Source organism: Halomonas piscis (assembly GCF_031886125.1).
In the GTDB taxonomy this organism is placed as follows: Bacteria; Pseudomonadota; Gammaproteobacteria; order Pseudomonadales; family Halomonadaceae; genus Vreelandella; species Vreelandella piscis.
Window position 1 is genome coordinate 57,672 of the sequence record NZ_CP119391.1, and the last position, 229,785, is coordinate 287,456.

The following is a 229,785-nucleotide window of genomic DNA, read 5'->3' on the forward strand; positions in this document are numbered from 1 at the left end:
TAGGTTTTGGCAGTTCCAATCGTATTCCCTTCCGTGCGCAACTGGTGATACAAAAAATGCAGCAGCCAGAGTGGATAGTTTCCGGCAAACCCCATCAGCTGACCGAGGCGTTGTTCATAGTATTCCAGCACATATTGCATGTCTCTGTCGTATTTTTTGGCTTTCACTGCCTTCTTCGACAATAGTGACGTTGATGATAGAAACTGCTGAAGGATGTTTTTCACGCGCCGAGGCCAATCGCGGGGTAAATGCTCGGTCGAGACCATTAGCACGCCGGCGGGGCGGGTGATCGCCGAGTTGCTGTCGGAGAGTGCTTTATCGCGGGAAGGCGCTGGTCCGCGCCGATTCTGGCGGTCAGGCAAACGTCCCAGGCGGTTGCCGGGCGCGTAATAGTGCGCATCAGACTGACCCAGCCTAAGCGGCACCGGCGTGCAGGTTGGTAACGGATAATCGCGCAGCAGCGTACTCCAAAGGGATGGAGTGCCTTTTAGGACGGGGACATGCTGGCTGGCTTTTACAATTTTCGGCCACGTCGTGAGACAAGCACTTGAGGCTTTTCCATTCTCTCTGTGAAAATTCAATAACTGCCGAGTTTCACTGAAACAATGTTGCCGTAGCCACTGCCGACGCTCTTTCACTGATAGTGATGAGACACTTTCGTTTTCTGCGAATAACCACGCCTCTTCAGGCCGCTCTTTTAATCGTGTGACAATCGCTCGCAACGGTACCCACACGTCATCAGGCAATATCATTCGGTAGTGCCCATCGCCGTCTAATGCCTCGGGCGAGGATGGGATAAAGAGAATTTTGTTTTTCTTATCAACATGACGGAGTGTCAGCTGTGACAGGGTACCCAGCATCACTTTTTCACCCATGCCGAGATTCGTCATGAAACGAATCGCCAGTGCGGTTAACCAGGCTGAGACCGTGTTTTCCTGCCGAGACCACTTCAAGACATGGCGATCCAGTTCGACCATTTGCATTGCCGACGAAAATGATTGCTGGGAATGCGGTAATGCAGTTGGACGATGAGTTAAAATAGGCTCTGGAATAAGCACTGCGTTAATATTTGGCAGTGTGTTCATTTGTTCCAGCAAACGATTAACCCGTTTACGGGCTTGTCGCTGGGTTATCGGCTTTTGAATAGTCCTTCGATACTCAAAAAATTCTTTAGCCAGGTTTTTTACATCGGCAGCGTTCAGCGAAACATGGGGTAATTTGCTGCTTCCCAGCATGGCATCCAACATCCAGTATGTGTCAGAGAGTGATGGAGCTTTTACTAATTGATTACCCTCTACCTGCCAATGACTGACAAGCTTTTCTGATGTTATTACATCCATGGCATTTTTCTCCAATCAAGCGGCTTATAGGCACACTGTTTGAGCCACTCTGTCAGCCAATGGCGTAAAACGTTCTGCTGTCCCAGCGGTGCTTCGGTTTGTGGGGATGATAGCGTTCTGCCATGGCGTGCGTGGCCCAGCAAATGATCTACTGAAGCATCAGGAATATGCAGACGCAACCAGCTGGCTGTTGAATGACGACAAACGTTAGTTGGCCAATGCAATTCGCTTATCAGGGATAACTTTGTCATGTCTGACCATTTCATATTACGTATTTTCAGAGATTTCCCGCGCTTCGACAGCTCTAACCAGCACGGGGTTTGACAGTTTTCTGTGCGCTGATCATCCACAAAAACACTATTATCATTTAGCCGATTTATAACAGCATTTGTCCATTTTTGATACGACAATAGACTGTTACGAATAGTGGCCAGGAGCGGCACAACGCGTGATTCTCGCCCGACCGAGGAATTTTTGTCATATATCCATTGCAGCGAGCTATCAATCGCAATTTTGCTGTTATTTGAAATCGGTCGTGAACCGGTTGAAAGATGCCAGGCTAGCATTTCACGAGTCGATATGAGTTGATGCAGTTCTATGACAGACGCTAGCGGCATAGGCTCTCCCAGCCACCAGCCCGACAAATCGGCGCTGGGCGATTGCATTGCATTTTTCAAATGATCAAATATTGCCGAAAATTCACTCGGATTTCGTGCTACCGAAGAACCTGCTATGTCAATATCACGTTTATTAACATCTAATTTTTTAATTGGCATATTGCGCATTTTAATATCTATCCAGCCTAACTCTTGCAGCGCGTGTTCAAATATGTGTTGATGCTCTTCACGCGGGATCGTCCGATATGCGGCAGGAGCTGCCATGCCAATTCCAAATTGCCCTGACAAGGATGCTGCTGAAATATCATCTACCGCGTTAGGGCGACAAAAGAGCCAACTGCTCGCGCTCAACCGATTAGCTGTTGGTGTGATACCGGGGATTTCCTTCCCATACCTTTTTAATTGCTGATTAATATTTGCGCGTGCGCCCATAAAAGGCCGTTTTTTAATATCAAAGTTTTCTTTCATAAGCGCTGAATTCAGCGATTCGGGGAGATGTAGAATAATCCAGCCTGCTGCCGGATTAGTTTCGCTTATCACTGGACCATCCAGTAAACGATAGCAAAGTAGCTGAAGATGAGGTAACCAGCAGGGGCGCTTTTCTCGACTGTTTATCACCTCTTTCAAAGAGCTATCGCTGACCGTCATACGCGTGAGGCGAAGAGGCGGAAGGCCGGTGCTAATCAAAAAACTGGCATATATCAGCAACACAGGCTTAATTGGCAACTGCATCACTTGACGTATTTTATCAGGCGTCAGTCTTCCAACGTCGGTGACATTTTTAATCGATGAAGTCGAGGCCCCGGCCAGCCAATAGCGCGTTAATTGACGATCATCAAACGACGTGAGAGAAGACGGAGTCAGCCGTTTTATATAAAACACATCAGATTCCTCACTGGAATCCTCTCCCGGCTCTTTTACTTTATATGCTTTAATATCTGATTTTTGTTCTTCTGCTACCTCTAAATCAGTACTCTTACCATCTTTTCCGCAGCGTATTTGTTTTTTACTCGAGGCCTGCTTTGTCAACTTCGCCAGCGTTTCCACGCGAATCACATGCCACTCGTCGCGTTTTCTTTTACCAGCTCTCGATCTTCTGCTCCCAAAACTTGGGTGCTTTCGCTGTATTTCACCCGGACTTAATTCTCTTTTTATAAGAGATTCAAAGATGTCGACTTTTCTGGCAAAATTATCGTCGGCATATCCAAAAATTGCATCGCTGCGAGTGGCCAGCAATAGCGAACTTTTTGTATCATGCTCTTTATTTCGGGGGTCCCATCCTGTTTTCATGAGGGTAATTAAAACATCTCGAACGGCGATGGCATGCTGATAAAATTGACTTCTGGATACCATGCCCCCCGATTTTTTATTTTGAAACATGTTGCTAAAAAACAATCTGGCATGTTGTGCGGCAGGAAATGAAGTATCGCCCAGCTTTTTCGGACTCGTAAGTGCAGAAAAAACGGGATGGCTCGTTCCTTTACGCTTGGGCTTTGAATGACTTATGTAATCCGAACTTTTTAACTTATCAATAATAACGGCATCAATATTCATGCTGTTATCATGAGAATATACTGTCGCTGCGTTACATAGTGATTCTAGCGAAAGCGGTGGTTGAGTGTAATAGATAACACTCAGTAAAATATCTGCCTCATCCTGAGACAGATTCATATTGTCAATAACTTCTTGCCATGAATCGATTATTTCACTCGGATACAAATATTTTTCATCATTCATGATTTGGTCTCTTCAAACATCATAGATAACTGATATTCAGCATTATGTTTTCGCTCAGCTTCCAAAACATCTTTTTCTTTCTTTACTTTTTTTGCTAAACCTTCAGTTGACGTGCCATTAATCCCACTATCACTCACTTTCTCGGAAGCACTGCTTCTCAGACTTTTATTATCCTTTTTATTTCCCTTTATTACAACATTTTCGTCTTTTTTTGACTCTTTAACAAGACTTCTTATTCTTCTTTCTTTAAGATTGGCCGCAGCAAAAATCTTTTTATAATGCCACATCTTCAAAGAATTTTCGTCAAAAAACTCCCTTGCAATTGAGGCATTAAGCTCACTGTTATTCGCTAGTTCATCAACTGCTTTTTTTCTAAGATCAACAGCGTTTCCGTCAGTTTTACGATACATCAATATCTGCAGCTGGGCATAAACAAAGCGAATCACACGTGTCGATACTTTCAGATCGTGTTCTTCAATGATGAAAACGTAGAGACTCTGCGGAAGCGGACTTTTTAACGATTCGTCAAGATTCAGCTGCTCTTTTATGCAATCACGATTCAGAAGTTCTTCACCGCCATTCTCATAGCGCAAAAAAACCGGGGCATGATTGAGAAAATGAGTTGCTTTATCAAGCGATGTGAAATAGTTCGTCGACATATCAATATCCGGCAAAATATCGTAAACACTGCGAATATCTAAATGTGCCGTCAGACTAGCGTTGCCTGTCAAAAGTGGATGAATCTGTATTGTTGTGACTGTCATGTGCTCTCCTATTAACTGATACATTTTTAAAAAGAAGCAAAATGCTTTTCAGTTGCACGCGAGACAACTTTTTAATCAGTCAGTCTTATGTAGAAGAACAGACGAGCAGAAACAGTCACACTCGAACGAGATGCATCATTTTGAGAACGCATGCAGCTCGAATACGCGACTAAATAAAAATAATAATCAATTAAAAAAAGAAGCAAGTACTAATGTAAGCAGCACGAGGGTGCGTACCGGAAATCAATACATTAGCGGAAGCTAAATTCAGGAAGGCTCTTGCTTTAACGTGTTTATTGACAATGAATTGACATCATCAACAAACAAAAGCATTTCAGAAGTCACGAGTACAGTTGTAAGTCTCGTGAATCTAGTGCGACTATCGAAATTGATTTTCGAATAGCGCGCTCAAATACTGTTTATTTTACACGGCCAGCTACCGAATTCACTACGTCACGTACAGTATCGCAAATGCAGACTCTGAACGCAACACCTTCATTGGATGGTTGATGGGGATGCGTGATGCTTGGCCATCAGCTCGCTCATGGCGGGCGTAAATCTGGTATCGTTGTGTCTGGGTCAGCTGTTGGTATCCCATGCTCTGCTTCACTTTGGTCGGTAAAGCAGGGAGGGGACCGGCGCTGGCCCTCCTGCCTCTACCTTGTGCTCCAAAGTGCTGCAGTTATTCTATGAATTCAGGGGGCCCGGTCAATCAGGTATGGTGTTGCTGTCAAACACTTAACCGGATTGGCCAAAGTGCTGCAGTTATTCCATGAAGTCACGAAGTACCGGCTGTCTCGTGCAAAATTGACGAGCCGCAATGGCCTTTGGTCCGGGCTCAACACCTGCTGGGTATTTGCCTTCCTGGCGCTGCTGATTGTAGTGCCCTGGGGCTATGTCGCGGTGCCGCTGGTGGCGGGAATGACGCTGTTGGCAGGGCTGGCACTCACTCCGCCGCAGCGCCTTTGGCGCCGGCTCGAGCGCGACGACGTTCTGCTGTGCGCCGTGCTGCTGGCCTATGGCGGCCTCTGGCTTGGCGACGTGTGGCGTACCGGCCACTGGCCGGTGGGCGAAGGCAACCAGGGTATTTTGCTGCCGCTGTGGCCGTGGCTGGCCGCCGCGCTGCTGGTGTGGCTACGGCGCTACCCTCCGCCGGCGCAAACGCTGTGGTGGGGCGCCGGCGGCGGTGCGCTGGGAGCGGGCGCCATCGCGCTCTACGAGCGGCTGATGCTAGGAGAGACGCGCGCCAGCAACGCCATGAACGCCATCCCTTTTGGAAACCTTTCGCTGCTGCTGGGCATGCTTTCGCTAATGGGGGCGCTGTGGTGCCTGGGCCGCGGCCTCTCTGGCCGGCGAGCTCTGCTGGCACTGTGCCTGCTGGGTGCAACAGCCGGCGTGACCGGCTCGCTGCTGTCGGGCACCCGCGGCGGCTGGATCGCCGCGCCGCTGCTGTTGCTCTTGGTGTATCGCGCTTCTGCCCCGCTGGTCACGCCGGCGCTGCGTCGCCGGCTTGCTCTGGGCATACTCGCCGGGCTGCTGGCCGTGGCCCTGCTGCCGCAAAGCGGGGTGAGCGACCGGGTCGACCAGGCAAGCCGCGATCTGCAGCAGTACTGGCAGGACGACTCGCGCGCGACCTCGGTGGGCCTGCGCCTTGAAATGTGGCGCGCCGGGGCCACCCTCTTCCCCGAGCGGCCACTCGCTGGCTGGGGGGAAGGCCGCCTGGAAGCGGCGCGCGACAGACTCGTGGCCAAGGGCGAGTTCCCACCCGGCATCAGCCGCTACGATCAGCTGCACAGCGACATGATCGATACCACGGTACGCCGCGGCCTGCTCGGCCTGGGCACCTTGCTGCTGCTCTACGGCGTGCCGCTGTGGCTGTTTTGGCGACGCGCGAAGGGCTCGCGCCGCGACCCGACTCTGGGCGTGCTGGCCACCGCCGGCATGATGGTCCCCATTGCCTTTGTCGACTTCGGCCTGACCCAGTCGATGCTGCGCGACGTGCGCGGCCTCAGTGGCTACCTCGGCCTTTGTATAATCGTCTGGGTAGCACTGCGGCGGTCAGAAGAGCAGGAGCCAGGGCATGTGCAGAAAACAGACGTCCGCCAAGCGAGCATTCACAACATATCCATCCCAGGGAGTTAACCATGGCAATACTGGTCACCGGCGGCGCGGGCTACATCGGCTCGCACATGGTGCTGACGCTACTTGAGGCGGGGCACGACGTCGTCGTGCTCGATAACCTCGCCAACGCCAGCCGGGAGTCGCTTAGCCGGGTGGCCGAGCTCGCCGGCAAGACGCCCGCCTTTGTGGAAGGCGATATTCGCGACCGGGAGTGCCTGGACCGGCTCTTTGCCGAGCATACCATTAGCGACGTGCTGCACTTTGCCGGGCTCAAGGCGGTAGGCGAAAGCGTGGCCCAGCCGCTGCGCTACTACGAGAACAACGTCGCCGGCACGCTCACGCTGTGCCAGGCCATGGCCGCCGCGGGTGTATTCCGTCTGGTGTTCAGCTCCTCGGCTACGGTGTACGGCGACGGCCATCCGATGCCGATTCACGAGGGCCTGCCCACCGGCACGCCCACCAACCCCTACGGCACCTCCAAGCTGATGGTGGAAAACGTGCTGCGCGATCTGGCCCGGGCCGACGAGCGCTGGTCGGTGGCGCTTTTGCGCTACTTCAATCCGGTGGGCGCGCACGAAAGCGGCCGCATCGGCGAAGATCCCAACGGCAAGCCCAACAACCTGGTGCCGTTTATTGCCCAGGTGGCCGTGGGCCGGCGGGAAGCGCTGTCGGTGTTCGGCGACGACTACCCCACGCCCGACGGCACCGGGGTGCGCGACTATATCCACGTCATGGATCTGGTCGAGGGCCACCTGGCCGCCATGCGGGTGCTGGCCTCGCGCCGGGGCGTGGGCATCTGGAACCTGGGCACCGGGCGCGGCTATTCGGTGCTGGAAATGGTGCGCGCCTTTGAGCAGGCCTCCGGCCGGCCGGTGCCTTACAGGATTGAACCGCGCCGGGAAGGCGATATCGCCGAATGCTGGGCCGATCCGGCGCTTGCCCGAAAGGAACTTGGCTGGCAGGCCGCGCGCGGGCTCGACGCCATGCTTGCGGATACCTGGCGCTGGCAACGGACCAACCCTCAGGGATACGAACCTTCGTGACAGCACGTAGCGGGTACCGTGCTGCGCTCGTTAAGATAGGGAGAGTACGATACTCACTGCCCGCTATCGTTGCAGCGAGTAGCGCAAGTACGTGGTGATCTCTCGAGTCGATATCGGGCAAACCCCGAGATGGCCACGCTTCGCTCGCCATGACGTAGCGGGTGTTGTGCGGCGCTCGCCTGACGTGTAGCGGGTATGCACGCTGCTCTGTTAAGCATAACGATCAAAAGGACTTCCCCATGAACATCGCTGTTGCCGGCACCGGCTACGTCGGCCTTTCCAACGCCATGCTGCTGGCCCAGCATAACAATGTGGTCGCCGTGGATATCGTGGCGGAAAAAGTCGACTTGCTGAATAGCGGCGTCTCGCCCATCGAGGACGCCGAAATCAGCGACTTTCTCGCCCACCGCGAGCTTAACTTTCGCGCCACGCTGAACAGCGAAGCGGCCTACCGCGAGGCCGATATCGTGCTGATCGCCACGCCCACCGACTACGACCCAAAGACCAACACCTTTGATACCTCAAGCGTGGAGGCGGTGATCAAGGCCGTCATGGCGGTTAACCCCGAGGCGCTGATGGTGATCAAGTCCACCGTGCCGGTCGGCTATACCCGGAAAGCCAGCGAACGCTTCGGTACGGAGAATCTGCTGTTTTCACCGGAGTTTTTGCGCGAGGGGCGGGCGCTGTACGACAACCTGCACCCCTCGCGAATCATTGTCGGCGAGCGCTCCGAGCGTGCCGAGCAGTTTGCCGGCCTGCTGAAACAGGGAGCGGAAAAACAGGATATCCCTTGGCTGTTGACCAACAGCACCGAGGCCGAGGCGATTAAGCTGTTTGCCAATACCTATCTCGCCATGCGCGTGGCCTACTTCAACGAGCTGGACACCTACGCCGAAACCCACGAGCTGGACAGCCGCCAGATCATCGAGGGAGTGGGGCTCGACCCGCGCATCGGCGACCACTACAACAACCCCAGCTTTGGCTACGGCGGCTACTGCCTGCCCAAGGATACCAAGCAGCTGCTGGCCAACTATCAGAACGTGCCCAGCAACATTATTCAGGCAATTGTCGATGCCAACCGTACCCGCAAGGACTTTGTCGCCAGGAAAGTGCTGGAGCGACAGCCCGGAATTGTCGGCGTTTATCGGCTTATCATGAAGGCCGGCTCGGATAACTTCCGCGCCAGCGCCATGCAGGGGGTGATGAAGCGCATCAAGGCCAAAGGGATTGAGGTGATCGTGTATGAACCGGTGCTGGAAGACGACACCTTCTACGGCTCACGGGTGATGCGCGACCTGGACGCCTTCAAGGCCGAAGCCGATGTCATCCTCAGCAACCGCATGGTCAGCGAGCTCGCTGACGTCAGGGATAAAGTCTATACGCGCGATCTTTTTGGCAGCGATTGATAGATGTTTGGTGGCTTTCTCATCGCTGACTGAAGTCAGCTCCCACCAGGTAGTAGACAACCTGCCGTATTCGGAGGCTTTCTCATCGCTGACTGAAGTCAGCTCCCACCAGGTAGTAGACAACCTGCCGTATTCGGAGGCTTCCTCATCGCTGACTGAAGTCAGCTCCCACCAGGTGGTAGACAACCTGCCGTATTCGGAGGCTGTATCGTCGCTGACTAAAGTCAGCTCCCACAACCTCCTGCACCCACCAGGTAGCTGGCCCATCGCCAAGCGGCTGGCTGGTTGCTTGATTCAGGGTGGGAAATGGGATGGACCCGTCCTTCTGTGCCAAGCTGGATATAACATCTAGCCAGCAGTGCACAGAACACTGACGGCATCGGTGAAGGAGGATCCATCCATGAAACAGATTAGCATTATAGGCATTGACCTGGCGAAACACGTTTTTCAACTGCATGCCGTGGATGCGCACGGTCACAAAGTATTCAGCAAGCAAGTCCGGCGAGAGAAGTTACGCTTGACGCTGGCCCAAATTCCGCCTTGCCACGTCGCCATGGAAGCGTGCGGCTCCGCTCATTACTGGGCGAGAGACATTGGCACGCTGGGCCATGAGGCCGAACTACTGCCACCGCAGGCGGTCAAGCCCTTCGTGCTGGGCCACAAGAACGATGCGCGCGATGCCGCGGCTATCGCCGAGGCCGCGGCGCGCCCGGCCACGCCTCGAGTGACGATCAAGACGGAAGCACAACAGTCCCTGCAAGCAGTGCACCGAGTACGCAGTCGGTTAGTGCGCGAACGCACCGCCGTCGGCAACGAGCTGCGCGGCCTGCTGGGCGAGTTTGGTCTAATCGTGTCGCAGGGGCACGCGGTGATACGCCAGGGCGTTATTCGTGAGCGGCTGGACGAGCAACGGGCACGGCTGGGGGAAGAACTCTACACCCTGCTGAACGACCTGCTCGATCAATGGCTCGAGAACGATGCCCGGATCGCGCGCTATGACAAGCGTCTGCAGCGTCTGGCCAGGGCATCAGATGACATGCAGCGGCTGATGAGTCTGCCCGGCATCGGCCCGATCAATGCGACGCTGTTGTTCAGCCATCTGGGCGATCCGGCGCGATTCCCCAACGGACGTCAGTTCAGCGCCTCGTTGGGGCTAGTGCCACGCCAGCATTCCAGCGGGGGTCGCAACCAGTTGATGGGGATCACCAAACGCGGCAATGGCGAGGTTCGAAAGCAGTTGGTGCACGGTGCCCGCGCGGCATTACGCCAGTTCCAACGTCAGGAACATCCCGACCGGCTGTCCCGTTGGGCCTGCTCGTTAGCGGCGCGTCTTGGGCAACGCAAGGCCATTGTGGCCCTGGCGAACAAGATGGCGCGGATTTGCTGGTCGCTATTGGCCCATGAACGGCGCTATCAGCCACAGGAGGCCGCTTGATGATACCGAACAAACAGGGAATATAGCTTAGCATGCGATAAGTTACCCAACCCCGAGGTTGCGCAGGCGAGATGCTTCGATGGCATAACGGGTCAGACCGGCTTTCTGTCACTCTGTAAAGTGCGCAGGCCCATCACGAGGCCGAGTGGGAGATCAGAGCAGAGAGCGCGTATTCCATCAGGGCCAGGCACGGCAAGTGCCATCAATAGGCCGGATATAAGCGTGCAGTCCTCACTCTTATGCGTTGTTGCTTCTGGCTTGCACAACAGGACGGGTCCATATAAGCGCACTTCAGTGCGCGAAGGCAGGCCGCAGGCCTGCTCTGTTTCGGGCCATATCATCGCTGACTGAAGTCAGCTCCCACCAGGTAGTCGAAAACCTCCCGTGGGCGGGGGCATTTCAGCCCTTGGGCTCGCTGAAGGTCTGGCCGGAGACGCTGGGGTGATAAAGCGGCTGAACGCTGTTGCCGTCGGGGTCGAGGCAGTAGAAGCTGTAGCCGCCGTCGCCGTGCTCGTGGGGCTTGCGCGAGACCTTGATGCCTTTCGCAACAAGGTAGTCGTACCACTTGTCGACGTCTTCTTTTTTGTCGACCACAAAGCCGAAGTGGTCGAGGCGCTGGGGGTCGCCGCCGGTATCTTCCTTGGCCCGGGCAAGCGAGAAATTGTCGTTGCCAAGGGTGAGGTAGACGAGATTTTCGTGGGCGCGGCGCAGAAGCGACATGCCCAGGATCTCGGTGTAAAAACGCTCGCAGGCTTCCAGGTCCTGCACCTGCAGGGCAATGTGACGCATGCCGTTAAAGGCGGGTGGGCGTTGCATAAAACCTCCCGTGAGTTGCAACAAGGTTGGGTTGTGGTGGAAAATCGCCGCCACCGGAATATGGAAATATTTTCCATTAACGTTATTATCCGCCAGTGTAGCCGTCAACCCAGGGAGTTGCCATGTACTGCATTATTGTTCAGACCCAGCTCAAACCCGGCAAGCGCGAAGCGTTTCTGCGCGCCATGCTGCCCAACGCCGAAGCCTCGGTGCGCGAGGAGCCCGGCTGTCATGTGTTCGACGTGCTGGAGGACCAGGAAAACCCCGACCTTTTCCACCTCTACGAAATCTACGAAAGCAAGGAAGCGCTTGCCGAGCACAAGACCACCGAGCACTACAAGGAAAGCCGCGCGGTGGTCAACGAGCTGATCGCCGAGCAGAACGTGATCAAGGCGGACGTACTGGCAGCCAATCACGCCTCCAAGCGTTAAATAGCCGCGGCGGCAGCGCACTTTTCCGCCGGCACCGAGACAACGGCGCGGCCCTCGGGTCGTGCCGTTTTTGCGTCTCGTGATAAGCTTTTGAAACAGCGCTGACCTTCACTGGCTGACCGTGGCCCCCTGCCTAGCGGGCTGCAACGCCTTATCATCAGGAAAACCGCCCATGCTTGCCCGCTTGAAGCTCGCCGCCTGGCTCCCCGCCACGGCACTTGGCCTTGGCCTTGGCTATACGCTGATTACGCTGACGCGCCTGCCCTGGTGGACGCTGCCCTGCGTGGCCGTGCTGGCCGGCGCCCTGAGCCTGAAGCTGCGGGCGGGCAGCGGCATCGGCGGCTACCGCAGGGCCTGGCCCTGGTCGCTGCTGCCGCTGTGCCTGTGGGGCCTTTACGTTTATCTGGCCGACAGCTTCGGCAACGTCGACCTGGGCGCGGTGTTTTTTCATCTGCAGGCGGGGATTACCGATCACGGCGGCACCGAGCGCCTGCTCGCCGCCGGGGTGTACACGCTCTCCATGGTGGGGCTTTTGTGCGCCTTTACCTGGCTTGTGCGCCGGGACGTGCGCCTGCGACGCGTCGAGCCGCTGATTGCGCTGGCGCTGCTGGTGGGCAATCCGCTGCTGCTGGGGCTGGGTGAGCGCAGCGCCGCCGTGGTCACCGACGACGGCGGCTGGCTTGACCGCCACTACCAGCACCCCGTCATCCACAAACAGGACGACCCGCCCAACCTGATCATCCTCTACCTGGAGAGCCTGGAGCGCACCTACGGCGCCGAGACCTTCGGCGATACCTACGACGACCTGCGCGAGCTGGGCGAAGACGCCGTGGTGTTTGAAGGCGTCGAGCAGATCAACAACACCGGCTGGACCATGGCCGGCATGATCGGCAGCCAGTGCGGCACGCCGCTGATGCCCGCGGGGCTGGTTCACGACCGCCAGTTCGAGCCGCTGGCGGAAGTGGTGCCGGGGGTAAAGTGCCTGGGCGACCTGCTGGACGAGCAGGGCTACCGGCTGAGCTACCTGGGCGGGGCGAGCAAATCGTTTGCCGGCAAGGGGCGCTTCTACGAAGGCCACGGCTTCGACAACGTCATGGGCCTCGACGAGCTCAAGGACGACCTGGACGATCCCGACTACGTCAACGACTGGGGGCTCTACGACGACACCCTTTACGACCTCACCGTTGACGAAATCAAGCGCCTCGACGCCGAAAGTGACGGCCCCTGGGGGGTGGTCAACATCAGCCTTTCCGCCCACGCGCCGGCCGGCTTTCCCGCCCAGAGCTGCCGCGAGCGCCAGGGCGAGTGGGACAACCAGGACATTCTCTATTCGGTGAAGTGCTCGGCCTGGCTGGCCCGCCGGCTGGTCGAGCGGCTGGATGACGAAGGCCTGCTGGACGATACCCTGGTGGTGCTGGCAAGCGACCATCTTTCCATGCGCGTCTCGGTCTGGGACGAGCTTGTCGGCCTGCCCCGGGAGAACACCTTCATGCTGCTGGGCAACGGCCTGGAGCCCCGGCGGATTTCCCGGCGCGCCTCGATCGTCGATCTGTTTCCCACCATCCTCGATGCCATGGGCTACCCCGCCGAAGACCATCGGGCCGGGCTCGGCGCCTCGCTTTTAAAGCCGGACTCTCACACCCTGCTGGAGCGCTACGGCAAGGAAAAGATCAACGCTCGGCTGCTGGAAGAAAGCGAGCTGCAGCACCGCCTGTGGGAGGGCCTTGCGCCCCAGCGGCGCGAGGACCAGGAGCCGCCCAAGGACAATATCGACTATTGAGGCTCCAGCGCCGGGATACGCTCGGCGCCGTCGCGCACCGCCCGATACACCGGGTCGACGTACAGGTGATTCAGGCAGTTGGTGTGACCCAGCGGGCACACGCGCTTGAAACACGGCGAGCAGTAAAGCCCCAGGTAATGGATATGGGCGTTACCGGTCAGCGGCGGCGTATAGGCGGGCGACGACGAGCCGTAAATCGCCTGCACCCGGGTGCCCACGGCGGCGGCCACGTGCATCAGCCCGGAGTCGTTGGTCACCACCTGCTCGCAGTCCGCCAGCAGGTCGACGGCCTCGGCAAGGGACGTCTCGCCGCACAGGTTGTGGGCGTGGGCAAGCCCGGCCACGATGGCCTCTCCCGCCGGGTGGTCCCTGGGCCCGCCGAGGATGCGTACGGCAAAGCCGTCTTCGATCAGCCGCGCGGCAAGCGCATGAAAATACTCGAGCGGCCACTGCTTGGCGGGGCCGTATTCGGCGCCGGGCATCATGCCGATGGCCGGGCGCCCGCCCAGCCCCAGGCGCTCGCGCAGGCTGTCCTGGCTATCGCCGCTAACCGCCAGGCGCGGAAGGGGGATATCAAAGGCGCCGTCGGCGGCTTCGTTTTCGGGAAGCCCCAGGGCGACAAAGCGCTTCACCGTCTGGTCGAGCGCCTTTTTGTCCAGGGGACGGCGTTCGGTCAGAAGCCCGTAGCGCTGCTCGCCGAGAAACCCCGCGCGCTCGGGGATGCGCGCCAGAAACGGCACCAGCGCAGCCTTCCACGAGCGCGGCAGCACGATGGCGCGGTCAAAGCGCCCTTTCAGACGCTGCGCTACCGCCCGGCGGATGCCCAGGCCAAACTCGCCGTGGCCCACCGCCAGCGGGTGCACTTCGTCCACCTCGGCCATGCGCGCCAGAATCGGCTCTGACCAGGGCGGCGCCACCACGCCCAGGGTCGCGCCCGGATGGCGCCGCTTCAGCGTGATGAAAAGGCTCTGGGCCATGACCATGTCGCCCACCCAGGAAGGACCGACCACCAACAGCCGCGGTGCTTCAGCCATTCAGCCACTCCAGATAGGCGCTAACGCCTTCGGCCACGGTCTTGAACTCGACGTCGCAGCCGCTGGCGCGCAGGTGCTCGATGTCGGCTCGGGTATAGCTCTGGTAGCGCCCTTTCAAGGACTCTGGGAAGTCGATGTAGTCGATGCGCCCGCGGCCGTAAAAGTCGATCACCGCCTCGCCGATGGCCTTGAACGGCTCGGCCCGGCCGGTGCCCAGGTTGAAGATGCCCGAGCGATCGGGGTTGTCGAGAAACCACAGGTTGACGTCGACGACGTCGCCCACGTAGACAAAGTCCCGGCTCTGCATCCCTGCCTCGTAGCCGTCGTAGGCGCCGAACAGCTTGAGGTTTTCGCCGCTGCTGATCTGCGTATGGTGGTGGTAGGCCACGCTTGCCATCTTGCCCTTGTGCTGCTCGCGGGGGCCGTAGACGTTGAAGTAGCGAAAGCCCACCACCTGGCAGTTGAGATCGTCCCAGCGCTCGCGCACGTGCTGATCGAACAATAGCTTGGAGTAGCCGTAGACGTTGAGCGGGCGCTCGAACGCCGGGTCTTCCCGGAACACGCTGCTGCCGCCGTAGGTAGCCGCCGAGGAGGCGTAGAGAAAGGCGACGCCGTAGCGGTCGCAGTAGTCCAGAAGTGTTCTGGAGTAGGCGTAGTTGTTTTCCAGCATGAATTTGCCGTCCCACTCGGTGGTGTCCGAGCAGGCGCCTTCGTGGAAAATCGCCTCGATGTTGGGCAGATCCGTGGGCTCGCCGGCGAGGGCGGCGCGCACATCACTCATGAAGGCGTCCTTGTCGCGGTAGTCGGCCAGGGTCAGATCCGCCAGGTTGACGAACTTGGTGCCGTCGGTCAGGTCGTCCACTACCAGAATGTCGGTGCGCCCGCGCGCGTTCAGCGCCTTGACGATATTGGCGCCGATAAACCCGGCGCCGCCCGTAACTACAATCATGCTGATCCCGTCCTTTCTGCTGTACGTTCGGCACCCTACGCCCAAAGTGGCGTGCGCCTATAACCTGTCTGCCATGAATTGTATACTTGACGGTCTCTGAATTCATGGTCAACGGTGCTTCGCGATGAGTGTTTCAACCAATAGCTCGATACCCGACGTGTCGACGTTCCAGGGCTTGATCCTGGCCTTGCAGCAATACTGGGCCGAGCAGGGCTGCGTGGTACTGCAGCCGCTGGACATGGAAGTGGGCGCCGGGACCTTCCACCCGGCGACGTTTCTGCGCGCCATCGGCCCGGAAAACTGGAACGCCGCCTATGTTCAGCCGTCGCGGCGCCCCACCGACGGCCGCTACGGCGAAAACCCCAATCGCCTGCAGCACTACTACCAGTTTCAGGTGGTGATGAAGCCCTCTCCGGCCCATTTCCAGGATCTGTACCTGGGCTCGCTCAGGCGCCTGGGGCTGGACCCGCTGGTCCACGACGTGCGCTTTGTCGAGGACAACTGGGAGTCGCCGACGCTCGGCGCCTGGGGGCTGGGCTGGGAAGTCTGGCTCAACGGTATGGAAGTCACTCAGTTTACCTACTTCCAGCAGGCCGGGGGTATCGAGTGCCACCCGGTTACCGGCGAGCTGACCTACGGCCTCGAGCGCATCGCCATGTACCTCCAGGACGTGGACAGCGTCTACGACCTGGTATGGACCATTGCCCCGGACGGCAGCCGGGTGACCTACGGCGACGTCTACCTGCAGAACGAACGCGAGCAGTCCGCCTACAACTTCGAGCACGCCGACGTCGATTACCTGTTCAAGGCCTTCGATCACCAGGAGCTCGAATGCGGCCGCCTGCTGGAAGCGGGTCTGCCGCTGCCCGCCTACGAGCAGGTGCTCAAGGCCTCGCACACCTTCAACCTGCTGGACGCCCGCCACGCCGTCTCGGTAACCGAACGCCAGCGCTTCATTCTCCGCGTGCGGACGCTGGCCCGCAACGTGGCCAGCGCCTACTACGCGTCGCGCCAGGCGGCGGGCTTTCCGCTTGCCGCCGAAGCGCTGCGCCAGGAGCTGCTCGATAACGCCAGCCAGCACGACGAACGCATGACCGACAAGGGAGACGCCTGAATGGCCACGGATACGCTGCTACTCGAACTCGGCTGTGAAGAGCTGCCGCCGGAGGCCCTGAACGCGCTCTCGGACGCCTTTGCCGAAGGCATCAAAAACGGTCTGGAAGCCGCCGAAGTGCCCTTTGGCCAGGTGCATGCCCTGGCCTCGCCGCGCCGGCTCGCCGTGCAGGTCACCGAGCTTGCCGGCAAACAGCCCGACCGCGAAGTGGAGCGCCGCGGCCCGGCGCTCGCCGCCGCTTTCAAGGACGGCGCCCCCACCAAGGCCGCCGAAGGCTTTGCTCGTTCCTGCGGCGTGAGCGTCGATCAGCTGATCGAGCTTGAGACCGCCAAGGGCATCTGGCTTGGCTACCGCGAACGCCAGACCGGCGATACCGTGAGCGCGCTGCTGCCCGGCATCCTGCACAAGGCCATTGGCGACCTGCCGGTGCCCAAGTACATGCGCTGGGGAGACACCCGCACCGAATTCGCTCGCCCGGTACACTGGCTGGTGGCGCTCTACGGCAGCGAAGTCGTCGCCGTTGAGACGCTGGGCCTTACCGCCAGCCGCACGACGTACGGCCATCGTTTCCACGCCCCGGATGCCATCCAGCTGGCCCACGCCGACGACTACGCAAGCACGCTTGAAAACGCCTTTGTGCTCGTCGATCGCGAAAAGCGCCGGGAGCGCATCCGCGAGCAGGTGCTGGCCGAGGCCGAGAACCACAGTGCCACGGCGGTAATCGACGAGGACCTGCTGCGCGACGTTACCGGCCTGGTGGAGTGGCCGGTAGCGCTGACCGGAAGCTTCGACGAGCGCTTTCTCGAAGTGCCCGCCGAGTGCCTGATTTCTTCCATGCAGGCGCACCAGAAGTATTTCCACCTGCTGGATGACAGCGGCCAACTCAAGCCGCTGTTCATCACCGTGGCCAACATCGAAAGCCACGATCCCGACCAGGTGATCGCCGGCAACGAAAAGGTCATTCGCCCGCGGCTGGCCGACGCCGTCTTCTTTTACGACACCGACCGCAAGCGCACCCTGGAAAGCCGCCTGCCGGCGCTGGACGACATGGTCTTTCAGCATCAGCTGGGCACGCTTGCCGACAAGGCCCGGCGCAGCGAAGCCGTCGCCGCCTTTATCGCCGAACAAATCGGCGGTGACGAAACCCACGCCAGGCGCGCAGCCAGGCTTGCCAAGTGCGACCTGATCACCGAGATGGTGCAGGAGTTTGCCGAGCTTCAGGGCGTCATGGGGCGCTATTACGCCACCCACGACGGCGAGGCCGACGAGGTCGCCGCGGCGCTGGAAGAGCAGTACCTGCCGCGCTTTGCAAGCGACGCCATTCCGCAAACCGCCGCGGGCAAGGCCGTGGCGCTTGCCGACCGGCTGGATACGCTGACCGGCATCTTCGGCATCGGCGCCCGCCCTACCGGCACCAAGGACCCCTTCGCCCTGCGCCGGGCCGCCATCGCCGTGATCAACATCCTGGTGCAGGGCGAGCTGGATCTCGACCTGCGCGAGCTCTTGACCCGGGCGGCCGAGCAGCACGGCGAGCTTCCCGAAGGCGACACCGTGGTCGACGACGTGCTGACTTACATGCTCGACCGCTTCCGCGCCTGGGGGCAGGATCACGGCATCAGCGCCGAGATGTACCTTGCCGTGCGCAAGCGTCCCGTCACCCGGCCGCTGGACTTTGCCCGCCGGCTGTACGCCGTTCAGGCGTTTTCTCGGCGCGAGGAAGCCGCCGCCCTGGCCGCCGCCAACAAGCGCGTGTCGAACATTCTCGCCAAACAGGACCACGACGGCTCCACCGACGTTAACGGCGAACTGCTTGGCGAAGACGCCGAACAGGCGCTGTTCGAGGCGCTGGGCAACCGCCGGGAAAGCGTAGCCCCGCTGCTGGCCAAGGGCCGCTACATGGAAACCCTGGACGCCCTGGCGACGCTGCGCGAGCCGGTGGACCGCTTCTTCGACCAGGTGATGGTCATGGCCGACGACGACGCCGTGCGCCACAACCGCCTGGCCCTGCTGGCCAGCCTGCAGGCGCTCTTCCTGGAAGTCGCGGATATTGCCGAGCTGCCCCAGTAGCCCGGAAAAAGCCCTGCCTCTCTCAAGCCCGGCACCTGCCGGGCTTTTTGCATTGGAACTATGGCCAAGCCTAGCGGCAGCAGGAATGTGACGGGTGATACCTGAGTTTTAGTGAAATCTGTGACCTTTTGGTGGAACCTGTATTTTTGATAGAACTCGAGTTTTTGGTGGGAGCTGACTTCAGTCAGCGATGATATGGACCCGAAACAGGGCAGGCCTGCGGCCTGCTTTCGCGCACTGAAGTGCGCTTATATGGACCCGTCCTGTTGTGCAAGCCAGAAGCAACAACGCATAAGAGTGAGGACTGCACGCTTATATCCGGCCTATTGATGGCACTTGCCGTGCCTGGCCCTGATGGAATACGCGCTCTCTGCTCTGATCTCCCACTCGGCCTCGTGATGGGCCTGCGCACTTTACAGAGTGACAGAAAGCCGGTCTGACCCGTTATGCCATCGAAGCATCTCGCCTGCGCAACCTCGGGGTTGGGTAACTTATCGCATGCTAAGCTATATTCCCTGTTTGTTCGGTATCATCAAGCGGCCTCCTGTGGCTGATAGCGCCGTTCATGGGCCAATAGCGACCAGCAAATCCGCGCCATCTTGTTCGCCAGGGCCACAATGGCCTTGCGTTGCCCAAGACGCGCCGCTAACGAGCAGGCCCAACGGGACAGCCGGTCGGGATGTTCCTGACGTTGGAACTGGCGTAATGCCGCGCGGGCACCGTGCACCAACTGCTTTCGAACCTCGCCATTGCCGCGTTTGGTGATCCCCATCAACTGGTTGCGACCCCCGCTGGAATGCTGGCGTGGCACTAGCCCCAACGAGGCGCTGAACTGACGTCCGTTGGGGAATCGCGCCGGATCGCCTAGATGGCTGAACAACAGCGTCGCATTGATCGGGCCGATGCCGGGCAGACTCATCAGCCGCTGCATGTCATCTGATGCCCTGGCCAGACGCTGCAGACGCTTGTCATAGCGCGCGATCCGGGCATCGTTCTCGAGCCATTGATCGAGCAGGTCGTTCAGCAGGGTGTAGAGTTCTTCCCCCAGCCGCGCCCGTTGCTCGTCCAGCCGCTCACGAATAACGCCCTGGCGTATCACCGCGTGCCCCTGCGACACGATTAGACCAAACTCGCCCAGCAGGCCGCGCAGCTCGTTGCCGACGGCGGTGCGTTCGCGCACTAACCGACTGCGTACTCGGTGCACTGCTTGCAGGGACTGTTGTGCTTCCGTCTTGATCGTCACTCGAGGCGTGGCCGGGCGCGCCGCGGCCTCGGCGATAGCCGCGGCATCGCGCGCATCGTTCTTGTGGCCCAGCAAGAAGGGCTTGACCGCCTGCGGTGGCAGTAGCTCGGCCTCATGGCCCAGCGTGCCAATGTCTCTCGCCCAGTAATGAGCGGAGCCGCACGCTTCCATGGCGACGTGGCAAGGCGGAATTTGGGCCAGCGTCAAGCGTAACTTCTCTCGCCGGACTTGCTTGCTGAATACTTTGTGACCGTGCGCATCCACGGCATGCAGTTGAAAAACGTGTTTCGCCAGGTCAATGCCTATAATGCTAATCTGTTTCATGGATGGATCCTCCTTCACCGATGCCGTCAGTGTTCTGTGCACTGCTGGCTAGATGTTATATCCAGCTTGGCACAGAAGGACGGGTCCATCCCATTTCCCACCCTGAATCAAAACTCCGGGCCGCCGCTGGCTATGGGCCTACTACCTGGTGGGAGCTGACTTTAGTCAGCGATAATGGGTGCCACTATTCTCTAGCAGGCCTGCTTCCCGGCAGCCTGCCCTATTCTATTGTCACGTTTCACGTGAAACACTTCATTCAGGATCAAGTAATGCCGGCAACAAACGCTCCGCCGCCCTTTTCCCCATCGCGCCTGGTGATTCTCGATCGAGACGGCGTGATCAACCACGACTCCGATGCCTACATCAAAACCCTGGACGAGTTTGTCGTCTACCCCCTGGCCGTTGACGCCATCGCCCGGCTGACGAAGGCCGGCTACGCCGTGGCCGTGGCCACCAACCAGTCGGGCATTGCCCGGGGCTATTTTCCCCGAACCGCCCTGGAGCAAATGCATGCGCGGCTGACCGAGCTGGTGGAGAACGCCGGCGGACGGCTCGTCGCTATCGCCTACTGCCCTCACGGGCCGGACGACGACTGCGGCTGCCGCAAGCCCCGCCCGGGGCTTCTGTACCAGATACGCGATACCCTTGGGCTGACAACCCTTGCCGGCAGCTGGATGGTGGGCGACAGCCTGCGCGACCTTCAGGCCGGCGAGGCCGCCGGCGCCTGCCCGGCGCTGGTACGCACCGGCAAGGGACGAAACACCGAGGCAAAGGGGGAACACGCTGCGTCTACGCCGGTATTCAACGACCTTGCGGCGTTCAGCGAATGGCTGCTGACGGCGACATAGCGACGTAAAAAAACGCCGCCGACACGATAATGTGCCGGCGGCGCTGTAGTGTTTAACAGACATGTTTCACGTGAAACATGTCCGCCTCCGTTTCAAAACAGTTAGATGTCGATGTTGGCGACCAGAGCGTTGGACTGGATAAAGTCGCGGCGCGGCTCCACCTCGTCTCCCATCAGGGTGTTGAACATCATGTCCGCGGCAATGGCGTCTTCGATGCTGACGCGCAGCATGCGCCGGCCTTCCGGGTCCATGGTGGTTTCCCACAGCTGCTCGGGGTTCATTTCTCCCAGGCCCTTGTAGCGCTGCACCGAAAGACCGCGCTGGCCTTCCTGCATCAGCCAGTCGAGCACCTCGGAAAAGCTGGCAACCGATTTCTTGCGCTCGCCCCGGGTAATGTAGGCGCCCTCTTCCAGCAGCCCCGAAAGCGTTTCGCCGAGCGCCGTTATCGCCCGGTAGTCGGCGCTTTCGAAGAAGTCCAGGCCCCACATATAGCTGTTGGTCACGCCGTGAGCCACCAGCGATACCGCCGGGAGGTGAAGTCCGCGCTCTTCGTCTTCGTGCAGATAGAAGTGGTAGCGCGGCCCGCCTTCGTAGTCGGCCTTGGCGTCCAGGATCCGCTGCAGCTCGTCGATCCAGTTCTGCATGGTGACGCGGTCCTTGAGGCACGCCTCGCCGGAAAGCGCCGACGTATCGACCATATGCTCCAGAACGGCCGAGGGATAGATCCGCGAGAGGCGATCGATACGGCGCATGACGCCGCGGTACTGGGTCACCAGCGCTTCCAGCTGCGAACCGCCAACCCCCGGCGCCTCGGCGTTGACGTACAGCTGAGCGCCGTCCAGCGCCGTGCTGGTCAGGTAATCGACCATCGCCTGCTCGTCTTTGAGATAGAGTTCCTGCTTGCCGCGCTTGATCTTGTAAAGCGGCGGCTGGGCGATGAAGACGTGGCCGCGTTCGATCAGCTCGGGCATCTGGCGGAAGAAGAACGTCAGCAGCAGCGTGCGGATGTGCGAGCCATCGACGTCGGCGTCGGTCATGATGATGATGGAATGATAGCGCAGCTTGTCCGGGTTGAACTCTTCCCGGCCGATGCCGCAGCCAAGCGCGGTGATCAGCGTGCCCACTTCGGCGGAGGAGAGCATCTTGTCAAAGCGCGCCTTCTCGACGTTGAGGATCTTGCCCTTGAGCGGCAGAATCGCCTGGGTGCGCCGGTCGCGCCCCTGCTTGGCGCTGCCGCCGGCGGAGTCGCCCTCCACCAGATAAAGCTCGGACAGGCTGGGATCCTTTTCCTGACAGTCGGCCAGCTTGCCGGGGAGCCCGGCGATATCCAGCGCGCCCTTGCGCCGGGTCATGTCCCGGGCCTTGCGCGCCGCCTCCCGGGCCCGGGCGGCGTCGAGCATCTTGTTGACGATGGCCTTGGCCTCGTTGGGGTTTTCGACCAGATAATCCGCCAGCAGCCGCCCCATTTCCTGCTCGACGGCGGTCTTCACCTCGCTCGAGACCAGCTTCTCCTTGGTCTGGGAGGAAAATTTGGGATCCGGCACCTTGACCGACACAATCGCCGTCAGCCCCTCCCGGGCATCGTCCCCGGCGGTGCTGATCTTGGCTTTTTTCAGCAGGCCTTCGGCTTCAATGTAGTGGTTGAGCGTACGCGTGAGCGAGGCGCGAAAGCCGGCCATGTGGGTGCCGCCGTCGCGCTGGGGAATATTGTTGGTGTAGCAGTGGATGTTTTCGTTAAAGGTGTCGCTCCACTGCATGGCCACCTCCACCTCGATGCCGTCGTCCCGGGCGGAGGTAAAGTGAAAGACCGGGTTGAGCACGGTTTTGGTGGCGTTGAGGTGTTCGACAAACGCCCGCAGGCCGCCTTCGTAGCGAAACAGCTCTTCCTTGCCGCTGCGTTCGTCGATCAGGCGGATGGCCACGCCGGAATTGAGAAAGGACAGCTCGCGCAGGCGCTTGGCGAGTATGTCGTAGTGAAACTCGATGTTGGCGAAGGTGTCCGTCGAGGGGCGAAAGTGCACCCGGGTACCGCTTTTTTCCGTGGTGCCGACCACCTCAAGAGGCGCCCGGGGCACGCCGTGATTATATATCTGCTCGAAGACGTCACCCTGGCGCCAGACGGTGAGCCTGAGCTCTTCGGACAGCGCGTTGACCACGGAGATGCCCACGCCGTGCAGCCCGCCCGACACCTTGTAGGAGTTGTCATCGAACTTGCCGCCGGCGTGGAGCACCGTCATGATCACCTCGGCGGCGGAAACGCCCTCTTCCTGGTGAATCTCGGTGGGAATGCCGCGGCCGTTGTCGCTGACGGTGACCGACTCGTCCGGGTGGATGACGACGCGGATTTCGCTGCAGTAGCCTGCCAGAGCCTCATCGATGGAGTTATCCACCAGCTCGAACACCATGTGGTGCAGCCCGGTGCCGTCGTCGGTATCACCGATATACATGCCCGGACGCTTGCGCACCGCGTCCAGCCCCTTGAGCACCTTGATGCTTGATGAATCGTAAGCCTGCTCGCTCATTGACCACTCCGTCGTGAAGTCTGTCTCGTTCCGTGTCGCCTACCTTTCCACCAGCCGGCCCGACGCCGGCTGGCCCGGCTCTTCCCGGCCGACATGTTTCACGTGAAACATCCGGACCGCCGTTTCGGAGAGCCAGCGGTTCTGCAAGGCACCCGGTTCAACGCTGGTAATAAAAGCCTGACACTGCATGGCCTCCAGCAGCTCGCAGAATCGCTGCTGGTACCTGCCGTCCAGCTCGGCAGGCAGGTCATCAATCAGATAGACACAGTGCCTAACTGCGGTGCCAGGCGCTGAAGAGCTTTCCAGAAGCCGGCCCTGGGCAAGCTTCAGCGCGCTGACCACCAGCTTTTGCTGGCCTCGGGAAAGCACTTCGATCGCCGGTTTTTTGCGCAGCCGAATACGCAAGTCCGCCCGCTGAGGGCCCTGCTGGGTAAACCCCATCTGCGTATCGGTGGCACGCCCGGCATGCAGCGCGTCTGCCAGCGGGCGTTTTTTATCCCACCCCCGGGCGTAGTGCAGGCTGAGCCCTTCAAGGGGCAGCAGCGCCTTGAGCGTCTCTTCAAAGACCGGCAAAAAGGCGCTGAACCACTCCTGGCGCAGCCGGTCCATTGTTTCACCGCAACGCGCCAGTTCCTGCTCCCAAACGTCCAGCTGGGCGGCGTCGGGTCTCCCTTCTATTCTACCACGCCTGAGAAGGGCATTCCGATGTTTCAGCGCCCGGCGGGCGCCTTTCCAGGCGGGCAAAAATGCCTGTTTCACGTGAAACACTCCCCAGTCGAGGAATTCCCGCCGCCCCGCCGGCGGGCCTTCCAGCAGGCGAAAGGCATCGGGGTTGATCAATTGAAGAGGCAGCGCCTCTACCAGCTCGGCCAGCCGCGCATGGCGCTCGCCGCGCAGGCGCAGCTCAAGCTCGCGCTCGTCCCGGAGCCGGCGCACTCCCAGGGTAGTACCGGCGGCTCCCTGCTCGCCGGCAAGGCGGCCGAACAGCGCGAACTCGCCGGCGTCGTGCTGGATAACGTTCTTCAGCTGGCGGGTGCGGAAAGAGCGCCCCATGCCCAGAATATGAATGCCTTCCAGCAGGCTGGTCTTGCCGCTGCCGTTGGCCCCGGTGATGACGTTGATCCCGGCGGCGGGCGCGAAGGACAGCGGCTGGAGGTTACGCAGTCCGTGGAAGTTCAGCTGTTCGATACTCATACGGGCACCGCGGTGGCAGACAGAAGGAAACGGCGCACCGCGGCTGGCGATGCGCCGTTCGGGAAGGAAGGCCGCCGGACCAGGCCGGCCGGGGCCAGGGTGGGATGGCAGCGCCGGCTAGCGTTTCAGTACGCTTCCGTCTTGACGTCCTCCCCTCCCTGAAGGAAGGGGATTCCTGGTTGTTGCCTTCCAGTTTCCTGCTTCATAGTCCGCTGCTCCTTGGGATTGCCCGCAGAGGCTGACACAGACTCCACAGGCTTAACCTCCCGCGCGCCCCGCGGTAGTTTTCTGCTCGTGCTCTCGCAGCTTGTCGGCACCGGCCAGAATGGCCTTGCCCGCCTTGAGAATGTTCTTGGCAGCGTTGATGTCGCGGTCGTGATGCGCATGGCAGGTAGGGCAGTCCCAGACGCGGACTGTTAGCGGCATGGCATCGGAGATATGGCCGCAGGCGTGACAACGCTTGCTTGAAGGGTACCACTTGTCGATCTGAACAAAGTCTCGTCCGTACCACTCGGCCTTGTAACCCAGCATGGTGGTGATCTGATGCCACCCCACGTTGCTGATGGCTTTCGCCAGCGAGCGGTTCTTGAGCATGTTCTTCACTTGAAGGCTTTCCGCAGCTACGACTTGGTTTTCGTGAATGAGCTGCGTGGTCAGCTTGTGCGCGAAGTCTTGACGCTGGTCGGCTATCTTTGCGTGGATGCGCGCGACCTTGAGTTTCGCCTTGGCCCGGTTGGCTGACCCTTTCTTCTTGCGTGACAGGCTGCGCTGCGCGCGAGCCAGTTTCTTCTCGGACTGCTTGAGATACTGGTGGTTGTTGACCTTCTGGCCGCCGCTGGTGATGACCGCGTGGGTCAACCCCAGGTCGATGCCTGCTTCCTTCTTGCTGAACGGCAACGCTGCCACCTCTTCCTCGACGAGAATTGAGATGTGGTAGCGATCCGCGCTGTCCTTGCTGACCGTGACGCTGGAAGGCGTGCCGGTAAAGCGACGGCTCCAGCGGATATCCAACGGCTCTTTCTGCTTGGCCAGTTTGATCTGGCCATCTCGCCAGGAGAAACCGCTGGTGGTATAGCGAACAGACTGGCGCGCCGTCTTCTTCTTGAAGGTCGGATACTTGGCCCGACCCTGAAAGAAGTTCTTGAAGGCGGTGTCGAGATTGCGCAGCGACTGTTGCAGGCAGACGTTCGACACCTCTTGAAGCCAGGCAGTCTCCGGTTCCTTCTTGAGCGCCGTAAGCAGCTTGGCGGTGTCGGTATACCCTATTCGCTCCTGCCGTTCGTACCAGGCATCGGTACGCAGCCGCAAGAAGTGGTTGTACACGTACCTCGCACACCCGAACGTCCGGGCAAGCTGTTCGGCTTGCTCGGTCGTCGGATAGAAGCGGTATTTGTAGGCACGCTGTACGGTAGTCATGACCGAATAGTAACTGCATATATTTAGCCTGTCAACAAGAACCGCTTGCGCGGTTCGCGCTTTCCTTCCCCGCACTAGAAGTACGGGGTTTGACGCGCATTTTGATCAGATTTTGCGCGGGATACCCGGTACTTTCAGTGCCGGAAGGGATAGCGCGTCGCCCGCAGGGCGACCTGTTACGCCACCGTCTGCCCCGCTCCTCCCTTTGGTTGAATGGATGAGGTGAGGCGGTAGCCGTAGCCATCACCGCGTTGGATCAGCAAGCAGTGCTTGTGCGAGATGCCTTGCACCGCCCCCTGCTCGGTCTGAATGTTGAAGCTGCCTGTTTTACGCACAGCGACACGGCCCGTATGGATGCCGGCCTTCTTGCCGGTAGGCACGATGGCTTTCACCATGTCGCCGGTCTGAAAACCGTGCACCTGCTTCTGCCGCATCAGATAGCCACGCGGGAAACCGTGCCGGGTCAATCGGGTGCGTTGATAGCTGCCGCGCCCGGTGGCCTTGATCGTCAGCGTCGGCACCTGCCAATGGTGCAGGGCGTCCATTGGGCCGACGCAGGCGGCGTCCAGGGCATGGGTCTTGGGAATGCCGAGGCGCTGGCGGTTGTACTTGGTGCGCCCGCCGCTACCTGCTGTCACCGGCAGACCGGTGGCCTTGAGAGCACCGAACAGCACCCAACGGGTCGCGTTGACGGCGCTGGCATCCCGCAACGGGCGCTTGAGCTCACATTGCACGCGCTCCTGTCGAGCATCCGCCGACAGGTTGTTAGCCTTGAGTCGCTTCTTGAGCCCCTTGTCGGTGGTGAAGAAAGTGTCCAGCGTGCCGTTGCCCTTGCCCTGGTTGCAGGCGTGGCAGGCCAGCGTCAGGTTACTGACGCGGTGCGAGCCACCGTGAGCACGAGGTACCACATGCTCGACGTCCAGTGGGGTGTCGGTATCACCACAGTAGGCGCACTCGCGCCCCCACTTTTCCAGCAGGTATTCGCGCACCTCGTAGCCGAGCCGCGAGCCCTGCTGGTACTCGACACCGCTGATCTCCGGGTTGTCCAGCTTCTGCGTATCGAAGCGCACCAGCTCCTGACTGATGGCAGTGACCGGCGCCAGACGCGTCAGCCGGTTCACCCAAGCCGTGATGGTATCGACACGGTGCTGCAGGCTGGGAGCCAGCCAGCCCTTGGGTCGGGTGCGGTTGTTGAAGCGTGGCGCCCGGTAGCGCAGGTTCTGACGGCGACGACGGCGACGAAAGGCTCGGCGCTGCTCCAGCGCCTTGCGAATCTGAAAGCCACGATGGACAAGCTCGAACAGGCACAGCACGTGACGATCCTCGGCATCCTCGCGCACTAACGCCAGCCCGGTGGTCTTGCTGCCGGGGTCGATGCCGAGTCGCAGCGGCTGGGTGTCACCCTCCACCCGATCCTTGAGCCGGATCGTGAACGGATAGCGCTTATGCACCACAGCGCGACCGCGTTCCCGCAACAACCGGGCGCGCTTCTCGCTGCACGGCATCAGGGGCCGTTTCTGTTTGTCCAATACGAAAACCGCCATGCGATTTTCTCCTGTGTTAATGCCCTTACGGGCCTGGTGTCGCGGATCGTTCGATCCGTCTCCCCTCGGGAATGTCGATAACCGGCTCCTGCCTGACGGCAGCGATCAAGACCTTCGGCGTTTTACCTTGCGCCAGCATGATCCTGACCTTCCAGAACCCGCCGCTGAGGAAGCACGGCGGGGTGGGTCTTGGCGACCTGTTACCAACGTAGCGGGTTGACTACCGCTTTCCCTGGTCAGCCGGGCTTGCTTTCACAAGCCTCTCCCGTCAGGGAGAGGTAGCTGACCGTCGTACAGCGGGTAGCTGCCCTGCTCGTCGTGATCCTCGGGGCCAACCAACGACGGGGTAAACACGCACAGCACCGTCATGCCCTTCTCGCTGCTGAGAATGTGCTGCTGATGCTTGTCCAGCGCATACATCACGCCGGGCTCAAGCGCCCACTTGCCGCCTTCGGTGAGGTCTTCGATCTGCCCCTCGCCGTCGATGCAGATAACGCTTTCCTTGTGGTTCTTGTACCACATGTGCAGCGCCTGGCCGGGCTTGATATAGGTTTCATGGAGCGAATGCCCCATGCCGTCGGCGCGCAGCGTGTAGCGGCGGCTAATGAACTTGTCTTAGTCGATGGCGTTGCGTTCGGCATCCTCGTGGGTGCGTACGATCATGAGATTGACTCCTCTTTGCGTTTCCCCAGGCAAGGGCGCCCTGGTGTTCCAACCGCTGTCGAATGGAGACTTCAGCAGCGACTCACCCCTGCCAGGTGGGGTCGGGCATGGCCGGAAACCGCGGCGGGTGGGCTTCCATGTAAGCATGGCAGGCCCGCAGCACGCGAATATCGTCGTATTTGCCGCCGGCCAGCTGAAAGCCCACCGGCATGCCGTCCGCGGTAAAGCCGCAGGGTACCGAGGCCGCCGGCTGCTGGCTCAGATTGAACGGGTAGGAAAACGACGCCCATTCTTCCCAGTCGCGCATGTCGCTTCCCGGCGGCACTTCGTGATTGATCGCGAACGGCTCGATGGGCACCGTGGGCGTCATCAGCAGATGGTAGGACTGGTTGAAGCGCTCAAGCTCCAGGGTCAGCCGAGCGCGGTCGGCCTGGGCACGGAACAGATCCACTGCGCTCCAGCCCTCGGCGTGGCGGGCGTTGGCGACCAGCCCGGGGTCCAGCTGCTGGCGCTGCTTTTCGTCGCACTGGCTCCAAAGCTCGAGCGAGGCGGTGAACCACAGCCGGCGAAAGATATCGATCGGCGAGGCAAACCCCGGGTCGATTTCGACCACCTCGGCGCCCAGAGCCTCGAGGTTTTCCGCCGCTTCGCGCACGCGCTCGGCCACCTGGGGCGCTACCCGGGCATAGCCCAAATCCGGCGAATAGGCAATGCGCAGGCCGCGCAGGTCGGCGTCCAGGTCCACGCCCCAGTCGTCGGGCTGGCCACGCACGGCGTAGGGGTCGCTGAAGTCATAGCGGCCGATCACGTTGAGCATGCGCGCCGCGTCGCGAACGTTGCGAGTCAGCGGGCCGATATGGGAAAGCGTAGGCTCCTTGGCCGGCGGCCACTGGGGCGTCTAGCCGAAGGTGGGCTTGAAACCGAAGACGCCGGTAAACGCCGCGGGAATGCGAATGGAGCCGCCGGAATCCCCACCCTGATGCAGCACGCCCATGTTGAGCGCCGCCGCCGTCGCGGCCCCGCCGGAGGAGCCGCCGGGCGTCAGCCGGGTATCCCAGGGGTTGGCCGTGGCGCCGTAGACGCGGTTGTCGGTGACCGCCTTCCAGCCAAACTCGGGGCTGTTGGTTTTCCCCAGCAGCACTGCGCCCGCTTCGCGCAGCATGCGCGCCGGCGGAGCGTCCTTTTCGCACAGGCTGTCGGCGACGGTCAGCGAGCCTTCTCGAGCGGGCATGCCGGCCACTTCGGTGAGGTCCTTGAGTGACACCGGCACGCCGTCGACGGGCCCTGCCGGGTTGCCCTGGCCCCAACGCCTGGCGGAAGCGTGGGCGGCGTGCCTGGCGCCTTCGTGGTCGACGTAAACGTAGGCATTGACGCTATCGTTGAAACGCTCGATGCGCTCGAGCGCCGCCTCGGTGGCTTCAACGGGTGACGCCTTGCCGGCCTTGAACAGCGCGACCAGCTGGCCGGCGTCCATCATTCCCAGATCCGTTTCGCTCATGTAGGGCCTCTATTCGCGGGAAGAAAAATTCGGCTCACTTTTAATTACAGTCGCATTGGCATAATTACGTAAAGCGTATCTCCGCCGCCGGGCTCTTCCAGCAGCGCGCTGCTGTTGGGGTCGGCCAGAGTCATCTGCACGCGGTCTTCCCCGAGTACGCTCATCACGTCGATAAGGTAGCCGACGTTGAAGCCCATCTCCATGGCCTGGCCGTCGTACTCCACCGCGATGCTTTCCTCGGCCTCTTCCTGTTCGGGGTTGTTGGCCATGACCTTGAGGTTGTCGGCTTCCAGGTACAGCCGCACGCCGCGGTATTTCTCGTTGGACAGGATCGCCGTGCGCGACAGCACCTGGCGCAGCTCGGCTCGCTCGGCGAGCATGACCTTGTCGCCGCCGCGCGGTATCACTCGCTCGTAGTCGGGGAACTTGCCGTCGATCAGCTTCGAGGTGAAGGTGAAATCGCCGGTATGGGCGCGCACGTGGGTCGGCCCCAGGGTTAGGCTGACCGGCTCGTCGCTGTCGTCGAGCAAGCGGGAAAGCTCGAGCACGCCCTTGCGCGGCACGATCAGCTTCTGCGCCTCGTCGACGTTGACCTCAAGCTCCCGGGAACACATCGCCAGCCGATGACCGTCGGTAGCCACGGCGCGCAGCAGCCCTTGCTGTATTTCCAGCAGCATGCCGTTGAGGTAGTAGCGCACGTCCTGCTGGGCCATGGCAAAGGCCGTGGCGTCCATCAGGCGCTTGAGCGTGCCCCGCGGAACGCTCAGCTCCTGCCTGGCGTCGGTGTCCTCGATGCCGGGGAACTCGGCGGCAGGCAGCCCGGCAAGCGTAAACCGCGAGCGGCCGCTGACCAGCAAAACGCGACCGTCTTCCGCGGTGAGCTGAAGCTCAGCCTGTTCGGGCAGCGACTTGCAGATATCCATCAGCTTGCGCGCCGGTACGGTGATCGCCCCCGGCTGCTCCACGGCGCTGGCCACGGTGCGGCCGATAAGCTCGACCTCGAGGTCGCTTCCGGTCAGGGCAACCTGGTCGCCCTCTATCTCTATCAGCACGTTGGAAAGCACCGGCAGCGTCTGGCGACGCTCCACGACGCCGGCCACCAGCGTCAACGGCCGCAGCAGCGCTTCTCGGGAAATGGAAAATTTCATCAAGGCTCCAGGGTTTGACTTGAGAATGTTGACTTGAGGGTTTCGACCAGCGTGTCGATGAGCGCATCGACGCACCGATTCAACTGGTCAGCAGGCGCAGCAGATTCTTGTAGTCCTCACGGATATCGGCGCTTTCTTCCTGAAGCGCTTTTACCTTGCGGCAGGCGTGCAGCACCGTGGTGTGGTCGCGCCCGCCAAAGGCGTCGCCGATCTCGGGCAGGCTATGGTTGGTCAGCTCCTTGGCCAGCGCCATGGCCACCTGGCGGGGGCGCGCCACCGAGCGCGAACGGCGCTTGGAAAGCAGATCTGCCACCTTGATCTTGTAGTACTCGGCCACCGTTCGCTGGATGTTGTCCACCCCTACCTGCTTGTCCTGGAGGGCGAGCAGATCCTTGAGCGACTCGCGGATGAAGTCCTGGGTAATGGCCTTGCCCATGAAGTGCGAATCGGCAATCACCTTTTTCAGCGCGCCTTCCAGCTCGCGGACGTTGGAGCGGATTTTCTGGGCGATGAAAAAGGCCGCGTCGTGGGGCAGATCCACTTTGGCCTGATCCGCCTTCTTCATCAAAATTGCCACCCGGGTTTCCAGCTCCGGCGGCTCGATGGCCACCGTCAGCCCCCAGCCGAAGCGCGACTTCAAACGCTCCTCGACGCCGCTGATTTCCTTGGGGTAGCGGTCCGAGGTGAGGATCATCTGCTGGCCGCCTTCCAGCAGGGCGTTAAAGGTATGGAAAAACTCCTCCTGGGAGCGTTCCTTGCCGGCAAAAAACTGGATGTCGTCGATCAGCAGGGCGTCGACGCTGCGGTAAAACCGCTTGAAATCGTTGATGGCGTTGAGCTGCAGCGCCTTGACCATGTCGGCCACGAAACGCTCGGAATGCAGATAGACCACTCGGGCGTTTTCCCGCCGCCCGGCCAGAGCGTTGCCCACCGCGTGCATCAGGTGGGTTTTGCCCAGCCCCACGCCGCCGTAGAGAAACAATGGGTTATAAGCTCCGCCGGGGTTTTCCGACACCTGGCGCGAGGCGGCCCGGGCCAGCTGGTTGGACTTGCCCTCGACAAAGGTGTCGAAGGTGAAGTTGGCGTTGAGTCCGCTGGTGTGCTTGAGGCTGCCTTCCACCTGTACCTGGCGTTCGCCCGACGGGCGCGGCGTTTCCTGGCTCAGGCCATTGATTTCATGCTCGTCACCCGCGCTGCTCCGGGGCGGCGAGTGCGCTGCCGAGCCGGTGCTCGACGGCGGCACAGCGGACACCGGGTTGCCCAGCTCGCGCGGCTGGGGAGCCGGTGCCGCGGCGGCGCGGCGGCTGCCCACGGTCAGGCTCACCCGAGGCGGCTTGGTCGGGGCGAGTTCGCGCATCAGCTCGCTGATTCGCTTGGCATACTTGTCGCTCACCCAGTCGCGCACAAAGCGGTTGGGAGCGAGCAGGTAAAGCTCGTTGGCCTCTCCCTGCTCGGCCTGCAGCGGGCGTATCCAGGTATTGAATTGCTGTGAGCTAAGCTCGTCCTGCAAATAGTCCAGACACTGATGCCAAAGCGCGAGTGACACTCATCTCACCATCGTATTGAAAAAGGCCGGCCATTGTAGCGCCCAACGTCCTCGTTATCCACATGGGGAAAGCCGTCAAAACGCCTGTGGATAACCTTCTTGGCAAACGGCTGATATCTCGTCCACAGCCTGCGGGCAAGCTGGCCAAAATGCCAGCTGTCCCTGACCTTCCACGGTTTCCCCACAGCTTGCCGTCCCTTTGCCCAACGCTTGTCAACAGATTTATTATTCTCCCAGCCGACTGATGTGATTGTTAAAAAATATCTTATCCACAAATATTGTCCCCACCATTAATAACAACATTAGTTATCTTATAATAATAGTAATTATTGGATGGGCAGACGCTGACAAAAAAATCCGCGGTCGTGGTCGCGGCCTGAAAAATGCCCGGCAGGCACCGCCCAAGGGCAGAATCCCGAGGGAAAAATTGCACCCGGCTCGGGAAGGCTCTACAATTTGCGGTCTTTCATTGGATATCCCCGTGCGGCGGCTGCCGAACAGGGGCGTCCAGCATTAATGTTCCGTCCTAAAACCACGTGGGAATACGAGTTATGAAACGCACTTATCAACCCAGCGTTATCAAGCGCAAGCGCCTGCACGGCTTCCGTGCCCGCATGGCAACCAAAAGCGGCCGCGCAGTCCTCTCTCGCCGCCGGGCCAAGGGCCGCAAGCGTCTGAGCGCCTGATCAAGCCTTGGGTGTGTCCCCTCAAGGCTTTCCCCGGGCGCTGCGTCTGCTAAGCGCCGGGGATTTCCGTTACGTTTTTGCCCAAGCCGATCTCAAGATCCATGCCAAAGGCATGCTGGCACTGGCGCGCTTCAACGGCGACGACCATGCCCGGATCGGCCTGGTAGCGGGTAAAAAAAACGTCAAGCTTGCCGTAGAGCGCAACCGCTTCAAGCGCCTGGCGCGCGAGTCCTTCCGCCTGCGTCAGGAAAAGCTGCCTACGGTCGACGTGGTGCTGATGGCCCGGCGCGGCGTTGACGACATGGATAACGCCATGCTTCAGCGCCAGCTTCACGGGCTATGGAAGCGACTGCAGCGCGACGCCCTGCGCCACGGCAACCCGGCGGCGCCGACCAGGACATAACGTGACGCTTGATGCCATCACCTCAACGCTCGACCCGGCCTGCCGCACGGCAGGCTTTCGTGTGTCATGGGTCGGGTAAAACAACACTGCGCCATTGCATGTTCACCACCCAGCGGGCAGAACCCTCATGGACGTTAAACGACTGATATTACTGATTCCATTGGCAATACTGGCGTATCTGCTGGTGGTTCAATGGAATCAGGACTATGGGCAATCGGCCGAACCTGCGCCGGCCGTTGAAAGCACCCAGCGCAGCGACGACGCTTCGTCTGAAAACGCCGATGAAGGCGGGCTGGACGTTCCCGACGCCTCGCCGTCAGCCGCCGGTGACGAAGGCGCGCCGGCGGCCGATATCGATCCCGACGAGGATCAAAGCCGCAGTACCATCGCCGTCACCACCGACGTGCTCGATCTGCGCATCGACCCGCACGGCGGCGACATCGTCTACGCCGCTCTGCCGCAGCACAAGCGGACGCTGGAATCCGAGCGCAACTACGTGCTGCTCTCCGACAACAGCGTACGCAGCTACGTGGCGCGCTCGGGGCTTCAGCTTGACGGCGACTCCAGCCGTATCGCCTTCACTCCGGAAAAGACCGAATATCACCTGAGCGACGGTCAGGATCAGCTCGACGTTGATCTCACCGCCGAGGTCAACGGCGTCGACATCACCAAGCGGCTGAGCTTCGAGCGCGGCAAGTACGCGGTCAACGTGCACTACCTGGTGGATAACCAGGGTGAGACTCCGGTCGACGCACGCTTCATCGGCCAGCTGGTGCGCGACGACAGCCCCGACCCCACCAGCGGCACCAAGATCGGCATGAAGTCGTTTTTGGGCGCGGCCTACTCCACGCCGGAAAGCCGCTACGACAAGGTCGACTTTGACGATATCAAGGCCGGCAACGTCAAGAATCGCGACGCCGAAGGCGGCTGGGTCGCCATGCTCCAGCACTACTTCGTCTCGGCCTGGGCGCCGCCCCAGAGCCAGCAGAACCTCTTCTACGCCACCACCGACTCCAAGGGGCGCAACGTGGCCGCCTTTGCCGGCCCCACCCAGGAAGTCGAGGCCAGCGAGCAGACAACGCTCGACGCCACGCTTTACATGGGTCCCAAGGTGCAGGACTACATGGAAGAGGTCGCGCCCAACCTCCGCCTGACCGTGGACTACGGCTGGCTGTGGTTCATCGCCAACCCGCTGTTCTGGCTGCTGGACAAGATCCACGACGTGATCGGCAACTGGGGCTGGTCCATTGTGCTGCTCACCGTGCTGGTGAAAGCCGCGCTGTTCCCGCTCTCGGCCAAGGCCTATCGCTCCATGGGGCGGATGCGCAAGCTCGGCCCGGAAATGAAGCGCATCAAGGAACGCTTCGGCGATGATCGCCAGAAGATGTCCCAGGAAATGATGAAGTTCTACCAGAAGGAGAAGATCAATCCGCTGGGGGGCTGTTTGCCGATCGTGGTGCAGATGCCGGTCTTCATCGCGCTTTACTGGATGCTGCTGGAATCCGTCGAGCTGCGCCACGCGCCGTTCATCTTCTGGATCCAGGACCTGTCGATCAAGGATCCGTACTTCATCCTGCCGATTCTGATGGGCGCGTCGATGTTCCTGCAGCAGCAGCTGAACCCCACGCCGCCGGACCCGATGCAGGCCAAGATCATGAAGATGCTGCCGATCATCTTCACCTTCTTCTTCCTGTGGTTCCCGGCCGGCCTGGTGATCTACTGGGTGGTCAACAACTGCATTTCCATCGCCCAGCAGTACTTCATCACGCGACAGATCGAAAACGATCCCAGCATCGGCAAGGGCAAGACCTGACGTCTGACCAGGCCCTTGGACGTACCGCCAACCCCCGCGTCCTGCGGGGGGTTGGCGTTCCGGCAGACGGCAACAGGGAGAATCCCATGGCCAACGCCTTCTATACTCCGGATACCATTGCCGCCCTGGCCACCCCGCCCGGGCGCGGCGGCGTGGGCATCATCCGCCTTTCCGGCCCCGGCAGCGGAAAAATGGCCGACGCCCTGCTCGGCGCCTGCCCGTCTCCGCGTCATGCCCATTATGGTCCTTTCTACGGGGACGCCTTTCACGGCGAGCGCGAGGTTATCGACGAGGGCATCGCGCTTTACTTCCCCGGGCCGCATTCGTTCACCGGCGAAGACGTGCTGGAGCTTCACGGCCACGGCGGACCGGTGATCATGGACCTGCTGCTCGAGCGCTGCGTGGCGCTGGGGGCGCGTCTGGCCCGGCCCGGGGAATTTTCCGAGCGGGCCTTTCTCAACGACAAGCTGGACCTTGCCCAGGCCGAGGCCATTGCCGACTTGATCGACGCCAGCTCGCGCTCGGCAGCACAAAACGCCGTGCGCTCGCTTCAGGGCGAGTTTTCCCAGCGCGTGAGCGGCCTGGTGGATAAACTCATCGAACTGCGCATCTACGTCGAGGCGGCCATCGATTTCCCCGAGGAGGAGATCGACTTTCTCGGCGACGGCAAGGTGGCCGCGATGCTCAATGCGGTAACCGAAGAGCTCGAGAGCGTCCGCGCCGCCGCCGGCCAGGGCGCGCTGATGCGCGAGGGCATGAGCGTGGTGATTGCCGGGCGTCCCAACGCCGGCAAGTCGAGCCTGCTCAACGCGCTCACCGAGCAGGACACCGCCATTGTGACCGACATTGCCGGCACCACCCGGGACGTGCTGCGCGAGCATATCCACCTCGACGGCATGCCGCTGCACGTCATCGATACCGCCGGGCTGCGCGACACCCCGGACGCCATCGAGAAAATCGGCGTGGCCCGGGCCTGGGAGGAGATCGAGACCGCCGACCGGGTGCTGCTGCTGGTGGACGCCGCCACTACCGACGCCGTTGACCCTCACGCCATCTGGCCCGAGTTTGTCGATCGCCTGCCGGATACCGGCCGTTTGACGCTGGTGCGCAACAAGATCGACACCAGCGAAGAAGCGCCGGGGATCGATCTGTCCACCGCCCATCCCGTGGTGCGTCTGTCGGCCAGAACCGGCGCCGGTGTGGATCACCTCAAGGAGCACCTGAAGTCGATCATGGGGTTCAGCGCCACCACCGAGGGCCGCTTCTCCGCCCGCCGGCGCCACCTGGACGCCCTGGACCGCGCGGCCGAGGCGCTGGACAGCGGCCAGGGCCAGCTGTCGGGCTTTGGCGCCGGCGAGCTCCTCGCCGAAGACCTGCGCGACGCCCAGCAGGCGCTCGGGGAAATCACCGGCGACTTCAGCGCCGACGACCTGCTGGGCGAGATCTTCGGCAGCTTTTGTATCGGCAAGTAAGTGTCGAACCCTTCTGCCAACTACCACCAATCTGCCAACCACCACCAAGAAGTTAAAACAGGAGTTGAAACATGAAACGCTACGCCTGCGCGTTTGCCGGGGGGGCGGTGTGAACACCGAGAGCACCGAGACCGCAAACCCCGGACGACCTCCGGAGCCTTCAGACAAGGCAATCCTTCCCCCGGTGAACTGGCCCGTGTTCATTTGGGCCGCCCTCGGTTCGATAGCGATCACCCTGTGGGCGCTCGTCACTCCCGAATCCGCCCAGGAAACGCTCGGTGCCGTGGTGGGATGGGCCTCGGGCTGGTTCGGCTGGTTCTACGTCCTGCTCGCCGGCGGGGTGCTCACCTTCGTTATCTACCTTGCGTTCTCCCGTTTTGGCAACACCAAGCTCGGGCCGGAAAACGCCAAACCCGAGTTCTCCACCCTCGCCTGGGCTTCCATGCTGTTCGCCGCCGGCATCGGTACCGACCTGATGTTCTTCGCCGTCGCCGAGCCCGTCACCCAGTACCTGCACCCGCCCTCGGGCGCCGCGGAAACTGTCGCCGCCGCCCGGCAGGCCACCGTGTGGACTCTTTTCCACTACGGAATCTCCGGATGGGGAATGTACGCCCTGATGGGGATGGCCCTGGCATATTTCGCCTACCGGATGAAACTTCCCCTCGCCGTTCGTTCCGCGCTCGCCCCGATCATCGGCAAGCGCATCCACGGCCCCCTGGGGAACACCGTGGACTTTGCCGCCCTTCTGGGCACGATCTTCGGGGTGGCCACCTCGCTGGGGATCGGTGTGGTGATGGTCAACGTCGGGCTGGCTACCGTGCTCGGAGTGCCGGTGAGTACCGCGACCCAGATAGCGATCGTCGTCATGGGGGTGGGCGTTGCCATTCTCTCGGCGGTATCCGGGGTCGACAAGGGCATCAAGTTCCTCTCGCTGATGAACGTGTTTTCTGCGATCGGTCTGAGCCTGTGGATCCTCGTCACGGGGAAGACCCAGTACCTGCTGGACGGGCTGGTGCTGAATATCGGGGACTTCGCCAGCATGTTCCCGAACATGGTCCTGCAGACCTTCGCCTTCGAGGACACCGGCAGCTGGATGAGCGACTGGACCCTGTTCTTCTGGGCCTGGTGGGTTGCCTGGGCTTCCTTCGTCGGCATGTTCCTCGCCCGGATCTCCCGGGGGCGCACGATCCGACAGTTCGTCGCCGGTACCTTGACCATACCGTTCGTGTACATCCTCATGTGGATCTCCATCTACGGCAACGCCGCCCTGGACATCATCCGCAGCGGGGATGCCGAGTTCGGTACCCAAACCGTTCTCAACCCCGAGAGCGGCTTCTACGAACTGCTTTCGCACTACCCGGCGTTCATGTTCATCGCCGGGCTTGCAACACTGACCGCGCTGCTGTTCTACGTCACCAGCGCCGACTCCGCCGCGCTGGTCATGGCGAACCTTTCCTCCCGCCTGCCGACCCCCCAGCACGACGGCCGGGCCGCGCTGCGGATCTTCTGGGCGATCGCCACCGGTGCGCTGACGATCGCGATGCTCATTGTGGGCGGTATCGGAGCCTTGCAAAGCGCCACGGTCATCATGGGGCTGCCGTTCTCCTTCGTCATGATCCTGGTGATGGTCAGCCTGTACCGGTCGCTGCGAGTGGAAGCCCGGCGCCTGGACAGCGGCGAGCAGGCCATGCCCGTGGCCGGGCGCGCCGCCCGTGGCGGAGAGGTGCGCTGGCAGACTCGTCTGGGGCGGATGCTCACCTTCCCCAACGCGGGGCGGGCCCGGGAGTTCGAAGACAAGGTTCTGCTGCCCACTCTCGGTGAAATCGTCGATGAGTTCGCCGGACGGGGCATCACCGCCACCTGTGAAAAGCACCTCGACGAGGAGGGGGAGCAATGTATCGAACTTGCGGTCGACCCGACCTCCGAGCATCCCTTCCACTACCAGGTATTCCGCAAGGAAGCGCCGATGCCGATGTTCGGCGGGCGCCCGACCCAGGTGGCAGACAAGTTCGTGCGCATGGAGGTCTACCTCGACGTCGCCGCCTCCCAGGGGTACGACATCATGGGCTACACCAGAGAACAGCTGCTGGATAACGTGCTGGATCAGTACGAGCGTCACCTGGAGTTTCTGCAGATGCAGGAGTTCGCGGTCAATGCCCATGAGATGCAGTCATCGTGACCTATTCTCCTCTGGCCGCGGCGCTTGAGACGCTGCGCCGGCAGCCCGAGTCGCTTATCGACGTGGCCGAGCAGGCGCTTTCGGCCCGGGTGCCCGCCTGGCAGGGCTACGCCGCCTGGGCGCCGGAAAAGGTTCGCGAGCAGGCCAGAGCGCTTGCGGCACAGGTACGCGCCGGCGGTGCCTGCGGCCCCTGGTACGGGCTTCCGGTGTCGGTCAAGGACAATATCGGCCTTGCCGGCTGGCCGCTGCGCGCCGGCTGCGCGGATCCGCTGCCCTCTTCCTGGCAGGGCGATGCCGCGATCACCGCCCGGTGCCGCCGCCGGGGGGCGCTGTTCACCGGGCTCACCCACAGCGTGCCGTTTGCCTTTACCAGCCTCGGCGTGACGGTAAGCGGCGACGGCCCTCGCAACCCCTGGGATACCGCCCGGGTATGCGGCGGCTCATCGAGCGGCGCGGCGGTGAGCCTTGTCGAGGGCAGCGCCTGGCTGGCGCTGGGCTCGGACACTGCGGGGTCCGTCCGCGTGCCGGCGGCGATGACCGGTACCGTGGGGCTCAAGCTCACCGCCGGACGCTGGCCGATGAAGGGCGTGGTGCCGCTCAGCCACAGCCTCGACAGCCTGGGCGTCATGACGGCAAGCGTCGCCGACCTTGCAGCGGCCCTCAGCATCTGCACGGATCCTCTGGTACCGGCAGCGCCGCGGCCGCTGCACGGGCTGCGGCTGGGCGTGCTGGGAGGCGCGCCCCGGGTAAGCGCCGAGCCGGGAATCGACGAGGCCTTTGCCCGCGCGCTCCGGGAGCTGGAGGCCGGCGGGGCCCGCTGCGTCGAGATCGATTTTCCCGAAGCGGACGAGGCGGATAGACTCTTTCGTTCCGGGGGGCTGGTGGCGGCCGAGCTGGGCATGTTTCTGTCGCTTTGCCTGCCGTCCCACCACCGGCAGCTGGAGCCGCTGCTGGCAGAATCGATTGCGCTTTCAAGCGAGCTCAGCGCCGCCGACTACCGCCAGCGCCTGAGCGATTTTTATGGTCTGAGCCGGCGGGCGGCGGCGCGCTTTCGCGACATGGATATCGACGCGCTGGTACTGCCGACCTCGCCGCTCACGCCGCCGCGGCGAGACAGCGTGACAACCCCGGCCACCTACGCGGCGGCCGACGCGCAGATTCTGCGGCACGCAGCCTTTGTCAACTACCTGCGCTGGTGCGCCTTGAGTCTGCCCATCGGCTTGGATAGTGTGGGCATGCCGGTTGGCCTCCAGCTGGTCATGCCCGGCTTTGCCGAGCCGCAGCTGCTGGGAGCCGCCGCCGCCATCGAGCGCTGTCTGGGCACCCCCCACGAACGTCAGGGCCTGCCACCCCGGCCCTGACACAACCAAGAACAAAGCCGCGAGAGAGATCAGCGATGTCCTTTGGCCTGTACTCCCTGCTTCCGCCCCTGCTTGCCATCGTGCTGGCGCTGGTGACCCGCAACGTGATTCCTGCGCTCTTCTGCGGGATCTGGCTGGGCGCTACCATGCTCAGCGGCGGCAATCCGGCAGCGGGGCTCTACAATAGTTTCGGCGACTTCATCATTCCCAGCGTAGGCGACGAGTGGAGCGCCACCGTACTGATCTACTGCGGCCTGTTCGGCGTGCTGATCACGGTGCTGCAGCGCACCGGCGGCGCCCAGGCCATTGCTCGCTCGATTGCCGCCCGGGTGGCCTCGCCCCGGGGTGCCCAGGGCGCCACCCTGGGCTTTGGCGTACTGATCTTTTTCGAGGACTACTTCAACGCGCTGACCGTGGGCAGCGTGATGCGGCCCATTACCGACCGCATGCGCGTGTCCCGGGAGAAACTGGCCTATATCGTCGACTCGACCTCGGCGCCCATGTGCCTGCTGGGGCCGGTTTCCACCTGGGTGGTGTTCGTCATGGGCCTGATCGGCACCCAGCTGACCGAGATGGAGATGGCGGGCTCGGAGTACCTGATCTATCTGTCGTCGATTCCGCTCAATTTCTACGCCTGGCTGGCGCTGCTGCTGATTCTGATCATGATCGTGACCCAGCGGGATTTCGGCCCCATGGCCCAGGCCGAACAGCGGGCCCGGCAAACCGGCAAGCTGCTGGCAGACGATGCCCGGCCGCCCTCGGACCGCGAAGTCGCCGAGATGGCCGGCGTCGCCGAAGAGCATTCGCGCAAGCGCAATATGCTGGTGCCTATCGCCGTGCTGGTGGGGCTCATCCCGGTGCTGTTCCTGTGGACCGGCAACGTGATGGAAAACGGCCTGATTACGGCCATGGGCGAGGCCGACGGCGGCAAGTCGATTCTGATCGCCACCTTTCTGGCGGTCAGCGTCGCTCTGGGCATGGGCATGTACCAGCGTTTGTTCGATTTTCGCGAAGCGATGGAGCTGGTGGTGACCGGTATCAAAAGCATGACGCTGGTCTACATCATCCTGACGCTCGCCTGGTCCATCGGCAGCGTGACCGAAGCGCTGGGCACCGCCGACTACCTGGTCACGCTGGCCCAGGCCGGCATCGCGCCGAGCCTGATCCCCGTGCTGCTGTTTCTTATCGGCTCGCTGGTCGCCTTTACCACCGGCACCTCCTACGGCACCTTCGCCATCATGATTCCCATTGCCATGCCGGTGGCCATGGCGCTGGACATGCCGTTGGCGCTGGCCATTGCGGCGGTGCTCAGCGGCGGTATCTTCGGCGATCACTGCTCGCCGATCTCGGATACCACCATTCTCTCCTCGGCGGGGTCGTCCTGCGACCACATCGACCACGTCCGGACCCAGCTGCCCTACGCGCTGAGCGCCGGCACGGCGGGGATCGTGGCTTTCTTCGTCGCCGGGGCGACCGACGCTGCCTGGCTGGGCGGCATTGCCGGCATCGCCACCCTGCTGGTCGTCATCACCGGGCTGCGGCGTTTCTGGCAGCCGACGAAGCGCGCGGTCAGCCCAGCGCCCGAATAACGAAATCGGCCATGGCCCGGGCGCCGGGGGAAAGGCTGCGCCCGGCGAGGCGCAGAAGGCCGATTTCCCGCTCCACCCGGGGCTCGCTCAGCGGCACAAACCGCAGCCGTTCGTACTCTTCGGGGAACGCCAGCCTTGGCAGCGTGGTCACCCCCAGCCCCGCCACCAGCATCGCCGTCAGCGACACCATGTTGGAGATATAAAAAGCGTGGTGGTCGCCCAGGGCGGCGGCGTCGGTGCCCTGAAACAGCCGTGACGTGCCGTTGCCGATCAAACTCTCCTCCCTGAGCTCCCGCCAGTGTACGGCCTCCCGACCGGCGAACGGGTGGTCATCGCGGCAGACCACGCCCAGCGCGTCGCGCATCAGCGGGGTAAAGCCCAGCGCCGCGTTGCCTTCCCACAGGCTCGTCAGCCCCAGATCGACTTCGCCGGACAGCACCTGCTCGCGGACGAAGTCGGCGGTGCCGTCGTGCAGACTGACGCGGATGCCCGGGTAGTTGCCGACAAAATCGGCCAAAAGCCCAGGCATCAGCCGGCTGGCCACCGACGGCACCGCGGCCATGTCCAGGTGCCCCGCCTGACGCTCTGCCTGGGCGACAAGCTCGCGGCTCAGGCGGTCGTGCTGGGTTAAAAGCTCGCGAAAGCGCGGCACGCAGTAGCGGCCGAACGGCGTCAGGGTAGCCTGATTGCCGCGCTCGAAAAGCGCCTCGCCCAGGCGGCTTTCCAGTTCGCGTATCGCCATGGACAGCGCCGGCTGGGTGCGGTGCACGTGCCGCGCCGCGGCGTGAAAGCCGCCTTGATCCACCACCGCCAGCACGTAGCGCAGCGGCGTTATCTTGAGCTCGGGCAGCATGGCACACCTCCTGCAATCGCCGGCCGCAGCGTGGTGGCGCACTGCGGCGCTCAGCCGGTAATTAAAAGTGATCATTCAGTATTTATTATTGATTATCTTTATACAGACCGCGCGCCTACCCTGTCATTACCGCCATTCAAGGCACCGTTTCTCAAGATACCGCTCTTCAAGGAACCGTTACGCAAGGAGACAGACATGGCACAAGCGGCATCCCAGCCCCGTTCTCAGCTCCGTTCTCAGCCCCATGCGCTTTACCTCAACGGCCAGTGGGTCGAGGGCGAAAGCCAGGTTGAAAACCGCAATCCGTCCGACCTGAGCGACGTTATCGGCCACTACGCCCAGGCCAGCGTAGAGCAGCTGCACGAGGCCGTTCGCGCCGCCGAGCAGGGGCAAAAAGCGTGGGCCAAAACCGGCCTGGAACACCGTTACGGCGTGCTGATGGCCATCGGCGACGAGCTGATCGCGCGCAAGGCCGAACTGGGCGAGCAGCTATCCCGGGAAGAAGGCAAGCCGCTGGCCGAAGGCGTGGGCGAGGTGCACCGCTCGGGGCAGTTTTTCCACTACTACGCCGCCGAAGTGCTGCGCCAGATCGACGAGCGCGTCGACTCCGTACGCCCGGGAGTGGAAGTGGATGTCCGCCGCGAGCCGGTGGGCGTGGTGGGCATCATCAGCCCGTGGAACTTTCCGCTGGCCACTGCGGTGTGGAAGATCGCCCCGGCACTGGCGTTCGGCAACGCGGTGATTTTCAAGCCCGCCAACCTGGTGCCGGCCAGCGCCTGGGCGCTGACCGAGATCATCGCCCGCCAGGACATCCCTGCCGGCACCTTCAACCTGGTCATGGGCCCAGGAAGCTCGGTGGGCGATGCGCTGATTGCAAGCCCCGACATCCACGCGCTGAGCTTTACCGGCTCGCTTGAAGTGGGTCGCCGAGTGGCCTCTGCCACCGCCGCCAACCTGGTCAAGTGCCAGCTGGAGATGGGCTCCAAGAACGCCCTGATCGTGGCCGACGACGCCGACCTGGACCTGGCCGTGGAAGCCGCCTTCAACGGCGCCTACTCGGGCACCGGGCAGAAGTGCACCGCCTCGTCCCGGCTGATCGTCACCGAGAAGGTTCACGACGCCTTCGTCGACAAGCTGACCCAAAAGCTCGAGCAGGCCAGGGTCGGCAACCCGCTGACGGACGGCGTGAACGTGGGGCCGCTGGCCAGCCAGAGCCAGCTGGACGCCAATCTCGAATGGGTGGAGCGCGCGCGCAAAGACGGCGCGAAGCTGGCCTTCGGCGGCGAGCGCCTCGAGCGCGACACCGAGGGTTACTTCATGGCGCCGACGCTGTTTGTCGACACCACCAACGACATGGCAGTCAACCGCGAGGAAGTCTTCGGCCCCGTGGCCTGCGTGATCAAGGTGGCCGACGCCAACGAGGCCATCGAGGTGCTCAACGACACCCGGTACGGCCTGACCGCGGGCATCATCACCGACTCGCTTGCGCTTGCCACCGAGTTCAAGGCCCGGGCCGAAACCGGCTGCGTGATGGTCAACCTGGCCACTGCCGGCACCGACTATCACGTGCCTTTCGGCGGGCGCAAGCACTCGAGCTTCGGCCCCCGGGAGCAGGGCCGCTACGCCCGGGAGTTCTACACCGTGGTCAAGACCAGCTATGTCAAGGCGAACTGAACCGCGCCTGCTGAAACCAAGGCACAAGGAGGCTGATATGTCACAGGACATGCTGATCGTCGACGGCCTGCAGTACTCCAACTGGTCCCGGGAGATTTTCCAGCAGATGCGCGAAGGCGGCGTCGACGCCGTGCACGCCACGCTGGTCTACCACGAAACCATTCGCGAGACGCTCTCGCGGATGGGCGAGTGGAACCGCCGCTTCGAGGCGCACAGCGATCTGATCATGCCGGTGCGCGAGCCGGCGGACATTCACCGCGCCCGTCGTCAGGGCCGGGTGGGCGTGTTCCTCGGCGCCCAGAACTGCTCGCCCATCGAAGACGACATCGACATGGTCGAGGTCATGCGCGACCTGGGGCTTCTGATCATGCAGCTGACCTACAATAACCAGAGCCTTTTGGCCTGCGGCTGCTACGAGGCCGAGGACAGCGGCATTACCCGCTTCGGCCGCCAGGTCATCCGCGAGATGAACCGGGTGGGCATGGTCATCGACATGTCCCACAGCGCCGAGCGCTCGACCCTGGAAGCCGTCGAGCTCTCCGAACGGCCGGTGATCATTTCCCACGCCAACCCGGCGTCCTGGCAGCCGGCCAAACGCAACAAGTCGGATAAAGTGCTCCACGCCATCGCCGAAAGCGGCGGGCTGCTGGGCTTTTCGGCCTATCCTTTCCACCTGAAAAACGGCCCCGACTGCACCCTGGCCGAGTACTGCGAGATGATCGCCCGCACCGCCGACAAGATCGGCGTGGAGCACTTAGGGGTAGGCACCGACCTGTGCCAGAACCAGCCCACCTCGGTGCTTGAGTGGATGCGCAACGGCCGCTGGTCGAAGGACATGGACTACGGTGAAGGCAGCGCGGCCAACGCCGGCTGGCCCGACCCGTTGCCCTGGCTGCGCGATAACCGCGACTTCCCCAACCTGGTGGCCGGGCTGCGCGAGGTCGGCTTCAGCGAAAACGAGGTCGCCGGCATCATGGGGCAAAACTGGGTAGCGCTTCTGGAGCGCGCCACCACGCCGCAGCCTGCATTAACCCAGGTGGCCTGACGGCGCTGCCCCGAACGTTTCGGGAGGGTGTGACATGATGGAGCGTATTTCCCCGCGCGAAGAAAGCCTGCGTCTGCGCGCGCCGGCTCGGGTCATGAACCTGGAGCGCCTGGGCAGCCTGCACCCCAGCCGGCTGAGCTTTTCGCGCAGCCTGATACGCCAGATGGCACGCCAGCGCTGGCAGATAAGCGCCGCTCGCTTCGATCTGGACGACAGCGGCCACGGCACGGTCATCTACCGGCTGCAAACGCCCTGCGGGCGCTACCACGGGGTGATTTTCTCTCAGCCGCTGGACGACGACGCGCGCACCGACCGGGTAATTGCCGAGGCCTGGGACGTCACCTTCGGCGTGGTCGAAGGCGAAGTGGATGACGCCCTGCTGGAACAGATGGCGGCCAACGTCCCGCTCCAGGAAGCCGGCCGCCAGCACCCGCGCCTTTTGGTGCTTTCTCGGGCCAACCGCAGCCTGCGCAACTTCGATGCCTTCACCCGGGCGCTGGCCGAGGGCCGCCAGCCCGACCCGGCCTGGCTGACCAAAGCCGGCTATCTTTACCGCACTACCGCGGTGTACGGCAACGGCAAGTTCGGCATCGCCGACTTCGGCCGGCTCAGGGACAACCCCGACTTTCAGCGGCCGTTTTCCGCGCAGATGCTGGCGGTCTACCTGCTGCGCCACTTTTCCATCGACCAGGTCGAGCACATTGCCCACCGCCGGGCGCCGGCCACCGCCGTGGGGTTGGCCACGCCGGTGAAGCGCTATCTGGGTATCGGCAACTCCACCGGCCTTGGCATGGCGCCGTTTCTGATCAACCACCCGCAGCTCATCGAGCGCTGGGTGCAAAGCCGCGAGCAGGCGCTGGCCCAGATCCGCGCCCAGGCGCCGGACGAAGCTCAGCGCGACCGGCTGCTGACGCTGCTCGACCGCGCCGGCTGCCACCTGGAACAGACCGTCACCGCCAATGCCGAGCAGGGCAGGCGCAACGCCGAAACGGTCGCCGAGCTGCCGGAAGTGCGCGCCTGGCTGGAGCAGGTGCCGCTTGACGGCGATCTCTGGCAGGAGCTGACCGAGTGGAGCCACCGCGCTCTGTCGCTGGCCACCCAGGAACTGATCAACACCCTGCTGCTGGAGCTTTACCCGGCCATCGTCGAGCCGTTCGAAAACCGCATGGGCGTCGACGAGTGCCTGGAACTGACGCCGGAAATGCCGCTGGTGCGCCTGAAACAGCTCATCGAAACCCGCTACGACTGGGCGCTGGCCTTTGACTTCGACGATCCCGATAACCGCTACTGGTTCTGGTACCGCTCGATCGAAAAGGAAGAGCCGCGCCTGGGCGTGCGCGGCCAGGAGCCCGGTGCCGATCGCGAGCTCAAGCTCGCCATCGCGCCCCGGGTTGCCGATACCCACCGCGCCGTGGGGAATTACCTGGGCCGCCATCCGCGCGCTGCGGTGGTGGATTTTCTGATCGAGCATCCCCGCTACAAGGATATCGTGCGGCGCATCCAGGCCATGTCGGAGACCCCCTTCGGCGAGATTCGCGCCAACCTCTGGGCCAGAGAGATGAAGCCCATCCATCTGCTGCGCACCAAGCTGTCGTTCTTCGGTGCCAGCCGCTTCGACCCCAAGTCGGACCGCTGGGTACGCATCACGCTATTCCAGGGCGCGCCCCTGGTCGAGGAGCTCAACGCCGAGCCCGACGACCTGCGCGATTTCGACGACTGGGGCTTTCCGCTGGAACCCGCGCTGGCAACAGCGCCGGACAGCCAGGAGAAGGCCCGGCAACCAGCCGCTACAGGGGTCGCACCATGAAGGTTTCCTACAACGAACTTCAGGGGCTCTGCCGCAAGGCGTTTCTGGGCATGGGCTTTGCCGACGGCGACGCCAGCGATGCCGCCGACATGGTGGCGTGGATGCAGCTTCACGCGCTCGACGGGCTGGAAGCGCTTAACCGCGGCCTTGATTATCTGCTGGCCGAGCAGCACGAGGAAGAGCGCGCGCCGATACTGCTTTACGCCGACGATGACCTGGCCGTGCTCGACGGCCAGGGCTACAGCGTGCTGGGCAGCTCCAGCCTGGCGCTGGAGCTGGGCTTCGCCAAGGCTCGCGCCCGGGGCCTTGCGGTGATCAAGATCCGCCGCTGCCACAACCGCCAGCTGATCATGGGCTATCTGGCGCGCATTGCCGGACGCGGGATGAACGTCACCGCGTTCTGGCGTAACGGCCAGCGTCCGCTCGTTGAGCAGGCAGTGGGCTTTCGCGCGGGCGGTTCGGTGCCCGAAATTCGCGTTTATGCGGTCAACCAGGTACCCGAGGAAAACGAGTCCAACGACGGCGTCACCCTGGTGTTTGCCAACCACGTCGAGCTGCTGCCCGCGATGCACTCGGCCTACGACTACGATCTGCTGGCCTGCCACGAGGAATCCGCGCTGCTCGCCAGCCGCGAACGCGCCATGCTCGACGGCATCAGTATCGACGACGCGGTATGGGAAAAGCTCAAGCACCTGGCCGCGCGGATGCTGGTGGAGTCCAACGACGCTTCGCGCAGCGGCGCCGGGCCGGCCGCCGGCGATAATGACTAATACAAGGCAAGCGGGCATCATGGCCCGATGAACCTACTGATTTTTCTCGGCAGCGCGCGGCAAAGCACCCCGCCGCGCCCGGCACAGCTGGGCGAGCGCGTGGCGCTGGCCTGCCAGGCGCATCTGCAAAGCCGGCTGGACGGGGCCAGCGTCACGCTGATCGACCCGCTGGATTTCGATACGGGGCCGGTATTCAAGCCGCACTTTGCCTACTCGGAGCGCCGCGTACCCGAGCCGCTTGAGAAGCTGGCGCAAGCCATCGACGCGGCCGACGCTTACGTCATGGTCAGCCCCGAATACAACCACTCCATGAGCCCCGCGCTTGCCGATCTGCTCAACCACTTCGGCGCCTCGCGCTTTGCCTACAAGCCCAGCGCCATTGTCACCTACTCCGCCGGCCAGTGGGGTGGCGTGCGCGCCGCAGTGGGCATGCGCAGCTTTTTGAGCGAACTTGGCTGCCTGCCGGTATCGGCTATGGTGCACGTGCACCAGGCCCAGAACGTATTCAGCGAAGACGGCGGGTATCAAGCGGATGTGGATAAAATCCGCTGGGAAAGCTATTTGAACCGCACCTTCACCCAGCTGTGGTGGTGGGCCGACGCCGCACAACGTCAGCGCCAACAAAACGACCCGCATCGGCTGGTGGGACACTTCACCCACGCCCCGTCCCAGCGCAATGCGCCGTAGCCGTGTGCTTAAACCGCGCTTGGCGCCCAGCCGTGTGACAGCACCTCGGCCTGCTGTAACACCAGTTCTATGGCCGCCGGCGCTTTGTCCGGCGGGTATTTATAGCGGCGTAACGTGCGCCGCACCAGAATCCGCAGGCGGGCGCGTACGCTTTCGCGCACTTGCCAGTCGACGGTGGTAGAGCGGCGAAGCTTGTGGGTAATTTCCACGGCGATTTTTTTCAGCGTTTCATCACCCAGCTCGCGCACCGCGCTTTCGTTATGCGCCAAGGCATCGTAAAACGCGATTTCGTCGGGATTCAGCCCCAGCGCAGCATCGCGTTCCATCTCGGCCTGAAACTGCTTGGCCATACCGATCAGCTCTTCAATCACCTGGGCCGTTTCAATCCCGCGGTTGTTATAGCGGCGCAGCGTCTCCTGCAGTCGGTCCGCGTACTTTTTCTCCTGCACCACGTTGCTGCGCGTTTTCGCCTTGATGTCGTCCTTTAACAGTTTTTCCAGCAGATCCACGGCGAAGTTCTTGTAGGGCATCTGGCGCACGTCTTCCAGAAACTCGTCGGAAAGCAGTCCGATATTGGGCTTGTCCAGCCCGCACAGGGCGAACACGTCGGTCATGCCGTCGGCTACCAGCGCGTTATCCAGAATCTGCTTGAGCGCGGTATTCTTGTCTTCCTCGGTGAGTTTTTTATCCACATGGGTCGACTTAGTGATGGCAGTTTTCACCTGGGATAAAAACGCCACCTCTTTTTGTAGCGCCTGAGCTTCGTCCAGAGTGGCACACAGCGAGAATGCCTTGTTCATCGCCAGAACGGCATCCAGAAAGCGCTTCTTGCCGTCTTCCAGACCGAGGATATGATTGGCCGTGGGCAGCAATAGCTTGTGGGGCTGGTCTTCAAAGCTGAGGCCCTGGTGGTTGCGATAGTCGAACCCGCTGCTGCGGGGGCCGGGAGCCAACATACCGCGAATAATATCGAGCTTTTCCAGCAGAATGGCATAGGCTTCTTCGGCGCTGTGGGTCGGCGAGCCCTTGCCCTGGGACTCGGTATAGGTCTTCAACGCCTGCTTCAGCTCATTGGCAATGCCGATGTAGTCCACCACCAGCCCGCCGGGCTTGTCCTTGAATACGCGGTTAACCCGAGCAATGGCCTGCATCAGGTTGTGGCCTTTCATGGGCTTGTCCACGTACATGGTGTGGCAGCAAGGCGCATCAAAGCCGGTGAGCCACATATCCCGCACGATCACCAGCTTGAGCGGATCGTCAGGTTTCTTGAAGCGCGCCTCCAGCCGCTTTTTGGTCTTGGGGTTGTGAATATGCGGCTGCAGCAGCGCTTTATCAGACGCCGAGCCGGTCATCACGATCTTGATCGCGCCAGCCTCGGGGTCATCGTCGTGCCACTCCGGGCGCAGAGCGACAATGGCGTTATAAAGATGCACCGCGATCTCCCGGCTCATGGCCACAATCATGGCCTTGCCATCAATGCTGCGTGAGCGGGTTTCAAAGTGCTCTACCAGATCCTTGGCCACCTGCTCCAGGCGCGGGCCGGCACCCACCAGCTTTTCCAGCCGGCTCCACTCCCCCTTGGTTTTCTCGCGGCGGCCCACGTCTTCGTCGTCTTCAACCATTTCCTCAACTTGATCGGACAGCTCCTCGATCTGTTCGCGGTTGATGTCCAGCCGGGCCAGGCGCGACTCATAGAAAATGGGCACCGTCGCACCGTCGTCTACCGCATCCTGAATGTCATAGATGGAGACGTAGTCGCCAAAGACCGCTCGGGTATCCTTGTCTTCGCTTTCTACCGGCGTGCCGGTAAAGCCGATGAACGCCGCGTTGGGCAGCGCATCGCGCATGTGGCGGGCATAGCCGAACTTGTAGCGACCGTCTTTTTTTAGCGTGGCCTTCAGGCCGTACTGGCTGCGGTGGGCCTCATCAGAAATCACCACGATATTGTGGCGTTCGTTGAGCACCGGATGGCTAATTTCTGCGCTCAGCAGAGCGAACTTCTGCACCGTGGTAAAGATAATGCCGCTAGACTCACGCTCGGCCAGCAGCCGGCGCAGGGTCGTCCGGTCATCAGCCTGTATCGGCGTCTGTTTGAGCAGCTCGTGCGCGGCACTGAAAGTGGCAAACAGCTGGCCGTCCAAGTCGTTGCGGTCGGTCACTACAATCAGCGTGGGGTTGTTCATCTCCGGTTGCTGGAGCAGCTTGCCAGCATAGCAGCACATGGAAATGCTCTTGCCCGAGCCCTGGGTGTGCCATACCACGCCGGCCTTTTTGCTGCCCGGCTGCACTTCATCGCCGTAGATCGCGCGCTTTTCCTGCTGCTGATTATCTTTGGGCGTCTCGGCGGCCACCACCGTGGCCTTTACCGCCTCGCGCACGGCGTGAAACTGATGATAGCCGGCTATTTTCTTGATCAGCCGGTCGGCATCGACTTCAAAAATCACAAAGTAACGGACATAGTCCAGAAACAGCTCTCTGTCGAAAAAGCCCCGCACCATGGTTTCCAGCTGCCATTCCAAAAGCGGCCGGTCATCCTCGTGCTTCAGCGTGCGCCAGGGCATGTAGCGCTCCTGGCTGGCGGTGAGCGAGCCTACCCGCGACACCCAGCCGTCGCTGATCACCACGGCCTCGTTATAGACAAACAGGTCGGGGATTTCTTCACGATAGGTCTGAATCTGGTGATAGGCGTCCCAGATATCGACGTTTTCAGCCTCGGGGCTCTTCAGCTCCAGCACCGCCAGCGGCAGGCCGTTGATAAAGCAGACCACGTCCGGCCGGCGCAGCTGTTTGCTGCCCTGGATGGTGAACTGGTTAACTGCGCGAAAACGATTGACAAAAGCATATTCAAAATCGATCAGAAACGCCTGATCGTGAACCACGTTATCGTCGCGCTTGTACTCCACTGGCACGCCTTCCAGCAGTAAGCGGTGGAACGCCCGATTGCAGGTCACCACGTCCAGGCTCTGGGGTTTACGCACCACGGCCACGGCCTGCTCGACGGCCGCTTCGGGTAAATGTGGGTTAATCCGCCGAATCGCCGCCTCAAGATCCGCCAGCAGCAGCACCTGCCGGTAGTCAGCACGCTCCGGGGCGTCACCGTCCGGCGACAGTTCCGGCCCGTGAGCCACTTCCCAGCCGCCCTCGGCAAACCACTCAAGGCATAGCTGCTCCAGCTGATCTTCGGTCATTGACTGGTTCCTTCTTTATTCTGTACCGCCCTCTGGCTTTTGCTTCTCCGAGGCAATCGCAATATAAGCCTGACGCTTGTCATTCGGCGTTTGTGGAAAAGCCGGTCTTAACGAGCCGTCTTCAATCATCTGCCGTAAGTGCTGATGACGTAACGTATCGGCCGTTCGATTCAGTAGCCTGGCCAGGCAGGCGCGGGTGACATACTGCCCGTCGCATAGCTGATAAATAATCGAACGCATAACAGCCGGTTGCAGCCGCTTACTGGTAGCAGAAGGTAAGGCAATGGCTTCAAGCCGTGCATAAAAGTCATGGGCCAGCGTGGTTAAGTCATGGATTGCCGGTGCATCAAGCTCCGGAGAAAGAAGTCGGCCCATTTCATCACGGCGGTCAGTAGCGCCAGGCCGAGTGCTCGTGTGATTCCCGTTGCCGGTATCCATGCTATCGCCGGAGTAGCTTTCCTTACCACCGGAGTAATTTTGCTTACCGCCGGAGAAGCTTGTCTTATCACCGGAGTAATTTTGCTTACCGCCGGAGCAGCTCACCTTACCACCGGAGTCATTTGTCTTACCCCCAAAACTTGCTGCGTGCTGATTTTTTGAGGTTGGCAAAGCGCTTGGCTGAGCCTCCATGGATACGCCAAACACCTGCTCAGGAGTCGGCATATTGGCCCCGGGAAGGTGATAGACGACTGCGCGGCCGTGCTGCCCGTTGGACTCCAGCATGCCTTGCTTGACCAGAGACTGCAGCACCTGCGTGATGTCATGGGCGTGCTCCGTGGTAATCTCCGAAATACGACCATGCGACACCACCTGCTCCGTGGCTGCCGTCGCTAGAATCAAGCGCTCTAGGCGCGATAACGTGCTGTACGCATCGCCAAAACGATCGGTTAGCTGCTGTTGGATTTCCTCAGGCATCAGCTCCAGCATACGCAGCTCAAGCAGCGTTTGTGGCGGCTCGTCGACTTCATAAAGCGCCGGACGCCGCCAATGCCGCCAGTCCCAGCCGCTGTATATCTTGGGTATACCGGACCCGGCGCGTTCCCCTAGCCCAATCATCAAAAACATCTGATGCATGATGCGATTGCGGCAGTCAGATTCCCCGCCACGCACGGCTCTGTCCAGCGGAATACGCATATTGCCCGGGTTGCGCAAGCCCAGCATATCCGGGCGCTTGACGACCAATACCGAGACGCGGCCGGTAAAATCGGCGTGTATCAACGTGTTGACCAAGGCCTCACGGATCGCCTCGTGTACTGGCGTATCGTCTCGCCGCTGGCCTGACTTCAAGCGAAACGGCACTTTCAGCGTTTCCGGGTTGGTCAGCTTGTGGTACACAATTCGATAGAAATCAAAAAGATTACCCGACCAGCTGCCATCAGGCACCAGGCGGTCGACCCAGCGCAGCTCGGTTTTGGCTTCGGGGCGCTCCTGATAGTCGACAAAATAGTGCGGTGCCGCCTCCTGAATGGCATCCCAAACGCCAAACATCAGCAAACCTGCAAGCGTCAGCCCTTCCTCTCCCGTTTGTCGGTCCCGGCGCCAGCCTTTGAGTTTCTTCAATAGGTGAAAGTCGTCATGCTCAAGGAATGGATGCCCCGGCTTGGCATCTTTCAGCATCTGCCGATAAATGGTGAGGCTTTGGGGGTTGATATCGTCCCAGCCGAAGCCTGGTAATATCTGATCATCGCGGCTGTCTTCTATCTGCTCGGCCAGCATGCGGCGCACCGACTCTTCGGCCAGCCGATGATCGGTGCTGTTAAAGCGGCGATATGTACCTGTCAGCGGGTTGCCCTTCAGGTAAACCGGCTTTTGCTTGCGGGCAGCCGCGGGCACATGAATATGCACCACGGCCTCGCCGTCGATTTCCAGCACTTTCAGCGAATGCTCATCGAGCAGGTTACAGCTCACTTTTTGAGCATTGTTGAGCCCGGTCCACAGCTCATCGACGAGCTTTTGAGGATTATCCAAACCGGCAAGTTCAAAGCGGCCACCGGCCTTTTCGCGCACGCCCAGAAATACATCGCCGCCGCGCGTGTTGGCAAAGGCGCTGTAGGTCGGCCAAAAGTCTTTGGGTAAAGCTCCTTTGCCGTCCCGCCCCTGAGCCAGCTTGCACTCCACATCGGTACTTTCCTGAAGGGCAGCAATGTCTTCCAGGGTGGCGATATCAAGCATCTACGCTGCCCTCACTGGATTCACCCTCGATAGGCTCGACAGGTGCGCTGAAGGTGGTTTTTTTCAGCGCCTGATTGGCCGCTTTCAAGGGCTCGTGTAGCGCCTGCTCCAGCCGAGTCATATGCTCGACCAGCCACTCGATCATCTTCGGCCAGTTGGCCTTGTCGTAGCCGTCTACGGGCTTGGCAAACTGTATGCGGCAGGCCTTTTTATTGGGCAGCGGCAGCCAGTCCATGGTGTTGCCAAAAGCCTGCTCGATAGTCTGCCTGGAGGCTTCTAGCTGCTCAAATACCAGAGTATTGGCTTGTGCCTGACTGTTTTGCAGGCTGAGCCCTACACGGACTTCATTTTTGCCGAAGATTAGCTGGTAAGGCATCCCGCTAATGCCGGACCCGGCACTCAGCCAGTGATCTTTTGTCGGGCTGATATTGTTATAAAGCTTGCACTCGCTTTGGACAAAAACTTCAAGCGCCTGCTCCCAAAAGGCCAGCCGCAGGGTATGGCTATGTTTTTGTTCAGTATTGACGCTTTTTTCTTCTGCTTCCTTGGCCATCATGCCGATCATGAAGTCGGCCGCTTCTGGCGTGGGGATAATCTGCTCCACGTTGAGAAACAGCTCGTCTCCGGCCTGGTAGGGCGTGACCTTGAAGCACTGGCAGATAACGCCAAATTGACTCAGCCACAGCACCGTATTGGTGACTTCCTTGCGATAGTTCGCCGCCACCAGAATCAGCCGCTGGCTTTTTAACGTGTTGAGCTGAACCGAGGGCAGGTCGTCAGCTTCGAGAAACTCAAGCAAAAGCGCTTCAGCATCCTGCGGCTCGCTGTCGTCATTGAGAGCTTTTTGATTCAGATAACGCTGAAATACCTCTACTACCTGCTGTTTTTTCAGATTGGCGCAGTAGCTAGCGTATTTGAGCGCCTGCCACACCACATCTCGGCCGCTGTCATCGAGTTTGTTTTCGATTATGACAAGATTACCGTCCTTGTCGATGGCCAGCAGATCCAGCCGCTCTTGGGTGCCGTCAAAGCCGTTAAACTCCTTCTGGATGATCAGCAGCTCTTCCCCGCTGCTCTGAGCCAGCGCTTCGGGGCAGCTTTCCAGCCATTCCTGCAGGTGCGCGCGTTCGGTAAAGCCGAGGTCGCTAAAGCGTTTAGCTTCCAATGGTTGGATGCGGTTGCTGGCAGGGTCGATCTTAAACATTGGCAGGCTCCTCGGCTTCGGCTAGCTGAGTTTCTGCCGCGGATACGGAAAGTTCGCCGGAGAGTAGCTTGGGGAGCAAGGAATCACGTAGTTTTGCGAGGATGTCCGACTCCCGGACGTTATTCTCAATGACTTCGTAGAGCGAAGATGTTTGTTTCGAGTAAACCGAAATCAGTGCTTCTGGAGGCGTTACCACCGGGATGATTCTGAAGTTCTTTTTACTAATCTCTGCGAACGTGGTGCCGCTGGCCCGGCTTTTGATTTCGTCCATGTAGGCCGCGCACCACTGAATAACGAACTCAGGGCTTAATGCCTTTTCGCATTTCATCGCAATATAGCCTTGGTTTACGGCTACGGGGATCTTGGCGAGGGCCAGATACCCAACTGGTGCCCGTGATGACATCAGCACGGTATCAACTGGTAGTAGCCCAGAGCTAACCTTCGCAAGACCTGCTTCAGTTATTTTGCGCTCGGTTTCGACGAGCACTTTGTCTGCAAGATTCGATAGATCTTTGGGGGATGTCCAGTTGATCTCGCCGTTTTCCCAGAAGTCTGAGTTTTTGGTAGATGGAGTCCCGCCGCCTGCCACCGTTACCTCATCGCCAATTTGACTAACGCACCACCCCTCCGGAATCTCCCCCAATTCACTATCCTGCATAGCCGACGGAAACAGCTCGGCGGTGGCACGGAGCTCGGCGTATTGCTCGGGCTGTTCGGCCTGGAGGCGGGTTAGGTCTTCCCGCGTCTTTCCGGAAACGGCCAGCATGGCGGCGAGCAGAGCGTCTTCCTCGCTGCCGCCAGCGTCCAGTGCGGCGATCTTGGCTTTGACCGGCTCGAAATCGACAAACCAGCTTTTGAAGATGGCTTGGGCCATCTTTTCGAGGGTTTGGTTGATTTGGTGGTTGAGTTTAATTTTTTTGTCGAGAACTATTAGTGGAGTAACAAGCCTTTTTCGGTCTTCATTTTTTTCTGGGATTCTAATATTAAGTCGATGAGCATTATTACGGTTCAAGCCAGGAACAGCTGCGTCAGTATTCATGCTCTCAAGCCTTAAAGTCGAAAGCAGGTAATACGTAAAATAGGCATCTTCAAGAGAGCCATATTGCACGTAAAATGCCGTATCGCTAACCCAACATGGACTTTGGCTAAGATGAACTTTACCTACAGAACCTTTTCGACCAACAATTACAGCATGAGGACTGACCAGTTTTTTCGCGGAGTATGCATACATCCCATTAGAGCCATATACAGGGAACCCACCCTGTAGCTGGTCCTGTCTTTTAATTGCCTTGCCATATACAAGTGGGCAAAAATCCCCAACAGTTGTATCAATCCAAAGCATGACCCAGCTCCCCAAGATTACGTTTGATCTCCGCTTCCAGCCGCTCGCTTTCGGCAAACTGCTCCTTGAGCTGGCCGGTGAGCCAGGCCATTTTGTCGGCGAAGGGCTCGCCGTCGTCTTCCTGCTCCGGCGCGCCGACGTAGCGGCCGGGGGTGAGCACAAAGTCGTGCTTTTTGATCTCGTCCAGCGTGGCGGACTTGCAGAAGCCGGGAATATCTACGTAGGCCGCTCCTTGTGCGTCGCTCTCGCCTTTTTGCCAAGCGTGGAAGGTGTCGGTGATAGTGGCGATATCTTCGGCGGAAAAATCGCGCAGCACGCGGTCTTTCATGTAGCCGACGTTGCGGGCGTCGATAAACAGTACTTCGCTCCGGCGAGCGCGCTTTTTCACCTTGTTGGGCGAGAGCCCGCCGCTTTTGTCCCTGGTTAAAAACCAGATACAGGCGGGAATCTGGGTGTTGGTGAAAAGCTGCCCGGGCAGGGCCACCATGCACTCGACCAGGTCTTCTTCCACCAGCCGCTTTCGGATCGCGCCCTCGCCGCCGGTGGCGGAGCTCATCGAGCCGTTGGCCAGCAGCAGCGCCATGCTGCCGGCGGGCGCCAGGTGGTACAGCATATGCTGCATCCAGGCAAAGTTGGCGTTGCCCTTGGGCGGCGTGCCGTACTTCCAGCGGGCGTCGTCAGCCAGCGACTCATTCCACCAGTCCTTCATGTTGAACGGCGGGTTGGCCATGACGAAATCCGCGCGCAGGTCCGGATGCTTGTCGTTGAGGAAGGTATCCGCAGGCGCTCGGCCAAAGTCAAAGTCGATGCCGCGAATGGCCATGTTCATCGCCGCCAGCCGCCAGGTGGTGGGGTTGGATTCCTGGCCGTACACCGAAATGTGCTTTTTCTGCTCGGCGGCGTCGTAATGCTGCTTGCCGGCGTGGTTTTCGATGAACTTGTCGCTGGAGACAAAAAAACCGCCGGAGCCCATGGCCGGGTCATACACCCGCCCGGCGTAGGGCTCCAGCATCTCGACAATCAGAGTAACGATGCTTTTGGGCGTGTAATACTGGCCGCCCTGCTTGCCTTCAGCGAGGGCGAACTGGCCGAGAAAATACTCGTAAACGTGGCCGAGAATATCCTTGCTTTGCAGGTTCAGCGTTTGGCCATCGAACACCGGGCGGGTAAATGAGGTGTCCGAGAAGGTGTTGATCAGGCCCAGCAGCTTATCGTTTTCCAGCTGAAAATGGCTAATGCGGTTGAGAATGCCCTTGAGGCCGTCGTTGTGCTTTTCGATCTCATCCAGGGCGTTATCAATTAGCCAGGATACCGAACGCAATTTGACGTCGCGCCCGGCGGCGTCCTGCCACAGCACGGTACCCACCGGCAGCACGGCCTTCTCCTTCAGCGTGCTCCAGCGCGCGGTTTTAGGCACCCAGAACACGTTGTCTTCACGATAGTAGTCGAGCACCTCCAACTCTTCACCCAGCTCTTCGCGGTATTCCGCGTCGCTGTCAAAGTCTTCCGGCGGCAGGTAGTAGATGTCGTCGTTTGCATCCTTGAAGCGCTCAAGCAGCTCGGCCTGGCGCGCTTCAAAGGCATCGGAGACGTACTTCAAAAAGATCAGCCCCAGCACCACATGCTTATAGTTGGCGGCGTCCAGATTGGCCCGGAGCTTGTCGGCGGCTTGCCACAGCTTGTCGTCCAGCTCTTTGAGAAACTGTTGTTCCAGATTGTGCATTCTTGCCTCATACGCAGCTCTGCGCGGCCGTTATCGCGGCAGCGCAGCAGCAGTCAGAATATGGGCATATGCTAACAGACTATGCGTTTAACCCGCTCACCCCGTTCAGTCCGCCTATGCGCGCGGCAAGCCCGTCCCTGGCGGCGTCCAGCATGTCCGGGTTGGTCTGGCGGCTGAGCGCGGCGCGGCTTTTTTGTCTGGTGAAGTAGAGAATCCGCTCGCGGTTGGCGCCGGAAGGGTGCGGCAGGCCGTCGAGCAGCTGCTCCGGGGCCAGCAGGCCGGCCTCCCGGGCGCGTTTGAGCGCCGCGGCGGCGGCACGGCCCAGCGGCAGCCACAGAGCACGTTCGCCCAGCGTGCGAATTTCTTCATGCAGACAGGCGCGCATCAGGGTATTCAGGTAGGCGTGGTGATGCGGGGCGGGGGTGCCGTTGTAGCCGCGGCCGCTAGCCAGCACCACCGGGTGGCGCAGGGCGTTGGTGCAGTGAAGAAGGTCGGCGTTATCGCCAAATAACGAAGCGCAGGTGGCGATTTTCAGCCGCCGGTTGAGCCCCACGGCGTCGAGCATGGCGGCAATCGACTCGCGCAAACCGATAAAGACGGCGTTGCGCTTGGCCGTTCGCCGAGCGTCGGCTATCGTTCCGCCCCGATCCAGCACCTGACGGGCGTTTGCCAGCGCCGCTCGGACCTGCGTTGCCCCGGGAGTAATGCCGCAGAGCACGACCTTGGCATCGAGCGTGACGTATTCCATGGGGGCGTAATAGACGCTGAGCATGGCGTCCTGATAGAGCCGCAGCGGCGTCTGCCAGGGCGACTCGCCGGTCGCGATACGGCCCTCGCGCAGCGCCGTTTCAGCAAGGCCGGTGTCCGGCCGCAGGGGGTTGGCCATTATAGCAGCGGTTCCAGCGGCAGCAGGGAAAACGCCTTGACCATCCAGCGCTTGGCGAGGCTGGTATCCGGCTCGCGGCGATGGGTAACGGGCTCGCCGTCGCGGGTTTCGTGCCAGCGAAGCTCGCCGTCTTCCAGGGTGACTCGATAGGCGTTTTGGGGCACTTCGTCGTCGAAGGCGCCCTCCATGTCGGCGGCCAGTTCGGGGCTGTCGATCAAGAAGCCGATCTCGGTGTTGAGGTGGGTCGAGCGCGGGTCGAAGTTGAGCGAACCGATGAACAGCACTTCGCCGTCCACGGCAAAGGTCTTGGCGTGCAGGCTCGAGGCGGCGCTGCTCATCACCCCGGCGCGGGGCTGCTTCTCGGCGCCGGTGGCTGCGCGCCGAGTTTCAAAGAGCGTGACGCCGGCGTCGAGCAGAGCCCGGCGGTATTTGGCGTACCCCGAGTGCACCAGCGCCACGTCGTTGGCTGCCAGGGAGTTGGTCAGCACCGTGACGTCGACGCCCCGATCTTCCAGCTCGCTGAACAGCTTCCCCCCCTTCTTTCCCGGAATGAAATACGGCGATACCAGGGTCACCGAGTTTTGGGGATCCTCCAGCGCCGCGGCCAGCTGGCGGCTCATCAAGCGGTCCTTGTGGACGTCGCCGAGCACTTTTTCAGGGTCGTCGCTTACGACGTCCACCCGGGCCCAGGTCATGGCCAAAGACTCGTCCAGCAGCCGGTCGAGAAAGTCGGACTGCGCCAGGGCATTGCGATAGCGCGCGGCGTCGTCGCTGGGTTTCAGCACCTCGTCAAGTATCGCGTCGGGGTCTTCCACGTCGGACAGCAGCTTTTTTACCGGGTAGGCCGGGGCGCTGGCCCAGTAGCGGTCAAACTCCTGGTTGACCTTTCGGGCGGCAGGCCCGAGCGCGAGGACATCGAGATCGGCAAAGCGGCTTTGGGGATTGGCGCCAAAATACTCATCGGCGACGTTGCGCCCGCCGATGATGGTGGCCTGGCCATCGACGGTGAACGATTTGCTGTGCATGCGACGGTTGAGCCGGGGGAAATCCCAAAGATAGCCCAGCCACTTGGGCGTGCGAATGGGAAAGGGGTTGAACAGCCTGATCTCCATATTGGGATGGGCGTCCAGGGCGGCAAGGGTTTCGTCCAGCCCGGCGATACCGTTGTCATCCAGCAGCAAACGCACGCGCACGCCGCGCTTGGCGGCGTCGTGCAGGGCGCGAAACAGCAGCCGGCCGATGGTGTCGTCGGCCCAGATGTAATACTGCACGTCCAGGGTCTTGTCAGCGCCCTGGGCCAGCAGCGCCCGGGCGGTAAAGGCATTCAGCGGCTCGGCCAGCGGATAGATACCGCTGACGCCCCCGGGGTGATCGGCCAGGCGCTGGTCAAGGGCGCGGCCCAGGCGGGTATCCGCGGCCTGCTGCACGGAAAGCAGCTGGCTTGCCGGCCGCGGGCCCGGCGGCGGCAGCGCGCAGCCGCCAAGCAGCATGGCGGCGACAAGCAGCGCGCTCAGGCGCAAAAGAACAGGGGATGAAACAAACACGGCGAGATTCCGGAAACAAGAACGGCGACAAGGAGTAGCGAGCGCCCCGAATGGAAAAAGCCCGCCATCCTGTATGGCGGGCTTTGACTCACGGACGGGTCGCGATTATAGCATCAGCGGCGCTGGCCCTGCTGACGCCGGCCGCCACCGCGGTTACCGGCTCCCTCGGTGGGCGTGAGGGTAATTTCCACGCGGCGGTTCTGGGCCCGGCCCGCATCGGTATTGTTGCTGGCCACCGGCTGGTTTTCACCGTAGCCCGTAGTGTTGAGCCGCGAGGATGCCACCCCGCCCTGGCTCAGGTAGTTGCCCACGGACTGCGCCCGGCGCTCGGAGAGGCGCTGGTTATAGCTGGCATCGCCGGTGCTGTCGGTATGCCCGGCGATGTTGACCCGGGTATCCTGATACTGACTGAGCACGTTGGCGACTTCGTTCAGCGCGTTTTGCGCCTGGCCGGTCAGCTGGGCGGAATCGAAGTCGAACGTCACCTTGCTGGGCATGTTGAGCACGATGTCGTCGCCCTGGCGGTCAACTTCGATGCGCGAGCCCTCAAGCCCCCGGCGCAGCTCCTTTTCCTGGCGATCCATGTAGGCGCCCACGCCGGCGCCGGCGGCCGCGCCCACGGCGGCGCCGATCAGCGCGCGGTCGCGGCGGCTGGTGCTGCCGTCGCCGGAAAGGGCACCGGCAGCCGCACCCACGGCCGCGCCAATCCCTGACCCCTTGGCGGTGGTGGAGACACCGCCGCCGCGTTGGCTACCGCCGTAGCCGCCCTGGCCGGCGCAGCCGGCCAGCAGTATGGCGGCAGCCAGGGGAACCATTATTCGAGTCATGCGCATCGTTTTCTCCTTCAGGGTCATGTCACAGAAATTACGCTCAAGGGTGGCTGATATCAGCCAGCAGCTCGTTCAAGAATAATAGACCTTGGGGCGTAGGTTGCAGTTTTTCTGAGGTTTCCTGCAAAAGTCCTTTTTTGACACTGCCTTGCAAACGCTGGCGCAGCGCGGCGGATGACTGGCCGGTGCGGGCCTGCCAGAGCGCGGTCTCGACGCCGCCGGTCAGCCGCAGAGCGTTCATGCAGAACTCCAGCGGCAGCTCTTCCGCAGTGACTTCGCGCTTGCCCGCCACAAACCCTCGCATATCCCGGCGGCGCTGCAAATAGGCCTCGGGCTGGCGGGTTTTCCAGCGCCGCTCGACGGTCCACTGGCCCGTGGCGTCGACGTGGCTGAGCTTGCCGTGGGCGCCGGCGCCGATCCCCAGGTAGTCGCCGAACCGCCAATAGTTGAGGTTGTGCCGGCTTTGGCGCTCCGGGCGGGCGTAGGCCGAGATTTCATAGCGCTCGAGCCCCGCCTGGAGCAGGCGCTCGTGGCCCAGGTCCTGGATGTCCCAGAGGGTTTCTTCCTCGGGCAGCACCGGCGGCCGAGCGTGAAATGCGGTGTTGGGCTCAAGGGTCAGCTGGTACCAGGAGAGGTGTTCGGGCGAAAGCGCCAGGGCCTGCTCCAGGTCGTCGAGCGCCAGCGCCGGCGTTTGTCCGGGCAAGCCGTGCATGATGTCGATGTTGATATTATCAAAGCCGCCGGCCCGGGCCTGTTCGACGGCCCGCACCGCCTCGGCGCCGTCGTGGATGCGCCCCAGCGCGGCCAGCTGGTCGCGCTGAAAGCTCTGCACGCCCAGCGACAGCCGGTTGATGCCGGCGTCGCGGTAGCCGCTGAAACGCTGCTGCTCGGTGGTGCCGGGGTTGGCTTCCAGGGTGATTTCGATGTCCGCCGCAAACCCCAGGCGCTGGCGAATTTCTGCCATGAGGGTGCGATAGAACCCCGGCGACAGCAGGCTCGGCGTGCCGCCGCCAATGAAGATGGCGACAAGCTCGCGACCCCGGGCAAGGGCCAGATCCTGATCGAGATCTTCCAGCAGCGCCGCCAGATAGGCGCTTTCCGGCAGCGCTTCGCGGCCGGATTCGTGGGAGTTGAAGTCGCAGTAGGGGCACTTGCGCACGCACCAGGGCGTGTGGATATAAAGCGACAGCGGCGGCAGTGACGTCATGGCGCGGTGTTTCACGAGACCTCTTGGGGAGTCGTCGGCATCTCGTGGCGGACGGTCTTGAGCTCTTCGACCAGAGCGTCAAGGGCACGGCCGCGATGACTGAGGCGGTTCTTTTCCTCGGCGGGCAGCTCGGCGGCGCTCATGGCCTGAGCGGGCAGCCAGAACAGCGGGTCGTAGCCAAAGCCGCCTTCGCCCCGGGGGTGGGCCAGCACCTCGCCTTCCCAGGCGCGCTGAACAATGACCGGCACCGGGTCAAAGGCGTGGCGCAGATACACCAGCACGCACCAGTAGCGGCCGGTGCGCTGGCCTTCCGGGCAGTCGGCAAGCGCCTCGAGCAGCCGGGCGTTGTTGCGCTCGTCGCTCTTGGGCTCGCCGGCGAAACGGGCGGAATGGATGCCCGGCTGGCCGTTCAGAGCGTCGACTTCCAGCCCCGAATCGTCGGCCAGCGCCGGCAGGCCGCTGATCCGGCTGGCCTGACGTGCCTTGAGCAGCGCGTTTTCCACAAAGGTCAGCCCGGTTTCCTCGACGTCGGTCACGCCGAAGTCCGCCTGGGGGCGCACGTCCATCCCCAGCGGGCGAAGAATTTGATCAAACTCCCCGAGCTTTCCGGCATTGCCGCTGGCGAGCACAAGAGTGCGTGTTGCTGTCATGATGTTGGTCTCCTTGGCAGTCGCTCAGTGTACGTCGGCCAGCCCCCGACGTACAAAGCTTGCCGGCCGATCGCGACTTTTTTTGCAGCCAAAAAAAGCCGCCCGAAAAGGCTAATGCCAGTCAGTTAAGCCTGTTCTCAATAAGTTGATCATGAGACCTTCCCGTGTCAGGCACACTGACACGGGAAGGTCCATGCATTTCAGCGACGCTATTGATGCCATCGCCAAGTCGGTACCCGACGATTTCTCCAGCCTCTCCGAGGTGCTCTCCCCTGAACTGATCGACACCTGTCTTGAAGAAGCCGGCGTGGCCACACTGCGCAAGCGTCGCCTGCCGTTGGACATGGTGGTCTGGGCGGTTGTCGGGATGGCCTTGTTTCGGCATATCCCGATGGGGCAGATCGTCAATCACCTCGACATCATGCTGCCCGGCAAGCGTCCCTTCGTCGCGCCCAGTGCCGTGGTGCAGGCACGTCAACGGCTTGGAGTGGAGCCCGTCAAGCGCGTCTTCGAGCAGACCCAGGCCCTGTGGCATCAGCAGACCCCTCACCCCCACTGGAGTGGTCTGACGTTACTGGGCGTTGATGGTGTGGTCTGGCGTACTCCTGACTCTCCCGAGAATCAGGCAGCCTTTGCGCGCACGCGCAATGCTCAGGGGGAGGCGAGCTATCCGCAGATTCGCATGGTGTGCCAGATGGAGCTGACCAGCCACCTGCTGACGGGATCCGCCTTCGACAGTGTCGCGAGCAGTGAAATGGAGCTGACCACTCAGCTCATCGGCAGCACCCCGGATCACTCCCTGACGCTGTTTGATCGTGGGTTCTACTCACTGGGTTTGCTGCATGCCTGGCAGAGCGCCGGCGAGCAGCGGCATTGGCTGATTCCTCTAAAGAAGGGAACACAGTATCAGGAAGAGCGCTCACTAGGCCGGCAGGATCGCCTGGTGACCCTGTCGACGTCACCTCAGGCGCGCAAGAAGTGGCCAGCCTTGCCGCCGACGATGACGGCGCGGCTGTTACGCCGCAAGGTGAACGGCAAGGAAGTGCAGATCCTGACCTCGATGACCGACCCGCTGCGCTTTCCGGCGGCGGATATCGTCGATCTCTACAGCCACCGCTGGGAAATCGAACTGGGCTACCGGGAAATGAAGCAATCTCTGCTGGGTAACCGCCTGACACTGCGTAGCCGCACCCCGGAGATGGTCTTTCAGGAGCTCTGGGGCACGTTGTTAGCCTATAACCTGATCCGCTTCCAGATGGCTCGCATGGCCTATAGCCTGGATGCCGTGCATCCCAATCAGCTCAGCTTCCATCAGGCTGCTCACTGGCTCATCAAGGAGTTAACGATCCTGCCCTGGGTCTCGCCAGGACGCGTGCCCGGCGTGGTTCAGTCGATGCTGGACATGGCACCTTCCTTCGTCCTGCCTGAACGACGCGAACGATCTTATCCTCGCTCAGTCAGGCGGCGACCACAGAAATACCCCACTAAGAAAAATGCCAGTCAGCGTTAACTGACTGGCATTACCCGAAAAGGCGGCTTTGCAGGCGCAAGCTTGGGGTCACGACTGTGACCTCTCGGCGTCAGGCCATGCTGGCAAACACCTTTTCTGCGGCGTCCAGGGTGTGCTGGATATCCTCGGCGGTGTGGGCGCTTGACATGAAGCCGGCTTCGAACGCCGACGGCGCCAGATACACGCCTTGGTCGAGCATGCCGGTAAAGAAGTGGCGGAAGGCTTCCGGGTCGCAGGCGGTAGCCTGGGCGAAGTTGTCCACTCGGCTCTGGGCGGTGAAGAAGAGCCCGAACATGCCCCCGGCGGACTGCACCACCAGGGGGACACCGGCAGCGTCAGCGCGCTCCTTGAGGCCGTTGCACAGGGTCTCGACCCGCTGGCTCAGGGCATCGTGGAAGCCCGGCACCTGTACCTTGTTCAACAGCGTGGTGCCGGCGGCCATGGCCAGCGGGTTCCCCGACAGCGTTCCGGCGTGGTACACCGGCCCCAGCGGCGAAATCTGCTCCATGATCTCCTGGCTGCCGCCGAAGGCGCCCACCGGCATGCCGCCGCCGACGATCTTGCCCAGGCAGGTCAGGTCCGGGGTCACGCCGTAGTACGCCTGGGCGCCGCCCATGGCCACGCGAAAACCGGTCATCACTTCGTCGAAGATCAGCACGCTGCCGTATTCGTTGCACACCCGACGCAGGGTCTCAAGAAATTCGGGAAGGGCAGGAATGCAGTTCATGTTGCCGGCCACCGGCTCGACGATAACGCCGGCAATCTCGTCGCCAATCTCTTCAAAGCAGGCTTCCACGCCGTCCGGGTCGTTGAACGACAGCGTTACCGTGTGCTCGGCAAGCGCTGCCGGCACGCCGGGCGAGTTGGGCACGCCGTGGGTCAGCGCGCCGGAGCCGGCCTTGACCAAAAGCGAGTCGGAATGGCCGTGGTAGTTGCCCTCGAACTTGACGATCTTGTCGCGGCCGGTATAGCCCCGGGCCAGGCGAATGGCCGACATGGTGGCCTCGGTGCCGGAGCTGGTCATGCGCACCATGTCGATGCTCGGGATCATCTCGCAGATCAGATCGGCCATGGTGGTTTCCGCCGCGGTGGGCGCGCCGAAGGACAAGCCGTTGTCCAGCCGGGCACGCACGGCGGCGAGCACGTCGCGGTCGGCGTGGCCGGTGATCATCGGCCCCCAGGACCCTACATAGTCCACGTAGCGATTGCCTTCGACGTCGAACAGGTAGGCATCCTGGGCGCGCTCCATGAAAACCGGCGGGCGATTCATGCCCTTGAAGGCGCGCACCGGCGAGTTAATGCCGCCGGGGATCCGGCGGCTGGCAAGTTCAAACAGCTCAGCGGAAGTGGTCATGACATCCTCCTCAGGATAAAAGTGTCAGTGACGGTGAGTATAAAAGCGGTTGGGCAACTGCTGGCCGTGCGCTGGCCGATAGCCGTGGGCAAGGCTCTGCCAGGCGAAACGCTGCGCCTGCTCGCATGCCGGGGCGAGCGCCTCGCCGGCGGCCAGGCGCGCCGCAACGGCGGCCGCCAGGGTACAGCCCGAGCCGTGATACGTCCCCGGCAGCCGCGGCCAGTGCCACTGGCGAGCGCTTTCCGGGGTGTGCAGGGTGTGGGTCACCGTGTCGTCGTCGCTCCCCGGCCGCGGGTCGTCGGTGCCGGTCACCAGCACGCTCTGACAGCCCGCCGACAGCAGCGCCACGGCTCGATCGGTGTCATCAACGCCGCCCATTTCCGGCGTCAGCCGGGCAAGCTCGTGGCGGTTGGGGGTGAGAAGATCCGCCTGCCCGATCAACTTGTCCACAAAGCGTTGGCAAAGAGCAGGTGTGGACAACTCAGCGCCGCCGCCGGCCTTGAGCACCGGGTCGATCACCACCGGCACGCCGGGAAAGCGGCGCACGATGCGTTCGGCGGCCGCCAGCGTGGCCGCATCCGCCAGCAATCCGATCTTGATCGCGGCTACCGGCATCTCGGCCAGCGCCTCCACCGCTTCTTCCATGACGGCCGGATCCGCCGGCACTACCCGGCGCACATCGGCGCAGCTCTGTACGGTAAGCGCCGTGGGCACGGTCAGCGCCCAGCCGCCGTTGGCCGCCACGGCTTCGCCGTCGGCCATGATGCCGGCGCCGCCGGTGGGATCATGGCCGGCGAGTACCAGCACCACCGGGGGGAGCGCGTCGTTTTTCAACGTTGTCGCCGTCAAAAGGGCTTCACCACGGCGAAAATCATGATCGCAATCAGCGCCAGCACCGGCAGTTCGTTAAACCAGCGGAAAAATACGTGGCGCTTGGTACAGCGCTCTTCGGCAAACTGCTTGAGATAAATCAGACAAACGTGGTGGTAGGCAATCAGCAGCACCACGAAAAACAGCTTGGCGTGCATCCATCCCTGGCTGAGCCACTGGGGCGAAAGTGCCAGCAGCACAAGGCCCAGCACGATGACGGCAATCATCGACGGCGTCATGATGCCGCGGTACAGCTTGCGCTCCATGATCTTGAAGTTTTCCACGCTTTCGCGCTCGTCGCTGTCCCGCGCCATGGCATGGTAGACATAAAGCCTCGGCAGATAGAACAGCGCGGCAAACCATGTAACCACGGCCATCAGATGGATCGCCTTCACCCATAAATACATGCTGACTCCTTAACTGTCTGCAGCGGCGCCTCAGAGAAGATTTCTGGTGTTGCCGCCGTCGCGATTGGTCATCAGATTTTGCGCGAGATACCCCGCACTTTTAGTGCGGGGAGGGATAGCGCGTCGTCCGTAGGACGACCCTTTTCTCGCTGCCTCCTTCTCAGGTGGTTGCTATCTTACATTTGTGGAGTATCTTGCAAGGCATGACGAAACGCGCCTACAAATACCGCTTCTACCCGACTCCTGAACAGGAACAGCTCCTGGCCAGGACATTCGGGTGTGTGCGCTTCGTCTACAATGCGGTTCTCCGATACCGCACGGACGCGTTCTATCAGCACGGGGAAAAGACCGGCTTCGCAGCGGCGAACGCCAAGCTCTCGCTGATGAAGAAAGACGGCGGAACTGCCTTCCTCAACGAGGTAAGTTCGGTTCCGCTTCAACAGTGCCTTCGTCACCAGCAGCGCGCGTTCAAGAATTTCTTTGAAGGCCGCGCCAAGTACCCTCGCTTCAAGAGCAAGCGGCATCGCCAGTCGGCGGAGTTCACCCGCTCGGCCTTCAAATACCGGGATGGCCAGTTGTTCCTCGCCAAGTGCAGCGAATCTTTGGCCATCCGTTGGAGCCGTGAGCTTCCCAGCGAACCCAGCACTGTTACCGTTTCCAAGGACTCGGCAGGACGCTACTTCGTGTCGTGCCTGTGCGAGTTCGACCCCCGGGCGTTGCCCGTCACCCCGAAGATGGTAGGCATCGACCTGGGCCTGAAAGACCTGTTCGTCACCAGCGACGGGCATCGAATCGGCAATCCCTGCCATACGGCAAAATACGCCGCCCAGCTTGCCAAGGCACAGCGTCGGCTGAGCAAGAAGAAGCTCGGCTCGAAGAATCGCGCCAAGGCTCGGCAGAAGGTGGCGAAACTTCACGCCAGGATCTCCGATTGCCGCATGGACAGCTTGCATAAGCTGTCCCGCCAGATCGTTAACGAGAACCAAGTGATCTGCGTCGAATCCCTCAAGGTGAAGAACATGCTGCGTAACCCTCGGCTTGCCAAGTCAATCAGCGATGCCGGCTGGGGCGAGTTCGTCCGCCAGCTGGAGTACAAGGCGGCTTGGGCGGATCGCCAACTGTCGGCCATCGACCAATGGTATCCGTCGAGCAAGCGCTGTTCAGACTGCGGGCATGTGATGGCCAAGATGCCGTTACACGTCCGCGCCTGGACATGCCCAGAGTGCGCAGCCGAACACGACCGCGACGTTAACGCCGCAGTCAACATTAAAGCCGCCGGGCTGGCGGTGTTAGCCCTTGGAGAGAATGTAAGTGGCATGGGTCAAGTACCTATGTCCTGTTCTCCGTGAATTGGGAATCCCCGTCCTTTAGGGCGGGGAGCAGTCAACGACCGATCGCTATACTGATAGTAACGTTCCACCGCCCCGCGGGTGATGATACCTGAAATCCGCCGCTGCTTGAGATGGCGACCGTGAACCACGTAAAGCGCTCCCAGCGATTCATCCTGGAGAGCGATAAACGCCTCGGACAGCGTGGCCTGCAGGCCGATGGGCGCCAGCTCCAGGCGCTGACCGGGGATTTCCATCAGGTCGATCCGCTGGTAGTCGCGGTGCCCTTGCCGAATAGGGGTTTCATGTTCGATCAGCCAGCGGGCCAGCGCCGAGCCGCGCAGCGCCAGCAGCGGCTTTTTCTGGCTCGAGCGCTCGATGATCAGCCACACCGGATTGGTTTCCAGCAGCTTGTGCGCCGCCGCGGGGGTAATCATGCGCCGGGTCCGCACCAGGTTGCGTTCCATGACCGCCGGCACCGATACCCGGGACAGCGCCTGCATCAGCGGATGCTGAAGCGGGTGACGGCTGCCGCTCAGCGCGCTGTTGAAAAAGCCCTTGCTGCCGGTGAGCTGGCGGCTGGTCAGGCAGGCCACTACCACGGTGAGCATGCCCGGCAGCATCATGTTGGGCGTATGGGTCAGCTCCAAAAGCGCCATCAGCGCGGCCAGCGGCGCCTGGAGAATGGCGCCCATCATCGCCGCCGTGCCCAGCATGGCGTGCACCGTAGTGCTGGCAGACATGCCGGGCATCAATTGATTGCCGAGCAGACCAAACAGCGCCCCGGCCGCGCCGCCGGCCACCAGTATCGGCCCGATGATGCTCACCGGAATACCGCAGGCCACGGTAAACGCTGTCAGCAGCAGCTTGCCCACGGCCACCGCCAGCAGAACGTCGACGGCCGGATGGCCGCTGAACGTCAGCCCCAGGGTGTCGTAACCTATGCCCTGGACCTGGGGATAAAACCAGGCGGCGCTGCCGACCAGTACGCCCACCAGGGCACAGCGAACGCCGAACGATAGCCGCTGCAATCTTGTCGCTGTCCGGGCCACCTGGATGAAACAGGCGGCAAGCAGGCCGATACCCAGCGCACTGACCACAATCCAGGGCAGGTTGGCAAGCGAGCCCAGGGCAATATCGCTGATCTGAAAGGCGTGCTCAAAGCCGAACGCCAGCTGGGCGATCAAGCCGCTGACCGTGGACGCCAGTATCACCGGCATGAAGCCGGTAATGGTGTACTCCATCATCACCACTTCCATGGCGAAGATGACTCCGGCAATGGGCGTGTTGAACGACGCCGAAATGCCGGCGGCGGTACCGCAGGCCACCAGCACGCGCAGGCTGTTGTGCGGCAGGCGAAAATACTGCCCCAGTCCGCTGGCCGCCGCCGCCCCCAGGTGAATGGCTGGCCCCTCGCGGCCGGCAGAGAGCCCGCCGAGCACCGAAACGAGCCCCACCCACCACTGGGTGAACCAGTTGCGGCGCAAAAAGCGCCCCTGATGGTAGGTCAGCCGCTCGATGACGTGGGCAATGCCGATCTTGCGCCCGGAAGGCGTCAGACGCCCCAGCCACAAACCGATCAGCAGCACGGCCAGCAGCGGCAGCCCGGCGCGTACCCAGGGGGTGAGCTGTTCGAAGGTTTCGGGGCTTCCCTCGGGCATGTAGAGCGACGCCCCCAGGCTCAGCATCGTGCGAAAGCCGACCATCAGTGCGCCGGTAATCATCCCCGATACCAGTCCCAGCACGCAAAGTTGAGGCAGCGCATCGACGTTGGCGAGCTGGCGTCTGAAACGCTTAAGGGTGAAAATCGAACGGAATACGCGTGCCACGCGGGGAATGTCCTTAAATATCTTGGGTGGTGTCCTGGCCTTCGTACGTTTTACGCTGGTACCTACTCTATTGTGTATCATAGGCGTATCTACTTCGACAGCCCGGCGGTGCGGGGCGGGCAGTGCCAGGCCGCCGTATCGGCAGGTAAGACCAGGCGCCTGGCGCCGGGCATGCGTCTTTAAAGGAGTCACACGTGATCAAGGTTGGCATTGTAGGCGGTACCGGCTATACCGGCGTAGAGCTTCTGCGCCTTTTGGCCCAGCATCCTGGCGTCAGCGTCGAAGCGATCACCTCGCGCTCCGAGGCGGGCGTCAAGGTCACGGACATGTACCCCAATCTGCGCGGGCATTACGACGGCCTGGCGTTCAGCGAGCCCGACGCCGGCGTTCTGGCCCGCATGGACGCGGTGTTTTTTGCCACGCCCCACGGCGTTGCCCACGCCCTGGCCGGCGACCTGCTTGCTCGGGGTACCCGGGTGATTGATCTCTCGGCGGATTTTCGCCTGCGCGACATCGCCGAATGGGAAGACTGGTACGGCCAGACCCACGGCGCGCCGGAGCTGCTTGAAGGCGCCGTTTACGGCCTGCCGGAGCTCCACCGCGAAGCCATCAAGAAAGCGCAGCTGGTGGCCGTGCCGGGGTGCTACCCGACCGCGGTACAGCTTGGCTTTCTGCCGCTGCTGAAGGCCGGCATGATCGATCCGAGCCAGCTGATCGCCGACTGCAAGACCGGCGTCACCGGCGCCGGCCGGGGCGCCAAGGTCGGCTCGCTGCTGGCCGAGGCCAGCGAGTCGCTCAAGGCCTACGCCGTCAGCGGCCACCGCCACCTGCCGGAAATCCGCCAGGGACTCATCGCGGCTCACGACGGCGAGGTCAACCTTACTTTCGTGCCGCACCTCGCGCCCATGATCCGCGGCATTCACGCCACGCTCTACGGCCAGCTTGTCGCCGAGCCGGAGGCCGATCTGCAGGCGCTATTCGAGACCTGGTACGCCGACGAGCCCTTCGTCGACGTCATGCCCGCGGGCAGCCATCCGGAAACCCGCAGCGTCAAGGGCAACAACGTCTGCCGGCTGGCCGTTCATCGCCCGGGAGACGGCAACACCGTGGTGGTGCTCTCGGTGATCGACAACCTGGTCAAGGGCGCGTCGGGCCAGGCCATCCAGAACCTCAATCTGATGTTCGGCCTTGACGAGCACCTGGGCCTTCAGGCCCCGGCGCTGATGCCCTGAGAGCCCGCTCGCGGCGCCGGGGAACGTTGACCCTTTTGCCGGGTCTTATTCATAATTATGTTAACGAATCGGCGGACATTACCCTCCGCCCGATTTCCTCTACACGCTTGCGGGAGATAGCCATGAGCAGTGCAGCTTCCTTTGTTCCCACCCCGCTGCTTCTTTCCGACAGCGCCCGTACACAGCTCAAGGCGCTGGTGGAAGAAGAAGGCAACCGCGCGCTCAAGCTGCGCGTTTACGTTACCGGCGGCGGCTGTTCCGGGTTCCAGTACGGCTTCGACTTTGCCGACAACGTATCCGACGACGACACCCTCATCGAGTTTGACGATGCCTCCCTTGTGGTGGATCCGCTGTCCTACCAGTACCTAGTCGGTTCCACCGTGGATTACGAGGAAGGCCTGGCCGGCGCGCGCTTTCGCGTGGAAAACCCCAACGCCAGCTCGACCTGCGGCTGCGGCGCATCCTTTATGGTCTAAGCGCACGGCCATCGCTGACCAAAGTCAGCCCCCACGGTATCCGGCTTCCATGGAGTCGCTACCCGTCTACCCGTCTCCGGCTACGGGGTAGATACGAACTTCAGCGCGCGAAAGCAGGCCGCAGGCCTGCCCTCATCGCTTAACGGCTCCAGATCCCGCCCGACAATCGACTGCCAGCCCCGTCAGCATCGGTAAGCTTGACCCTTCGCCGGTTTCTCGCCAAGGTTACCCTGTCCCATAGCAGAAAAATCCAATAACTGCCCTGGCCGGCGCCGGGAACTGCCCGATGCTGCGCCGCCAGGCACGACAGACGGGGATAGACCAATGCGGAACAAGAATCTGGCAACGATCACCCGGCAGGCCATCGGCCGCACGCCGCTTTTCCATACCCTGCTCGCCGCTGCCGTGGCCACAGGGCTCGGCACCGCCGGTGCCGCCATGGCCCAGGACAAGCCCAGCGTCAACGTGGCCACCGACCCAAGCTTTGTGCCCTTCGAGATGCTGGACTCCGAAACCGACGAGATGGTCGGCTTCGACATGGACATCATCAACGAAGTCGCAAAGCGCGCCGGCTTCGAGGTCAATCTGACCACCATGAAATTTTCCGGCATCATCCCCGCGGTGCAGACCGGCAGTCAGGAAATCGCCATTGCCGGCACCACCATCACCGAGGAGCGTGAAAAGGTCGTGGATTTCTCCGACCCCTACTACGATTCCGGCCTGCGGCTGATGGTGCGCGAGGGCAACGACGATATCGAGACCCTGGAAGACCTCAAAGGCAAGTCGGTCTCCACCAAGATCGGCTCGACCAGCTACGACTTCCTCCAGGAAAAGCTCGGCGACAGCGCCGAGATCACGCCTTACCCCGGCACCTCCGACATGTACATGGCGCTGCTCGGCCGCAACGTCGACGCCGCTTTCTATGATGCGCCCAACGTGGCCTACTTTGCCCAGACCCAGGGCGAAGGCCGTGCCAAGGTAGTGGGCCCGCTTTACGAAGGCCAGCAGTACGGCATCGTCTTTCACCAGGGCAGCCAGTGGCTGGAGCCCACCAACGAGGCGCTGGCGGCCATGCGCGAAGACGGCACCTACGACGAGATCTACACCAAGTGGTTTGGCGAAGCGCCCGACGCCGACTAGGTCTTGAACACCCGCCTCAAGCGTCATGCTGTTATATAGTACCGATATAACGTATCAAGGGTTATTAGGTGGTCAGGGCCGGTGGGCATCGCCCCCGGCCCTGCGTCATTTCAACACTGCGGTTAATTTATCGTCCCTGATCAGGAGAAGCCCTCGTGGACGTAACCTTCAACTTTGACTGGGCAGCGGCGCTCGCTTCGATCCCCCACCTGCTGCCCGGTATTCCCTGGACCCTGTTGATCTCGTTCGGCGGCCTCGCCATCGGCTTTGTCATCGGCATCATCTTCGGGCTGATGCGCATCAGCCCGCTGCGCTGGATGCGCTGGCTGGCCGTGGTCTATATCGAAGTGTTTCGGGGCACGCCGATTCTGGTCCAGGTGCTGTTCATCTTCTACGGCCTGCCCCAGCTGCTGGGCGGCCCCATCAACGCGCTGACCGCGGGGATTGCCGCTATCGCCATCAACTCCGGCGCCTACATTTCCGAAATCGTCCGCGGTGGCGTCCAGTCCATTGATCAGGGCCAGCGCGAAGCGGCGCTATCCCTGGGCCTGTCCCGCCGCCAGTCGTTTCGCTATATCATCTGGCCCCAGGCGCTGCGCCGCATGGTGCCGCCGCTCGGCAACCAGGCCATCATCAGTATCAAGGATACGTCGCTGTTTTCCGTGATCGGCGTCGGCGAGCTGGTCCGCCAGGGGCAGATCTATATCGCCACGACCTTTACCGCCATGGAAGTCTATTTCATGGTGGCGCTGCTGTATCTCGCCATTACCTGGACGCTTTCCATCCTGCTCGCGCAGCTCGAGCGCCGCGGCCTTGCCGGAGAATGAGGACTGCCTATGAACGCAACGACGCAATCGACCCCAACCGCGCAGCCTGACCGGAACGCATCGCCTATCGTGCACATGCAAAAGCTCAACAAGCACTTCGGCAGCCTGCACGTGCTCAAGGATATCGATCTGGAAATTGTTCCCGGGGAAGTCGTGGTGGTGATCGGCGCCAGCGGCTCGGGAAAATCCACCCTGATCCGCTGCATCAACGGCCTGGAGGAGTTTCAACAGGGATCCCTCGACGTCGCCGACAAGACGCTGCGCCCTCACGGTAGAGGCGAACAGGCGCTGCAGCAGATCCGCACCGAAGTCGGCATGGTGTTTCAGCAGTTCAACCTGTTCCCTCACCTCAGCGTGCGCGACAACGTTACCCTGGCACCGATCAAGGTGCGCGGTACCGGCCGCCAGGACGCCATCCGCAACGCTACCCGCCTGCTGGAGCGCGTGGGTATCGAGGATCAGGCCCACAAGTACCCGTCGCAGCTCTCCGGCGGCCAGCAGCAGCGCGTGGCCCTTGCCCGGGCGCTGGCCATGGAACCGCGGCTGATGCTGTTTGACGAGCCGACGTCAGCCCTGGACCCGGAGATGATCGGCGAAGTGCTGGATGCCATACGCGAGCTGGCCAGGGAAGGCATGACCATGGTGGTCGTCACCCACGAGATGGGCTTTGCCCGGGAGGTAGCCGACCGCGTGATTTATATCCACCAGGGTGAAATCACCGAACAAGGCCCGCCCGAGCAGCTGTTCGACGCGCCGCAGCACGAACGTACCCAGAACTTCCTCGCCCGGATACTCAAGCACTGACGGCTATACAGGTTATTCCCTGGCCGGCGTCGGGCGCACCAGGATTTCGTTGACGTCCACGTGGGCGGGTTGGCCAAGGGCGTAGATCACCGCGTTGGCGATGTCTTCGTCCTTCATGGCATGGGCCGGCGGCTCGTCAAAGAAGGGCGTATCCACCATGCCGGGCTCGATCAGGGTAACGCGCATCCCCGACCCGCGGAGCTCTTCGCGCAGGTTGTGGCCGATGCCGGTCACCGCCCACTTGCTGGCGCTGTACATGGAGCCGGGAATGGTCGCACGTCCGGCAGCAGAGCCGGTCAGCAGCATATGCCCCTGGCTTTCCTTGAGGGCGGGCAGCGTCGCCTGCAGAGTCAGGCCCAGGCCGTAGACGTTGGTCATCAGCATATCCTTCCACTGCTCGGGGTCGGCTGCGCTGAACCCGCCGGGAGAGCCGCCGCGCCCGGCGTTGGCAAAGACCGCATCCAGCCGGCCGAAACGCTCGAGCGCCTGCTCGACCATGGCCTGCTGATCGTCCATCGAGGTCACGTCGCAGCTCACGGTCATCACCCGGTCGGCGCCGATTTCCTCGGCGAGCGCGTCGAGCTTGTCGACGCTGCGCGCCGCCAGTACCAGGCGAAAGCCCTTCTCTGCGGCGGCGCGAGCCGTCGCGGCGCCGATGCCGCTCGAGGCACCGGTGATCAGCAGTACGCGGTCTTCCATAAGGGTCTCCTGTTACCAAACGTGCAGGGTATTCGACCTTCAAGATAACGCCAGCCGTCTTGCCTACTCAAGGAATCCATATCCACGCTCCTCCCACTTTTCGCCCTGTCGACTCCGCCCTGCAGCATGACGCTGCGTTCTCCTGCTCCTTGCTGCTGCAAATCTTGCCTGATTGAGACAGAAAATGGCGCTGAAACAAAATTTTCTGCCTGTGGATATTATTTTTCATATCGCCGCTGTCAAACGGCCACGAGCCCCTTGTTGCGCGCGACGAGCGTGGTTTCGCCGCGCTGCGTCCCGGTTGTTCACAGCCGCGGTGACAAGGCCGGTATGAGGCGGTGGAAAAGTTGTCGCTATCTGCATCGGTGGATAACCCGCCTGGTTATCCACCGCTCCTTCAGCGCTTGTGCGCGCGCTGTCCGCCGCTTTTCAACTCTTTGGATAACAACGCAAGATGTTGATACCTGTTATAAAAACCCACTTTTCCACAAAAATCATCCACACCAGTAATTACAACAACAATAGAACTTCTTTTATTTAATTGATTTGTTATTGATTAACAGAGAGGGCTCCAAAACCCGTGTGGAAAAACCTGACGGTTACCCACAGGAGGTTTATACTGGGCGGCTGGGAAAACCGGCGCCCTGCGCCTTCTTCACATCGGTGCCAAGCGCACAAGACGAGGTGTCCTTTGAATTATCCCGACCGCTTTGACGTCATTGTCATCGGCGGTGGCCATGCGGGAACCGAAGCCGCACTGGCCTCCGCCCGCACGGGCTGTCAGACCCTGCTGCTGACTCACAACATCGAAACCCTGGGGCAGATGTCGTGTAATCCCGCCATCGGCGGTATTGGCAAAAGCCACCTGGTCAAGGAAATCGACGCCCTGGGCGGCGCCATGGGGCTGGCCACGGACGAGGGCGGCATCCAGTTTCGCGTGCTCAACGCCCGCAAGGGCCCTGCGGTGCGCGCAACCCGCGCTCAGGCCGATCGCGTGCGCTACAAGAGCGCCATCCGCCGCATGCTGGAAAACCAGCCACACCTGACGATTTTTCAGCAGTCGGCAGGGGATCTGATCATGGACGGCGATACCGTCCGCGGGGCCGTCACCGAAACCGGCATTCGCTTTTACGGCGAAACCGTGGTGCTGTGCACCGGCACCTTTCTCGGCGGCGTTATCCACATCGGCGGGGATAAAACCCTGGGCGGCCGCGCCGGAGATGCGCCGTCCAACGCGCTGGCCCAGCGTCTGCGCGCGCTTCCCTTTCGCGTTGATCGGCTGAAGACCGGCACGCCGCCGCGGATTGACGCCAAGACCGTGGATTTTTCCCGGCTGGCCGAACAACCGGGGGATGAACCGTCACCGGTGATGTCGTATATCGGCAGCCGCGAGATGCATCCGCGTCAGATGAGCTGCCATATCGCTCACACCAACGAGCGAACCCACGAGATCATTCGCGCCAATCTTGATCGTTCGCCGATGTATTCCGGCAGCATCGAGGGCGTCGGCCCGCGCTACTGCCCGTCGATCGAGGACAAGGTCGACCGCTTTGCCGACAAGGCCAGCCATCAGGTCTTCATCGAGCCCGAAGGGCTGGATACCCACGAGCTCTATCCCAACGGCATTTCCACGTCGCTGCCGTTTGACGTTCAGCTGGAGTTCGTGCGCTCCATCGACGGGCTGGAAAATGCCCATATCACCCGCCCGGGCTACGCTATCGAATACGATTTCTTCGACCCCCGGGACCTGCACCATTCGCTGGAAACCAAGTTTGTCCACAACCTGTTTTTTGCCGGCCAGATCAACGGCACCACCGGCTACGAGGAAGCCGGCGCCCAGGGCTTGCTTGCGGGGCTGAACGCCGCCCGCCGGGCCCGGGCGCTTGAAGCCTGGTGGCCGCGGCGCGACGAGGCCTATCTGGGTGTGCTGGTGGACGATTTGATCAACATGGGCACCAAGGAGCCCTACCGCATGTTCACCTCCCGAGCGGAGTATCGCCTGCTGCTGCGCGAGGACAACGCCGACCTGCGTCTGACCGCCACCGGCCGCGAGCTGGGGCTGATCGATGACGTTCGCTGGCAGGCGTTTTGCGCCAAGCGCGATGCCATCGAGCAGGAAAACGGGCGCCTGGCGAGCACCTGGGTGCAGCCGAGCTCCGCGGCGGGGCAAAAGCTCGCCGAGACGCTGGGCAAACCCCTGGCCCGAGAGTTCACCCTGGCGGCTCTGCTCAAGCGTCCCGAGCTTGGCTATGCCGATATCGCCGCGCTGCCCGGCATCGAGGGCAAGCCGGTAAGCGACGATACCGTGGCCGAGCAGGTGCAGATCCAGGCCAAATACCAGGGCTACATCGATCGTCAGAAGGAAGATATCGACAAGCTCAAGCGTCACGAGGCCACGCCCCTGCCGGACGATCTCGACTACGACCGGGTCGACGGCCTGTCCAACGAGATCCGCCAGAAGCTGGAGGAGGCGCGTCCGGCGACGCTGGCTCAGGCCTCGCGCATTGCCGGAATGACGCCGGCAGCGGTATCGATACTGCTGATCCACCTGAAAAAGCACCGTTTGCTGAATACCGCGGACGCCGGCAAAAAAGAGGCTGCCAACGGATGAGCCAACGCGCATCGTTGCCCGCCTCCACGCTTCTGGAAAAGCTGCCGGCAAGCGTAGAAAAGCGGCTGGATCAGGGGCTTGAACGCCTGGCTATTGGCGTCAGCGAACAGCAGCGCCGCCGGCTGCTGGGGCTGGTTGCCTTGTTGCACAAGTGGAACCGGGCTTATAACCTCACCGCCGTGCGCGACGTTGACGAGATGGTTTCCCGCCACCTGCTGGACAGCGCGGCGGTGTTGCCGTTCGTGCGCGCGACCACGCTTATTGACGTGGGCGCAGGCCCCGGCTTTCCCGGGCTGGTGCTGGCGATGCTACAGCCCGAGCTTGAGGTCACCCTGCTCGACAGCAACGGCAAGAAGGTTCGCTTTCAGCGCCAGGCGATCATGGAGCTGGGCCTTTCAAACGTCATCGCCACCCAGGCCCGGGTGCAGGCATTCGACGGCGGCGGCTTTGATCAGGTGATCTCCCGAGCCTTTGCCAGCCTGACGGATTTCGTTTCCCTGACGCGCGGGTTGCCGGCAGCCGACGGCGAGTGGCTGGCGATGAAGGGCCCGGGCGCCGACGACGAGCTTGAAGCGCTGCCCGCCGGCGTGGCGCTCAAACAGCGCCACCGGCTGGAGGTGCCCTTTGCCGACGCCGAACGCCAGCTTTTGATTCTGACCCCGGAAGGAGGGGAGTAAGTGAGCCAGATCATCGCCCTGACCAACCAGAAAGGCGGCGTGGGCAAGACCACGTCCGCCGTCAATCTTGCTGCCAGCCTGGCCGCGCTCGGGCGTCGTGTCCTTCTGGTCGACCTTGATCCCCAGGGGCATGCGAGCATGGGCAGCGGCATCGACAAGCACGCGCTGGACGCCAGCGTGCTCGACGTGCTGCTGGACGACAGGTCCGCCCGGGAGGCCATCATCGGTGATTCACCGGCGGGGTTTGACGTGCTGCCGGGCAACGGCGATCTGACCGCCGCCGAGGTCGAGCTTTTGCAGGTCGACGAGCGTCAGAGCCGTCTGGCCCGGGCACTGAGGCCGCTTTCCGACGATTACGAGATTATTCTCATCGACTGTCCGCCGTCGCTGAACATGCTCACGGTCAACGCGCTCACCGCCGCCGACGGTGTGCTGATCCCGCTGCAGTGCGAATTCTATGCCCTTGAGGGCCTCTCGGCGCTGCTGGGCACCATCGAACAGATCCAGCAGAGCGTGAATCCCGATCTCGAGATTTCGGGTATCCTGCGGACCATGTACGACAAGCGCATGAGCCTGACCCGGGAAGTCGACAGCCAGCTGCGCGGCTATTTTGGCGATCGGCTGCTCAAGGCCACCATTCCGCGCAACGTCAAGGTAGCCGAAGCGCCGAGCCATGGCCTGCCGGTGAGCCACTACGCGCGGTTTTCCCGGGGCAGCCAGGCCTACCGCGTGCTGGCCAAGGAAATGCTCGGCCGCCTGGCGCTGTGATGGCCAGAAAGCCGTAGCGAAGCGTGTTTTTGTGAACGTTCGGTTGATGACGAGGAAAAGCCAATGACGCGTAAACGCGCGCTGGGGCGCGGGCTGGACGCCCTGATCGGTTCCGGCACTCGCCAGGACGGTGGAAATCCCGGGGATGACGTCGCCGTACCGGTCGACAAGGATGCCCCCTTGCCGACAGAAGAGTCGACAAAAGGGCAGGGCAGCGAGAGCGACGGACGCCTGGAACGGCTGCCGCTGTGGCAGCTGGCCCGGGGCAAATATCAGCCCCGGCGCGATTTTCATCCCGAAGCGCTTGAAGAGCTTGCCGACTCCATCCGTTCCCAGGGCGTCATGCAGCCCATTGTGGTGCGCGCGGTAGACGAGCAGCGCTACGAAATCATCGCCGGCGAACGCCGCTTCCGCGCCGCCAAGCTCGCCGAGCTCGACGTCATTCCCGCCATTGTCCGCGACGTTGACGACGATGCCGCGCTGGCGCTTTCGCTGATCGAGAACATTCAGCGGGAAAACCTCAACGCCGTGGAAGAGGCGCTGGCCCTCAAGCGCCTGGGCGACGAGTTTGCGCTGACCCAGCAGCAAATCGCCGATACCGTGGGCAAGTCGCGGACCCAGGTCGCCAACCTGCTGCGCCTGTTGACGCTGGAAAGCGAGGTGCAGACCCTGCTCGAGCGTGGCGATCTGGACATGGGGCATGCACGGGCGCTGCTGGCGCTACCCGGCGGCCAGCAGACGAGCGTCGCCCGGGACGTGGTCAACCGCGATCTGACCGTGCGAGCCACCGAAGCGCTGGTGAAAAGCGTGATGGCTCAGGCCGAAGCGCCGGCGAAAAAGCCGCAGTCCCAATCGGTCTCGCCCGATGTGGCCCGGCTGGAAACCCGACTCAGCGAACAGCTGGGGGCGCCGGTATCGATCAAGCAGGGGAAAAAAGGCAAGGGTGCGCTGACCATTCGCTACTCGAGCCTGGAAGAACTGGACGGTATCCTGGGCCGTATTAAATAGCAGGCTTATTAAAATCTGGCAGGTAACGCCTCCCAACTCTGCCGCTTTGGTCGCAAAAAGTGCGATAACGCCGAAAAAAAGGGCCCTTCGGTTGAAGGAGTGATAGCGCTTCCCTATAATCGCGCATGATTTTGCAGGCTGAGATCGCAGGCATGGATCCCGAGAGCTTGCGCCCGCGAGACGCACGCTTTGGAAGTGGCCTGAACGACTATGCAACGAAACCGATTCAAGCGTCGCCGGGGCTATGTCTACCGGCTCGCTGTCGCGCAGGTAAGCGTTAGCTTTGCCTGCCTGCTGGCAGGGTTTGTCGCGGGTGGCACAGGCGGAGCGCTGGACGCGCTGAAAGGCGCGCTCGTTGCCATTGTTCCGCAGGGGCTCTTTGTGCTGCGGGCGGGCATCCTGAATCCGCGACTGGGCGCGCTACAGGGCGCCAGGCGCCTGCTGCGCGCTGAAATGGGCAAGTTTGGTTTGACGGTGGCGCTTTTTACCCTGCTGTTTGTCGTAGTGCCCCCCTCAAACCCCGCTTTCTTCTTTAGTGCTTACGTAGCGGTTGTTCTCACGCACTGGCTGGGCCCCTGGCTTTTGCGGCGGCATCGCTCAACTTATCGAGGTAACTAGCGCCATGGCAGCAGGAAACGAAGTCGCCCCGGCTGAATATATTCAGCACCACTTGATCAACCTGACGTTCGGGCTTCATCCGGAAAACGGCTGGTCCATCGCGCGGACGGCCGAGCAGGCAAGCGACATGGGCTTCTGGGCTATCCATCTGGATACCATGGGCTGGTCCCTCGGCATGGGTTTTCTGTTCATCTGGCTGTTTCGCAAGGTGGGTAACGCCGCGACTACCGGCGTGCCCGGCACGCTGCAAAGCATCATCGAGGTGACGTTCGAGTTCATCGAAAACCTCACCCGCTCCACCTTCCATAACGTCAACCCGATCATCGGGCCGCTGGCACTGACGCTGTTCGTCTGGATTTTGATGATGAACACGCTGAAGATCATACCGGTGGACTACCTGCCCGGCGTTTTCGAGAAAGTCGGCGTCGATCAGATGAAAATTGTCCCCACCACCGACCTCAACGCCACCTTCGGCATGGCGCTTGGCGTGTTTATTCTGGTGCTTTATTACAACTTCAAGATCAAGGGCGCCGGCGGGTTTGCCAAGGAGCTTTCGCTCAAGCCGTTCAACCACTGGGCGCTGATCCCGTTCAACCTGCTGCTCGAGGTTGTGGCGCTGCTGGTGCAGCCGTTCAGCCTTGCCATGCGTCTTTTCGGCAACATGTTTGCCGGCGAAGTGATCTTCATCCTGATCGCCCTGCTGCCGTTCTGGGCAATCTGGCTGTTGGATGTGCCCTGGGCGATCTTCCATATCCTGATCGTCACCCTGCAGGCCTTCATCTTTACCGTGCTGTCCGTTGTGTACCTGAACGCTGCACACGAGCGCCATTAACCAAGCAACACCTTCAACCCATAACCTGACCTAACCTCTAGGAGCACTACCATGGAACTCATCTACGTTGCCGCTTCCCTCATGATCGGCCTGGGCGCTTTGGGCACCGGAATCGGCTTTGCCATTCTGGGTGGCAAGCTGATCGAATCGACCGCGCGTCAGCCGGAAATGGGTGATGAGCTGCAGGTGAAAACGTTTTTGATGGCGGGTCTGCTTGACGCCGTGCCGATGATCGGCGTGGGTATCGCGATGTACCTCATCTTCGTTGTTGCCGGTTAAACAAGCGGGACCGAGCGTGCGCCGCTCGGTTTTGTTTCACCCCGGTCGCCACGAACTTGTCAGAGGTAGATCCCTGTGAATATCAACATGACGCTAATCGGACAGACGATCGCTTTCGCGATCTTTGTCTGGTTTTGCATAAAGTATGTGTGGCCGCCGATCAGCAATGCGCTTCATGAGCGCCAGAAAAGAATTGCTGATGGTCTGGACGCAGCAAGCCGCGCATCCCGCGATCTCGAGGTGGCGCAGGAACAGGCCAACCAGACGCTGCGCGAAAGCAAGGAGCAGGCGTCCGCGATTCTCGAGCAGGCGAACAATCGCTCTGCCCAGATAGTCGAGGAGGCGCGCGAGGAAGCACGCGCCGAGAGCGAGCGCATGATTGCCGGCGCCCGCGCCGCGATCGACCAGGACATGCAGCGTGCCCGTGAAGAGCTGCGCGCCCAGGTGGCTCACCTGGCGGTAATCGGCGCCGAGCGCGTGCTGGAAAGCACCGTCGACGAAAAAGCGCACCGCAAGCTGCTCGATGAACTGGCTGCCGAACTGTAAGGAGGCCCACCATGGCGGAGCAATCCACCGTCGCTCGTCCTTACGCCAAGGCAGCGTATGAATACGCGCGCGATAACGATGCGCTCAAGGCCTGGTCCGACGCCCTTGCCCTGCTGGGGCAGGTGGTGCTCGAGCCCGAGGTTCGTCGCCTGCTCGGCAGCCCCCAGCTTTCCAGCGCGCAGAAAGTCGCGTTTCTGAAAGAGCTGCTGGCGGACGGCAAAACGGCCAAGGCGACCAGCGATGACCTTGAGCGCTTTCTGGCCGGCCTGGCAGAGATGCATCGGCTGGGCGCGCTCAACGCCATTGCTGCCCAGTTCGAGCAGCTGCGCGCAGCGTACGAGCAGCGTATCGACGTAAACGTGACGTCAGCCTTTAAGCTCGATGACAAGCAGCAGGCCACCCTGCTCAACGCGCTTAAAAAACGTCTGAATCGCGAAATCTCCATTACCACTCAGGTGGATAAATCGCTGATTGGCGGCGCCATCCTGCGCGCCGGCGATACCGTTATCGACGGCTCGGTGCGCGGTCGACTGAACCGCCTTTCCGAAGCGCTGACCACTTGAGTTTGAGGGACATGGCATGCAGCAACTGAATCCTTCCGAGATCAGCGACATCATCAAGCAGCGTATCGAGAAGCTTGACGTCGCATCCGAAGCCCGTAATCAGGGCACCATCGTCAGCGTCTCTGACGGCATCGTGAAAGTTCACGGCCTCGAAGACGCGATGTTTGGTGAAATGATTGAATTTCCCGGCAGCATTTTCGGCATGGTGCTCAACCTCGAGCGCGACTCCGTGGGCGCTGTGGTGCTGGGCGACTACCTTAAGCTGGAAGAAGGCATGGTCGCCCAGTGCACCGGCCGCATTCTGGAAGTGCCGGTAGGCCCCGAGCTCGTCGGCCGCGTGGTGGATGCCCTGGGCAATCCCATCGACGGCAAGGGCGACATCAACACCAAGATGACCGACGCGGTGGAAAAGGTCGCCCCGGGCGTTATCACCCGCGAAGGCGTTGACCAGCCGATCCAGACCGGCTTCAAGGCCATCGACGCCATGGTGCCGATCGGCCGCGGCCAGCGCGAGCTGATCATCGGCGACCGCCAGATCGGCAAGTCGGCCATCGCCATCGACGCCATCATCAACCAGAAAGGCACTGGCGTGACCTGCGTGTACGTGGCCATCGGCCAGAAGCAGTCCACCGTTGCCAACATGGTGCGCAAGCTCGAAGAGCACGGCGCGATGGAACATACCATCATTGTCTGTGCCGGCGCCGCCGACCCGGCCCCCATGCAGTTCCTCGCGGCCTACGCGGGCTGCACCATGGGCGAGTACTTCCGCGACCGCGGCGAAGATGCGCTGATCGTCTACGACGACCTGTCCAAGCAGGCCGTGGCCTACCGTCAGGTATCGCTCCTGCTGCGCCGTCCGCCGGGCCGTGAGGCCTTCCCCGGCGACGTCTTCTACCTCCACTCGCGTCTGCTCGAGCGGGCCGCGCGGGTCAACGAAGACTACGTCGAGAAGTTCACCGACGGCGAAGTGACCGGCAAGACCGGCTCGCTGACGGCGCTGCCGATCATCGAGACCCAGGGCGGCGACGTCTCCGCGTTCGTTCCCACCAACGTGATCTCGATCACCGACGGCCAGATCTTTCTGCAGACCGACCTTTTCAACTCGGGCGTTCGCCCGGCGATCGACGCCGGTCTTTCGGTTTCCCGGGTGGGCGGCTCGGCCCAGACCAAAATCATCAAGAAGCTGGGTGGCGGCGTGCGCCTGGCGCTGGCTCAGTACCGCGAGCTGGCGGCCTTTGCCCAGTTCGCCTCGGATCTGGACGAAGCCACGCGCAAGCAGCTGGAACACGGCCAGCGCGTCACCGAGCTGATGAAGCAAAAGCAGTATATGCCGATGTCCGTGGCGCAGATGGCGCTGTCGCTGTTCGCCGCCAACGAAGGCCACCTGGACGATATCGAGGTGGATAAGGTGCTGGACTTTGAAAGCGCCCTGCACGATTACGCCAAGGCGGAACATGCAGCGCTGATGGACAAGATCAATCAGTCTGGCGACTACGACGATGAGACCAAGGACGGTCTGAAGTCGATTCTGGAACAGTTCAAGGCCACTCAGACCTGGTAAAGCGTTGGGCTCACCGCCAGCGGTGAGTCTGCCTTCTTTTCTGAGAGCCACGAACGAAGGGTAGATCGCTATGGCAGCTGCAAAAGAGATACGCTCCCAGATAGGGAGCATCAAGAATACGCAGAAGATCACCAGCGCCATGGAGATGGTCGCTGCGTCGAAAATGCGTAAAGCGCAAGATCTGATGAAGGCCAGCCAGCCTTACGCCAGGCAGATCCGCAACGTGGTGGCGCACCTGGCGGATGCTAGCCCCGAATATCGCCATGACTACATGATCCCGCGCAACGAAGTGAAGCGCGTGGGCTACATCGTCGTCTCGTCGGATCGCGGGCTGTGCGGCGGTTTGAACACCAATCTGTTCAAGGCCACGGTGAAAGATGCCGGTGCCTGGCATGACCAGGGCGTAGAGCTCGATTTCTGCGCGCTGGGCAGCAAGGCCAGCCATTTTTTCAACAAGTATGGCGGCAGGCTGGTGGCAGCCAAGAGCAACCTGGGCGAGGCGCCCCGGGCTGAGGATCTGATCGGTAGCGTCAGGGTCATGCTCGAAGCGTATGACGAAGGCCAGCTCGACCGTCTGTACGTGGTGCATAACGAGTTTGTTAACACCATGACGCAAAAGCCGGTGGTGCGTCAGCTTCTTCCGCTGTCGTCCGACGTGGGCGACGACGAGCAGGATCAGGAAAACGCCCGTCCCCAGAGCTGGGACTACCTGTATGAACCGGATGCCAGGACGTTGCTCGATAGCCTGCTGGTTCGCTTTATCGAATCGCAGGTATATCAGGCGGTGGTGGAGAACGGCGCCTGCGAGCAGGCGGCGCGCATGATTGCCATGAAGAGCGCCACCGACAACGCCGGCGACCTGGTCGACGATCTGGAGATGGTTTACAACAAGGCCCGTCAGGCCGCCATCACCCAGGAAATTTCCGAAATCGTCGGCGGTGCCGCTGCCGTATAACGCCTCGGGAGGCGAGGCCTCCCGGCACACAGGTTTCATTTGCAGGTTTTAAAGAGGAACCAAGATGAGCGGACGTATCGTACAAATCATCGGCGCGGTGATTGACGTAGAGTTCCCTCGGGACGCTGTGCCCAAGGTCTACGACGCGCTGAATATCACCCAGTCCGAAACCGTTCTGGAAGTTCAGCAGCAGCTGGGCGACGGCGTGGTGCGCAGCATCGCCATGGGCACCACCGAAGGGCTCAAGCGCGGCACCGAGGTGACCAACACCGGCGCGGCCATTTCCGTGCCCGTGGGCAAGGCCACGCTTGGCCGGATCATGAACGTGCTCGGCGAGCCCATCGACGAGGCGGGCGAGATCGGCGAAGAGCAGCGCATGCCGATCCACCGCAAGGCGCCGGGCTACGCCGACCAGGCCGCCTCGGAAGAGCTGCTGGAAACCGGCATCAAGGTCATCGACCTGGTATGCCCGTTTGCCAAGGGCGGCAAGGTTGGCCTGTTCGGCGGCGCCGGCGTGGGCAAGACCGTCAACATGATGGAGCTGATCCGCAACATCGCCACCGAGCACAGCGGCTACTCCGTCTTCACCGGCGTGGGCGAGCGTACCCGTGAGGGTAACGACTTCTACCACGAGATGACCGAGTCCAACGTTCTCGACAAGGTATCGCTGGTCTACGGCCAGATGAACGAGCCGCCGGGCAACCGTCTGCGCGTGGCGCTGACCGGTCTGACCATCGCCGAGAACTTCCGCGATGAAGGCCACGACGTGCTGCTGTTCGTGGACAACATCTACCGCTATACCCTGGCGGGTACCGAGGTGTCGGCGCTGCTGGGCCGGATGCCGTCCGCGGTGGGGTATCAGCCGACGCTGGCCGAGGAGATGGGCGTTCTCCAGGAGCGCATCACCTCGACCAAGGAAGGCTCGATCACCTCCGTCCAGGCCGTCTACGTGCCCGCGGACGACTTGACCGACCCGTCGCCGGCGACGACTTTCTCCCACCTGGATGCCACCGTGGTACTCGCCCGCTCCATCGCCGAGCTGGGTATCTATCCGGCCATCGACCCGCTGGACTCCACCTCGCGCCAGCTGGCGCCGGAAGTGGTCGGCGATGAGCACTACCGGGTGGCTCGGGGCGTTCAGGGCGTGCTGCAGCGCTACAAGGAGCTCAAGGACATCATCGCGATTCTGGGCATGGACGAGCTGTCTGACGAAGACAAGCTGTCCGTGGATCGGGCGCGCAAGATCCAGCGCTTCCTGTCGCAGCCGTTCTTCGTCGCCGAGGTGTTTACCGGCTCGCCGGGTACCTACGTGTCGCTGAAAGACACCATCGCCAGTTTCCAGGGCATCCTCAACGGTGACTACGACGAGCTGCCGGAGCAGGCCTTCTACATGGTCGGCACCATCGACGAAGCCGTCGAGAAAGCCAACAAGATGCAGCAGTAATCCTGTTCACCAGGGGGGTTCGCCATGGCGAATAGCGTGAATTGCAATATCGTCAGCGCGGAAGCGGCCATCTACTCGGGCAGTGTCGAGCAGGTGATCGCGTCCGGCACGGCGGGCGATCTCGGCATTCTGCCGGGACACGCCCCGCTGCTGACGTCGCTGAAGCCGGGGCCGGTACGCGTGAAGCTGGAAGGCGGCGATGAAGAAAGCTTCTTCGTTTCCGGCGGCTTCATGGAAGTGCAGCCCGACGTGGTCACGGTGCTTGCCGATTCGGCCACACGAGCGCGCGATCTCGACGAGGCCGCGGCCGAAGAGGCGCGCCAGGAAGCGCTCAGGTCGCTGAACGAGAAGTCCGCCGAGCTCGACTACACCCGGGCTGCGGCGGAGCTTGCCGAGGCAGTGGCCAAGCTGCGCACCATCCAGCAGCTGCGTAACCAGAGCCGCTAGCTTCAAAGCGGCGCAGTCCGAGCCACGCCCCCTGGCCCCTTGCGGAGCCGGGGGGCGTTTTTTTTGTCTGTTAAGATAGCCCTGAACGCAAAGGCAACGCTTGCCGCGTCAAAACACGTCGCCAAAGCCGTATTGCCCACGACATACTGCCCCTATTATCTCGCGACAGGCGCCACGCCGCCGTATCGCGAAGACCATTGCCGCGCGGAGGACACTTTAATGGCGCTTTACGACCCGACGCTGGAAGCGTTGAAAGACGATTTGCTAAGGCTGCATGCCGCCGCCGCGCAGGACCAGGCCCCGTCACTGGCGGATACGCCGGGCCATGACTCTGTAGTCGAGCGGATGGGGGAAATCCGCTCGCCGGATATCGGCGAGATACTCGAGGCCCTCATCGAGGAAGACAGCGCGCTTGAGGCGGCGGTTGACACGCTTGCGCTACTGGAGAATGACCGGGCAGCCAACGTGCTGGGCTATCTTCCCAGCGGCTCGCAGCTGACGATTGTGGGCGCGTTGGCAGATACCCAGCTGCTCAAGCTGCTGGAGGAAATGGGCTCGGACGAGCGCGCTGACCTGTTCAACCTGCTGGATGAAGACCGCCGCGAAACGCTGTTGCGGCGCATGGCGCACAAGGAGCGCGAAGAGCTGAAGCGCCTGGCCAGCTACGAGGAAGGCTATGCCGGCGCCATCATGACCTCTGACTATGTGGCCATAGACAGCGGCATGACGGTGTCCCAGGCGCTGATGCGAGTGCGCCAGACCGCACCGGATGCCGAGACGGTGTATCAGCTTTACGTGCTCGCCAAAAGCGGCGAGCTGATCGGCACCATGTCGCTGCGCATGCTGATGGTGTCGCGCCCGGGCGCCGTTGTGGATGACATCATGATCCGCGACGTGATTCACACCCGGGTCGACGAGCTGCAGGAAGAAGTGGCGCGCATCGTTGCACGCTACGATCTGATTGCTCTACCGGTGACCGACAGTGACGGCCGCATGGTGGGCATCGTCACCCATGATGACGCCATGGACGTGGCCGAGTTCGAGGCCACCGAAGATATCCACAAGGGGATGTCCATCGGCCAGCTGGAAGACGGCGTCCGCCGCGTGCCGCTGTGGACGCTGTATCGCAAGCGGGTCATGTGGCTGGTACTGCTGGTGTTTGCCAACCTGTTTTCCGGCGCGGGCATTGCCTACTTCGAGGACATCATTGCGGCCAAGGTAGCGCTGGTGTTCTTTTTGCCGCTGTTGATCGGCAGCGGCGGCAACGCCGGCGCCCAGGCCGCGACGCTGATGGTGCGCGGTATGGCCACCGGCGACGTGGGCGTCAAGGACTGGGGCAAGATGCTCGGCCGCGAGCTGTTGGTGGCCGGTTCGCTGGGGCTGACCATGGCCCTGGCCGTCGCCCCCATTGGCGTCATGCGCGGGGGCACCGCCGTGGCCACCGTGGTGGCGACCAGCATGATCACCATCGTGCTGTTCGGCAGCCTTTTGGGGATGTGTCTGCCCTTTGTGCTCGAGCGCTTCAAGCTCGATCCGGCCACTGCCTCGGCTCCCCTGGTGACCACGCTGATCGACGCCTCGGGGGTGGTGATCTACTTCAGCATTGCCACCGCGGTGCTGTCGAGCGTGTCGCTCTAGCTCGCCGGAAGGCTGGTGGCCCGGGTGACGAGCAGGACCTCGACGTGGCTCAGCCATTCGACGTCGTCGGCCAGCGCCTTGAGCTGGCTGGCCAGGCACTGGGGGGGCTGGTGGATATCGTCGCCGACAATCAGCGAGACGGAGACCTTGCCGCCCAGGTAATGCAGCTGCAGCTCTGCCCGAGTGCGCCATACCGGGTGGGCATGCCAGCGGGCGTCCAGCGTGGCCTCGACGTCGGGGCGCAGCGGCAGGCCGGGAAAGCGGCTGGGGTCGCCTTCGCCGGCGTCGTCTTCGGGGTCGATGTGAAAGGTGACGTCGGTCAGCGCGGGGAAGGCGTGGCGCAGCCGGCGGCTGACCTCGTTGCCGATTTCGTGAGCTTCGGAAACGCTGACACGCTTGGCCACCACGATATGCAGATCGACCATGGCCCAGCCGGCGGACTGGCGAGTGCGCAGGTCGTGCACGCTTTCCACTCCGGGCACGCCTTCGGCGACGCCGTACATCTGGCGCTGGGCGTCGTCAGGCAGGGCGGTATCCACCAGCTCCCGGGCGGAGTCCCAGAGCAGATCCCAGCCCACTTTACCCACCATCAGCCCGACGATGATGGCGGCCACGGCGTCGACCCAGCCCAGGCCGACCTGGGCGGCGATCATCGCCACCAGCACTACCACCGTGGACAGCGCGTCGCTTCGGGCGTGCCAGGCGTTGGCCTCCAGCAGTTTGGACTGCACGCGTTTGGCCACGCGCATGGTATAGCGGAAAATCCATTCCTTGGACAATAGCGCGACGCCGGCGAGCACAATGGCCCAGAGGCCGGGCGCGGTTACGGTCCGGCCGCTGAGCAAGCGATCCAGGCTCGACCAGGCGATACCTCCGGCAACAAAGATCAGCACGCTGCCCAGCAGCAGAGTGGTTAGCGTCTCGATGCGGCCGTGGCCGTACTGGTGGTCGTGATCCGGCCCCTGGCGGCCGTAGTGAATCGCCGCCAGCACAAAGCCGTTGGTGATCAGATCGGAAAGCGAATGGATGCCGTCGGCGATCAGCGCCGTCGAGCCGACCACAAGGCCCACGATCATCTTGGCCAGGCTCAAAACGCCGTCAAGCCAGGCGCCGACGTGGGTGACGTGCTTGGCTTCGCGGCTTTGCAGATCTTCCTGGGATTCAGCGTGGGAGGTCATGGTGACTCTTTGTCGACGTTGACAGCGGGCGGCGACGATTATAGCGCATCGGCGCCGGTGTAGCAGCCGGGGGCGGACAAGGCGGCGGCAGACGTGTATTCTTGAGCGCCGGTCACAGCATGGCCGTTGGCGCTTGGCGTCCGGCGCTGTTTTGGGCTCACACGTTTCCACCCCCATATTTCTTCCACAGGGGCATGGCGCCCGCTGAATTGTTGACAGGTTCTCCAATGGAGTGGCTACAGGTCATCGTACTTGCCGTCGTGCAGGGGTTTACCGAGTTTTTGCCCGTTTCGAGCTCGGCCCACCTGATACTCATACCGGCGCTGACGCCCTGGGGCGATCAGGGGCTGGCCTTTGACGTCGCCTTGCACCTGGGCAGCCTGCTGGCGGTGATGGTCTACTTTCGCCGGGAGATTGTCGCCATGCTGCAAAGCAGCCTGGCCGCCCTTGCCGGGCGCGGCGTTGACCGCGACGCCCGACTTTCGCTGGCCGTGGCGCTGGCCACCCTGCCGGTATGCGTTTTCGGCCTTTTGCTGCACGACTTTATAGAGGCGCATCTGCGCTCGACGCTGGTGATCGCCGCGGCGATGATCGGCTTTGGCCTGCTGCTGGGCTACGCTGACCGCAGGGGCCGCGGCCGGCGGGACGAATATCGGCTGCGCGGGCGCGATATCGCCGTGATCGGCCTGGCCCAGGCGCTGGCGCTGATTCCCGGGACTTCGCGCTCGGGGATCACCATGACCGCGGCGCTGATGCTGGGGCTGGGCCGGGAAGCCGCGGCGCGCTTTTCGTTTCTGCTCTCGATTCCGGTGATCGTTCTGGCCGGGGGGATGGAAATCGTCACGCTCAGCCAGCAGGCCGCGCCCGTTGACTGGCTTACCCTGTTGGGCGGCACGGCGCTGGCGGGCATCAGTGCCTACCTCTGCATTCGCCTGTTTCTGGCGTTCATTACGCGCCTGGGCATGCAGCCCTTCGTGATCTACCGGCTGATACTTGGCGTATGGCTGCTGTGGCTGTTTTACGTCTAGCAAGCCAACTGACAGCACACCAAAAGGTAATGCAACATCATGCAACATAACGCGGTAAAAGCGCTGACCATGGGAGCCATGCTGATGGCGCTGGCGCTTGTGGCCGGCTGCGAAAGCGAGCCCGAAAGTCAGTCCCCGGTGCGTTTCGAGGGCAGTATTTTCGGCACTTTCTACCAGATCACCGTGGCGGACACCCTGGATCAGAACGCGCAGGAGGCCCTGGAAGACGGATTTCTGGACGAGCTGGAGCGCGTTGACGAGGCCATGTCCACCTACCGCGACGACAGCGATCTGGTTGCGTTCAACCAAGCTCCCCTTGATGAATGGCAGTCGCTGCCGCCGCCGCTGATCAAGGTCATGTCGATCAGCCAGCAGATTTCCCGACAAAGCGACGGGGCGTTCGACGTCACCATCGGCGGGCTGGTGAATCTGTGGAGTTTCGGCCCCGAAGCCCGTCCGGAAAGCGTGCCCGGAGAAGGCGAGCTGAGCGCGCGCCTTGAGCAGGTAGGCTTTGACGCCCTGGAGGTCGACACCGACGGCAGTCGTGCCCGGCGCAGCCGCGACGTCTTTGTCGATCTCTCCGCCGTGGCCAAGGGCTACGCCACCGATCGGGTGGCGGCATACCTGGACGAGCAGGGCATCGACAACTACCTGGTCAATCTGGGCGGCGATCTGACCACCAGCGGCTATCGTGACCCGGACGAGCAGATGCCCTGGCGGATCGGCATTGAAAAGCCCCGGAGCAGCGGTCAGAGTGCCCAGTACATCATTCCGCTATCGGGTCTGTCGGCGGCCACTTCGGGGGACTATCGCAACTATTTCGAGCAGGACGGCCAGCGCTTTTCACACACCATTGATCCGCGCACCGGCCGCCCCATTAGCCACTCGCTGGCCTCGGTCACCGTGGTGCACCCTTCCAACGCCCGGGCCGACGCCTGGGCCACGGCGATGACGGTGCTGGGCGGCGAGGAAGGCATGGCGCTGGCGCAGGCGCTCGATCTCAAGGTGCTGATGCTGGTGCGCGACGAGGACAGCTGGCAGAGCCTGGCCAGCCCCGCCTTTGCCGATTTTATCGGCGCTGACTTCATGGCCGACCACAATATCAAGGTAGCCGGGGATACCTCCGCCGAGACACAAGGATAATCTTATGCACGACGAGCTGGACATAGTCGTTCTTGCCGCCGGGAAGGGCACGCGCATGCGCTCCCGGCTGCCCAAGGTACTGCACTCGCTTGCCGGCAAGCCCATGGTGCGCCACGTGCTGGATACGGCAGCGGGGCTGAACCCCCAGCGCACTCATGTGGTGATCGGCCACGGCGCCAAGGCCATGCGCGAGGCGCTTGCCGAGTCATCGGTGCGTTTTTGCGTGCAGGCCGAGCAGAAGGGCACCGGGCACGCCGTGGCGCAGCCTCTCGAACAGCTGGGGCACGGCAAGGTGCTGGTGCTCTACGGTGACGTCCCGCTGATCCGCCGGGATACGCTGGCCGCGCTGCTTGAGCGCGTGGACGAGCAGCACATGGGGCTTTTGACCGTCACCATGGATAACCCCGACGGCTACGGGCGCATTGTGCGCGACGAGGCGGGCAACGCCGTGGCGATCGTCGAGCAGAAAGATGCCAGCGCCGAAGAGCTGGCCCTTACCGAGTGCAACACCGGCATCATGGCGATGACCGCCGCCCAGCTCAAGCGCTGGATGCCCAGGCTCTCCGCCGACAACGCCCAGGAGGAGTATTACCTCACCGACGTGATCGCCATGGCCGCCGAGGACGGCGTGGGCGTGGCCACCGCCCAGCCGGCAACGCCGCTGGAAGTCCAGGGCGTCAACAACCGCGCCCAGATGGCCGAGCTGGAGCGTGCCCTTCAGCGTGCCAGGGCCGAGCAGCTGATGGCCGACGGCGTGGCGCTGGCCGACCCCGCTCGGCTGGACGTGCGCGGCACCCTGACCTGCGGCCACGATGTCTTTATCGACGTCGGCTGCGTGTTCGAAGGCGAGGTCAGCCTGGGTGAGGGCGTGCATATCGGCCCTTATTGCGTGATCAGAAACGCCACCATCGGCGCGGACAGCGTGGTCGAAAGTCACAGCGTGCTGGAGCAGTGCGTGGCCGCGGGGCATAACGCCATCGGCCCCTACGCGCGGCTGCGCCCGGGCACCCGTCTGGCCGTCGCCGCCCGGGTAGGCAACTTCGTCGAAACCAAAAATGCCGACGTCGGCGAGGCCAGCAAGATCAATCATCTGAGCTATGTCGGCGACGCTACCCTGGGGCGCGGCGTGAATATCGGCGCGGGAACGATCACCTGCAACTACGACGGCGTTAACAAGCACCGTACGCGGATCGACGACGATGCCTTCATCGGTTCCAATACCGCCCTGGTGGCACCGGTGAACATCGGCCAGGGTGCCACCGTAGGAGCCGGCTCGACCATTGCTCGGGACGTGGCCGACCACGCGCTGGGCGTGACCCGCGCGCCCCAGCGCGAAAAGGCCGACTGGCCGCGCCCGAAAAAGCGCGATTAACCACAACGCTGAAAAGGAGAGACCCTATGTGTGGCATTGTCGCCGCCGTTGCCCAGCGCAACGTCCAGGGCATATTGCTGGAAGGCCTTAAACGGCTGGAATATCGCGGCTACGACTCTGCCGGCATGTCGGTGATGCGCGACGATACGCTGACGCGCCACCGCGCCGTGGGCAAGGTCGCAGCGCTGGAGAAATGCCTGGCGGAATCGCCGCTGCCGGGCAGGGCCGGTATTGCTCACACTCGCTGGGCGACCCACGGCAAGCCCGTCGAAGCCAACGCCCACCCGCACCACAGCGATGATCGAGTGGCCGTGGTGCACAACGGCATCATCGAAAACTTCGAGGCGCTCAAGCAGGAACTCGAGACCGACGGCTACGCTTTCACTTCGGATACCGACACCGAGGTGATTGCTCATCGCCTGGCGGCCACCCTTGACGACGGCGCCACGCTGTTCGAGGCGGTGCAGCATAGCGTGCGTAACCTGGGCGGCGCCTACGCGCTCGGGGTCATGAGCCCCAAGGAACCCGACGTGGTCATCGGCGCTCGTCAGGGCAGCCCGCTGGTGATAGGCGTGGGCATCGACGAAGCCTTTCTGGCATCGGACCCGCTGGCGCTTTTGCAGGTGACCGACCGCTTTATCTACCTGGAAGAAGGGGATCTGGTCGAGCTCAAGAACGGCGGCCATATCCATATCGTCGACCGCGACGGCCGGGCCGTGGAACGCCCGGTGCAGATTTATGAATACGCCGACGGCGCGGCCAGCAAGGGCGACTACCGCCACTTCATGCTCAAGGAAATCTTCGAGCAGCCGGCCGTAATCCGCGACGCGCTTGAAGGTCGTCTGGGCGAGTCAAGCGTGCTTGCGGAAAGCTTCGGTCCCGACGCGCCGGCGCTGTTTGCGAAAACCCGCCAGATTCACATTATCGCCTGCGGCACCAGCTATCACGCGGGGCTGGTGGCGCGCTATTGGCTGGAGCGCTACGCCGGCGTGCCGGTGCAGGTAGAGGTGGCCTCGGAGTTTCGCTACCGCCATCCGGTCGTCGCTGAAGGCACCCTGTTCGTGACGCTTTCCCAGTCCGGAGAAACCGCCGATACGCTGGCCGCGCTGCGCTTTGCCAAGGGGCTTGGCTATGCGGGCACGCTTGCCATCTGCAACGTGCCGGGAAGCTCTCTGGTGCGCGAATCTGACCTGGCGCTGATGACCCGGGCCGGGCCGGAAATCGGCGTCGCCTCGACCAAGGCCTTTACTACCCAGCTGGTGGCGCTGATGCTGCTGACCCTGGCGTTGGACAAGAGCACAGAAGCAACTGGCAGCGATCAGGCCGGCATCGTCGCCGCGCTGAAAACGCTGCCCGATATTTGCCGTCGGGTGCTGGCGCTGGATAACAACATCGAGACGCTTTCCCAGGCCTTTGCCGAAAAGCACCACGCGCTGTTTCTCGGCCGCGGGGCGCACTTTCCCATCGCCCTGGAAGGCGCGCTCAAGCTCAAGGAAATCTCCTACATCCACGCCGAAGGCTACCCCGCCGGCGAGCTCAAGCACGGGCCGCTGGCGCTGGTGGACAGCGAAATGCCGGTGATTTCGGTAGCGCCCAACGATGCCCTGCTGGAGAAGCTCAAATCCAACCTCCAGGAAGTGCGTGCCCGGGGCGGCGAGCTGTTCGTTTTTGCTGACGAAAACGTCGGCATCGACGACAGCGAAGACGATGTTTCCGTACTTCATCTGCCCCACGTCCACGAAGCTGTGGCGCCGCTGCTCTATACCCTGCCGCTGCAGCTTTTGAGCTATCACGTGGCGGTGCTCAAGGGTACCGACGTTGACCAGCCGCGCAACCTGGCCAAAAGCGTCACGGTGGAATAGGCGTAGACAGGTTTGCCGAAGAAACTGTGGGATGGTAATAAAGTCGGTAACTAGGGAAAAAAGTTGGTACCTTATAAATAGAGTTGGTAACAGGCACCCAATGTGGCAAAGTCAGGCTATTCTCCTCAAGGGGTATAGGGAATGGCCAGCTGCAAGCTAGACAAAAAAACGGAAAAATGGATTAAAGAAGAGCGCGGCAAAGGTAGCGGTAGTGATTACCGCCCTTGGTTGACGGTCAGAGATCTATCCTCCAAGGGGCGCTCGCACAGGGTGATGGGACACCTTACCGGGCGAACCCATCATTTTTTTTCTGATACAGAACTGGCAGCCTTCCTGTTGCTTGAATGGAACCCCGCAGTTACCGACATCCGCGAGCAATTTCCGCTCCGAATAGAAGACACTCTAACAATCGCTGACGAAGCCAACATTCGCCACCCCGAGGTAGGCGGATACCATCAGGTTATGTCCAGCGATTTCGTCGTTGATCTCTCCATGCCAACCGGGCCACAGAGGTTGGCCATTCAGGTGAAAGTCTCTACCGACTTGATGGATCCGCGAACTGTTGAAAAGCTCGAGATTGAGCAACGGTACTGGAAGCTTAAAGGGATTCCCTGGTATTTGATAACTGAAAAGCAGATGCCTCATACCATAATGGAGAATCTGGATCTTCTTTACTCAGCACGTGTACAAAGCGAAAGCATGGAAGTGTTGCTTCAAAGCTTGCCGATCTATGCCGATGTGCTGGCACAAAACCTGAATACCAAGCTTCCGGAGATAGGCATGCTGGTTGACCAGGCTTATTCGCTTGAGCCGGGGACATCGCTAGCTCGGTTACGGGCTTTGGCGGCTTTAAGAGTGCTTATATTTGATATATCGATCCCATGGACCAAGCTGGTATCACAAGACCTGCAAATGGTTGATAATAAAGATTTTCTGAGGGCTAGCTATGCTGCGAATCAATGACGTCTTTGAGTGGGGACAAGAGAGATATCGGGTATTAGCACTGGCGGGGCAGCATGCTAACTGGATAAATATTGATTCAGAGAAAGCTTGGCCGGAAGTGATTACAACATTTCAGGCTGAGCAGTGGATGTTTGATGAAACACTTCGCAGGACAGAGGATCCATATCAAGAACTCGCTTCGCTATCTGTAGAAAATGGCAGTAAAGCCCAGCTAATTCGAGACCAGCGGTATGAACTAATTGCACCTTTGCTCGCTGATGAAGAAATTTTTTACCGCAGTGGCAGGGGGAAGTTAGTCCAGTCGCGTAGCGACGAAACCGGAACACCAAGGAAAACGATCTATAAAAATCTTCGACAATACTGGCAGCGTGGCAAAATGCCTAACGCACTACTACCCGATTATCGTAAATCTGGTGGAAAAGGCCAGAAGAGGATTTCAAAAAAAAAGTTAGGGCGGCCACGAAAAATCTCGCCTGGTACGGGTATTACCGTCGATTCTTCTATTGAAAATATGTTCCGCTTGGTACTAGATCGCTACTACGTCAATGACAAGGGCCATTCCTTGCCATACGCCCATCGTCGATTTATTGATATGTTTGAGGCCGCTAATCCAAATGTGCAGCCTGAAGATTATCCAACATTAGATCAAATAAGATATTTTTATCGTAGAGAGTACAAGAAGGCTGATCGTATTCGCCTAAGAGCAAATAAAATCTGACGAATCCCCACGAATATGTTGCTACTCGCCGCATAGGCTCTGCTCCCTGACTTCCTCGCGAAGTCGTGCTCGGAGGGTTGTCCAAGCAGGCCAAGGCACGGCGTCGGGTTGATGACGACGAAGACATTCCAAGCCCAGGCGCCACACGGAAAGCACGCTCCGGTGCCGGATACTGTTGCTCTGATAGCGCCGCTGTTGCCCCCGGGCTCGGACATCCAGGCCGGCCACCATCATGGCCACGTTCGCCAACATGGCGATCAGCAGCAGGACCTCGATGCGCTTGCCCTGGCGAGACTGATGCATGCCGAAGCCCAGCCCGAACAAGGGGCTTTTGACATCGCGGAACCCTTCCTCAATCTGCATGCGCTGTCGGTAGATCGTTACCACTTTATTCGCCAGCGTTGAGCGGTCCGGCAGATTGCTGACCAGCACCCAGGGCTCCTGCTGACGCCGGGCGATCGTCCGGCTGCCGCCGTCCCGAGAGATCCGGCCTTGTTTATTGCGATGCTTACGTCCCCGTGGCGGTCGATAATAGAGCACCATCTGAGCGCGGAACGGATGGTTTTCGGCGATCCGGACGGAGCCCCACGCCTGCGGTTCCGATGTCGCGTGTTGAAACAGGGTCTTCACGGGTTGCCATGCTTCGCCTGACGCCTGGTAACGGGCGGGCTGACGGACCCGTCCAACGATATACCAGCCGCGCGCTTCAACGGCCCGAAACCACGGGTTACGAAAGCCGGCATCGGTCACCAGGATCGGCGTGGCCTTGTCGGGCAGGATCCTTGCCAGCGCATCCAGCAGATAGGCTTCACAGTATGGGCATCCTTCCTTGTGATGAACCTTCTCGAAGATGGGCAGCGATCGCCCGGCGAAGGGCACCGCCGCACGCAGCAGGAAATGCCTGCCGCGGTCATCAATCGGCGACCAGTCCACCAGAATCAGTGGGCGTGTTGTATGGCCGATCAGCAGCGAGGCCATGAGCCAATAGAACAGCGGTCGTTCCTGATGAAGGTGAGGGTTGCCTAATAGTCGATCGACTCGTTTGATGGCGTGCTTGGCATCCGTCGAGCTCGGCAACGCACGGCCAATGGCCGTTAATCCCAGACGTCGCTCGCCCAGCAGAGCGCCAACGGTATCGAGGACGGTCTGTAGCCGCTTGGCATGGATCACGGAGAGTGAAGACGTCAGCAAGTTATGCAAGAATCGAGGGGCCTGCATGGGTCTCCTTCGCATGTTGTTGTGTGTCGTAACTCACAACATGCATGACTCATGCAGGCTTTTTCAATCCTATCATGCTGATTTTATTACCCATTTCATGGGGATTCCTCAGAAATAAAATCTCATATCAAAAAGATATTCGGCCGCTGATCCCGGCTTATTCACCGGAACGCTGACTGGGCATCCTGAAGCCCCGGGGAGCCGGTAGCTCGTCGCCGAACGCCGATTTCGAGACGGCACCGTCTTCCGGTGACGCTCTGTCCGGCTGCTATCGCCGTTATTCAGCCCCTTCCCTGCCTTGTCGTCGGTCATCCGGGCAGCCGGAACCGCCGGTCATCGACAGGACCGGCGTCTCACTGTCTTGCTTATGCGACCGCTGAGGCGTCAGCGCAACGCTGTCAGTTTTGGTAGCCCTTTCAGCAGAGTCGGCCACCATTTATCGGCTGCGGCGCCGAGGTGGACCGTGATACGTCGGGCGTGGAGGATCAGGGTGGCGGCCACCTTGAGGACCTGCTCACGCATTCGGATCAGGCTCCAGCCCTGTCGGGTTTGCCGTTCCAGCACGCAACGCAGACCATGCAGCACCTGATAGGCGTAAAGGCTCAGCAGAAGACTCGCCTCGTTGCGATCCATCACGTTCTGCTCGGTGGAGGCGCCGCGATCGGTCGACGAGAGGTGAACATCCAGCGCCGACTTGACCTCGCCCATGTGCGCCTCGGCGCTGCCGCGCTTGCGGTACAGTGATAACACCTTTTCCGGCGGCCAGTGGTACCGACTCAGGTTGGTCACCAGGAAGAAGGCGTGGAGCAACAGGTCGTCGGGGCGCTCCTGAACCACCAGCACGACGCGCCGTGGCTCGGGCCAGCTGTCGGCCCGGTATTCAAGGTCATGGCACCATTCCCGGGGCTGGTCCGGGGGTCGGCCGGGCGGCCGCTTGAGATACGGCGCCGCCAGCGTCTGAAGGGTGTTGTTGCTGCGCAGCCGGCCCAGGTACCCGATATCACGCTCTTCCATGGCCAGCAGCGTATCGTTGCCGGTAAACCCGGCATCGATACGCACTGTCACTGTCGCACCGGTGCCTTCATTGAGGCGCCGTACCAGGTGAGGGATCCAGGTATCGGCGTTCTCGGCAGGGCCCGCGTTACCCTCGCGCAGCAGGCCGCCGACCATGTCACCGGTTTCGGCCAGCGAGGCCACCAGCGGCGAATAAATGCGTGTGCCGTACAGCCCGTGAAAGGCCGACCCGCCCTGACGACCATGGACCTCGATCGGCAGGCCGTCGATGTCCAGCGTCAGGTTATCGGGCTGCTCGCCGTGGTTCAGCGATGCCAGGCGCCAGATCGCCAGGCGCAACAGGCCTTCATGCACGGTATCGATGTTGTCATGACTCCCAAGGCACGCCAGCAGCCGCGACAGCGTCGCCTGCGACGGACGGTCCTGTGCCAGAGGCGTCATTCCGCGTGCATCGCTGCACGCCAGCTGCCAGAGCGGATCGTGACGCAGCGTGTCGGTATCGTCCAGGTCGATCCACCCCATGGCGCGCTGCAACACGACGGTTCGCAGCTGGCTGGCCAGGGAATGACGAATACGCAGTGGATCACGCCGGTCGACCAGGCTTTCTTCCAGCGCCTGGATAACACCGCTGTTGTCGAGGGCTTCACGCAGCAGCAAGGCGCCGCTGTCGCTGGTGGTGCGGTGGCCGCTTAGCTCGGCCCGAACAGAACCATTGCAGGAAGGCGTCCACGACGATAATCTTTCACCCATGGCGAGAGGTCCTCTTGAATCAAGTTCTGGCTGGAACATCCTGATTCTACAAGAGAAACCCCTCGCCATCTTTATTTTCAAGCCAGCCTCATGAATAAGCCGGGCTGATTGGAACCGCCACAGCAGGGGTGCTGGGGCCTGGTTCAAGGTATGAAATTGATGCGACGATTGCAGACATTTATCTGTTATCTGCGGATCGGCAACGAATTATTGGTCGTCCTACTTTGTATGTGGTTGTCGATGTTTTCAGTCGCATGGTAGCGGGCTTCTATATTGGCTTGGAAAACCCATCTTATGTCACAGCCATGAGCGCGTTGACTACGTCCATGTCGAGTAAAACAGAGCTATGTGCTCGATATGGCTTAGAGATTACTTCAGAGCAATGGCCTACTGTTGGAGTGCCAGATGCAATTTTAGCGGATCGCGGTGAGCTACTTGGATATCAGATTGAATCTCTGGAGAAAGCTTTCGGTGTGCGTATTGAATTAACGCCACCATACCGAGGTGATGCAAAAGGGATTGTTGAGCGCTACTTCAGGACTCTTCAAGCGGAGTTCAAACCCTTTGTACCTGGTGTAGTAACAGCTACAAAAGTTAGAAAACAGGGTGGAAAAGACTATCGACTAGATGCAACACTAACTCTTGAAGATTTCACTCGTATCATGCTTGCTTCAATACTGCATAGGAACCAATATGCAGTATTGTCGAAATATGACCGCGACCCGGATATTCCAAATGATATGGCGTTAACCCCGCTCAATATTTGGAATTGGGGCATACAATATCGAACCGGTAGATTGAAGAATGTATCAGAAGAAGCTCTTAGAATGGCTTTACTGCCGCGTACCAAAGTCAATGTTTCGGACTTAGGTATTAGTTGTTTTGGCGCTTATTACACATCGAAGGAATTATTGGGGTCTGGCTGGCTGCATCGTAATGGAGGTCGTAGAGTAACTGGCTTGCAAGCAGCTTATGATCCAGTAATGGCTGATCATATTTATCTTTTCCCTGAAAAAGATAGTTCGGATTACTGGGTATGCTCTTTGACTGATCGTTCGCGCCAATTTCGTGGAAAGTCAATGTGGGAGTTATGGAGCATCCAGGAAGAGCAGCGAAAAGCTACCAACGCTGCGAAAGTATCTGAAACAACAAGCAAGAGAGATCTTGAAAAATTGGTTAGCAAAACTCTACAAGATGCTGAGCGCTCTCGCCCAGCTAAGCACAAACAATCAAAATCTGAACAAACTAGAGGGATACGTGATAATCGAATGCTGGAGCGGGATGCTCTGAGAGCTGAAAAAACAAAAGACCGGCAGTTTAAAAGTAGTAAACCGAAATCTGATGTCACTTACCTTCATGAAAAGCCAGATGATGGTGCTTTCCCGGATTTTCTGGATGAGTTGTTTGGAGATGATGAATGACCCTACCTTCAGGCATGGTGAGTGCGGTCTACCAAGAGACAGGAGTTCCCAGCTATCATGGGAATCCGTTAATTGAGGCGCTGCCGCCAATTCTTGAGCGAAAGCAGCTGAAAGATGGACTTGGGGGAGGCATAGAACTCAGGTTAGCGGATAGTTACTTAGATGGACAAACCAGAATTCATATCATCTCTCAATTACTGGATGGCTTCTTTCAGCCTCTAGCTCGTCATATCGAGTTGGAAGCGAAAATATCGATCATACTGCGGCAGGGATATATTGGTCGAAACCTAGCCACTGGCGATCTCTCGACCCATTTACAGAATGGTTACGAACGAATCAAGAGTGGAGACTTAAACGCATTTCGTTTTGAACATGTCGAGTCGACTGCGAAAAGCATGGCGTTTATCGGCTGCTCAGGTTCCGGAAAAACTATCTCGTTGAACCGCATTCTGGCAACTTACCCACAGCTAATTCGCCACCCAGAATACAACTTTATACAGATTGTTTTCCTGAAAATCGATTGCCCACACGACGGCTCCCTCAAGAGCCTGTGCCATAATTTTTTTCGAGAAATCGATTCCATTCTTGCAACAAATTATGTTCGTCGCTATGGAGAAAAACGCCACGGCGTAGAGACAATGATTGCGCTGATGTCGCAGCTGGCAAACACCTATGCTATTGGTTTATTAGTTATTGATGAAATACAGCATTTGAGTGTTCGTGCATCCGGCGGAGCTGAAAAAATGCTGAACTTTTTCGTAACTTTGGTAAATGAGATATCAGTGCCGGTGGTGATGGTCGGAACGCCAAAAGCTCGGGCGGTCTTCGACTCGGATTTGCGTTCGGCGCGGCGGGGAGCTGGGTTTGGGTCAATACTATGGGAGCCCTTGAGCCAACCTGGAGCCGAGGAAAACGTGCTCCGGACCGAATGGGGCGCGTTTACGCAAAAGTTATGGAAATACCAGTGGTTAACAAAAGCCAGTGATAGCATATCCGATGAGTTGAGAAATCTGTGGTTTGATCTTTCTCAAGGTATTATGGATGTTGTCATAAAACTGTTTGTACTGTCCCAAATTAGAGCAGTGGTAACAGGCACAGAGCGAATCACGCCAAATATAATGAAAGCGGTTTATCATGACGAACTGAAACCCATTCATCCTATGGTGGATGCTCTACGCTCCGGTGATCCTAGGGGGCGTTAACAATTAGGCCAGCCATATGGCGGCTGACACGAGGCAGAGGAGTGACTGGTAGTTTCTTGCCAGTCGCTCATAGCGTGTAGATAACCGCCGGAACTTCTTGATTTTCTGAAAGAACCTCTCCACCAGATTGCGATCTTGGTAACAGTGCCAGTCTACTTCAATGCGCGCCAAACGATTCTTTTTCGGAGGAATCACCGGCTCGGCACCTGCGGCCTGAATCATGTCCCGCAGAGCAGTGGAGTCATACCCCTTGTCGCCCAGCACCGCTTGCGGGGAAAAACCTTCCAGTAGAGCGGGAGCAGCACCATACTCCGACGCCTGGCCCGGTGTGAGAACCAATCGTACTGGGTTACCTAACGCATCGACTGCGGCATGAATTTTGGTGCTCAATCCGCCTCGAGATTTGCCCATGGCTTCGACGTCTTGCGTGTTTTTTTTGACGCTCCATGCTGGTGCACCCTGACGATGCTACCGTCGATCATCAGCTGCTCTAGATCGGGATCGTCGGCTACTGTGTCAAAAATACGCTGCCAAACGCCCTTTCGTGACCAACGGTTATACCGCATGTAGACGGTGTGCCAGCGCCCAAAAGATTCGGGAAGATCACGCCACGGGGCGCCGGTCCGAGCGATCCAGAGCACGGCTTCCACGAACAGGCGATTGTCCTTGGCAGTTACCCCACAGTCTGAGGCTTTGCCGGGGAGCAGGTGCTCGATTCGCTCCCACTGATCATCGCGTAACTTCAACCGACTCATGGCCCACCAAAATCTATGAATACTAAATCAGTTTAAACGAAACTAATGATTGTTAACACACCCTAGTAAAATAGCTAAATACTCTGACCTTACAATTCCGGACGTTGATAGGAAAATCCTGGAACTTAGCAATCTTGTAGAATCCAGCAAAGATCAGATCAGGAAGTCCGTGAAATATAATGGTAACAACCAAGCCATTCGCTTACATACCATGTTAGTTGATATGGATTACGAGTCTGACCTTTTAGAGCCATTAATCCAAAGAGCTTTCGAAGAAAATCCTAATTTAAAGCTGAAAGATCTAATGCCTATTATTCTTAATTGGTATCAGACTGCCGAAAAAACACCACCGGTAAAGAGTAGGAGAAAAACAAAATCGATAAAACCACCAGAGTGGCATACTCTAGACTCAGACGATTTTCGTTTTATGCACTCTCAAGCAGCGAACGAAGAGGAATTTCTGAATGAAGCAATTCAATTTGGTTTGGTTTTTAATACTGAACAGTGGCTGAGCTCTGATAAATAGGCAGTATATACCATGCTAAATTTCCCGCTCCCATATCCAGAAGAATTGCTATATAGCATAGTCGCCAGGGCCGGGATACGACATGGAATTGCTAGCCCTAAGCAATTATTGGAGGAGGTTTACGATAATCGTAAGGTTGTTGCAACCTTGGATTTTCCGAGTCATTTGCAAAAAATGGTCAAGTGGTTGCCATCATCGTACGCTTTAGAAACTATTGCCTATGGTCATACATTGCTGCCACTTTATGCACCTTTTATCCCCGAAGAGCGTCGTCAACAATGTTTACAGTGGATGGCTGGAGAGTCTCAAGGTGCAATACATTTAGCAATGGGAGTTGCTGCATCAATTGTAAAAACACCCAGTCACATTAGGTATTGCCCTGGATGTTTGAAAGAACAACAACGCTCTTTTGGTGAATATTTTTGGCTTCGAGAATGGCAGGTTTCAGGTGTCGAGAGCTGTGATAAACATGGCATGCTTATTAACACAAGCATAACTCGCCCTCTGATAGAGCGGCATCATTATCAGGCAGCATCACCGGAGAAATGCCCGTTATTTCCTCAAAAAACTTCCTGTAAAAATTCGCTATTAATCTTGGAGCAGATTCGGCAGTTGCTACGCGAAGGACCGGAGAAATCACCAAGTTTTGAGCAGTGGTCGTGCTATTATAACCTGCTTGCTCAGAAATTTGGCTTTATTCGAGGTAAAGCTCAAATTGATCATTTGGCGATATATGATGAAGTTTTGGAAACTTGGTCTGCGGACTTTCTAAACCGTCATGGTTTATTGCTATGTTCTGGCGATGAGGCTGAATCTTTTTGGCTTCGCTCTGTATTTCGTAAGCATCGTAAGGTTTTTAGTTACCTGCAACATTTGGTCATTCATGAGGCCTTGCTTCCTAAAGGATGGTGTATCAGCGAAGTACTTAAGTCGGTACGGGAGACATCAACCAAAAAGTCTAATGTTCAGATTAGCGTAAAATTTTCTGGTGATCATTTTGAACTTACCCAAGATCAGCAACAATGGATGAAGCTCTTGGAAGACTACTATCCTAAAGCAGCAAGGCGAATAAACGCTGCACTATATGCTCGGCTGTATCGGTACGATCGGTGTTGGCTTATGGGAGTTAATTCTGAAAAACAGTTAGCTGAAAGGCAGGAAAGGAAATATAGAGTTGATTGGCAGAAGCGTGATAAAGAGTATCTAAAGAGGCTAAAAAATATTATTCACTTTCTAAATTCCAGTCAAGTTGGTCCTAGACGGTCCAGAAATTTTCTTATGAAACGTCTTGGGAGCAGCTCATCACTGGAAAAGAAGATGCATTTACTACCTGAAACAGCTAAGCTTCTTGAGAAAATTTCTGAAACTGTTGATCAGTATCAGATCCGCCGATTGAGTAATACCAATGCAGTATTAAAAGATATCTATGATCAACCACCGCGTTGGCGTGTTTTAAGAAACTCTGGGCTCAGTGAAGAAAGGCTCACCAGCTCAGCAAGAAAATATTTAAAACGACTAGAAGAAGGAAAGGATGAATTTCAAAGAAATAGAAAACAACAGTCGCATTAGAGAAATTGGTTCAATCTATCGCCGTCTTGATAACTCAGATTGGAGAATCGAGGTCAAGCTTGATCCTAGACAAAAAAAAGAGTCATTTTCTATTTCACAGCTAACGGCCTTGGCTCGACGGCGTGTACTGAATGCAGTGGACAATCATAATCCTGCAGGATATAAATCTAGTATCACTATAGGAGATACAACTCAATGGGAGCATCGACAAATAGGAGAATGCCCAATAACTTCGGTTGCTAAACAAGGAGATAGGCATCAGTGGTCTTTCTGTTTTGAGAGTAACGATATTGTATATTACCTTCCTCAGATAGAGTTGGCGCGAGTTCTTTTTTTCCACTATGCATATCTAAGTCGTTTGGCTATGATTCCGGGAGGTCTAAGTGAGGAGTTTGATATCCAGGAAAATGAGGCGGAAAAATATGCAAAAGTAAATATACTCCCTACAAGCTCTTTGCCTAAATATGTTCGTGAAAGTCTTGAGTTACGGAGGTTGTTGGCCTGGGTTCTTCTCGATAAAGATGCCCGTAGATCTTTTGAAAGTATCTCAAGCTATCAATTAAAAGAGGGGAGTGATGTTGGGAATTATAGAAGATGGAGTTTTCGTTTTGATCCACCAGTGTTGAATCATGTGTCATTGAAATTGTGTGGACATTTTGACCGGGATCGTAGGGCTTTTTTTGTTTACGAAATTCATGATGTCAAAAACTTGGTACATACTGGGCCTGAGCAGATAGAGTTTTTTGATCCTGGATTTAGGACACCGATGTCTGCTAAAGGCGTGGGGGCTGAAAGTAACCCACGATCAGCGGAGCAGCCATTGATTGATGATGAAGAACTCCCTAAAAATGAAGGTAAAGATCTAATATTTCAATTGCCTAGTATTAATTTTTCCTTTTCTAATCCGACCTATACAACTCGAACAGGTATGGGAAATCGCCTGTCCTCTCGCACTCCGGATACATCTGAAGCTGAAGAATCTCAAAATTTAGAAAAGTTAGAATTCAGTACCGATGAACGAACTATCCGAGGGCAGCTACCGTCTGCAGTATTTAATGTACTGGAAGATCATAGTGATGACCTTCATCATTACATCCACAGGTTTGAAGCTTTTGCTGAAATGGTGGAGGTTTTGCAAGATAAGGGATGCGTAATACTGGAGTCAGCCATAAAAAAACTGCCTGCAATGGCTGGTTTTTCTAAGTTTCTGATGACAGATGGCAATCCTCGTTGCCTAGCATTTCGACTCTTAAGGATAAGGGGGCAGAATTTTGTGTTGCTGGAGGTTGATACATCCGATAGCAAAACCAAGCTCTCGACTCTCTTGTTGAAGCAACCAAGTACGGATTTTGACTGGAAAAAGGAACTATATCTACTGGAGAAGCTTTTGGTAAAAAGCTCCTTGGTGTGGCCCAAAAAATATCTTGATGAGATATTTCCGAGCCACTACGATCGGATACCTCACCCCAGAACAAACTCATTCAATAAGACTTTCTTGGAACCTCATTCCATCCGCAGATGGGCCGACAGGTTATATAGCTATTTAAATTAATTTTACTAAGTGCCTATTCAAAATTAATCGCGTGATCGGATCCATAGCCATCGAGTATCCGATGTACCTCCTCACAGAGGTTATCAAACGTGAGGTACGCACTCAGAGGCAGCCAGACATACTTCATCTGCCGCCACAGAACCTCGATCAGATTCAGCTCTGGTGAATAAGCTGATAAATAGACCAAATGCACACGATGCGACATCCACTCGAGTATTTTCTGCCTGAAGGCCTTGGAGCGATGCATGCTGGCATTGTCGAGCACCACCACGGCGAAGGTATCGGGGTCCTTCTGGGCCACAAAATGGTCAAACGCATCAATGACCGTCTCAGTGGTCACGGACTCGGTGGCGGTGTGATAGACCAACTTCCCCGCTCGGCTGAGGAACCCCAGTACATTCAGCCTTCGGCTATGTGAGTAGGCAGTCACCTCACAGGGTTTACCGATGGGGCTCCACGCGTATGGCACCGACGATGATTGTGAAAATCCTGATTCATCAAAGTAATAGAGCTCATGTTTACCCTGATCTTCACGCTGCTGAAGCGCCTTGAGGAGGTCCTGAGTGTTGCGAAAATCTCTTTCGTCACGCCGTGACTTCAATGAATGCCGAATACGTTTGAAGCTGAGCCTATTTTTTTTTGAGCGCTCTACGGAGCGTCACCATGCTGACCTCTTTCCCCGTCTCGTCCTGAAAGCGAGCGTGCAAGGAGCGGAGCTGATGGGGCTGTTCTGCGACCATTTCCTTCAGTCGCTGGTGGTCGTTGTCATCCAAGGCAGGCGTACGACCACTGCGCGGCTTGTCGATCAGTCCATCGAGGCCCGACGCTTCCCATTGCTTGAGCCATCGTGATACGGCATCACGACGAACTTGCAGTATCTCGCTGATTTGGTTAATGGTATGGCCTTGGTTGCTTAGCAAGATAGCATGAGCACGACGACGTAAGGCACGCTTCTCACCATGGTGATAGGCCGAGGACAGCGTCTGATGTTCAGAGTCAGTAAGTGGAGCAACAAAGCGCCTTGCCATGAGTTTGATCCGGGTCAGAGGTTCTGATCCTGATGATACGTGAAAATTTTAGATCAGGCACTTATTGTAGAATCTTTTGTGTACGCTAAGCATGGGATGCAGCGCCTAAATGGCGCCGTGAATCGCCAGACGAAAAGGGCGGCAACAGATAAGCTGGAGCTACCGTGATGATTGTCTGCTCTCTACTCTACCCAACTCCGCCCGAGAGTATCCTGCCCCACACCTGCGCGCACGAAGTCACGGAAGGCGTCGATCGAAGCCCGACGGCCAGTACCAAACCAGCCGGTACATGACCCCAGCGGCGATGTTCAAGAAACTCTAGGATATATAGCTGCAACCTCGATAGCGATAAGCGCTGCAGTTATCGTTGCAAGAACAAGTCCGACGCACGCAGGGCGCTTTTCCTGACCATGCTGAAAGAGACCGCTGAGACCCATCAGTATGCCAATAGGGGTCGTGACAATTGAGATGACAAAGAAAACGCTACCCACGACGGCCAGCAATATAGGCAGCACGCCTTCGAAGCCATCCGCACCCGGCACACTACCGCCGATCGCGAAAGCAACTATGAACAAGAGTTGAGAAAGAATTCCAATTATTGAGCTATTCCTGGAAATGTTGCCAAGTTCTGATTGGTTATTCTCCGAAGAGTCGACGATATATCCATCCGCGGTGATATTTACGGACGGGTTATCTAGATGCGTGACGTAACCAAGCAGAGGTAACCCAAGCAACGTTAGCGTTGCCATCAGGAGGCCGAGCTCCATAAAAAATATATGCCTGTATAGGGGCACCGAAGTGTCCGCCGAAAATGTAAATAATATACTGATCGTGATTAACATTGGACCAATAAAGGCGAGTCCGATAAGCCCGATTCTCAGATTAAGCTTAGTCCTTTCCGCGCCGATGTGCTTGGCCAGCCTTGCAATGCCCTCATGCCGGGAAATACGCTTGGCGTCACGTAGTTCCTTCCGATAAGCAAGCGCCTCGACGAGACAATAGATTAAGACCACGCCAACAATAGCGAGTAACCAGCCAGTGCGCCACATTGCATTCGCGATGTTCGGCGGTAGTTGCGTCGAAAGCCATGGCAATCCAGCTATCCCGATCACCATAAAGATGGCCTGGACAAACATAAGTTTCAGATGAGGCGCGTCATCGGAAACGAGCATTGGCCTACGAAATGGTGGATTCAAATAAAGAATACGACCATCGCTGCCATGCGGGATGGTTGAAATTCTGTTGATCCCGAAGAAAATAAGAGCAAATGGAATAACTGCTTTTAATGCAAGTTCAATCATGGAGAGTGACATAGGCTCAGGACTCATTCCGGTGTTCTGGTCAAGTCGTAGCGGACACTTTTATTAAGCTGCTTCGGCGATTTTTTCGATTTCCCTTGGCGCTTGGTAGCCAAGAGTGGAGTGCAGCCGGCAGCTGTTGTACTCTATCTCGATATAGGTCACGACGTCGCGTCTCGCTGACTGGCGGGTCCCGTACCGCTGCCCATCCAGCCATTCGCCCTTCAGAGAGCCGAAGAAGCGCTCCATGACCGCATTGTCCCAGCAGTTCCTCTTGCGGCTCATGGAGGCCAGGAACCCGTGCTGAACCAGTCGTTCGCGATACGCATGTGATGCGTACTGGCTGCCGCGATCCGAGTGATGGAGCCCTCCTCGAGAAGGCGCCGGCGGCCAAAGGCCATCTCCAGAGCGTCCAGGGTTAGTGACGCCTTCATGTGGTCGGCCATGGCCCAGCCGATAACCTGCCGGTCATAGAGGTCCAGCACGGCCGCCAAGTACAACCAGCCTTCCAGGGTCCAGATGGCGGTGATGTCGGCCACCCACGCCTGATTGGGCTCAGGCACCGTGAATTGCCGGCTGAGCAGGTTGGGAGCTACTGGCAAGCCGTAGTCGCTGTCCGTCGTATGCCGGTAGCGGCGACGCTGTCGGCAGGCGATATCGGCTTCCTGCATCAGGCTACGCGCCTGATAACGACCGACTGCGTGACCTCTGCGATGGAGTTCCTTGGCCATTCGACGGCTCCCGTAGCTACCACGCTTCTGATCGTGGATGTCCTTGACCTCCCGGTCACGTTGCTGGCGATACCAGCGATCCAGCAGGCTGCGACCGATATCCAGCCGCCTGGCAGCCTCGGAGATGGCGTAGTCCTCTCCCCGAACCATGTTGACCGCCTCAGCCTTGAATTTGTCGGAATACCGACGTCGAGTCTTCTTGGTCATGAACACCTCTCATTGCCTTCACTATAAGGCTTATCAGGGTGTCCGATACAATTAGACCAGTTCACTGAGCGACGGTGACGAGCAGATGGCCACTCAAGTGGCATTCTGTGCCGCACTAGCGTGCAACTTGCTGCTGCTGGAGGATGTGGTGGCCGATGCGTTTATGGTCCAGGCCGAGACGCTAGGTGTATGGTCCCGGAGTGTAACGTTTTATAGAAACAGGGTCTCAGAGGGTGCGACACTCATCCTGACACTGGGGGGGAACCATCCTCGGCCCTGATACTACAGGCTACCTCGTCAGCATTCTGATGGCGCACATCCATCCCCTTGACCAGGTAGATCACATATTCAGCCAGGTTACTGGCATGATCGCCAATGCGCTCCAGCGAGCGCAGCATCCACATGATGCTCAGCACCGGTGAAATCGCCCGCACATCTTCCATCATGAGTGTCATGAGTGAGCGCATGGCGGTCTTGTATTCGCTATCGACATGATCGTCTTCACGCACCACCTTTAGTGCCAGTTCGGTATCAAAGTGGGCGAAAGAGGTCAGCGAATCGCTGACCATCTTGCGCACATGCTCGCTGATGAGCCGCACCTCGACGAAACCGCAGTTTCCCGAGTTGCTCTCGACCAGCTCCAGCGCGTTGCGGGCGATCTTGTCGGCCTCGTCGCCGATGCGCTCGAGATCCGACGTGGCGCGAGTCACCGCTAGCACAAGGCGCAGATCCGAGGCCGCCGGCTGACGACGTACCAGTAGCAGGGTGCACTCGTCGTCGATCTTGACCTGCATGTCATTGACGTGACGGTCGTTGGCTACCACCCGCTGAGCCAGTGCCGTGTCCGTCTCGAGCAGTGAGCGGGTCGCATCCTGTACTTGCTTTTCAACCAGGCCACCCATGGTCATCAGGTGCGTTTTCAATGCCTCCAGCTCTTGACTGAACTGGCGGGAAATATGCTGGCTATGGGGTTCGTTGGTTATGCTCATCGGTGGTTCTCCACGGGCGTAGGTAACAAATCATATGCTCAATCATGTCATCGTTGATACGTTTCAGGCGCGGATGCGTAAAGCAGCAGCGGGGTACAACGAGGCTTGTCTCCAGCAGTGCTACACTGCGACATAAGTAGATTATGTCGTAACCTTAGAGGATATCGAAACGATATTGCAGTTAGATGAAGCACTACACTGAATGGATAAGACGCGGCAGTTTTCAAGGAGGTTTCTGATTAGCAACGACCGTCAGCCCAGCTTTCCTTCTTGGCGATAAGAACTACACATGTATACATGTATAGCTTTCGAAAGAGGGTGACGTCATGGCCATGAACCCCATCCAGTTCCAGCCTGGCCTGTCGATGCCTGAGTTTTTCGAGCGCTATGGGACCGAATCGCAGTGTGTGGCGGCGCTGGAGCAGACGCGCTGACCAAAGGGCTTCCACTGCCCGCGCTGTGAGGGCAACACCTATTCTCGGGTGCACCGGCGGCACCATACGCTATACCAGTGCCGCGCCTGCCGTCACCCGACCTCGCTGATCGCCGGCACCCTGATGCAGGGCATCAAGCTTTCGCTGACCACCTGGTTCCTGGCGATCCACCTCATCAGCTAGGCCAAGACCGGGCTGTCGTCGCTGGCCCTCAAGCGTGACCTCGGGGTGAGCTACCCGACGGCCTGGCCTGCTTCGGTGCCGTCACCCGCGCTGACTGTAAGCATTAGCCCACCGTCATCGCGGGACGCAAACCCCAGGACGTGCCCGAGTTTCACTGGATCAATACCGTGCTCGGTAATCTCAAGATCAGTCTTTCAGGGGCATACCATGCCTTCGGCTTCCAGAAATATGCGGCGCGCTACCTGGTCGCGTTCAGCTATCGCTTCAACCGTCGCTTCGAATCAGGGTGCTGCCGACCCGGCTGCTCATCGCCGCGGTGCGCTGCAAGCCTCGGCCCCAGCGGGTAATCCGGTCGGCTGAGCTTCATTGCTAATCAGGAGGAGGTTTGCAACAGAGCATGGCAACGGATTGATTTTTTCCTGACTGTCATGAGGCTGTCATCTTTGTAGGTCATCTTCGGCATCACGAAAAGGCAAATACTTCTCGCACCAGGAGCACTTTTCATGAGCCGTACCTTCAAGAATCGCGCTTTCAAGACTACCGTCCTCGCCGCCGCCGTCATCAGCGCTGTCGGTGTTGCCCAGGCCCGTGACCAGGTTCGCATCGTGGGCTCCAGCACGGTGTATCCCTTCGCAAGTTACGTGGCCGAGGAGTTCGGGGCGATCACCGACTACCCGACGCCGGTCATTGAATCCACCGGCTCCGGCGGCGGCCTGCGCCTGTTCTGCAACGGCGTCGGCGAGGACACTCCGGATATCAGCAACGCCTCCCGCCGCATGAAGCCCTCCGAGTTCGAGCGCTGCGCCGAGAATGGCGTCACCGATATTACCGAAGCTTTCATTGGCTACGACGGCATCGCCTTTGCCCAGTCCGGTGCGAACCCGGCGATGGAGGTGACCCGCGAACAGCTGTTCCTGGCCCTAGCCGCCAAGGTGCCGGTGGAGGGTGAATTGGTCGACAACCCCTACAGCCGCTGGAGCGAGATCGACGCCTCCCTGCCGGATCGCGAGATCGCCGTCTACGGGCCGCCGACCACGTCCGGCACCCGGGATGCCTTCGAGGAGCTGGTGATGGAAGCTGCGTCCGAAGCAATGGACGCCTACGGCGGTGAGGGTTTCACCGATATTCGTACCGACGGCGCCTATATCGATGCCGGTGAGAATGACAACCTGATCGTCCAGCGCCTGGCCGAGAACACTGATGCCTTCGGCATCTTCGGCTACTCCTTCCTTGAGGAAAATGCCGATACCCTGATCGGCTCCAGCATCGACGGCGTCGAGCCGACCCCGGACGCCATCGGCAGCGGCGAGTACCCGGTGTCCCGCTCGCTGTTCTTCTACGTGAAGAATCAGCACACCGACGAGGTGCCGGCCATGTACGAGTATGCCAACACCTTCATGAGCGAGCAGATGATTGGTGAGCTGGGCTACCTCAAGGGCATCGGCCTAATCCCGGCCCCCGAGGAGATGCGCGAGAAGGCCCGTCAGGCAGTGGCCGACCACGAGTCGATCGAACTGGCCGACCTGAAGTAAGCGAGACTGGGGTCCAGCCCCGACCGACCGGCAACCAGCGTTGCCGGTCGGCGCGCGTTCCGGCAGGGAGGCCGGTTGGGTGACTACCCCGCGGATGAATTTCTTCGAGAGACACCTATGCAGACCAACCAATTCCTCGCCCTGTTCTGTGGCACTCTGCTGGTGCTGGGTCTGATCGCCTTCTTCGCGGCGCGTGCCAAGGCGGCCAGGGCGCGCGCCAGCGGCACCTCGATGCACGCCCAGCCCGATCAGTACGGCTGGTTTGGCGTGCTCTCTATCGCAGCACCGGCACTGGCGGTGAGCCTGGTCGGTAGCGTGGCCATGCTGCTGGTCGGGGCGAAGATTTCCATTGCCATGTTGCTGGTGGTCAGTATCGCCGTGGCCTGCCTAGGCCTGGTGGGCAGCATCGCCATGGTCAGGCCCGGGTTTCATGCACGGCGCGCCGTCGAGGCGTTTGTTCGCTTTATGCTGGCTGGAGCCACGCTGATCTCCATTTTGACAACGCTGGGCATTCTGGTCTCGATCATCAATGAGGCAGTGCGTTTCTTCCAGATGCAGAGCTTCTGGGGCTTTATCACCGGAACCGTCTGGAACCCCGGCGCCAGCTTTCTGACGGCCGCCGGGCGCGCCGAGGAAGGCGCCAGTGCCGCTCAATTCGGCTCGCTGCCGCTGTTTGCCGGTACCTTCATGATCACCGCGATCGCCATGCTGGTGGCCATCCCAATTGGTCTGCTGTCGGCGATCTACATGGCGGAGTTCGCCAACTCGCGCGTACGCAGCATCGCCAAGCCGGTCCTTGAAGTGCTGGCGGGTATTCCCACGGTGGTCTACGGCTTCTTTGCAGCGATTACCGTGGCACCGCTGATCGTTGCGGCAGCACAGTGGCTCGGCCTCAAGGCCGACTTCAACAATGCCCTGGCGCCCGGCATCGTCATGGGCATCATGATCATTCCGTTCATTTCCTCACTGGCCGATGACGTGATCCATTCGGTGCCCGACAGCATGCGCCAGGGCGCGCTGGCGCTCGGCCTGACCCATGGCGAGACGATTCGCGATGTGGTGGTGCCGGCGGCGCTGCCCGGCATTGTTTCGGCCTCGCTACTGGCGGTGTCTCGGGCGCTGGGGGAAACCATGATCGTAGTGATGGCGGCGGGCATGCTGCCCAACCTGACCGCCAATCCGCTGGAAAACATGACCACCGTGACGGTGCGTATCGTCGCCGCCCTGACCGGGGATCAGGAGTTTGCCAGCGCTGAAACGCTGTCGGCCTTTGCCCTGGGGCTGGTGCTGTTCGTGGTGACCCTGATGCTGAATCTGGTGTCGGTGATCATGATTCGCCGTTTTCGGGAAAAGTACCGGGTCAATAATCTCTAAGTCGAGGAGTCATTGGGATGACACAGGCGTTCGATCACATCGAGGCTCAGCTTCGGCGACGGCATCGCAAGACCCGACTTCTGAAAGCGTTGTCCATGGGGGCGCTTGGCCTTGCCGGCCTGTTTCTGGTGCTGTTTTTCACTGACATGCTGATCAAGGGGTTGCCGGCCTTCAAGCAGGCACAGATTCAGGTCGAGGTCGACTACAGCGAGCAGGCCAGCCAGCTGCCGCTGGCGGCCGTATCCGAAGCCGTGCGCCCGCTGGTCAGCCGCGGCTATCTGCGCCTGATTCCATCGCGCATGCGAGACGACCCGGCGCTTCAGGGCACCACGCGCAGCGAGTGGGTGCTGGCCGATGGCCAGGTCGACCAATATCTGAAGGGTCACCACAGCAAATTAAGCGATCGCCACCGGGCGGTAGTGGATCGGCTGCGGGCCGAGGGCCGGGTGGAGCTACGTTTCAATACGCGGTTTTTCACCAGCGGCGATTCCAGGATGCCTGAACTTGCCGGTATCGCCTCGGCCGCCATGGGGACCGTGATGACCCTGATGGTCACCCTGGCGGTGGCGTTTCCGATTGGCGTGATGACGGCGATCTATCTGGAGGAGTTTGCACCGGACAACCGCATCACTCAGCTGGTCGAGATCAATATCAACAACCTGGCGGCGATCCCGTCGATTCTATATGGCCTGCTGGGGCTGGCGATCTTCATCAACTTCTTTGGCGTGCCGCGCTCTTCGCCGTTGGTCGGCGGGCTGACGCTGGCGCTAATGACGCTGCCGGTGATCATTATCTCGACCCGCACGGCGCTGCGCAGCGTGCCGGACTCCATTCGTCATGCCGGCTTCGGCGTTGGCTGCTCGCGCTGGCAGGTGGTACGCGACCATGTGCTACCGCTGGCGATGCCCGGCATCATGACTGGCGCGATTATTGGTCTGGCCCAGGCCATGGGCGAAACCGCGCCGCTGATCATCATCGGTATGGTGGCCTTTATTCCCGATATCGGCGGCTCGATCACCGAGGCCGCCACGGTGATGCCGGCTCAGATATTCACCTGGGCGGGCGAGCCCGATCGGGCCTTCATCGAGAAAACGTCGGGCGGCATCCTGGTGCTACTGGCGGTGCTGATCACCATGAATGCCACCGCCGTAGTGCTGCGCAGGCGCTTCGAGCGCCGCTGGTAGCGCAGGCGCCATAGAGGACAAACCAACATGAGTATGAGCATGAATAGCCACGCTTCACCCGAGAGTATCCCGTCCATGAATCGACCTTCGAGCGGTGAGCCGGTGACTCGCAATGACAGCGCCCATCATGCGCTCAGCGTGCGAGTGCGCGATCTCGATCTCTGGTACGGACAGTTTCAGGCGCTCAAGTCCATCAGCCTGGATATTTACCAGAACAACATTACCGCGCTGATTGGCCCTTCCGGCTGTGGCAAATCTTCCTTTCTGCGCTGCCTGAACCGCATGAACGACCTGATTCCCAGGGTACGCATCGAAGGCCTGGTGGAGATGGGCGGGCGAGATGTGAATGCCGCCAAGGTGGACGAGGTGGCGCTGCGCCGCCGGGTCGGCATGGTGTTCCAGAAGCCCAACCCGTTTCCCAAGTCGATTCATGACAACGTGGCCTATGCCCCGCGCATGCACGATATCGTCAGCCGCAAGGCCGATGTGAAGGCGCTGGTGGAAAGTTCACTGCGCGACGCGGGCCTGTGGGAGGAGGTCAAGGACAAGCTGCACCAGCCCGGCACCTCGCTCTCTGGCGGCCAGCAGCAGCGCCTGTGCATTGCCCGCGCCATTGCCGTGCAGCCGGAAGTGATCCTGATGGACGAGCCAACCTCGTCGCTGGACCCGATCTCCACGGCGACCATCGAGGATCTGATGGACCGGCTCAAGCGTCGCTACACCATCATCACAGTCACCCACAACATGCAGCAGGCCGCGCGAATCGCCGATTACACTGCCTTTTTCCATCTGGGTGAGATGATTGAATATAACGATACCAAGACGATGTTCTCGACGCCGCATACCAGGAAGGCCGAGGACTATATTACCGGCCGCTACGGCTGAAGGGCTAGGCCATGAGTAACGAAACCTGGACATTGCAGAACGATGACAAAGAATCCGATCGATGAGCCATACGCCACGCCCCTCAGGACGTGTCAGAGAAGTCTTCAGCGCCTTTCTGCTGCTGGGCCTGACTTCCTTCGGCGGTCCAATAGCCCACCTTGGTTACTTTCGCACTGAGTTCGTGGAACGGCGTCACTGGCTCTCCGAACAAGCCTATGCCGATTTGGTGGCGCTGTGCCAGTTTCTGCCGGGACCAGCCAGCAGCCAAGTGGGCTTTGCCTTGGGGCTGATGCGTGCCGGTCCTTGGGGCGCGGCAGCGGCCTGGACGGCATTCACTTTACCCTCGGCTGTTGTTCTGGTGCTGTTCGCCTTGGGCTCTTCCGTACTTGATGGCCTTGTCAGCCAGGGCATTATCCAAGGCCTAAAGGTGACGGCAGTGGCTATCGTCGCCCATGCCGTGTGGGGCATGGCCCGCAGTCTCTGTCCCGATCCTGGGCGCGCCGGTATTGCGTTGGCCGCGGTGTTCACTGTGGTGCTGGTTAGCGGCCCGCTGGGCCAGGTAGCAGCCATCGTGATTGGTGCTATGGCCGGTATAGTGTTGTGTCGGGCCTACGTCGCAGTAGACGTTCACGACTTGCCACTGCCTGTTTCGGCTCGTGTTGGCCACCTGGTGGGGCTGACCTTCGTTGCTCTGTTATTCGGCCTGCCGTTGCTGGCCTGGATCAGCCCCACCGCAATCTTGGCGGTCATGAATGCCTTCTATCGCGCCGGCGCTCTAGGGCCTGTTGACGTTTCACATTGGTAGCCATAAAAAGCCGCATGCCAAGGCCACCATGCTTTCGTAATTTCGTTTGAGCTTATCGTAGCGCGTCGCAATGGCGCGATACGGTTTCAATCGAGCAAAGGCATTCTCAACCAGATGCCGGTAGCGATATAACCCTCTGTCCAGATTGGCATTTCCTTTTTTCGAGTTACGCCTGCGTGGAATGACGGCAGCCATTCCTTTGGCTTCGACCTGCTCACGGATACGTTCACTGTCATAGCCTTTGTCAGCCACCAGCGCGTCACCTGCCGGCAAACCGTCAATCAATGCCTGGGCTTCCGTGCTGTCGTGCACTTCACCCCCGGTTATTCTGAAGGCGATCGGCAACCCATAAGCATCCACGGCCAAGTGGATCTTGCTGGTATTGCCTGCACGACTTTTGCCAATGGCTTCTGCATCTTCCGTGGCAGCCCCAGTGCTATCTTGGTGAGCCTTGACGTAGGAACCATCAATAAATAGCCACTCGACATCAGGATCTTCCACCAGAGAGATGAAAATCCTCATCAGCTTTCCACTCGCTGACCAGGCGTTGAAGCGCTTGTAGACCGTGTTCCAGGGGCCAAACGCCTCCGGTAGGTCCCGCCACGGGCAGCCGGTTCGCATCCGATAAAGGATGCCTTCCACCGTGGTACGCAGATCGGTCTTGTCATAAATACCTTGTTGAAGCAGGATAGATTTCAGCTTCGGCCAGTGTTCATCCGTGAGCATTTGTCGGGGCATGGCAGGCTTGCAGTTTGTTGGCTTAGGAACCTTTATTCTGTGAGCTTGCCCCTATCCTGCCAATACCCCTGCCATGAAACGTCAACAGACCCTAGTGTTCGGCGGCGGGCATGTGGTGCTGCCGTTGCTGGAGGCCGAAGTGGTGCAATCCGGCTGGGTCAGTGCGGATGAGTTTCTGACAGGTTATGGTGCCGCCCAGGCTGTGCCGGGGCCGCTGTTTACCTTTGCTTCGTATTTGGGCGCGGTGATGGTACCGCTCGGCGGCAGCCTGTTCGGTGTTGCCCTGGCGCTGGTGATGATCTTCCTGCCCGGAATGCTGTTACTGGTGGCAGTGCTGCCCCATTGGAGCCGATTTCGCCGCTGGGGCAGCGCCCAGGCGCTGATGCGCGGCGCCAATGCGGCAGTAGTGGGTATTCTGGGTGCTGCCCTTTATCAACCGGTCTGGACCAGCGCCATTCTTGGTCTCAACGAGTTCGCCTTAGCGTTGGTAGGCTTTCTCTTGCTCAGCGTCTGGAAGCTGCCCGCTTGGGCAGTAGTAGTTATCCTGGCCAGTAGCGGCATTCTCATCACTTTTTAGCTGGCATCGCCAACCATGCCAAGTCAGAACTATCCCGATAATCAATATTTCCCACGAAAACGCTCAAGACATGATGCACCTTGCTGACAACGTTCTCCATCTGGCGGAGTACCACATCCTGGACACCAAGATAGAAGAGCATGACCTCCACTACCAAGTTGAAGCTTCTGAGCCTCTAGCCTGCGAGGAGTGCGACGTAGAGGGTGAGCTTGCCAGGTTGGCAAGCGCGATGTGGCCTATCGCGATCTATCCATCCACGCAAAGCGGGTCACCCTCTGGGTGGTCCGTCGCCGCTACATCTGTCGAGTCTGCGGCAAGACATTCCGCCCAGCACTGGTCCCTATCCGATCCTGGTCGCTGGACTTGCAGTCTGAGCTGTATCAACCCGCCAGAGCCAGGCTCGTCACGGCGAAGGCGTAGCCGATAGCACCGCCGGCGATCACGTCGCTGACATAGTGCAGGCCGAGCCCGACTCGTGACACCGCAATCAGCAGCGTCAGCGGTACCAGCCAGGGGAGCAGGGTGGGAGCATGGGCGCCAGTGAGCACGCAGAACATCACCGCATGCATGGTATGACCGCTGGGGAAGCTGTAGCGGTCACGAGCGGGCTCCAGGCAGATGATGCGTGCATCGAAGGTGATGAAGGGGCGCTCACGGCATAGTCGGGTCTTGACCAGGCGATACACGGCGATCGCCAGCAGGGCGGTGAGGCTGTACTGCAGCAGGTAGGTAAGCCCACCTTCCTCCTGTAGCCATGGCTGGGCGGCGATCAACGCCACCCACACCAGCCAGTCGCCGAGCTTGCTGGCCAAGCGTAGCGTGCCTAGCCAAGGGCGGTAGAGGCTGAAGCGGGCAATGCGCTGGCAGAGCCGCCTCTCCAGCAGGTCGAGGCGGTCAAACGCCGCAGGGGTGCGCGGTTTCATGGGTACTCTCCCGAGCCTGTTGAAGAACGGTGAGAAAGGTATCGGCGATGGCCGACCAGCGGTACTCGAGGGCGCGTTGGCGCGCCGCGCGCCCCAACCGGGCATAGCGGGCCGGCTGTTGGCAGAGCGTCAAGACCGCGTCGCGAAAGCCTGCGTCGTCGTTCGGGGCAATGGCCAGGCCATTGCATTCGTGATCGATCAGCTCGGCGGCCGCGGCCTGGCGGAAGGCCACCACCGCCAGGCCGCTGGCCATGGCCTCCAGCACCACGTTGCCCCAGGTCTCGGAGAGCGAGGGAAAAAGAAAGAGATCGGCGCTCGCGTAGTGGCGGGCCAGCGACTCGCGCGGTACGAAGCCGGTGAAGTGCGCATTGGGTAACGCGCGTTCGAGCCGTTGTCGTGCCGGACCATCGCCGACGATGACCAGAGCCATGTCAGGGCGGGCCTCGAGCAGAGTGCGAAAGCTCTCCTCGAGCAGCGCCAGGTTTTTCTCCGAGGCGAGCCGGCCCACGTGGAGCGCCACGGGCTGGTGCTCGCCGACACCCCACTGCTCGCGTAGCAACGAATCACGATGGTGCGGCGAGAAGCGCTCACCATCGATGCCGCGACCCATTACCTCCAGGTTTTGAAAGCCCTGTTCCGCTAGTCTCGCCGCCAGGGCGTGGGTAGGTACCAGCGTGGCCGCGCAGCCGTTGTGAAAGCGGCGCAAAACGCTGAGTACGGCCGGGGCTACCCAGGGAAGATGGTAATCGTGGCAGTAGTGGTCGAAGTTGGTGTGCCAGCCCGCCACCACCGGGATGCCTAGGCGCCGGGCGACACTGCGCGCCGACCAGCCAAGCGGTCCCTGGGTAGCCAGATAGACGACGTCGGGGCGCTGATCCTGCCACAGGCGCTTGAGGCGACGCGGGGCAGGCAGGCCAAGGCGGACCTCCCGGTAGCCGGGGAGCGCCAGGCCGCGCACCAGCAACTCCGCCCGTATCCCAGGGTGTCGCTCCTGGTACCAGCCCTGGCGGGGCTGGGGCCGGACCAGTTGCAGGGCGATGCCGCGATCGTGCAGCTGGTCCGCGAGGTGGTTGAGCGTGTGGGCAACGCCATTGATGTCGGGTGGCCAGGTCTCGCTGACCAGGCAGATGCGCATGGGGCTTTCCTCGTCGTCGGTTGGCCAGGCAGGTCTTGTCCCAGAGTATGCCGGGCCACCATGACGAGACGGCGACAGCGCCATGACGAAACGGTGACCCTACCCACAGCTAAAGCTGGGGGCTCTCGCGTATGACTGATTGCGGTTCCATGGCAGACGGATGGCAGGGGGATGGCGCCTGCTCAATGTCATGTCTCCGTCACGGGGAGGCGGCAGGATATGGATCGCTGATGCTCGACCAATGGGAGACTGTCATGCGCCTTGCCCTTTTCGATCTCGACGACACCCTGCTGGATGGTGACTGCAGTGCGCTATGGAACAACTGGATGGTGGAACGCGGCTGGATCGCTTCCCCCGGAGAGTACCTGGCACGCACCCAGGCCATGAATGCGGCCTATCATGCGGGCCGGCTTCGGCTGGAGCAATATCTGGCTTTCACGCTCTCGCCGCTGGTGGGCCGTCACGCGGAGGAGGTTGCCACCGAGGTGGCAGCCTTCGTCACCGCACGCATCGCACCGCGGGTGTTTCCCCAGGGACGCAAACTGATGGCCCACCATCACCGCCAGGGAGACCGACTGCTGCTGATCTCCTCCTCGTCGCGACACCTGGTAGCGCCAGTGGCCAGGCAACTGGGCATCGAGCAGGTGATCGCCGTGGAGCCGGCCCTCGACGAGGGTGTGTTTACCGGTGATACCACTGGTGTGCTCTCCTACCGGGGCGGCAAAGTCACCCGGCTGGAGGCTTGGCTGATCGAGCGTAATGCCACCGCCAGTCACCTGAGTTTTTACTCCGACTCCAAGAACGATTTGCCGCTGCTCACCCGAGTGAATCGTCCGGTGGTGGTCAACCCCGACCCGGTGCTGGCCGAGGTAGCCCGAGTCGAGGGGTGGGAGCGTCTTGACTGGCGCCAGGAGCCCCGGCTAACCATTCAATCGACACGCCTTTGTCATGTTTGACCTCTATTGTGCTTCCTGCCGGCCGCTTCTGAACTAGACCAGATGGCGGCTTCATCCTGATCACCTGCATGGAGCCACACCGTGAACCCGACACGCTCGACGCTGCTTCGACTCACCCTGACCGCCGCCCTGGGGACAACGCTTCTCGCCGGTCAGGCACATGCGACCTCCGACCTGTCAGAACTGATCGCCGCCGCCCAGGAGGAGGGCCGTGTCGACAGCGTCGGCATGCCGGATACCTGGGCCAACTGGAAAGACACCTGGGCCGACCTGAAGGAGAACTACGGCCTGGAGCATATGGACACCGACATGAGCTCCGCCGAGGAGATCGCCAAGTTCAAGGCCGAGGGCGAGAACGCGACTGCCGATATCGGTGACGTGGGGATCAGCTTTGGCCCCATCGCCGTGGCGGAAGGCGTGACCCAGCCCTACAAGCCGACGACCTGGGAGGAGATTCCCGACTGGGCCAAGGATGAAGACGGCCACTGGATGCTCGGCTATACCGGCACCATTGCCCTTATGAGCAATAAGCAGCTGGTTCCGGAAGAAGAGCGTCCGCGAACCTTCGCTGATCTGACCGAAGGTGACTACACCGTGGCGGTGGGCGCCGTGGGTCAGGCCGCTCAGGCCAACAACGCTGTGCTGGCGGCCGCCTATGCCAACGGTGGCGATGAAAGCAACCTGACGCCGGGGCTGGAGCTGTTTGCCGAGCTGGCACGTCAGGGGCGGCTGTCACTGGCGAATCCCAGCATTGCCAACCTGGAGAAAGGGGAGGTCGAAGTCGCGCTTCTGTGGGACTTCAATGCCCTGAACTATCGTGACCAGATTGACCGCGAGGCCTTCGACGTGGTGATTCCTTCCGACGCCTCGGTCACCTCGGGCTACGCCACCATCATCAACAAGCATGCGCCGCACCCCAACGCTGCCAAGCTGGCTCGCGAGTACATCCTCTCCGATGAGGGCCAGTTCAACCTGGCCGAGGGCTATGCGCGGCCGATCCGCGCCCAGCACCTGACGCTCCCCGAGGATATCGCCGCCAAGCTGCTGCCCAACGCGCAGTATGCCAACGCTCGGCCGGTAGAAGACTTCGATGCCTGGGAAAAGAGCGCCCGTCAGCTGCCGCGCCAGTGGCAGTCCCAGGTGCTGATCCATCAGCAGTAACGCCCCCTCATTCTCAGCTGATTGCCGCCTCCACAGGAGGCGGCAAGGAGTTCTGTATGTCTCACCGCGTCATCCTTGTGGTGCTCGATGGGCTCAACCATGCCGTGGGCCAGCATGCCATGGGCCATCTTTACGCCCTCTGTGAAGCGGGCCGCGGTAGCTACCACACACTCGATTGCGAGCTGCCGGCCATGTCGCGCCCGCTGTATGAGTGCCTGCTGACCGGCGACCGCCCGGTGGACTCCGGGGTGGTGCATAACCAGGTGGTGCGCCGTTCCACCGGTACCAGCCTGTTCGATCTGGCCGTTCGCCAGGGGCGGCGTACCGCGGCGGCGGCCTATCACTGGGTCAGCGAGCTGTATCTGGAGGCCCCCTTCGTGCCTGCCCGCCATCGCTTCCACCAGGATCCGGAGAGCGCGATCCAGGCCGGCCTGTTCTACTGGCAGGATCACTACCCTGACGATCACCTGTTCAGCGATGCCGAGGCATTGCGCCGACTCAACGATCCCGATTTCCTGCTGGTGCACAGCATGAACATCGATGATGCCGGCCACCGGCATGGCGGGGAATCGCCCCAGTACCGCAATACCGCGCGGCGGGCCGATATTGCCCTGGCGGATTATCTGCCGCGTTGGTTGGCCGAGGGCTATCAGGTGATGGTGACCGCCGACCACGGCATGAATGCCGACGGTTCTCACTCGGGCCTGTTGGAAGAGGAGCGTCGGGTACCACTGTGGCTGTTTGGCGAGGCGTTTGCTCACGACTCGGTGGCAACGCTTCTTCAGCCTCGACTGTGCGGCACCTTGGCCACCCTGATGGGCCTGGAGCACGACAAGCCTCATCACTCCGAGCTGCTGGCCGAGGGGAGGGCAACGCCGTGAAGCGTCTGCTGCCCGCCTGGCTGTGGCTGATGCCCTTTGCGCTCGTCTTCGTCGCCTTCCAGCTGGCGCCTCTGGGCTGGATCGCCATCAGCGCCTTTCACGTCGAGGGGGGCTGGGGACTTGGCCATTTCCGGGAAATCGCCGGCTCGCCCTTCTTTCGCCAGGCCATCTGGCGCAGCCTGGAGATATCGCTGGTCTCGAGCCTGCTGGGGCTGATCATCGCCATCCTGGCGTGCCACAGCCTGACCCGCACCAGCGGCCCACTGCGGCGCTGGATGATCGCCTTCACCAACATGACCAGCAATTTTGCCGGGGTGCCGCTGGCCTTCGCGTTCATCATTTTAATGGGCGCCAACGGAGTGCTGACCCTGGCCCTCCAGCGTGTGGGACTGATCGAGGATTTCTCGCTCTATTCGCGTACCGGTCTGATCGTCATCTACACCTGGTTCCAGATCCCGCTGGGTATGCTGTTGCTGTTTCCCGCCTTCGAGGGGCTGCGTGCCGACTGGCGCGACGCCGCCAGCCTGCTGGGCGCCGGGCGAGTCGCCTACTGGCGCCATATCGGTCTGCCGGTACTGCGGCCGGCGCTGGCGGGCACGCTGACGATCCTGATCGCCAACGCCATGGGCGCTTACGCCACCGTCTACGCCCTGGTCAACACTAGGGCGTGTTGACGTTTCACATGGGCAGCCATAAAAAGCCGCAGGCCAAGGCCACCATGCTTTCGTAGTTTCGCTTGAGCTTGTCGTAACGCGTTGCGATGGCGCGATACGGCTTCAATCGAGCAAAGGCATTCTCAACCAGATGCCGATAGCGATATAAGCCTCTGTCCAGATTGGCATTTCCTTTCTTTGAGTTGCGTTTGCGTGGAATGACGGCAGCCATGCCCTTGGCTTCGATCTGTTCACGGATACGCTCGCTGTCATAGCCCTTGTCAGCCACCAATGCATCACCCGCTGGCAAATCGTCAATCAATGCCCGGGCTTCCGTGCTGTCGTGCACCTCACCCCCGGTTATTCTGAAGGTTATCGGTAGCCCATAGGCATCTACGGTCAAGTGGATCTTGCTGGTATTGCCTGCACGACTTTTGCCAATGGCTTCTGCGTCTTCCGTGGCAGCTCCGGTGCTGTCCTGGTGGGCCTTGACGTAGGAGCCATCAATGAACAGCCACTCAACATCAGGCTCCTCCACCAGAGAGCTGAAAAGCCTCATCAGCTTTCCACTCGCTGACCAGGCGTTAAAACGCTTGTAGACCGTGTTCCAGGGGCCAAACGTCTCCGGTAGGTCCCGCCACGGGCAGCCGGTGCGCATCCGATAAAGGATGCCTTCTATCGTGGTACGCAAGTCGGCCTTGTCATAAATACCTTGTTGAAGCAGGATAGGTTTCAGCTTCGACCAGTGTTCATCCGTGAGCATTTGTCGGGGCATGGCAGGCTTGCAGTTTGTTGGTGTGGGAACCTTTATTCTGCGAGCTTGCCCCTATCCTGCCAATACCCCTGCCATGAAACGTCAACAGGCCCTAGCTACAACCTCATGACCATTCGTATCGCCAACCTGGTGTCGGGGGACCTGTTCCTGCAGCCCAATCTGGCCAGTGCCCTGGCGCTGGTGCTGGTGGGGCTGTTGGCACTGGTCACCCTGATCCAGCAATGGATAGTGCGCAGGAGCCATCATGTTGCAGAACGCTGATCTCACCCTGTCTCGGCCAAGGGGCTTTGCACTGCCGGTGCTGCGTCTCTCACGGCCGTCCCCCTATGCGCTGGTGGTGTGGTATGTCTTCACCCTGCTGGCTCTGCCGCTGATGGCCACGCTGGGGTATGCACTGGCGTCCAGCTGGGGGGCCACGCTGCTGCCGGATGGGCTGACTCTCAAGTGGTTCCTGGAACTGTGGAGTACGCCGCGCTTCCAGTGGGCCTTCGCCCGCTCGATGCTGGTAACGGTGGGGGCTCTGGCGCTGAGCCTGGTACTGGTGGTGCCGGTCGCCTTCCTGGCGCATACCCGCTACCCGCGATTGGATGCCTGGATGAATGGACTGATCCTGGTGCCCTTTGCCGTGCCGCCGGTGGTCTCCTCGGTCGGGCTGCTGCAGCTCTACGCCGGCGGACCGCTGCCGCTGGTGGGCACGCCCTGGATTCTGATGTTCACCTACGTGACGATCGCACTGCCCTTCGTCTACCGGGCCATCGCCAACAGCCTGCGCACCATTGAGGTGACGTCGCTGATGGAGGCGGCGCAACTGCTCGGCGCAACGCCCTTCAAGACCTTCTTCCTGGTCATATTGCCCAATATCCGCGTTGGGGTGCAGGTTGCCGTCTTCCTCTCCTTCTCCTTCCTGGTGGGCGAATTCGTCTTCGCCAATATGCTGGTGGGGACGCGTTTCGAGACCCTGCAGGTGTATCTCAACAATATGCGCGGTGCCAGCGGCCACTTCACCAGCGCGCTGGTGATCACGCTCTTCCTGTTCACGCTGCTGCTGACCTGGCTGGGGAATCGCCAGGCCGGCCACACCATTACCAAGGAGGCCCGCTCATGACGACCTTGACTGCCGATACGCTTTCCAACGATGCAACGCTACTGCCTGATACTCCTGATACAGCCCGTGATGACGCGGGGCCAGTGGCTAGCCCCGCATCGGCAGCGGCCCCGGAATATCTGCGTCTGGAAGGCTTGGCCAAGCGCTTCGGCGAGACCCAGGTGCTTTCACAGATCGACGCCGAGATCGCCAAGGGAGAGTTCGTGACGCTGCTGGGTCCCTCGGGCTGCGGCAAGTCAACTCTGCTGCGGGCCATCGCCGGCCTGAATCAGCTCGACGACGGCCGTATCGTAGTGGATGACGAGGAGATCACGGCGCTTCCCCCGCAGCGGCGAGGGATCGGCATGGTCTTCCAGCACTATGCGTTGTTTCCCAACATGCGGGTGTCCGATAATGTCGCTTTCGGCCTGCGCATGCAGAAGGTGCCTCAGGAAGAGCGGCGTCGCCGCATCGATGAGGTGCTGCGCCTGGTTGAACTCCAGGCCCATGCCAACAAGTTTCCCCATCAGCTCTCCGGTGGACAGTGCCAGCGCGTGGCCCTGGCACGAGCGTTGGTGGTCGAGCCGCGCATTCTGCTGATGGATGAGCCGCTCTCGGCACTCGATGCGCGTATCCGCGGTCATCTACGCGAGCAGCTGCGTGATATCCAGCAGACGCTGGGTCTGACGACGCTATTTGTCACCCACGACCAGGAAGAGGCATTGATGATGTCCGATCGCATCTTCCTGATGCATGACGGACGCATCCTGCAGCAAGGGGCTGCCGAAGAGCTGTATACCCGGCCCAGCGGCCGTCATGCGGCGGGCTTCATGGGGCACTACAATGTGCTGCTCGGCGACCAGGCGCGTCCGCTGCTGGGAGACGGTTTCGATTCGGCACGCGTGGCGCTGCGGCCTGAGGCCCTCTACCTCCAGCCTATGACAGAAGAGGCGGTGGGTGTGGAGTTACCGGTTCGCCCGGGCCCGGGCTGCCGGGGAGTGATCCGCCGTCGCCAGCTGCTGGGCAACATCGTGCGCTATGCGGTGGCGTGTGCCGGAGTGGTGCTCTCGGTCGATGCGCTCAACCGCAGTAGCCGCCATCTGCTGGCGGAAGAGAGCGAAGTGCTGGTGGTGGTGGATCTCGATGAGGTTCAGGAGTTCGAGGAGTGAGTATGTCCCGTGCGGCGATGCGTCTGGCGCTTTTCGATTTAGATGACACCCTGCTTGACGGGGACATCACCGGCTTCTGGAACGAATGGTTGATCGAGCAGGGCTGGATCACGGATGCCGCCGAGTACTGTCGCACCTGGTACAGCCATATGGCCGACTATGCGGAGGGCACCTTGGATATGGAGGCGCATCTGCAGTTCCTTCTCGCCCCTCTGGCGGGACGCTCTGTGCAGGAAGTGGCCGAGCAGGTCGACGCCTTTCTCGATAGCCGCATCATGCCGCGGCTGTTCCCGGGAGGGCTGGCACAGGTGGCTTGGCACCGGCACCAGGCGCACACCACCGTGATCATCTCGGCCTCGACCGCCCAGCTGGTGGTGCCACTGGCCAAGCGTCTGGGCTGTGATGCGGCCCTGGCAACGGCTCTTGAGCAGGAGGCGGGTCGCTATACGGGCCAGGCCAGAGGCACCCGCACGTTCCGGGAGGGGAAGCTTCAGGCCCTGCATGAATGGCTGGGGGATACGCCATTGGCAGAAACCTGGGGCTACTCCGACTCACGCAACGACTTGCCGCTGCTCGAGGCCGTGGAAAAGCCCCACGCCATTCACCCGGATCCGGTGCTCGCCGGCATTGCGCGCCAACGAGGCTGGGCGATGCCCTCGTGGCGATAAAGACACCGCCGATGCCGTATCGGCTCCTGAAGCTGGCTGAGCCATAGGCGTAATCAGGTCAGCCGATGGCGCCACCGCCCCGACGGGTGATGACCACCAGCGACGGGCGTGGTGGCATGCCGTCCTGGAAGTCCGGCCAACGGGTTGCCGGGTCCTCGAAGGTGGAGGGGCGTCCCTTGCGGCCTGCATAGGCCTCGGTACCGTCGGCGGCCGGGTGCTGCACGGCGACGAACAGCGCGCCGTCGTCCGGGCTGAAGCAGGGGCCGCACATCTCGGCGCCCAGCGGTACGCGGAAGAACATCTTGCCGGTGCCGCGCCGCTCGCCCTGAGTCTCCAGGGCCCAGACGCCGTCGGCGGTGCCGGTCGTCGCCCAGTTGCTGCCCTGGTCGGTGGCCACCCACAATCGACCGCGATGGTCGATGGCACAGTTGTCCGGCGCGGCGAACCCAGCCGTTCTCGCTGGTGGCCGGGTTCCACAGGGCGCCCACCTCGGCGCGGGATGGATCGCCGCACTTGACCAGGATCTCCCAGCGGTCACGGCTGGCAGTGTGATCGCCGCCCTCGGTGACGACCTCGACGATATGCCCGAAGGTATTGTCGGCGCGGGGGTTGGCGGCATCCACCTGGCCCGCGGTGCGCTCGGTGTTGTTGGTCAACATCACATAGACGCGACCGGTCTCGGGGTTGGCCTCGACGTCTTCCGGGCGATCCATTGGCGTGGCGCCCAGGGCGTCGCCGGCCAGCCGCGCCTTGATCAGCACCTCGGCCTGGCTGGCGAAGCCGTTCTCCGCGGTCAGCGGCCCCTGACCGTGGACCAGCGGCAGCCAGGTGACGCCGCCATCGGCATTGAAGCGTGCCACGTAGAGAGTACCGTGATCCAGGAGATCACGGTTGTTGGCGGGGCTGGCCGTATCGACCGGATCGCGGGTGACGAACTTGTAGAGGTAGTCGAAGCGCTGGTCGTCGCCCATGTAGACCACCAGCCTGCCGTCCCCGGAGACCACGTTGGCTGCGGCTTCGTGCTTGAAGCGGCCCAGGGCGGTGCGCTTGATCGGCATTGAGGTCGGGTCCCGCGGGTCGATCTCGACCACCCAGCCGAAACGGTTGGATTCAAAGGGCTCCTTGGCGATGTCGAAGCGGTCGTCGTAGCGGCCCCAGGCATAGCCCATGGCCGGGATGCCGTAGCGCTCGAGCAGCGCCGCGTTCGGGTGGCCGGCGGGGTCGCCCATGAAGTAGTAGTGAATGTTCTCTTCGCAGGACAGCACCGTACCCCAGGGGGTGGTGCCCCCGGCGCAGTTGTTGAGGGTGCCGATGACCTTCTTGCCGGACGGGTCGGCGCCGGTCTTCAGCAGCGCATCCCCGGCGGCGGGGCCGCTGATCGCCATCTCGGTGGAGCGCGGCGTGATGCGACGGTTGTAGCGGCTGTCCTTGAGATACTGCCACTTACCACCCCGGCGCTGGACCTCGACCACCGACAGGCCATGGGCGGCCTGCTCGATCTCGACCATCTCGCGGGTCAGGCCGGTGAAGTCATGCTCATCGAGAATCAGCACCTCGGCGTCATGGCCCTCGGCCACATGGTGGGTGGTGTCGACGCCATGGGCGATCTCGTCGACGGCGAAACGGTCGAGGCTGCCGCTTTCGGCGGCGATGGCCGCGGCAAGCGGGTTCATGGCGCCGATCGCGGCCACCCCGAGCCCGGCAGTGCCGGCGTCCTTGAGAAAGCCGCGGCGCGAATAGCGGCGCTCGATGATCTCGCCGATCGGGGCGCTCACCGAGGGATTGCTGGGAATGTTCTCGGCCTCTTCGAAATAGGCTCGACGATTGAAAACCATGGGATTCTTCGTCGTATCGGTGTCGGTTACAACCTTGGCGACGACAAACGATATCTGGCTGCGGTGACAGACGCGTGACGGTCCCGTCTCACTACGATGTCACCCAGCCGATCCCTGCCGATGTCTCGGTCATGAGCCTTCTGCGGCGCCGGCCTGCACCTTCTCGAGTATTGTCACAGCGCCGCCATGCGATTTTACTGTCATGAATCCGACATCTTTCCGTCATGCTGTGCCCTTAAGGTGGCTATCGCCATATGACTGCTGGGCGAGCCCACTGCACCATGTTGTGGGGAATATCGCGTCTTTTATCCCGCTACAGTTGAGGTGACATCCAATGAAACAACTTGAAGCGGTTATTTTCGACTGGGCCGGCACCGTCGTCGATTTCGGCTCCTTCGCACCTGGTATGGATTGACCCGTCAAGGGGTCGGTTGACTCTGCTACGTGTGATTGTCCTCAATGCCCACGGATCAGGAAGCGAGGGGCTATCAGCGACGGTGGATCTCTCTGGTATTCGTGGGTTGGTTACCGACCTGTCATCACTTCGTCGCGGAGCTACCCTGGTCTACGAGCGAGGGTCACCCCGCCCCGCAGGGCGGGGGCCTCATAGGAGCGTCAGGGGTTCTCCCACCGGCCCGACGCTCCCTGAATCGTAGGCACTGAGGCGCGATCATCATGCGGTGGCCCGGCTGCCGTGCGGTTTGCCCATCGCTTCGCAGGCAATCGCCCACAGGAAGCCGGCCATTTCTCGCGCCACCGCCGTGGTGACTTGCTGCTTGGCCTTGCCCGTGGCAGCCAGGCGGCGGTAGCGCCCGCACAGTCGCTTCTGCGCCTCCCAGGCGATCGCCTGCACCGTTGGCGAGGTCTTCTCGGCGCGCTGCTCAATAATGCGCGTCTTGCGGGCCGGGAACCGGTAGCTCCAGGCCGCCTCCACCAGCACTCGTCGCACATGGCCATTGCCGGTCTTGGTGATGCCGCCCTGGCGCCGACTGCCCCCGCTCGAGTGCTCGCTGGGCACCAGGCCCAGGTAGGCCATCAGCTGGCGGGGCGAGTCGAAGCGACTGATGTCACCCAGCTCGGCCAGCACCGTCATCGCCGTGATCAGGCTCACGCCCCGCATCGCCTGAACGGCCTCGACCACCGGAGCCAGTGACCAGTTTGGTAACACCGCTCTCATCTGTTTTTCGAGACCCGCCACACGGCGCTGGGCATCTTTCACGTTGTCGACGTACTCCTGCAACACAACCTGCTGAACCGGGGTGTCGAAGCGCACCGTCTCCAGCCAGCGGAAGTGTGCCGGTATCCACTTGCTCTTGCCGGGGTAGATCTTGCTGTGCCGCAACAAGAAGGCGTTGAGTCGCTGTCGGGCGCGGAGCTCAGCGGCTTTCATGTCTTCCCGGGCACGCGTCAGATCGCGAATCGCCTCCTGTTCCGGCGTTGGCACCCAGACCGGTGTCAGCTCTCCTGAGCGCGACAGGCGAGCCAGCATCTTGGCATCGCGACGGTCGGTCTTGATGCGATCCCCTGCGCGCTGAGGAATCAGCGTCGGGGCAACGACCTCGCAATCATGGCCGCTGGCCTGAATCTGGTGATAGACCCCGTAGCCACAGGGGCCAGCCTCGTAGCTGAATAACAACGGCTGCCCATCGAAACGCTGACTCAGCTGACGAACCAGCTTATCGATGGCCTGAGGCTCGTTCGGAATTTCGCCGCGGAACTCGGGAGCTTGGCGTCTGGCCTCGGCGATTGCCACGGAGATACTCGCCTTGTGCACGTCCAGGCCAATATAAGCGGCGTGGACGTTGCTGGCAGCACTAACCCGCTGGGCAACAGTGCGCTCGACAATAGCTGGCTGAGTTGCGTTAGACTGTTTCATGACCTGCCTCCCTCAATAGTGGCTCTGTGTTGTTGCCCTACCTCAACATAACCCACGACGTTGAGGTGGGGCAGGTCAATCCATGATGTCTACCACTATTTTTGTAGAGGCTTTCAAGCAGGCGTTCGATTTCGATATCACCCTGGCTGAAGCTCGCGGCCCCATGGGTATGGGCAAGTGGGATCACATCCGCACGCTCGGGAATACGCCGGCTATCGCAGAACGCTGGGTAGCCCGGTTTGGCCAACCGATGTCGGATACGGATGTAAGCGTCATCTACGATGCCTTCATGCCATTGCAAATTGCCGAGGTGAAGGAGCATGCGGCACTGATACCGGGCACTCTCGATGTCGTGACCTTGCTGAAGGAGCAGCAAATCCGCATCGGTTCCTGTTCCGGCTACCCGCGTCCTGTGATGGAGGCTCTAGCGCCTCTGGCCGCCGCCCAGGGGTTTGTACCTCAGAGCATCGTAGCTAGCGATGACCTCGAACCCGGAAGCCGCCCCGGACCCTGGATGGCGCTGCAGAATGTGATTGAACTGGGCGTAATGGATGTAGCCCGCTGTGTGAAAGTGGATGACTCGGCACCGGGTATCGAAGAGGGACGCAATGCGGGTATGTGGACCGTCGGCCTGGCTCTGTCCGGCAACGAAGCGGGATTCACTCTGGACGGCTTCCTGGCCGCATCCGAAGACGAGAAGCAGCATGTTCGCCAACGCGTCGAAGCCAGGCTCAAAGCGGCCTCGGCCCACTATGTGATCGATACCATCGCAGATCTTCCCGGTGCGCTACAGGCAATCGGTCAGCGCCTGGCTGACGGCGAAAAACCCTGATTCAACCGAGACTTCCAATATCATGGCCGACATTCGACTCACGCATGTGCGCAAATCCTTTGATCAAACTGAAATCCTTTAAGGGTATAGACCTCGATATCCGGGATGGTGAATTCCTGACCCTGGTGGGTGCATCAGGCAGTGGTAAGTCCACTCTGCTGCGTATTATTTCGGGCCTGGAAGAACAGACTTTTGGCTCCATTCGGATCAAGGACGAGGAGGTTTCGCGCAAACCGCCCAAGGACCGCCTCCAAGGCCACCTTGGCCTTCAGCTCCGGCGAGTGGGTGTTACGTTTCTGCTTCGACATCTCTGGTTCCTTCGAAATCGGCCTCGGCATATCTTAAACCAGTGTCTTGATTTCGGGGTCCACTATAAAAACGGTGACGGGGCGCCAGTGCCGATCAATGAGCCTGCAGGGCTCCCCTAAGCTTATCGTGCCGCTCGGGGTGAGCCACCAGCAGGCTGTTCCACTCGGCGGGGTCCGGGTCGCCGGCGAGATCGGTCACCGTGCAGCCCGCCTCCCGGGCGATGACGATGCCGGCGGCAACGTCCCAGAGGTCGAGCCGGGCGCCCTGGGACCAGAAGGCGTCGAAGCGGCCAAGGCCCGCATAGGCAATCTCGAGCGCCGCCGAGCCGGGCACGCGAATGCCCACCACTCGGGGCATCAGGAGAGTGAGCTGGGCCACGCTGGTGGGGCAGTCGCCCTTGGCGTGGTAGGGCAGGCAGGTGGCGACCAGCATCTCGTCCAGCAGCGGCTGATAGACCACGCCGTGGGTGAGGACGCCTCCTTCGCGCACGGCGATGGAGACCGAAAAGTGGGGCACCCGGTGAAGGAAGTTGTTGGTGCCGTCGAGGGGATCGATGATCACGGTGAGGTCGCCGGCCTCGGCGGCGGTGGTGCCGCTCTCCTCGCCGATAAAACCCACCCCGGGATGGGTCCGTCGCACCGTCTCGATGATGGCGTGTTCGGAGGCCCTGTCGTAGTGGGTCACGAAGTCCGAGGCGCCTTTGGCCTCGAAGTCGATGGTGCCGGCGGCGTGATAGCCCTCGCGCAGCAGCTCGCCGGCGGAGCGAGCGGCCTGCTTGAGGGTGTCGATCAGAGCGATCCTGATGGTCATGCGGCTTGCTCCTTGAGCGGCTTGCCGGTGCGCCTGCCGCTCTCCTGGTGGAAGGGATGCAGGGCGTCTCGGGTCACGTGGAAGCGTAGTGTCTCGCCTTCGGCCACCGGCGGCTGACCGGCGGTGCGGATTACCATAGGTTGATCTCTGTCGGCCAGGCGCACGTAGAGATGACTGTCGGCGCCGGCAGCCTCGAAAAGCTCCAGGGTGGCTTCCACTGTCAGATGGGGCTCGCAGGGAGCCTGAAGGCGCAGATCATCGGGGCGGATGCCGACGATATCGGTGTCCGGTGGAAGGTCGTGGAGCAGGGTTTTCGCGCTCTGGGCGTCCTCATCGGCCCGTAGCCCGCTGGTTTGTAGCCCTCTAGCTTGTAGATAGTCCTGCGGAATCAGGTTCATGGCCGGCGAGCCGATGAAGGCGGCAACGAACAGCGAGGCGGGCCGGGCGTAGATTTCCATGGGCGTGCCCACCTGCTCGATGCGCCCCTCGTTGAGCACCACCAGGCGGTCGCCCAGGGTCATGGCCTCCAGCTGGTCGTGGGTGACATAGAGGCTGGTGGTTTTCAGACGACGCTGCAGCTGCTTTATCTCCACCCGCATCTGCACGCGCAGCTTAGCGTCCAGATTGGAAAGAGGCTCGTCGAACAGGAATGCCGCAGGCTCGCGCACCAGGGCACGGCCCATGGCTACCCGTTGGCGCTGGCCACCGGAGAGCTGGCGTGGCTTGCGCGGCAGGAAGGCCTCGATTTCGAGCATCTTCGCCGCTTCCTCTACCCGGCGCTGGATCTCATCGCGTTTGAAACCTCGGTTCTTCAGACCGTAAGCCAGGTTGTTGAACACCGTCATATGCGGATAAAGGGCGTAGTTCTGAAACACCATGGCGATATCGCGCTGGGCGGGTTCCAGGTCGTTGACTCGGCGCTCGCCGATGCAGAGCTTCCCTTCGCTGATGGTCTCGAGCCCCGCCACCATGCGTAGCAGGGTCGACTTGCCGCAGCCCGAGGGGCCTACCAGCACCACAAACTCGCCGTCGGCCACTTCCAGGTCGATGCCCTTCACCGCCTGAATACCACCGGGGTAGGTCTTCTTGAGGTCGTCGAGCTTGATACTTGCCATTGCTATTTCTCCGTCTCGGTCAGGCCCTTCACGAACAGGCGTTGCATGAACAGGATCACCAGCACCGGAGGCAGGGCGGCCATCACCACCGCGGCCATCACCAGATGCCACTGGGGGTCGCCATCGGCGGCGGTGGTCATGCGCTGGATGCCCATCACCACGGTGTAGTAGTCGCTGTCGGTGGTGATGAGTAGCGGCCAGAGATACTGATTCCAGCCGTAGATGAAGAGGATTACGAACAGTGCCGCGATATTGGTGATCGACAGCGGCAGCAGGATGTCCCTGAAGAACCTCAGGGGGCCCGCGCCATCGACTCGGGCGGCTTCCAGTAATTCTTCAGGAATCGTCATGAAGAACTGGCGGAACAGGAAAGTGGCAGTAGCCGAGGCGATCAGCGGAATGGAGAGTCCGGCGAAGCTGTTGAGCATGCCGAGGTCGGCCACCACCTGAAAGGTGGGGATGATGCGCACCTCCACCGGTAGCATCAGGGTGACGAAGATCAGCCAGAAGAAGAACGTCCGGAAAGGGAAGCGGAAATAGACGATGGCGAAGGCCGAGAGCAGTGAGATGACAAGCTTGCCCAGGGTGATTGCCAGCGCCATCACCAGGCTGTTGAAGAGCATCTGGCCTACCGGTGGCGCCCCGGCCTGGGAGAGCCCGCTCTCCCACATGGTGCGGTAGTTCTCCAGGGCGTGGCCACCCGGCACCAGCGGCAGGGTACCGCGCAGGAACTCCCCCGGCGCCTGGGTGGAGGCGACGATGGCGACATAGACGGGAAAGAGCACCAGGGCCACGCCGGCGATCAGGATCAGGTGGGCGGCCAGCTGGCCCAGGGGGCGGTGTTCGACCATGAGGGGCTCCTTTGGCGTCAGTAGTTGATGCGTCGTTCGATAAAGCGGAACTGCACCACGGTCAGCGCGACCACGATGGCCATCAGGATCACCGACTGGGCGGCGGAGCTGCCCAGGTTGAGCCCCACGAAGCCGTCGGCGTAGACCTTGTAGACCAAGGTGTTGGTGGTCTGGGCCGGGCCGCCTTGGGTGGTGGCGTGGATCACCCCGAAAGTGTCGAACATGGCATAGACCACGTTGACCACCATCAGGAAGAAGGTGGTAGGAGAGAGCAGCGGGAAGACGATGGCCCAGAAGCGCTTGTGCGGGCCGGCGCCGTCGATGGCTGCCGCCTCGATCAGCGACTGGGGGATCGACTGCAGTCCGGCCAGGAAGAACAGGAAGTTGTAGGCGATCTGCTTCCAGGCGGCGGCGATGATCACCAGCGCCATGGCGTCGACCCCGGAGGTGCGGTGGTTCCAGCGGTAGCCCAGCATCTCGAGCACATAGGGCACGATGCCGATGGAGGGGTTGAAGATGAACCACCACAGCACCCCGGCGATGGCCGGGGCGACGGCGTAGGGCCACACCAGCAAGGTGGTATAGAGGTTGCGCGAGCGCAGCATGCGATTGACGTTGGCCGCCAGCAGCAGGGCGGCGGACATCGATAGCAGGGTAGTGCCCAGGGCGAAGACTGCCGTGACCGACAAGGAGTTGAGGTAGGTGCCGTCGGCGAACAGGCGAGTGAAGTTTACGAAGCCGACAAAAGTGGTGTTGAGGCCAAAGGCGTCCTCGCGCAGCAGCGACATGTAGAGCGCCTGGGCCGAGGGCCAGATAAAGAAGATCAGGGTCACGATCACCTGGGGCGCCAGCAGGGCATAGGGCAGCCAGCGCCCGGGGAAGGTCATGCGTTTGGTCTGCATAGTAGAGCCCGGCAGGAGAGTGGCGTTTCGAAAACGACACCGCCCGCTGTTCGGCAGCGGGCGGCAAGTGAAGGCGCGTCAACGGTTGGCGCTTTCGAAGTCGCGCAGCAAGGCATTGCCGCGGCGCGCGGCGTCGGCGCCGGCCTGCTCACCGCTTTTCTGGCCGCTCATAACCGCCTCCATCTCCTCGGAGATGATGTCGCGGATCTGCACGAAGTTGCCGAAGCGCAGGCCCTTGGAGTTCTCGGTGGGCGGGTTGAGGGTCATCTGCTCGATGGAGATGTCAGTGCCGGGGTTCTCGGCATAGAAGCCCTGCTCCTTGCTCAGCTCCCAGGCGGCCTGGGTGATCGGCAGGTAACCGGTACGCTGGTGCCATTCGGCCTGCACCTCGGGCTGGGAAAGGTACTCGAAGAAGGCGGCTACGGCCTCGTACTCCTCGTCGCTGTGACCCTGCAGGGCCCACAGGGTAGCGCCGCCGATGATGGAGTTCTGAGGAGCGCTCTCCACGTCGGCGTAGTAGGGCTGCATGGCGTAGTCCACGTCGAAGTCGGAGTTGGCCAGCACCCCGACGCGGGCGGCAGAGGAGCCGAAGAACATGGCGCACTCGCCTGAGTAGAACATCGGCGCGGCGTCATCGCCCGGTCCCGGGCCGCCCCAGCGGAAGACGCCCTCGTCCTGCCACGCCTTGAGATTGTCCCAGTGGCGCGCCACCAGCTCGTTGTCGAAGACGAACTCGGTATCGAGGCCGCCGAACCCGTTCTCCAGGGTGCCCAGAGGCGAGTCATGCATGGCGGAGAAGTTCTCCAGCATCACCCAGCTCGGCCAGGAGGTGGTGAAGCCGCAGCTGGCCGCCTCGCTCTCGCGCAGCTGGCGTGAGGCCTCAACCACCTCTTCCCAGGTCTCCGGCGTGTCCTGGATGCCGGCGGCATCGAAGGCGTCGCGGTTGATATACAGGATCGGCGTGGAGGAGTTGAAGGGGAAGGAGAGCATGTTGCCGCGGGTATCGGTGTAGTAGCCGACCACCGCCGGCAGGAAGGCCTCGCGGTCGAAGGCGCGACCGTGGGCTTCCATCAGTTCGTGGATGGGATAGACGGCGCCCTCGGCGGCCATCATGGTGCCGGTGCCCACCTCGAAAACCTGCAGGATGTGCGGCTGCTCACCCGCGCGGAAGGCTGCGATGGCGCCGGTCATGGTCTCGGTGTAGTTGCCGCGGTAGCTGGGGCGCACCCGGTAGTCGTCCTGAGAGGTGTTGAAGTCCTCGGTGATGCCTTCGAGGATCTCGCCGAGCTCGCCGCCCATGGCGTGCCACCACTGGATTTCCACGGCGGCGTGAGCGGATAGCGACAGGGTAGCAGCGGTGACGCCGGCGGCCAGGACCTTGCAAGACGGTACGAACATGGGGCTCTCCTTGCATGTTGCAAGCGCAATCATCGGTGAACGTCGTGCTCGATTTTAGTGGCGATGAATGACGGTTTCATGGCAGGGGGATGACGCCTGCTCGATGTCATGTTTCCGTCACGGGGAGGCGGCAGGCTATGGCTCGCTGATCCCCCGGCTGACATGCGTCTTGCCCTCTTCGGTTTCGACGACACTCTGTTGGATGGCGACTGCAGCGTCCTGGGGAACGGTTGGATGGTGGAGCGCGGTTGGATAGTCTCTCCCAGTGGGTCTCTGGCACGCACTTAAGCCATGGATGCGGCCTACCTACGGGTCGGCTCAGCTTGAAGCAGTATCTGGCCGTTACTCTTTCCGCCGCTGGCGGGCCGCCACGCGGTGGAAGTTGCTGACGAGGCGAAGGCCTTCGTCACCGGCTCTGCAAGATCCAGCGGGAACTGGGGCTGACCGCGCTGTTCGTCACCATGGCCAGGAGGAGGCGCTGATGATGTCGGACCGCATCTTCCTGATGCACCAGGGTGACATTGTCCAGCGAGGGGATGCCGAAGCCCTCTATTCCGCCTGGAGGACACCTTGCGCAAGCGGGGATATCCGGAATAGATGGAGAATGCTGACGCCGGTACCCAAAAAGTGGTGAGTCTTTACCTAGCTCAAGTATGTCCATATACTTGGACTCATGGAAACGTCGAAGGCACTCGAAATTTTTTCCGCGCTATCCCAGGAAACTCGCCTGGAGGCATTCCGGCTGCTTGTTCGACATGAGCCGGAAGGGCTCCCTGCCGGTGAAATCGCACGGCAGTTGGAGGTGCCGCACAACACCATGTCGGCGCACCTATCCGTGCTTTCTCGTACAGGACTCGTTCTTTCCCGGCGCCAGAGCCGCTCGATCATCTATCGAGCAAACTTAAATCATATGCAAGAGACGATCCGGTTTCTGGTCAATGACTGTTGTGCGGGCCATCCGGAGGTCTGCGACCCCCTGGCAGCGTCTCTGATCGACTGCTCCTTCCATCAAGGCGATCAATGAGGTCACCATGCAACCGCTGATTTATCACAACCCTGACTGCGGCACGTCGCGCAATACCTTGGCGATGATCAAGGCCTCCGGTGAAAGCCCCGGGGTCATCGAGTATCTCAAAACGCCGCCCAGCCGTGAGCGACTGGTCACGTTGCTGTCGATGATGGAGATCGCTCCACGCGATCTCCTTCGGCGCAAGGGCACGCCTTACGATGAGTTGGGGCTCGACGATCCGGCATTGAATGATGATCAGCTGATCGACGCCATGCTGGCGCATCCGATTCTGATCAATCGCCCGATCGTCGTGACTGACAAGGGGGCTCGGCTATGCCGACCTTCCGAGCGCGTGCTGGAGCTGCTCGAACGGCCTGTCGAACACTTCATCAAGGAAGACGGCGAAGTGATTCATCACCCGGGAGCAGCGCAATGACCCGGATGACCACGCAACCGGCTAGCCAGGCCCCTGATACCTCTGAAGGCATGGGGCGATTCGAGCGTTTCCTTACCGTCTGGGTGGCTTTGGCCATCGTGGCGGGTGTGCTGCTCGGGCAGTTCGCCCCGGCCATCCCCGAGGCCTTGTCGCGTTTCGAGTATGCCCAGGTGTCGATTCCGGTGGCGGTGCTAATCTGGGCGATGATCTTTCCCATGATGGTGCAGATCGATTTCACCTCGATCCTCGGCGTCCGCCGCCAACCCAAGGGGCTGGCTATCACCACCACGGTGAATTGGCTGATCAAGCCCTTCACCATGTTCGCCATCGCCTGGTTCTTCCTGACCGTGGTGTTCGCACCGCTGATCCCCGCTGAAAAAGCCAATGAATACCTGGCCGGGGCCATCCTGCTGGGTGCGGCGCCCTGCACTGCCATGGTCTTCGTGTGGAGCTACCTCACCCGTGGCGATGCGGCCTATACCCTGGTGCAGGTGGCGCTCAACGACCTGATCATGCTGTTCGCCTTCGCGCCCATCGTGGTCTTCCTACTCGGCGTGTCGAATATCCAGGTGCCCTGGGATACGGTCCTCCTGTCGGTGGTGCTCTACATCGTGATTCCGCTGGGAGCCGGCTACCTGACCCGTCAGGCGATCATCAAGCGGCGCGGCATCGCGTGGTTCGACAATGTCTTCATGAAACGCCTAGCCCCCATCACCCCGACCGGCTTGATCATCACCCTGGTGTTGCTGTTCGCCTTCCAGGGCGATGTGATTATCGCCAACCCGCTGCATATCGTGCTGATCGCCATCCCGCTGACTCTTCAGACCTTCTTGATCTTCTTCCTCGCCTACGGCTGGGCCAGAGCCTGGAGAGTGCCCCACAACGTCGCCGCGCCCGGGGCGATGATCGGTGCCAGCAACTTCTTCGAGCTGGCCGTAGCGGCCGCCATTGCCCTGTTCGGGCTGCAGTCCGGCGCGGCGCTGGCAACGGTGGTGGGCGTGCTGGTGGAGGTACCGGTCATGCTAGCCCTAGTGCGCATTGCCAACGTCACCCGTGGCCGCTTCCCGGGGGCCCAGGCAGCCCGGGGCTGAGCCATGGCCGTCATGATCATACCAATCAGGTATTCCGGCGCTCCTCTTTGGCAACGATGGCGACGCCATCGAGGCGTCACCCCTGATGAGGCGTTAATACCTGACGATGTAGCGCGGTGCCCGCCGTATCCATCAGTGTGACGGTAAGGGATTCATCTTCGCCATTCAGATCGACCTGGCCGAAGAACTGATAGCCGGCCGAGGGTGGCAGGTTCGACTGTCCGGCAGGCGGCGCCTTTTGATACACCACCTGGGGGCCGAAAGTCATGTCGAGTTCGTTGGGGCCAAAGGTTCCCGCATGCAATGGTCCGCTGATGAACTCCCAAAACGGCGCGAACTCCTTGAAGCTGGCACGCTCGGGAGAGTAATGGTGCGCGGCAGTGTAGTGCACATCCGCGGTCAGCCATACCACATTACGAATGCCCTCGTCGCGGATGGCCTTGAGCAGCTTGGCGATCTCCATTTCCCGCCCCTTGGGCTCGCCGTCCTCACCATTGGCGCTTGCCTCGTAGTGCTCGCCATCCGCCACCACCAGCCCCACCGGCATATCGGCGGCGATGATCTTCCAGGTCGCCTGGCTGCGCCGCAGGGCATTCAGCAACCAGGCAAGCTGAGGTTCACCGAGGAAGTCCGTCGCCGGCCCAGGTTGGGTCTGGCGGTTGCGGCTATTGGCGCCACGGAAACTACGCATGTCGAGCATGAAGACTTCAAGCCCCGGTCCGTAGGGAAAGCGCCGGTAGATGCGTTGCGGCGATTCGGGCTGCTGGCGAATCGGCATGTACTCCAGGAAGGCCTGCCGTCCCCGCGCCGCCAGCAGCGACACGTTGTTCTCGGTATAGCGCGGGTCCTCGAGGTGTTCCTCGGGATACCAGTTATTGAACGTTTCGTGATCATCCCACTGGGCAAGCATCGGCACTTCGGCGTTGAAGCGCTTGAGGTTGTCATCCAGCAGATTGTAGGCGTACTGCCCCCGGTACTCCTCCAGGCTCTGGGCAACCTGAGCTTTGGCCGAGGTCATCCGGTTGCGCCAGATCTTTCCATCTTCCAGCACCACCGTTTCCTCCAGAGGACCATCCGCGTAAACCGTGTCACCGGAATGGATGAAGAAGTCCGGTCGCTGGCCGCGCATGGTTTCGTAGATGCGCATGCCACCTCGGGACTCATCGATGCCCCAGCCTTGCCCCACCGTATCTCCCGACCAGACGAAGCGTACGTCCCGAGGCGTGGAGGAAGGCAGGCTCAACTGCCCGACTACCGGTTCGCTGATGGCGCGATGATCCCCCAAGGCGGCAAAACGCACCCGGTAGTGCAGCCGGTCCCAGTCCGCCAATCCTGTCACATCCAGCTTGGCCGCCAGGTCGCTCACCGGCAGCGCCTGCGGACCCTGTAGCTGGCGCGCGCCGCGAAACTCGGGGTTATCGGCGAGCTCCACCAGCATGCGCGCCGGCCGGTCGACGCGGCTCCAGAGCATCGCGCGATCGATGAGCATGTCGCCGCTCATCACGCCGGAGGTAATCACGGGCCGTCGAGTCTGCGCCAGTACGATAGCCGGCGCCGCCAGGACACCCCCGGCCATCACACCGCCCTTGAGGCCCAATGCCAGAAAATCGCGTCGAGAGAATCGCATGCCGTTTCTCCTGTTAAAGATGGCCAAGCATCATTCGAGCTCAAGCCTGGCATTGATGTATGACACAAAATTGACAGTGCATTTTTTGCCGCAGCAAGAGGCGCCGACGCCGCAGCAGGAGGCCATGACTGAGGCACCGCAGGCCAATGAGAGGGTTGGCAAAATGACATCGTAGTGAGACGGGACCGTCACGCATCTGTCACCGCGGCCAAGTATCGTCAGTCGTCGTCAACGTTGTGACCGACACCGATACGAGGAAGAGTCCCATGGTTTTCAATCGTCGCGCGTATTTCGAAGAGGCCGAGAACATTCCCAGCAACCCCGCGGTGAGCGCCCCGATCGGCGAGATCATCGAACGCCGCTATTCGCGCCGCGGCTTTCTCAAGGCAACCGGCACCTCCGGGCTCGGGGTGGCCGCGATCGGCGCCATGAACCCGCTTGCCGCGGCCATCGCCGCCGAAAGCGGTAGCCTCGACCGTTTCGCCTTCGACGAGATCGTCCATGGCGTCGACACCACCCACCATGTGGCCGAGGGTCATGACGCCGAGGTGCTGATCCGCTGGGGCGACCCGCTGTTTGCCGATGCCCCTGAGTTGGACCCGTTGAACCAGAGCGCCGATGCCCAGGAGCGGCAGTTCGGCTACAACAATGACTATGTGGGCTTCGTGCCGCTCGACGGCAACCCGGATCACGGCCTGCTGGTGGTCAACCATGAATATACCAACGAAGAACTGATGTTCCCGGGCCTGCCGGGACCCCTCGATGAGCATGACTTCACCGGCCTGACCCGCGAGATGGTCGAGATCGAGCAGGCCGCCCATGGCCTGTCGGTGGTCGAGGTCCAGCGCCGGGGTGGTAAGTGGCAGTATCTCAAGGACAGCCGCTACAACCGTCGCATCACGCCGCGCTCCACCGAGATGGCGATCAGCGGCCCCGCCGCCGGGGATGCGCTGCTGAAGACCAGCGCCGACCCGTCCGGCAAGAAGGTCATCGGCACCCTCAACAACTGCGCCGGGGGCACCACCCCCTGGGGTACGGTGCTGTCCTGCGAAGAGAACATTCACTACTACTTCATGGGCGACCCCGCCGGCCACCCGAACGCGGCGCTGCTCGAGCGCTACGGCATCCCGGCCATGGGCTATGCCTGGGGCCGCTACGACGACCGCTTCGACATCGCCAAGGAGCCCTTTGAATCCAACCGTTTCGGCTGGGTGGTCGAGATCGACCCGCGGGACCCGACCTCAATGCCGATCAAGCGCACCGCCCTGGGCCGCTTCAAGCACGAAGCCGCAGCCAACGTGGTCTCCGGGGACGGCAGGCTGGTGGTCTACATGGGCGACGACCAGCGCTTCGACTACCTCTACAAGTTCGTCACCCGCGATCCGGTCGATACGGCCAGCCCCGCCAACAACCGTGATCTCCTGGATCACGGTACTCTCTACGTGGCACGCTTCAATGCCGATGGCGGCGTCACCTGGCTGCCGCTGGTCCACGGTCAGGGGCCGCTGACCGCGGAGAACGGCTTCGCCAGCCAGGCCGAGGTGCTGATCAAGGCGCGGCTGGCCGGCGACGCCCTGGGCGCCACGCCAATGGATCGCCCGGAAGACGTCGAGGCCAACCCCGAGACCGGTCGCGTCTATGTGATGTTGACCAACAACACCGAGCGCACCGCGGGCCAGGTGGATGCCGCCAACCCCCGCGCCGACAATACCTTCGGGCATATCGTCGAGGTCGTCACCGAGGGCGGCGATCACACTGCCAGCCGTGACCGCTGGGAGATCCTGGTCAAGTGCGGCGATCCATCCCGCGCCGAGGTGGGCGCCCTGTGGAACCCGGCCACCAGCGAGAACGGCTGGTTCGCCGCGCCGGACAACTGTGCCATCGACCATCGCGGTCGATTGTGGGTGGCCACCGACCAGGGCAGCAACTGGGCGACGACCGGCACCGCCGACGGCGTCTGGGCCCTGGAGACTCAGGGCGAGCGGCGCGGCACCGGCAAGATGTTCTTCCGCGTACCGCTGGGCGCCGAGATGTGCGGCCCCTGCTTCAGCCCGGACGACGGCGCGCTGTTCGTCGCCGTGCAGCACCCGGCCGCCGACGGTACCGAGGCCTATGCAGGCCGCAAGGGACGCCCCTCCACCTTCGAGGACCCGGCAACCCGTTGGCCGGACTTCCAGGACGGCATGCCACCACGCCCGTCGCTGGTGGTCATCACCCGTCGGGGCGGTGGCGCCATCGGCTGAGGCGCGAGTCAGCCACTCGCGAACCCCATAGAATTGTCACTCAACCGTCATCGATTGGACCTCGAAGCTTAATATTTCTACGCGACACTAGCGCCGACTACTAAAGGAGGCGTTATGTCGCTCACCACCATCGCAGTTGAACAACTCAGCAAGACGTTCGGTCGCACCACCGTGTTGCAGGATGTCGATTTCGAAATCGATGCCGGCGACATGGTGGCGCTGATCGGCCCCTCCGGTTCCGGCAAATCTACCCTGCTTCGATTGATGGTAGGTCTGACCCGGGCCAATCGCGAACAGCGTAGCCGCGTCACCATCATGGACCGTGCCGTTCAGCAGCGCGGCAAGCTGACACGCTGCTCGCGCGCCGAGCGCTGTCGCGTCGGCTATATCTTTCAGCAGTACAATCTGGTCGGGCGACTCAGTGTCCTGACCAATGTACTGATCGGACATCTTGGTAGTATGCCCCGCGGGCGCGCCCTGCTGGGACGCTTCAATCGACAGGAACGCTTGCGGGCGCTCGAGGCACTGTCCCGGGTCGGGCTGGAAAGCCTGGCCGGCCAACGCGCCAACACCCTCTCCGGCGGCCAGATGCAGCGCGTCGCCATCGCGCGAGCGCTGGTACAGGACGCCGACATTATCCTCGCCGACGAACCCATCGCCTCGCTGGATCCGCGCAGCGCCCGCGAGGTGATGAAGATCCTCCAGCGTATCAACGAGGAAGACGGTCGCACCGTTCTCGTCACCCTGCATCAGGTCGAATACGCCCGAGAATTCTGCCGCCGTGCCATCGCCTTGAAGCAGGGCCGGCTTTACTACGATGACTCGATTCAGCACCTCACCGATGCACGCCTGCAGGCGCTCTACGACGACGAAGGACTGTGCGAACTCTTCGATCGTCGACCACAGCAGCCGGACACCATCACCCAGCCCGCCGCCGCGGGTGCGGCCCTCTAACCCTGGATTCACACACCTCACATTCAAGGAGTACGACATGCTGACTCTTCCCCTGCGTCGACTGGCGCTATCACTGATTATCGGCCTGGGCGTCACAAGCGGTCCGGCCGCCGCCGAGGAGCCCTTGAAGTTCGGCATCATTTCCACCGAGTCCAGCCAGAATATGGCGCCGCTGTGGAAGCCATTCCTGGCGGACCTGTCCGAAGAGGTGGGCGTCGAGGTCGAGCCCTTCTTCGCCACTGACTACGCGGCGGTTATTCAGGCGATGCGTTTCGACAAGATCGATCTGGCCTGGTATGGCAACAAGTCAGCCATGGAGGCGGTCGATCGCGCCGGCGGCGAGATCTTCGCCCAGACGGTTCCCGACAATGGCAAGGCCGGCTATTACAGCTTGCTGCTGGTCAGCCAGGATAGCCCTTATGACAGTGTCGATGAGGTCCTCGCCAATGCTTCTGACCTGATCTTCGGCAACGGTGATCCCAACTCCACCTCGGGCTTTCTGGTGCCGGGCTACTACGTCTTCGCCCAGAACGGCGTGGATCCTTCCAAGGCCTTCAGGCGCACCCTCAACTCCAATCACGAGACCAATGCCCTGGCGGTCGCCAATGGCCAGGTGGATGTGGCGACCAACAACACCGAAAGCATGGATCGCCTCGAACAAAGCCATCCGGGCAAGGCCGAGCAAATCAAGAGTATCTGGAAATCGCCACTGATCCCTTCCGACCCCTTGGTATGGCGCAAGGAGCTGTCGGAGAAGACGAAGGCCAAGCTCAAGGAGTTCTTCTTCAACTACGGCGACACCCAGGAAGAGAGGGCCATTCTGGCGGGTTTGCAATGGTCGGGGCTCAAACCCTCGGACAACGATCAGCTGCTGCCGATTCGTCAGCTCGAACTTTTCAAGCAGCGCTCCCAGGTCGCCAACGATGTCTCGCAGGATGAACAGCAAAAAAAGCAGCGCCTGGCAGAGCTGGATAAACGCCTGGAAGAACTGAACCGGCGCATCGAGAAGCAGAATGCCTCCAGCGTAGCCGCTCAGTGAGCCTTGGTTCTATTCAAAGAGGTTGATGAACATGCAGAGCTCATCGCTACCCCTCGCTTCACATAAGCGCCGTTGGCTCAAACTGCTGGGTTGGGGGGCGACCCTGGGGGCGCTGACCTGGGCCTGGCAGGGGGCTGAGATGCAGCCCGGCCTTCTGGTCAAGAATACCGACAACATGGTTCAGCTGGCCGGCGACTTCTTTCCGCTGCGCTTCGGCAATCTCAAGCACTACATTGCCCAGATGCTGGTGACCATCCAGATCGCCATCTGGGGCACGTTGCTGGCGGTGGTCTTTGCCATCCCTTGTAGCCTCTTGTCCTCTGAAAACCTGGTGTCCTGGTGGGTCTATCAGCCCATGCGCCGGCTGATGGACGCCTGCCGCGCTATCAACGAACTGGTCTTCGCCATGCTTTTCGTCGTCGCGGTGGGGCTGGGTCCCTTCGCCGGCACCCTGGCGCTGTTTATCCATACTACCGGGGTGCTGGCCAAGCTGTTCTCGGAGGCCGTAGAGGCCACCGAAGCCGGTCCCATGGAAGGCGTTCGCGTCACCGGCGCCGGGCGCATCGAGGAAATCATCTTCGGCCTGATCCCCCAGGTATTGCCCCTGTGGATCTCGGTCAGCCTGTATCGCTTCGAGTCGAACATTCGCTCGGCGACGGTGCTGGGCATGGTCGGCGCCGGCGGTATCGGTGTGTCGCTTTGGGAAACCATGCGTGGTTTCCAGTACTCGGAAACCGCCACCATCATGCTGGTCATCATTATCGCGGTAACGCTGCTCGACATGGCCTCCCAGCGCGTGCGCAAGCGCTTCATCTGATGCCTTTACCACTGCAAATCCTAATGAGGTTGTCATGACTCGATCCTATCGTCAGCGCGTGCTTGCCCTGACGCCCTGCCACCACCTCGAATCGCGTTGGGCAGCGCTCGATATTCACGAACATCACCGCTGCGTGCGTGGCCCGGAAACCGGCATGGCCATGGTCAGAGGCCGTATGGGCGGTACCGGCAGCGCCTTCAACCTCGGCGAGGTCACCATGACCCGCGCCAGTGTGGCCCTCGATGACGGCACTCTGGGTCATGGCTGGGTGCGCGGTCGCGATCGGCGCCACGCGGAATTGATCGCCCTGGTCGATGCCTGCACCCAGCAAGCCGGGCTTGTTAGACGCATCGACGATGAACTGATCGCCCCGTTGCACGACGCGCTAACCACCCGGGATGTACAGGCCTCGCGCACCGCCGCGGCCACCCGGGTCGATTTCTTCACCCTGGTAAGAGGAGAATGACCATGCTCTGGCCCGCTTTCAACGATCCCGTTCACGATAGCCAGCGCCTGTTCCGGCAGCTCCTCCAGGCCATGGCGGAGCCCGGCACCCTCGAGATGCTCAGGGCGCCGGAGCCTCCCCGAGAGGCGTCGATTGGCCCGGCACTATGGGGCGTCTTGCTGACACTCTGCGATCTCGACACGCCGCTGTGGATCGCCGGCGAGCTCGATTCCCCGTCGCTGCGTGAGGCGCTGCGCTTTCATACCGGCTGCCCTGTCACCGAGGATAGCGCCGCCGCGGAGTTTGCCCTGCTCACCTCCGGAACCCTGGCTCGCGAAATCGAGTTCGCTACCGGTAGCGACGCCTATCCGAATCGCGGCGCCACGCTGCTGATCGCTATCGACCACCTCGAGGCACCGGGCCCGTGGCAGCTCTCCGGCCCCGGTATTGCCGATCGGCGCCACCTGGATATCGGTGACGCGGATGATCTGATGACGCGACTCAACGCCAATCGCACGAGTTTTCCGCGCGGGATAGACGTCATTCTCACCTGCAATGACCGGCTCGTCGCCATTCCCCGCAGCACCCGCGTCGAACGCACTAATCAGGAGGTTCGTCCATGTATGTCGCCGTGAAAGGTGGCGAGCAGGCCATCGCCAACGCGCACCGCTTGCTTGCCGATCGCCGTCGGGGCGAACGCGATCAGGCCGAGCTTGACGTCGCCCAGATCGCGGGGCAGCTGCGGCTCTCGGTGGACCGGGTGATGAGCGAAGCCTCGCTCTACGATCCGGAGCTGGCGGCCTTGGCCCTCAAACAGGCCAGCGGCGATCTGATCGAAGCAGTGTTCCTGCTGCGCGCCTATCGCACCACCCTCCCGCGCCTGGCAGTGAGCAAGCCTCTGGATACCGGCAACATGCGCATCGAGCGCCGTATCAGCGCCACCTACAAGGACATTCCCGGCGGTCAGATCCTGGGGCCGACCTACGACTACACCCATCGTCTACTGGATTTCCTGCAGTTGGCCAAGGGCGAGGTGCCTACCCCGGCCAAGGCCGAAGAAGCGCTGGAGGCCTGCCCGCAAATCCTCGACCTGCTCAATGACGAGGGGCTGATCGAGCAGGAACGGGACGACGGCAGCGAACCCTACGATATCACCCGGGACCCGCCGGATTTTCCCGTCGATCGCGCCACTCGGTTACAGATGTTGGCCCGCGGCGACGAGGGCTATCTGCTGTCGCTCGGCTACTCCACCCAGCGCGGCTACGGGCGCAACCACCCCTTTGCCGGCGAGATTCGCCTCGGCCAGGTGGATATCGAAATCCATGTCGAGGAATGGGACGAGGTCATCTGCATCGGTGAGCTCGCGCTAAGCGAATGCCAGATGGTCAATCAGTTCGGCGGCAGTCGCGAGGCCGCGCCGCAGTTCACGAGGGGGTACGGCTTGGCCTTCGGCCACAACGAGCGCAAGACCATGGCCATGGCGCTGGTCGATCGCGCCCTGCGCGCCGAGGAGCTTGGCGAATCTGTCACAAGCCCGGCGCAACAGGCTGAGTTCGTGCTGGCGCACGCCGACAACGTCGAATCCTCGGGCTTTGTTTCGCACCTCAAACTGCCTCACTACGTCGATTTCCAGTCCGAGCTGGAACTGCTGCGCCGCCTGCGCAAGGCGCACGAGGCGCAACGCAGTCGCGCGGGCGATCCGCAGCAGAAAAGGGAAAACGTCAGCGAGGAAGCCAAGGCGACCGAGCGCGCATCGAAAGGAGTACACCATGAACGGCTATAACTTCGCCTATCTCGATGAACAGACCAAGCGCATGATCCGCCGCGCGCTACTCAAGGCCGTAGCGATCCCCGGCTATCAGGTACCCTTCGGCGGGCGCGAGATGCCGATGCCCTACGGCTGGGGTACTGGCGGCATGCAGCTTACCGCCAGCATCCTGGGCGCCGACGACGTGCTCAAGGTCATCGACCAGGGCGCCGACGACACCACCAACGCGGTGAGCATCCGCGCCTTCTTCGAGCGCGTCGCCGGGGTCGAGACGACCACCGCTACCGCGGCGGCGGATGTCATCCAGACCCGCCATCGTATTCCCGAAACGCCCCTCGAGCCCGGACAGATCCTGGTCTTTCAGGTGCCGATCCCGGAGCCGCTGCGCTTCATCGAGCCAAGCGAACAGGAGACGCGATTGATGCACGCGCTGGAAGAGTACGGCGTGATGCACGTCAAGCTCTATGAGGACATCGCGCGCTACGGACATATCGCCACCACCTACGCCTATCCGGTCAAGGTCGACGGTCGCTATGTGACCGACCCCTCGCCCATCCCCAAGTTCGACAACCCCAAGCTGCACATGAGTGATGCCCTGATGCTGTTCGGTGCCGGTCGCGAGAAGCGTCTGTATGCCATCCCCCCGCACACCCGGGTGGAGAGCCTCGACTTCGAGGACCATCCCTTCGAGATCCAAGCCTGGGACGAGCACTGCGCGCTATGCGGCTCGGACCATAGCTTCCTCGATGAAGTGATCACCGACGACGTGGGCAGCCGCATGTTCGTCTGCTCGGATACCGACTACTGCCTGTTGCGGCGTGGGGAGGTTGCATGACGCGCTCCGTTCTAGAAAGCCCCGTCGGGGAGAAGCCTGTGTTGGATAAGCCCGTACTGGAGAGACCCGACCTGGATAGCCCTGCGTTGCTGGACGTGGAGAGCATCACCCGCCTTTATGGTCCGGGCAAGGGCTGCGAGGCGATCGATTTTCGTCTGCATGCCGGCGAGGTGCTGGGCATCGTCGGCGAGTCCGGGTCCGGCAAATCGACCCTGCTGCGCGTACTCGCCGGCCTGGAAGCCCCGGACGCCGGCCGGGTGACCTACTATCCGCTCGACCGAAGCCTCAGTGATCATAGCCGTGAAGGCGAACTCGATCTCTATGGCATCGGCGACGCTCGCCGCCGCGCCCTGTTGCGCCTGGAGTGGGGGCTGGTGCATCAGAACCCACGGGATGGCCTGCGCATGGGCGTCTCCGCCGGTGCCAATATCGGTGAACGCCTGATGGCCCTAGGGGATCGTCACTACGGTCAGCTGCGCGCCGCCGGCTGCGACTGGATGCGTCAGGTGGAGCTCGATGCCGAACGCATTGACGATGCGCCTCAGACCTTCTCCGGCGGCATGCAGCAGCGCCTGCAGATCGCTCGCACCCTGGTCACCCGGCCACGCTTGGTGTTCATGGACGAGCCCACCGGGGGGCTGGACGTCTCCGTGCAGGCGCGCCTGCTCGACATGCTGCGTACCCTGGTGCGTCAGCTTGGGCTCTCCGTGGTGCTGGTCACTCACGACCTGGCCGTGGCGCGGCTGCTCTCGCATCGTTTGCTGGTGATGCGTCAGGGCCGCGTGGTGGAAGCCGGTTTGACCGATCAAATCCTCGACGATCCACAGCACGCCTATTCCCAACTGCTGGTGTCGTCGGTGCTGACGCCATGAGCGACTCAAGGAGCCAAGCGATGAAGGCATTACTCACCATCGAGAAGCTGCACAAGGATTTCGTCCTGCACGGTCAGGGCGGTATTGCCATCAAGGTGATGCACGATCTTTCCCTTGAGCTGCACCGCGGCGAATGTCTGGTACTGGCGGGGCGTAGTGGCATCGGCAAGAGCACCCTGCTCAAGATGCTCCACGGCAACTATCTCGCCGAGCGCGGCAGTATCCGCATCCACTTCGACGACGGCCTGCTGGAGTTGACCGATTTGCCGACTCATGCCTGGCACCGAGTGCGCCGGGATGTAGTCGGCTACGTCAGCCAGTTCCTTCGCGTTGTACCGCGGGTTTCCGCTCGGGAGGTAGTGATGGAGCCGCTGCTGGCCCGGGGTGCCTACGCCCAGGACGCCCGCCAGCGCGCCGAAACGCTGCTCGCCCGCCTCAATCTGCCCGAGCGCCTGTGGTCGCTGCCGCCGGGCACCTTTTCCGGGGGCGAGCAGCAGCGCGTGAACATCGCCGAGGGCTTCATCGGTGAGCACCCGCTGCTGCTGCTCGACGAACCCACTGCCTCTCTGGATGCCACCAACCGCGACGTCGTGGTTGAGATGATCAGTGAGGCCAAGGCCCGAGGCTGCGCCCTGCTCGGCATCTGCCACGACGAGGATGTACGCAGCCGAGTGGCGGATCGCTTGCTGCCGCTGGACGAGCATCTGATGGCCCGCACCTCTTCTCAGGAGACATTTTGATGAACGAACAGATTCTTACCCGGGCCAGGCTGGTGCTCGACGATGAGGTGGTCTGGGGCACGCTGGTGATACGCAACGGCAGGATCCGCGAGATCGATCTTGCGCCGTGTCGGCTCTCCACCGCCATCGACTGCGAAGGCGACTATCTGCTGCCCGGGCTGGTTGAGCTGCACACCGACAACGCGGAGAAGTATTTCCAGCCCCGGCCCAAGGTGGCCTGGCCTCGGCGCCAGGCCGCCCTGGCCCACGATAGCCAGATGGCCGCCAGCGGCATCACCACGGTATTCGATGCGCTCTCGATTGGCGATGTGGATGAGCAGAGCATGCGTCACGACTCCTTGAAGGCCATGCACGACGCCATCGTCGGGATTCAGCAGGAAGGTTTGGCACGGGTGGATCATCGTATTCACCTGCGCTGCGAGGTCAGCCATCCAGATACCCTGAGCAACTTCCGCGCCCTGGCGGATTCGCCGCTGCTCGGCCTGGTATCGCTGATGGATCACGCCCCGGGGCAGCGCCAGTTCGTCAGTCTCGAAGCGTATCGCGCCTATTATCAGGGCAAGTATGAGCTGAGCGACGCGGATATGGAGATCTATCTCGAACGCCAGCTGGCCAACAGTGCGCGCTACAGCAACACGTATCGCCGCACCATTTCGGCGGAGGCCAGGACTCTCGGCCTGGCTCTGGCCAGCCACGATGATGCCACCCTCGAGCATGTCGCCGAAAGCCACGAGTACGGCATGCGCATCGCCGAGTTCCCGACCACGCGGGAGGCCGCCGAGGCCTCGCATCGTAACGGCATGGCGGTGATGATGGGCGCTCCCAACGTGGTCCGCGGCGGCTCGCACTCCGGCAACATCGCCGCCACCGAGATGATTGGACTCGGGGTGCTGGATATTCTCTCATCGGATTATTATCCCGCCGCGCTACTCGATGCCGTGTTCAAGTCCGCGCAGATCGAACAAGGCTATTCGCTGCCCAGGGCGGTAGCCAGCGCCGCGCGACAACCGGCACAAGCGGTGGGTCTGACCGATCGCGGTCGTCTCGCTCAGGGACTGCGCGCGGATCTATTGCGCGTACAGACGGTCGACGACCATCCGATCCTGAAACGGGCGTGGTGCGCTGGAAGGCAGGTGCATTGATATGGCGCGTCTCGTTTACCTCATGGGTGCCAGTGGCGTGGGCAAGGACAGCCTGCTGAGCGCCATTCGTCAATGCCACCCCGAACTGCTGGTGGCGCACCGCTATATTACGCGCTGGAGCGGGCATCATGAAAACTGCGTGAGCCTATCCGCGCAAGAGTTCACCGAACGCCGTCACGCCGGCCTGTTCTGTCTCGATTGGCAGGCACACGGTCTTGAGTATGGCATCGGGATCGAGGTGGAGCACTGGCTAAAGCGTGATCATACGGTCATCGTCAATGGTAGTCGACGCGCCTTCGCTCGCGCGCGTGAGCGTTTCGGTGAGCAGTTGCTTCCGATATTGGTTACGGCGGAACCACAGGTATTGCGTCAGCGTTTGATTCAGCGTGGCCGTGAGACGCACTTCGAGATCGAACGACGCCTGGCGCAGCATCAGCGTCTGGAAGCGGAGCTAGTAGATGTCGAGCGCCTCAACAATAACAAGGCGCTGCACCACAGCGTGGCGGCATTGCAGAGATTGCTCAATACCGAGTGCATCTCATGAAATTTCGCTTTACCGGTACCGGCGACAGTGTCCAGGTGCCCTGTTTCGGCTGCCATTGCCTGGCCTGTGAACGCGCCCGGCTGATGAGCCGTTATCGACGCGGCCCTTGCAGTGCCAAGATCTATAGCAGCGGTGAGAGCTACCTGCTCGACGCTGGGCGCATGGACCTGGCCGATAGCTGCGAACGCGAACGCCCCGCCGGCGTGCTGCTCACGCACTATCATGCGGATCATGTGCAGGGGCTGTTGCATCTACGCTGGGGAGTGGGTGAATCGATACCGATCTACGGTCCCAGAGATGCCGAGGGCTGTGCGGATCTCTTCAAACATCCCGGCATTCTCGATTTTAGACCCGGACTCGAGCCGTTTCGGCCCTTGGTATTAGGGGACATGAACGTCATTCCTGTGCCGCTCAATCACAGCAGGCCCACACTGGGCTACTGTATTGCCGACTCGATGAGCCGACTTGCCTATCTGACCGATACTGTTGGGCTGCCCGGCAGCACCGAACATTTTTTACGCCAATGGCAGCCGGATATCGTCATTCTTGATGCCACCCATCCGGCCAGTCATACGATGCCGCGTAACCATAATAATATCACTATGGCCCTCGACATTCTCGAGCGTCTGAACCCTTCCCAAGGCTGGTTGACGCACCTGAGCCACGACGTCGATGCTGAGGTGCTGACTACCTATTTATCATTGCCAGCGAACGTGTCACTGGCTTGGGATGGACTCGAAATTGAGTTACCCGATTAGCAATATCGTCTGCTCGGCTCCAGCCGCTTGTCGCCGGGGAAGCCGACCTGGCGGCGCCGGTAGAGGTCTGGCGCGGTAAGGTGCGCAAGCAGGTAGGCGATATGGCGCGCGATGCGCATCGAGGGCCTTCACGCGCTCTTGATGCGTCTGGGCAATCTGGATGGCTGCCACGTCCTGGCGCAGGTGCTTATGTACAGTGTTGCGGGGAAATCCCCGGCTGTTGGTTGATGGATCGGATCGATACTCCCTGCCCGTTGTTAATGGCCAAGTAAAATGACCCACTACTGGCCAACGCTTTTGACCCACCCCCGAGGTGGCAGCGCTGCCACCATCCACCTACCGTGTCCGCTCAGCCAGCGGCCGGGACGATGCAGTGAAGGAGTGGGTCATGATTCATAAGATCAAAGGGTTACACGATGACGGACAGGGCCTGTCGATCCGAGCCATTGGCCAGGAGCTGGGCATCTCCCGCAACACCGTCCGCAAGTACCTCCGCCAGGACGTGGCCACCATTGAGGCGGCGCAGTCGAACCGAGAGCGTGAGAAGACGCTCGATGCGCATCGCGTCTACATCATTTACCTGCTGCGCACCTTCCCGCGGCTGAGCAGCGTCAAGGTCGCTCGCAAGCTGCGTGAGAAGGTTGGTGAACTGGTGGTCTCCGAGCGCACCCTGCGCCGCTACGTCCAGCAGGTGAAGAGCACCGTGGCCAGCCGGCAGCGGCGCTACTACGAGCCGGTGCTCGACATGGTGCCCGGCGTGCAGTGCCAGGTGGATCCGGGCGAGCTGCGCGAGGTGATGATCGGCGGCGAGCCGCGCCCCCTGTACTTCGTGGTGTTCGTGCTCTCCTACTCACGCCTGACCTACATCGGCGTCAGCTTGTCACCACTCGACACCGCCACTTTCATCCGCCTGCACGACGAGGCCTTCCGCTACTTCGGTGGCTTGCCTGAGGAGTGCGTCTACGACCAGACCAAGATGGTGGTGATCAGCGAGCAGTTCCGCGAGTTGGAGGTGAATCAGCGCTTCCACGAGTACGCCACCACCGCCGGCTTTCGCATCCACGCCTGCTGCGGCTACGACCCGGAGAGCAAGGGCAAGGTCGAGGCCGGAGTGAAGTACGCCAAGCAGGATGCCTTCTATGGCGAGTCCTTCCGGGACGAGGCGGATTTACGAGGCCATGTGCGGCAGTGGCTCGACGAGGTTGCCAACGTGCGTACCCACGGCACCACCGGCCAGCAACCGATGGCTCTCTGCGACGCCGAAGAGCGGCACCATCTGCGTCCCTATCTGACCCCGGCCTGCGTGGGCCGCGAGGCCGACGGCCTGGCCCCGCGCCGGGTCGACAAGACCGGGCTGATCGCCTGGAAGGCGAACAAGTACTCGGTGCCCATGGCCTACCAGCAGGGCCGCGTCGGGGTGCAGGAAATGGAAGATCGCCTGTCGATCCATGACCTGGAGAGCGGCGAGATGATCGCCACCCACACCCTTCACCTGGGCAAGGGGCACACCTCGCGCAACGAGGCGCATTACCGCGATCATCGCCAGCAGGAGGCAGAGTTGGAGCAGGCCATCACCCGCTGCCTTGGCGCGTCGCTGGGCGAGCCGCTCTGCGCGCGCCTTCGCGCCACCATGCCACGCCACTACAAGGATCAGCTGCGCGCGGCCAAGCAGCTGCTGGAAGGCGAGACCGAGCTGGACCTGGCGCTAATCGGTGACTGGGTTACCCGGGAGCGTCTCACCGCCGGTGGCCTCAAGGAGCGGCTGGCGGCCGCTCGGCTGGCCAAGGCGCGGGGCCGGGATCGCGACGACGATGCCTCGGCCAGCCCGCACACGCCGCCCCCGGACCTGAGTCAGTATGCCCGACTTGGCCGCTCCAGCGGCCACCAGGGGGTGACCCATGGGACAGCTTGAACTGACCGCCGGGCGCTACCGCAGCCTGCGCCTGGGGGCCATCGCCGGGGAGCTCACCGAGCTGCTGGCTCGGGCCGAGGCCAACGAGGTCTCCTACCTGGCCTTCGCCGACATGCTGGTCGAGCACGAACGCCAGACCCGCGAGGCCAAGCGCATCGACCTCTACCGGCGCCAGGCCGGCTTCCCCAGCGACAAGCGGCTGGAGGGCTTCGACTACCGGCACCAGACCACCATCACCAAGCGCCAGGTCAACGCCCTGCTCGACTTCGCCTTCCTCGACAACCGCGAGAATCTGGTGTTTATCGGCCCGCCGGGCGTGGGCAAGACCCATTTGGCCATCGGCATCGGCCAGAAGGCCATCGAAGCCGGCTACCGGGTGCTGTTCCGCAACGCCCTGGACCTGGTCGAGGAGTTGGAGATCGCCGAGATGAAGGGCGAACTGAAGAAGACGCTCCATAAGCTCGCCAAGGTCGACGCCCTGGTAATCGACGAGCTGGGGTATTTACCAATGAGTCGACAGGCGCGCTATGCGCTGTTCCAGCTGATCAACCGCTTCTACGAGCACCGTTCGCTGATCATCACCACCAACAAGGACTTCACCAGCTGGGGGGAGTTCTTCCACGACGACAACGTGGCGGTGCCGATCGTCGATCGGATCATCCACCACTCGCACCTCTACCTGCTCGGCGGGGAGAGCTACCGGCTGAAGCAGAAGACGCTCAGCTGACGGTCATGGGTGGGTCAATTTTGTTGACCGTTAGCCCGGATTTCTCATAGGCTGCCAACAAGTCTCGCAGACCGGTCGACCTATCGCCATACCGGTTCAGCTCAGGCTCTAATCGCTTAATATTTAATCAGCCGCGGTCCTCCGGACACACTACCCCCTTTCCCCCATTGCGTCGGGCCGGGGGAGCCCAGGGTTCTATCCAGGAACCAGTCGGCGCACCAGATCTGAAAGTTCATCTTTGTATGGGTAGGCATCACTCATCAGCACCCGAACTCGGCGGGTATTGCGGATGATCACCGCACCCACCTTGATCAGCTTGAGTCTCAGTGTGCTGGCGCTCATGCGCTCGAACGGTGTCTTCCTCAGGTAGCTCCGCAGCCGTTCGAACAAGGTATAGGCGAAGCCCGACAGGATCAGTCGCCACTGGTTGGTCCACCAATGGGTGCTGGAGGTGCGATCAGCAAACAGGCTCAGTTGCTGGTCCTTGATCCGGTTTTCCATGTCACCCCGGGCACAGTACTGCTCGTAGTAGAGCTTGAAGCCGTCATCGTAACGGGAGCTGATGATGAACCGGGGATTGGAGCCCAGCTCGCCTTCTTCCAGACGGGCCACCACCCAGCGAGGGTATTTCCAGGACTTGGCCTGGTACTGGAAGCGGAAGGTCTGTGCCACCTTTTCATCCAGCTGCCGGTGCGCTTTGCGCACCAGCATCATTGGCACGTCCACTTCCTTGAGCAGGCGACTGTTCTTGCTGATGCCCACGATGTAATCGACGTTGTTCCGGTCACACCAACTCAGGATCCGGGGGCGATAAAAACCACTGTCACCACGGAACACGATGTGGGTATCTGGCCAGTACTGCCGGATAAATCGCACCAGTAGTGCCAGGATCGCCCAGCTGTGCCGGCTGTCGCTGCGGTTGCTGGTGCGCAGGTAACTGACCAGCAGGTGGCGACCACAGAACACGTACAGCGGAAAGTAGCAATGGTGATCGTAGTAACCGTTGAAGAACTTGCCTGGCTGATCCCCGTGGACCGGAATATCGGTGCCATCAAAGTCCAGCACAATTTCCTTCGGCGGCTCGTCATGCTGCTCAATGAAATGGTGCCAGAGCAGCTCATGGGCCTTCACCACCGCATGCCGGTCTGCTCGCTGCTCCATCCGACATAACGTGGATTTGCCGGCCAGATCATTGTCCTGGCCAACCGCTGTTTGAAGTACTTGATCAAAACGCAGAGCTTCGTGGTCGTTGAGGTCTTCATAACCGGCCGCCACGCCAAAGACCCGTTGACGAACCATGGTGTCCAGCCTGTGGCGGACCATTTCCGGTGTTCGTGGGTCTTGCAGTGCTGAGGCCAGGCGACGAGTGAGTCGATGCTGCTTGTCGACTTCACGGAGCAGCAGTAATCCGGCATCGGAGGTAATGTGGCCACCGGAGAAATCGGCTTCAATCTGGCGGCGTGCGAGTGGCGAGAAGGTCAGTTTTTCAGGTACCATTCTGGAAGCGGCTGTTGGTGCTTGGTGGATTGGTTAGGCTCTTGAAACCATAGCACTTTCAGCCGCTTTCTTTTATCCCCTGTGAGAAATCCGGGTTAGTGGGTCAGTTCTAATGGCCATTGACACCCGTAATCGCCTAACCCCTTGATCTTATGATTTATTCCCTAGTCCTTCACGCCTCCATCCCAACTCCTGGCTGAGTCGGGATGGAGGCGGGTGGTAACAGTGCTGCCATCTCAAGGGTGGGGCAAAAACGTTGGTCAGACGGCCTTTCCCACCTGGGTGAACAACGATACCAGGACGATGTTCTCGCACCGTATACCAAGAGGCTGAGGACTATATTACCGGCCGTTATGACTAAGGGGATTGCCGTCACGTGGTGAAGCATCAGGAAGACGATGCCACTACCAGCTGGTGGGGAAACACACAGCGAAAGGTCGCCCCCTGGCCCAGCTGGGAATCGATCTCCAGTCGCGCTTCGTGACGCAGCAGCACGTGCTTGACGATGGCAAGCCCGAGCCCCGTGCCGCCGGTAGCGGTGCTGCGGCCTTTATCAACGCGATAAAAACGCTCGGTAAGGCGTGGTATATGGATCGCCGCGATTCCTTCGCCATCATCCTGCACTTCTACGCAAGCGCCGTCGCCAAGCGCCCGCCAGCGCAAGACGATCTGGCTGCCCGATCCTGAATAGCGTACGGCATTGAACGCCAGGTTGGATATTGCGCTCTGCAGTTCTTGTTCGCAGCCCATCAGGTCAAGGGTGCTATGTATCTCCAGGGTGATACGCTGCCCGCTGTCAGATAATGCCTCAGCGTCACGGCGTATGGTCTCCAGCATGCTGGCAAGGTTGAGGCGGCGGGCATCTTCGCCGCTTCGATCATTGCTTTCGAGCCGCGAAAGCAGCAGCAGGTCATCGACCAGGTTTTGCATGCGAGCAGTCTGCTTTTGCATCTGCGGCAAGCTGCACTCAAGCCTTGACGGTAGAACCTCGGCTATATCCTGATAGATTTCCAGATACCCGGTCAGCACGGTCAGCGGCGTGCGAAGCTCGTGGGAGACGTTGGCCACGAAATCGCGTCGTATTTGCTCTAGTCGATGCAAGCGCGTGATATCGCGCGCCATCAGCAGGCGTTCACCGTTACCGTTAAGGGTGATTTGGCACTGAAGAACCAATTGCTCATCGATAGGTGAGATCAGGGTTAAGGGCTCGCGATAGTCCAGCGCATGGAAGTAGTCAACGAAGTGCGGAGCGCGCAGCAGGTGGGTTATGTGTTGATGCCGACCTTTAGCAGGTTTGAGACCCAGCATGCGTTCAGCGGCACTATTCCGCCATTCTATGTAACCGTGGCGATCGAGCATGACCACGCTGTCGCGCATGGCCTCTGAAGAATCCTTGATACGCGACAGGGTATCGCGCAGCCGCCGTTGGATGGTCTGTTGAGCCTTCTGATAGCGATAGAGGCGATCGAACAAGTCATCCCATACGCCACCACTTACGAGGGGTTGGTTGGAGGAGAGCCGGGATAGTTGTTGGTGCAGCGCGTGGAGCTGGCGCAGCTGGTAAAAAAGATACACGCCCAAGGCAGCAGCAAGGCCGGCGCCCACGGCAGAAAATAGCCAACCAAGCAGCACGCCAAGACCGCACAGCATACCCAGGCGCCACAACTCTCTCAGCCAAAGTCGCGTCATATCAGTGCCTGGCTCAGTATTTGGTGGAGAAACGATAGCCCGCGCCACGGACGGTCTGGATTAGCTGTTGATGGGATTCGCCAAGCGCCTTGCGCAGCCGGCGAATGTGCACGTCCACGGTGCGCTCATCGATATAGACGTTGCCACCCCACACCTGGTCAATCAGCTGATCTCGGGTGTAGACACGCTCCTGATGCGTCATGAAGAATTGCAGCAGGCGATATTCGGTAGGGCCAAGCTCCAGCGTCTTGCCATTGCTGCTGACGCGATGGCTGACGGGGTCGAGCAGCAGGCCGTTCACCTCCACCACCTCATCGATGCCATAGGGTGTCGTACGTCGCAATACCGCTTTCAGGCGAGCCATCAGCTCACGAGGCGAAAAGGGTTTGGCGATATAGTCGTCTGCGCCGGCTTCCAGCCCTTGAACCTTATTGTCCTCCTCGCCTTTTGCGGTCAGCATGATGATCGGCAGCTCGGCAGTCACCGGATCACGCTTGAGGCGGCGCGCCAATTCGAGGCCGCTGGTGTCAGGCATCATCCAGTCGAGCAGTACCAGATCGGGTTGATGATCGACGATCAACGAGTGAGCCGCCTGGGCGCTGCCCGCTTCCAGTACGCGGTAGTCGGCCATCTCCAGCGACAAAGCGATCATTTCACGGATAGGTGCTTCATCATCGACAATCAGTACGGTCTTTGCGGTCATCCTGGGCTCCAGGTCAAGGATACTGATAATGACGGATCGGTGACGATGACAGCATCTTCTTGTGACAATAGTGTGACAAGGCGGCGTGTCGGAGATCGCGGCTTATTCGCAATCTGCTGGACAAGGTCAGCAATCAACAGGCCTTTTTTGTCTTTGTGATTAGGCCAACGCGGGGGCTGCCGACCATCGGTCCAGAGGTTACTAAAAAATCAAGCACCCATGAACCATCTCTGATGCGAGCAATGTGTGTACTCTGCAACTCTTTGATAATATTTGCTTTACTAGGAGTAGAACTCAGTATTTACTGAGGATGCCTGGAAGCCGGAGAGGTGCGCCACTCACTTCTCGCAGCTCCAGGCGCTGGAAGGCCGGCCTTAGGCAATCCACGACATCGTTCAGCTCGGCAGCGGTCGGAGCCGTCCTCACCGCTTGGGTATAGACTTCGTCCAGGCACTGCTGAGGACGTGCCACCTGGATGGCATAGTGCGCCACACTCAGCGCCGACAGCGACAGGGCCAAGTCGCGTAGCGATGCCAGGGTCCAGTCGTGCCATTGGACGGTCGTGCGGCACTCGAACGCTATATCGCTGGCCAGCAGCTGGGCCAGGCTCTCCCGGTGGGCGTCAGCCATACCGGATCTCGGTGAACAACCTGGTGGGTTTACACAGCTAGGGCGTGTTGACGTTTCACATTGGTAGCCATAAAAAGCCGCAGGCCAAGGCCACCATGCTTTCGTAGTTTCGCTTGAGCTTGTCGTAACGCGTTGCGATGGCGCGATACGGCTTCAATCGAGCAAAGGCATTCTCAACCAGATGCCGATAGCGATATAAGCCTCTGTCCAGATTGGCATTTCCTTTCTTTGAGTTGCGTTTACGTGGAATGACGGCAGCCATGCCCTTGGCTTCGATCTGTTCACGGATACGCTCGCTGTCATAGCCCTTGTCAGCCACCAATGCATCACCCGCTGGCAAATCGTCAATCAATGCCCGGGCTTCCGTGCTGTCGTGCACCTCACCCCCGGTTATTCTGAAGGTGATCGGTAGCCCATAGGCATCTACGGTCAAGTGGATCTTGCTGGTATTGCCTGCACGACTTTTGCCAATAGCTTCTGCGTCTTCCGTGGCAGCTCCGGTGCTGTCCTGGTGGGCCTTGACGTAGGAGCCATCAATGAACAGCCACTCAACATCAGGCTCCTCCACCAGAGAGCTGAAAAGCCTCATCAGCTTTCCACTCGCTGACCAGGCGTTAAAACGCTTGTAGACCGTGTTCCAGGGGCCAAACGTCTCCGGTAGGTCCCGCCACGGGCAGCCGGTGCGCATCCGATAAAGGATGCCTTCTATTGTGGTACGCAAGTCGGCCTTGTCATAAATACCTTGTTGAAGCAGGATAGGTTTCAGCTTCGACCAGTGTTCATCCGTGAGCATTTGTCGGGGCATGGCAGGCTTGCAGTTTGTTGGTGTAGGAACCTTTATTCTGCGAGCTTGCCCCTATCCTGCCAATACCCCTGCCATGAAACGTCAACAGGCCCTAGCACTTCCCCTTGCCGGGCGTGCAGGGAGACTGTCCCCCCAAGTCATCCCGAGGCATTACCCTCGGAAACAGCACCATAAAATACTGGCCATGAAAATGACGCATGACACATTTCATTGAATCACTACAAATCCGGCTAGGTGATCACTACGCTGACAGACAAGGAGAATAAATTTAGAGATAAGATAGAGATGAGGTGGGTTCATGAAAATTATTTTATTAGTAATATTCTTATTGATTGTTTTTTCTTGTTTCCTTTACGACCTAAACCACCTCCCCAATAAAAGTAGTAAAGGTGGTGGCAGTAAAAATGGCGGAGGCACGGGTGCTGTTACCACAGGTGCTGGCGGCGTAGGTGTGGGTGTCGGCAGCGCAGGTGCCGGCGGTGCAGGTGGTTGTGGTGGTGGCGCAGGTGGTGGCAATGGAGGAGGGTGTTAAACCTGAGGAATCCCCATGAAATGGGTAATAAAATCAGCATGATAGGATTGAAAAAGCCTGCATGAGTCATGCATGTTGTGAGTTACGACACACAACAACATGCGAAGGAGACCCATGCAGGCCCCTCGATTCTTGCATAACTTGCTGACGTCTTCACTCTCCGTGATCCATGCCAAGCGGCTACAGACCGTCCTCGATACCGTTGGCGCTCTGCTGGGCGAGCGACGTCTGGGATTAACGGCCATTGGCCGTGCGTTGCCGAGCTCGACGGATGCCAAGCACGCCATCAAACGAGTCGATCGACTATTAGGCAACCCTCACCTTCATCAGGAACGACCGCTGTTCTATTGGCTCATGGCCTCGCTGCTAATCGGCCATACAACGCGCCCACTGATTCTGGTGGACTGGTCGCCGATTGATGACCGCGGCAGGCATTTCCTGCTGCGTGCGGCGGTGCCCTTCGCCGGGCGATCGCTGCCCATCTTCGAGAAGGTTCATCACAAGGAAGGATGCCCATACTGTGAAGCCTATCTGCTGGATGCGCTGGCAAGGATCCTGCCCGACAAGGCCACGCCGATCCTGGTGACCGATGCCGGCTTTCGTAACCCGTGGTTTCGGGCCGTTGAAGCGCGCGGCTGGTATATCGTTGGACGGGTCCGTCAGCCCGCCCGTTACCAGGCGTCAGGCGAAGCATGGCAACCCGTGAAGACCCTGTTTCAACACGCGACATCGGAACCGCAGGCGTGGGGCTCCGTCCGGATCGCCGAAAACCATCCGTTCCGCGCTCAGATGGTGCTCTATTATCGACCGCCACGGGGACGTAAGCATCGCAATAAACAAGGCCGGATCTCTCGGGACGGCGGCAGCCGGACGATCGCCCGGCGTCAGCAGGAGCCCTGGGTGCTGGTCAGCAATCTGCCGGACCGCTCAACGCTGGCGAATAAAGTGGTAACGATCTACCGACAGCGCATGCAGATTGAGGAAGGGTTCCGCGATGTCAAAAGTCCCTTGTTCGGGCTGGGCTTCGGCATGCATCAGTCTCGCCAGGGCAAGCGCATCGAGGTCCTGCTGCTGATCGCCATGTTGGCGAACGTGGCCATGATGGTGGCCGGCCTGGATGTCCGAGCCCGGGGGCAACAGCGGCGCTATCAGAGCAACAGTATCCGGCACCGGAGCGTGCTTTCCGTGTGGCGCCTGGGCTTGGAATGTCTTCGTCGTCATCAACCCGACGCCGTGCCTTGGCCTGCTTGGACAACCCTCCGAGCACGACTTCGCGAGGAAGTCAGGGAGCAGAGCCTATGCGGCGAGTAGCAACATATTCGTGGGGATTCGTCAGGTGTTAAACCCTGAACTCAGGTTGACACATAAGGCCACTCCACATTGCCGTGCGCCTGCGCCACGGTTTAGCAGACTAAGGGGTGTAAATAGCGTACGGAGACACTGCCAGAGCGAACGACGCCGCCCAGACCCCTGACACGCAGCGGCCAAGGAAAACAAAGCACCGGGGAAATGGCTCTCCTGGGAAGACTCCACCAGGCGGGCAAGGAGGCATGATGGAGCTGGATACCGTGTTACGGGCCCTGCTGTGTGTCAGCCCCGTGATCGCAGGGGTGGTATTGGTGATCTACGCCCGTTCGCTTACTGGCGTTAACGGGTTCGACGACCTCAGTCAGAGCGATACTAAACACCGCGCTGAACAAGGCGATGCCCAAGCGCAGAACAATTTTGGCGCCATGTACCTCAACGGCAGGGGCGTTTTTCCTCGGAACACCACTAAAGCTGCTGAGTGGTTCCGCCAAGCCGCGGAACAGGGCCTTGCCTCCGCGCAGCACAATCTGGGCGTCATGTACCACAACGGCATAGGAGTTCCCCAAGACTACACCCAGGCTGCTGAGTGGTTCCGCCAGGCCGCGGAACAGGACTTTGCCGCCGCGCAGTACAATCTAGCCGTCATGTACGACAAAGGCAGGGGCATCCCCCAGGACGACACCCAAGCCGTCGAGTGGTACCACCAGGCGGCGGAACAGGGTTTTGCCGGCGCGCAGCACAATTTGGGCGTCATGTACGTCAACGGCAGGGGCGTCACCCAGGACGACACCCAAGCTGTCAAGTGGTACCGCCAGGCCGCGGAACAGGGCATTGCCGACGCGCAGCACAACCTGGGCATTATGTACCTCAAAGGCGAGGGTGTTTCCCAGGACGATACTCAAGCCGCTGAATGGACTCGCCAGGCCGCGGAACAGGGCATTATCGAGGCGCAATTCGGTCTCGGCTTGTTATATGGCGAAGGCAGGGGCGTTCCCCAGAACTACACTCAAGCCATCAAGTGGTTCTTCCGGGCGCAGCGGAACAGGGCCTTGCAGAAGCTCAAAAAAATCCTGACATGAGGGACGACCAGGATCAGAGCCTGGTTTTCCAGCATTTTCTCGGCGCTGCTGTCCCAGCGATCCGTGGTGGAGACGATCAGCCACTTGCTGAAAATGACAGTAACGGCGAGCAGGCGTCGAAAGAGGCTCCGCAACCGAACTAAACCACTCCTTCGCGCAGCTCCAGGTGTTGAAAGGCAGGCTGCAGGCGATGCACGAGATCGTGCAGCTCGGCAGTCGTCGGGGCCGTTGTCACCGGTTGAGTGTAGGCTTCTTCCAGACACTGCTGAGGGCGTGCCATCTGGATAGCATAATGCGTCACTCCCTGCGCCGACAGCGATAGGGCCAAATCGCGTAGCGATGCCAGGGTCCAGTCGCGCCAGTGGACGGTCGTGCGGCACTCGAAGGCGACATCGCTGGCCAGTAGCTGGGCCAGACTCTCCCGATGGGCAGCAGCCATACCGCGTCGGCCGACAATGACGTCGAAGTTTTCGGCGCTACCCTTCACGTCCAGCCCCACCCAGTCGAGCCAGGGCAGCAGCGCCTTCAGGCGCCGGGGATAAACGCCGGCAGTGTGCAACCCGACCCTGAAGCCCAGGGCGCGAACCCGCGCGGCGGCCAGCGGCAAATCAGCATGCAGCATAGGCTCGCCGCCGCTGAACACGACGCCTTCCAGCAAGCCACGGCGCCTGTCAAGGAAGGCCTCGATCTCCGCCCACTCATCGGGCTTGGCCTTTCTCGGTTCGAGCATCTGCGGGTTATGACAGTAGCCGCAGCGCAAGGGGCAGCCCTGCAGGAAAACCACGCAGGCGAGGTGGTCGGGATAGTCCAGGGTGGTCATGGGTGTCAGGCCGGCCACAGGCAACTGCGGCCGACGGGATTCAATGGGGGACATAGCGGCAAATTCCGACCGGACGCCCGCAGGCGTCCGGCGTGGTGGTGGGTTTAACGGGTGGTGGCGTGCTCCCGGAAGTGGCAGCGCTCGTAGTGTTCGGACTGCTTGCCGTGGTTGAACTGGCTGACCGGGCGGTGATAGCCCATCACCCGAGTCCAGATTTCGCAGCGCTGACGCTGTTCGGTGGGCAGGGTTTCGGTGGAGTGGTTCATGAAAAGCTCCTCTTTACGATGATGACCCGTTCACGGGTCGGCAATGCCTAAGGCCGGGGTATCGGCCTGGGAGGCGCGCTGTGCCAGAAGGGCGTCGTCGCACTTCGGGCAGAACTCGTGTTCGCCGGCCAGATAGCCGTGCACCGGACAGATCGAGAAGGTCGGCGTCACGGTGAGATAGGGGAGGTGAAAGCTCGATAGAGCGGTGTGGACCAGCTTCCTGCAGGCGCTGGCCGAAGAGAGCCGCTCGCGCATGTAGAGATGCAGCACGGTGCCGCCGGTATAGCGCGTCTGCAGCGGATCCTGGTGGATCAGCGCCTCGAAGGGATCGTCGGTATGGCCTACCGGCAGCTGGCTGGAGTTGGTGTAGTAAGGCGCCTGGGCCGTCCCGGCCTGCAGAATACCGGGAAAGCGCTTGGCGTCCTCCTTGGCGAAACGGTAGGTGGTCCCCTCGGCCGGGGTTGCCTCCAGGTTGTAGAGGTGACCGGTGCTCTCCTGGAACTCACGCATCCGCTCACGCACATGCTCCAACACCTCGACCGCCAGCTGCTGTCCCTCAGGGTCGGCGATATCGTAGTAATCGTCGCTGATATTGCGCGCCATCTCGTTGAGGCCGTTTACCCCCAGGGTCGAGAAATGATTGTGCAGCGTGCCCAGGTAGCGTTGGCTGTAGGGATAAAGGCCGCCGTCCATCCACTTCTGGATGCATTCGCGCTTGATCTCCAGGCTGTCGCGGCCCAGCTCGAGCAGCCGGTCCAGCTCGGCATAGAGCCCCGCCCGGTCACCGGCAAAGCGGTGGCCCAGGCGTGCGCAGTTGATCGTCACCACGCCCAGCGAGCCGGTCTGCTCGGCGCTGCCGAACAGGCCGTTGCCGCGCTTGAACAGCTCGCTGAGATCCAGCTGCAGCCGGCAGCACATGGAACGCACCATGTGCGGCTCCAGGTCCGAGTTGAGGAAGTTCTGGAAGTACGGCAGGCCGTACTTGGCGGTTAGCGCAAAGAGCCGCTCGGCGTTGTCGCTGTGCCAGTCGAAGTCGTGCGTGATGTTGTAGGTGGGGATCGGAAAGGTGAACGTCCGGCCGCGGCAGTCCCCTGCCTCCATCACCTCCAGATAGGCGCGGTTGAGCAGGTCCATCTCGGCCTGCAGCTCGCCGTAGGTGAAGGGTTGCTCCTGGCCGCTGATGACCGGCACCTGGTCGCGCAGGTCCGCCGGGCAGACCCAGTCGAAGGTCAGATTGGTGAACGGCGTCTGGCTGCCCCAGCGCGAGGGCACGTTGAGGTTGTAGATGAACTCCTGCACCGCCTGCTTCACTGCCGGGTAGTCGAGCCGGTCGAGGCGCACGAAGGGCGCCAGATAGGTGTCGAAAGAGCTGAACGCCTGGGCGCCGGCCCACTCATTCTGCAAGGTGCCGAGGAAATTGACCATCTGCCCCAGGGCACTGGAAAGGTGCCGGGGCGGCGCGCTCTCTGCCCGGCCCGGCACGCCATTGAAGCCTTCGGTCAGCAGGGTGCGCAGCGACCAGCCGGCGCAGTAGCCGCTGAGCATATCCAGATCGTGGATATGCAGGTCGCCCTCGCGATGGGCGTCGCCCACCGCGGCGGGGTAGACCTCGTCCAGCCAGTAGTTGGCGATCAGCTTGCCCGAGGCGTTGAGAATCAGCCCGCCCAGGGAATAGCCCTGATTGGCGTTGGCATTGACGCGCCAGTCGGCGCGCTGCAGATATTCATTGATCGTCGATGCCACCCCGACGGTACCAGGCTGCGGGCTTTCCATGGAGCACTCCTTCACTGACCGGATTTCTATATATGGTATCAAGCATAAACAAAAACACCATATGTTGTGCCTATGGAGTCTAGGTACTTCCCGGCGGCAAAAAAATGATCCAGGTCATTAATAGGCGGGTGAGAGGGATTCGCACTTCTTGCCTGCCTGTCAGAAACCATCCCGGCAGTCCTTCGGACGGGCGCGCCGTTCTGCTTGCGCTGGCAACCTATGGGAAGCGAGTCCCGGAGTCTCTGGAACGTTTGCACGACGAGTTTGCCCAGTGATCATTATCGGGAGACGATTGCGCTAGCTCATCGGGTGAGGCATCCGGTGTGCAGCGGATTTGTTAACGAAACGTGTCAGCAGACCTCTGCACGATCCTCGAAATTGTTCAGAACTCCTGTGCACGATGCAGACTGTCCGGGAAACACTCGGCTATCGGACACCCGCACAGGTGTTTCTGGGAGAATACTCAGGAGCCTTGGATACTGCAGGTGCTGCGCTTATTGTTTGAATTCAATATCATCTGCTAAAGATGCTATTAAAAAAATGGGTTTAAATACTGAGGAATCCCCATGAAATGGGTAATAAAATCAGCATGATAGGATTGAAAAAGCCTGCATGAGTCATGCATGTTGTGAGTTACGACACACAACAACATGCGAAGGAGACCCATGCAGGCCCCTCGATTCTTGCATAACTTGCTGACGTCTTCACTCTCCGTGATCCATGCCAAGCGGCTACAGACCGTCCTCGATACCGTTGGCGCTCTGCTGGGCGAGCGACGTCTGGGATTAACGGCCATTGGCCGTGCGTTGCCGGGCTCGACGGATGCCAAGCACGCCATCAAACGAGTCGATCGACTATTAGGCAACCCTCACCTTCATCAGGAACGACCGCTGTTCTATTGGCTCATGGCCTCGCTGCTAATCGGCCATACAACGCGCCCACTGATTCTGGTGGACTGGTCGCCGATTGATGACCGCGGCAGGCATTTCCTGCTGCGTGCGGCGGTGCCCTTCGCCGGGCGATCGCTGCCCATCTTCGAGAAGGTTCATCACAAGGAAGGATGCCCATACTGTGAAGCCTATCTGCTGGATGCGCTGGCAAGGATCCTGCCCGACAAGGCCACGCCGATCCTGGTGACCGATGCCGGCTTTCGTAACCCGTGGTTTCGGGCCGTTGAAGCGCGCGGCTGGTATATCGTTGGACGGGTCCGTCAGCCCGCCCGTTACCAGGCGTCAGGCGAAGCATGGCAACCCGTGAAGACCCTGTTTCAACACGCGACATCGGAACCGCAGGCGTGGGGCTCCGTCCGGATCGCCGAAAACCATCCGTTCCGCGCTCAGATGGTGCTCTATTATCGACCGCCACGGGGACGTAAGCATCGCAATAAACAAGGCCGGATCTCTCGGGACGGCGGCAGCCGGACGATCGCCCGGCGTCAGCAGGAGCCCTGGGTGCTGGTCAGCAATCTGCCGGACCGCTCAACGCTGGCGAATAAAGTGGTAACGATCTACCGACAGCGCATGCAGATTGAGGAAGGGTTCCGCGATGTCAAAAGTCCCTTGTTCGGGCTGGGCTTCGGCATGCATCAGTCTCGCCAGGGCAAGCGCATCGAGGTCCTGCTGCTGATCGCCATGTTGGCGAACGTGGCCATGATGGTGGCCGGCCTGGATGTCCGAGCCCGGGGGCAACAGCGGCGCTATCAGAGCAACAGTATCCGGCACCGGAGCGTGCTTTCCGTGTGGCGCCTGGGCTTGGAATGTCTTCGTCGTCATCAACCCGACGCCGTGCCTTGGCCTGCTTGGACAACCCTCCGAGCACGACTTCGCGAGGAAGTCAGGGAGCAGAGCCTATGCGGCGAGTAGCAACATATTCGTGGGGATTCGTCAGGTTTAAATATTTAATTACAATTAACTCAACTTCTCGCATTGCCAATACGCCGGATTTTTATGAGACACTATTGTCTGGAGCCAAAGTTATACCAAATGCCTCCTCCCCAGCTCAAAGATAAAACACGTTGAGTAACGAGCGACTCAAGATATTAGCTGTCGGGTTCCGCGTGATTGACGGCTCTTTTGGGTTCTTCGTCACTTCATGTGGATTGAGTGTGATTCAGCATGCGCCCCACAGGGCTACCGATCAGATAGATCATGGCGATGAAGTTGGCCTCGTTCCGATAGCCGCGTGCACGTGACCTGGCGGCCAGGAACAGACCGTTCATGCCTTCCAGGTGCGGTTGGTCAGGCCGGAGAGCCAGCGCCTTACCACCTGCTCGGCATCTCGTTCCAGCGTATTCAGGGCTTTCGCCATCGGTTTCAGGAGCGCGTTGTCGGCCACTGCAACGCGCATCACGTTCAGGTAGTGGGTGATCCGCCAGCGAGCGCCTCGTGGCGTCGGCGCCTGTTGGATCCACCTCAGCTTCTCCTTGATGATCCAGGCTTCCGCCGTGGCGCTACGGTCACTTACTAGCTCCTGGAGGGCGGTGACCTGGTTGGCTGTCAGGTTGCCGGCCTCGGTGTTCTTCAGCACCGCCCAGCGCAGTGCCTTGGGATGAGTTTGTTGGCGGCGCTCTCGCTTGCGGACCTCGTCCAGGGGCATTGGTGAAAGTCTGCACGATGTGGAACCAGTCGACCGTCATTTCGGCGCTGGGCAGGTGCTCGGCCACGCTACTCAGGAAGGCCTGGGACATGTCACAGACGACTTCGACCACGTTGTCCGGGTCGCCGCCTGGAAGGCGCTGAAGGCCTCGATGGCGGCTTGCCATGGCCAGGCACAGCACAGATCACCGGCTCCTGAGGACGCTGCATGTCAAGGAGCACGGTGACATGGCGCTGGCCGCGTCGTGAGGCCGTCTCATCCAGGCCGGTAGCCGCGACCTCGGACAGCATCCGTCCCACATAGTAGTGCACGATGCGCCACAGGCGCTTGTCGGCAATCTCCAGCTGCCGGGAGACGGCCAGCACCGGCATCTCCTTGATCAGCGATATGGCAGCCTGCTCGAACAACAGGGTAAAGTCACTGCCGGGCCGTGCCCAGGGCACCTCGATGCGCTTGACACCATGCTCTTGGCACTTGGGACGCGTGCATGCAGATAGCAGTGGTGCTGGAAGAAGTTCAGATGCCGCCAGGTCTTGTCGGCGAAGTCATGGGCCGGGCAGGCCTGGCCGTACTCCGGGTAAGGGTAGAGGCTGCCTCGCTCAGCCTCGACATAGGGGTCCAGGCGATGAGGCGACACGGCGGTATCCAGGTGCTGGTCCTTGAGAACCCAGAGCGCTTCAAGGCCCAGGCCGAGGGGTAGAATCTGAGTGCCGTCCATGCTCTATCTCCTGTCCATGTGGAGGTCATATCCTGGCCCGGCTCAGGGGCGAATTCCACATCCAGCGACGAAGAGCCCCTTTTCATGGCAGTAGGCGCCCATCTCGGCTTCTGATGGGGGCCGTTTCAATCACCATGGCCAACTTGGCATCGGCCGACCATTCGTCTCCGGTTTTACGCTTGCCAGGCACAGACATTCCTTGTTGTCGGCATGTTTTCAGCCAACCATACAGGGTTGATCCTCGATGTCTGCTTCGGCGGCGACCGACGCCACACTACGGTTGTCTAGCGGCAACAATTGCTTTAGCACTACGGCCTTACGTTCCTCGGAATAATGTGGCATGAACCATCCTATGCTGCCCATTCTGAGGTTAATTCAGGCGAAATCGCCAACTGGACAACTAAGCTGACAGAGGGGGTTACTTTGTTCCGTTATTCGGACTCCGCAGCGACGATCTTGCAGTCATGCGCTGGAGCGTATCGTCATGTTTGACGAAATGGTGATACAGCGCCGCTCCCAAATGGCCGAGTACCAGGGCCACGAATAGCCAGGAAATCGGCGCGTGCGATTCGCCTAGCATGATCGCCCAGGACATTTCCGTCTCGCGCTCGGCGAGAAGCTGGAGGCCGAAAAACCCCAGGGAATGGCCCTCGCCCACCATGATCAGAATGCCCGTCACCGGCATCAGTATCATGCAAACATAGAGCAAGAGATGCCCGCCTTTCGCCATCAGCTGCATGGCATGACGACCGCGGAGCTCTGGGCGATGTTCCCGCTGCCCCAGCATCCAGAGGACCCGCAGTGACACCAGAACGAGCAGTAGCAGCCCGATATCGACGTGCCAAGGAACGATGGTGTTGCCGATCCAGTGTTCACCGTCATTGATGTAGCCGCCGAGCGCCATGAACTGGGCGATGATGAGAAGCGCCATCGCCCAATGAAACAAAAGACTGACAGCGCCATAACGCCGGCGAGTATCGTGATAAGTCATTGATGCCTCCTATTACAGATGCCGTTGCTCAACGCCGTTTGTGACCGGTCACCATGGAACGAACCAGATTTTCTCGATGATGCACGCTTTCGTAGATCGCCGCCGCCACGTGCAGCGCGATCGCCACAAGGGTGATGTTCACCGCTATCTCGTGCACTTCTTCGATCGTCTCGCTGCCCCATCCCCAGTCGGTGGTCAGCAGCCAGCCGCTGACGCCGATCACACCGACGGCCGCGAGCAGGAAAAGGATCATGATCGCCGCCGCAGGATTATGACCAATATAGCGCGGCTCCTGTCCTTTCAGGGCGCGCCGCAGATAGTCGCTCAGGCGCTTGGGGCCCGACACGAAGTCACTGAAGCGTGCATGACGACTGCCGATCACGCCCCAGACCAGGCGAAAAAACACCAGCCCTAGGGCGACATAGCCGGACCATTCGTGGATGTCGCGGTTGCTGTCCGGAGTGAAGTAGGCGACGGCAAACGCCGCCACTAGGCTCCAATGAAAGACGCGCACCGCCGGATCCCAGACCTTGACCCGGTTGTCCCGGGTCACGGCGCTCGCTTTCGGGGTGTCAGTCATTGCGATACTCCTTTACGACCTCGCCGTTGACTGGGTTGAAGTAGATCTCGACTTTCACACCTTCTTTGTCCTCGCCGTAAATCTCGTAGCAGTTGCCATCGGTCACCTTGAACTCGTCGATGGTGTAGCCTTGATCGGCCAGCTCCTGCTGCATGGCGCCCTGGGACGTCCACTCGGACTCCGGCGCCTCGGTGCATTGCGGGCCCGCGACAGCGGCAGTGGTGAACAGCAGGGCGGCGCTGGCGACGAAATGACGGATTTTCATGGTAGCTCTCCTCGTTGATTCAGGGTGCATGCTGGTTGGCATACCCGTCATCGAAACACGCTAATCTGACGCGAACCTTAACGACGAAGACTTACAACCGATCCTATGCTTCTAGTTGATACGGCAGCTGTGAGGACCGCATCATCCGTTGTTAGACGATATGTCTCTCAGTGGGCGCCGTACCGCGATGCACAATCGAATGAGAGGGGACAAATTGACATAAACTTCGGAGGCACGGGGCTTGGTCGCCATAGTCGGGTTAGGCTAGTACGTACAGCATAGCGATGGTAACGAGCGCGGCTATGGCTAAGACTTGTAAGTCATCTGCTAGCTGGGATGTATTGGGCGACGCGGCAAGCCGAAGGGAGCCGAGGCTGGCAAGCATAGCCAACATCAGTAATTCGCCATAGACAGTGCCCGCCGTGAACATGGCACCGTGTAGCAGCGCCAATATCGCAATAGGCAACATAAGAAGATTTTCACATTGAAGTCGCTGACCGACCGGCGAGCCAATTGAATAAGCAAGCATGGTCATATATAGGCTCCTCAGGCTAAAAGACTGTCTCCTTCAGACTAACCGGCGTTACTTAACGTCAGCTTAGGCCCTATCTCTTCCTCGCTACATTCCTGGGAGCATCGTGGGGTAATGAACGGGGGGGCGGCACTGTGTTCTGGTCATGAGACCTCTATGCAGCGTTGGTCATTAAGGCGCTGGATCATGCCTGGAGATCGCGCGGTAGGCCAGAAGGCCTTATATTCCACTCGGATCAGGATAGCCAGTATGCCAGCCGGTCGTTCCGTCAGCGGCTATGGCGTTACCGAATGCAGCAAAGCATGAGCTGTGGTGGCAACGGCTGGGATAACGCCCCGATGGAGCGGTTGTTCCGTAGTCTGAAAATGGAATGAGTGCCCGCGCTGAGATACACGAATCTGCACAAGGCACGTCAGGATATCGGTGACTACCTGATGGGCTACTACAATCGGCAATAACCCCATGCTTTCAACGATGATATATCGCCTATGGCGGCCGAGGAAAAGATTTAACGTACTGTCCGAAAATAGTGGATCACTACAAGATGATGACAGGTCATGGGGGATATATGACGAGGCTCTTCATGCAGACAGGACAAAAGAGAACAACGCATAATGCATGCTTAAGCAAATCTTAAGCCTGCTAGCCGATAATCGAGTCAGGACTCGTGAGGATAGACAATGCGCATACTGCTGATAGAGGATGATTCCCTGCTGGGAGACGGTGTCAAATGTGCCCTAGAGCGCCAAGGCTATGTGGTTGACTGGCTTTCTCGAGGACGCGAGGGCCTAACCGCTCTGGAAAACGAAGACTTCTCGGCGGTGATATTGGATCTGGGACTGCCGGATATCGATGGCCTGGAGGTGCTGGCGAGCGTACGCCGCACAAGCAATGTGCCCTTGCTGATTCTGACCGCGCGAGATGCGATAGAGTCACGCATTCGCGGACTGGATGCCGGAGCAGACGATTACGTGCTCAAGCCTTTTGATTTGCAGGAATTGCTGGCCCGTTTGCGGGTCGTGACTCGGCGCGCCTCCGGTCACAGCTCTTGCGAACTTAAGCTTGGCGATCTGTTAATTGATGAGGCCAGCCACAAAGTGTCCTGGCGTGACCAGGAAGTTGACTTGAGGCGGCGCGAATACGCCTTGCTGCTCGAGCTGGTACGCCATGCCGATAAAGTCCTCTCGCGCACTCGCTTGGAAAGCCTGCTCTACGGTTGGGGTGAGGGAGTGGAATCCAACGCTCTGGAGGTTCATGTGCACCACTTGCGCAAGAAACTTGACAAGCGACTGATTACCACCGTGCGTGGTATCGGCTATCGCCTGGACAGCCGGGCGACATGATTTCAATACGCCGATATCTGGTCCGCACGTTGGCCATTACCCTGATAGCGGTTAGCGCGCTGTCCGTTGTCGCGGCGTACTTGATTTCCCAGCACGAGCTTGAAGAAATTCTTGACGCTCAGCTTAGCCTCGAGGCGCGTATCATGGCGTCTTTTCTACCAGACTCACCCAATACCGAGGTATACCGTGCACTGTCTCGGCAGCTGAGCCAGCCAGACCATCCGGCGCAGCTGTATGACGACCTGCTAACTGATACGACAGCGCAGACGTCGGCAGCCGCCCTTTTCCATCATGAAGAAAAAAAGGTGGGCCTGGGCTTTTGGAACGCGCAGGGCCGCCCGCTCATGATGGGGCCTCGCTGGCACGAAACGTCCGCCTTCCCCGCGCCGCGAGAAGAAGGTTTTCGCTGGGTCGACTACGAGGGTCGGCGCTGGCGAGTCTTCAGCCTGTTTGATAGCAACAGCGAGACTTGGCTGCGTATCGGTCTCCAGCAGCGCTTCCATCAGTCCATCGTCAACCGCATCACGATCAACCATCTCTGGCCGATGCTGTTGATGATGCCACTGGCACTGTGGCTGATGATGCGCGCGATTCGTCGCGGACTCACGCCCATTGAACAATTGTCACGACAGGTACGTGGCCGGGATCAAACGGACCTGAGCCCCATCAGTCTATCGGTACCGCGGGAGCTTGACGGGCTGCATCGCGCCCTCAACGATTTTATCACCAGGCTCGGTGAAGCTCTGCAAAAGGAGCGCCGCTTTACCGCCGACGCCGCTCACGAACTGCGCACGCCCTTGGCCGGACTGAAGATCCAGTTGGATAACGCCGTCGAGGGTGAAGCGGCATCGCTGGATAAGGCCAGGATCGGTATCGAGCGATTACAGCGCGTGGTCGAGCAGCTATTGATATTGGCACGCCTGGACCAGCGTCAGCAGCATAATGTCGAGAAGATTGATGTAGGGCTGCTGGTGGAAGACCTGGCGGCGGAACTTTGGCCGTTGGCCGAGTCGCGCGGACAGACGTTGGAAATAGCCGGGACTACTCGCGCCAGGGAAGAGCCATGCTACGTGACGGCCAATGCCACCGAGCTTGGCATCCTCATACGCAACCTGTTGGACAACGCGATGCGCTATACGCCGGATGAAGGCCGCGTCACGGTCTCCCTCGACAAGGTGCCCCAGGGACTCCAGCTGATCATACGCGATACCGGCCCGGGAATACCCGAGGCTTTACTGGGATCCGTGACCCAGCGTTTTCGACGTGCCTCGTCGCAGAGTATCAGCGGTAGCGGCCTGGGACTATCGATCGCCGTCGCGTTGGCGAAACGACAGCATGCCGAGTTGAAGTTGCGAAACCATGAGCGAGGGGGGTTGGAGGTGCGACTTGAGTGGCACGATCCTTCCTCGTCCTGATGGCTTTCTCGGCATAGTCTTCAATGCCTACCTTGACGACCTAACCCCCAGGCTGGGACATGCCAACCGCGTTTGACGATGCTGGTGGCCATCGCCAAGGCGCGCTGGCAAATCGAGCGCCACTATCAGGAGCTCAAGCAGGAGTTCGGCTTGGGTCACTATGAGGGGCGCAACTGGCGAGGCTTTCACCATCACGCCAGCCTCTGCATCGCGGCATACGGGTTTCTGGTCGCTGAACGCGATCTTTTCCCGCGTCGATGAGGGTGCCTATGTGCAGGACAAGATTGCCGTGGATGGCGCGGAACTGCGCCAGCTGATCGAGAAGGGCGCGCAGATCCTAGTCTGCGGTGGCCGAGACATGGCGGCAAGCGTCATGGCGGCGCTGAACGAGGTCATCGCGCCGCTAGGCATGGACGTGGCGACGCTCAAGGCCCGGGGACGCTATCGTGAAGACATTTATTGACCTCTGGATGGATGCAGGATCCCAGGATATAGGGTCCCAAGAAAATAGTATCCCGAGAAATAGGAGCAGGATCATACAGGTAGTGCCCGACACATCCTGCTGGTAAAAAGAGCTTTTCGAAATTAAGATAGTAACTAATCACTATCTTTTGGAAGATGCTCATGGCAAGAACCCATCACCTACCCGCGGAAGAACGCAAGGAGCGGACTGTGCGTGCCATGGTGGAGCTGTGCGCTGAACAGGACCCCGCCCGCATCACTACCGCCACCATCGCCGAGCGCATGAAGGTGACTCAGGGGGCGCTGTTTCGTCATTTCAGCGGCAAGGACGAGATGTGGCAGGCGGTCGTGGCTTGGATCACCGAGCGGCTCATGCGGCGTCTGGAAGCAGCCGTCGACCGCTGCGCGACGCCGTTGACGGCCCTGGAGGCCATGTTCATGGCGCACACCGATTTCATTGCCGAGCATCCCGGGGTGCCGCGTCTGATATTCGGGCAGCTGCAGCACGCGGAGCCGACAGATGCCACACGACTGTTACGCTCCATGCTTGCCAAATACCGCGAACGACTCGCGGCCATTCTGACAGAGGGCAGGGCAAGCGGTGAGTTGCGTGCTGACTTGAATATCGAGACGGCGGCCACCCAGTTCATCGGCACCGTGCAGGGGCTGGTGGTGCAATCCCTGATTGACGACGATGTCGCGCGCATTGCTGAACAGGCGCCCGAGGCCTTTCTGCTCTATCGACGCGCCGTCCAGGCCAAGGAGGAGACATGAGCTCGCGACTCAAGCGTTGGGGGCGTGGCCTGCTGATCGCGTTGGGGCTGGCGATTGGTATCCTGCTGATCGTGGTCTTCGTCATCAATCGCCAGACACCCTCGCGCGGCGAGGACGCCTTGAGGATACCCACGGTGCGCGTTGTTGCGGTCGAGTCGCTACCCTTCGTCGTCGAGGCGCGGGGCTACGGCACCGCGCGGCCCGCCCGCACCTGGGACGCCACTGCCAACGTGCCGGGACGCGTCGTCGAACGCCATGAGGATCTGGAGAGCGGCACGCTACTGGCAGAGGGCACCCTGCTGCTGGAGATCGATCCCAGCCGCTATCGGCTGGCCGAAGCCGAGGCCCAGGCGCAGCTGGCCAGCCTTGCCGCGGAGCAGGCGCAGCTGAAGCGGGAAGCGGAGAATACCCGGCACCTGGTCGCCCTGGAGCGTGAACGCCTGGAGCTGGCGGAGCAGGAGCTGGCGCGCATCCAGCGCCTGGCCAGCAGCGGCTCGGTATCCCGCTCGCGGCTGGGCGAAGAGCGGCGCGCGACCCTGGCCCAGCGTCAGACCGTGCAGTCGCTGGAAAACGAGCTGCAGCTCATCCCCTCGCGCCGCCAGCGCCTGGAAGCGGAAGTCGAGCGTACGACCACGCGCCTGGATCAGGCGCGCCGTGATCTCGAGGACACGCGCTTCGAAGCGCCCTATGATCTGCGCCTGGGCGAGGTCGAGGCCGAGCTGCATCAGTACATCAACGCCGGTCAGCGCTTGTTCCGTGCCGAGGGCATCGAGGCCGCCGAGGTGGTGGCCCAGATGCCGATGGACATGCTGCGCCGCCTGCTCGGCACCCAGACCGTTCGCGATGCCGAAGACGGGGTCCTGGACATTGCCCAGCGGCTGGATTTCTCCGCCATCGATGCCGAGGTGACCCTGGTCGCCGGGAAGAGCGCGCGCTGGCCGGCCCGGGTCGTGCGCATCGCCAACGGCCTGGATCCGGCCACCCGCACCGCCCGGGTCGTGGTGCGGGTCGAGGAGCCCTACCGGCAGGTGGCGCCGCTGACGCAGCCTGCGCTGGTGCGCGACATGTACGTGCAGGTACGGCTGGCGTCCAGAGCGCCGAACCCGCGGATGGTGGTGCCGGCGACGGCGGTGCATCAGGGTGAAGTCTACGTGGTCGATAGCGATCAGCACCTCGTGCGCCGGCCGGTGCGTGTCGCCTTCGAACAGCACGATCTGGCGGTAGTGACGGAAGGGCTCGAGGAAGGTGACAGCGTGATCGTGGACGACTTGGTGCCGGCCATCAACGGCATGGCGATCGATCCGCGGCGCGACGAGGAATTGGCACGGCGTCTTCGTCGCCAGGCGTTGGGAGAGAAGTCATGATTCGCTGGTTCGCCGGTCATCCCACCGCCGCCAATCTGTTATTGATTCTGCTGCTGGCGGTGGGGCTGTTCGCCGTTCCCAACCTCAAGCGCGAGACCTTTCCCGACTACCGGCCCGGCGAGGTGGGCATCGAGATGAAGTATCGCGGCGCTACCGCCGCGGACGTCGAGGATCAGATCTGTCGTCGCCTTCACGATACGCTGACCGGCGTGGACTTCCTTGACGAGTTCGTCTGCGTGGCCCAGGACAATCTGGCCAGCGCTACAGCCACCATGGAGGACGATGGTGATATCGGCCGCTTCCTGGACGATATCTCTACCGAGGTTGAAGCCATTACCGACTTCCCCGAACGTGCCGACCCGCCGGTCGTGCGCGAGCTGCACCGCAGCGATCTGGTGGCGGCAGTGGCGGTAGGCGGCGACATGCCGCTGTCCGACCTGGAGGATTACGCCAAGACGCTGGAGAATCGGCTGCTGCGCCTGCCCGGCGTGGCCAGGGTCGATATCCAGGGGCTTTCTCAGCGCCAGTGGCAGATCGAGATTCCCCAGCAGGTGCTGGGGCAGTACGGCCTCTCGGCAAGCGAGCTGGCGGCAACCCTGGCGCGCCAGAATATCGATATGCCGCTGGGCATTCTGGAAACCTCGAGCCAGGATATCCAACTGCGCTTCACCGACCAGCGCCACTCCCTGCGCGAGCTGCAGGATGTGGTGGTCGTCTCCGGCGCCGACGGGGGCGAGCTGACCCTGGGCCAGATCGCCACCCTGCGGGAGACACCCGAGCGCGAGGAGGAGAAGGTTTGGTTCGACGGCCAGCGCGCCCTGGTGCTGGAGGTGCACAAGACCCTGCGCGACGACGCCCTGGACGTGATGAATGGTCTGCAGGCGGTAGCCGAAAGTGAGCGCCAGCGCCTGGACGGCGATGTCTCGCTGACCCTGACCCAGGACATGACCAGCATCGTGCGCGACCGCCTGCAGATGCTGGTCGAAAACGGCATCATGGGGTTTGCGCTGGTGGTGCTGGTGATGAGCCTGTTCTTTCGGCCGCGATTGGCGCTATGGGCGGTACTGGGCCTGCCAGTGGCCTTCCTGGGCGCCTTTGCGGTCATGGGACTGGCCGGATTGACGCTCAACATGATCACCCTGGTGGGGCTGCTGATGGCGATCGGTATCGTCATGGACGATGCCATCGTGATCACCGATAACATCGCCACCCAGGCTCGGAAGGCCGCGACGCCGCTGGAAGCGGTAGTCGCGGGCACCCGGGGCGTACTCCCCGGAGTGGTGTCGTCGTTTCTGACCACGGCGGCGGTCTTCGTGCCGCTCGCCTTTCTGGTCGGCGAGATGGGCGAGGTGCTCAAGGTGCTGCCGGTCGTCCTGATCGCTGCCCTGGCGGCGAGTCTGATCGAAGCCTTCTTCATTCTGCCGCATCATCTGAAGGGCAGTCTTCATCGCCTGCAGGCCGAGCCGTCACGGCTGCGCGCCGGCTTCGAGCGCCGTTTCGAGCGCTTTCGCGAGGGCGTCGGACGCCTGGTCGAGGCGGCGATTCGCTGGCGCTACGCCCTGCTGGGCAGCGTGCTGATCCTGCTGCTGGGCTCCGGCGGCTATCTTGCCGGCGGCCATATCGGCAGCGAGGCGATGCCCGAGATCGATGGCGACGTGCTCGAAGCGCGCATCCTGATGCCCCAGGGCACGCCATTATCACGCACCGAGGCGGTGGCTTCCCGGGTCGAGAACGCCTTGCGCGAGGTCGAGGCGCGTCTCGCCCCCGAGCAGCCGGACGGAGAGTCCCTGATACGCGCCGTCCAGGTGCGCTTCAACCACAATCCCGGCGCTCGCGAGGCCGGTGCCCATGTGGCCACGCTGATCGTCGATCTGCTTGGCGCCGAGCGGCGCCGCCTGAGCCTGAATGAGTTGACCGCGGCCTGGCAGAAGGAGATCGGCGATATTCCCGGCCTGCTCACCCTGATCATTCAGGAGCCGGGATTCGGGCCGGCGGGCATTCCCATCGAGGTGCGTCTGCAGGGGGAGAGTCTGGCTGGGCTGAAGATCGCTTCGCGGGAGCTCGGCGAGCATCTCGCCGGCTATGCGGGCGTCACCAACGTCATCGATGACCTGCGGCCCGGCAAGCCCGAGCGCCGCCTGTCGCTGGCCGAAGGCGCCCACGGGCTGGGGCTGACCGCCGAAGAGATCGCCGCGCAGCTGCGCGCCGCCGTGCTCGGGCAAATCAGCGACACCCTGCGCATCGGCCAGCGGGACGTGGACATCCTGGTGCGCCATGCCGAGCAGGATCGACAGAGCCTGGATGACCTTCAGGATCTGACCGTGCAGCTCCCGGGGGGAGGCCGGGTGCCCCTTGAAGTCGTCGCCAACATCGACAAGGCCCGGGACTGGGCGCGGATCACTCGGGTCGATGGCCAGCGTACCGCTACCGTGACCGCCGACGTGGATGCGACCTTGGCCAATGCCCAGGCGGTCGTCGACGATATTCGCCGGCACTGGCTGCCCGATTTCCAGACGCGCCATCCCCAGGTGGCGGTCGCTTTCGAGGGTCAGGTCGCCCGCTCCGCGGAGACCGGCGGCTCGATCCGGCGCGCGCTGCTGATCGGGCTGCTCGGCATCTTCGTCATCCTTTCCTTCCAGTTCAGAAGCTATGTCGAACCGCTGATCGTCATGCTGTCGATCCCGCTGGCCTTCGTCGGCGCGCTCTGGGGCCATGTGGCGATGGGCTTTTATCTGTCGATGCCCTCGATGATCGGCGCAGCGTCCCTGGCCGGCATCGTGGTCAACAACGCCATCCTGCTGATTCACTTCATCAAGAGCTACCGCGCCGCGGGGCAATCCGCCATCGCCGCGGCGGGCCAGGCCAGCCGCGACCGCCTGCGCGCCATCCTGATTTCGACGAGCACCACCATCGCCGGGCTCCTGCCGCTGCTGGCCGAGACCAGCGCCCAGGCGGCGGCAGTGCAGCCGCTGGTCATTGCGGTGGTGTTTGGCCTGCTGACCTCCACCGTGCTGGTGCTGGTAGTGATCCCGGCACTTTATGTGATCTTCGACGACCTGGGCTGGGCAAGGGTAGAGGAAGCTGCGTCCGACGCCAGGCTTCAGGCGAGAGAGGCGAGTTGAGACGCCTCGACTCGCTTATCGGGCACTGTGCTGCCCGGTGAATGCAAGCAAATCAACGTGACCGTGAGGTAGATCATGAGCAAACGACAGACACACCGCATCATTGTATCGGCTGCCGCGCTGGCTGGCCTGACATTGAGCGCTACCGTTTTTGCGGCGCAGCCGGTAGGTCCCGATTTGACCGAGAAGCTGCGTGGGCTGCTGGTCAAGGAGATGGTTGAGGTCGAGGCGGCGATGCAGGAGACTTATAGCGCCATCATCCAGGGACGGCATGATGAGGTGGCGCAGAAGGGGCAGGCTATTCACGACAGCTTCATTCTGGAACAGTCCTTGACCGAACAGGACCGTCAGGACTTGAAGGCGGCGGTTCCCGAGGCGTTTCTGCAGATGGACACGCGCTTCCACCAACTGGCAGCGTCCCTGGCTGAAGCGGGCAAACAGCAGAATACTCAGGCTCAGGTCAATACCTTCAACCGCATGACCGAATCCTGCGTGGCCTGCCACAGCCGCTACGTGACGGATCGCTTCGAGGGTCTGGAGGAGCAGTCATTCTCCGAGGCCTGGGGGAATAACGCAGGCGAAGAGCGCCCAGAGTGATTTGCAAAGACCATCGGTCATGTGAATAGGTGTCTTGACACCTTGAGCTGAAGCCGGGCGCAGGCCGAAGTGTTTTCAGCCAGTTAAGGCTCAGTAAATGGCAACGATGCGCTGTTCTGCGGCCATGGCGGCCTTATCCAGCTCAGAGAGGGAGAGCTACGAACCCATCAGCGATGTGCTGGCGACTCGACGTTATACCTGACCGGGAGCAGACACTCAAACGCTATGTAGGGCTGTAAAATCACCTTATCTCGCAAAAAGTACTGCGCCATCAATCGCCGATTACTGCGATGAAAGCATGGCAGAGCCAGCGGTCTGAGTTATTTACCAAACGAGTTGTCAATCACACTGGACCCGACAGCTAAAGGGGTAGGTACAGGAACGGTACTGGCGTTGATTATTGGCAGTGCCGGGGCCAGCCTGACTGAGCTGATCTTTATCGCGATCTGCCCACGATGGCCAGAAACTAGGTGGTCAACGACAGATGCGTGGCATGGGAGATGGTACCGGCGGTCAGCGAGGTTTGATGATGGCAGCGATGGCACTGGTAGAGCCCCCGCGACAGCCGGCAGTCAGTGTTATTGCCACAGTCGGAGTGAACCCCATGGGCCAGCGATACTGAAAGAGAGCTGCTTGGCACTGCGTTTCCGCACCCTACTGCTTGAGAAATGCTGGCACGACAGGTCGGGTTGGAACTGGATAGAATTGCGTGCCATAACGCCACCTCCTGTACTGGGCATAACATCAGTATAGGAGGGACTGACGGGATGGTGGTTGATCAATATGAGTAATCAGGTTGAGTTTTCCAGCACTTAACCCTACCAGTGATATAGTCTACTTATTGTAAAAGAAATTTCAGATTCCCTTCGTATACGGAATATAAGGTGACATTGTTCAGAGCTGGAAATTACGTGATGAAATAATGAAAAGTTACCAACTTTATTATTATGGAAACTGAGTTCTGGAAGAGGTGCGTTGGTTTTAGTTACCATCTTTATTTTCTAGCATGAATATTCTTTGCCGAAAAATGAGGCTTCCAAGAGTGATTTGTTACCAACTTTTTTACCATCCCACAGAAACCAGGTGCAACACCTGGCCGTCCCGCCATGGTGTTGCACTCAGTTTTTGCGGCCATGGTTAATTTATTCAAACAGGTTGGGTAACCAGGTAGCAATGCTCGGGAATATAAAGATCAAACCCAGGCCGATTATTTGTAGTATGACAAAAGGACCTACCGAGCCGTAGACATCCCCCCACCCGACATCCTTGGGAAGAATACTTTTTATCCAGAACAGCACAAACCCAAAAGGTGGCGTCAGATACGCAATCTGAATATTGACAATGAAAAGCACGCCGAACCATATTTTATCCACTCCCAGAAGCTCGATAATGGGCAAAAAAAGCGGCGTGCATAGCATAATGATAGCCCAGTCATCCATCACCATTCCCAACAAGAGGATGATTAGCATCATCAACAGCAGAATGCCAGTCGTCCCCCCGGGCATTGCCAACACGGCGTTCGTGATCAGTTCCTGGCTTCCCAGGGTATTAAATATGTTGAGGAAAATGTTAGCACCGATCAGTATCCACAGCCCCATCCCGGTCAGTTTCAAGGTGGTGGCCAGTGAATCCTTGAACACCTGGGTAGTCAGACGTCCATTAAACAGGTTGAGCAGCAAAGCGCTCGTGGCGCCAAAGGCGGCTGCTTCAGCCGGTGTTGTAATACCGCCCCAAATGGAACCCAGTACAATGATGATCAATAGGCCGAAAGGCCAGATCCCCAGCAGAGACTGAGCCTTTTCGCGCCGGGAAAATTTCTTCTCTGCAGGTATGGGCGGGCCCAACTCGGGCTGGAACTTGCAGCGTAGGCCAATATAGATGCCGTAGAAGGTGGCGAGCATAATGCCCGGCAGAAGACCGGCGAGAAAGAGCTTCCCGATGGAGGCGTTAGCCAATAGGCCATAAAAAATGAAGGGCACGCTAGGGGGGATGAGCGCGCCCAGGGCGCCACCTGCGCCAATAGAGCCGATGGCTATTTTTCGGCTGTATTTATACCTCATCATTGAGGGGTAGGATATTTGCCCCATCGTAATAGTTGCAGGCGGCGTAATGCCAGTGATCGCTGCAAAGATCGTACATACTTGCACAGTGCCTATGGCGAGCCCGCCCGGAATATGGCCGATCAATTTATACACGGCATCGTAGGCCGCATCAGCTATCCCCGAATAGCGTATAAGGCTTCCCATGAAAAGAAAAAGCGGTACCGTGACAAGCACGGCGTCCCAGGGAGTGGAATAGAAAGCGCTGGGAATAGCCATTAAAGCACGTGGTTCAGCTATGGCAGCAAACACTACGCCTGTGCCGCCCAGAGCGAAGGCTACGGGTAATCCCAGGAACAAAGTTCCAAAAAGACATGCAAAGTAGAGGAGTGTTACTATTTCTAAGCTCATGCAGCAACCTTATTTGTGTAAGGATTGTTGGGCTACCCATTTTTTTCGTTAAAAATTTAGCTTATCAACATCTCGTCATTTTAAATATTTTTATTTTTATAGCTTAATTTAGGATTGGTAGGCGTATGGGGCCATATGTTTTTAGTATATGCCTGCCTTCCCCGAACTCAGTAGGGAAGGCAAGCTCCATAGATTGTTTTAAAGACACATTGCCTTTAGTTCATGACTCGTTTTGATCCTCCAGGAAGCGCTTGTAAATTTCTACGCCCTTAGCATTTCGGTCTGACATTTCAGCTACTTTGGGCCAAACCTTCTCGATGGCCAGTTCCCGCATCCGCTCGACTTCCTCATCGCTGAAGCGAATGACTTCACCGCCTTCATCCTTCAATGCCTGCAGCGCGATATCCACCTGGTCAGCATGCAGCTGGCTCGTTTCAAAGTAGGTTTCCTTGAAAATGCCCTCAATCTGTTCACGCTGCCAATCAGTTAGCGAATTCCAGGCTTCCAGGTTAACGTAGGTTTCCTGGTGCTGAGCCGGGTTCCAGCCGGGTAAAATGGCGTAATCAACCACTTCCTCGAAAGACATGTCGTCAATGCCGCCGGTATCCCAGTAGGTGCCTTCAATAGTGCCCAAGCGGATAGCCGTATAAATATCACCGGCCCCCATGGATACGGCGGTACCGCCGACCGCTTCGTGGAACAGGGCTTGCGGACCACCGGCGCGCATCTTTTTACCTTCCAGGTCTTCGTATTTCTCAACGCGGAAATTGGTAAACATGGCGTTCGCCCCCTGGTTGGTCCAGCCAATCCAGTGGAGTCCACGCTCGTGGGCAGCCTCCTGAACCAGATCACCCACTCGGTAGTCGTCGCCCCACATGACCTCCCAGGCCTCTTCCGGATTGCTGGCCCCCATGGCCAGGCCATAGGCCAACATGCCTTCCGGAAGCACCCCGCCGTAAACTGTGGCCCAGCCTGCATAGCCTTCGGTCATCCCCGACACCGTGGCGTTAAAGGCTTCATTACCGCTGGTCAAGGAGCCGGCAGGCATCAGCTTGATTTTTACGGTGCCTTCCGTGGCCTCTTCTACCGCCTCGGCCCAGGGTACCAGTCCCTTGTCCCAGCCGGCATCGGACGAATCAAAGGCCGGCTGAAATACCCATTCCGTCACTTTATCCGGTGGACCCTCGGCTTGAGCCAGAGAGTAGGTGGATATAGCCCCGAAACTGATTGCCGTGATGGTTAGCATGCTGCGTTTGACAGATATCATTTCACGTCCTCTTTCTTTTTTTAAGGTTGGTTATCCCGACGCCGTGTCGGCTCCGAGAAATTCATCTATTGTGGTTTTTTTATAATTGTTTTTATATCCTCTATAAATTGCTTGATAACGATCAATAGAACAATAAATGCAGCGAGTGGGATGGCGCTCTTGATAGGGTAAATCGGCACGGGCACGGCAGTAGGCGTTACCTCGTTGAACTTGATTGACATGATGGCTGAGGCGGTGCCTTCCCAAATGAGAACGCCAAGGAAGGCAAAGGTGAGAGACGATGTTAACACGTCGCATATCGCCTTGGTGCGAGCTGAAAAGTTGTCATAGAAAAGATCAAGCTTAATGAAGGAGCCATGTTTCAGGGCATAGCTGCCGCCGACGCATGCTATCAGCACCATGGCGGCTTGAATGGTAGCTCCGATCCACTGGGAGGCCGAATTGAGCACATACCTTAGAAAAACGTCGGTGACACCAAACACCATGCAGTAGAGTATAAGGAGGTAGCCGATTACCCCCATATATTCGATTAGCTTATCGAGAGCTCTATTGAAAATAGTACTCAACATTTTTCTGCCTCTTTAGCGGATACGTTTTTATAAGTTGTATGTTATTCAAGAGATACATGTAAGTTATTTGTTGTTTTAGAAATTTTATCTCCGCAGTATGTGTTTTCACGTAGCCACTATTCGATAGGCTGTTCTGCGACGATACTTTCTGTTTCACCCTCGAACACCGTCTCGCCACCGACGATAGTCTCAAGTACTTTGATATCCTTGATCTTCATTGGATCGAGGTGGCCGATCGACAGCGGGTTGTCGGACAGGACCACAAAGTCCGCGAGCTTGCCGGGTTCGATGCTGCCCTTGATGTCCTCCTGGAAATACTGCCAGGCGGCGTTGATCGTGATCGCCTTGAGCGCCTCCAGCGGTGCGACCTGCTGATCCTCGCCGATGATATCGCCACCGGTCGACATGCGGTTGACCGAGGACCAGAGCATCTGAACGCCGTCGATCGGTACCACCGGCGTGTCGGTATGGGTGGTGGGGGTCAGGCCATGTTCGTAGGCGCCTTTCAGCGGACTCATATGATTGGCACGCGATTCGCCAAAGAAGACGTTCTTGTGTCGGTCACCCCAGTAGAAGGTGTGGCCGATGAAAAAGTCGGGATGCACGTCGAGCGCTGCCATCTGGTTGAGCTGATCGGGCCGGGTGAACTGCGAGTGCTGTATCGTGTGGCGCGCATCCTCGCGCGGGGCGGCGAGCTGGGCGGCAGCAAAGGCATCAAGAGTATTCTGAATGCCCTGATCGCCGTTGGAGTGAACGGTAACCTGCCAGCCTTCCCGGTGCAGTGCTTCGACGAAGTCCAGGAAGTCGTCGCGGTCGTCCCAGTACGGAAAGCCCCGGTAGGAGCCGTCATCCTGAGGCCGTTGCGTCTTGTAGGGCTGGCTGAAGTGAGCCGTATAGCCTTGCGGCGAGCCGTCGATAACGAGTTTCATGGGGCCGTGATGGATCATGTTATTACCGGCGGTGATATCAGTGCCTGACTCCACTGCCGGATACGCCCGTGCATCCTCAATGTTGGTCTCTCTTGGCCAGTACGTCAGCCTCAAAAAGAGGTCTTCATCATTGAGCGCCTCTTTGTACACATCGATCATGTCGGGGTCGCTAGGCTGATCGTTGGCCGTAGTAAAGCCATGCGCGGTCCACATCTCGGAGGCTTTGCGGATGCCGGCAAGCCGATCCTCTTTCGTCGTTTCCGGGGTGAGGTCGCTGACCAGCTGGCCGGCATTGCCTTCCAGAACGCCGGTCGGTTCACCGGTCTCGCCATCCTTTGCCACGCGCCCGCCATCCGGGTCAGCCGTATCCGCACTAATGTCGGCCATCTCGAGAGCCTTGGAGTTGACCGCCGTGACGTGGCCGGATATGTGTTTGACGATCACCGGGCGCGAGGTGCTGACCTGATCGAGATCTTCCCGCGTCGGATGGCGATTCTCGTCCAGCAGAGTATCGTCGTAGCGGGCCCCACGGATTACCTCGCTCTCGCTGTCAGCTTCTGCCTCGTCCGTCAGCTTGGCAATGAGGTCGTCCATGCTGGTGACGTTGCCGATCGGCGGGGGATTGAGATCAACCTGCTGCAAGGCCGAAGTGCCGGCGCTGACGAAGTGACCATGCGGATCGATGAAGCCGGGCAGCATCGTTTTTCCTTCAAGATCAATCCGCTTGGTGCTGTCGTCGGTCAGCGGTTTGATATCGGCCAGCCGGCCAACATGGGTAATGCGATCGCCTTCGACGGCCACCGCCTCGACGAACAGGTTTTCCTCGTTCATGGTGACGATATTGCTGCCGTAGTAGAGCTTGTCGACTTGCGCATGGGCAGCGGCAGAAACAGCCAAAGCAAGAAGAGGTAAAGAAGCAGTAGTTATTATTCTAGGAAGAAATGCCTTATACATGCCTGACCCCGCTATATTCTCAAGCGAAAAGCCAAGCTCATGACTTTTAGCCTTAAGGGAAACGTAGACTTGGCTTTTCAGAATTTTTTATCAGTATTTTACGTATCTGGCTTTTTCGAATTTCATTATGGCGGCAGCTGATATCCATATAGAACATAGGCATCTTAACCAAACGCTGTCAAGCTGAGATCGGCGAAAACCACCTGAAGACCAAAACCGCCTAGGGGTGTATAAATCTATGATTTAAATAATAATTTAGCGTAAAAGGCTGATGGGATTGGTAAGCTGGGGAAGGTTGCCGTTTCGTTGCATGACAACGTAGCGAAGGGGGAGCGTTGCCTTTTGATATTACGTGAGCCAATGGCTGCCCAGCACCAAAACATAACACGGCTGTGGCCATCGGCGCAGACTGTCACGCAAGAAGAAAGGGTCGGTCAACCGAGACGAGGCGAAACTCAAGGTCGCACGCATCCATGCCAAGATCGTCGGCCAGCGCCAGGACTTCGCGCACAAGGTGACTAAGCGGCTCATTGCCGGCAGCTATATTTCTCGGCGCGTGTTGCGGGCTTCCCTTAGGGTGCTTATCATTAGCGGGTTTTCTCTCCTCTCCTGCCTCCCAAGGTTTGTGCCATGCGACCCTCCAACGCCTCTGCCCCCCGGCCCCGCTCTCTTCGGGTCCGCCGGTGGTTTCTTGCTGTCTGCCTGCTGTGCTTCCCCCCTTTGGCCTTTGCCGAGGCCGGCCCGCTCGACCTGACGCTGTCCGCTGCCGGTATCGCTTCGGTAGTGATATTCCTGCTGGCCTACGCGCTGGTCATGGGCGAGGAAGTTTTGCACATGCGCAAGTCCAAGCCGGTGCTGGTGGCAGCGGGGCTAATCTGGACGCTGGTGGCGTGGATGTACATGCGCGCGGGGCTGCCGGACGTGGCCGAAACCGCATTCAAGGAAACCCTGCTGGAATACACCGAGCTTTTGCTGTTCCTCCTGGTGGCGATGACCTATATCAACGCCATGGAGGAGCGCCGGGTGTTCGACAAGCTGCGCGCCTGGCTGGTGTACAAGGGCTTCAGCTATTGCAGCCTGTTCTGGATCACCGGCATTCTGGCGTTCTGGATTTCCTCCATTGCCAACAACATGACCACCGCCATGCTGATGTGCGCGGTGGTATTGAAGGTGGCCGAAGGCGATAACCGGTTTATCAGCCTGTGCTGCGTCAACGTGGTAGTAGCGGCCAACGCCGGCGGCGCGTTCAGCCCCTTTGGCGATATCACCACGCTGATGGTGTGGCAGGCCGGGCAGATCCCTTTCGGTGGCTTCTTTGCTCTGCTGATTCCGGCCATCGTCAATTTCATGGTGCCGGCGCTGATCATGAACTTCTTCATCGTCAACCAGAAACCCGAGTCGCTCACCGAAACCGTGTGGCTCAAGCGCGGCGCCCGGCGTATCGTGCTGCTGTTTCTGTTTACCGTGGCCATTTCGGTGCTGTGCCACTCGGTGCTTAACCTGCCGCCGGCCATGGGGATGATGTTCGGCCTGGGGCTTCTGCAGTTCTTCGGCTACTACCTGCGCCGCAGCCTGCCGCGCTCGCTGGAGCGCAAGCGCGAGCGCTACTCCCGCCGGGGCGACTGGCGAAAGCTGGAGCAGCTGGGAAGCGTAGTGCCGTTCGATATCTTCAGCCGTATCGCCCGCTCGGAGTGGGATACCCTGCTGTTCTTCTACGGCGTGGTGATGTCGGTGGGCGGCCTGGGCTTTCTGGGCTATCTGAGCCTGCTGTCCGAGACGCTCTACGGCGGCGGCCATCCGGCGCTGGCCAACGTCATTCTGGGGATGATTTCCGCCGTGGTGGACAATATCCCGGTGATGTTTGCGGTGCTTTCCATGGCGCCGGGTATGTCCGAAGGCAACTGGCTGCTGATCACCCTGACTGCCGGCGTCGGCGGCAGCCTTCTGGCCATGGGCTCCGCCGCCGGCGTGGCGCTGATGGGCCAGGCCCGGGGCATCTATACCTTTGCCGTGCATCTGCGCTGGATGCCCGCCATCCTGCTCGGCTACGGCGCCAGCGTCGGCGCGCATCTGCTGGTCAACGCTTCGCTGTTTTAAACCTTTAAACCAGCGTTAGCTGTGTAAACTCACCAGGTTGTTCACGGAAAGCCCCAACCGGCTAACCGGAGGGTGATAGTTCAGGCTGGCATGTGGCCGGTGCCAGTTGTACTGGTGAAGCCAGGAGGAAAGGTGTTTGCCTCGCTCCTCCGAGCTCTCATAAGACTGGGCATAGGCCCACTCGCGCAGAGCGGTTTGAATGAACCGTTCTGCCTTGCCATTGGTGCGGGGCGTATAGGGGCGAGTGCGCTTGTGCTTCAGCCCTACCCGCCGGCACAGGCGGTGAAACGCCCGGGACCGGTAGCAGGCGCCATTGTCGGTGAGCACCCGCGTGAAGCGAGTCCCCAAGTCTCGATAATATCGTATGGCCTCCAATAGCGCATAACAGGCGCTCCAGCCGGTTTCATCAGGGTAGCGGGTGCCGAAGGCCACCCGTGAGTGATCGTCGATGGCGATGTGGACATACTCCCACCCTGCGCCACGCGTGGTCTGTTGGCGATCGCCGGTGACCCGATGCCCCGGGCGCGCGAAGCAGCCGAGCTTCTTGATATCCAGATGCAGGAGATCCCCGGGTGCGTCGTGCTCATAGCGATTGCTGGGCCTTGGCGGTGTCAGAGCCGCCAAGCGATTCAGCCCCTTGCGCTTGAGAATGCGCGCTACCGTGCTCTGGCCAACCCCCAGCGCCTGGGCAATCTGGCAATAGGTCTGGCGTCGCTGACGACGCTCGACGATCTGCTCCACCGTCGTTGCGTCGGTCGCCAAGGGACTTCGGGCAGGGCGTGACCGACGGTCCTGGAGACCCTCGAGTCCCTCCTCACGGAAACGACGCACCCATTTGTAGACCGTTCTCACACTGACGCCTTGGGCTTGCGCGACCTCTCTGGGCCGCAACCCTTCATCGATGACGCGAGCGACCAGCAGGGCTCGACCGTGCGGAGTGAGTCGGGCATTCTTATGGGTGTTCATCCGGGCCTCCTGGAGAGATTGGTTGGTTTGCATCTCCAGTCTTCCGGGTTGGCTCCGGATGAACAACCTACCGAGAGATCACAGTTAGCGGCCCTAGCGAATCGCTTCCCGGCCGCCGTGGCCGCTGGCATGCAGGCACTGGTCGTGATCGCTGAGTACCTCGACGATGCGGCACTCCTCCACCCGGCCGCCGGCGCACTGTGCCACCATTCTTTTCAGCTCGTCGCGCAGGGCGCTCAGCCGTTCGATCCGCGATTCGACCTCGTCGAGGTGCCGTTTGGCAATGGCGTCGGCGTGATCGCAGGGCATGTTCGGGTGATCGGCCATGTCCAAAAGCTCGCGCACGGCCTCCACGGAAAAGCCGAAATCCCGCGAATGGCGGATAAACGTCAGCCGGCGCAGGGTGGCCTCGTCGTAGCGGCGCTGATTGCCGGCGTTGCGCGCGGGCTGGGGCAGCAGGCCGATTTCCTCGTAGTAGCGCACGGTCTGCACCTGGCAGCCGGCCCGGCTTGCCAGAGTGCCAATGCCGAACGTCTGCGTATCCTGTCTCTGCATTGCTGCCTCCCGGCTCGTGTCTTCCTCGGATTTTGCCACGAGTATTGAACCTACAGTGGCTTTAGGTCATATATTGAGCGTAGATACCCGGAATGCAAGGCCAGACGGCCGGGAGAATGTGAATGACGCTATCCGCTAGCGAAAATCTGAACCCCCGCAGCGCTGAAGGCGGGAAGGCACCGCGCGAGCGCTTTCGCGTCAGCGGCATGGACTGCGGCGGCTGCGAGCGCAAGGCGGTGGCAGCCGCGACTCGCGTCAAGGGCGTGACGGATGCCGAGGCCAACGCCGCAGCGGGCACGCTGGATGTGTTTTTTGAAGGGAAGACGCCACCCGATGAGGCAGCCATCGATCAGGCAATGCGCGGGCTGGGCTACGAGGTCATTCACGACGAACGGGCGTCGTCTGCGGCCGGCGCTACGCCTGAATCCGCCTGGTGGCAAACCGCCAAGGGCAAGCTGGTACTGGTCAGCGGCGCGCTGCTGGCGACGGCGGCCGTGCTCCATCTGTTCTGGCCCGTGCTTGGCGACTGGCCCTTCGTGGCCGCGACCCTGGTCGGGCTTTACCCCATTGCCAGGTCGGCGTGGCAGGCGCTTCGCGTGGGCGAAGTGTTCACCATCGAATCGCTGATGACCATTGCCGCCGCCGGGGCGCTGATCATCGGCGCGGCGGCGGAATCCGCCGTGGTGGTGGTGCTGTTTGCCGTTGGCGAGCTGCTGGAAGGCGTGGCCTCGACCCGGGCGCGGCGGAGTATTGCCGCGCTTTCCGACCTGGCGCCGGCGACCGCCCGGCGGCTTGACGGCGAGGAGGTCACGGAAGTCGCCGCGGAAACGCTGGCCCCGGGGCAGCGCGTGCTGGTCCGCCCGGGGGATCGAATGCCCTGCGATGGCCGTATTGCCGAGGGCGGCTCTTACCTCGACGAGTCGCCGGTCAACGGCGAGGCCGAGCCGCGCTACAAGAGCGCAGGCGAGGAGGTGTTTGCCGGTACCATCAACCGCGACGGAGCGCTGACCGTGGAAGTCACCCGCCGCTCCGAGGACAACACCATTGCGCGCATTATCCGCCTGGTGGAAGAGGCCCAGGCGGCCAAGGCGCCGGTGGCGCGTTTCATCGACCGTTTTGCCCGCTGGTACATGCCCGCGGTGATAGCGCTGGCGCTGGCGCTTGCCGTGCTGCCGCCGCTGGTAGCGAGCATGGCGTGGTCGGAATCGGTCTACCGGGCGCTGGCGCTATTGCTGATTGCCTGCCCCTGCGCGCTGGTAATCTCCACGCCCGCTGCCATTGCCGCGGGGCTTTCCAGCGGGGCCCGGCACGGGCTTCTGATCAAGGGCGGCGCGGTGCTCGAAAGCCTGGGCAAGCTCAAGGTGATCGCGCTGGATAAAACCGGCACGCTCACCGCCGGCGCCCCGGAAGTCACCGACATCGACGCCTGGCAGGGTACCGCCGAGGACGACGTGCTGGCCTTCGCCGCGGCGCTTGAGCGCGAGTCCGGCCACCCCATCGCCGCCGCCATTGTCAGCCAGGCCAAAGCGCGGAGCCTTGCGCTGCCGGCGGTAGAAGGCGGCCGGGCGCTGGCCGGCGCCGGCGTCAGCGGGCGCATTGGCGGCGAGGAGGTGATCCTTGCCAGCCCCGGCTACGCGGCGAGTATCGCCTCGCTCAGCGACGCCGACGAGGCGCATATCCAGGCGCTGGAGGAAGACGGCAAGACCGTCACCGTGCTGGTGAAAGCGGGCGTGGTCGTAGGCGCTATCGCCCTGCGCGACGAGCCCCGGGAAGATGCCCGAGAAGGGCTTGCCGCGCTCTCCAGGCTGGGCGTGCGCCCGGTGATGCTCAGCGGCGACAACCCCAGAAGCGCGGCGGCGATCGGCAAGCTGCTGGGCATCGAAGCCCACGGCGGGCTGATGCCCGAAGACAAGGCGGCGCGAGTGGCCGAGTGGGGATCGGCGGGCGAAGGCCCGGTGGGCAAGGTCGGCGACGGCATCAACGACGCGCCGGCGCTGGCGGCGGCAGACGTAGGGGTTGCCATGGGCGGCGGTACGGACGTGGCCCTGGAAACTGCCGACGCTGCGCTGCTCAGGGACCGCGTGGCGGGCATCGCCGAGCTGATTCGGCTATCCCGGGCCACGCTTGCCAACGTCAAGACCAATATTGCCCTGGCGCTGGGGCTCAAGGCGATTTTTCTGGTGACCACGGCGCTGGGCATCACCGGACTGTGGATCGCGGTGATGGCCGACACCGGGGCCACCGTGCTGGTGACCATCAACGCCATGCGCCTGCTGCGCCACCGCTTTTAACGGAGATTCGTTTCTAGCTTCCGCCTTGCCGGGCGGCTTCGGCGATATAGCGCTGCATGACGTCGAGGGTCTCGTCGCTGACGTGGTGTTCCATGCCCTCGGCGTCAATGCGCGCTGCGTCGTCGCTGACCCCCAGCGCACGCAGGAAATGCAGCACGATATCGTGGCGTTCTCGGGACTGGGACGCCATGGCCTTGCCCGCCCGGGTGAGAAACAGCGAGCGATACGGGCGGCTGGTGACCAGCTCCAGCTCGTTGAGTCGGCGGATCATCTTCGACACCGTTGCCTGGCTGACGCCCATGCGCGCGGCGATATCCGCCGCCCGGGCTTCTCCGCGATGGGTCAGCAGGTCGCCAATCAGCTCGACGTAGTCTTCAATCAGTTCGGTTTCATGGGCCTGGCGCACGGTGGCGTACTGGCGGGCATGCTGCTCGACCGGCGGCAGCGCGTCCACGCTTGCGCTGTGGGCAAACGCCCCCTGGGGCTTGACATCATGACTCATGAAAACAGCAGCGTCTCGATAGGAAAAGTGGGTGTGAACGGCACAGGGCCAACTCCATGGTAGCCCATTTTGCCCCGAAGCCGTAAGCCGGCCTCAAACGGCGCGGTTCGAATTGCACGAAAGGGCAAGCATTTCTTGTGTTTGGTGGGCTATCTCTCTAAACTTAGCCAAGGCTTACTTTATGGCTTTATGCTAAATTTTGGCCAACTATATATTCGTCCGCTGAATACCTGGCTCAGGAGACCTCGATGAACACCCGCTATGCCGCTTCGCTGCTGGCAATGGCGCTGGCCGCCCCGCTGGCCCACGCCGAACCCGAACAGCCACCGCTCAACGTGGTGACCACCATCGGCATGATCGCCGACGTCGCCAGCGAGGTCGGCGGCGAATGCGTGGCAGCGGAGCCCATGATGGGGCCGGGGGTCGATCCGCACCTTTACCAGGCCAGCGCCAGCGACGTGCAGACCCTGCGTAACGCCGACCAGATTCTCTATGCGGGCTATTCGCTGGAAGGCCAGCTGGGCGAGGTGCTGGAAAACTTCTCGCGCCAGAAAACCACCGTGGCCGTATCGCCGGAGTCCATCGATCTGTCCCGGCTGCTCACCGCCGACGACGTTTACGGCATCGATCCCCACGTATGGATGGACGTCTCGCTCTGGGCCCAGACCGTGGATACCATCAGCAAAACCTTTATCGAGGCCCGCCCCGAGTGCGAGGACCGCATCCAGGACAATGCCGATGCCTACAGCAAAAAGCTGGCGGCCCTGCACGAGTGGATTGAAGAGAGTGCTGCAACGGTCCCCGAACAGCAGCGCATTCTGGTCACCGCTCACGACGCTTTCAACTACTTCGGCCGCGCCTACGGCATCGAGGTAGAAGGCATTCAGGGCATCAGCACCGATGCCGAGACCGGCATCGCCGATATTCGCCGCATTACCGATCTTGTCATCGAGCGTGAAATCCCCGCTATCTTTATTGAAAGCACCATCAATCCGCGCCCTGTCCAGGCGGTGATCGACTCGGCAGAGAAGCGCGGCCACGAGGTGGAGATCGGCGGCCAGCTGTATTCCGATGCGCTGGGTGAGAAGGGCACAGCCGACGGCACCTATATTGGCATGCTCTATACCAACACCAAGACCATCGTGGAGGCGCTCGGCGGCGAGGTGGCCCCGCTGCCGGAAACCCTGGCGCCCTGGGCCGAGCGCTGGGAGCTCGACGAAGCGTAAGCGAACAGAACAAGAGGGGTATCACCATGGATTCCGCCGTCAAGGTCAAGCATTTGACCGTGAGCTATCACAGCAAGCCGGTGCTCTGGGACGTCAATCTCGACGTTCCCGCCGGCGTCATGGCCGGCATCGTCGGGCCCAACGGGGCGGGCAAGAGCACCTTTATCAAAAGCCTTCTGGGGCTGGTGCCGCCGCTTTCCGGCAGCGTGAGCTTTCACGGCCGCTCGTACAGGGCCCAGCGCAAGCGCATCGGCTATGTGCCCCAGCGCTCGAGCGTGGACTGGGATTTCCCCACCACCGTGCTCGACGTGGTGATGATGGGGCTTTACGGCCGCCTGGGCTGGATCAAGCGGCCCGGCCGTCGCGAGCGCCAGGAAGCCTTTGACGCCCTGGACATGGTGGCCATGAAGGACTTTGCCGACCGCCAGATCAGCCAGCTGTCCGGCGGCCAGCAGCAGCGGGTGTTTCTTGCCCGGGCGCTGGTGCAGCAGGCGGATATCTACTTCCTCGACGAGCCCATGGCCGGGGTGGACGCCACTACCGAGCGGGCCATCATCGATATCCTGCGCCGCCTGCGCGACGCCGGCAAGACGCTGATCGTGGTGCACCACGATCTGCAGACGGTGACCCGCTACTTCGACTGGCTGCTGATACTCAACGTCCAGGTGGTGGCCTCGGGCCCGGCGAACGACGTCTTTACCGGCGAGAACCTGAAACGTGCCTACGGCGGCCAGATTGCGCTGCTGAATGACAGCCATCAGTTTGTCGGCGGCGTGGCCGACACAGAGGCTGAGCCGACGGCTGACGGCCCTGCGGCAACCCAGGCACCGTCCTTCACGGCGATGGAGCGCGCGAAATAACTCATGTCCTGGCTATCAATTCTGGATGACTACACCTTTCAAAACGTGGTCATGGGCGCGGCCCTGCTGGGCATCATCAGCGGCGCGCTGGGCAGCTTTGCGGTGCTGCGCGGGCAGAGCCTGCTGGGCGATGCCATTTCCCATGCGGCTCTGCCCGGTGTGTGCCTGGGCTTCATTGTGGCCGGCAGCCGCCACATGGGCAGTATTATCGTCGGCGCCATGATGACCGGCGGGCTCGCGGCTCTGCTGATGCTGGCGCTGACGCGCCTGAGCCGGCTCAAGACCGACGCGGCGCTGGGGACTTGCCTGAGCCTGTTTTTTGCCATCGGCGTGGTGCTGCTCACCTATATCCAGGGCACCGGCAACGCCTCCCAGGGCGGGCTGGATGCTTTTCTCTTCGGCCAGGCGGCGGCCACGCTGCGCTCGGATGTCTGGTTCATGGGCGGCATCACGCTCGTGGCCCTGACGGTGCTGGCTGCGCTGTGGAAGCAGGCCAAGCTGGTAACGTTTGACGCCGAGTTTGCCCGCACCCTGGGCATGCCCGTGACCCTGATCGACGTGATGCTGACCACCATGATCACGCTTGCCGTGGTAGTGGGGCTGCAGATGGTCGGCGTGGTACTGATGGCTGCCATGGTGGTCGCCCCGGCCGTGGCCGCCCGCCAGTGGAGCCGACACCTGGGTGGCATGGTGGTCATTGCCGCCGGCGTGGGCGTGGTCAGCGGCGTGACCGGCGCCACTATCAGCACCCTGGGCCGCGGGCTCGCCACCGGCCCGCTGATTGTGCTCAGCGCCTCGGCCATTGTGCTGGTATCGCTTGCCCTGGCGCCCGGCCGAGGCATCCTCTGGGAATCGTTGCGCCTGGTTCGCCAGCGCTGGACGCTGCACAAGCATCAGATTCTTTACGTGCTCTACCAGACGCGCCTCGAGCAGGAGGAAAGCGAGCGTAGCCCCTGGCTTGGCCGCAGCGCCTTTACCGCTTTCGCCCTGTACCGCCTGAAGCGCCAGGGGCTTTTGACCGCTTTTCGCCCCGAGGCGGCGGCGGGCAAGCCCGCCCGCCAGTGGCGGCTGACGCCCGAGGGCGTGCGCGAGGCCAAGCAGGTCACGGCGATGTTCCACGCGGCTTAACGGCACTTTTCACCACAGAGGCCATCATGCTTGAGGCATTTTTCAACAATATAGAGTTACAGATCATGCTGGTCGGAGCGATGGTCGGCATCGCTTCTTCCTTGCTGGGCACCTTTCTGGTGCTGCGCGGCAACAGCATGCTGTCCGACGCCATCAGCCACTCCATCGTGCTCGGCATCGTGGTGGTGTGGATGTTGACCCATCACCAGAGCGGCCCGGTACAGCTGGTGGGCGCCGCCCTGACCGGCCTGTTGACGGTGTTTCTCACCGAGCTGCTGGCCAGCTCCAGACGGATGAAGCAGGATGCCGCCATCGGGCTGGTATTCCCGGCGCTGTTTTCCATCGGCGTACTGCTGCTCAACGTTTATGCTCACGACGTACACATCGACACGCACACGGTATTGCTTGGCGAGATCGGCTTTGTGTGGCTGGATACCGTCAGCGTGCTGGGCTACCACGTGCCTCAGGCATTGGTCTCCATGAGCATCATGCTGACGCTCAACCTCTTGTTCATCGCCCTGTTCTTCAAAGAGCTCAAGCTTTCCACCTTCGACCCGGCGCTGGCCAAGGCGCTGGGATTTGCCCCCGGCGTGATGTTCTACGCGCTTTTGATGCTGACCAGCTCCACCGCCGTTGCCGCCTTTGACGCCGTGGGCGCGGTGCTCTTCATCGCCTTTGCCATCGTCCCGCCGGCGGCGGCCTATCTGCTTACCGACCGTCTCTGGCTGATGCTGGTACTGGGCGCGGTGATTTCCGTTGCGGCAAGCATCAGCGGCTACTTTATCGCCGTGCACTGGGACGTATCCATCGGCGGCACGATGGCGATGATGACCGGCGCGTTTTTGCTCTTGGCCTTCATCGCCGGCCCGCGCTACGGCGTGGTCAGCCAGCGCCTGCGTCGTCAGCGTGCCCGCGGCCTCGCCGACGTTAGCGAATCCGCCTTGTATTGATCCTGAAACCGCGGCAAGGCGCCGCCCGGCATTTTCCGGACCTGGCGTTGCCGGTATACTACCGCGATAGACTCGCCCGGACGTCACGGCTGACCTTGGCCGACGCCGCCGCGCGCAGAGGTTCGTGCAGGTTTCAACGATAATACACGAGGTAATGAGAGTGGATTCCAAGCTAATCAAAAGCGGTCTGGCGGCCCTGGGCGTGCTGGTAAGCGTTGCCGGCGCCCAAGCCGAAATGGACAAGGACGCCATTGCCGAGCGCCTGGCGCCGGTGGGCGAGGTCTGCCTGGCAAGCGAAGACTGTGGCTCGGCTTCGGCAGCGCCGGCCGACAGCGGCAGTGACGACGGCGGCGCGGCCGACGGTGAAGAAATTTACGGCAACGTCTGCACCGCCTGCCACGATACGGGCGCCGCCGGCTCGCCGGTGCGCGGCAATGAAGAGGACTGGGCCGACCGGGTCGACAAGGGCTTTGATACGCTGCTGGACCACGCCATCAACGGCTTCAACGGCATGCCGGCCAGGGGCGGCAACCCCAACCTCAGCGATGACGACATGCACGCCGCCGTGGTCTATATGGTCGAGCCGGTGATGGACGTGCCCGACGACGAAGCGGCAGGCGACGATGCCGCCGCAGCCGAAGAGGACGCGGCCGAAGAGGACGCAGCTGACAAGGCGGAAGCTGCGGATAATGGCGCGTCCGACGCTGACGAAGCTGCTGACGCTACCGACGCTGATGATAGCGGCGCGTCCGATGACAGCGCGGCCGATGAAGGCGGCTCTGATAACAGCGCCTCTGATGAAAGCGCTGCCGACGAGGAAGCGCAGGCCGACAGCGCCGGCGGAGACAACGCCTAGGCCGACATCGACGGCGAAGCGATCTTCAATCAGGCCTGCATGGCCTGCCACGCCACCGGGGCGGCAGGCGCGCCGATTTCCGGCAACGCCGAGCAGTGGGCTCCGCACATCGAGAAGGGCATGGAGACGCTGTACGACCACGCCATCAACGGCTTCAACGCCATGCCGCCCAAAGGCGGGCATGCCACCCTGTCCGACGACGAGGTCAAGGCCGCGGTGGATCACATGGTCGCCGAATCTCAATAAGCGTTACGCATCACCCACGATATCCCCGCAGAGCCGCCGGCCCTGCGGGGTTTTTTGTGCCTGGCTGCTTGTCCCTGCTTGTCGATACCTTGAATTGAGTCATTGCGTATAGGGACTCCTCCCCGGTTGCAAGCCTCGAAAGCCTGAAAAACACAGCCGATGCGTGCGTATAGTCGGTCTTTATACGGGGTCGCTATCCCCTGACCCTGATGAACGTCGCGCACCTTCTCTCCTCAACGAGCATTAGGCCTTTCAGCCATCGCAATGATCAGGTTTTGAGAAGGTCGGTCTGACCTGTTTTTCATCCCTCGTGGCTCGGCAACAAGGTGATGGCACTAGCGTGCCAGCATCCCCTGTACTGGTGGCCAACCGGCCATCAGCACTGGAATTCGGTGTCTACATAATCCGCCCGGTACGTCGTGTTGCCGTGCAGCAGCGCCCAGGCCACTCGCACGGTTTTGTTGGCCAGGGCAACGGCCGCCTTGTTCTTGCCCACGCGGTCGACCAGCGCTCTCAGCCAGTGGCTTTTGCTGTCCTGCTTGTCGCCCAGCCGCTGGATTACCGAATGCGCCCCGCGGATCAGCGCGGCCTTGAGGGAGAGCTGGCCGGTTCGGCCTATCCCCGTCATGGTCACCTTGCCGCCGCTGCTGAACTGGCGCGGTGTCAGGCCCAGGTAGGCCGACGCCTGTCGTCCTTTGCTGAACGCCTTGCCGTTACCCAGGGCGCTGTAGAGCTGGGTGGCAACGACGGGGCCGACGCCTTCCACGGCCTGCAGCCGCTGACACGCCGGAATGGCGCGGCTCAGCTGCTCCATTTGCTTGTCCAGGCGGTGAATGCGCTCATTTTGATGGTCCAGCTCGGCCATTTGGTCGGCCAGCAGCTCGCGTATCGTGAACGTCAGTTCGTTCTCCGCGTCCTCCAGCACACGCCACAGGGTCCGCTTCAGGGCCGCCTGACCGCGCCCGGAGACAATGCCGTATTCCTGCAGCAGGCCATGTACCTGGTTGATCAGCTGGGTGCGCTGTTTGATGTAACGATCTCGGATGCGATGCAGGCTCTGCAGGTCCTGCTGCTCCAGGTTTTTCTGAGGCACAAAACGCATGTGGGGTCGCAACCCGGCCTCCACGATCGCCAGCGCATCGTTGGCATCGGTCTTATGCCCCTTGCGAAACGGGGTGACAAACTGCGGTGCAATAAGCCGTACCTCATGCCCCATGGCCTGGAACTGCCGCGACCAGTGATGCGAGCCGCCGCAGGCCTCCATGAAGACGCGACAGCTTGGCTGACGCCGCAGGTAATCCAGCAGCTCCGCGCGCTTCAGCACTTTGTTGGTACGAACGCGTTGTTGACGGGTATTCACGATGCACACCTGAAACGCCTGCTTTGCCAAATCAATGCCAATCGCCGTATGCTGGTTCATGACTCTTCCCCCTCTTTTGGTGGTCTCAACGCCATTCTGCCCGATGAGGCATCGGAGTGGGGAGGAGTCCCTTTCATTGAGCATAGCGAAGCAATCTCGGGTTTTCCTGCTATCGGCAGGGCAAGGAGATCGCCACGCGAAGTTTATGCCCGTTTGCCGGGTACTCGTGATAACACCAAAAGAGCGATGGCGAATGGCCCATCAATCCAGCAGCGAACGCAGCCCGGCGATGGCGCTTTGCCCCCGGGCCTGCTTTTTTTCCGGATCTTCCTTGTCCGGGCGACCTTCCCACTCCAGATCTTCGCCCGGCAGCTCGTCGAGAAAGCGGCTGGGCGCGCAGTCCGAAAGCTCGCCGTAGGTCTTGCGCTGGCGGGCAAGGGTCAGCGTCAGCGTCCGCCGCGCCCGGGTAATGCCCACGTAGGCCAGGCGGCGCTCTTCCTCCACGGTGCCGTTTTCCACGGCGTTGCGGTGGGGCAGCAGATCCTCTTCCAGCCCCATCAGGTAGACGTGGGGGAATTCCAGCCCCTTGGATGCGTGCATGGTCAGAAGCTGCACCCGGTCGGAATCGTCTTCCTCGGCCTGCTGCTCAAGAATATCGCGCAGCACCAGCCGGGAGATGGCGTCTTCCACGCTGTCGGTCTGGGTCGCTTCCGAAGCGGTGTCTTCGGGGCTATTATCTTCGGGGGCGCGATCCAGCGACTTCTCCAGCTGATCGATCAACGTCCAGACGTTGGCCATGCGCCGCTCGGCCACGGTGGGGGCGCTGGCGTTCTGATATAGCCAGGCTTCGTAGTCCATTTCCGTCATCATTTGACGAATGGCGGCCATGGCGTCGCCTTCCTCCATGCGGCGGCGGGTGGCGTCGATAAAGCGGGTAAAGCGCTCAAGACGCTCCACGCCGCGCTCGGGCAGGTATTCACTCAGCCCCATTTCGTGGCAGGCGGCAAACAGCGAGGTTTCGCGCTCGGTGGCATAGTTGGCGAGTTTCTCAAGCGTTGACGGACCGATCTCCCGGCGGGGAACGTTGACGATGCGCAGAAAGGCGTTGTCGTCGCCCGGGTTGATCAAAAGGCGCAGATAGGCCATGGCGTCCTTGATTTCTCCCCGGGAGAAGAACGAGGTGCCGCCGGAAAGCTTGTAGGGGATCTGGTAGTGCTGGAGCTTGAGCTCCAGAAGCCTTGCCTGAAAGTTGCCCCGGTAGAGCACGGCGAAGTCGCGCCACTCGGCGGATTCCTTGATCCGCCGGGTGAGAATTTCGCTGGCCACCCGTTCGGCCTCGGCCTCTTCGTGACGGTTGACCACCACGCGGATCGGCGTGCCGTCGCCCATCCGGGACCACAGAGTCTTTTCGTAGACGTGGGGGTTGTGGGCAATCAGCGCGTTGGCCGCGCGCAGAATGGTGCCGGTGGAGCGGTAGTTCTGCTCCAGCTTGATCACCTTGAGCCGGGGGAAGTCCTCGCCCAGGGTGACGAGGTTTTCTGGCCGGGCGCCGCGCCAGGCGTAGATCGACTGGTCGTCGTCGCCCACCACGGTGAAGGTCGCACGCTCGGCCATCAGAAGCTTCACCAGCCGGTACTGGCTGACGTTGGTATCCTGGTATTCGTCCACCAGCATGTAGTGGATTCTGCGGCGCCAGCGGGCCAGCGCCTCGGGGTCGTCGCGCAAAAGCACCACCGGCAGCAGGATCAGATCGTCAAAGTCCACGGCGTTGTAGGCGCGCAGGTGGCGCACGTAGGCCTCATACACCCGGGCGGCGTAGTGGGCGTCGTCGTCGGCTGCGTGGGACAGCGCCTCGCCGGGCAGCACCAGGTCGTTTTTCCACTGGGAGATCCTGCCCTGCACGGCGTTGATCTGATCGGCGTCGACCTGGGCGTCCTTGCCCATCAGGTCGCGCAACAGCGCCTTGGCGTCTTCCGGATCGAACAGCGAAAACCCCGGCTTGTAGCCCAGCGCCTTGAGCTCGCCGCGGATGATATTGAGCCCCAGAGTGTGAAACGTCGATACTCTCAGGCCGTGGCCCTCCTTGCCCTGAAGCATCCCGCCCACGCGCTCCTTCATCTCCCGGGCGGCCTTGTTGGTGAAGGTGACCGCGGCGATGCGCCGGGCGCTCATGCCGCACTCTTTCACCAGATAGGCGATCTTGGTGGTAATTACGCTGGTCTTGCCCGAGCCGGCGCCGGCCAGCACCAGGCAGGGGCCGTCGATGGCGCGTACCGCCTGCTGCTGGCTGGGGTTCAGGCCGCGCAGGCGCTGGGCGATGCTGGGGTTCATCAGATTTTGCGCGGGATACCCGGTATTTTCAGTGCCGGGAGGGATAGCGCGTCGCCCGCAGGGCGACCTGTTACGCCACCGTCTGCCCCGCTCCTCCCTTTGGTTGAATGGATGAGGTGAGGCGGTAGCCGTAGCCATCACCGCGTTGGATCAGCAAGCAGTGCTTGTGCGAGATGCCTTGCACTGCCCCCTGCTCGGTCTGAATGTTGAAGCTGCCTGTTTTACGCACAGCGACACGGCCCGTATGGATGCCGGCCTTCTTGCCGGTGGGCACGATGGCTTTCACCATGTCGCCGGTCTGAAAACCGTGCACCTGCTTCTGCCGCATCAGATAGCCACGCGGGAAACCGTGCCGGGTCAATCGGGTGCGTTGATAGCTGCCGCGCCCGGTGGCCTTGATCGTCAGCGTCGGCACCTGCCAATGGTGCAGGGCGTCCATTGGGCCGACGCAGGCGGCGTCGAGGGCGTGGGTCTTGGGAATGCCGAGGCGCTGGCGGTTGTACTTGGTGCGCCCGCCGCTACCTGCTGTCACCGGCAGACCGGTGGCCTTGAGAGCACCGAACAGCACCCAACGGGTCGCGTTGACGGCGCTGGCATCCCGCAACGGGCGCTTGAGCTCACGTTGCATGCGCTCCTGTCGAGCATCCGCCGACAGGTTGTTAGCCTTGAGTCGCTTCTTGAGCCCCTTGTCGGTGGTGAAGAAAGTGTCCAGCGTGCCGTTGCCCTTGCCCTGGTTGCAGGCGTGGCAGGCCAGCGTCAGGTTACTGACGCGGTGCGAGCCACCGTGAGCACGAGGTACCACATGCTCGACGTCCAGTGGGGTGTCGGTATCACCACAGTAGGCGCACTCGCGCCCCCACTTTTCCAGCAGGTATTCGCGCACCTCGTAGCCGAGCCGCGAGCCCTGCTGGTACTCGACACCGCTGATCTCCGGGTTGTCCAGCTTCTGCGTATCGAAGCGCACCAGCTCCTGACTGATGGCAGTGACCGGCGCCAGACGAGTCAGCCGGTTCACCCAAGCCGTGATGGTATCGACACGGTGCTGCAGGCTGGGAGCCAGCCAGCCCTTGGGTCGGGTGCGGTTGTTGAAGCGTGGCGCCCGGTAGCGCAGGTTCTGACGGCGACGACGGCGACGAAAGGCTCGGCGCTGCTCCAGCGCCTTGCGAATCTGAAAGCCACGATGGACAAGCTCGATCAGGCACAGCAGGTGACGATCCTCGGCATCCTCGCGCACTAACGCCAGCCCGGTGGTCTTGCTGCCGGGGTCGATGCCGAGTCGCAGCGGCTGGGTGTCACCCTCCACCCGATCCTTGAGCCGGATCGTGAACGGATAGCGCTTATGCACCACAGCGCGACCGCGTTCCCGCAACAACCGGGCGCGCTTCTCGCTGCACGGCATCAGGGGCCGTTTCTGTTTGTCCAATACGAAAACCGCCATGCGATTTTCTCCTGTATTAATGCCCTTACGGGCCTGGTGTCGCGGATCATTCGATCCGTCTCCCCTCGGGAATGTCGATAACCGGCTCCTGCCTGGCGGCAGCGATCAAGACCTTCGGCGTTTTACCTTGCGCCAGCATGATCCTGACCTTCCAGAGCCCGCCGCTGAGGAAGCACGGCGGGGTGGGTCTTGGCGACCTGTTACCAACGTAGCGGGTTGACTACCGCTTTCCCTGGTCAGCCGGGCTTGCTTTCACAAGCCTCTCCCTTCAGGGAGAGGTAGCTGACGCAGAGACTCCTTGGGCATCACGGTAGTGACCGCCCGGGAAAAAAACACGTCGCGCTAGCGTCTTGCCGGCTGCGATAATCGGCGCTCTGGTTCAACGAAGCGAAAGGTCAACGAGGCCAACACCATGTTCGAGATTGCGCTGTTCGAGCCGCGCATGGCGCCCAATACCGGCAATATCATGCGCCTGGCGGCCAACAACGGCTGCCGGCTGCACCTGATCGAGCCTTTGGGGTTTGATCTGGAAGAGCGCAAGCTGCGCCGGGCCGGGCTTGACTACCGCGACGCGGCCAACGTTACCCGGCACGCGGATTTTAGCGCCTTTCAAACGGCCATGCAGGGACGTACCGTCTGGGGGCTGACCACACACGGCACGCGCTGCTACGCCGAAGCGGCTTTTGCGCCGGGGGACGTGCTGCTGTTCGGCTCGGAAACCGCCGGGTTCTCCGCCGAGATTCACCAAAGCCTGCCCGGCGCGCGCAAGCTGTACATTCCCATGCGGCCCAACAACCGCAGCCTCAACCTTTCCAACGCCGTGGCGCTGGTGAGCTTCGAGGCCTGGCGGCAGAACGGCTTCGCCGGCGCCGTTTAACGGATTCCGTAGCGCGCGCGGTACTCGCGAATGGCCTCGGCGTGGGGCTGCATCTCGGGGCCGGCGTGTTCTTCCAGGTACGCGAGCACCTGGTCCAGGGTGACGATGCTCACCACCGGCATGCCGTAGGTGTCTTCGACTTCCTGAATCGCGCTTTTCTCGCCCTGGCCGCGCTCCTGGCGGTCCAGCGCGATGATGACCCCGGCGGCCCGGGCGCGGTGGCCGGTGATGATTTCCATCACCTCGCGCACCGCGGTGCCGGCGGTGATCACGTCGTCGATGATGAACACATCGCCCTCAAGCGGCGCGCCGACGATGCTGCCGCCTTCGCCATGGTCCTTGGCCTCCTTGCGGTTGAAGGCGTAGGGCATGTCGCGGTTGTGATGGTCGGCAAGGGCGGCGGCGGTGACGGCGGCCAGCGGAATGCCCTTGTAGGCCGGGCCGAACAGCACGTCGGCGGCAAGGCCGCTTTCCACCATGGCCCGGGCGTAAAAGCGCCCGAGACGCGCAAGCGCGCCGCCGGTCTGAAACAGCCCGGCGTTGAAGAAGTACGGACTGACGCGGCCGGACTTCAGCGTGAATTCGCCGAACTTGAGCACGCCCTGCTCGATGGCAAAGCGGATGAAATCGCGTTGGTAGGGTTGCAGGGGGGCAGCCACGGCACTCCTCGCTTTTTTACTGGGGGATTTACCCAAAGGTGGAAACGTCGGGTATCATACAGCAGCGACGCAAAAGGGACGATTTATGAAAATTGCCAGCATCAATGTCAACGGTATTCGCGGCGCCGTCGAGCGTGGGTTTCTGGACTGGCTGGCGCAGCAGGACGCCGACGTGGTCTGCGTGCAGGATACCCAGGTAAAAAGCTTCGAGCTTGGCGATCACATTCTTTATCCCGAAGGCTACGAAGGCTATTTTCTCGACGCCGAAGAAGACGGCTTTTCTGGCGTGGCGCTGTACTGCCGCAAGATTCCCAAGGCCATCATGTACGGCCTGGGCTTTACCCAGTGCGACCACGAAGGCCGATTTCTCCAGGCCGACTACGACCGCTTCAGCATTGCCACCTTCCTGATGCCCGACGGCCGCGATCAGCGCGCCAAGCAGCAGTTCATGGAGCAGTATCAGGAATACCTGAGCAAAATGGCCCGCAAGCGCCGGGAATACATCATCTGCGGCACCTGGCACGTGGCGCACAAGACCATCGATCTGACCAACTGGTCGGACAACCAGCTGACCTCGGGGTTTCGCCCGGAAGAGCGCGCCTGGATGGATCATGTCCTTGGCCCGGTTGGCTTTATTGATACCTTCCGCGAGGTCAACCGCAACGCCGGCGAATATACCTGGTGGCCAAGGCTTGATCAGGACGTGCCCCGTGCGCGCCAGGAAGGCTGGCGGCTGGATTACCAGATGGTGGGCCCCAACTTTCGCCGCCACGTGGTCGACGCCTGGATCGACTACGACGCGACTTTCTCCGAGTACGCCCCGCTGATTGTCGAGTATGACTTGGCTTTATAAGTTCAGCCGCGCATTTCCAGCGCTTCGCGCTGATAGCGGGTCAGCTGGCCGCCGGCCTGTTCGGCGAGGTCAAGCATGGCGTTGAGCTGGGTACGGCTGAACGCGCCCGCTTCGGCGGTGCCCTGCACCTCGATCAGCCCGCCGGCTTCGGTCATCACCACGTTGGTGTCGGTATCGGCGCTGCTGTCCTCGGCGTAGTCCAGATCCGCTACCGGCACGCCCCGATATAGGCCTACCGAGACGGCGTTGACCAGCTGCTTGAGCGGGTCGGCCTTGATCTTTTTCTCCCGCTGCAGATAGCGCAGCGCATCCACCAGCGCCACGCAGCCGCCGGTAATCGCCGCGGTGCGGGTACCGCCGTCGGCCTGAATGACGTCGCAGTCCATGGTGATGGTGAACTCGCCGAGCTTTTTCAGATCCACCGCCGCGCGCAGGCTGCGCCCGATCAGCCGCTGGATTTCCAGCGTGCGCCCGCCCTGTTTGCCCCGGGTAGCCTCGCGCCCGCCCCGGGTATGGGTCGCGCGCGGCAGCATGCCGTATTCGGCGGTGATCCAGCCCTGGCGCTTGCCCCGAAGCCAGCGTGGCACGCCGGCCTCCACGCTTGCGTTACACAGCACTTTGGTATCGCCAAACTCCACCAGCACCGAGCCCTCGGCGTGGCGTGTGTAGTTCCGCGTTAGCCGCACGGCCCGGGGCTCGTCGGGCGCACGGTCGCTGGGGCGGATGACCTCGGGTTGAGACACCTTGCTCATGATGGGTTACCTCGTGGTTATTCTGGATAGGTAAAGACGAAAATCGGGCCGGTCATTGTACATGCCTTGCCCGGCTTCGGCGGATTATCGGATAAACTGGCGCGAAAGCATTTATCCGGGAGCCGATATGTCCGCTACAGCCCACACGACCCCTACGATCGTTCACAGCATGACCGCCTTTGCCCGCGCAGAGCAGGCCGAAGGCTTTGGCACCCTTCAGATAGAGCTGCGCTCGGTGAACCAGCGCTATCTGGAGCCGACCTTCCGCCTGCCCGAGCCGCTGCGAGGGCTTGAGCCGACTTTGCGCGAGGCCCTGCGCCAGCGCCTGGCCCGGGGCAAGGTAGAGTGCACTCTGCGCCTGGACACCGCGGAAGCCGGCCACGCCCCGGCGGTCAACACCGCCTACCTGGCCGAGCTTGCCCGCGCGCTGGAAGTCGTCCAGCGCGAAGTCCCCGGCACCGCCGCGCCCACCGCGTTGGATCTGCTCAACCAGCCCGGCGTGCTGGAAACCGGCCGTCAGGATAGCGACGTCGTTCTCACCGCCGCCCGATCGCTGTTCGAGCGGGCGCTGGACGAACTGATTGACGCCCGGGCCCGGGAAGGGGAAAAGCTTGCCGGGATGATCGCTACCCGGCTTGAAGACGTGCGCCGTGAAGTGGCCGCCGTGCGCGCGCTGATGCCGGACATACAGCAGGCCCAGCGCGAAAAGCTGCTGGAGCGCCTGGACACCGCTCAAACCGAGTTTGATCCTCAGCGGCTTGAGGCCGAGCTGGTGCTGGTGGCGCAAAAAAGCGACGTTGCCGAAGAGCTCGACCGGCTGGAGGCTCACGTCGAGGAAGTTGACCACCAGCTTGCCCAGCCCGGCCCCAAGGGCCGTCGGCTGGACTTTCTGATGCAGGAGCTCAACCGCGAAGCCAATACGCTCTCGTCCAAATCCCTGGTCGCCGAGACCACCCGCCGCGCGGTGGAACTCAAGGTGCTCATCGAGCAGATGCGCGAGCAGGTGCAGAATATTGAGTAGTGGAGCACATTGCCCTTTTATCAGGCGCTTAGGCAGCGCTACCTTCAGTAAGGAGCAAGCTTATGAGTGACGATAGTCGACAGGAAGCGCCGTCTGATGAGCTGGTGATGTTCACCAGTGATGATGGCCGAGTTCACATCAATTGCCACTTTGAGCACGATACTTTGTTTACCTCCGAGTCGGTGTCCGAAGGCCACCCCGACAAGATGGCTGCCACAGGCGGCCATGGCCGAGCTATATCAGAAAGATGTGCGCACCATCAACGAGCATTTGGGCAATATTTACACTGAGGAAGAGCTCTCGCCAGAGGCAACTATCCGGAAATTCCGGATAGTTCGTCAGGAGGGCTCCCGACAGGTGACGCGACAAATCGAGCACTATCGCCTAAATGTCGAGTCCCGTGTGATTGATGATCCTAAAAGCCATCTTTCAGCACCTCTTCGATGGAGGTGGGTTGACGGTGGCGATCCTGACTGGGGGCCTGGGTCAGCTCATACAGGCGCTGCAGGTCGTCCAGGCACTGCCAGAGCAGCAGCAGCTGACGGAAGGAAATTTTCCCGGTCAGCTCGAACTTTTTCAGCGTAGAGGCCGGTACGGTGCTGCGCTCGGCCAGCGCCTCCCGGGAAAGCCCTTCTTCTTCACGCCGGCGACGCAGGTGGGCGGCAAACGCCTGTTGTACGTCGGTATCATCCAGCAAGAGAAAACGCGGCATATCGGGCACTAGTGGATACAGTAATGTCTATTATAGCCGTTTTAAGGCTTTTTTGGATATTATTGTATCCTCAAGCCGCCCGCGGCCCCAGCATGATGATCGCCATGCCCAGCAGTGCCACGGCGGAGCCGGCCAGATCCCACGCCGTGGGTTTGATGCCGTCCACCACCCACAACCACAGGATCGCGGTAAAGACATACACCCCGCCGTAGGCCGCGTAGACCCGGCCGGCGGCGGTGGGGTGCAGCGTCAGCAGCCAGGCAAAGGCGGCAAGGCTCAGCGCGCCGGGGATTAAAAGCCAGGCCGTTTTGCCCTCCCGCAGCCATAAATAGGGCAGGTAGCAGCCGACGATTTCGGCAAGCGCGGTGAGGAAAAACAGCCCCACGGTTTTACTATCAGGCAGCAAAGCTGGCTCCTTGGCCTCAGGATTAGGCACTATGGTCGATATGAAACAGCCGCAGTCCTTTAGCATACGTTGCCTCGCCGTCGCACAGATACCCGCCGCCAGCGCGCTGTTGGGGCGGGGCATGCGCGATAACCCTACGCATATTCAGGCGTTTGGCAACGACCCGGAGACGCGCCGCCGAGCGCTTGGCGCGATGTTTGCGCCGTTTATGCGCCGCCAGGCGACGAGCGGGCTGGTGCTGGGCGCGTTTATCGAGGGTGAGCTTGTCGGCGTGGCCGGGCTTTCCCTGCCCGGGCGCTGCCAGCCGGCGCTTGTGGATAAGCTTCGCGCCTTGCCTGCCCTGTTTTCAGCGAGCGGGCCGCGCGGTATGTGGCGGGTGTACCGCTGGACGCGGGTCTGGGCGCAGCAGGACGCCCAAATGCCTCGGCACGCTCACCTCGGCCCGATGGCGGTAGCGCCGCAGCAGCAAGGCCAGGGCATCGGCAGCGCGCTTTTTCAGCGGCTTTGCGACGAGCTAAGCGAGCGCCAGCTGGTCGGCTATCTCGAAACCGACCTGACGGCCAACGTCCGGCTCTACGAACGCTTTGGCTTTACTACCGTGGCCGAACAGCCGGTCATTGGGGTCAAACACTGGTTTATGCAGCGGTAAATATTCGCCCTGCTTGATATAGATCATCGGACCTCATTTTCGTGTTTGAGGCTCAGTGAAGAATCGTTTTATATACCTGTTATGCCGTCGCACAGCGAAGAGCCGGGCCTACAGGAGATGAGGATGCTGAGTCACAGGGAAGCCATACGTTGGTTGGCGGCAGGCCTGCTGCTGGCCGGTGCCGGAAGCGTTCAGGCCGACGAGCCGAAGTCGCTGGATACGCTGGTGGTGCTCGGTACCGGCCAGCAGACGTCGGTATTCGATAACCCGGCCTCCATCTCCGTGGTCGGCGCTGAAGAGCTGGGGCGCGCATCCACGTCAAGCGTCGCCGATCTGCTGCGCGACGTGCCGGGGCTTACGGTTTACGACAATGGCTCGCCGGGCATGCCGCGCATTACCCTGCGCGGGGAAACTTCCCGGCGGGTGAACGTGCAAATTGACGGCCATGCCCTGAGCGACCATTCCCCGCACGGCGCGCCGCTGCTGCTGGACCCTTCCACCATCGAGCGAATCGAAGTGGTGCGCGGGCCGTCGTCGGTATTGAGCGGCTCCAACGCCATCGGCGGGGTCGTCAATATCATTACCCGGCGCGGCGGCGAGGCGCCGCTTTCCGGCAGCGTCACGGCAACCGGCCACACCGCCACTCAGGGCGGCAGCACCAGCGCTACGCTTCAGGGGGCGAGCGGCGATGTGGACTGGCGGGTCTCCGCCGGCGCGGGCGACGAGGGCGACCGCCGCACGCCCGATGGCACCCTGGACAACACCGGCCATTCCTTTGACCAGCTCTCGACCCATCTGGGCTATCAGGTAAGCGAGAAACACTACCTGGCGTTCAAGGCCGATCAGTATCGGCTCGAGGCAGACGTTTACAGCCCGCCGCCGGCCGGCTTTACCGATTTTGCGGTAACTCTGCCCCAGCGCGATCTGCGCAAGGGCGGCCTGTTTTACGAGGGCACGAAGCTTGCGCCCTGGCTTGACGAACTCAAGGCCAGCACCTACTACCAGACCGTGGAGCGGCGCTTTGAAAGTCAGGCCGAAATGGCCACCGGCCGGGCCATTGGCAGCGCAAGCGACGACCGTCAGATCACCTACGGCGTCAACGCTCAGGCCGAGCTGGATTTGATGCCCGTCGGCCAAACGCTGGTGGGGGCCGAGTACGAACGCGACGCGCTGGATACGGACAAAACTTCCCGGGTGTTTCTGCCGTTTCCGCCGCCGCAGGGTCAGCAGCAGGTCAGCACGGTTACCGACGAGGCCCACATCGAGACGTTTTCCGGCTATGCCCAGCAGGCGTTTTCGCTGGATGACGCTACCACGCTTTACCTCGGTGCGCGGGGGTATCTGGTCGATGCCAGCCTGGACGCCAGCAGCGACAAGCCCCTCGCCGACAACAGCGACGAGCGGCTGCTGGGCTCGCTGAGCCTGGTCCACCGGCCAAGCGACGACTGGTCGCTGCGCGCCAATCTGGCTCAGGGCTATTCCTACCCCACGCTAGAGCAGCTGTTTTTAACCACCAGCGCCAGCGGCACCGCGGTTTACGGCAACCCCGATCTGTCGCCGGAGCGCGCCAATACGCTCGAGCTTGGCGCGCGCTATCGCGGCGGCCCGGTCACGCTGGATGCCACGCTGTTTCACACCCGAGCCAGGGACTACATCGGTGAAGAAGACCTGCCCGCCGCCGGCCCCGGGCCCGCACCGCGCCGCTTCATCAACGTGGACCGGGCCAATACCACCGGGCTTGAGCTGCGGGCGGAATACGACCTGCCGACGCTTGATACCACCACGCTTTACGCCAGCGGCAGCGTGCTCGAGCGCGAGCTGGACTATGGCCGCGTGACCACTACCGACAGCGGCACGCCGCGCCTCGGTGGGCGCGCGGGGGTACGCCACGCAAGGCCGGTATCCGACACGTTAATGTTCGACGCCGATCTGTACGCCCGCGGGGAAAGCGGCGCGAAGCTGCGCAACGCCGAGGGCGAGCTGACCTCGCGCTCGTCGGGCTACGGCACGCTGAATGTCCGCCTGGGGCTGGGGCACAGCGAGCATTTTGACCTGGGGCTCGACCTTTACAACCTGCTGGACCGCGCCTACGCGCCCTACGGCGAAGTGCCCGGCGCCGAGCGCAGCGCCAGCCTCACCGGCACGCTGTATTTTTGACGCAGCCAGACGCTGCATGTGCCGAAACGTGTCGGCTGAGCCGAATATTTGCCATAATCGGCTCATAAAATGATCCGAATAGGCGGGGTATTTGGCTCATGTATATCTGGGAGCGGCCCGACTGGCCGCAATTTGTCTGGCACGCGGCCGTGCTTGGCCCTGAATTGAACGCCGTGCGCCTGCTTCAGGGGCGGCTTTTGGGGCGCGCTGAAGCGTCTGCCGGTGATCTTGATCGGGAATTGGAAAGAGACGCCTTGATCAAGAACGCGATTCGTACCAGCGAAATCGAAGGTGAGTATCTGGACGTCGGTTCGGTGCGCTCATCCGTCACGCGCCACCTGGGCCTTGAGCAGGCTGGCGTTCAAGGACGAACCACGCCGGAAGCGGAGTCGCTCGTCGAGCTTTTGCTGATGGCGACCCACGAGCCGGATACGCCGCTGTCACTTGAGCAGCTGTGTCGCTGGCAGTCGATGCTGTTCCCCTATGGGGAAGGGGTGATATCCCGCATCCGCATCGGGGCGTTACGCAGCGAGCAGCCGATGCAGGTGGTATCGGGGCGTATCAACCAGCCTCGCGTGCATTTTGAAGCGCCGCCGAGAAAGCACCTGAACGCCGAGCTTGACGCTTTTGTGCAGTGGTTTAACCACCCGCCTGCGGAGCTTGATCCGCTGCTAAGGGCCGGTATCGCTCATCTTTGGCTGCTGGCTCTGCATCCGTTTGACGATGGCAACGGCCGCGTGACGCGAGCCGTCACGGATCGTGCGCTGGCCCAGGCGGAGCGCCAGTCGGTACACTTTTATTCCTTGAGTGCTGCGATCATGGATCGCCGGCAAGCCTATTATGACCATCTGGAGCAGGCCCAGAGCGGCAGTCTTGATATTACCCCGTGGCTTGTCTGGTTTGTGCAGACGCTGAAAGAGGCGCTGCAGCAGGCCCTGTGCCAGGTCGATCGCGTTTTGACCAAGGCGCACTTCTGGCAGCGCCATGCGGCCACCGTACTCAATGCGCGTCAGATTCAAGTGCTGAATCGGCTACTGGACACGGCCGGCGATGAATTTGCCCACGGCATCAATGCGCGTCAATACAGGGCGCTGGCGAAAGTGAGTAAAGCCACGGCAACCCGCGATTTGACCGACCTGCTGGAAAAGCGCTGCCTGTGCCAGCTGCCCGGCGGCGGCCGCAGTACGCGCTATGCCGTTGCCGTGTAGAAAAGCCTCTGTTCATCAGCTGACATCAGCTGGTTGGCGTGGCCGGTGTGCTTGTCGGCCTCGGGGGTGGTCAGCTCGTTGAGAACGCCCCGGGCGATACCGAGGCGTTGAGAGTGGGGCTTACTTGAACCGCGAGCGGGCCTTGTTGAAGGCGTCGCTGACCGAGCTCCAGGCGCGTTCGGCGCCGTCCTTGATGTCGTCCCAGGCGTCGTCGCTCGAGTCGCGCAGCCGGTTCAGCCGCTCGCGCATTTCCTCGCGTTTCTGCTCCAGACGGTCGGCCTCTTCTTCCTGTTCCTGCTTGAGCCGGGCATCGGCCTCGGCGCTCCGGGCCCTGGCGCGGAGCCGCTCGATTTCGGCCTGCCATTCGTCCAGCTTGGCACGCAGTTTCTGTTCGTAGGCGTCGCGTTGGCTCATGTGATGTCTCCTCAGTTGTTGGCGGTCACAATGAATGTGGAGGCACAAGGCGCGTTTGACAATGGCGCTTCTGCCTTGCCAGGCGTTGGCGACAGGGACGATGATGGCCTTTCCATCCCGCTTTGGAGGAGCCTGCCATGTCGACAGCGATTGACTCCCGTTTAAAGGTCATTACCGGCGATATCACCGCGCTTGATGTGGATGCCATCGTCAACGCCGCCAACCATAGCCTGATGGGCGGCGGGGGCGTCGACGGCGCGATTCACCGCGCCGCCGGCCCGGAGCTGAAGGCGGCCTGCCAGCGGCTGCGCAACAGCGACTGGCCCGACGGCCTGCCGGACGGCCAGGTCGCGCTCACTGACGGCTTCAACCTGCCGGCGCGCTACGTGATTCACACCGTGGGGCCGGTGTACGCCAAGAACGAGGACAAGTCCGGGCTGCTGGCCGACTGCTACCGCAACGCGCTGCGCCTGGCCGGCGAGCGCGACTGCCAGAGCATTGCCTTCCCGGCGATCTCCACCGGGGTGTACGGCTATCCGTTCGACGAGGCCGCCCAGGTCGTACTCCGGGTGATGGAGGATGAGCTGCCGAACTACCCGGCGCTCAGGGTCACGCTGTGCTTTTTCAGCGAGCAGGATGCGGCGGCGTTTCGTCAGGTGGCCGGCCGGGACTTTGCGCAACAATCTTGAACTCGCCTGCCCGGGCGTGAAGGGCGGCGAACTTGCCGTGCGGGCGGCTGTCTTCATGGCAACCCGACTATCTGGAGTGCCCCCATGTCTTCTACTGCGCCAAGCCCTCAGCCGTCGCCGCCGGCTTCTTCCGTGACCTCGCCCTCGGCCAGTGCCGCGCCAGCTCGCCCGTCGTCCGACTGGGCGAGCTGGGGGCAGTGGCTGGCGCTGATTACCATGACGCTGGACCACGTGGCGCGCTACGTGGCCACGGGTAGCTGGGGGCTTGGCTGGGTCGACAGCACCGTGGGGCGCATTGCCTTTCCGCTGTTTGCCGGCATGGTGGCCTGGCACGGCCTTTTCAACACGCGCAACCCGGTGCGCTATGCCCGCCGGGTGATGGTGATTGGCGTGGTGGCGCAGCTGCCCTACCAGCTGATGCCCCGGGAGGCGCTGGTGCAGTTCAACATCTGCTTTACGCTGGGGCTGGGGCTGTTGGCCGGTGCCTGGCTGACGCGGCTGCCACGGCGCTGGCAGCAGGACTCCGCGGTAGCCGGGCGGCTGGCCCTGGAGGCCGTGCTGGTGGCAGTGGCGTGGTACCTCATTGGCCCCTGGGTGGAATATTCGCACCTGGGGCTGTTGCTGGTGCCGTTTTTCATGCTGGCCATCGGCCCGCTGTTTCGCGCAGGCCCGGCGCTTGCCTCGCGCCTTGGGGCCGTCGCCGCCTGCCTGCCGCTGCTGGCGGTCGCCGGCATGATGAACAGCTCCGATACGGCCAAGTCGTTTACCGTGGTAACCACGCTATGCGTGCTGCTGCTCGCTGCCGGGGCCTGCGCACTGATTCCCAAGTCGCCCTGGCTGATGCCGCGGCGGGTATGGCTTGCCTGGTACCCCGGGCACTTTGCCGTGATTGCGCTATTCCTGCTTGCCGTCGGCCAGGCGGATATTGGCCTGTAAACCGTAAACCCGGCCGTCTAGACCGGCGTGTCGCGCGGGGTGTTGCGATAATAGTGCCACAGAAACAGCGCCCCGGCGCTGCGGTGGGGTGCCCAGTGCTCCACCAGGCGGCGCGACTGGCCGGGGGTGGGGCGCTCATCCAGCCTTTTCAGCTTGCCCAGGGCAGCGCGCAGGGCCAGATCGTCGGCGGGGAAGATGTCGTCGCGCGCCAGTGAGAACATCAGGTAGATCTCCGCGCTCCAGCGGCCGAAACCGCGCAGGGCGGTGATGGCGGCAACGGCGTCGGCGTCGCTCATGGTTTCAAGGGCGGCGGCGTTGAAGGTGCCCGACAGTTCGGCCTCGGCGAGCCCCTGGGCGTATTCCACCTTGCGCCAGGAAAGCCCGGCGTCGCGCAGCGTCTGGCCGTCGGCGGCGACAATGGCGCGGGCGCTTAACGCCGGCAGGCGCTCCTTCAGGCGCCCGCTAATGGCGCGCGCGGCCTCAAGGGATATCTGCTGGCTGACAATGGTGCCGAGCAGCGTGGCAAACCCCTTGTCCCGCCGGCGCAGCTCGGGTACGCCGACCTGGGGCAGCGCCCGGGCGATATCGGTATCCTGGCCGGTCAGCGCCTGCAGGGCATGCTCAAGGTCGCCAGGTTCAAGGTCACGGTGGGGCATGGTATTTTCCTGTGTCCATTAATGTCGACGACAGCCATCGTTCAGGAGTCTTCATGCCGCAGTCAACGCCCGGCCGCGCTGCCCACCCGCGTCTGGCCGAGTTTTCGCTGGCGCTGGGCGGCTTTGGCATCGGCACCTGCGAGTTTGTCATCATGGGGCTGATGAACCGGGTAGCCGCCGACCTGGCCGTGACCGTTCCCCAGGCGGGCTATGCCATCAGCAGCTATGCGCTGGGCGTGGTGGTCGGCGCGCCGCTGATCGCCGCGCTGGCGGCCCGGGCGCCCCGGCGCGGCCTGCTCATGGCGCTGATGCTGCTGTTTGCCGCGGGCAACGTGGCAAGCGCGCTGGCGCCGGGGTTTGTCTCCTTTGTGGCGCTGCGCTTTGTCGCCGGGCTGCCCCACGGTGCCTATTTCGGCGTCGCCGCGCTGGTGGCGGCCGGCGCCGTGCCGGTGGACCAGCGCGCCCGGGCGGTCTCCCGGGTGATGCTGGGGCTCACCGTGGCGATTCTCATCGGCGCGCCGCTGGGCACCTGGGCGGGTAGTCAGTTCGGCTGGCAGATTGCCTTCGGTGCGGTGGGCGTCAACGCGCTGATGACCGCGCTGTGCATTCGCCTGTGGGTGCCGGTGCAGCCGGTGGACGAAGGCGCAAGCCCGCTACGCGAGCTGTCTGCCCTGCTCAAGCGCCGCGTACTGATGACGCTTTCCGTGGCCTGTATCGGCTGTGGCGGCATGTTTGCCGTTTTCAGCTATGCGATGCCCACGCTGACCCGCCAGGCAGGCATGAGCGAAGCCCTGGGACCGCTGGTGCTGGCGGTATTCGGGCTGGGCACGCTTTTCGGCAACGTGGTGGGCGGTCGCGCCGCGGACAGGAACCTGCTGCGCGCCATACCGCGAATCATCGTCTGGTGCGCGGTCGTTCAGGGGCTGTTTTTCTTCGCCGCCAACAACGTCTGGACGGGGCTTGTCTCGGTGGCGCTGGTGGGCACCAGCATTGCCCTGGCGCCGGCGCTGCAGACTCGGCTGATGGACGTCGCCGAAGATGCCCAGACCATGGCCGCTTCGCTGAACCACGCCGCCTTCAATGCGGCCAACGCCCTGGGGGCCTGGCTCGCCGGGCTTGCCATCAGCGCCGAGCTTGGCTGGTCGAGCACCGGCCTGGTGGGCACCGTCCTGGCCCTCACCGGGCTTGCGCTGTTCGTGCTCGGGCAGCGCATGGAGCGTCGCGAGAGCGACAATAACGCTACAGTCCCGGCGCCGGATATGCGATAATCCAGCGTTTTCATCACTGCGGTAACCGTTGGCGCCGGATGCTGCCCCTGCGGGTGGCGCGCGGCGGCGCCAGCTTTTTATTCATCCTGCTGCTGTGTCGCCAAGGCGGCGTTATTGCCGAGGTTAGGGAAGCGCGTCATGTCCCAAGGTACGCTTTTTGTTGTATCCGCCCCCTCCGGGGCCGGGAAAACCAGCCTGGTGCGCGAGCTGGTCGACAGCCTGAGCGGCATTCAGGTTTCCGTGTCGCACACCACCCGCGAGCGCCGGGAAGGCGAAGTGGACGGCGTCAACTATCACTTCACCGAGACCGCCGAGTTCGAGGCGATGGCGGAGCGCGGTGAATTTTTCGAGTACGCCCGGGTGTTCGGTAACTACTACGGCACCTCGCAGCGAGCGGTTCAAAAGCGCCTGGATGCCTGCCAGGACGTGATTCTGGAAATCGACTGGCAGGGCGCGCGCCAGGTGCGCGAAAAGATGCCCGGGGCGGTGTCGATCTTCATTTTGCCGCCCTCACGGGAGGAGCTGGAACGCCGGCTGGCCGGCCGCGGCACCGATGTCCACGCGGTGATCGAGCGGCGCATGCAGGATGCGATCAGCGAGATGTCGCACCACGACGAGTACGACTACATCGTCATCAACGATGACTTCACCACTGCCCTCGAAGAGCTGCGCGCGCTGGTCATCAGCCGGCGGCTGACCACGGCCCTGATTCGCGAACGCCACACGCCGCTGCTCGAGGCGCTGCTGTCGTGACGCGCGCCGCCACGGCGCGGCTCTTGTCACGATAGACCGGCGTCGAGTAGGCTACCCGGTGTCAGCGTAACGCTTGTTACCCCCTTGTGCCCGGGTCGATCCCGCATCGGCTCGGCGAATGACTATTACAGGAAGACGCCCATGGCTCGTGTTACCGTCGAAGATTGTCTGGACAACGTGGAAAATCGTTTTCAGCTGGTGATGATTTCCAGCCAGCGTTCGCGTCAGCTGGCGCGGGGCTCCCGGGATGCCCAGCTGCCCTGGGAAAACGACAAGCCCACCGTCATGGCGCTGCGCGAGATTGCCGCCGGTCTGGTCGACCGCAGCGTGCTGGACGAGCCGGTGGAGGCGCCGGAGCGCCCGCGCCCGGCGGATACCGGCGTGCCCCTGGACGAATAGCAGCCCGGCATCCCCTGAGACCCACAGAGGCGCGGTGAATGTTTACCATTGATGACCTGGCGGATCGACTTGGCGGCTATCTTCCCCCGGACGAAATCCAGCAGGTCAAACGCGCCTTCTACTACGCCGAACAGTGCCACGACGGCCAGCATCGCCGCTCCGGCGAAGCCTACGTAACCCACCCGCTGGCGGTGGCCAATATCCTTGCCAACATGCACATGGACCATCAGAGTCTGATGGCCGCCATGCTGCACGACGTCATCGAAGACACCAGCGTCGACAAGCCGGCGGTGGCCTCCCAGTTCGGCGAGGCGGTGGCCGAGCTGGTGGACGGCGTCTCCAAGCTCACCCAGATTGCCTTTGAAGACAAGGCCGTCGCCCAGGCGGAAAACTTTCAGAAGATGGTGCTGGCGATGTCCCGGGATATCCGCGTGATCATCGTCAAGCTCGCCGACCGGCTGCACAACATGCGTACCCTGGGGGCGCTGCGGCCGGACAAGAAACGCCGCATCGCCCGGGAAACCCTGGAAATCTACGCCCGGGTGGCCGGCCGGCTGGGCATCAACACCATCCGCATCGAGCTTGAGGATCTGGCCTTTCAGGCGATTCATCCCATGCGCGCCGAGCGCATCAAGCGCGCCGTGGTCAGCGCCCGGGGCAATCGCCGCAGCGCCATGCGTCAGGTGCAGGATGCCATGCAGCAAAGCCTCGAAGACGAAGGGCTGGGCGGCACGGTCATGGGGCGCCAGAAGCACCTGCTGTCGATCTACCGGAAAATGCGCGACCAGCGCAAACCCTTCGCCGAGATCATGGACGTGTTCGGCTTTCGCATCATTACCGACAACGTCGCCAGCTGCTATCGCATCCTGGGCGTGGTGCACAACCTCTATAAGCCGGTGCCCGGGCGCTTCAAGGACTATATTGCCATACCCAAGGCCAACGGCTACCAGAGCCTGCACACCACGCTGTTCGGCCCCCGGGGCATGCCCGTGGAAGTTCAGATCCGCACTCGGGAAATGGAGGCCATGGCCAACAACGGCATTGCCGCCCACTGGCTTTACAAGGCGGGCCAGACCGACCACCCGATTGCCGAAGGCAGCCGCGAACGGGCGCGGACCTGGGTCAAGGGGCTTTTGGAAATGCAGCGCCACGCCGGCGATTCGCTGGAGTTCATCGAGCACGTCAAAAACGACCTTTTCCCCGACGATATCTATGTGTTCACGCCCAAGGGCGACATCATGGAGCTTCCCCGAGGGGCGACGGTAATCGACTTCGCCTACAGCGTGCACACCGATATCGGCAACAGCTGTATCGCCTGCCGCATCGATCGCCAGCTGGCGCCGCTGTCGACCCGGCTGGAAAGCGGCCAGACGCTGGATATCATCACCGCGCCGGCGGCGCGCCCCAACGTGGCCTGGCTCAACTTCGTGGGTACCGCCAAGGCGCGCTCGGCCATTCGCCACGCGCTCAAGCATCAGCAGCGCAACGAGGCGATCCACCTGGGCCGCCGGCTGTTGAACAAGGCGCTATCCGGGTTTGACACCAGCGTCGAGGCGCTGGACGAGGGCCTGATCCAGCACGCCCTTGAAGAGCTCGACGTCGAAGACATGGACTCGCTGCTGGAGTCCATCGGGCTTGGCCGGCACATGGCCTACGTGGTGGCGCGCCACCTGATCGATCTGCTGGACGGCCAGACGCTGCCCTCAGGCAGCGAGGCCAGAAGCCAGCAGCCGGTGGTGATCAGCGGCAGCGAAGGCATGGTCACCAACTTCGCCCGCTGCTGCCACCCGCTGCCCGGCGACGACGTCGTGGGCCACCTTTCCGCCGGCAAGGGGCTGGTGGTGCACCGCGCCGAGTGCAAGAACCTCGTCGACAAGGACCATCCCGACAAGCTGTTTACGCTCGAGTGGGCGGAGGATATCGATGAGGATTTTCTTGTCGCGCTGCGCATCGAGGTGGAAAGCCGCCGGGGGCTGGTGGCCGAGCTTGCCGGCGTGGTGACCGACGCCGAGGCCAACGTCGAGCGTATCGGCATCGAGGAGCGCGACGCGCGCCTGTCCTCGGTCAATCTGACGCTGGCCGTCAAAGGCCGCGTGCACCTGGCGCGCATCATCAAGCGCATCCGCAACTTGCCCAACGTGGAAAAAATCTACCGGCTGGGCCAGTAGCCCGGCATCAATCGCTTCCCGTGCTATCGGCGTACTGCGTCAGAGTGCGCCGTTGTTGTCATTTAACAAACTGTCATCTACCCGTTTGCTAACCCTAGTTGTTATCCACCAAGGAGACCGGTCCAATGAGTAACAAGGCAGCCATCAATACCGAAAAAGCTCCGGCCGCCATCGGCCCGTATTCCCAGGCCATCAAGGCGGGCAATACCGTGTACATATCCGGGCAGATCCCGCTGGACCCGGCGACCATGGCGCTGGTAGAAGGCGACGTGGAAGCCCAGGCCCGCCGGGTGTTCACCAACCTCAAGGCGGTGTGCGAAGAGGCCGCCGGCAGCCTGGGGGATATCGTCAAGCTCAACCTTTATCTCACCGAGCTTGAGCACTTTGGCGTGGTCAACGGCGTGATGGAAGAGTTCTTTGCCGAGCCCTACCCCGCCCGCGCGGCCGTCGGCGTCAAGGCGTTGCCCAAGGGCGCTCGGGTCGAAGCCGAAGCGGTGATGGTGCTGGGCGACTGACCTGCACGATCTGGCTCGCCGCCGGGGCGTCAGGCTGGCGCCCCGGCGGCGCTTCAGGACTGCGCGGAGGTTGGCCGGGGCAGAAAGCCGCCGGCTTCGAGCACCTGGGCGTAGCCTTCGCGGAAGGTCGGGTAGCGGAACTCGTAGCCGCTGTCGACGATGCGGGTATTGTCGCAGCGCTTGCTGGCGCGCCGGCGCAGGGGCGACTGCATGGTCTCGGTGGCTTCGACCTCAAGCTTTTGCGCCATCCAGCTCATGACGTCGTGCTGGGTGGCAGGTTCGCTGTCGCTGCCGAGATACAGCGTTTCCACGCCGTCGCCGCGCTCCTGGCGCTGGATCAGGTGGTAGAGAATGCCGGTGCAGTCGTCGCGGTGAATACGGTTGGTGTAGATTTCCGGAGTGACCGCGGCGACCCGGCCTTCGGCGACCTGGCGGATCAGGCGGTCGCGCCCGGGACCGTAAATACCCGAGAAGCGCACCACGGTGCCGGGGATGGCGTGGTCCAGCAGCGCCTGCTCCGCCTCGCGCATCAGAAGGCCCGAGAAGCTCTGGGCGCTGGCCGGGCTCTGTTCGTTGATGACCTCGCCTTCCTGCTGGCCGTAGACGCTGGTGGAAGAGACGAAAAATAGCCGCCTGGGCGGGGTGGCGTGCTGTTCAAGCACGCCGAGCACGCGCTTCAGGCCGTCGGGGTAGGCGCTCTGGTAGGCGCTTTCTTCAAAGCGGTCGGCGCTGACGGTGTAGATCACGTAGTCCGCTTCGGGCAGCGCCTCCGCGCCTTTGCCGTCGAGGGTGGCAAGGTCCAGCGCCAGGGGCTCGATGCCGGTGTCGGCCAGGGCATCGGCGTGGCGGCGCACGCCGATGACCCGGTGGCCTTCGGCCGCAAGCTCGCGCCCGAGCGTCGTGCCTAAATCGCCACAGCCGATAATCAGTACGCTTGGTTTCACCATTTGACTCCTGTTGGACAGGCGCTTTTGACAAAGCGCACCCTGTTGATAGACCCTCACTATCAGACAGGGCATCACTCGACGAGAATGCCGCCAGCACGCTTATCACGGAGGATGCCACGGGCACCACCATGACTCTAACAGAACTCCGCTATATCGTAACCCTGGCTCAGGAGCACCACTTTGGTCGCGCCGCCGAGCGCTGCCACGTCTCCCAGCCGACGCTGTCCGTGGCGGTCAAGAAGCTCGAGGAAGAGCTTGCCGTGCCGCTGTTCGAACGCTCCAAGTCCACGGTGCAGGTGACCCCGCTGGGGGAAAAAATCGTTGCCCAGGCCCAGCGCGTCCTCGAGCAGAGCAGCCAGATCTACGCCATGGCCAGCGAGGGCAAGGACCAGCTGGCCACGCCGCTGCGCATCGGCGCGATCTATACCATCGGGCCTTATCTGTTTCCCCACCTGATACCCGAGATCGCCAAGGCCGCGCCGCAGATGCCGCTGTATATCGAAGAAGGGCTCACCGGCACTCTGCGCGGCAAGCTGAGAAGCGGCGAGCTCGACGCCATCATCGTCGCGCTGCCGTTCACCGAAACCGACGTGCTCAACCGCCCGATTTACGAGGAGCGCTTTGAGGTGCTGCTCCCCGCCGGCCACCGCTGGGCCGAGCGCGAGGCCATCCACAAGGAAGACCTGCTGGACGAACGCCTGCTGCTGCTGGGCGAAGGCCACTGCTTTCGCGACCAGATTCTCGAAGCCTGCCCGGCGATCAGCCAAAAGCTCAATAGCCCCAGCAATACGCTGATTGCCGAGGGCGGCTCGCTGGAGACCATCCGCCACATGGTGGCCTCCAGGCTGGGTATCACCGTGCTGCCGCAGTCGGCGCTGGGCAGCGAGAACCACGATCACTCGATGCTGATCAGCCGGCCGTTTGTGCCGCCGGCGCCGTCGCGCACCGTGGCCGTTGCCTGGCGGGCAAGCTTCCCCCGGCCTCAGGCCATCGAGGCGCTGATCCGCGCCGCCGAGCGCTGCCGGCAGCCGGTCAACGGCGCCGTCGAGGTGGCATGAGCTCTCTTGAGGCGCCGGTCACCGCGCTCAAGGGCGTGGGCGAGGCGCTGGCCGCAAAGCTCGGCCGGCTTTCCCTGGAGCGGATCAGCGATCTTTTGTTTCACCTGCCGCTGCGCTACCAGGACCGCACTCGGCTGACGCCCGTGGGCAGCCTGCGGGCCGGTCAGGAAGCGGTGATCGAAGGCGAGGTCACCGCCGGTGACGTGGTCAAGGGGCGTCGGCGCAGCCTGCTGGTTCGCCTGCGCGACGGCAGCGGTATCATTAGCCTGCGGTTTTTCCACTTCTCGCCGGCCCAGCAGCAGCAAATGCGCCCCGGCGTGCGGGTGCGCGCCTTCGGCGAGGCCCGGGCCGGCGCCACCGGGCTTGAGCTTTATCACCCGGAGTATCGGCTGGTGGAAGCGGACAACCAGCCTCCGGTGGAGGAGCATTTCACTCCCATTTACCCCACCACCGAAGGGCTCAACCAGCCGCGCCTGCGCGCCCTGGTCAAGCAGGCGCTGGGCCTGCTCGAACGCGAGCCCGAGGCGCTGCCCGAGGTGCTGCCCGATGCCCTGCGCCGGCAGTTTGCGCTGCCCGGGCTGCACAGGAGCCTTGAGTTTCTGCACCAGCCGCCGCCGGAGGCAGACATCGAGCAGCTGGGGGCCGGCCGGCACCCGGCCACCCGGCGGCTGGCGCTGGAGGAGCTGTTGGCCCACCGGCTCAGCCTGCGCGAGGTGCGCCAGCGCATTCAGCAGGACGGCGCGCCTCCGCTCTCCGACGGGCGCGGCCTGCAGGCGCGGTTCCTGACCCAGCTGCCCTTTGCCCTGACCGGCGCCCAGCAGCGGGTGCTCGAAGAAATTCTCCTCGATCTCGCCCGCCCGGCGCCCATGCTCAGGCTCGTTCAGGGCGACGTGGGCTCGGGAAAGACCGTAGTGGCGGCCATGGCCGCGCTTGCCGCCCTGGAAAGCGGCTGCCAGGCGGCGATCATGGCGCCCACGGAGATCCTTGCCGAGCAGCACTATCGCGCCTTCCAGGCGTGGTTCGAGCCGCTGGGCATCGACGTGGCCTGGCTCGCCGGCAAGCTCAAGGGCAAGGCGCGGCTGGACACCAAGGCCGCCATCGCCGACGGCCGCGCGCGCATGGTGGTGGGCACCCACGCGCTGTTTCAGGACGACGTGCACTTTGAGCGCCTGGGCCTGGCGATCATCGACGAGCAGCACCGCTTCGGCGTGCACCAGCGCCTGGCGCTGCGGGAAAAGGGCGAGGCCGGGGGGCTGACGCCCCACCAGCTGATCATGACCGCCACCCCCATCCCGCGCACGCTGGCCATGAGCGCCTACGCGGATCTCGACGTCTCGTTGATCGACGAGCTGCCCCCGGGGCGCACGCCGGTGAAAACCGTGGTCGTCGCCGACGAGCGCCGCCCGGAGGTGGTGCAGCGCATCGAGCGCGCCTGCGGCGAGGGCCGCCAGGCCTACTGGGTGTGCACGCTGATCGAGGAGTCCGAGGCGCTGCAGTGCCAGGCCGCCGAGGTGACCCGGGACGAGCTCACCGAAACGCTGCCCGGGCTTGCCGTCGGCCTGGTGCACGGGCGCATGAAAGCCGCCGAGAAGGCCGAGGTGATGGCCGCGTTCAAGGAGGGCGAGATTGACCTTCTGGTCGCCACCACGGTGATCGAGGTCGGCGTCGACGTGCCCAACGCCAGCCTGATGGTGATCGAAAACCCCGAGCGGCTGGGGCTTTCCCAGCTTCACCAGCTGCGCGGCCGGGTCGGGCGCGGCAGCACCGAGAGTTTCTGCGTGCTGCTCTACCACCCGCCGCTGTCCAAAAGCTCGCGCCAGCGCCTGGGGGTGATGCGCGACACCACCGACGGCTTTCGCATCGCCGAAAAGGACCTGGAAATCCGCGGCCCCGGCGAGGTGCTGGGCACTCGCCAGACCGGGCTTGCGCAGATGAAAATCGCCGACCTGGAGCGCGACGCCGACCTTTTGGACAGTGTGAGCGCCCTGGCCGCGGAGCTTCAGGGCAACACCCAGGCGACCGCGGTGCTGATTCGCCGCTGGCTGGGCGACGCCGCCGGGCGCTACGGGCAGGTGTAGTCAGAGCCTTTGCCGACCTCCCGGCTAGGTGTGGTGGGAAATGGGATGGACCCGTCCTTCTGTGCCAAGCTGGATATAACATCTAGCCAGCAGTGCACAGAACACTGACGGCATCGGTGAAGGAGGATCCATCCATGAAACAGATTAGCATTATAGGCATTGACCTGGCGAAACACGTTTTTCAACTGCATGCCGTGGATGCGCACGGTCACAAAGTATTCAGCAAGCAAGTCCGGCGAGAGAAGTTACGCTTGACGCTGGCCCAAATTCCGCCTTGCCACGTCGCCATGGAAGCGTGCGGCTCCGCTCATTACTGGGCGAGAGACATTGGCACGCTGGGCCATGAGGCCGAGCTACTGCCACCGCAGGCGGTCAAGCCCTTCGTGCTGGGCCACAAGAACGATGCGCGCGATGCCGCGGCTATCGCCGAGGCTGCGGCGCGCCCGGCCACGCCTCGAGTGACGATCAAGACGGAAGCACAACAGTCCCTGCAAGCAGTGCACCGAGTACGCAGTCGGTTAGTGCGCGAACGCACCGCCGTCGGCAACGAGCTGCGCGGCCTGCTGGGCGAGTTTGGTCTAATCGTGTCGCAGGGGCACGCGGTGATACGCCAGGGCGTTATTCGTGAGCGGCTGGACGAGCAACGGGCGCGGCTGGGGGAAGAACTCTACACCCTGCTGAACGACCTGCTCGATCAATGGCTTGAGAACGATGCCCGGATCGCGCGCTATGACAAGCGTCTGCAGCGTCTGGCCAGGGCATCAGATGACATGCAGCGGCTGATGAGTCTGCCCGGCATCGGCCCGATCAATGCGACGCTGTTGTTCAGCCATCTGGGCGATCCGGCGCGATTCCCCAACGGACGTCAGTTCAGCGCCTCGTTGGGGCTAGTGCCACGCCAGCATTCCAGCGGGGGTCGCAACCAGTTGATGGGGATCACCAAACGCGGCAATGGCGAGGTTCGAAAGCAGTTGGTGCACGGTGCCCGCGCGGCATTACGCCAGTTCCAACGTCAGGAACATCCCGACCGGCTGTCCCGTTGGGCCTGCTCGTTAGCGGCGCGTCTTGGGCAACGCAAGGCCATTGTGGCCCTGGCGAACAAGATGGCGCGGATTTGCTGGTCGCTATTGGCCCATGAA

204 protein-coding genes and 12 pseudogenes (2 of these 216 running past the window's edge) are annotated in these 229,785 nt (G+C 61.2%); 133 read left to right on the forward strand and 83 right to left on the reverse strand.

The window, feature by feature from the left end:
- The 3 genes in view from P1P91_RS00290 to P1P91_RS00300 are tightly spaced (each overlapping or abutting the next) and all read right to left on the reverse strand, a layout consistent with a single transcriptional unit that may run on beyond the window.
- Window positions 1–1,340, reverse strand: the 5' portion of a protein-coding gene (locus P1P91_RS00290; RefSeq protein WP_311883733.1) for a tyrosine-type recombinase/integrase. 1,012 nt of this gene lie to the left of the window's left edge; 1,340 of the gene's 2,352 nt are visible here — the first part of the coding sequence; it begins with the start codon at window positions 1,338–1,340; its stop codon lies off the left edge, out of view.
- On the reverse strand, window positions 1,331–3,694 hold the full coding sequence (locus P1P91_RS00295; protein ID WP_311883734.1) for a hypothetical protein: 2,364 nt from the start codon (window positions 3,692–3,694) through the stop codon (window positions 1,331–1,333). Before P1P91_RS00295 ends, P1P91_RS00290 begins: the two co-directional genes overlap by 10 nt.
- The gene (locus P1P91_RS00300) at window positions 3,691–4,458 is read right to left on the reverse strand and encodes a hypothetical protein (RefSeq protein WP_311883735.1); all 768 of its coding nucleotides are present in this window, start codon (window positions 4,456–4,458) and stop codon (window positions 3,691–3,693) included. The genes P1P91_RS00295 and P1P91_RS00300 overlap by 4 nt, the downstream gene beginning before the upstream one ends.
- 807 nt (window positions 4,459–5,265) lie before the next feature.
- On the opposite strand from P1P91_RS00300, the gene P1P91_RS00305 reads away from it, so the two are divergent.
- The 4 genes from P1P91_RS00305 (at window position 5,266) to P1P91_RS00320 (ending at window position 10,463) form a co-directional block, all read left to right on the forward strand.
- Window positions 5,266–6,600, forward strand: a complete 1,335-nt coding sequence (locus P1P91_RS00305; protein ID WP_311883736.1) for an O-antigen ligase family protein — start codon at window positions 5,266–5,268, stop codon at window positions 6,598–6,600.
- 2 nt (window positions 6,601–6,602) lie between these two features.
- On the forward strand, window positions 6,603–7,622 hold the full coding sequence (galE, locus tag P1P91_RS00310; RefSeq protein ID WP_311883737.1) for a UDP-glucose 4-epimerase GalE: 1,020 nt from the start codon (window positions 6,603–6,605) through the stop codon (window positions 7,620–7,622).
- Between the two features lie 239 nt (window positions 7,623–7,861).
- Window positions 7,862–9,028 (forward strand): nucleotide sugar dehydrogenase, encoded by a 1,167-nt coding sequence (locus P1P91_RS00315; protein ID WP_311883738.1) that lies wholly within the window; start codon window positions 7,862–7,864, stop codon window positions 9,026–9,028.
- A gap of 400 nt (window positions 9,029–9,428) precedes the next feature.
- Entirely contained in the window at window positions 9,429–10,463 is a 1,035-nt protein-coding gene (locus P1P91_RS00320) for an IS110 family RNA-guided transposase (protein WP_311882018.1), read from the forward strand.
- Window positions 10,464–10,862: 399 nt separating this feature from the next.
- Here P1P91_RS00320 and P1P91_RS00325 read toward each other — a convergent pair whose 3' ends face one another.
- Window positions 10,863–11,279: a VOC family protein gene (locus P1P91_RS00325; protein WP_311883739.1), complete on the reverse strand. Its 417-nt coding sequence runs from the start codon at window positions 11,277–11,279 to the stop codon at window positions 10,863–10,865.
- 122 nt (window positions 11,280–11,401) lie between these two features.
- On the opposite strand from P1P91_RS00325, the gene P1P91_RS00330 reads away from it, so the two are divergent.
- On the forward strand, window positions 11,402–11,710 hold the full coding sequence (locus P1P91_RS00330; protein ID WP_311883740.1) for a putative quinol monooxygenase: 309 nt from the start codon (window positions 11,402–11,404) through the stop codon (window positions 11,708–11,710).
- 172 nt (window positions 11,711–11,882) lie between these two features.
- Window positions 11,883–13,490 (forward strand): sulfatase-like hydrolase/transferase, encoded by a 1,608-nt coding sequence (locus tag P1P91_RS00335; protein WP_311883741.1) that lies wholly within the window; start codon window positions 11,883–11,885, stop codon window positions 13,488–13,490.
- Here the strand turns inward: P1P91_RS00335 and waaF are convergent.
- Both waaF and rfaD read right to left on the reverse strand, forming a co-directional pair.
- On the reverse strand, window positions 13,484–14,524 hold the full coding sequence (gene waaF, locus P1P91_RS00340; RefSeq protein WP_311883742.1) for a lipopolysaccharide heptosyltransferase II: 1,041 nt from the start codon (window positions 14,522–14,524) through the stop codon (window positions 13,484–13,486). The two genes, P1P91_RS00335 and waaF, sit on opposite strands and share 7 nt — an antisense overlap.
- Window positions 14,517–15,473, reverse strand: a complete 957-nt coding sequence (rfaD, locus tag P1P91_RS00345; RefSeq protein WP_311883744.1) for an ADP-glyceromanno-heptose 6-epimerase — start codon at window positions 15,471–15,473, stop codon at window positions 14,517–14,519. Before rfaD ends, waaF begins: the two co-directional genes overlap by 8 nt.
- Before the next feature lie 124 nt (window positions 15,474–15,597).
- Between rfaD and glyQ the strand changes: the two genes are divergently transcribed.
- Window positions 15,598–16,587 (forward strand): glycine--tRNA ligase subunit alpha, encoded by a 990-nt coding sequence (glyQ, locus tag P1P91_RS00350; RefSeq protein WP_311883746.1) that lies wholly within the window; start codon window positions 15,598–15,600, stop codon window positions 16,585–16,587.
- Complete coding sequence (glyS, locus tag P1P91_RS00355; protein WP_311883748.1) at window positions 16,588–18,654, forward strand: glycine--tRNA ligase subunit beta; 2,067 nt, start codon at window positions 16,588–16,590, stop codon at window positions 18,652–18,654. It begins immediately after the preceding gene.
- A gap of 532 nt (window positions 18,655–19,186) precedes the next feature.
- Here the strand turns inward: glyS and P1P91_RS00360 are convergent.
- On the reverse strand, window positions 19,187–20,221 hold the full coding sequence (locus tag P1P91_RS00360; RefSeq protein ID WP_311883750.1) for an IS110 family RNA-guided transposase: 1,035 nt from the start codon (window positions 20,219–20,221) through the stop codon (window positions 19,187–19,189).
- A gap of 269 nt (window positions 20,222–20,490) precedes the next feature.
- On the opposite strand from P1P91_RS00360, the gene gmhB reads away from it, so the two are divergent.
- Window positions 20,491–21,069, forward strand: a complete 579-nt coding sequence (gene gmhB / locus P1P91_RS00365) for a D-glycero-beta-D-manno-heptose 1,7-bisphosphate 7-phosphatase (RefSeq protein ID WP_311883752.1) — start codon at window positions 20,491–20,493, stop codon at window positions 21,067–21,069.
- A 101-nt stretch (window positions 21,070–21,170) separates the two neighbouring features.
- On the opposite strand, the gene gyrB is transcribed toward gmhB, so the two are convergent.
- The 4 genes from gyrB to iscB (P1P91_RS00385) form a co-directional block, all read right to left on the reverse strand.
- Window positions 21,171–23,591, reverse strand: a complete 2,421-nt coding sequence (gene gyrB, locus P1P91_RS00370; RefSeq protein ID WP_311883753.1) for a DNA topoisomerase (ATP-hydrolyzing) subunit B — start codon at window positions 23,589–23,591, stop codon at window positions 21,171–21,173.
- A gap of 39 nt (window positions 23,592–23,630) precedes the next feature.
- Window positions 23,631–24,785, reverse strand: coding sequence for a DNA replication/repair protein RecF (gene recF / locus P1P91_RS00375; RefSeq protein WP_311883754.1), 1,155 nt, complete (start codon window positions 24,783–24,785; stop codon window positions 23,631–23,633).
- Window positions 24,786–25,043: 258 nt separating this feature from the next.
- On the reverse strand, window positions 25,044–26,201 hold the full coding sequence (tnpB, locus tag P1P91_RS00380; protein WP_311883756.1) for an IS200/IS605 family element RNA-guided endonuclease TnpB: 1,158 nt from the start codon (window positions 26,199–26,201) through the stop codon (window positions 25,044–25,046).
- Window positions 26,202–26,377: 176 nt separating this feature from the next.
- On the reverse strand, window positions 26,378–27,745 hold the full coding sequence (gene iscB / locus P1P91_RS00385) for an RNA-guided endonuclease IscB (protein WP_311883757.1): 1,368 nt from the start codon (window positions 27,743–27,745) through the stop codon (window positions 26,378–26,380).
- A gap of 71 nt (window positions 27,746–27,816) precedes the next feature.
- On the opposite strand from iscB (P1P91_RS00385), the gene P1P91_RS00390 reads away from it, so the two are divergent.
- Window positions 27,817–27,957: a hypothetical protein gene (locus P1P91_RS00390; RefSeq protein ID WP_311883759.1), complete on the forward strand. Its 141-nt coding sequence runs from the start codon at window positions 27,817–27,819 to the stop codon at window positions 27,955–27,957.
- Between the two features lie 40 nt (window positions 27,958–27,997).
- On the opposite strand, the gene P1P91_RS00395 is transcribed toward P1P91_RS00390, so the two are convergent.
- The 4 genes and pseudogenes from P1P91_RS00395 to dnaA all read right to left on the reverse strand — a co-directional run bounded on the left by P1P91_RS00395 (window position 27,998) and on the right by dnaA (window position 32,600).
- Complete coding sequence (locus P1P91_RS00395) at window positions 27,998–28,318, reverse strand: ectoine synthase (protein ID WP_311883760.1); 321 nt, start codon at window positions 28,316–28,318, stop codon at window positions 27,998–28,000.
- 172 nt (window positions 28,319–28,490) lie between these two features.
- Window positions 28,491–29,906, reverse strand: a pseudogene (locus P1P91_RS00400) (amidase).
- 44 nt (window positions 29,907–29,950) lie between these two features.
- Window positions 29,951–31,054: a DNA polymerase III subunit beta gene (gene dnaN, locus P1P91_RS00405; RefSeq protein WP_311883761.1), complete on the reverse strand. Its 1,104-nt coding sequence runs from the start codon at window positions 31,052–31,054 to the stop codon at window positions 29,951–29,953.
- A gap of 79 nt (window positions 31,055–31,133) precedes the next feature.
- Entirely contained in the window at window positions 31,134–32,600 is a 1,467-nt protein-coding gene (gene dnaA / locus P1P91_RS00410) for a chromosomal replication initiator protein DnaA (protein ID WP_311883762.1), read from the reverse strand.
- Window positions 32,601–33,151: 551 nt separating this feature from the next.
- Between dnaA and rpmH the strand changes: the two genes are divergently transcribed.
- The 7 genes from rpmH (at window position 33,152) to P1P91_RS00445 (ending at window position 42,103) form a co-directional block, all read left to right on the forward strand.
- Window positions 33,152–33,286: a 50S ribosomal protein L34 gene (gene rpmH / locus P1P91_RS00415; RefSeq protein WP_311883763.1), complete on the forward strand. Its 135-nt coding sequence runs from the start codon at window positions 33,152–33,154 to the stop codon at window positions 33,284–33,286.
- Between the two features lie 13 nt (window positions 33,287–33,299).
- Window positions 33,300–33,689: a ribonuclease P protein component gene (gene rnpA / locus P1P91_RS00420; protein ID WP_311885819.1), complete on the forward strand. Its 390-nt coding sequence runs from the start codon at window positions 33,300–33,302 to the stop codon at window positions 33,687–33,689.
- A gap of 127 nt (window positions 33,690–33,816) precedes the next feature.
- Entirely contained in the window at window positions 33,817–35,502 is a 1,686-nt protein-coding gene (gene yidC, locus P1P91_RS00425) for a membrane protein insertase YidC (RefSeq protein ID WP_311883764.1), read from the forward strand.
- 86 nt (window positions 35,503–35,588) lie between these two features.
- Complete coding sequence (gene mnmE / locus P1P91_RS00430; protein WP_311883766.1) at window positions 35,589–36,974, forward strand: tRNA uridine-5-carboxymethylaminomethyl(34) synthesis GTPase MnmE; 1,386 nt, start codon at window positions 35,589–35,591, stop codon at window positions 36,972–36,974.
- 109 nt (window positions 36,975–37,083) lie between these two features.
- Window positions 37,084–39,153 carry a choline BCCT transporter BetT gene (betT, locus tag P1P91_RS00435; protein WP_311883768.1) on the forward strand — a complete coding sequence of 690 codons (2,070 nt, stop codon included), beginning with the start codon at window positions 37,084–37,086 and terminating at the stop codon, window positions 39,151–39,153.
- Window positions 39,150–40,514 (forward strand): amidase, encoded by a 1,365-nt coding sequence (locus tag P1P91_RS00440; RefSeq protein ID WP_311883769.1) that lies wholly within the window; start codon window positions 39,150–39,152, stop codon window positions 40,512–40,514. The genes betT and P1P91_RS00440 overlap by 4 nt, the downstream gene beginning before the upstream one ends.
- 35 nt (window positions 40,515–40,549) lie before the next feature.
- A complete protein-coding gene (locus P1P91_RS00445; RefSeq protein WP_311883770.1) occupies window positions 40,550–42,103 on the forward strand; it encodes a Na+/H+ antiporter NhaC family protein in 1,554 nt (517 codons plus the stop codon).
- Here the strand turns inward: P1P91_RS00445 and P1P91_RS00450 are convergent.
- Window positions 42,084–42,956 (reverse strand): LysR family transcriptional regulator, encoded by an 873-nt coding sequence (locus tag P1P91_RS00450; protein WP_311883772.1) that lies wholly within the window; start codon window positions 42,954–42,956, stop codon window positions 42,084–42,086. The two genes, P1P91_RS00445 and P1P91_RS00450, sit on opposite strands and share 20 nt — an antisense overlap.
- Window positions 42,957–43,151: 195 nt before the next feature.
- On the opposite strand from P1P91_RS00450, the gene P1P91_RS00455 reads away from it, so the two are divergent.
- The 5 genes from P1P91_RS00455 to P1P91_RS00475 are packed head-to-tail and all read left to right on the forward strand — an operon-like array spanning window position 43,152 to window position 48,939.
- A complete protein-coding gene (locus tag P1P91_RS00455) occupies window positions 43,152–44,630 on the forward strand; it encodes an aldehyde dehydrogenase family protein (protein ID WP_311883773.1) in 1,479 nt (492 codons plus the stop codon).
- 37 nt (window positions 44,631–44,667) lie between these two features.
- Entirely contained in the window at window positions 44,668–45,675 is a 1,008-nt protein-coding gene (locus P1P91_RS00460) for a dipeptidase (RefSeq protein WP_311883775.1), read from the forward strand.
- A 34-nt stretch (window positions 45,676–45,709) separates the two neighbouring features.
- The gene (locus P1P91_RS00465) at window positions 45,710–47,482 is read left to right on the forward strand and encodes a hypothetical protein (protein WP_311883777.1); all 1,773 of its coding nucleotides are present in this window, start codon (window positions 45,710–45,712) and stop codon (window positions 47,480–47,482) included.
- Entirely contained in the window at window positions 47,479–48,252 is a 774-nt protein-coding gene (locus P1P91_RS00470) for a DUF3726 domain-containing protein (RefSeq protein ID WP_311883778.1), read from the forward strand. The genes P1P91_RS00465 and P1P91_RS00470 overlap by 4 nt, the downstream gene beginning before the upstream one ends.
- A gap of 27 nt (window positions 48,253–48,279) precedes the next feature.
- Window positions 48,280–48,939 (forward strand): NADPH-dependent FMN reductase, encoded by a 660-nt coding sequence (locus tag P1P91_RS00475; protein WP_311883779.1) that lies wholly within the window; start codon window positions 48,280–48,282, stop codon window positions 48,937–48,939.
- Window positions 48,940–48,947: 8 nt separating this feature from the next.
- Here the strand turns inward: P1P91_RS00475 and P1P91_RS00480 are convergent, their stop codons facing one another.
- The 10 genes from P1P91_RS00480 to rdgB all read right to left on the reverse strand — a co-directional run bounded on the left by P1P91_RS00480 (window position 48,948) and on the right by rdgB (window position 63,685).
- Window positions 48,948–52,127: a type I restriction endonuclease subunit R gene (locus P1P91_RS00480; RefSeq protein ID WP_311883780.1), complete on the reverse strand. Its 3,180-nt coding sequence runs from the start codon at window positions 52,125–52,127 to the stop codon at window positions 48,948–48,950.
- A 15-nt stretch (window positions 52,128–52,142) separates the two neighbouring features.
- On the reverse strand, window positions 52,143–54,299 hold the full coding sequence (locus tag P1P91_RS00485) for an RNA-binding domain-containing protein (protein WP_311883781.1): 2,157 nt from the start codon (window positions 54,297–54,299) through the stop codon (window positions 52,143–52,145).
- A complete protein-coding gene (locus P1P91_RS00490) occupies window positions 54,292–55,503 on the reverse strand; it encodes a DUF4268 domain-containing protein (RefSeq protein WP_311883782.1) in 1,212 nt (403 codons plus the stop codon). Before P1P91_RS00490 ends, P1P91_RS00485 begins: the two co-directional genes overlap by 8 nt.
- Window positions 55,496–56,845, reverse strand: a complete 1,350-nt coding sequence (locus P1P91_RS00495; RefSeq protein ID WP_311883783.1) for a restriction endonuclease subunit S — start codon at window positions 56,843–56,845, stop codon at window positions 55,496–55,498. Before P1P91_RS00495 ends, P1P91_RS00490 begins: the two co-directional genes overlap by 8 nt.
- On the reverse strand, window positions 56,832–58,568 hold the full coding sequence (locus P1P91_RS00500) for a class I SAM-dependent DNA methyltransferase (RefSeq protein WP_311883785.1): 1,737 nt from the start codon (window positions 58,566–58,568) through the stop codon (window positions 56,832–56,834). The genes P1P91_RS00495 and P1P91_RS00500 overlap by 14 nt, the downstream gene beginning before the upstream one ends.
- Window positions 58,569–58,647: 79 nt before the next feature.
- Window positions 58,648–59,454, reverse strand: coding sequence for a uracil-DNA glycosylase family protein (locus P1P91_RS00505; protein WP_311883787.1), 807 nt, complete (start codon window positions 59,452–59,454; stop codon window positions 58,648–58,650).
- A complete protein-coding gene (locus tag P1P91_RS00510) occupies window positions 59,454–60,998 on the reverse strand; it encodes a phospholipase D family protein (protein ID WP_311883789.1) in 1,545 nt (514 codons plus the stop codon). The genes P1P91_RS00505 and P1P91_RS00510 overlap by 1 nt, the downstream gene beginning before the upstream one ends.
- Before the next feature lie 113 nt (window positions 60,999–61,111).
- Window positions 61,112–61,831 carry an OmpA family protein gene (locus P1P91_RS00515; RefSeq protein ID WP_311883790.1) on the reverse strand — a complete coding sequence of 240 codons (720 nt, stop codon included), beginning with the start codon at window positions 61,829–61,831 and terminating at the stop codon, window positions 61,112–61,114.
- 37 nt (window positions 61,832–61,868) lie between these two features.
- The gene (gene hemW / locus P1P91_RS00520) at window positions 61,869–63,035 is read right to left on the reverse strand and encodes a radical SAM family heme chaperone HemW (protein ID WP_311885821.1); all 1,167 of its coding nucleotides are present in this window, start codon (window positions 63,033–63,035) and stop codon (window positions 61,869–61,871) included.
- An 11-nt stretch (window positions 63,036–63,046) separates the two neighbouring features.
- On the reverse strand, window positions 63,047–63,685 hold the full coding sequence (gene rdgB, locus P1P91_RS00525) for an RdgB/HAM1 family non-canonical purine NTP pyrophosphatase (protein WP_311883792.1): 639 nt from the start codon (window positions 63,683–63,685) through the stop codon (window positions 63,047–63,049).
- 193 nt (window positions 63,686–63,878) lie between these two features.
- On the opposite strand from rdgB, the gene P1P91_RS00530 reads away from it, so the two are divergent.
- Window positions 63,879–65,195 carry an IS4 family transposase gene (locus tag P1P91_RS00530; protein WP_311882673.1) on the forward strand — a complete coding sequence of 439 codons (1,317 nt, stop codon included), beginning with the start codon at window positions 63,879–63,881 and terminating at the stop codon, window positions 65,193–65,195.
- Between the two features lie 70 nt (window positions 65,196–65,265).
- Here P1P91_RS00530 and hemL read toward each other — a convergent pair whose 3' ends face one another.
- From hemL to hemJ, 3 genes are read right to left on the reverse strand one after another with little or no spacing between them, the layout of a single operon-like run.
- On the reverse strand, window positions 65,266–66,549 hold the full coding sequence (hemL, locus tag P1P91_RS00535) for a glutamate-1-semialdehyde 2,1-aminomutase (RefSeq protein ID WP_311883793.1): 1,284 nt from the start codon (window positions 66,547–66,549) through the stop codon (window positions 65,266–65,268).
- 24 nt (window positions 66,550–66,573) lie between these two features.
- A complete protein-coding gene (gene thiD / locus P1P91_RS00540; protein WP_311883795.1) occupies window positions 66,574–67,383 on the reverse strand; it encodes a bifunctional hydroxymethylpyrimidine kinase/phosphomethylpyrimidine kinase in 810 nt (269 codons plus the stop codon).
- A gap of 11 nt (window positions 67,384–67,394) precedes the next feature.
- Complete coding sequence (hemJ, locus tag P1P91_RS00545; RefSeq protein WP_311883797.1) at window positions 67,395–67,826, reverse strand: protoporphyrinogen oxidase HemJ; 432 nt, start codon at window positions 67,824–67,826, stop codon at window positions 67,395–67,397.
- A gap of 203 nt (window positions 67,827–68,029) precedes the next feature.
- Between hemJ and P1P91_RS00550 the strand changes: the two genes are divergently transcribed.
- Window positions 68,030–69,175, forward strand: a complete 1,146-nt coding sequence (locus P1P91_RS00550) for an RNA-guided endonuclease InsQ/TnpB family protein (RefSeq protein ID WP_311883799.1) — start codon at window positions 68,030–68,032, stop codon at window positions 69,173–69,175.
- Here P1P91_RS00550 and P1P91_RS00555 read toward each other — a convergent pair.
- Window positions 69,148–70,983, reverse strand: coding sequence for a chloride channel protein (locus tag P1P91_RS00555; protein WP_311883800.1), 1,836 nt, complete (start codon window positions 70,981–70,983; stop codon window positions 69,148–69,150). The two genes, P1P91_RS00550 and P1P91_RS00555, sit on opposite strands and share 28 nt — an antisense overlap.
- 194 nt (window positions 70,984–71,177) lie before the next feature.
- Between P1P91_RS00555 and argC the strand changes: the two genes are divergently transcribed.
- From argC to P1P91_RS00580, 5 genes are all read left to right on the forward strand, one after another.
- A complete protein-coding gene (gene argC, locus P1P91_RS00560; protein WP_311883801.1) occupies window positions 71,178–72,215 on the forward strand; it encodes an N-acetyl-gamma-glutamyl-phosphate reductase in 1,038 nt (345 codons plus the stop codon).
- A 122-nt stretch (window positions 72,216–72,337) separates the two neighbouring features.
- Complete coding sequence (gene erpA / locus P1P91_RS00565; protein ID WP_311883803.1) at window positions 72,338–72,691, forward strand: iron-sulfur cluster insertion protein ErpA; 354 nt, start codon at window positions 72,338–72,340, stop codon at window positions 72,689–72,691.
- 438 nt (window positions 72,692–73,129) lie between these two features.
- On the forward strand, window positions 73,130–73,831 hold the full coding sequence (locus tag P1P91_RS00570; protein ID WP_311885822.1) for a transporter substrate-binding domain-containing protein: 702 nt from the start codon (window positions 73,130–73,132) through the stop codon (window positions 73,829–73,831).
- 155 nt (window positions 73,832–73,986) lie between these two features.
- Window positions 73,987–74,658, forward strand: coding sequence for an amino acid ABC transporter permease (locus P1P91_RS00575; RefSeq protein ID WP_311883804.1), 672 nt, complete (start codon window positions 73,987–73,989; stop codon window positions 74,656–74,658).
- A gap of 9 nt (window positions 74,659–74,667) precedes the next feature.
- Entirely contained in the window at window positions 74,668–75,462 is a 795-nt protein-coding gene (locus tag P1P91_RS00580) for an amino acid ABC transporter ATP-binding protein (protein ID WP_376717169.1), read from the forward strand.
- Window positions 75,463–75,474: 12 nt separating this feature from the next.
- Here P1P91_RS00580 and P1P91_RS00585 read toward each other — a convergent pair whose 3' ends face one another.
- Entirely contained in the window at window positions 75,475–76,161 is a 687-nt protein-coding gene (locus P1P91_RS00585) for an SDR family oxidoreductase (RefSeq protein WP_311883806.1), read from the reverse strand.
- Window positions 76,162–76,852: 691 nt separating this feature from the next.
- On the opposite strand from P1P91_RS00585, the gene mnmG reads away from it, so the two are divergent.
- From mnmG to mgtE, 14 genes are all read left to right on the forward strand, one after another.
- Window positions 76,853–78,772 carry a tRNA uridine-5-carboxymethylaminomethyl(34) synthesis enzyme MnmG gene (gene mnmG / locus P1P91_RS00590; protein ID WP_311883807.1) on the forward strand — a complete coding sequence of 640 codons (1,920 nt, stop codon included), beginning with the start codon at window positions 76,853–76,855 and terminating at the stop codon, window positions 78,770–78,772.
- Complete coding sequence (gene rsmG / locus P1P91_RS00595; protein WP_311883808.1) at window positions 78,769–79,449, forward strand: 16S rRNA (guanine(527)-N(7))-methyltransferase RsmG; 681 nt, start codon at window positions 78,769–78,771, stop codon at window positions 79,447–79,449. Before mnmG ends, rsmG begins: the two co-directional genes overlap by 4 nt.
- Window positions 79,450–80,217, forward strand: a complete 768-nt coding sequence (locus P1P91_RS00600) for a ParA family protein (protein ID WP_311883810.1) — start codon at window positions 79,450–79,452, stop codon at window positions 80,215–80,217.
- Window positions 80,218–80,280: 63 nt separating this feature from the next.
- Entirely contained in the window at window positions 80,281–81,225 is a 945-nt protein-coding gene (locus tag P1P91_RS00605) for a ParB/RepB/Spo0J family partition protein (protein WP_311883811.1), read from the forward strand.
- A 210-nt stretch (window positions 81,226–81,435) separates the two neighbouring features.
- Window positions 81,436–81,843, forward strand: coding sequence for an ATP synthase subunit I (locus P1P91_RS00610; RefSeq protein WP_311883812.1), 408 nt, complete (start codon window positions 81,436–81,438; stop codon window positions 81,841–81,843).
- A 4-nt stretch (window positions 81,844–81,847) separates the two neighbouring features.
- Complete coding sequence (gene atpB / locus P1P91_RS00615; RefSeq protein ID WP_311883813.1) at window positions 81,848–82,675, forward strand: F0F1 ATP synthase subunit A; 828 nt, start codon at window positions 81,848–81,850, stop codon at window positions 82,673–82,675.
- 51 nt (window positions 82,676–82,726) lie between these two features.
- Window positions 82,727–82,954: a F0F1 ATP synthase subunit C gene (gene atpE / locus P1P91_RS00620; protein ID WP_017429150.1), complete on the forward strand. Its 228-nt coding sequence runs from the start codon at window positions 82,727–82,729 to the stop codon at window positions 82,952–82,954.
- Between the two features lie 75 nt (window positions 82,955–83,029).
- Window positions 83,030–83,500 (forward strand): F0F1 ATP synthase subunit B, encoded by a 471-nt coding sequence (locus P1P91_RS00625; protein ID WP_311883814.1) that lies wholly within the window; start codon window positions 83,030–83,032, stop codon window positions 83,498–83,500.
- 11 nt (window positions 83,501–83,511) lie between these two features.
- Complete coding sequence (locus P1P91_RS00630; RefSeq protein WP_311883816.1) at window positions 83,512–84,063, forward strand: F0F1 ATP synthase subunit delta; 552 nt, start codon at window positions 83,512–83,514, stop codon at window positions 84,061–84,063.
- A gap of 16 nt (window positions 84,064–84,079) precedes the next feature.
- Entirely contained in the window at window positions 84,080–85,624 is a 1,545-nt protein-coding gene (atpA, locus tag P1P91_RS00635; protein WP_311883817.1) for a F0F1 ATP synthase subunit alpha, read from the forward strand.
- Window positions 85,625–85,694: 70 nt separating this feature from the next.
- Window positions 85,695–86,579 carry a F0F1 ATP synthase subunit gamma gene (atpG, locus tag P1P91_RS00640; protein ID WP_311883818.1) on the forward strand — a complete coding sequence of 295 codons (885 nt, stop codon included), beginning with the start codon at window positions 85,695–85,697 and terminating at the stop codon, window positions 86,577–86,579.
- A 64-nt stretch (window positions 86,580–86,643) separates the two neighbouring features.
- Window positions 86,644–88,023, forward strand: coding sequence for a F0F1 ATP synthase subunit beta (gene atpD, locus P1P91_RS00645; protein ID WP_311883821.1), 1,380 nt, complete (start codon window positions 86,644–86,646; stop codon window positions 88,021–88,023).
- Window positions 88,024–88,047: 24 nt separating this feature from the next.
- Window positions 88,048–88,470 (forward strand): F0F1 ATP synthase subunit epsilon, encoded by a 423-nt coding sequence (locus P1P91_RS00650; protein WP_311883822.1) that lies wholly within the window; start codon window positions 88,048–88,050, stop codon window positions 88,468–88,470.
- Window positions 88,471–88,689: 219 nt separating this feature from the next.
- Window positions 88,690–90,108, forward strand: a complete 1,419-nt coding sequence (mgtE, locus tag P1P91_RS00655) for a magnesium transporter (protein ID WP_311883825.1) — start codon at window positions 88,690–88,692, stop codon at window positions 90,106–90,108.
- Here the strand turns inward: mgtE and P1P91_RS00660 are convergent.
- Window positions 90,105–91,286: a cation diffusion facilitator family transporter gene (locus tag P1P91_RS00660; protein WP_311883828.1), complete on the reverse strand. Its 1,182-nt coding sequence runs from the start codon at window positions 91,284–91,286 to the stop codon at window positions 90,105–90,107. The genes mgtE and P1P91_RS00660 overlap by 4 nt on opposite strands.
- 227 nt (window positions 91,287–91,513) lie before the next feature.
- Between P1P91_RS00660 and P1P91_RS00665 the strand changes: the two genes are divergently transcribed.
- From P1P91_RS00665 to P1P91_RS00690, 6 genes are all read left to right on the forward strand, one after another.
- Window positions 91,514–92,314: an undecaprenyl-diphosphate phosphatase gene (locus P1P91_RS00665; protein ID WP_311883829.1), complete on the forward strand. Its 801-nt coding sequence runs from the start codon at window positions 91,514–91,516 to the stop codon at window positions 92,312–92,314.
- A gap of 39 nt (window positions 92,315–92,353) precedes the next feature.
- A complete protein-coding gene (locus P1P91_RS00670) occupies window positions 92,354–93,457 on the forward strand; it encodes an FAD:protein FMN transferase (RefSeq protein WP_311883831.1) in 1,104 nt (367 codons plus the stop codon).
- Between the two features lie 4 nt (window positions 93,458–93,461).
- Window positions 93,462–94,829, forward strand: coding sequence for a bifunctional UDP-N-acetylglucosamine diphosphorylase/glucosamine-1-phosphate N-acetyltransferase GlmU (gene glmU / locus P1P91_RS00675; RefSeq protein WP_311883833.1), 1,368 nt, complete (start codon window positions 93,462–93,464; stop codon window positions 94,827–94,829).
- A 26-nt stretch (window positions 94,830–94,855) separates the two neighbouring features.
- Window positions 94,856–96,691: a glutamine--fructose-6-phosphate transaminase (isomerizing) gene (glmS, locus tag P1P91_RS00680; protein ID WP_311883835.1), complete on the forward strand. Its 1,836-nt coding sequence runs from the start codon at window positions 94,856–94,858 to the stop codon at window positions 96,689–96,691.
- Window positions 96,692–96,832: 141 nt separating this feature from the next.
- Window positions 96,833–97,654, forward strand: coding sequence for a TnsA endonuclease N-terminal domain-containing protein (locus P1P91_RS00685; RefSeq protein ID WP_311883837.1), 822 nt, complete (start codon window positions 96,833–96,835; stop codon window positions 97,652–97,654).
- Entirely contained in the window at window positions 97,638–98,372 is a 735-nt protein-coding gene (locus P1P91_RS00690; protein ID WP_311883839.1) for a hypothetical protein, read from the forward strand. Before P1P91_RS00685 ends, P1P91_RS00690 begins: the two co-directional genes overlap by 17 nt.
- A 21-nt stretch (window positions 98,373–98,393) precedes the next feature.
- Here P1P91_RS00690 and P1P91_RS00695 read toward each other — a convergent pair whose 3' ends face one another.
- Both P1P91_RS00695 and P1P91_RS00700 read right to left on the reverse strand, forming a co-directional pair.
- The gene (locus P1P91_RS00695) at window positions 98,394–99,590 is read right to left on the reverse strand and encodes an IS4 family transposase (protein WP_311882096.1); all 1,197 of its coding nucleotides are present in this window, start codon (window positions 99,588–99,590) and stop codon (window positions 98,394–98,396) included.
- A gap of 384 nt (window positions 99,591–99,974) precedes the next feature.
- Window positions 99,975–101,393 carry an IS1380 family transposase gene (locus tag P1P91_RS00700; protein ID WP_311883841.1) on the reverse strand — a complete coding sequence of 473 codons (1,419 nt, stop codon included), beginning with the start codon at window positions 101,391–101,393 and terminating at the stop codon, window positions 99,975–99,977.
- 89 nt (window positions 101,394–101,482) lie between these two features.
- Between P1P91_RS00700 and P1P91_RS00705 the strand changes: the two genes are divergently transcribed.
- Together P1P91_RS00705 and P1P91_RS00710 are read left to right on the forward strand one after the other, a co-directional pair.
- On the forward strand, window positions 101,483–102,775 hold the full coding sequence (locus P1P91_RS00705) for a DDE-type integrase/transposase/recombinase (RefSeq protein ID WP_311883842.1): 1,293 nt from the start codon (window positions 101,483–101,485) through the stop codon (window positions 102,773–102,775).
- On the forward strand, window positions 102,772–103,977 hold the full coding sequence (locus tag P1P91_RS00710) for an ATP-binding protein (RefSeq protein WP_311883843.1): 1,206 nt from the start codon (window positions 102,772–102,774) through the stop codon (window positions 103,975–103,977). Before P1P91_RS00705 ends, P1P91_RS00710 begins: the two co-directional genes overlap by 4 nt.
- Window positions 103,978–103,980: 3 nt before the next feature.
- Here the strand turns inward: P1P91_RS00710 and P1P91_RS00715 are convergent.
- Window positions 103,981–104,732, reverse strand: a protein-coding gene (locus tag P1P91_RS00715; RefSeq protein WP_407650535.1) for an IS5 family transposase whose coding sequence is annotated in 2 segments (ribosomal slippage) — window positions 103,981–104,397 and window positions 104,400–104,732 — 750 coding nt in all. Because the reading frame shifts where the segments join, the coding sequence is not laid out codon by codon here.
- A gap of 169 nt (window positions 104,733–104,901) precedes the next feature.
- On the opposite strand from P1P91_RS00715, the gene P1P91_RS00720 reads away from it, so the two are divergent.
- Genes P1P91_RS00720 through P1P91_RS00730 form a run of 3 tightly spaced genes read left to right on the forward strand, consistent with a single transcriptional unit; the run spans window position 104,902 to window position 108,379 of the window.
- Window positions 104,902–105,258, forward strand: coding sequence for a hypothetical protein (locus tag P1P91_RS00720; RefSeq protein ID WP_311883845.1), 357 nt, complete (start codon window positions 104,902–104,904; stop codon window positions 105,256–105,258).
- Between the two features lie 12 nt (window positions 105,259–105,270).
- Entirely contained in the window at window positions 105,271–106,827 is a 1,557-nt protein-coding gene (locus P1P91_RS00725) for a TnsD family Tn7-like transposition protein (RefSeq protein WP_311883847.1), read from the forward strand.
- Entirely contained in the window at window positions 106,790–108,379 is a 1,590-nt protein-coding gene (locus tag P1P91_RS00730; protein WP_311883848.1) for a Tn7-like element transposition protein TnsE, read from the forward strand. Before P1P91_RS00725 ends, P1P91_RS00730 begins: the two co-directional genes overlap by 38 nt.
- Window positions 108,380–108,392: 13 nt before the next feature.
- Here P1P91_RS00730 and P1P91_RS00735 read toward each other — a convergent pair.
- The 4 genes and pseudogenes from P1P91_RS00735 to phoU all read right to left on the reverse strand — a co-directional run bounded on the left by P1P91_RS00735 (window position 108,393) and on the right by phoU (window position 112,632).
- Window positions 108,393–109,407 (reverse strand): IS630 family transposase gene (locus P1P91_RS00735; protein WP_311883849.1). Its coding sequence is split into 2 segments (ribosomal slippage): window positions 108,393–109,019 and window positions 109,021–109,407, totalling 1,014 coding nucleotides; the frame shifts between segments, so codons are not numbered across the junction.
- Between the two features lie 308 nt (window positions 109,408–109,715).
- Window positions 109,716–110,735 (reverse strand): hypothetical protein, encoded by a 1,020-nt coding sequence (locus P1P91_RS00740; protein WP_311883851.1) that lies wholly within the window; start codon window positions 110,733–110,735, stop codon window positions 109,716–109,718.
- Between the two features lie 36 nt (window positions 110,736–110,771).
- Window positions 110,772–111,643 (reverse strand): annotated as a pseudogene (locus tag P1P91_RS00745) (IS3 family transposase).
- Between the two features lie 242 nt (window positions 111,644–111,885).
- Window positions 111,886–112,632, reverse strand: coding sequence for a phosphate signaling complex protein PhoU (gene phoU / locus P1P91_RS00750; protein WP_311883853.1), 747 nt, complete (start codon window positions 112,630–112,632; stop codon window positions 111,886–111,888).
- A 326-nt stretch (window positions 112,633–112,958) separates the two neighbouring features.
- Between phoU and P1P91_RS00755 the strand changes: the two are divergent.
- From P1P91_RS00755 to P1P91_RS00780, 6 genes and pseudogenes are all read left to right on the forward strand, one after another.
- Window positions 112,959–113,622: pseudogene (locus P1P91_RS00755) on the forward strand (transposase).
- A gap of 130 nt (window positions 113,623–113,752) precedes the next feature.
- Window positions 113,753–114,781 (forward strand): PstS family phosphate ABC transporter substrate-binding protein, encoded by a 1,029-nt coding sequence (locus tag P1P91_RS00760; protein WP_017428955.1) that lies wholly within the window; start codon window positions 113,753–113,755, stop codon window positions 114,779–114,781.
- 117 nt (window positions 114,782–114,898) lie between these two features.
- Window positions 114,899–116,155, forward strand: a complete 1,257-nt coding sequence (gene pstC / locus P1P91_RS00765; protein WP_311883856.1) for a phosphate ABC transporter permease subunit PstC — start codon at window positions 114,899–114,901, stop codon at window positions 116,153–116,155.
- Between the two features lie 17 nt (window positions 116,156–116,172).
- The gene (gene pstA / locus P1P91_RS00770; protein WP_311883858.1) at window positions 116,173–117,339 is read left to right on the forward strand and encodes a phosphate ABC transporter permease PstA; all 1,167 of its coding nucleotides are present in this window, start codon (window positions 116,173–116,175) and stop codon (window positions 117,337–117,339) included.
- Window positions 117,340–117,414: 75 nt separating this feature from the next.
- Complete coding sequence (gene pstB / locus P1P91_RS00775) at window positions 117,415–118,224, forward strand: phosphate ABC transporter ATP-binding protein PstB (RefSeq protein WP_407650559.1); 810 nt, start codon at window positions 117,415–117,417, stop codon at window positions 118,222–118,224.
- Between the two features lie 61 nt (window positions 118,225–118,285).
- A pseudogene (locus P1P91_RS00780) lies at window positions 118,286–119,002 on the forward strand (chromate transporter); the annotation flags it as partial.
- Between the two features lie 15 nt (window positions 119,003–119,017).
- On the opposite strand, the gene P1P91_RS00785 reads toward P1P91_RS00780, so the two are convergent.
- Window positions 119,018–119,767: an IS5 family transposase gene (locus P1P91_RS00785; protein ID WP_311881913.1), complete on the reverse strand. Its 750-nt coding sequence runs from the start codon at window positions 119,765–119,767 to the stop codon at window positions 119,018–119,020.
- 85 nt (window positions 119,768–119,852) lie between these two features.
- Between P1P91_RS00785 and P1P91_RS00790 the strand changes: the two are divergent.
- Both P1P91_RS00790 and P1P91_RS00795 read left to right on the forward strand, forming a co-directional pair.
- Window positions 119,853–120,344: pseudogene (locus P1P91_RS00790) on the forward strand (chromate transporter); the annotation flags it as partial.
- 70 nt (window positions 120,345–120,414) lie between these two features.
- A pseudogene (locus P1P91_RS00795) lies at window positions 120,415–120,680 on the forward strand (transposase family protein); the annotation flags it as partial.
- 44 nt (window positions 120,681–120,724) lie between these two features.
- Here the strand turns inward: P1P91_RS00795 and P1P91_RS00800 are convergent.
- Window positions 120,725–121,267, reverse strand: a complete 543-nt coding sequence (locus tag P1P91_RS00800) for a phosphatase PAP2 family protein (protein ID WP_311883859.1) — start codon at window positions 121,265–121,267, stop codon at window positions 120,725–120,727.
- Window positions 121,239–122,402 (reverse strand): glycosyltransferase family 4 protein, encoded by a 1,164-nt coding sequence (locus P1P91_RS00805; RefSeq protein ID WP_311883861.1) that lies wholly within the window; start codon window positions 122,400–122,402, stop codon window positions 121,239–121,241. Before P1P91_RS00805 ends, P1P91_RS00800 begins: the two co-directional genes overlap by 29 nt.
- Window positions 122,403–122,656: 254 nt before the next feature.
- On the opposite strand from P1P91_RS00805, the gene P1P91_RS00810 reads away from it, so the two are divergent.
- The 4 genes from P1P91_RS00810 (at window position 122,657) to P1P91_RS00825 (ending at window position 126,074) form a co-directional block, all read left to right on the forward strand.
- Complete coding sequence (locus P1P91_RS00810; protein WP_311883863.1) at window positions 122,657–123,358, forward strand: HAD family hydrolase; 702 nt, start codon at window positions 122,657–122,659, stop codon at window positions 123,356–123,358.
- Window positions 123,359–123,439: 81 nt separating this feature from the next.
- Window positions 123,440–124,519, forward strand: coding sequence for an ABC transporter substrate-binding protein (locus P1P91_RS00815; RefSeq protein WP_311883865.1), 1,080 nt, complete (start codon window positions 123,440–123,442; stop codon window positions 124,517–124,519).
- A gap of 56 nt (window positions 124,520–124,575) precedes the next feature.
- Window positions 124,576–125,400: an alkaline phosphatase family protein gene (locus P1P91_RS00820; protein ID WP_311883867.1), complete on the forward strand. Its 825-nt coding sequence runs from the start codon at window positions 124,576–124,578 to the stop codon at window positions 125,398–125,400.
- Window positions 125,397–126,074, forward strand: coding sequence for an ABC transporter permease (locus P1P91_RS00825; RefSeq protein WP_311883869.1), 678 nt, complete (start codon window positions 125,397–125,399; stop codon window positions 126,072–126,074). The genes P1P91_RS00820 and P1P91_RS00825 overlap by 4 nt, the downstream gene beginning before the upstream one ends.
- 4 nt (window positions 126,075–126,078) lie before the next feature.
- Here the strand turns inward: P1P91_RS00825 and P1P91_RS00830 are convergent, their stop codons facing one another.
- Complete coding sequence (locus P1P91_RS00830) at window positions 126,079–126,828, reverse strand: IS5 family transposase (protein ID WP_311881892.1); 750 nt, start codon at window positions 126,826–126,828, stop codon at window positions 126,079–126,081.
- Between the two features lie 105 nt (window positions 126,829–126,933).
- Between P1P91_RS00830 and P1P91_RS00835 the strand changes: the two genes are divergently transcribed.
- Genes P1P91_RS00835 through P1P91_RS00850 form a run of 4 tightly spaced genes read left to right on the forward strand, consistent with a single transcriptional unit; the run spans window position 126,934 to window position 129,749 of the window.
- Window positions 126,934–127,089 carry a hypothetical protein gene (locus tag P1P91_RS00835; protein WP_311883870.1) on the forward strand — a complete coding sequence of 52 codons (156 nt, stop codon included), beginning with the start codon at window positions 126,934–126,936 and terminating at the stop codon, window positions 127,087–127,089.
- On the forward strand, window positions 127,073–127,933 hold the full coding sequence (locus P1P91_RS00840; protein ID WP_311883872.1) for an ABC transporter permease: 861 nt from the start codon (window positions 127,073–127,075) through the stop codon (window positions 127,931–127,933). Before P1P91_RS00835 ends, P1P91_RS00840 begins: the two co-directional genes overlap by 17 nt.
- The gene (locus tag P1P91_RS00845) at window positions 127,930–129,081 is read left to right on the forward strand and encodes an ABC transporter ATP-binding protein (protein WP_311883874.1); all 1,152 of its coding nucleotides are present in this window, start codon (window positions 127,930–127,932) and stop codon (window positions 129,079–129,081) included. Before P1P91_RS00840 ends, P1P91_RS00845 begins: the two co-directional genes overlap by 4 nt.
- Before the next feature lie 2 nt (window positions 129,082–129,083).
- A complete protein-coding gene (locus tag P1P91_RS00850; RefSeq protein ID WP_311885825.1) occupies window positions 129,084–129,749 on the forward strand; it encodes an HAD family hydrolase in 666 nt (221 codons plus the stop codon).
- Between the two features lie 58 nt (window positions 129,750–129,807).
- On the opposite strand, the gene P1P91_RS00855 is transcribed toward P1P91_RS00850, so the two are convergent.
- The 3 genes and pseudogenes from P1P91_RS00855 to P1P91_RS00865 form a co-directional block, all read right to left on the reverse strand.
- Window positions 129,808–130,368 carry an alkaline phosphatase PhoX gene (locus P1P91_RS00855; protein ID WP_311885827.1) on the reverse strand — a complete coding sequence of 187 codons (561 nt, stop codon included), beginning with the start codon at window positions 130,366–130,368 and terminating at the stop codon, window positions 129,808–129,810.
- Window positions 130,283–131,584: pseudogene (locus tag P1P91_RS00860) on the reverse strand (PhoX family protein); the annotation flags it as partial. The pseudogene P1P91_RS00860 and the gene P1P91_RS00855, both read right to left, overlap by 86 nt.
- Window positions 131,585–132,257: 673 nt before the next feature.
- Window positions 132,258–133,460 carry an IS110 family RNA-guided transposase gene (locus P1P91_RS00865; RefSeq protein WP_311883876.1) on the reverse strand — a complete coding sequence of 401 codons (1,203 nt, stop codon included), beginning with the start codon at window positions 133,458–133,460 and terminating at the stop codon, window positions 132,258–132,260.
- Between the two features lie 82 nt (window positions 133,461–133,542).
- Between P1P91_RS00865 and phnX the strand changes: the two genes are divergently transcribed.
- Window positions 133,543–134,292, forward strand: coding sequence for a phosphonoacetaldehyde hydrolase (phnX, locus tag P1P91_RS00870; protein WP_311883878.1), 750 nt, complete (start codon window positions 133,543–133,545; stop codon window positions 134,290–134,292).
- 44 nt (window positions 134,293–134,336) lie between these two features.
- Window positions 134,337–134,720, forward strand: a complete 384-nt coding sequence (locus tag P1P91_RS15150) for an ATP-binding cassette domain-containing protein (RefSeq protein ID WP_407650561.1) — start codon at window positions 134,337–134,339, stop codon at window positions 134,718–134,720.
- Here P1P91_RS15150 and P1P91_RS00875 read toward each other — a convergent pair.
- From P1P91_RS00875 to ugpB, 5 genes are all read right to left on the reverse strand, one after another.
- On the reverse strand, window positions 134,695–135,411 hold the full coding sequence (locus P1P91_RS00875) for an inositol monophosphatase family protein (protein WP_311883880.1): 717 nt from the start codon (window positions 135,409–135,411) through the stop codon (window positions 134,695–134,697). The genes P1P91_RS15150 and P1P91_RS00875 overlap by 26 nt on opposite strands.
- Window positions 135,408–136,526, reverse strand: a complete 1,119-nt coding sequence (locus tag P1P91_RS00880; RefSeq protein WP_311883881.1) for a sn-glycerol-3-phosphate import ATP-binding protein UgpC — start codon at window positions 136,524–136,526, stop codon at window positions 135,408–135,410. Before P1P91_RS00880 ends, P1P91_RS00875 begins: the two co-directional genes overlap by 4 nt.
- A gap of 2 nt (window positions 136,527–136,528) precedes the next feature.
- Complete coding sequence (gene ugpE / locus P1P91_RS00885; RefSeq protein WP_311883882.1) at window positions 136,529–137,377, reverse strand: sn-glycerol-3-phosphate ABC transporter permease UgpE; 849 nt, start codon at window positions 137,375–137,377, stop codon at window positions 136,529–136,531.
- A gap of 17 nt (window positions 137,378–137,394) precedes the next feature.
- Entirely contained in the window at window positions 137,395–138,279 is an 885-nt protein-coding gene (gene ugpA, locus P1P91_RS00890; RefSeq protein WP_311883883.1) for a sn-glycerol-3-phosphate ABC transporter permease UgpA, read from the reverse strand.
- Between the two features lie 78 nt (window positions 138,280–138,357).
- Window positions 138,358–139,677, reverse strand: coding sequence for a sn-glycerol-3-phosphate ABC transporter substrate-binding protein UgpB (gene ugpB / locus P1P91_RS00895; protein WP_311883884.1), 1,320 nt, complete (start codon window positions 139,675–139,677; stop codon window positions 138,358–138,360).
- A gap of 673 nt (window positions 139,678–140,350) precedes the next feature.
- Here ugpB and P1P91_RS00900 point away from each other — a divergent pair.
- From P1P91_RS00900 to arsB, 3 genes are read left to right on the forward strand one after another with little or no spacing between them, the layout of a single operon-like run.
- Window positions 140,351–140,701 (forward strand): ArsR/SmtB family transcription factor, encoded by a 351-nt coding sequence (locus P1P91_RS00900; RefSeq protein ID WP_311883886.1) that lies wholly within the window; start codon window positions 140,351–140,353, stop codon window positions 140,699–140,701.
- Between the two features lie 7 nt (window positions 140,702–140,708).
- Window positions 140,709–141,122 (forward strand): arsenate reductase (glutaredoxin), encoded by a 414-nt coding sequence (gene arsC, locus P1P91_RS00905; protein WP_311883888.1) that lies wholly within the window; start codon window positions 140,709–140,711, stop codon window positions 141,120–141,122.
- A gap of 5 nt (window positions 141,123–141,127) precedes the next feature.
- A complete protein-coding gene (arsB, locus tag P1P91_RS00910; protein WP_311885829.1) occupies window positions 141,128–142,213 on the forward strand; it encodes an ACR3 family arsenite efflux transporter in 1,086 nt (361 codons plus the stop codon).
- Window positions 142,214–142,289: 76 nt separating this feature from the next.
- Here arsB and P1P91_RS00915 read toward each other — a convergent pair whose 3' ends face one another.
- Complete coding sequence (locus tag P1P91_RS00915) at window positions 142,290–143,840, reverse strand: alkaline phosphatase D family protein (protein ID WP_311883889.1); 1,551 nt, start codon at window positions 143,838–143,840, stop codon at window positions 142,290–142,292.
- Between P1P91_RS00915 and P1P91_RS00920 the strand changes: the two genes are divergently transcribed.
- From P1P91_RS00920 to istB, 16 genes are all read left to right on the forward strand, one after another.
- Window positions 143,839–144,015: a hypothetical protein gene (locus P1P91_RS00920; RefSeq protein WP_311883890.1), complete on the forward strand. Its 177-nt coding sequence runs from the start codon at window positions 143,839–143,841 to the stop codon at window positions 144,013–144,015. The genes P1P91_RS00915 and P1P91_RS00920 overlap by 2 nt on opposite strands.
- Before the next feature lie 91 nt (window positions 144,016–144,106).
- The gene (locus tag P1P91_RS00925; protein WP_311883891.1) at window positions 144,107–146,083 is read left to right on the forward strand and encodes a PhoX family protein; all 1,977 of its coding nucleotides are present in this window, start codon (window positions 144,107–144,109) and stop codon (window positions 146,081–146,083) included.
- Window positions 146,084–146,197: 114 nt separating this feature from the next.
- Window positions 146,198–147,037, forward strand: coding sequence for a phosphonate ABC transporter ATP-binding protein (phnC, locus tag P1P91_RS00930; protein WP_311883892.1), 840 nt, complete (start codon window positions 146,198–146,200; stop codon window positions 147,035–147,037).
- 37 nt (window positions 147,038–147,074) lie between these two features.
- On the forward strand, window positions 147,075–148,076 hold the full coding sequence (gene phnD / locus P1P91_RS00935) for a phosphonate ABC transporter substrate-binding protein (RefSeq protein ID WP_311883893.1): 1,002 nt from the start codon (window positions 147,075–147,077) through the stop codon (window positions 148,074–148,076).
- Between the two features lie 31 nt (window positions 148,077–148,107).
- A complete protein-coding gene (gene phnE, locus P1P91_RS00940) occupies window positions 148,108–148,893 on the forward strand; it encodes a phosphonate ABC transporter, permease protein PhnE (RefSeq protein ID WP_311883895.1) in 786 nt (261 codons plus the stop codon).
- Window positions 148,894–148,927: 34 nt separating this feature from the next.
- Window positions 148,928–149,359: a phosphonate C-P lyase system protein PhnG gene (gene phnG / locus P1P91_RS00945; RefSeq protein ID WP_311883896.1), complete on the forward strand. Its 432-nt coding sequence runs from the start codon at window positions 148,928–148,930 to the stop codon at window positions 149,357–149,359.
- Window positions 149,360–149,361: 2 nt separating this feature from the next.
- On the forward strand, window positions 149,362–149,973 hold the full coding sequence (phnH, locus tag P1P91_RS00950; RefSeq protein WP_311883897.1) for a phosphonate C-P lyase system protein PhnH: 612 nt from the start codon (window positions 149,362–149,364) through the stop codon (window positions 149,971–149,973).
- Window positions 149,958–151,121, forward strand: coding sequence for a carbon-phosphorus lyase complex subunit PhnI (locus tag P1P91_RS00955; RefSeq protein ID WP_311883898.1), 1,164 nt, complete (start codon window positions 149,958–149,960; stop codon window positions 151,119–151,121). The genes phnH and P1P91_RS00955 overlap by 16 nt, the downstream gene beginning before the upstream one ends.
- Window positions 151,108–151,941: an alpha-D-ribose 1-methylphosphonate 5-phosphate C-P-lyase PhnJ gene (locus tag P1P91_RS00960; protein WP_017428942.1), complete on the forward strand. Its 834-nt coding sequence runs from the start codon at window positions 151,108–151,110 to the stop codon at window positions 151,939–151,941. The genes P1P91_RS00955 and P1P91_RS00960 overlap by 14 nt, the downstream gene beginning before the upstream one ends.
- A 38-nt stretch (window positions 151,942–151,979) precedes the next feature.
- Entirely contained in the window at window positions 151,980–152,813 is an 834-nt protein-coding gene (gene phnK, locus P1P91_RS00965) for a phosphonate C-P lyase system protein PhnK (RefSeq protein WP_407650562.1), read from the forward strand.
- A 20-nt stretch (window positions 152,814–152,833) separates the two neighbouring features.
- On the forward strand, window positions 152,834–153,553 hold the full coding sequence (phnL, locus tag P1P91_RS00970; protein ID WP_017428940.1) for a phosphonate C-P lyase system protein PhnL: 720 nt from the start codon (window positions 152,834–152,836) through the stop codon (window positions 153,551–153,553).
- Window positions 153,553–154,695 carry an alpha-D-ribose 1-methylphosphonate 5-triphosphate diphosphatase gene (locus tag P1P91_RS00975; RefSeq protein ID WP_311883901.1) on the forward strand — a complete coding sequence of 381 codons (1,143 nt, stop codon included), beginning with the start codon at window positions 153,553–153,555 and terminating at the stop codon, window positions 154,693–154,695. Before phnL ends, P1P91_RS00975 begins: the two co-directional genes overlap by 1 nt.
- Window position 154,696: 1 nt before the next feature.
- Entirely contained in the window at window positions 154,697–155,239 is a 543-nt protein-coding gene (gene phnN, locus P1P91_RS00980; protein WP_017428938.1) for a ribose 1,5-bisphosphokinase, read from the forward strand.
- Entirely contained in the window at window positions 155,236–155,997 is a 762-nt protein-coding gene (gene phnP / locus P1P91_RS00985; protein WP_017428937.1) for a phosphonate metabolism protein PhnP, read from the forward strand. The genes phnN and phnP overlap by 4 nt, the downstream gene beginning before the upstream one ends.
- A 388-nt stretch (window positions 155,998–156,385) precedes the next feature.
- Window positions 156,386–157,909, forward strand: a complete 1,524-nt coding sequence (gene istA, locus P1P91_RS00990; RefSeq protein ID WP_311883904.1) for an IS21 family transposase — start codon at window positions 156,386–156,388, stop codon at window positions 157,907–157,909.
- The gene (istB, locus tag P1P91_RS00995; RefSeq protein ID WP_311883906.1) at window positions 157,896–158,636 is read left to right on the forward strand and encodes an IS21-like element helper ATPase IstB; all 741 of its coding nucleotides are present in this window, start codon (window positions 157,896–157,898) and stop codon (window positions 158,634–158,636) included. The genes istA and istB overlap by 14 nt, the downstream gene beginning before the upstream one ends.
- Window positions 158,637–158,831: 195 nt before the next feature.
- Here istB and P1P91_RS01000 read toward each other — a convergent pair whose 3' ends face one another.
- From P1P91_RS01000 to P1P91_RS01020, 5 genes are all read right to left on the reverse strand, one after another.
- On the reverse strand, window positions 158,832–160,133 hold the full coding sequence (locus P1P91_RS01000; RefSeq protein WP_311883908.1) for an IS1380 family transposase: 1,302 nt from the start codon (window positions 160,131–160,133) through the stop codon (window positions 158,832–158,834).
- Window positions 160,134–160,520: 387 nt separating this feature from the next.
- Window positions 160,521–161,822, reverse strand: a complete 1,302-nt coding sequence (gene phoR, locus P1P91_RS01005) for a phosphate regulon sensor histidine kinase PhoR (RefSeq protein WP_311883911.1) — start codon at window positions 161,820–161,822, stop codon at window positions 160,521–160,523.
- Between the two features lie 13 nt (window positions 161,823–161,835).
- Complete coding sequence (gene phoB / locus P1P91_RS01010) at window positions 161,836–162,525, reverse strand: phosphate regulon transcriptional regulator PhoB (protein WP_017428934.1); 690 nt, start codon at window positions 162,523–162,525, stop codon at window positions 161,836–161,838.
- A 294-nt stretch (window positions 162,526–162,819) separates the two neighbouring features.
- Window positions 162,820–163,155, reverse strand: coding sequence for a hypothetical protein (locus tag P1P91_RS01015; RefSeq protein WP_017428933.1), 336 nt, complete (start codon window positions 163,153–163,155; stop codon window positions 162,820–162,822).
- A gap of 55 nt (window positions 163,156–163,210) precedes the next feature.
- A complete protein-coding gene (locus P1P91_RS01020; RefSeq protein ID WP_311881892.1) occupies window positions 163,211–163,960 on the reverse strand; it encodes an IS5 family transposase in 750 nt (249 codons plus the stop codon).
- A gap of 298 nt (window positions 163,961–164,258) precedes the next feature.
- On the opposite strand from P1P91_RS01020, the gene P1P91_RS01025 reads away from it, so the two are divergent.
- The 4 genes from P1P91_RS01025 (at window position 164,259) to P1P91_RS01040 (ending at window position 167,022) form a co-directional block, all read left to right on the forward strand.
- Window positions 164,259–164,492, forward strand: a complete 234-nt coding sequence (locus P1P91_RS01025; protein WP_156804800.1) for a hypothetical protein — start codon at window positions 164,259–164,261, stop codon at window positions 164,490–164,492.
- 114 nt (window positions 164,493–164,606) lie between these two features.
- Entirely contained in the window at window positions 164,607–165,803 is a 1,197-nt protein-coding gene (locus tag P1P91_RS01030; RefSeq protein ID WP_311882096.1) for an IS4 family transposase, read from the forward strand.
- A gap of 239 nt (window positions 165,804–166,042) precedes the next feature.
- Window positions 166,043–166,879, forward strand: a complete 837-nt coding sequence (locus P1P91_RS01035; RefSeq protein ID WP_311883915.1) for a tetratricopeptide repeat protein — start codon at window positions 166,043–166,045, stop codon at window positions 166,877–166,879.
- Complete coding sequence (locus P1P91_RS01040; RefSeq protein WP_311883916.1) at window positions 166,876–167,022, forward strand: hypothetical protein; 147 nt, start codon at window positions 166,876–166,878, stop codon at window positions 167,020–167,022. The genes P1P91_RS01035 and P1P91_RS01040 overlap by 4 nt, the downstream gene beginning before the upstream one ends.
- Here the strand turns inward: P1P91_RS01040 and P1P91_RS01045 are convergent.
- From P1P91_RS01045 to P1P91_RS01055, 3 genes are read right to left on the reverse strand one after another with little or no spacing between them, the layout of a single operon-like run.
- Complete coding sequence (locus P1P91_RS01045) at window positions 167,019–167,753, reverse strand: anaerobic ribonucleoside-triphosphate reductase activating protein (RefSeq protein ID WP_311883918.1); 735 nt, start codon at window positions 167,751–167,753, stop codon at window positions 167,019–167,021. The two genes, P1P91_RS01040 and P1P91_RS01045, sit on opposite strands and share 4 nt — an antisense overlap.
- Before the next feature lie 50 nt (window positions 167,754–167,803).
- The gene (gene nrdD / locus P1P91_RS01050; RefSeq protein WP_017428931.1) at window positions 167,804–167,965 is read right to left on the reverse strand and encodes an anaerobic ribonucleoside-triphosphate reductase; all 162 of its coding nucleotides are present in this window, start codon (window positions 167,963–167,965) and stop codon (window positions 167,804–167,806) included.
- Window positions 167,966–167,995: 30 nt separating this feature from the next.
- On the reverse strand, window positions 167,996–169,738 hold the full coding sequence (locus P1P91_RS01055; RefSeq protein ID WP_311883919.1) for a ribonucleoside triphosphate reductase: 1,743 nt from the start codon (window positions 169,736–169,738) through the stop codon (window positions 167,996–167,998).
- A gap of 665 nt (window positions 169,739–170,403) precedes the next feature.
- Between P1P91_RS01055 and P1P91_RS01060 the strand changes: the two genes are divergently transcribed.
- Complete coding sequence (locus P1P91_RS01060) at window positions 170,404–171,600, forward strand: IS4 family transposase (protein ID WP_311883920.1); 1,197 nt, start codon at window positions 170,404–170,406, stop codon at window positions 171,598–171,600.
- A 227-nt stretch (window positions 171,601–171,827) separates the two neighbouring features.
- On the opposite strand, the pseudogene P1P91_RS01065 reads toward P1P91_RS01060, so the two are convergent.
- The 5 genes and pseudogenes from P1P91_RS01065 to P1P91_RS01085 form a co-directional block, all read right to left on the reverse strand.
- Window positions 171,828–173,051, reverse strand: a pseudogene (locus P1P91_RS01065) (ISL3 family transposase).
- Between the two features lie 418 nt (window positions 173,052–173,469).
- On the reverse strand, window positions 173,470–174,042 hold the full coding sequence (locus P1P91_RS01070; protein WP_311883922.1) for a cytochrome b: 573 nt from the start codon (window positions 174,040–174,042) through the stop codon (window positions 173,470–173,472).
- 28 nt (window positions 174,043–174,070) lie between these two features.
- Window positions 174,071–174,622, reverse strand: a complete 552-nt coding sequence (locus P1P91_RS01075; protein ID WP_311883924.1) for a cytochrome b/b6 domain-containing protein — start codon at window positions 174,620–174,622, stop codon at window positions 174,071–174,073.
- Complete coding sequence (locus P1P91_RS01080) at window positions 174,615–174,887, reverse strand: PepSY domain-containing protein (RefSeq protein ID WP_027962497.1); 273 nt, start codon at window positions 174,885–174,887, stop codon at window positions 174,615–174,617. Before P1P91_RS01080 ends, P1P91_RS01075 begins: the two co-directional genes overlap by 8 nt.
- Window positions 174,888–175,146: 259 nt before the next feature.
- On the reverse strand, window positions 175,147–175,422 hold the full coding sequence (locus P1P91_RS01085) for a hypothetical protein (RefSeq protein WP_311883925.1): 276 nt from the start codon (window positions 175,420–175,422) through the stop codon (window positions 175,147–175,149).
- Between the two features lie 155 nt (window positions 175,423–175,577).
- On the opposite strand from P1P91_RS01085, the pseudogene P1P91_RS01090 reads away from it, so the two are divergent.
- The 10 genes and pseudogenes from P1P91_RS01090 to P1P91_RS01135 all read left to right on the forward strand — a co-directional run.
- Window positions 175,578–175,874: pseudogene (locus P1P91_RS01090) on the forward strand (DDE-type integrase/transposase/recombinase); the annotation flags it as partial.
- Window positions 175,875–176,099: 225 nt separating this feature from the next.
- Window positions 176,100–176,762, forward strand: coding sequence for a response regulator (locus P1P91_RS01095; protein ID WP_027962683.1), 663 nt, complete (start codon window positions 176,100–176,102; stop codon window positions 176,760–176,762).
- Window positions 176,759–178,177 carry an ATP-binding protein gene (locus P1P91_RS01100; protein ID WP_311883926.1) on the forward strand — a complete coding sequence of 473 codons (1,419 nt, stop codon included), beginning with the start codon at window positions 176,759–176,761 and terminating at the stop codon, window positions 178,175–178,177. Before P1P91_RS01095 ends, P1P91_RS01100 begins: the two co-directional genes overlap by 4 nt.
- 78 nt (window positions 178,178–178,255) lie before the next feature.
- A pseudogene (locus P1P91_RS01105) lies at window positions 178,256–178,417 on the forward strand (transposase); the annotation flags it as partial.
- 31 nt (window positions 178,418–178,448) lie between these two features.
- Window positions 178,449–178,640, forward strand: coding sequence for a ferredoxin reductase domain-containing protein (locus tag P1P91_RS01110; RefSeq protein WP_311883927.1), 192 nt, complete (start codon window positions 178,449–178,451; stop codon window positions 178,638–178,640).
- A gap of 161 nt (window positions 178,641–178,801) precedes the next feature.
- Window positions 178,802–179,413, forward strand: coding sequence for a TetR/AcrR family transcriptional regulator (locus P1P91_RS01115; protein ID WP_311883929.1), 612 nt, complete (start codon window positions 178,802–178,804; stop codon window positions 179,411–179,413).
- Window positions 179,410–180,777: an efflux RND transporter periplasmic adaptor subunit gene (locus P1P91_RS01120; RefSeq protein ID WP_311883931.1), complete on the forward strand. Its 1,368-nt coding sequence runs from the start codon at window positions 179,410–179,412 to the stop codon at window positions 180,775–180,777. Before P1P91_RS01115 ends, P1P91_RS01120 begins: the two co-directional genes overlap by 4 nt.
- Complete coding sequence (locus P1P91_RS01125) at window positions 180,774–183,899, forward strand: efflux RND transporter permease subunit (RefSeq protein WP_311883933.1); 3,126 nt, start codon at window positions 180,774–180,776, stop codon at window positions 183,897–183,899. The genes P1P91_RS01120 and P1P91_RS01125 overlap by 4 nt, the downstream gene beginning before the upstream one ends.
- A 75-nt stretch (window positions 183,900–183,974) precedes the next feature.
- Complete coding sequence (locus P1P91_RS01130) at window positions 183,975–184,496, forward strand: hypothetical protein (protein WP_311883935.1); 522 nt, start codon at window positions 183,975–183,977, stop codon at window positions 184,494–184,496.
- Between the two features lie 166 nt (window positions 184,497–184,662).
- Window positions 184,663–184,861 (forward strand): annotated as a pseudogene (locus P1P91_RS01135) (IS481 family transposase); the annotation flags it as partial.
- A gap of 104 nt (window positions 184,862–184,965) precedes the next feature.
- Here the strand turns inward: P1P91_RS01135 and P1P91_RS01140 are convergent.
- The 5 genes and pseudogenes from P1P91_RS01140 to P1P91_RS01160 all read right to left on the reverse strand — a co-directional run.
- A pseudogene (locus tag P1P91_RS01140) lies at window positions 184,966–185,212 on the reverse strand (transposase); the annotation flags it as partial.
- Window positions 185,213–185,638: 426 nt separating this feature from the next.
- Window positions 185,639–186,946, reverse strand: coding sequence for a TRAP transporter large permease (locus P1P91_RS01145; RefSeq protein ID WP_311883936.1), 1,308 nt, complete (start codon window positions 186,944–186,946; stop codon window positions 185,639–185,641).
- 220 nt (window positions 186,947–187,166) lie between these two features.
- Window positions 187,167–188,192, reverse strand: coding sequence for a TRAP transporter substrate-binding protein (locus P1P91_RS01150; protein WP_311883938.1), 1,026 nt, complete (start codon window positions 188,190–188,192; stop codon window positions 187,167–187,169).
- An 86-nt stretch (window positions 188,193–188,278) separates the two neighbouring features.
- Window positions 188,279–188,782, reverse strand: coding sequence for a TRAP transporter small permease subunit (locus tag P1P91_RS01155; protein WP_311883940.1), 504 nt, complete (start codon window positions 188,780–188,782; stop codon window positions 188,279–188,281).
- A gap of 116 nt (window positions 188,783–188,898) precedes the next feature.
- Complete coding sequence (locus P1P91_RS01160) at window positions 188,899–190,608, reverse strand: amidohydrolase (protein ID WP_311883942.1); 1,710 nt, start codon at window positions 190,606–190,608, stop codon at window positions 188,899–188,901.
- Window positions 190,609–191,074: 466 nt separating this feature from the next.
- Between P1P91_RS01160 and P1P91_RS15155 the strand changes: the two genes are divergently transcribed.
- Window positions 191,075–191,419, forward strand: coding sequence for a transposase (locus tag P1P91_RS15155; protein ID WP_407650624.1), 345 nt, complete (start codon window positions 191,075–191,077; stop codon window positions 191,417–191,419).
- Entirely contained in the window at window positions 191,386–192,762 is a 1,377-nt protein-coding gene (gene nhaD, locus P1P91_RS01165) for a sodium:proton antiporter NhaD (RefSeq protein ID WP_407650564.1), read from the forward strand. The genes P1P91_RS15155 and nhaD overlap by 34 nt, the downstream gene beginning before the upstream one ends.
- Window positions 192,763–192,777: 15 nt before the next feature.
- On the opposite strand, the gene P1P91_RS01170 is transcribed toward nhaD, so the two are convergent.
- On the reverse strand, window positions 192,778–193,728 hold the full coding sequence (locus tag P1P91_RS01170) for an IS481 family transposase (RefSeq protein ID WP_311885833.1): 951 nt from the start codon (window positions 193,726–193,728) through the stop codon (window positions 192,778–192,780).
- A gap of 93 nt (window positions 193,729–193,821) precedes the next feature.
- A complete protein-coding gene (locus P1P91_RS01175; RefSeq protein ID WP_311883946.1) occupies window positions 193,822–194,283 on the reverse strand; it encodes a MerR family transcriptional regulator in 462 nt (153 codons plus the stop codon).
- Between the two features lie 122 nt (window positions 194,284–194,405).
- On the opposite strand from P1P91_RS01175, the gene P1P91_RS01180 reads away from it, so the two are divergent.
- Window positions 194,406–196,574 (forward strand): heavy metal translocating P-type ATPase, encoded by a 2,169-nt coding sequence (locus P1P91_RS01180; RefSeq protein ID WP_311883947.1) that lies wholly within the window; start codon window positions 194,406–194,408, stop codon window positions 196,572–196,574.
- Window positions 196,575–196,587: 13 nt separating this feature from the next.
- On the opposite strand, the gene mntR is transcribed toward P1P91_RS01180, so the two are convergent.
- Window positions 196,588–197,076: a manganese-binding transcriptional regulator MntR gene (gene mntR, locus P1P91_RS01185; RefSeq protein ID WP_311883948.1), complete on the reverse strand. Its 489-nt coding sequence runs from the start codon at window positions 197,074–197,076 to the stop codon at window positions 196,588–196,590.
- Between the two features lie 248 nt (window positions 197,077–197,324).
- Between mntR and P1P91_RS01190 the strand changes: the two genes are divergently transcribed.
- From P1P91_RS01190 to P1P91_RS01215, 6 genes are all read left to right on the forward strand, one after another.
- Window positions 197,325–198,302, forward strand: a complete 978-nt coding sequence (locus P1P91_RS01190) for a metal ABC transporter solute-binding protein, Zn/Mn family (RefSeq protein ID WP_311883949.1) — start codon at window positions 197,325–197,327, stop codon at window positions 198,300–198,302.
- A gap of 26 nt (window positions 198,303–198,328) precedes the next feature.
- Window positions 198,329–199,162 carry a metal ABC transporter ATP-binding protein gene (locus P1P91_RS01195; protein WP_311883950.1) on the forward strand — a complete coding sequence of 278 codons (834 nt, stop codon included), beginning with the start codon at window positions 198,329–198,331 and terminating at the stop codon, window positions 199,160–199,162.
- Between the two features lie 3 nt (window positions 199,163–199,165).
- Entirely contained in the window at window positions 199,166–200,290 is a 1,125-nt protein-coding gene (locus P1P91_RS01200) for a metal ABC transporter permease (RefSeq protein WP_311883952.1), read from the forward strand.
- 65 nt (window positions 200,291–200,355) lie between these two features.
- Window positions 200,356–201,240 carry a metal ABC transporter permease gene (locus tag P1P91_RS01205; protein WP_311883954.1) on the forward strand — a complete coding sequence of 295 codons (885 nt, stop codon included), beginning with the start codon at window positions 200,356–200,358 and terminating at the stop codon, window positions 201,238–201,240.
- A 160-nt stretch (window positions 201,241–201,400) separates the two neighbouring features.
- Window positions 201,401–202,096 (forward strand): c-type cytochrome, encoded by a 696-nt coding sequence (locus P1P91_RS01210; RefSeq protein WP_311883955.1) that lies wholly within the window; start codon window positions 201,401–201,403, stop codon window positions 202,094–202,096.
- A 39-nt stretch (window positions 202,097–202,135) separates the two neighbouring features.
- Window positions 202,136–202,342, forward strand: a complete 207-nt coding sequence (locus tag P1P91_RS01215) for a c-type cytochrome (RefSeq protein WP_311883957.1) — start codon at window positions 202,136–202,138, stop codon at window positions 202,340–202,342.
- Window positions 202,343–202,718: 376 nt separating this feature from the next.
- Here the strand turns inward: P1P91_RS01215 and P1P91_RS01220 are convergent, their stop codons facing one another.
- The 3 genes from P1P91_RS01220 to iscB (P1P91_RS01230) all read right to left on the reverse strand — a co-directional run bounded on the left by P1P91_RS01220 (window position 202,719) and on the right by iscB (P1P91_RS01230) (window position 207,471).
- Window positions 202,719–203,762, reverse strand: coding sequence for an IS110 family RNA-guided transposase (locus P1P91_RS01220; RefSeq protein ID WP_311883958.1), 1,044 nt, complete (start codon window positions 203,760–203,762; stop codon window positions 202,719–202,721).
- A gap of 201 nt (window positions 203,763–203,963) precedes the next feature.
- Window positions 203,964–206,033 (reverse strand): DNA helicase Rep, encoded by a 2,070-nt coding sequence (rep, locus tag P1P91_RS01225; protein ID WP_311883959.1) that lies wholly within the window; start codon window positions 206,031–206,033, stop codon window positions 203,964–203,966.
- A 70-nt stretch (window positions 206,034–206,103) separates the two neighbouring features.
- Window positions 206,104–207,471: an RNA-guided endonuclease IscB gene (gene iscB / locus P1P91_RS01230; RefSeq protein ID WP_311883960.1), complete on the reverse strand. Its 1,368-nt coding sequence runs from the start codon at window positions 207,469–207,471 to the stop codon at window positions 206,104–206,106.
- A gap of 71 nt (window positions 207,472–207,542) precedes the next feature.
- Between iscB (P1P91_RS01230) and P1P91_RS01235 the strand changes: the two genes are divergently transcribed.
- Entirely contained in the window at window positions 207,543–207,683 is a 141-nt protein-coding gene (locus P1P91_RS01235) for a hypothetical protein (protein ID WP_311883962.1), read from the forward strand.
- Between the two features lie 200 nt (window positions 207,684–207,883).
- On the forward strand, window positions 207,884–208,348 hold the full coding sequence (locus P1P91_RS01240) for a tRNA (cytidine(34)-2'-O)-methyltransferase (protein ID WP_311883964.1): 465 nt from the start codon (window positions 207,884–207,886) through the stop codon (window positions 208,346–208,348).
- Here the strand turns inward: P1P91_RS01240 and pyrE are convergent.
- Complete coding sequence (pyrE, locus tag P1P91_RS01245) at window positions 208,345–209,007, reverse strand: orotate phosphoribosyltransferase (protein WP_311883966.1); 663 nt, start codon at window positions 209,005–209,007, stop codon at window positions 208,345–208,347. The two genes, P1P91_RS01240 and pyrE, sit on opposite strands and share 4 nt — an antisense overlap.
- Window positions 209,008–209,092: 85 nt before the next feature.
- Here pyrE and P1P91_RS01250 point away from each other — a divergent pair, with 85 nt between their 5' ends.
- Entirely contained in the window at window positions 209,093–209,860 is a 768-nt protein-coding gene (locus P1P91_RS01250; protein ID WP_311883968.1) for an exodeoxyribonuclease III, read from the forward strand.
- A 2-nt stretch (window positions 209,861–209,862) separates the two neighbouring features.
- Here P1P91_RS01250 and rph read toward each other — a convergent pair whose 3' ends face one another.
- Window positions 209,863–210,612, reverse strand: coding sequence for a ribonuclease PH (gene rph / locus P1P91_RS01255; protein WP_311883969.1), 750 nt, complete (start codon window positions 210,610–210,612; stop codon window positions 209,863–209,865).
- Window positions 210,613–210,739: 127 nt separating this feature from the next.
- Between rph and P1P91_RS01260 the strand changes: the two genes are divergently transcribed.
- Together P1P91_RS01260 and P1P91_RS01265 are read left to right on the forward strand one after the other, a co-directional pair.
- Complete coding sequence (locus tag P1P91_RS01260) at window positions 210,740–211,633, forward strand: YicC/YloC family endoribonuclease (protein ID WP_311883970.1); 894 nt, start codon at window positions 210,740–210,742, stop codon at window positions 211,631–211,633.
- 62 nt (window positions 211,634–211,695) lie between these two features.
- On the forward strand, window positions 211,696–211,923 hold the full coding sequence (locus P1P91_RS01265; protein ID WP_311883971.1) for a hypothetical protein: 228 nt from the start codon (window positions 211,696–211,698) through the stop codon (window positions 211,921–211,923).
- A 125-nt stretch (window positions 211,924–212,048) separates the two neighbouring features.
- Here P1P91_RS01265 and P1P91_RS01270 read toward each other — a convergent pair whose 3' ends face one another.
- Window positions 212,049–212,345 carry a helix-turn-helix transcriptional regulator gene (locus tag P1P91_RS01270; protein ID WP_311883972.1) on the reverse strand — a complete coding sequence of 99 codons (297 nt, stop codon included), beginning with the start codon at window positions 212,343–212,345 and terminating at the stop codon, window positions 212,049–212,051.
- Window positions 212,346–212,415: 70 nt separating this feature from the next.
- Window positions 212,416–212,748 (reverse strand): YnfA family protein, encoded by a 333-nt coding sequence (locus P1P91_RS01275; protein WP_311885835.1) that lies wholly within the window; start codon window positions 212,746–212,748, stop codon window positions 212,416–212,418.
- Window positions 212,749–212,872: 124 nt separating this feature from the next.
- On the opposite strand from P1P91_RS01275, the gene P1P91_RS01280 reads away from it, so the two are divergent.
- The 3 genes from P1P91_RS01280 (at window position 212,873) to P1P91_RS01290 (ending at window position 216,765) form a co-directional block, all read left to right on the forward strand.
- Entirely contained in the window at window positions 212,873–213,400 is a 528-nt protein-coding gene (locus tag P1P91_RS01280; protein WP_311883974.1) for a GNAT family N-acetyltransferase, read from the forward strand.
- Between the two features lie 123 nt (window positions 213,401–213,523).
- Complete coding sequence (locus tag P1P91_RS01285; RefSeq protein ID WP_311883975.1) at window positions 213,524–215,557, forward strand: TonB-dependent receptor plug domain-containing protein; 2,034 nt, start codon at window positions 213,524–213,526, stop codon at window positions 215,555–215,557.
- 98 nt (window positions 215,558–215,655) lie between these two features.
- Window positions 215,656–216,765, forward strand: a complete 1,110-nt coding sequence (locus tag P1P91_RS01290; protein ID WP_311883976.1) for a Fic family protein — start codon at window positions 215,656–215,658, stop codon at window positions 216,763–216,765.
- Window positions 216,766–216,885: 120 nt separating this feature from the next.
- Here P1P91_RS01290 and P1P91_RS01295 read toward each other — a convergent pair whose 3' ends face one another.
- On the reverse strand, window positions 216,886–217,179 hold the full coding sequence (locus P1P91_RS01295) for a sll1863 family stress response protein (protein ID WP_311883977.1): 294 nt from the start codon (window positions 217,177–217,179) through the stop codon (window positions 216,886–216,888).
- A 137-nt stretch (window positions 217,180–217,316) separates the two neighbouring features.
- On the opposite strand from P1P91_RS01295, the gene P1P91_RS01300 reads away from it, so the two are divergent.
- Together P1P91_RS01300 and P1P91_RS01305 are read left to right on the forward strand one after the other, a co-directional pair.
- Window positions 217,317–217,868: an O-acetyl-ADP-ribose deacetylase gene (locus P1P91_RS01300; RefSeq protein ID WP_311883978.1), complete on the forward strand. Its 552-nt coding sequence runs from the start codon at window positions 217,317–217,319 to the stop codon at window positions 217,866–217,868.
- Window positions 217,869–217,952: 84 nt separating this feature from the next.
- The gene (locus tag P1P91_RS01305; RefSeq protein ID WP_311883979.1) at window positions 217,953–218,804 is read left to right on the forward strand and encodes a TraX family protein; all 852 of its coding nucleotides are present in this window, start codon (window positions 217,953–217,955) and stop codon (window positions 218,802–218,804) included.
- A 17-nt stretch (window positions 218,805–218,821) separates the two neighbouring features.
- Here the strand turns inward: P1P91_RS01305 and P1P91_RS01310 are convergent, their stop codons facing one another.
- On the reverse strand, window positions 218,822–219,460 hold the full coding sequence (locus P1P91_RS01310; RefSeq protein ID WP_311883981.1) for a DNA-3-methyladenine glycosylase family protein: 639 nt from the start codon (window positions 219,458–219,460) through the stop codon (window positions 218,822–218,824).
- A gap of 53 nt (window positions 219,461–219,513) precedes the next feature.
- Between P1P91_RS01310 and P1P91_RS01315 the strand changes: the two genes are divergently transcribed.
- From P1P91_RS01315 to P1P91_RS01335, 5 genes are all read left to right on the forward strand, one after another.
- Window positions 219,514–220,728 (forward strand): MFS transporter, encoded by a 1,215-nt coding sequence (locus P1P91_RS01315; protein WP_311883982.1) that lies wholly within the window; start codon window positions 219,514–219,516, stop codon window positions 220,726–220,728.
- Window positions 220,729–220,866: 138 nt separating this feature from the next.
- Window positions 220,867–221,481 carry a guanylate kinase gene (gmk, locus tag P1P91_RS01320; RefSeq protein ID WP_311883983.1) on the forward strand — a complete coding sequence of 205 codons (615 nt, stop codon included), beginning with the start codon at window positions 220,867–220,869 and terminating at the stop codon, window positions 221,479–221,481.
- 141 nt (window positions 221,482–221,622) lie between these two features.
- Window positions 221,623–221,880 carry a DNA-directed RNA polymerase subunit omega gene (rpoZ, locus tag P1P91_RS01325; protein WP_311883985.1) on the forward strand — a complete coding sequence of 86 codons (258 nt, stop codon included), beginning with the start codon at window positions 221,623–221,625 and terminating at the stop codon, window positions 221,878–221,880.
- A 38-nt stretch (window positions 221,881–221,918) separates the two neighbouring features.
- A complete protein-coding gene (locus P1P91_RS01330) occupies window positions 221,919–224,048 on the forward strand; it encodes a RelA/SpoT family protein (RefSeq protein ID WP_311883986.1) in 2,130 nt (709 codons plus the stop codon).
- A gap of 125 nt (window positions 224,049–224,173) precedes the next feature.
- Window positions 224,174–224,563 carry a RidA family protein gene (locus tag P1P91_RS01335; protein ID WP_311883987.1) on the forward strand — a complete coding sequence of 130 codons (390 nt, stop codon included), beginning with the start codon at window positions 224,174–224,176 and terminating at the stop codon, window positions 224,561–224,563.
- Between the two features lie 53 nt (window positions 224,564–224,616).
- Here P1P91_RS01335 and P1P91_RS01340 read toward each other — a convergent pair whose 3' ends face one another.
- Window positions 224,617–225,507 (reverse strand): SDR family oxidoreductase, encoded by an 891-nt coding sequence (locus P1P91_RS01340; RefSeq protein WP_311885837.1) that lies wholly within the window; start codon window positions 225,505–225,507, stop codon window positions 224,617–224,619.
- A 131-nt stretch (window positions 225,508–225,638) separates the two neighbouring features.
- Between P1P91_RS01340 and P1P91_RS01345 the strand changes: the two genes are divergently transcribed.
- From P1P91_RS01345 to P1P91_RS01355, 3 genes are all read left to right on the forward strand, one after another.
- Complete coding sequence (locus tag P1P91_RS01345; RefSeq protein WP_311883988.1) at window positions 225,639–226,568, forward strand: hydrogen peroxide-inducible genes activator; 930 nt, start codon at window positions 225,639–225,641, stop codon at window positions 226,566–226,568.
- Window positions 226,565–228,646: an ATP-dependent DNA helicase RecG gene (recG, locus tag P1P91_RS01350; RefSeq protein WP_311883989.1), complete on the forward strand. Its 2,082-nt coding sequence runs from the start codon at window positions 226,565–226,567 to the stop codon at window positions 228,644–228,646. The genes P1P91_RS01345 and recG overlap by 4 nt, the downstream gene beginning before the upstream one ends.
- A gap of 134 nt (window positions 228,647–228,780) precedes the next feature.
- Window positions 228,781–229,785: the 5' portion of an IS110 family RNA-guided transposase gene (locus P1P91_RS01355; RefSeq protein ID WP_311882018.1), read on the forward strand. Its footprint extends 30 nt past the window's final position; 1,005 of the gene's 1,035 nt are visible here — the first part of the coding sequence; its start codon is at window positions 228,781–228,783; its stop codon lies off the right edge, out of view.

Bases quoted from the DNA above. Each gene is read 5' to 3' on its own strand.
- P1P91_RS01155 (WP_311883940.1), bottom strand. From the start codon at position 188,782: ATGTTGAGTACTATTTTCAATAGAGCTCTCGATAAGCTAATCGAATAT.
- P1P91_RS01125 (WP_311883933.1), top strand. From the start codon at position 180,774: ATGATTCGCTGGTTCGCCGGTCATCCCACCGCCGCCAATCTGTTATTG.
- P1P91_RS00630 (WP_311883816.1), top strand. From the start codon at position 83,512: ATGGCGGAGCAATCCACCGTCGCTCGTCCTTACGCCAAGGCAGCGTAT.
- rph (WP_311883969.1), bottom strand. From the start codon at position 210,612: ATGAGCAAGGTGTCTCAACCCGAGGTCATCCGCCCCAGCGACCGTGCG.
- arsB (WP_311885829.1), top strand. From the start codon at position 141,128: ATGACCACGCAACCGGCTAGCCAGGCCCCTGATACCTCTGAAGGCATG.
- P1P91_RS00840 (WP_311883872.1), top strand. From the start codon at position 127,073: ATGTTGCAGAACGCTGATCTCACCCTGTCTCGGCCAAGGGGCTTTGCA.
- P1P91_RS01310 (WP_311883981.1), bottom strand. From the start codon at position 219,460: ATGCCCCACCGTGACCTTGAACCTGGCGACCTTGAGCATGCCCTGCAG.
- P1P91_RS01150 (WP_311883938.1), bottom strand. From the start codon at position 188,192: ATGCTAACCATCACGGCAATCAGTTTCGGGGCTATATCCACCTACTCT.
- pstC (WP_311883856.1), top strand. From the start codon at position 114,899: ATGCAGACCAACCAATTCCTCGCCCTGTTCTGTGGCACTCTGCTGGTG.
- phnL (WP_017428940.1), top strand. From the start codon at position 152,834: ATGAAGGCATTACTCACCATCGAGAAGCTGCACAAGGATTTCGTCCTG.
- P1P91_RS00500 (WP_311883785.1), bottom strand. From the start codon at position 58,568: ATGCACAATCTGGAACAACAGTTTCTCAAAGAGCTGGACGACAAGCTG.
- P1P91_RS00920 (WP_311883890.1), top strand. From the start codon at position 143,839: ATGCCGTTTCTCCTGTTAAAGATGGCCAAGCATCATTCGAGCTCAAGC.
- ugpB (WP_311883884.1), bottom strand. From the start codon at position 139,677: ATGTTCGTACCGTCTTGCAAGGTCCTGGCCGCCGGCGTCACCGCTGCT.
- glyS (WP_311883748.1), top strand. From the start codon at position 16,588: ATGGCCACGGATACGCTGCTACTCGAACTCGGCTGTGAAGAGCTGCCG.
- P1P91_RS00465 (WP_311883777.1), top strand. From the start codon at position 45,710: ATGATGGAGCGTATTTCCCCGCGCGAAGAAAGCCTGCGTCTGCGCGCG.
- P1P91_RS00460 (WP_311883775.1), top strand. From the start codon at position 44,668: ATGTCACAGGACATGCTGATCGTCGACGGCCTGCAGTACTCCAACTGG.
- P1P91_RS00835 (WP_311883870.1), top strand. From the start codon at position 126,934: ATGACCATTCGTATCGCCAACCTGGTGTCGGGGGACCTGTTCCTGCAG.
- phoB (WP_017428934.1), bottom strand. From the start codon at position 162,525: ATGACCGCAAAGACCGTACTGATTGTCGATGATGAAGCACCTATCCGT.
- P1P91_RS00820 (WP_311883867.1), top strand. From the start codon at position 124,576: ATGTCTCACCGCGTCATCCTTGTGGTGCTCGATGGGCTCAACCATGCC.
- dnaN (WP_311883761.1), bottom strand. From the start codon at position 31,054: ATGAAATTTTCCATTTCCCGAGAAGCGCTGCTGCGGCCGTTGACGCTG.
- P1P91_RS15150 (WP_407650561.1), top strand. From the start codon at position 134,337: ATGTGCGCAAATCCTTTGATCAAACTGAAATCCTTTAAGGGTATAGAC.
- atpB (WP_311883813.1), top strand. From the start codon at position 81,848: ATGGCAGCAGGAAACGAAGTCGCCCCGGCTGAATATATTCAGCACCAC.
- P1P91_RS01095 (WP_027962683.1), top strand. From the start codon at position 176,100: ATGCGCATACTGCTGATAGAGGATGATTCCCTGCTGGGAGACGGTGTC.
- P1P91_RS00695 (WP_311882096.1), bottom strand. From the start codon at position 99,590: ATGCAGGCCCCTCGATTCTTGCATAACTTGCTGACGTCTTCACTCTCC.
- P1P91_RS00490 (WP_311883782.1), bottom strand. From the start codon at position 55,503: ATGTTTAAGATCGACCCTGCCAGCAACCGCATCCAACCATTGGAAGCT.
- atpE (WP_017429150.1), top strand. From the start codon at position 82,727: ATGGAACTCATCTACGTTGCCGCTTCCCTCATGATCGGCCTGGGCGCT.
- P1P91_RS00360 (WP_311883750.1), bottom strand. From the start codon at position 20,221: ATGAAACAGATTAGCATTATAGGCATTGACCTGGCGAAACACGTTTTT.
- P1P91_RS00580 (WP_376717169.1), top strand. From the start codon at position 74,668: ATGAACGCAACGACGCAATCGACCCCAACCGCGCAGCCTGACCGGAAC.
- P1P91_RS01035 (WP_311883915.1), top strand. From the start codon at position 166,043: ATGATGGAGCTGGATACCGTGTTACGGGCCCTGCTGTGTGTCAGCCCC.
- P1P91_RS00810 (WP_311883863.1), top strand. From the start codon at position 122,657: ATGCGCCTTGCCCTTTTCGATCTCGACGACACCCTGCTGGATGGTGAC.
- gmk (WP_311883983.1), top strand. From the start codon at position 220,867: ATGTCCCAAGGTACGCTTTTTGTTGTATCCGCCCCCTCCGGGGCCGGG.
- P1P91_RS01190 (WP_311883949.1), top strand. From the start codon at position 197,325: ATGAACACCCGCTATGCCGCTTCGCTGCTGGCAATGGCGCTGGCCGCC.
- istA (WP_311883904.1), top strand. From the start codon at position 156,386: ATGATTCATAAGATCAAAGGGTTACACGATGACGGACAGGGCCTGTCG.
- P1P91_RS00445 (WP_311883770.1), top strand. From the start codon at position 40,550: ATGTCCTTTGGCCTGTACTCCCTGCTTCCGCCCCTGCTTGCCATCGTG.
- P1P91_RS01285 (WP_311883975.1), top strand. From the start codon at position 213,524: ATGCTGAGTCACAGGGAAGCCATACGTTGGTTGGCGGCAGGCCTGCTG.
- glmS (WP_311883835.1), top strand. From the start codon at position 94,856: ATGTGTGGCATTGTCGCCGCCGTTGCCCAGCGCAACGTCCAGGGCATA.
- recG (WP_311883989.1), top strand. From the start codon at position 226,565: ATGAGCTCTCTTGAGGCGCCGGTCACCGCGCTCAAGGGCGTGGGCGAG.
- P1P91_RS00485 (WP_311883781.1), bottom strand. From the start codon at position 54,299: ATGCTTGATATCGCCACCCTGGAAGACATTGCTGCCCTTCAGGAAAGT.
- P1P91_RS01100 (WP_311883926.1), top strand. From the start codon at position 176,759: ATGATTTCAATACGCCGATATCTGGTCCGCACGTTGGCCATTACCCTG.
- P1P91_RS01075 (WP_311883924.1), bottom strand. From the start codon at position 174,622: ATGACTGACACCCCGAAAGCGAGCGCCGTGACCCGGGACAACCGGGTC.
- P1P91_RS00785 (WP_311881913.1), bottom strand. From the start codon at position 119,767: ATGCCCCGACAAATGCTCACGGATGAACACTGGCCGAAGCTGAAATCT.
- P1P91_RS00450 (WP_311883772.1), bottom strand. From the start codon at position 42,956: ATGCTGCCCGAGCTCAAGATAACGCCGCTGCGCTACGTGCTGGCGGTG.
- P1P91_RS01250 (WP_311883968.1), top strand. From the start codon at position 209,093: ATGAAAATTGCCAGCATCAATGTCAACGGTATTCGCGGCGCCGTCGAG.
- P1P91_RS00880 (WP_311883881.1), bottom strand. From the start codon at position 136,526: ATGGCAAGTATCAAGCTCGACGACCTCAAGAAGACCTACCCCGGTGGT.
- P1P91_RS00550 (WP_311883799.1), top strand. From the start codon at position 68,030: ATGACGAAACGCGCCTACAAATACCGCTTCTACCCGACTCCTGAACAG.
- iscB (WP_311883960.1), bottom strand. From the start codon at position 207,471: ATGGCGGTTTTCGTATTGGACAAACAGAAACGGCCCCTGATGCCGTGC.
- rsmG (WP_311883808.1), top strand. From the start codon at position 78,769: ATGAGCCAACGCGCATCGTTGCCCGCCTCCACGCTTCTGGAAAAGCTG.
- ugpE (WP_311883882.1), bottom strand. From the start codon at position 137,377: ATGGTCGAACACCGCCCCCTGGGCCAGCTGGCCGCCCACCTGATCCTG.
- mntR (WP_311883948.1), bottom strand. From the start codon at position 197,076: ATGAGTCATGATGTCAAGCCCCAGGGGGCGTTTGCCCACAGCGCAAGC.
- P1P91_RS01055 (WP_311883919.1), bottom strand. From the start codon at position 169,738: ATGGAAAGCCCGCAGCCTGGTACCGTCGGGGTGGCATCGACGATCAAT.
- pstB (WP_407650559.1), top strand. From the start codon at position 117,415: ATGAATCGACCTTCGAGCGGTGAGCCGGTGACTCGCAATGACAGCGCC.
- P1P91_RS01270 (WP_311883972.1), bottom strand. From the start codon at position 212,345: ATGCCGCGTTTTCTCTTGCTGGATGATACCGACGTACAACAGGCGTTT.
- P1P91_RS00915 (WP_311883889.1), bottom strand. From the start codon at position 143,840: ATGCGATTCTCTCGACGCGATTTTCTGGCATTGGGCCTCAAGGGCGGT.
- recF (WP_311883754.1), bottom strand. From the start codon at position 24,785: ATGAGTATCGAACAGCTGAACTTCCACGGACTGCGTAACCTCCAGCCG.
- galE (WP_311883737.1), top strand. From the start codon at position 6,603: ATGGCAATACTGGTCACCGGCGGCGCGGGCTACATCGGCTCGCACATG.
- P1P91_RS01145 (WP_311883936.1), bottom strand. From the start codon at position 186,946: ATGAGCTTAGAAATAGTAACACTCCTCTACTTTGCATGTCTTTTTGGA.
- P1P91_RS00830 (WP_311881892.1), bottom strand. From the start codon at position 126,828: ATGCCCCGACAAATGCTCACGGATGAACACTGGTCGAAGCTGAAACCT.
- P1P91_RS01260 (WP_311883970.1), top strand. From the start codon at position 210,740: ATGTCCGCTACAGCCCACACGACCCCTACGATCGTTCACAGCATGACC.
- P1P91_RS00955 (WP_311883898.1), top strand. From the start codon at position 149,958: ATGTATGTCGCCGTGAAAGGTGGCGAGCAGGCCATCGCCAACGCGCAC.
- P1P91_RS01060 (WP_311883920.1), top strand. From the start codon at position 170,404: ATGCAGGCCCCTCGATTCTTGCATAACTTGCTGACGTCTTCACTCTCC.
- P1P91_RS00700 (WP_311883841.1), bottom strand. From the start codon at position 101,393: ATGTTCCAGCCAGAACTTGATTCAAGAGGACCTCTCGCCATGGGTGAA.
- rpoZ (WP_311883985.1), top strand. From the start codon at position 221,623: ATGGCTCGTGTTACCGTCGAAGATTGTCTGGACAACGTGGAAAATCGT.
- P1P91_RS00295 (WP_311883734.1), bottom strand. From the start codon at position 3,694: ATGAATGATGAAAAATATTTGTATCCGAGTGAAATAATCGATTCATGG.
- phnG (WP_311883896.1), top strand. From the start codon at position 148,928: ATGACTCGATCCTATCGTCAGCGCGTGCTTGCCCTGACGCCCTGCCAC.
- mnmE (WP_311883766.1), top strand. From the start codon at position 35,589: ATGGCCAACGCCTTCTATACTCCGGATACCATTGCCGCCCTGGCCACC.
- P1P91_RS00470 (WP_311883778.1), top strand. From the start codon at position 47,479: ATGAAGGTTTCCTACAACGAACTTCAGGGGCTCTGCCGCAAGGCGTTT.
- P1P91_RS01300 (WP_311883978.1), top strand. From the start codon at position 217,317: ATGTCGACAGCGATTGACTCCCGTTTAAAGGTCATTACCGGCGATATC.
- gmhB (WP_311883752.1), top strand. From the start codon at position 20,491: ATGCCGGCAACAAACGCTCCGCCGCCCTTTTCCCCATCGCGCCTGGTG.
- P1P91_RS00730 (WP_311883848.1), top strand. From the start codon at position 106,790: ATGAATTTCAAAGAAATAGAAAACAACAGTCGCATTAGAGAAATTGGT.
- phnD (WP_311883893.1), top strand. From the start codon at position 147,075: ATGCTGACTCTTCCCCTGCGTCGACTGGCGCTATCACTGATTATCGGC.
- P1P91_RS01015 (WP_017428933.1), bottom strand. From the start codon at position 163,155: ATGGCTGACGCCCACCGGGAGAGCCTGGCCCAGCTGCTGGCCAGCGAT.
- rfaD (WP_311883744.1), bottom strand. From the start codon at position 15,473: ATGATTGTAGTTACGGGCGGCGCCGGGTTTATCGGCGCCAATATCGTC.
- hemL (WP_311883793.1), bottom strand. From the start codon at position 66,549: ATGACCACTTCCGCTGAGCTGTTTGAACTTGCCAGCCGCCGGATCCCC.
- P1P91_RS00865 (WP_311883876.1), bottom strand. From the start codon at position 133,460: ATGAAACAGTCTAACGCAACTCAGCCAGCTATTGTCGAGCGCACTGTT.
- P1P91_RS01025 (WP_156804800.1), top strand. From the start codon at position 164,259: ATGAAAATTATTTTATTAGTAATATTCTTATTGATTGTTTTTTCTTGT.
- P1P91_RS01290 (WP_311883976.1), top strand. From the start codon at position 215,656: ATGTATATCTGGGAGCGGCCCGACTGGCCGCAATTTGTCTGGCACGCG.
- P1P91_RS00610 (WP_311883812.1), top strand. From the start codon at position 81,436: ATGCAACGAAACCGATTCAAGCGTCGCCGGGGCTATGTCTACCGGCTC.
- P1P91_RS01070 (WP_311883922.1), bottom strand. From the start codon at position 174,042: ATGACTTATCACGATACTCGCCGGCGTTATGGCGCTGTCAGTCTTTTG.
- glyQ (WP_311883746.1), top strand. From the start codon at position 15,598: ATGAGTGTTTCAACCAATAGCTCGATACCCGACGTGTCGACGTTCCAG.
- P1P91_RS01280 (WP_311883974.1), top strand. From the start codon at position 212,873: ATGCGCGATAACCCTACGCATATTCAGGCGTTTGGCAACGACCCGGAG.
- rpmH (WP_311883763.1), top strand. From the start codon at position 33,152: ATGAAACGCACTTATCAACCCAGCGTTATCAAGCGCAAGCGCCTGCAC.
- P1P91_RS01315 (WP_311883982.1), top strand. From the start codon at position 219,514: ATGCCGCAGTCAACGCCCGGCCGCGCTGCCCACCCGCGTCTGGCCGAG.
- P1P91_RS01040 (WP_311883916.1), top strand. From the start codon at position 166,876: ATGAGGGACGACCAGGATCAGAGCCTGGTTTTCCAGCATTTTCTCGGC.
- hemW (WP_311885821.1), bottom strand. From the start codon at position 63,035: ATGACGTCACTGCCGCCGCTGTCGCTTTATATCCACACGCCCTGGTGC.
- P1P91_RS01175 (WP_311883946.1), bottom strand. From the start codon at position 194,283: ATGCAGAGACAGGATACGCAGACGTTCGGCATTGGCACTCTGGCAAGC.
- P1P91_RS01295 (WP_311883977.1), bottom strand. From the start codon at position 217,179: ATGAGCCAACGCGACGCCTACGAACAGAAACTGCGTGCCAAGCTGGAC.
- P1P91_RS00740 (WP_311883851.1), bottom strand. From the start codon at position 110,735: ATGAGTCCTGAGCCTATGTCACTCTCCATGATTGAACTTGCATTAAAA.
- iscB (WP_311883757.1), bottom strand. From the start codon at position 27,745: ATGGCGGTTTTCGTATTGGACAAACAGAAACGGCCCCTGATGCCGTGC.
- nrdD (WP_017428931.1), bottom strand. From the start codon at position 167,965: ATGAACCACTCCACCGAAACCCTGCCCACCGAACAGCGTCAGCGCTGC.
- yidC (WP_311883764.1), top strand. From the start codon at position 33,817: ATGGACGTTAAACGACTGATATTACTGATTCCATTGGCAATACTGGCG.
- glmU (WP_311883833.1), top strand. From the start codon at position 93,462: ATGCACGACGAGCTGGACATAGTCGTTCTTGCCGCCGGGAAGGGCACG.
- P1P91_RS00685 (WP_311883837.1), top strand. From the start codon at position 96,833: ATGGCCAGCTGCAAGCTAGACAAAAAAACGGAAAAATGGATTAAAGAA.
- P1P91_RS00495 (WP_311883783.1), bottom strand. From the start codon at position 56,845: ATGCTTTGGATTGATACAACTGTTGGGGATTTTTGCCCACTTGTATAT.
- P1P91_RS01200 (WP_311883952.1), top strand. From the start codon at position 199,166: ATGTCCTGGCTATCAATTCTGGATGACTACACCTTTCAAAACGTGGTC.
- P1P91_RS00585 (WP_311883806.1), bottom strand. From the start codon at position 76,161: ATGGAAGACCGCGTACTGCTGATCACCGGTGCCTCGAGCGGCATCGGC.
- P1P91_RS00845 (WP_311883874.1), top strand. From the start codon at position 127,930: ATGACGACCTTGACTGCCGATACGCTTTCCAACGATGCAACGCTACTG.
- phnC (WP_311883892.1), top strand. From the start codon at position 146,198: ATGTCGCTCACCACCATCGCAGTTGAACAACTCAGCAAGACGTTCGGT.
- phnH (WP_311883897.1), top strand. From the start codon at position 149,362: ATGCTCTGGCCCGCTTTCAACGATCCCGTTCACGATAGCCAGCGCCTG.
- P1P91_RS00760 (WP_017428955.1), top strand. From the start codon at position 113,753: ATGAGCCGTACCTTCAAGAATCGCGCTTTCAAGACTACCGTCCTCGCC.
- pstA (WP_311883858.1), top strand. From the start codon at position 116,173: ATGACACAGGCGTTCGATCACATCGAGGCTCAGCTTCGGCGACGGCAT.
- P1P91_RS00960 (WP_017428942.1), top strand. From the start codon at position 151,108: ATGAACGGCTATAACTTCGCCTATCTCGATGAACAGACCAAGCGCATG.
- P1P91_RS01000 (WP_311883908.1), bottom strand. From the start codon at position 160,133: ATGGTACCTGAAAAACTGACCTTCTCGCCACTCGCACGCCGCCAGATT.
- P1P91_RS00660 (WP_311883828.1), bottom strand. From the start codon at position 91,286: ATGACCTCCCACGCTGAATCCCAGGAAGATCTGCAAAGCCGCGAAGCC.
- erpA (WP_311883803.1), top strand. From the start codon at position 72,338: ATGAGCAGTGCAGCTTCCTTTGTTCCCACCCCGCTGCTTCTTTCCGAC.
- P1P91_RS01130 (WP_311883935.1), top strand. From the start codon at position 183,975: ATGAGCAAACGACAGACACACCGCATCATTGTATCGGCTGCCGCGCTG.
- P1P91_RS00315 (WP_311883738.1), top strand. From the start codon at position 7,862: ATGAACATCGCTGTTGCCGGCACCGGCTACGTCGGCCTTTCCAACGCC.
- hemJ (WP_311883797.1), bottom strand. From the start codon at position 67,826: ATGTATTTATGGGTGAAGGCGATCCATCTGATGGCCGTGGTTACATGG.
- phnN (WP_017428938.1), top strand. From the start codon at position 154,697: ATGGCGCGTCTCGTTTACCTCATGGGTGCCAGTGGCGTGGGCAAGGAC.
- P1P91_RS00925 (WP_311883891.1), top strand. From the start codon at position 144,107: ATGGTTTTCAATCGTCGCGCGTATTTCGAAGAGGCCGAGAACATTCCC.
- tnpB (WP_311883756.1), bottom strand. From the start codon at position 26,201: ATGACTACCGTACAGCGTGCCTACAAATACCGCTTCTATCCGACGACC.
- gyrB (WP_311883753.1), bottom strand. From the start codon at position 23,591: ATGAGCGAGCAGGCTTACGATTCATCAAGCATCAAGGTGCTCAAGGGG.
- P1P91_RS01115 (WP_311883929.1), top strand. From the start codon at position 178,802: ATGGCAAGAACCCATCACCTACCCGCGGAAGAACGCAAGGAGCGGACT.
- P1P91_RS01265 (WP_311883971.1), top strand. From the start codon at position 211,696: ATGAGTGACGATAGTCGACAGGAAGCGCCGTCTGATGAGCTGGTGATG.
- P1P91_RS00725 (WP_311883847.1), top strand. From the start codon at position 105,271: ATGCTAAATTTCCCGCTCCCATATCCAGAAGAATTGCTATATAGCATA.
- waaF (WP_311883742.1), bottom strand. From the start codon at position 14,524: ATGGCTGAAGCACCGCGGCTGTTGGTGGTCGGTCCTTCCTGGGTGGGC.
- P1P91_RS00800 (WP_311883859.1), bottom strand. From the start codon at position 121,267: ATGAAACCGCGCACCCCTGCGGCGTTTGACCGCCTCGACCTGCTGGAG.
- P1P91_RS00975 (WP_311883901.1), top strand. From the start codon at position 153,553: ATGAACGAACAGATTCTTACCCGGGCCAGGCTGGTGCTCGACGATGAG.
- P1P91_RS01220 (WP_311883958.1), bottom strand. From the start codon at position 203,762: ATGAACCAGCATACGGCGATTGGCATTGATTTGGCAAAGCAGGCGTTT.
- istB (WP_311883906.1), top strand. From the start codon at position 157,896: ATGGGACAGCTTGAACTGACCGCCGGGCGCTACCGCAGCCTGCGCCTG.
- P1P91_RS01305 (WP_311883979.1), top strand. From the start codon at position 217,953: ATGTCTTCTACTGCGCCAAGCCCTCAGCCGTCGCCGCCGGCTTCTTCC.
- P1P91_RS00320 (WP_311882018.1), top strand. From the start codon at position 9,429: ATGAAACAGATTAGCATTATAGGCATTGACCTGGCGAAACACGTTTTT.
- phnX (WP_311883878.1), top strand. From the start codon at position 133,543: ATGATGTCTACCACTATTTTTGTAGAGGCTTTCAAGCAGGCGTTCGAT.
- P1P91_RS01120 (WP_311883931.1), top strand. From the start codon at position 179,410: ATGAGCTCGCGACTCAAGCGTTGGGGGCGTGGCCTGCTGATCGCGTTG.
- P1P91_RS00900 (WP_311883886.1), top strand. From the start codon at position 140,351: ATGGAAACGTCGAAGGCACTCGAAATTTTTTCCGCGCTATCCCAGGAA.
- P1P91_RS00390 (WP_311883759.1), top strand. From the start codon at position 27,817: ATGTCGATAACCGGCTCCTGCCTGACGGCAGCGATCAAGACCTTCGGC.
- P1P91_RS01180 (WP_311883947.1), top strand. From the start codon at position 194,406: ATGACGCTATCCGCTAGCGAAAATCTGAACCCCCGCAGCGCTGAAGGC.
- phoR (WP_311883911.1), bottom strand. From the start codon at position 161,822: ATGACGCGACTTTGGCTGAGAGAGTTGTGGCGCCTGGGTATGCTGTGC.
- P1P91_RS01235 (WP_311883962.1), top strand. From the start codon at position 207,543: ATGTCGATAACCGGCTCCTGCCTGGCGGCAGCGATCAAGACCTTCGGC.
- P1P91_RS00300 (WP_311883735.1), bottom strand. From the start codon at position 4,458: ATGACAGTCACAACAATACAGATTCATCCACTTTTGACAGGCAACGCT.
- P1P91_RS01170 (WP_311885833.1), bottom strand. From the start codon at position 193,728: ATGAACACCCATAAGAATGCCCGACTCACTCCGCACGGTCGAGCCCTG.
- P1P91_RS00875 (WP_311883880.1), bottom strand. From the start codon at position 135,411: ATGACCATCAGGATCGCTCTGATCGACACCCTCAAGCAGGCCGCTCGC.
- P1P91_RS00805 (WP_311883861.1), bottom strand. From the start codon at position 122,402: ATGCGCATCTGCCTGGTCAGCGAGACCTGGCCACCCGACATCAATGGC.
- phnE (WP_311883895.1), top strand. From the start codon at position 148,108: ATGCAGAGCTCATCGCTACCCCTCGCTTCACATAAGCGCCGTTGGCTC.
- P1P91_RS00515 (WP_311883790.1), bottom strand. From the start codon at position 61,831: ATGCGCATGACTCGAATAATGGTTCCCCTGGCTGCCGCCATACTGCTG.
- P1P91_RS00395 (WP_311883760.1), bottom strand. From the start codon at position 28,318: ATGGGGCATTCGCTCCATGAAACCTATATCAAGCCCGGCCAGGCGCTG.
- P1P91_RS00505 (WP_311883787.1), bottom strand. From the start codon at position 59,454: ATGGCCAACCCCCTGCGGCCGGACACCGGCCTTGCTGAAACGGCGCTG.
- rdgB (WP_311883792.1), bottom strand. From the start codon at position 63,685: ATGACAGCAACACGCACTCTTGTGCTCGCCAGCGGCAATGCCGGAAAG.
- P1P91_RS00650 (WP_311883822.1), top strand. From the start codon at position 88,048: ATGGCGAATAGCGTGAATTGCAATATCGTCAGCGCGGAAGCGGCCATC.
- P1P91_RS00335 (WP_311883741.1), top strand. From the start codon at position 11,883: ATGCTTGCCCGCTTGAAGCTCGCCGCCTGGCTCCCCGCCACGGCACTT.
- P1P91_RS00325 (WP_311883739.1), bottom strand. From the start codon at position 11,279: ATGCAACGCCCACCCGCCTTTAACGGCATGCGTCACATTGCCCTGCAG.
- P1P91_RS01045 (WP_311883918.1), bottom strand. From the start codon at position 167,753: ATGTCCCCCATTGAATCCCGTCGGCCGCAGTTGCCTGTGGCCGGCCTG.
- P1P91_RS01030 (WP_311882096.1), top strand. From the start codon at position 164,607: ATGCAGGCCCCTCGATTCTTGCATAACTTGCTGACGTCTTCACTCTCC.
- P1P91_RS01085 (WP_311883925.1), bottom strand. From the start codon at position 175,422: ATGACCATGCTTGCTTATTCAATTGGCTCGCCGGTCGGTCAGCGACTT.
- mgtE (WP_311883825.1), top strand. From the start codon at position 88,690: ATGGCGCTTTACGACCCGACGCTGGAAGCGTTGAAAGACGATTTGCTA.
- P1P91_RS01020 (WP_311881892.1), bottom strand. From the start codon at position 163,960: ATGCCCCGACAAATGCTCACGGATGAACACTGGTCGAAGCTGAAACCT.
- P1P91_RS00330 (WP_311883740.1), top strand. From the start codon at position 11,402: ATGTACTGCATTATTGTTCAGACCCAGCTCAAACCCGGCAAGCGCGAA.
- P1P91_RS01345 (WP_311883988.1), top strand. From the start codon at position 225,639: ATGACTCTAACAGAACTCCGCTATATCGTAACCCTGGCTCAGGAGCAC.
- atpD (WP_311883821.1), top strand. From the start codon at position 86,644: ATGAGCGGACGTATCGTACAAATCATCGGCGCGGTGATTGACGTAGAG.
- P1P91_RS00665 (WP_311883829.1), top strand. From the start codon at position 91,514: ATGGAGTGGCTACAGGTCATCGTACTTGCCGTCGTGCAGGGGTTTACC.
- phnP (WP_017428937.1), top strand. From the start codon at position 155,236: ATGAAATTTCGCTTTACCGGTACCGGCGACAGTGTCCAGGTGCCCTGT.
- arsC (WP_311883888.1), top strand. From the start codon at position 140,709: ATGCAACCGCTGATTTATCACAACCCTGACTGCGGCACGTCGCGCAAT.
- P1P91_RS00530 (WP_311882673.1), top strand. From the start codon at position 63,879: ATGCATTTCAGCGACGCTATTGATGCCATCGCCAAGTCGGTACCCGAC.
- P1P91_RS00455 (WP_311883773.1), top strand. From the start codon at position 43,152: ATGGCACAAGCGGCATCCCAGCCCCGTTCTCAGCTCCGTTCTCAGCCC.
- P1P91_RS01080 (WP_027962497.1), bottom strand. From the start codon at position 174,887: ATGAAAATCCGTCATTTCGTCGCCAGCGCCGCCCTGCTGTTCACCACT.
- P1P91_RS00690 (WP_311883839.1), top strand. From the start codon at position 97,638: ATGCTGCGAATCAATGACGTCTTTGAGTGGGGACAAGAGAGATATCGG.
- atpA (WP_311883817.1), top strand. From the start codon at position 84,080: ATGCAGCAACTGAATCCTTCCGAGATCAGCGACATCATCAAGCAGCGT.
- P1P91_RS01335 (WP_311883987.1), top strand. From the start codon at position 224,174: ATGAGTAACAAGGCAGCCATCAATACCGAAAAAGCTCCGGCCGCCATC.
- P1P91_RS00605 (WP_311883811.1), top strand. From the start codon at position 80,281: ATGACGCGTAAACGCGCGCTGGGGCGCGGGCTGGACGCCCTGATCGGT.
- P1P91_RS00850 (WP_311885825.1), top strand. From the start codon at position 129,084: ATGTCCCGTGCGGCGATGCGTCTGGCGCTTTTCGATTTAGATGACACC.
- P1P91_RS00570 (WP_311885822.1), top strand. From the start codon at position 73,130: ATGGCCCAGGACAAGCCCAGCGTCAACGTGGCCACCGACCCAAGCTTT.
- P1P91_RS00670 (WP_311883831.1), top strand. From the start codon at position 92,354: ATGCAACATAACGCGGTAAAAGCGCTGACCATGGGAGCCATGCTGATG.
- atpG (WP_311883818.1), top strand. From the start codon at position 85,695: ATGGCAGCTGCAAAAGAGATACGCTCCCAGATAGGGAGCATCAAGAAT.
- rep (WP_311883959.1), bottom strand. From the start codon at position 206,033: ATGAACCCCAGCATCGCCCAGCGCCTGCGCGGCCTGAACCCCAGCCAG.
- P1P91_RS01205 (WP_311883954.1), top strand. From the start codon at position 200,356: ATGCTGGTCGGAGCGATGGTCGGCATCGCTTCTTCCTTGCTGGGCACC.
- P1P91_RS01195 (WP_311883950.1), top strand. From the start codon at position 198,329: ATGGATTCCGCCGTCAAGGTCAAGCATTTGACCGTGAGCTATCACAGC.
- P1P91_RS01330 (WP_311883986.1), top strand. From the start codon at position 221,919: ATGTTTACCATTGATGACCTGGCGGATCGACTTGGCGGCTATCTTCCC.
- P1P91_RS00475 (WP_311883779.1), top strand. From the start codon at position 48,280: ATGAACCTACTGATTTTTCTCGGCAGCGCGCGGCAAAGCACCCCGCCG.
- P1P91_RS01240 (WP_311883964.1), top strand. From the start codon at position 207,884: ATGTTCGAGATTGCGCTGTTCGAGCCGCGCATGGCGCCCAATACCGGC.
- phoU (WP_311883853.1), bottom strand. From the start codon at position 112,632: ATGAGCATAACCAACGAACCCCATAGCCAGCATATTTCCCGCCAGTTC.
- ugpA (WP_311883883.1), bottom strand. From the start codon at position 138,279: ATGCAGACCAAACGCATGACCTTCCCCGGGCGCTGGCTGCCCTATGCC.
- P1P91_RS00855 (WP_311885827.1), bottom strand. From the start codon at position 130,368: ATGCCGCCAACCCCCGCGCCGACAATACCTTCGGGCATATCGTCGAGG.
- P1P91_RS01215 (WP_311883957.1), top strand. From the start codon at position 202,136: ATGGCCTGCCACGCCACCGGGGCGGCAGGCGCGCCGATTTCCGGCAAC.
- P1P91_RS00710 (WP_311883843.1), top strand. From the start codon at position 102,772: ATGACCCTACCTTCAGGCATGGTGAGTGCGGTCTACCAAGAGACAGGA.
- P1P91_RS00480 (WP_311883780.1), bottom strand. From the start codon at position 52,127: ATGACCGAAGATCAGCTGGAGCAGCTATGCCTTGAGTGGTTTGCCGAG.